Source organism: Microbacterium sp. DWRC1-3, from assembly GCF_049896645.1.
Taxonomy (GTDB): Bacteria; Actinomycetota; Actinomycetes; order Actinomycetales; family Microbacteriaceae; genus Microbacterium; species Microbacterium maritypicum.
Window position 1 is genome coordinate 1365712 of the sequence record NZ_JAFCUS010000001.1, and the last position, 222112, is coordinate 1587823.

Sequence of the window (222112 nt, forward strand, 5' to 3'; positions counted from 1 at the left end):
CCGGCGGCGCGCACGTTCGCGACCGGTCGGTTCACCCGCCTCCGCGCCCGACTCGCCGACATCGTCCGGCATCAGCAGGACGAGGGCAGGATCCGCGACGACATCGATCCAGACGCGGTCGCCGCCCTCGTCGTGGCGGCCTCCGACGGCCTCCAGACGCAATGGCTGCTCGACGAGACCGCCCCTCAGCACGAGGCGCTCGCCCTCCTCGACCGGCTGCTGCGACCCGCCTCCTGAGGGCTCCGCCGGTGCGGAGGGGAGGCGCCGACGACAGGGCTAGGCTCGAAGAGTGACGCCCCCGCCGCAGTCCCCGTACGCCAGGGCGCTGGGCGAGCGCATCGATGACCTGCACCCGCGGCTGCGCGCGTACTTCGAGGCGATCCCCGATGGCGCAGTGGGCATCGGCGAGGGCGTGTTCCAGCGCGTCGGCACCCCGCGACGATGGTTGTGGCCGTTCCTCCGTCTCCTCGAGCGCCGGGGCGTGGTCGCCGCGGTCTGGGAGAGTGACGTGCCGTTCCGCGTGGAGAACCGCACGATCGCCTCCAGGGCCATCGGCGAACGCACCTTCCACTTCGACCGCGGACCGTGGACCATGCGCGATGCGGCGGCGCTCACACGACACGGCCGCGTCGTCGACGAGCTGGGCGAGCCGGGCCTGGTCGCCGCGTGCTTCGACGTCGAGGTGCACCAGGGCGCGCTGCACCTCGTCAGCCGCGCGGTCGGCCTGCGCCTCGGACGCCTCCGGATGCGCATCCCCGCGCCCATCGCTCCCCTCATCCGCCTCACCGAGCGCTTCGACGATGCCCTCGATCGGCAGCGCATGGCCCTGACCGTCGACGCGCCGTTCCTCGGCCGCGTGTACGAGTACCGGGGCGACTTCACCTATCGCATCCACCATTCCGAGAAGGAGCAGACCACATGAGCGCAGGACGGGTCGTCATCGGCGGATCCACCGGATTCATGGGCCGCTTCCTCCTGCCGAGATTCCGCGCCGAGGGTCGCGAGGTCGTCACGATCTCCCGTTCGGGTGCCGACATCCGCTGGGGCGATCAGGTCGAGATCGACCGCGCCGTCGATGGTGCGGCCCTCGTGATCGGCCTCGCCGGCAAGAGCGTCAACTGCCGTTACACGCCGGAGAACCGCGCCGAGATCTTCCGCTCCCGCCTCGACACCACGGCGTCGCTGAGCACCGCCATCCGGCGTGCGTCGGCCCCTCCCGCGCTCTGGGTGAACTCCTCGACGGCGACCATCTACCGTCACGCCGAAGACCGCCCGATGACCGAGTCGACCGGAGAGATCGGCACCGGGTTCTCGGTCGAGGTCGCGAAGGCATGGGAGAAGGCGCTGTTCGCCGACGAGCTGCCCTCCACCCGCCGCGTCGCCCTGCGCAGCACGATCGTCCTCGGCCACGGGGGCGTGCTCGGTCCCGTGGAGAAGCTCGCGCGGTTCGGGCTCGGCGGGTCGCAGTACGACGGACGTTGGCCGGTCAGCGCGGCACGACGGGCGGCAGGAACCGGTCATCTCCCCGGTGCGCGTCGGGGCCGCCAGCGCTTCAGCTGGGTGCACATCGAAGACGTCGCCCGCATCATCGAGTTCCTCGAGCAGACTCCGTCGCTGGACGGTCCGGTCAACGCCGCGTCGCCGCACCCCGTCGACAACGCCGAGTTCATGGCGACGGTGCGCCGCGTCCTGGGCGTGCGTGTCGGTGTGCCGATGCCGCGATGGATGCTGGAGCTCGGAGCGATCGGCATGCGCACCGAGACCGAGCTGATCCTGAAGAGCCGGTGGGTGCTGCCGGAGAAGCTCGCCGCGGCCGGGTTCGAGTTCCGGTACCCGACGCTCGAAGACGCGATCCGCGAGTCGTTCGACCGCTCGCAGGTCGCTGAGGCCGAGTCCGTCGCCTAGGCGGAGCCCGCAGGTCCGCTCGAACCCTCGCCGTCGGTCCCGCGGTTCTTCTCGATCTCCTGGCGCAGCCGCCACTCCTCGATCTCTCGGTCGAGGTCGGCGATCTGCTGCTCGGTCGTCCTGGTGTCCCTCGGCGGGGCCGGACGCACGTCGGTCGGCGCCGCCGGGCGTTCCGCTCTGCGCATCCGCGGCATCTGGATGCCGGACTCGCCGTACTCGCGACCGAGCCCGAACCACAGCAGGCCGCCGATCAGCGGCAGCAGGATGACGATGATGATCCATGCCAGCTTGGGCAGGAACTTCACCAGCGAGCTGTCCCGCGTGATGATGTCGATCAGCGCGCCGATCATCAGGGCGATGACGAGGAGCGAGAACAGGAACGCCATGGATTCAGGGTAGACGACGCCGCGGCATACCGCTCGGGCTACGGAAGCAGGTGACCGCCGGCGCGGAACAGCTCGTACCACTCGGGGCGGGTGAGCTCGATGTCGGCGCCGGCCGCCGCGTCCTGCACCCGCTGCGGCGTCGTGGTGCCGAGGACGACCTGCATGCCCGCGGGGTGGCGGGTGATCCAGGCGGTCGCGATGGCGATGGGTGTCACGTCGTGCGCCGCCGCGAGGCGATCGATCACGGCGTTCAGCTCTGCGTACTCGGGATTGCCGAGGAACACGCCGTGGGAGAAGCCGTCCTGGAACGGCGACCAGGCCTGGATCGTGATGCCGTTGATCCGGCAGTACTCCACGATGCCTCCGCCGTCGCGCACGACGCTCTGCGCGTGCCCGGCCATGTTGGCCGCGACCGGCTGCGCGATGATCGGCGCGTGCGTGATCGACAACTGCAGCTGATTCGCGACCAGCGGCTGCCGGACCGCCGTGCGGAGGAGGTCGATCTGGCGCGGCGTGTGGTTGGAGACGCCGAACGCCTTCACCTTTCCCGCGCTCTCCAGATCGTCGAAGGCGCGAGCGACCTCCTCGGGCTCGACGAGGGCGTCGGGGCGGTGGAGCAGGAGCACGTCGAGGCGGTCGGTCCGCAGGGCTGCGAGCGATCCCTCGACCTGCGCCACGATGTGCGCGTACGAGAAGTCGAACATCCCCTGCGACGGCACGATGCCGCACTTCGTCTGGAGGACGATCTCGTCGCGCTCGGAAGAGGTGAGCTGCAGCGCATCGGCGAACCGCGCCTCGCAGTGATGCATGCTCCCGCCGTAGATGTCGGCGTGGTCGAAGAAGTCGATACCGGCGGTGCGGGCGGTTTCGTACAGCGTGCGGATGTGAGCGTCGTCCTTGTCGTCGATGCGCATCATTCCGACGATGACGGCGGGGGCGGTGGCTGATCCGAACGACACTGTCTTCATGCGCACAACGCTACCCTCCGGCGCCGACGGCGTCAGGAGTCGTCGGGCACCGCACCGGGGAGCAGAGCGGTGACAGGAACGCCGAGGACCTCGGCGATGCGCGCGAGGTCGACGACCGTGAAGTCGTCGATGCCGTCGAGCAGATTTCCCAAGGCGTCGGGCCCGATACCCGAGCGCTCGGACAGCTCGGAGAAGGACACCCCCGCGTGGAACCGCGCCCCGTCGACCTCAGATGCTAGCAAATGACGTAATTCTGTCCCCATATGCATACACTAGCGCCACGAACAGACGCGCATGGGGCTCGAATGGGCCAGAATGGCGGCATTCTGGAGTCGTCACGCTGCTATGGTGAGCCAGGTGAAGACACCTGCCGAGGAGTTCAACGACGCTGTCGGTCGCCAGATGCGCGCGGAGATCGCCGCGTCACGGAGCAGCATCGCAGCGATGGCGCGCAGCATCGGGATCGCCCGGAGCGCTCTCGACAACTACGTGACGGGCAAGCGCGCGATCCCGGTCCCCGTCGTCTACGCGGTCTGCGCCGACCTCGGCGTCGAGCCCCACGTGCTCTTCGCCCGCGCAGAAGAGCGGCTGCGCGCAGACGGCGATGCCACCGCGCGCATCACGCCGATCCGCCGCGCACCCGATGTCGCCGGCCCGCGCGAAGATACCCGAGAGGTCGCCTTCGAATCCGGCGTCAGGCACGATGCCGACACCGACGACCTCTACGAATAGGCCGGGCTTCCGCCCCGGAGCGAGAGACCGGCACGAGGAGGGGGACCATGCAGCACCTCCTCCGCCTCGCCGACGAGCAGGGGGTGCGCGTCGTCGAACGGGTCGGCCGCACGCGCGGGGGCTATGACCCCGTGACGCGCACGATCCGCCTCAGCCCCGGGATGAGCGCGCGCACGACTCGCAGCGTCCTCGCCCACGAACTCGGTCACGTCTGCCTCGGCCATCTCCCCGCGCCCACCCCCGCCATCCGTGCGCTTCAGGAGCGCCAGGCAGACGAATGGGCGGCATCCCGGTTGATCACCCCGCGCGCCTACGCCGAGGCGGAGGAGGTTCGGGGACCGCATCTGGCGAGCCTCGCCTTCGAGATGGATGTCACGATCGAGCTGGTCGTGGCCTATCAGCGCCTGTTGCGTCAGACGCTGCTCGTCGCTGGTTGAATATCGACATGGCCTTCCTCGTCACGCCCTCCCCCGTCACCCTCACCGGCCGACTCGTCGAACTGCGCCCTCTCGATCGCTCGCACATCGAGGGACTGATCGAGGCCGTACAGGAGGACGATCTGTGGAAGACGGCGTGGTACACCTCGGTGCCCTCACCGGACGGGGTGGCGGCAGAGGTCGAGCGACGGATCGGACTCATCGAGAAGGGCGAGATGGTCCCGTTCACGGCCTTCGACGCGTCCGGCCGCATCCTGGGGCTCACGTCGTACTACGACATCGTCGCCGATGTGCCTCGTCTGCACATCGGCTTCACCTGGAACCGCCCCTCCGCGCACGGCACCGGTACCAACGCCGAATCCAAGCTGCTGCTGCTGCGGCATGCGTTCGAGACGCTCGGGGTGTTCCGAGTCGGCCTGACGACGCAGTGGGTGAACTTCCAGTCGCGCGCCGCGATCGAGCGCCTCGGGGCCAAGCAGGACGGCGTGATGCGGGCGATGAGCCGGTACCGCAACGGCGCGCTGCGCGACAGCGTGGAGTACTCGATCATCGAGCCGGAGTGGCCCGCAGTCAGGGCGAACCTCGAAGCGCGGCTCGCCAGACGACGGTGAGCGGTCAGACGCGCCGCGGCGCGACGCGCAGACCGCGATGAGTCACTCGGCGGCCTTGCCCGACCAGTTGTTCGACCGACGGGTGGCGGTGCCGCCCTGGCGGAGGAGGAAGGCCATGGCCAGCGTGACCAGAAGGAGCCCCCCGCAGAATGCGATCGCCTGGAACGCGGGCAGCCCGAACGAGATGCCCATCAGCAGGATCCCTCCGATGAAGAGGATCATGAAGAAGAGGAAGCTGAGGATCACGGGATCTCCTGTCGTCGGTGCCATCTACCAGGATAGCCCGGACTCGGAAACCCCCTGTGCACGTTCGTCGTCGTCTGGTCTGCTCTGAGCATGAAGACACCACTCACTGCTGTCGCCGTGTCGTGCACGTTGAAGCCGTCACCCGCAGCCTCCAGCTCCGATCTCCTCGCGACGCAGCTGCTCGAAGCCCTCTCCGCGCACGGCGTCACCGGAGACCTGGTCCGCGCCGTGGATCTCTCCCTCAACCCCGGAGTCGAGAAGGACATGGGCGGCGACGACGAGTGGCCGCGCATCCGTGAGCAGGTGCTGGACGCCGACATCCTCATCTTCGTCACCCCCACCTGGATGGGGCAGCATTCGAGCGTCGCGCAACGTGTGCTCGAACGCCTCGATGCAGAACTCGGCGAGACGGATGCTGACGGACGACCCACGCTGTTCGACAAGGTGGCCATCGCGGGCATCGTCGGCAACGAAGACGGGGCCCATCACATCGCCGCGATCCTCTTCCAGTCGCTGAACGACGTCGGCTTCACGGTTCCCGCCCAGAGCTCGGTCTACTGGAACGGCGAGGCGATGCACACCACCGACTACAAGGATCTCGACGAGACACCCGAGAAGGTCGCCTCCGCGATCGAGACGGCCGCGAGGAACGCCGCGCACCTGGCGCGGCTGCTCGCGGCGCACGGATACCCGGCGGAGTGAGCTGGGGCAACGCGTCGAGGTCGAGTGCCGGCCGCCGACACCCGGTCAGTGCGCAGGGGCGCGCGAGGCAGGCTCTGAGGGCCCGCGGAAGGTGATGACCTCGCCCCTGCGCGCTTTCTCGAGCGTGAATCCTGCGAGCTCCAGACGTCGATAGACCCGGCGGGGCAGGGCGGGAAGCTCGGCGGAGAAGCCGCGGGGCGGTTTGGCGAGCCCGGCGAAGAGCGACAGATCGGCACCGGCGCCGCGCACCTCGATGCGCGCGTAGTCGCTGCGGCACCGCCAGCGCAGGAACTCGAGCTCCCGGAACGGGAGCCTGTGCAGCTCGTCCCCCACTCCCACACGCAGCTCGTCGTTCCCGAAGGCGACCGTGCAGGGCACTGTTCGCCGACGCAGGATCGCCGTGAACACGAGATACACCGGAAGCGCGACCGTGATACCCAGGAAGAGGATCATCATCCGAGGCCCCATCCGCATCACGATGTCGTCGAGCGCGATCACGAGTGCGACACCGAGCAGCCCGCCGACCGCAGTGATCCCGACGATCGCCTGCGTGAGGGTGCGCAGCCGCAGCTCGACGGCGGGGAAGCGCACGATCGACCCGTCGCCGCTCTCCTCCCGTTCCCACTCCGGTGCCACCGGCGACGGCCTCTTCTTCGCGTCTCTGCGCCCGAAGAGATCCGTGACCCGAGAGATGAGCGCGAGCCAGATCCAGCCGGTCGCCGGGATGGCCGCGAGTTGCAGCACCACGGCGATGCCGCGCACCTCGTCGGGGAACGGCTCGATCAGATCTCCCCCGAACTCGACCACGAAGGCCAGGACGGCTCCGAGCACGATGGCGACGCCGAGATGCAGAATCGCGCCGTTGCGAGTCGGCACCATGCCCAGCGTCGCGTTCACGAACGCGAAGCCGAACAACCAGCCCCCGACCAGCATGAGCAGGAACGGGAAGATGCTCAGGTCGTCGCCCAGGAGCGTGAAGCCGATGGCCGCGAGCAGCAGCACCGTGCCCACGACCAGTGGGGTGCGCACGAGCGTCCGCGTCACCTTCACGCGAACGCGCGCTTCGGCGGCGGTCTCCTCGGTCATCGGGATGATTCTAAGTCCGGGCGGGGTGTCCACGCGCTCCGGGAGACAAATGCAGGCCCCGGCCGGCCGCTCGTGGTGAGCAGCCGGCCGGAGCCTTTGATACGTCAGCGAATCCGGTGCCGACGCGACGGACTCAGAAGTCCCAGTCGTCGTCTTCTGTGGCCTCGGCCTTGCCGATCACGTACGACGAGCCCGACCCCGAGAAGAAGTCGTGGTTCGTTTCCTCAGCTTGTCGGTGGTGCATATGCCTGATATCTCGCGGCGGAAGCGTCGGGAAGCGATGGGTGAAAATGGAACGCGTGTGGGCAAAACGTGGGCAATACGTGGGCAGACAGTCGACTCGCCCGCCCGCGACGGACATCACGACGTCTACGCCGACCTGTTCGACGATGGTCTAGAGGCCGTGGCGCAGGCGATGAGCGCTGCGCGAGCGACGGCAGTCTCGTGACACGCCGTTGATCCATCGGTATTGCAAAGCCGGGCATACCTGGCGCATCATTGGTGTTGTTCTCGTTGTGATCGACCGCAGGGGATCTGACCGCCAACAACAAAGACCCCCGACCGAAGTCGGGGGCCTGTGCCTTTCCTAGAGGTTCACCAGATCAAGCTGCAGCAACAGCTTCGACCAGGTAGCGGTACGCGCATTCTCCCTTGCGGTCGATGCACGGCGGGAACGTAGCTCCGCGCTCGTGGCGCGTGACGATTCCGTACTGGTCGGCCCAGTCTCCGTCGAACGGAACCCGCTGACCCGTCTTCCAGGCCCCATCGGGACCCATCGGCATATGCATGGTCATACTCCTTCACCTCCTCTCCCTGTGATCGTGTGCCGGCGCCGGCACGACAAAGAGGAGGGGTCCCCACAGATGCGTGGGGACCCCTCAGTCCGGTTGCCAAGGAGCGCGACGTCCCCGTCGCGCCGACTTCATGTCGATGAAGCGTGGGCAAAACGTGGGCACGGGTGTCGCGCGCTGCCCTCCACTCGAGCGAGATCCCATCGCTGCTCATCTTCACCCCCTGACAGATATTCATCGCTGATCGAGGATTTCAGAAGTCCCAGTCGTCGTCTTCCGTGGCCTCGGCCTTGCCGATCACGTACGACGAGCCCGACCCCGAGAAGAAGTCGTGGTTCTCGTCGGCGTTCGGCGAGAGCGCCGACAGGATCGCCGGGTTCACGTTCGTGACGCTGGAGGGGAACATCGCCTCGTAGCCCAGGTTCATGAGGGCCTTGTTGGCGTTGTAGTGCAGGAACTTCTTGACGTCTTCGGTCAGACCGACGCCGTCGTAGAGGTCCTGCGTGTACTGCACCTCGTTGTCGTAGAGCTCGTACATGAGCGAGAACGTGTAGTCCTTGAGCTCATCGCGGCGCTCCTGGGTCTCGTTCTCGAGGCCCTTCTGGAACTTGTAGCCGATGTAGTAGCCGTGCACGGCCTCGTCACGGATGATGAGGCGGATCAGGTCGGCCGTGTTCGTCAGCTTCGCCTTCGAGGACCAGTAGATCGGCAGGTAGAAGCCCGAATAGAACAGGAAGGACTCCAGCAGGGTGGAGGCCACCTTGCGCTTGAGCGGGTCGTCGCCCTGGTAGTAGTCCATGATGATCTGAGCCTTCTTCTGAAGGTTCGGGTTCTCGGTGGACCAGCGGAACGCCTCGTCGATCTCCTTCGTCGACGCGAGCGTCGAGAAGATCGAGGAGTAGCTCTTCGCGTGCACCGACTCCATGAACGCGATGTTCGTGTAAACGGCCTCTTCGTGAGGCGTGATCGCGTCGGGGATCAGCGACACCGCGCCCACGGTGCCCTGGATCGTGTCGAGCAGCGTGAGACCGGTGAACACCCGCATGGTGAGCAGCTGCTCGTCGGGGGTGAGCGTGTTCCACGACTGCACGTCGTTCGACAGCGGCACCTTCTCGGGCAGCCAGAAGTTGTTCACCAGACGGTTCCAGACCTCGAGGTCTTTGTCGTCCTGGATGCGGTTCCAGTTGATCGCCTGCACGCTGGAGACCAGCTTGAGTCTTTCGGGAGTCATTTTCTTCGTCGTTTCTCGGGATTCAGAGTTCTCAGGTCAACAGCAGGTCAGAGCATGCACGAGACGCACTCGGCCATGTCGGTGCCCTCGAGCGCCAGCTGACGCAGGCGGATGTAGTAGATCGTCTTGATGCCCTTGCGCCATGCGTAGATCTGCGCCTTGTTGATGTCACGCGTGGTGGCGGTGTCCTTGAAGAACAGCGTCAGCGACAGGCCTTGGTCGACGTGCTGCGTGGCCGCGGCGTACGTGTCGATGACCTTCTCGTAGCCGATCTCGTACGCGTCCTGGTAGTACTCCAGGTTGTCGTTCGTCATGAACGCCGCCGGGTAGTAGACGCGACCGAGCTTGCCTTCCTTGCGGATCTCGATCTTCGACGCGATCGGGTGGATCGACGACGTCGAGTTGTTGATGTACGAGATCGAACCGGTCGGCGGCACGGCCTGCAGGTTCTGGTTGTAGATGCCGTGCTTCTGGATCGACGCCTTCAGCTCAGCCCAGTCGTCCTGCGTCGGGATGTGCTTGCCGGCGAAGAGCTCCTTGACCTTCTCGGTCGCGGGGACCCAGGCCTGGTCGATGTACTTGTCGAAGAACTCGCCCGATGCGTAGGTCGAGTCCTCGAACCCGTCGAACGTGGTGCCGCGCTCGATGGCGAGGTTGTTCGACGCACGCAGCGCGTGGAACAGCACCGTGTAGAAGTAGATGTTCGTGAAGTCGATGCCCTCTTCGGAGCCGTAGTACACGTGCTCACGAGCGAGGTAGCCGTGCAGGTTCATCTGGCCGAGGCCGATCGCGTGAGAGCGGTCGTTGCCGTCTTCGATCGAGCGCACCGAGCCGATGTGGCTCTGGTCGCTCACCGCGGTGAGGGCGCGGATCGCCGTCTCGACGGTCTGTCCGAGGTCGTCGGCGTCCATCGACAGCGCGATGTTCATCGAGCCGAGGTTGCAGGAGATGTCCTTGCCGATGTTGTCGTACGACAGGTCGGCGTTGTACGTGGTCGGCGTGTTCACCTGCAGGATCTCGCTGCAGAGGTTGGACATGTTGATCCGACCCTTGATCGGGTTGGCCTTGTTCACCGTGTCCTCGAACATGACGTACGGGTAGCCGGACTCGAACTGGATCTCGGCGACGGTCTGGAAGAACTCGCGCGCGTTGATCTTGGTCTTCTTGATGCGCGGGTCGTCGACCATCTCGCGGTACTTCTCGGTGACCGAGATGTCGCCGAACGGAACGCCGTAGACCTTCTCGACGTCGTACGGCGAGAACAGGTACATGTCCTCGTCGTTCTTGGCGAGCTCGAACGTGATGTCCGGCACAACGACGCCCAGGGACAGCGTCTTGATGCGGATCTTCTCGTCGGCGTTCTCGCGCTTGGTGTCGAGGAAGCGCATGATGTCGGGGTGGTGGGCGTTGAGGTACACCGCGCCGGCGCCCTGACGCGCACCGAGCTGGTTGGCGTAGCTGAAGCTGTCTTCGAGGAGCTTCATCACCGGGATGATGCCCGAGGACTGGTTCTCGATCTGCTTGATCGGCGCACCCGATTCGCGGATGTTCGACAGCAGCAGGGCGACGCCGCCGCCGCGCTTGGAGAGCTGCAGGGCGGAGTTGATTCCGCGGGCGATCGACTCCATGTTGTCTTCGATGCGCAGCAGGAAGCAGCTGACGAGTTCGCCGCGCTGCGCCTTGCCGGCGTTGAGGAAGGTCGGGGTGGCCGGCTGGAAGCGGCCGGAGATGATCTCCTCGACGAGGGCGACGGCGAGCTTCTCATCGCCGTCTGCGAGTCCGAGGGCGGTCATGACGACGCGGTCCTCGAAGCGCTCGAGGTAGCGCTTGCCGTCGAACGTCTTGAGCGTGTAGCTCGTGTAGTACTTGAATGCGCCGAGGAAGGTCTCGAAGCGGAACTTCTTGCCGTAGGCGAGGTCGTTGAGCTTCTGGATGAAGTCCATCGAGTACTTCTCGATGACGGCACCCTCGTAGTACTCCTTCTCCACGAGGTAGTCCAGGCGCTCCTTGAGCGAGTGGAAGAACACCGTGTTCTGGTTCACGTGCTGCAGGAAGTACTCCCGTGCGGCGCGCTTGTCGGCGTCGAACTGGATCTTGCCGTCCGCGTCGTACAGGTTGAGCATCGCGTTGAGGGCGTGATAGTCGAGACCCTCATAGGAGGGGTTCGCCTTGAATGCCGCTGTCTCGGTCACTGAAGCTGCCACCGTCGTTCCAATCCGTCGCTCACGCGATCCACATCGTCTTGTGTGCCGAAGATCTCGAGCCGATACAAGTGAGGCACGTTGCACTTGCGGCTGATGATGTCGCCGGCGAGGCAGAACGCCTCGCCGAAGTTGGTGTTGCCCGCGGAGATCACGCCGCGGATGTGGCGCCGGTTACGCTCGTCGTTGAGAAACCGGATCACCTGTTTCGGAACGGCGCCCTTCTCGACGCCGCGCCCTGCTCCCCCGCCGTAGGTGGGGGTGACCAGCACGAAGGGCTCGTCGATGACGAGGTCTTCTTCGTGCCGGTGGAGGGGGATGCGTCGGGACGGGAGCCCGAGCTTCTCGATGAACCGCGCGGTGTTACCCGAGACGCTCGAGAAGTAGATCAGGAGCGGCGCTGCGGTCGCGACGGCGCTCATGGGGCGTCACGCCAGACGGGAGGCGAGCTCGTCGATCTTGTCGGGACGGAAGCCCGACCAGTGACCCTCGTCGGTGACGACGACGGGTGCCTGCATGTAGCCGAGCGCCTTGACCTGCTCGAGCGCCGTCGGGTCTTCCGACAGGTCGAGGATCTCGTACTCGATGCCCTTGGCATCCAGGGCACGGTAGGTGGCGTTGCACTGAACGCAGGAAGGCTTTGTGTAGACCGTGATCGACATCTTTTTCGTAACCCCTCAAATCTCTGGCCTGCTTCTCATCAGGCTGTTTCCCGGTAGACCCCTGCCGGGACTTCAATACTACATATGGGGACCGACATTGGGGGCGACCACAAGGGGTAGTAGTTACATCCTTGTAGTTATCCACCGCTCTCTACAGATACAACACAGGTTCTCCACCGTTTCTTCCACAGGCAGAGACCCCGTACGGGGACACTCGAACCGCAGGAAATCGCGGCTGGGAAGCACCCGTGAGCGATCTGTCCACAAGGGCGACCATACGAGGGGCTTCGGACATTCCGAGACCTGTGGAAACTCTCTCTCGGCGTGTCGGCGGCGTGTCGCATCCGTAGCCGCTTCGACGCTCCCCGCCGGGTGCCGGTACCGTTGTCTGGTGGCGGGATATCGGGATCTTCTTCGCACGCCGGGAGTGGCGCGCATGATCGCTGCTCAGCTGACGGCGCGCTTCCCCAACGGGATGATGTCGCTGGCGATCCTGCTGCATGTCGAGCAGCAGACGGGGTCTTACGGATCTGCCGGTCTGGTGCTCGCCGCGACCAGTGTGGGGCAGGCGATCGCCGGCCCCATCACCAGCCGGTGGATGGGCGTCTGGGGCATGCGTCGCGTGATCACCCTCACCCTGTCGGTGTGCGTCGTGGCGGTGCTGTGCCTCGCCCTGCTCCCGCTCGAAGTACCGGGGTACATGGCGCTCGGGATGGTCGCGGGCCTCTCCACTCCGCCGGTCCAGGCCGCGGTCCGCACGATCTACCCCAAGCTCGTGAACTCGTCGAACCTCACTCCGCTGTTCTCCCTCGACGCCTCGCTGCAGGAGATCATCTGGGTGCTGGCCCCCGTCGTGATCACGCTCGTCTCCACTCAGATCGGCACCGCGGAGGGACTGCTGCTGGTGGCGATCATCCTCGTCGGCGGCGGAGCGTGGTTCATCCTCTCCCCCGAGGTCGGGCGCGTGCGCATCCCGCGCAGTCGCAACGCTCTCGGCAAGGTCGTGCTCAAGCCGCCCGTGCTGCTGGCGACCGTGATCGGGTTCCTCCTGATCGGGGCCTGCGCCGCCGTGGAGGTCGGCGTGGTCGCGACGTTCGAGCACGGAAGCCTCGCCGCCGGTCTCGTGCTCGCCGTGTTCTCGGCCGGAAGCCTCGCCGGCGGTCTGGCGTTCGGACACATCCCCATCGGGCCGTGGGCCATGGCGCGCCGCCTGCTGATCGTGACGATCGGGCTCGGCCTGACGATGGTCATGCTCAACGTCTTCTGGCTGGGCGGCACCCTGATCCTCGCCGGCATCGGCATCGCCCCCGCTCTCGCCGTGCTCTTCGCCATCACCTCGGCCAGCGTGAAGTTCAGCGAGACCGCTGAGGCGTTCGGATGGGCAGGCACCGGTCAGCTCATCGGCGCCGCGGCAGGATCCGCCGTCGCCGGCTTCCTCGTCGATGTCGGCGACTGGCGCGGTGCTTACCTCGCCGCCACGATCTTCGCCGCGGTCGGGCTCCTCGTCGCCGTCGTCTTCGTCCGCTCCTTCCCCGACCTGCGTCACCGCGACGCGAGCCCGCATCCCGACACCGAACCCCTGGCGGTCACCCCCTCATGAGCTCCTCCTCCTCGACCTCTGCCCCCGAGATCGTCTGCATCGGCGAGACCATGGCGCTGATCACCCCGACGGACGCCCGGCTGGCCGATGCCGCCGCGGCGACGATCGGTCTCGCCGGCGCGGAGTCCAACGTGGCTGCCGGCGCAGCCTCCACCGGGCACCGCGTCGCCTGGGCATCGCGTCTGGGCGCTGACCCCCTCGGCGACCGCGTGGCCACCGAGCTCGAGCACCGAGGCGTGGAGCTGTGGATCGACCGCGATGCCACCGCGCCGACCGGCGTCATGTTCAAGGATCCGGGAGCGGAGTCGTCCTCCGTCTACTACTACCGTCAGGGATCAGCTGCTTCCCGCATGGAGCCGGGATTCCTCACGACCGCGCAGCTCCGGGGCGTGCGGATCGTGCACACCACCGGGATCACCCCCGCGCTCTCCGCGTCGTGTCGTGAGATGGTGGATCGGCTCTTCAACGACGCACGCGCGGCAGGCGCTCTCGTGTCGTTCGACGTGAACGACCGTCGTCCGCTGTGGAGCACGCAGGAGGCGGCCGAGACTCTCGCCCGCCTCGCGGACGCCGCGGACATCACCTTCGTCGGCCGCGACGAGGCCGAACGCATCTGGGGCACGGCGACGCCGGCCGAGATCCGCGCGTTCCTCCCGAACTGCGCGCTGCTGGTCGTCAAGGACGGCGACGTCGGCGCCACCGCCTTCGACGGCGACGCCGAACCGGTGTTCGTCCCCGCCCCCGTGGTCGACGTCGTCGAACCGGTCGGCGCAGGCGACGCGTTCGCGTCCGGATTCCTGGCGGCCACCCTCGAGGGAGCCGACCTCGCCGCATGCCTGTCCGCCGGCCACGCGGCCGCCGGGCGCGTGCTGACGATCGCCGCCGATCTTCCGCCGCTGGTGACGCTCAGCTGAACGCCGCGGGCTCCCCCGCCAGGACGACCCCGCTCCCCCGGTCGTAGGCTGGTGCCATGCCCGCACCGCTCACTCTGCCCCGTATCTCGTGGGGTTCCCCGTCGGCATCCCGGCGAGCGCTTCTGGTTCACGGCCTCGGGTCGTCCGGCGCTCTGATGTGGCGTCTCGGCGACGCTCTCGCCGATGCGGGATGGCAGGCGACAGCCGTGGATCTGCGAGGTCACGGCGACGCGCCGCGCTCCCTGGACTACTCGGTCGCCGCATACGGTGCCGACCTCGCCGTCACGCTCCCCGAAGGGGGCGGCGCGTGGGACGCAGTCATCGGCCACTCGCTCGGCGGCGCCGCCAGCACGGTCGCCGCAGCATCCACTGCGGAATGGACGCGGCGTCTCGTGCTCATCGATCCCGCTATCCACGTGGACGGACGCGATGCGGCGATCGTCCGCCGCAGCCAGGAGCGCGCATTCGCCGACACCCGGCTCGAGGTCGTGCAGCAGGAGCATCCGCACTGGCATCCGCAGGATCAGGAGCTCAAGGTCGACGCCGTCCTGCGCGCGAGCGCCTGGGCCGTGGAGCAGACCAGCGCCCAGAACCAGCCGTGGGACGTGCGCGCCGAGGCCGCGCGGCTGCGCGTGCCCACGCACGTGATCGGCGCCGACCCCGCTGTCTACAGCATCTTCACGGGTGCTCTCGCCGACAAGGTCCTCGCCGCGAACCCCTTGATCTCCCTGTCGGTCGTCGAGGGCGCGGGGCACTCCCTGCACCGCGATCGCCCGGAGGAATCCGTCCGTCAGCTTCTGGAGGCACTGGCATGAGCACGTTCGATCCCGCGAAGTTCCTCCCCGACGACCTTCTCGAGCGCATCCGCGAGCGCGCACCGATCCATGACCGCGAGAACACCTTCCCCGCGCAGGACCTGGACGAGCTGCGGGCCGCGGGATACCTGTCGATCCTGGTGCCGACCGCGCGCGGGGGCGCCGGACTCGGACTCGCCGAAGCCGCGATCCTGCAGCAGCGTCTCGCGGGTGCCGCACCGGCGACCGCCCTGGCCGTCAACATGCACCTCGTGTGGACGGGCGTCGCCAAGGTCTTCTCCGACCGCGGCGTACCCGGACTGGAGTTCGTGCAGGACGGGGCGGTCGCGGGCGAGGTCTTCGCCTTCGGCATCAGCGAGGGCGGCAACGACCTGGTGCTGTTCGGCAGCGACACCGCAGCCGTGCCCGATGGCGACGGCGGCTACTCCTTCACCGGCACCAAGATCTTCACCTCCCTCGCCCCGGTGTGGACGCGACTGGGCCTGCACGGGCTCGACACCACGAGCCCCGACGCGCCCCAGCTCGTGTTCGCCTTCATCGAGCGGACGAATGCGGTCACCACCTCCGACGACTGGGACACCCTCGGCATGCGCGGCACGCAGAGTCGCACCACGCGGCTGAACGGCGCCGTCGCCGATGCCGCGCACGTGGTGCGCCGTATCGACCCGGGCCCCAGCCCCGACCCCATCGTGTTCGGCATCTTCTCGGTCTTCGAGATCCTGCTCGCGTCCGTCTACACAGGCATCGCCCGCCGAGCACTGGAACTCGCCGTCACGACGGCGCAGAAGCGGCACTCGAAGAAGACGGGTCTCGCCTACAGCCAGGATCCCGACATCCGCTGGCGCATCGCCGACATGGCGATCGCCTACGACGCACTGCCGCCGCAGATCGCCGCGCTCGCAAGCGATGTGGACGACCGTGTCGATCACGGCGCGCGGTGGTTCCCGCTGCTCTCCGGCGTCAAGCACCGCGCGATCACGATGGCCAAGCATGTCGTCGACGAGGCGATGCTCGTCGCCGGCGGCGGGTCGTACTTCTCCGCCAACGAGCTCTCCCGCCTCTACCGCGACGTGCTGGCCGGGGCGTTCCACCCCTCCGACCCCGAATCCGCGCACGCCACCGCGGCGAGCGCGTGGCTGGGCCCTCTCGAAAGCTGAGTTTTTCTGCCGATTCCGCTGGACGAATGGCCATATTCTGCGAAATCGGTTGCCGAGAGCATCGTGGAGTGCGAGGATCGCACCATGAGTCCGGCGAAGAAGCACCCTTCCCTCGATGCGGTCTCGAAGACGATCGTCGAGCTGCTCCAAGAGGACGGCCGTCGTTCCTACTCCGAGATCGGCCGCACCGTCGGGATGAGCGAGGCGGCCGTGCGCCAGAGGGTGCAGCGGCTGACCGAGTCCGGTGTCATGCAGATCGTCGCCGTCACCGACCCGATGCAGCTGGGCTTCCATCGCCAGGCCATGATCGGCGTGCGCGTGTCCGGCGATGCCCGCCGCGTCGCCGAGGCGATCGCCGCGATCGACGCCGTGGACTACGTCGTCATCACGGTCGGCTCCTTCGACGTCCTCGCCGAGGTGGTCTGCGAGGACGATGACGACCTGCTCGCACTGATCAACGACGTCATCCGCCCGATCGAGGGCGTCCTCTCCACCGAAACCTTCATATACGCCAAGCTGCAGAAGCAGCTCTACAACTGGGGGACCAGATGAGCATCGCACGCACCATCCCGTCGGAATCCGAGCTGCAGACGATGGCGAAGGATCATCTCTGGATGCACTTCACCCGGCAGTCCACGATGGCCGAGTCTGGTGTGCCCATCATCGTCAAGGGCGAGGGTCATCGGATCTGGGACGCCAAGGGCAAGGAGTACTTCGACGGCCTCGCCGGACTCTTCGTCGTGAACGCCGGCCACGGTCGGCGACGACTGGCAGAGGCCGCGGCGGCACAGGCGTCCGAGCTGGCGTTCTTCCCGCTGTGGTCGTATGCGCACCCGGCGGCGATCGAACTGGCCGACCGCCTCGCAGACGAGGCACCCGGCGACCTGAACAAGGTCTTCTTCTCCACCGGTGGCGGCGAGGCGGTCGAGACCGCCTTCAAGCTCGCCAAGCACTACTGGAAGCTGCAGGGAAAGCCCGCCAAGCACAAGGTCATCTCGCGCGCGGTGGCGTACCACGGCACCCCGCAGGGCGCTCTGGCGATCACCGGCATCCCGGCGATGAAGTCGATGTTCGAACCGGTCACCCCCGGCGGCTTCCGCGTGCCGAACACCAACTTCTACCGCGCGGCCGAGATGGGCGGGCCCGCCGATGACCTCGAGGCCTTCGGCCGGTGGGCGGCCGACCGCATCGAGGAGATGATCCTCTTCGAAGGGGCCGACACCGTGGCCGCGGTCTTCCTCGAGCCCGTGCAGAACTCCGGCGGATGCTTCCCGCCCCCTCCCGGCTACTTCGCCCGCGTGCGCGAGATCTGCGACCGCCACGACGTGCTGCTCGTCTCGGACGAGGTCATCTGCGCCTTCGGCCGCCTCGGACACACGTTCGCGTGCACGGGCCTGGGCTACGTGCCCGACATGATCACGTGCGCCAAGGGCATGACGAGCGGCTACTCCCCCATCGGGGCGACGATCATCAGCGACCGCATCTACGAGCCCTTCTCGAAGGGCGACATGTCCTTCCCGCACGGCTACACCTTCGGCGGACACCCGGTCTCGGCCGCGGTCGCGCTGGAGAACCTCGCGATCTTCGACGAGGAGGGGTTGAACGCGCACGTGCGTGAGAACTCTCCGCTGTTCCGCTCCGAGCTCGAGAAGCTGCTCGATCTGCCGCTGGTCGGCGATGTGCGCGGCGACGGATACTTCTTCGGCATCGAGCTCGTGAAGGACAAGGCGACCAAGGAGACCTTCGACGACGCCGAGTCGGAGCGGCTGCTGCGCGGCTTCCTCTCCCCCGCCCTGTTCGAAGCCGGTCTGTACTGCCGTGCGGATGACCGCGGCGACCCCGTGATCCAGCTCGCACCGCCGCTCACCGTCGGGCCTTCGGAGTTCCGCGAGATCGAGCAGATCCTGCGGGATGTGCTCACGCGCGCGCAGTCGGTCCTCTGACCGTCGCGGATACGGCACTGCGCGGCGCGAAGGTCACACGACCGGCGCCGCGCTCCGCTTCGCCAGCAGCGCGAGGTGGAGTGCGGCGAGGGTCTCCCCGTCGTCGAGGTCGACATCGAGCAGGTCGCCGATCAGCGTGAGTCGCTGGTAGAAGACGGAGCGTGAGAGGTGGCTCGCGGCTGCGGCTGCCGAGCGGTTGCCGGGGTGCGCCACGAGCGCCGCCAGCACATCGAGCAGGTCGCCACGGCGCTCGCGGTCGTGCGTCACGAGCGGCGCCAGCATCCGCTCGCTGTGTGCGAGCAGGCGATGGTCGTCGCGCAACGAGGCGACGAAGCGCTCGAGCGGACGGTCGTCCACGCGCCGCACGCGCGGACCGCCATCCGAACGGTCGCTGGCCGCCAGATCGCGCGCGGCCCGCAGCGAGGCGAGCAGACCCAGCACCTCCTCCGCAGGGGGCCCGACGAAGACCGTGCGGTCAGGACCGACGAGGCTCGCGACGAGCGCATCCGACAGCGGAACGGATGCCGGCAGCGACAGCAGTGCGACATCGTCGTCACCCACCCGCGCGGCGACCACCGCGACCCCGAGCTGCGCCGCGCGGTGCGCAAGGTGCACCGCAGGTTCCGTGCCACGTGCCACGATGCCGTGGCAGTGCCGCCCCGCGAGCAGGAAGCCGCTAGCCGCGAGGCGGGCCTCGATGTCATCCGGACTCGCGAACCGCGCGCCGAGCAGGTCGTCGATGAGGCCGCGCTGTGCCAGCAGCGACCACTCGGAATCACCGCCGTCCGCGAGGCACCCGAAGGCGAGGGCCGTGGCCCCCTGTTCGAGCACGGTGAGCCGGCCGGCCGGATGCGCGGGTCCGGGGAGCGCGAGCAGGGTCCCCCACCGCACGCCGCGCGCCTGCACCGGCACGCGGTCGGCGGAGCGCAGCATTCCCAGTGCCTGGGCCACCGGCATCCGCAGGGTCTCGTGCGCTATCACCTCCCGCGCCAGGTTCTCCAGCACGACGGGTGCGCCGAGCGCCCGCGCCGTCTCGGCGACGACGACATCGGCCGGGGCTCCCCGCAGGCTCAGCGCCGTGAAGAGTTCGTGCAGGTGCTGGCGTTCGCGCAGCGCCATGGTCTGCGCGGCGATCAGCGCGCGGTGCACGGTCTCGGTGACAGCGACGAACTTGACCTCGCTGGTCAGTGCGATCAGCGCGAGCCCGCGCTCCGCGCACACCTCGACGACGGCATCCGGGATGCGCGCCTGGCCGGAGCCGAGCTCGACCACGATGCCCGCGACCCCGGCCTGGTGCAGTCCCTGGGCGAAAGCACGCAGCTCCGCCGCAGCGGTCGGCCAGCCGGCCCCGGTGCTGAGCAGCAGCTCTCCGCCGTCGAGCAGACGGGCGACACCGGCGCTGTCGGACACGTGCACCCAGCGCACGGCGGCATCGAGCGCACTGCCGCCGACGATCAGCTCGGGAACGCCCGCCTGCAGCACGGGCTCTGCGAGCACATCGGCGACCGTGAGGAGTGCGTCACCGCGTGTCGGACGATCTGTCCGGATGAAGCGGAAGTCCTGACGTTCTGACATCACGATCAGCTCCCTCGCTCTGTGATCATTGAGGAGCACAAGCCTATCGAACACCGGTCAGAGTGTTCGAGCCCCGCATTCTTCAGCCCTCGGAGGAACATCGTGGACATCGTCCGTCACGTCATCAACGGCACGGAGACCGCCGAAGCGGCCCGCACCGGTCAGATCTTCGACCCCGCAACGGGTCAGGTGTCCAAGCAGGTCGCCTTCGCATCGGCGGCCGAGGTGGAGACCGCGATCGCCGCGGCTGCGGCCGCCCTGCCGGCCTGGCGCGAGACGAGCCTGATCAAACGCGCCGACGTGTTCTTCCGCCTTCGCCAGCTGTTGAAGGAGCGCACGCCCGAGCTGGCCGCGATCGTCACCTCCGAGCACGGCAAGGTGCTCTCGGATGCCGCCGGCGAGGTGTCGCGCGGCATCGAGAACGTCGAGTTCGCGGCCGGACTCGTGCACCTTCTCAAGGGCGAGCGCAGCGAGCAGGTCTCGCGCGGTGTCGACGTGCACTCGGTCAAGCAGCCGGTCGGCGTCGTCGCCGCGATCACCCCGTTCAACTTCCCCGTGATGGTGCCGCTGTGGATGGTGGCCTCGGCCATCGCCTGCGGCAACACGGTCGTGCTCAAGCCGAGCGAGAAGGACCCGTCCGCAGCGGTGTGGCTCGCGAAGCTCTTCACCGAGGCCGGTCTCCCCGACGGCGTGCTCAACGTCGTTCACGGCGACAAGGAGGCCGTGGACGCGATCCTCGACTCCTCCAGGGTCGACGCCGTCAGCTTCGTCGGCTCCACCCCGATCGCCCGCTCGATCTACCAGCGCGCCTCGTCCGCCGGCAAGCGCGTGCAGGCCCTCGGCGGCGCCAAGAACCACATGGTCGTCATGCCCGACGCCGACATCGATGCGGCCGCAGACGCCGCAGTCTCCGCCGCCTACGGCTCCGCCGGCGAGCGCTGCATGGCCGTCTCGGTGCTGGTCGCGGTGGGCGACATCGCCGATGACCTGGTCTCCGCCATCGCCTCGCGCATCGACGGGCTGAAGATCGGCGCCGGCACGGATGCCGAAAGCGAGATGGGTCCGCTCATCACCCGCGAGCACCGCGACAAGGTCGCCTCCTATGTCACCGGCGCCGAAGCCGAGGGCGCGACGGTCGTCGTCGACGGCACGCAGAAGCAGTTCGACTCCGAGGGCTTCTTCCTCGGCGTCAGCCTGATCGACCAGGTCGCCCCCGGCATGAAGGTCTACGACGACGAGATCTTCGGCCCGGTGCTGTCGGTCGTGCGCGTCGAGACCTACGCCGAGGCGGTAGCCCTCGTGAACGCGAACGCCTACGGCAACGGCACCGCGATCTTCACGCGAGACGGCGGCACGGCCCGTCAGTACGAGTTCGACATCGAGGTCGGCATGGTCGGGGTCAACGTACCGATCCCTGTGCCGATCGGCGCCTACTCGTTCGGCGGCTGGAAGGACTCGCTGTTCGGCGACTCCCACATCTACGGCCCCGAGTCGGTGCACTTCTACACGCGCTCCAAGGTCGTCACGACCCGCTGGCCCGACCACACCCCGTCGCAGATCGACCTCGGCTTCCCGAGCAACCACTGACAGGAGCGACCACGATGACGAACTTCACCGACCGCCACGGCGTCTCGCACCCGCTCCCCGCCCCCGAGGCCGAGGCGCAGGTGCGTGCCGACGACCGCGGCCACGTGTTCCACTCCTGGAGCGCGCAGGGCATGATCGACCCGATGCCCGTCGCGACGGGCGAGGGCTCGACGTTCTGGGACTACCAGGGCAACGCGTACCTCGACTTCTCCAGCCAGCTCGTGAACCTCAACCTCGGGCACCAGCATCCCGACCTGGTCGCCGCGATCCAGCAGCAGGCGGGGCGTCTCGCGACGATCCAGCCCTCGATCGCGAACGACGTGCGCGGAGAGCTCGCGCGCCTGATCGCCGAGGTCGCCCCGGAAGGACTCGAGAAGGTCTTCTTCACGAACGGCGGCGCCGAAGCCAACGAGTACGCAGTGCGCATGGCCCGCCAGTTCACCGGCCGCCGCAAGGTGCTCTCGATGTACCGCAGCTACCACGGCTCCACGTCGACCGCGATCTCGCTCACCGGCGACCCCCGGCGCTGGGCCAACGACACCGTCGATTCCGGGGCCGTGCGCTTCTTCGGGCCCTACCTGTACCGCTCGCCGTTCCACGCCGAGACCCCGGAGCAGGAGTCGGAGCGAGCGCTCGCCCATCTGGAGCAGACGATCCAGCTCGAGGGACCGCAGACGATCGCGGCGATCATCATCGAGACCGTGGTCGGCACGAACGGCGTGCTCGTGCCGCCGCCGGGCTACCTGCAGGGCGTGCGCGCGCTGTGCGACCGCTACGGCATCGTCTACATCGCCGACGAGGTCATGGTCGGCTTCGGTCGCCTGGGCGAGTGGTTCGGCATCGACGCGTTCGACGCGAGCCCTGACCTGATCACCTTCGCGAAGGGTGTGAACTCCGGATACGTGCCCCTCGGCGGCGTGGTGATCTCCGACCGCATCGCGAGCGCCTTCGACACGATGCCGTTCGCCGGCGGACTGACCTATTCCGGTCACCCGCTGGCGTGTGCGGCGGGTGTCGCGACGTTCGAGGTGTTCCGCCGTGACGGCATCCTGGAGCGCGTGCGCGACCTCGGCACGCGAATCGTCGAGCCGACGGTGCGCTCCTGGGCCGAGAAGCACCCGAGCGTCGGCGACGTGCGCGGCCTCGGGCTGTTCTGGGCGGTCGAGCTGGTGCGCGACACGCAGACGCGCGAGCCCCTCGTGCCGTTCAACGCCTCGGGTGCCGACGCCGCCCCGATGGGAGCCTTCGCCGCGGCCGCCAAGAAGGGCGGGGTCTGGCCGTTCACGCACTTCAACCGCATGCACGTGGCGCCGCCGCTGGTGATCAGCGAGGACGACCTGGTGCGCGGACTCGCCGCGCTCGACGACGCGCTCTCCGTGGCCGACGAGGCAGCCGCCGGCTGACACGCGCACACCCACACACGAAGCCCCGGCGACGCGAGGTCGCCGGGGCTTCGTGTGTGTGCGGGCTCCTCCTGCGGCTCATCCCGCGGAGTCGAACACCCGCTCCCCCTCGACCCAGGTGCCGCGCACCTCGGTCAGACCGATCTCCTCCGCCGGATGCTCGAACGGATCCCGGTCGAGCAGAGCGAGGTCGGCCCGCATGCCCACCGCGATCGTGCCGGTGTCGTCGAGATGGTTCACGCGTGCGGAGCCGGCGGTGTACGCGACGAGCGCGGTGGCGAGGTCGATCGCCTGCTCGGGCAGGAACGCCTCGTAGTCGCCCTCCCACTCGGTCGGCGCGGAGCGGCGGTTGACGGCCACGTGGATCGCGGCGAGCGGGTTGGGCGTGCTCACCGACCAGTCGCTGCCCGCGGCGAGCGTGGCGCCGGAGCGCAGCAGGTCGCCGAACGGATACTGCCAGGTGCTGCGCTGCTCTCCGAGGAACGGGATGGTGAGGTCGACCATCTGCGGCTCGAGCGTCGCCCACAGCATCTGCATGTTGGCGGTGACGTCGAGCGCCCGGAACCGCGGGATGTCGTCGGGGTGCACGACCTGGATGTGGGAGATGTGATGCCTGTTGCCGCGCGGCCCGTTGTGCACGAGCGCGGCCTCGACCGCATCCAGGCACTCCCGCACGGCGCGGTCGCCGATCGCGTGGAAGTGCAGCGTGAAGCCCAGGGCATCGAGCCGGGTCGCGGCCTCTTTGAGCAGCTCCGGTTCGACGAACGAGATCCCGGAGTCCTCGCGCGGATGCCCATGGCCGTCGCAGTAGGGCTCGAGCATCGCCGCGGTGAAGTTCTCGGCGACGCCGTCCTGCATGATCTTCACGCTGCGGGCCCGGAAGCGGCCGACCGTGCCGGCGTCGCGACGGGCGACGATGTCGTCGATCTGCTCCAGTCCGCGCGAACGGTCCCACCACAGGGAACCGACGACGCGGCCGGTGAGGGCGCCGGAGGCCGCGGCCGTCAGATACGCAGGGAGCGGGTCGCCCGCGTCGCCGTACTCGGTGCCGACGATCGCATCCTGCCAGGCGGTGACACCGTACGAGTGCAGGTGCCGCTGCCCCTGCAGGAGCGCCTCCACGAGTCGCTCCGGCACCTCGACCGGGAGGAGCCGGTTGACCAGACCCATCGCGCCCTCGTGCAGCGTGCCGCTCGGGGCGCCGCCGGCGTCGCGTTCGATCCGACCGTCGGCAGGGTCTGCGGTGTCGCGGGTGATGCCGGCGAGCGCCAGTGCCCGGGAATTGACCCAGGCCCCGTGTCCGTCGCGGTTGGGCAGGAACGCGGGGCGATCGGGCAGCACGGAGTCCAGGTCGGCCGCGGTCGGTGTGCCGCCGGGGAACGCCGACATCTGCCAGCCGCCGCCGAGGATCCACTCGTCGTCCGGATGCTCCGCCGCGTACTCCGCGATCCGCGCCAGGTACTCCTCCCGCGTCGCCAGCGCCGACAGGTCGCAGCGCAGCATGTCGAGCCCGCCCCAGACCGGGTGCACGTGCGCGTCCTGGAACCCGGGAACCAGCAGCCCGCCGTCGAGGTCGACGACCTCGGTGTCCGGTCCGATCAGCGCCGAGACGTCGTGTCCCACCGCGCTGATGCGACCTGCGGTGACCGCCACGGCGTGCGCGGTGGAACGCGCGGCATCCGCGAGGAACACCCGTCCTCCCCGCACGCCGCCGGTGAACACCAGATCTGCATACGTCACTGTCAACCCCCGGCCATCGTGCGGGCGATCTCGGTCGCCGAGTCGCCCGCTCTCTTGAGCACCACCGCCACCAGCGCGAGAGCGAACAGCGTGAGCACCAGCATGATCGTCGACACCGCGGCGATCTCAGGACGCAGGCCGCTGCGCAGCGCGCTGAGCACGTACACCGGCCACGGCGTGGTTCCCGAGACCTGCACGAATGCCGACACGACCGTGTTGTCGAGGCTCAGCGTGAACGACAGCAGGAACCCGGCGAGCACCGCGGGCATCGCGAGCGGGAGCGTGACCTTGAAGAAGGTGCGCACGGGCGGAGCGTAGAGGTCGGCCGAGGCTTCTTCCAGGCGGGCGTCGAGTCCCACCAGGCGGGCCCGCACGATGTACGACACGATGGCGATCGAGAACAGCGACTGTCCGACGACGAGCCGCATGGTGCCGTCGTTGAAGATGCCGATGCCCGCGTCCTGTCCGAGGAAGACGAGCCACGGCAGCAGCGCGACGGCATCCACGATCTCGGGGGTGACCGACACGAGCAGCAGGAGTCCGAGGAACCACCACACCCACTTGCCGGGGTTACGGGCCATCGCGATGCCGGCGAGGGTGCCCAGTGCTGTCGCGAGCAGGGCGGCCAGCAGACCGGTGCGCACCGACACGAGCACGGCGTCGCGGATCGCCGGTTTGTTCACGATCGCGAGGAAGGAGTCGAACCCGAAGTGGTCCCATGACACCAGCAGGCGCCCGACGTTGAACGAGTAGGCGATGATCACGAGGATCGGCAGGAACAGGAACAGGAACACCAGTGCCGCCCAGATCGGGAGCACGAAGCGTCCGGCTCCGCGGCGCGCGCGCGGCGCCGGCGCGGTGGTCTTCGTATCGGTCATGATCCCTCCCCCAGGACGAGGCGGTGGCGTTGTCGGAGCGGCAGCGTCACGAGCCAGAGCAGACCGGCGGCGAGCGCGATCGAGATCATGATGACGATGATCAGCAGCACGGCCATCGCCGAGCCCAGCGCCCAGTTCTGGGCGGTCTGGAACTGACTCGCCACCACCTGCCCGATCATGTTGCCCTTCGCTCCTCCGAGCACGGTGGCGGTGATGTAGTCGCCCATCAGCGGGATGTAGACGAGGAGCACACCGGCGATGATGCCGGGCCTGGCCAACGGCACGGTCACCCGGAGGAAGGTCGTGATGCTGTTCGCCCCGAGATCCTTGCTCGCCTCTCGCAGCGGGCCGGAGACCCGGTCGAACGCCACGAACAGGGGCAGGATCATCAGCGGCAGATAGTTGTAGACGACGCCGAGCAGCACGGCCCCGCGCGAGTACAGCAGATCGAGCGGGCCGGGGATGACCCCGATGCCCTGCAGCAGCTGCGAGAGCCACCCCTCGGGGGCGAGGATCACCTGCCAGCCGATGGTGCGCACGAGGAAGTTCGTCCAGAACGGCACCATCACCAGCGCGAGCAGCAGCCCGCGCTTCGACGGCGGGGCCTTCACCGCGATCCAGTACGCGACGGGGCCGCCGATCACCAGGCACAGCACGGTGCCGAGGATGCCGATCCACAGCGTGTTCAGGAAGGTGCTGAAGAACGTCGGAGAGAGCGCCTCGAGGTAGCGATCGAAGGAGAGGTGGTCCAGCGCGTGCGTGGCGAAGATGCTCGGCTTGTAGCCGAAGCTGAACACCACGACCATGAAGATCGGGGCGACGAAGAAGATGAGCAGCCAGGCCCACGCGGGGATGGCGAGACCGAACTTGAGCTTAGGCACCGGCGGCCGCCTTCATCGAGTTCCAGATCGAGACCACGCGGTCCTGCGCATCGGTGAGCTTGCCCTCGTGCATGGTCTCCACCTGCTTCTCGTCGAAGAACACCATGTCGAGCCGTTCGAGACCCGCGGCCTCCGCCTCTTCGCGGATGCCGCTGATCCCGGTGTCGTAACCGATGTAGTCCACCTGTGCGAGCTGCACATCGGGCTGCAGCACGAAGTCGATGAACGCGTGCGCGGCCTCGGGGTGCGGGGCACCGGCGGCGATCGCCCAGTTGTCCATCCACAGCTCGGTCGCCGGGCTCCCCAGCACCCACTGCCAGCGGTCGGGGTCGTCGGACTCGAAGATGCCGAGCCGCGCGTCGCCGTTGTAGGACTGCAGCAGCGCGTGCGAGGCCTGCGGAATCGATGAACCGCCGGGATACGAATCGAACGCCGAGACGTGCGGCGCGAGATCCTTCACCAGGAACTTCTCGACGGCGTCGAGGTCGTCGGGATCCGTGGTCGTCCAGTCGATGCCGTTCGCCCAGAAGTAGATGCCCAGCAGCGGCGCCGGGTCGTCGAGCACCGAGGTCGAACCGGAGGCCTCGTTCTGCGCGGCGTCGATGAAGTCGTTCCAGGTCGTGAGCTCTCGCGAGATCACCCTCTTGTCGTAGACGAAGCCCGTGGTCCCCCAGGCCTTGCACACCGAGTACTCGTTGCCGGGGTCCCACGAGCGCCCGCGGAACTCGGGCGCCACGTGCTTCATGTTCGGGAGCAGGTCGAGGTTGAACTTCTGCAGGAGTCCGTTCTCGGCCATCGGCCCGACGAAGACTCCGGTCGGTACGACGATGTCGTATCCCGAGGTGCCGCGCGCCGCGACGAGCTTGGCGATCAGCTCCTCGTTCGAGTTGAAGGCGTCGAGCACGATGCGCGGGCCGTTCTCCGCGGTGAACTGCTCGAGCACCTCCGGGGCGTCGTAGTCGCCCCAGCTGTAGATGGAGAGCTTGTCCTCGAGGGGGCCGCCCTTGGCGTGCACCGCCGCGGCGTTCTGCCCCGGCGCGCATGCGCTGAGCACGACCGCCCCTCCCGCCATGATCGCGGTGGCGAGGAAGCCGCGCCGGGTCAGCTCGGTGCGGATCACCCGCGCAGCGCTCCGATGCGCCAGCACGCGCACCGGGGGCACGCCCGTCACCGGCCGCCGTCCTTGGGCAGGGTGATCACGTGCGTCGCGGTGGTCGGGATGCCCTCGGCGGCGAACAACCGTGCATCCGCCGGGCTCCAGACGCAGCGGACGACGTCGTCGACCCCCACCGACGGGGCGGTCGGGGCGGGCATGCGCGAGAGGAACGTGGCGTCCTCACCGATGCGGACCGCGACCTGCAGGGTCTCGCCGAGGTGGGAGACCCCCAGCACGCGTCCGGGGACTCCTGCGCCCTCCCCCTGCTCCAGACGGATGTACTCCGGCCGGATCGCGGCGACGGCCGGTTGTCCTGCGGCGACACGCTCGCCACCCCACCGTCCGGAGATCGCCCCGATGGCGGTGTCGACCGCGTTCCCGTCTGCGCGCACCGTGCCGTGCACGAAGTTCTGCTGCCCGATGAAGGAGGCGACGTACGCCGAGGCGGGCTCCGCGTAGATGGCGGCCGGTGCGTCGAGCTGCTCGATCCGCCCCGCACGCATCACGGCGATCCGATCGCTCATCGACAGCGCCTCGGCCTGATCGTGCGTGACGAACACGAAGGTCGTGCCGAGCCGTGCCTGCAGCAGCTTCAGCTCGAGTTGCATCTCTTCGCGCAGCTGCCGGTCCAGCGCTGCCAGCGGCTCGTCCAGCAGGAGGACGCTCGGCCTGTTGATGAGCGCCCGCGACAGGGCGATGCGCTGTTGCTGTCCACCGGAGAGCTGCGTCGGCTTGCGGTCGGCGAACGCCCGCAGCTGCACCATGTCGAGCGCTTCGCTCACGCGCTCGCGCTGCTCGGCCTTCGGCACCCGCCGCTGCTGCAGCCCGTACGCGACGTTCTCGGCGACCGTCAGATGCGGGAAGAGGGCATACGCCTGGAACACGGTGTTGACCTCGCGCCGATAGGGCGGGAGGTTCAGGACGCTGCGACCGGAGATCAGGATGTCGCCGGCGTCCGGGAACTCGAAGCCCGCGATCATGCGCAGAGTCGTCGTCTTGCCGCAGCCGGAGGGCCCGAGGAGAGAGAGGAACTCCCCCGGCTGCACATCCAGACTCAGGTCGTCGACGGCGGTGGCAGCACCGTAGCGCTTGGTGACGCCGTCGATGCGGACCGCACCGGTGGTGGCGGGTGCGTCGAGTGTCGCCGTCGACGTTCGGGTGGTGTCGGGCATGGAGCCTCCCCATTGAGATTCGCTTGTCGCGAGTCTGTCATAGGAAAGGCGCCAGGTATAGCGAAATCGGAAGTCTCTTGATCCGTTCGCAACTGTATCCGTTGCGAACTCTCAAAAAAGCGACCGATTAGCGCTGATCAGATTTAGCGCTGATCAGATGAGGAAGCCGCGCAGCAGCGCCTCGGAGCCGGCGAGGTGGTCGCGCATCGCCGCCTCTGCCGCATCCGGACGCCCGGCGAGGATCGCGGTGACGATGCTCTCGTGCTGCTCGCCCGAGTGCTGGATGTTGCGCGGCATCAGCGGGAACGTATCGAGCCACACGTTGACATCGGCTCTGTTCTCGGCGACGAGCGCGACGAGCGACGGGATGCCAGCGGCCTCGGCGATCGCTAGGTGGAGCAGCGTGTCCAGGCGTCGATACTCCTCCGGCCCGGCCGGCAGCGCCGCTTCATGTCGCGCCCACAGATCGGCACGGGTCGAGGCGTCGAGCGATCGACTCGCCGCGGCGCGCACGGCCCCGGTCTCGAGCACGCGGCGCAGTCCGAGGACGTCGTCGATCTCCTCGGGCGTCACCGTCCCCGACGTGGTCGGGTGCGGCAGCGGGTCGGCGACGAACGTCCCCCCGTACCGCCCGCGCCGCGGCAGCAGGTAGCCGGTGTCCGCCAGTTCACGGATCGCCTCGCGCACGGTGTCCCGGCTCACCCCGAACGACGCGGCGAGCTCGCGCTCCGGCGGCAGCGACTCCCCCGGAGCGACCACGCCGAGCCGGATCGTCTGCACGAGGCGGGCGACCGTGTCCTCGAGGGCGTTGCCGCGCCGCAGCGGTCGGTAGACCGCCTTGCGAACCTCGACGAGGTCGCCGTCGTGGGGGTGCTCGCTCATGCCTTCACCCTGTCACAGCGAGGTGAGGGTCGCTCACAGCGGGGTGACGTAGGCGTTCGTGATCCCGCCGTCGACGACGAAGGCGCTCGCGGTGATGAACGACGAGTCGTCCGAGGCGAGGAAGGCCACGGCCGCCGCGAGTTCCGCGGGCTCGGCGAAGCGGCCCATCGGCACGTGGACGAGGCGCCGCTGCGCACGTTCCGGATCCTTGGCGAACAGCTCCTGCAGCAGCGGGGTGTTCACCGGTCCGGGGCACAGCGCGTTGACCCGCACCCCCTGACGCGCGAACTGCACCCCGAGCTCACGGGACATCGCCAGCACGCCGCCCTTCGACGCGGTGTAGCTGATCTGCGAGGTCGCCGATCCGAGCAGCGCGACGAACGACGCGGTGTTGATGATGGAGCCGCGCCCCGCAGGCACCATGTGGCGCAGCGCCGCACGGCTGCACAGGTACACGCTCTTGAGGTTCACGTCCTGCACCCGGTCCCAGGCCGGGAGCTCGGTCGTCTCGATGGAGTCGTCGTCGGCCGGCGAGATGCCCGCGTTGTTGAAGGCGATGTCGATGCGGCCGAACTCCTCGGCGACGCCGTCGAACAGCGCGTCGACCTTGGCCTGGTCGGCGACGTCGACCGGACGGAACGCCCCGCCCACCGCGGCGGCCGCCGCCTCTCCGGTCGTCGGATCGACGTCGGCGATCACGACGAAGGCGCCCTCCGCGGCGAACCGCTGGGCGGTGGCGAACCCGATGCCGCTCGCGCCACCGGTGATGATGGCGACGCGGTCCTTCAGTCGCTGGGTCAGATCGATGCTCATGTGGGTTCTCCGTTCCGGGTGGGTGAGGGGACGACGCGATCAGACTTCATCGGTCGCGAAGAAGACGTTCTTGGTCTCGGTGAAGTGCTCGGCGGCGTCGGGGCCGAGCTCGCGCCCCAGGCCCGACGCCTTCATGCCGCCGAACGGCGTGGAGTACCGCACCGAGGAGTGGGAGTTCACCGACAGCACGCCGCTGCGCACACCCCGTGCCACGCGCACACCGCGCCCCAGACTCTCGGTCCACACGGAGCCGGCGAGCCCGTAGGCGGTGTCGTTGGCCAGACGGATGGCGTCGGCCTCATCCTCGAACGGCATCACCGCGACGACGGGCCCGAACACCTCCTGCTGGGCGATGCGGTCGGCGGGGTCGGCGAGCACGACGGCCGGAGCGAACCAGAACCCGTCCCCGTCCGGCGCGCTTCCCCGGAACGCGATGTCGGCGCCGTCGAGGAAAGAGGCGACGGTGTCGCGGTGCCCTGCCGAGATGAGCGGCCCCATGTCGGTGTCCTCCCGTGCGGGGTCGCCCACGCGCCAGGCGGCCACGGCCGGTTCGAGCAGTTCGAGGAAGCGGTCGTACACCGAGCGCTGCACGAGCAGGCGGCTGCGGGCGCAGCAGTCCTGGCCTGCGTTGTCGAACACCGAACCGGGCACCCCCGCCGCCGCGCGTTCGAGGTCGGCATCGGCGAAGACGATGTTGGCGCTCTTGCCGCCGAGCTCGAGAGTGACCGGCTTGAGCGCTCTCGCACAGCCGGCCGCGACCTCGATGCCGACCTCGGTCGAGCCGGTGAAGACCACCTTGCGCACGTCGGGGTGCTCGACCAGACGCTGACCGACGACCGAGCCCGAGCCCGTGACGACCTCGAACAGCCCTTCCGGGAGTCCGGCCTCGAGCGCGAGCTCACCGAGGCGGATCGCGGTGAGCGGGGTCAGCTCGGCGGGCTTCAGCACCACGGCGTTGCCCGCGGCGAGCGCCGGCGCGAACGCCCAGGAGGCGATCGTCATGGGGAAGTTCCAGGGCACGATGACGCCGACGACGCCGTAGGGGTCGTGGAAGGTGACATCGAGCCCGCCGGCTACCGGGATCTGTCGTCCGGACAGCCGCTCCGGGTCGGCGGAATAGTAGTTGAGCACCTGGGCGACGTGCCCGGCCTCCCACCGTGCGGAGCCGATCGGATGCCCGGAGTTGAGCACCTCCAGCTGGGCCAGCTCCTCGACCGCGCCCTCGACCGCACGGGCGAACGCCCGAAGCGCGTCGGCTCTGGCGATCGGAGCCAGTGCCGCCCACCGGCGCTGGGCGGAGACCGCACGGGCGATCGCCGCATCGGTCTCTCCGACATCCGCGCGTGCGACGTCGCGGATCGCGGCTCCGGTCGACGGGTTGATGACTGTGAACGCACTCATCGGGCGTCCTCCTTCCGCTGCGCGGCGAACGCACGAGCCTGTGAGACGAGATCTGCGAAGAGACGCCGGTCTTCGGCGTTCTCCTCCGGATGCCATTGGATGCCGATGATGCGGCCGGCCGAGGTGTCGACGAACGCCTGCACGAGTCCATCGTCGGAGCGGGCGGCCGTGACCAGCCCCTCCCCGAGTCGATCGATGCCCTGATGGTGGTAGCTGTGCACCCGCACATCTCCCGCGCCGAGCACCTCGGCGAGCGCGGTGTCGTCCGAGACCTCGATGTCGTTCTCGGCGAACACGCCTCCGCCGAGGCGGTACCGTTCGGTGCCGAGCGACTCGGGGAGGTGCTGCTGGAGAGTGCCGCCGCGCGCCACGTTGACCAGCTGCAGTCCCCGGCAGATCGCGAGCACCGGGATGCGCCGCCGCTCCGCCGCCCGGAACAGCGCCAGCTCCCACGCATCACGGTCGACACGAGCGGGGTCGGTCAGCGGATGCCGCTGCGCGCCGTAGAGCTCGGGCGCGACATCGGCCCCGCCGGAGAGGATCAGTCCGTCCATCCCGGCGATCGCCGCATCCGCCGATTCCGGGTCCTGCGGGGGCAGCAGCAGCGCGATGCCGCCGGACGCCGTCACACCGGTCAGGTACTGCTCGGGCAGGAATGCCGCCCGCACATCCCACACCCCCTGCTGCGCCCGCTCCAGGTAGGTCGTGACCCCGATCAGGGGTGCCGGGTCAGAGCCGCTCGAAACCACGGACGCGCTCCCAGTCGGTCACGGCGGCATCGTAGGCTTCCAGCTCGATGCGCGCCTGGTTCAGATAGTGGTCCACGACGTCATCACCGAAGGCCTCCCTGGCGATGGTCGACGCGCTGAACAGCTGTGCGGCCTCGCGCAAGGTCGTCGGCAGGTGGTCGACGCCCGCCTCGTAGGCGTTGCCCTCGAACCGCTCGGGCAGGGCCAACTCGTTCTCGATGCCGTACAGGCCACCGGCGATGATCGCCGAGATGCCCATGTACGGGTTCACATCGCCGCCGGGCACCCGGTTCTCGACCCGCAGCCCCGATCCGCTGCCGATCACGCGCAGCGCACAGGTGCGGTTGTCGATGCCCCAGGCCACGCCGGTCGGCGCGAAGCTGCCCTTCGCGAAGCGCTTGTACGAGTTGATGTTGGGCGCATACAGCAGCGTGAACTCGCGCAGGCTGGCGAGGATGCCGGCGATCCAGTGCTCCATGACGGGACTGAAGCCGTGCGCACCGTCGCCGGCCATCACCGGCGTCCCGTCGTCGGCGCGCAGGGAGAGGTGGATGTGGCAGCTGTTGCCCTCGCGCTCGTTGAACTTCGCCATGAACGTGAGCGACTGCCCGTGCTGCGCGGCGATCTCCTTCGCGCCGTTCTTGTAGATCACGTGCTGATCGGCCGTCTCGCGCACCTCGGCGTAGCGGAACGCGATCTCCTGCTGTCCGAGGTTGCACTCGCCCTTCACGCCTTCGCAGTAGAGACCCGCTCCGTCCATGCCGAGGCGGATGTCGCGCAGCAGCGGTTCCATGCGGGTCGAGGCCTGCAGGTTGTAGTCGACGTTGTAGTCGGTGGCCGGTGTCAGCCCCTCGTACTTGCGCGCCCACGCGTCGCGGTAGGTGTTCTCGAACACGATGAACTCGAGCTCGGTGCCGGAGAAGGCCGTCCATCCCCGCTCTGCGAGTCGGTCGCGCTGCCGGTCGAGGATCGCGCGCGGCGAGGGGCCGACGGGTTCGCCGTTCTGCCAGACCAGGTCGGCCATGATCAGCACGCTGCCCTCGAGCCACGGCATCCGCCGCAGGGTCGCGACATCGGGGCGCAGCACCATGTCGCCGTAGCCGCGATTCCAGCCCGACATCGCGTAGCCGTCGACCGTGTTCATGTCGACGTCGACGGACAGCAGGTAGTCGCAGGCCTCGGCGCCGTGATGAAGGATGTCCTCCTGGAACAGCCGCGCGGAGACGCGCTTTCCGACCAGCCGACCCTGCGCATCGGCGAAGGCCACGATCACCGTGTCGATCTCACCGGCGGCGATGCCGGCATCCAGCTGCTCGATGCTGAGGTTTCCCGACATCTTCTCGCTCCCGTCGTCGTGGTGAAGCGATCGACCGACCGGCTTCGCCATCAGAGTAGATCACTGTCGCGTTTAAAGGTAGACGAAACCACCATTGACTGCCACAATCATCCGCAAGGTGCACCCGGCGCCTGTGTGCATGCGAACGGAGAGCGGATGTCTGAGCAGAGCAATGAATCCCGCAAGGTCGCTGGGGCGACCTATACACGTGCCGGGAGCGAGTACTTCGAGAAACGGACGCTGAAGAGATCCGCCGGCGTCTGGGGCCTGTGGGGCCTCGCGGTCGCTGCCGTCATCTCCGGCGACTTCTCCGGCTGGAACTTCGGCATCGACTTCGCGGGCTTCGGCGGGATGCTGATCGCCTTCGCGATCCTCGTGCTCATGTATTACGGCATGATCTTCGCGATCGGCGAGATGGCCGCGATGATGCCGCACACCGGTGGCGCGTACTCCTTCGCACGATCGGCGATGGGACCGTGGGGTGGTCTCGTGACCGGGGCGGCCGAGACGATCGAGTACGTCGCCACCACGGCGGTGATCGTCTACTTCTCGGCGTCGTATGCGAACGGGATCACCAGTGAGCTGCTCGGCCTCGAGCTGCCGGGGTGGGCCTGGTACCTCATCCTCTACATCGTCTTCATCGCTTTGAACTCCGCGGGTGCGGCGATCTCCTTCCGCTTCGCGATCGTCGTCTCGATCATCTCGATCGGCATCATCCTGGTGTTCTCCGCGATGGCGATTTTCTCCGGCGCCTTCAGCTGGGACGCACTGTGGGACATCGCTCCCGACCCCGGCCAGACGGAGTTCCTGCCGCACGGCGTGCTGCCGATCCTGTTCGCTCTCCCGTTCGCGATGTGGTTCTTCCTCGGTATCGAAGAGCTGCCGCTGGCCGCCGAGGAGTCGCACAACCCGACCCGCGACATCCCGAAGGCCGGATTCTGGGCTCGCGGCACGCTCATCGTCACGGGTCTGCTCGTGCTGTTCCTGAACACCGGCGTGATCGGCGCCGAGGCCACCGGCACGGCGGGCGAGCCGCTGCTCGACGGCTTCCGTGCGATCGTCGGCGATCAGCTCGCCGCCGTGCTCGCCCTCTTCGCCCTCATCGGACTGCTCGCCTCGCTGCAGGGGATCATGTTCGCCTACGGCCGCAACATGTACTCGCTGTCACGCGCCGGCTACTACCCGCGCTTCCTGTCACTGACCGGCAAGCGCCAGACGCCGTGGGTCGCCCTCGTCGTGGGTGCGGCGATCGGCTTCGTCGCCCTCATCGTGCTCGACGTCCTCGCAGCCGTCGACGCCGAGGGTGCGGGTTCGGTCGCCGGTGCGATCGTGCTGAACATCGCCGTGTGGGGAGCCGTGCTGGCGTACGGCCTCCAGCTGGTCTCGTTCATGATCCTGCGCAAGAAGTACCCGAACGTCGACCGTCCGTACCGCAGCCCGTGGGGCATCCCCGGTGCCGCGGTCGCGCTGGTGATCGCCGCGCTGATCTTCGTCGGGTTCCTGCTCAACCCCACGTTCGGCCCGGCGATCGTCGCGATCGCGATCGTCTACGTCGTGATCCTGCTCGGGTTCGGACTCTTCTTCCGACACCGCCTGGTGCTCTCCCCCGAGGAGGAGTACGCGATCTCGGGCGGCACCCACGGCGACCCGCAGGCCGAGGGCTACGACGCCATGGAGGGCGAGGTCTTCGACGACAGCGGCAGGTGAATCACCGCGCAGCGCCTCGACGATTCGGTCGGGGCGCTGTGTCGTGCCCGGCTCGGAACGTCCTACTTGCGGTCGAAGTCGAAGGCCTTGAGGAGTTCGACGACGGCCTTGTCGCGCTCCTCGCCGCCCTCGTCGAACATGTGGGTGACGTGTGTGCGGAGGTGGTTCTCCAGCAGCAGGCGGTTCAACGACTCCAGCGAGCGCTGGATGGCGCGGGACTGCGTGATGATGTCCATGCAGTACTCCTCGTTCTCGATCATCCGCGCGACGCCGCGCATCTGGCCCTCGAGGATGCTGGTGCGGTGCAGAGCACGCTTCTTGATGTCTTCGATCACCCCTTGAGGGTACTCGTCCGTCGAGGCGGACGGCTGTCTGAGCACCGAGACACCGCACCTGCGCCGTCGGCACCGCGACGACGACGGCGTGAAAGGATGACGTCATGCCGCGAACACCGATGGCGATGCTGTCCCCCTCCGACCAGGAGCGCCTGCGCGCGCTCCGAAGAATGAAGGCCGTCGCCCTCGGAGCTCTGGTGTTCATGGCCGTCGTCTTCGTGTTCGCCTTCGCGTTCCAGCAGCGGTTCGAGGGGCTCGCCTATGTGCGCGCTGCGGCCGAGGGCGGCATGGTGGGTGCGCTCGCGGACTGGTTCGCCGTCACCGCACTGTTCCGCCGTCCGCTCGGCCTCCCGATCCCGCACACCGCGATCATCCCCAACCGCAAGGACGAGATCGGCCGCACGCTCGGCGAGTTCGTGGAGACGAACTTCCTCGCCGCCGACGTGGTGCGCACCAAGTTGTCGAGCACGCGGATCGCGCTGCGCGCGGGCGAATGGCTGCGCGAGGCCCCGCACGCCGAGCGAGTGGGCGCCGAGGGCGCGACCATCGCCACGGCCGTGCTCAACGCGCTGAGCGATGATGATGTACGAGACCTCATCACCGACCTTGCCCGTGAGCACCTGGTCGATCCCGAGTGGGGTCCGCCCGCGGGAGCCTGGCTCGAGAAGATCGTCGAGGCCGACGCTCATCACGGCGCCGTCGACCTGGCCGCCGACAGCATCGCGCGCTGGCTCGACGCGAATGCCGAATCGTTCAGCGGACTCGTCTCCCGTCGCCTGCCAGGGTGGGTGCCGAAGCTGGCTCATCGCTTCGTCGACGACACGGTCTACCACGAGGCCGTCAAGTTCGTGCATGCCGTGCAGGCCGACCCGCATCACCCGGCCCGCATCGCCGTCGACGGGTATCTGACGCGTCTGGCGGACAGTCTGCAGAACGACCCGGCGACCCGCGCGAAGCTCGAGAACGCCAAGGCCTCGCTCTTCGACAGCCCGCGTGTGGGCGCCCTGGCCGCCGAGGCGTGGAACACCGCGAAGAACGGTCTGCTCAGCGCCCTCGCAGATCCGGAGAGCGGTCTGCGCCGCCGCGCGGTGCAGGCCCTGCAGGAGGTCGGAGAACGCCTCACGACCGACACCGCGCTGCAGCACCGCGTCGACACCTGGGTGTCGGACGCGGCCGTGTTCCTCGTCGACCGCTACCGGCACGACATCGCCTCGATCATCACCGACACCGTCGAGCGCTGGGACCCGGCCGAGACGACCGAGAAGATCGAGCTGATGGTCGGCCGCGACCTGCAGTACATCCGACTGAACGGCACGTTCGTCGGCGCGCTGGCAGGTCTCGTCATCTTCTCCATCGCCCACGCCCTGATCCCCGGAGTCTGATCATGAGCCCCCACACCGCACAGCTCAGCAACGACCCGCTCTGGCCGCGTGCCGGATCCTGGCCCGCATTCGACGGCACCGCCGACGCCGTCGTGCTCGGAGTGCCGACCTGGCGCACCTCGCTGTCACCGACGGGAGCGCACGCGACGCCGGCCGCGATCCGCGAGGCCCTCCCCCGCTACGGGTCGACGCTGATGGGTCCGCCCGCGATCGAGCTCGACGAGGTGCTGCGCATCGCCGACGCCGGTGATGTCGCCGACCCCGACGGTTCCGCCGGCGAGGCGCGGGTCATCTCCCGCGTGCGCGAACTCGCCGCGGCCTCGAAGCTCGTCATCGCGCTCGGCGGCGACAACTCGCTCACCTATCCGACGGCGCTCGGGGCCGAGGCCACCGGACTGATCACGTTCGACGCGCACTTCGACCTGCGTGACGGCGTCTCCAACGGCACGCCGGTGCGACGCCTCGTGGAAGACATCCCCGCCACATCGCCGGTCGACACCGCCCGGATCGACCCGACCCGGATCGTGCAGATCGGCATCGCCGACTTCGCGAACTCCGCCGCCTACGCCCGGCGCGCAGCCGACTGGGGCATCCGCGTGATCACCCTCGACGAGCTCCGCCGCCGCGGCATCGACGACGTGATCGCTGAGGCCCTGGACGTCGCAGGAGCAGGAGCCGATCCGCGGATCCACCTCGACATCGACGTCGACGTGTGCGACCGCTCGGTGGCGCCCGGCTGCCCCGCGAGCGTTCCCGGCGGACTGCAGGCCTGGGAGCTTCGGGCGCTCGCGCGTGCCGTGGCCTCGGACTCCCGTGTGGTGAGTGCCGACCTCGCAGAGGTCGATGCGACCGCCGACGCCGACGATGCCCGCACCGTGCGCCTGGCGGCGCTGTGCGTGTTGGAGCTGCTCGCCGGCCTCGCCGCACGCGGATGAGGATCGTCGTCTCGGGAACGCATGCCAGCGGCAAGAGCACGCTGATCTCGGACTTCCACGCCATCCGACCCGAGTTCCGCGTCCTCACCGACCCCTTCGACGACCTCGACCTCGACGACCCGACCGGCGAGCGGAGTTTCGCCCGGCAGCTGCGCGTCACCGCCTCACGGGTGCAGGAATCGGCCAGCTGGTCTTCGGTCATCAGCGAACGAGGACCGCTCGACTTCCTCGCCTATCTCACTGCGCTGGAGCGGCTCGGGCGCAGCGACGGCGACCTCCTCCCGCGCGCGACCGCTCTCGTGGAGGCATCGATGTCCGACATCGATCTCCTCGCGATCGTGCCGCTGGAGGCTGCCAGGATCATCCACGTGCCCGATGACGAAGACCCGGCATTGCGCCTCGCGATGGACGAAGCATTGCCCGAGCTCGTCGACGATCTCGATCGCGACGGCCTTCTCCCCCGCACGATCACGATCACCGGCAGCCCTGAAGCACGACTTCGGCTGCTCCTCGAGGCCAGCGCACCCTCGTCGTGAACGAACTCCTCGGGGCCGGTGTACCCGCCTCCGCCACGGAGGCGGGTGCACCGGTTCAGGCTCCGGCGATCAGCCTCTCGATGAACCAGAACAGCCCGACGGCAGCGACGACCGCGGCGATCCAGAATCCCGCCGAGGGCAGCCGCCGCCGCAGCAGCACGAACAGCGGGAACACCACCGCGATCACCAGAAGCTGCGCCAGCTCGATGCCCACGTTGAAGACGAGGAGCGCCCCGAGCAGATCCCACGAGAACGGCTCGTCGATTCCCAGCGCTCCGGCGAAGCCCACGCCGTGCATCAGCCCGAAGGCGAAGACCACGCCGATACGCAGCAGATCCCCTCGGGTGAAGCCGTCGACCACCGGTGCGGATGACGGCGCCGCGAGGATCCGCTCACGCACAGCGACAGCGTTCCCGCCGCCCCCGACGAGCGGCTGCTCGTCGAGAGGACCCTGGGGCCTCCCGGAAAGAGGCCGAAGCGTCCCGTCCGCCCCCATCGCATCCGTCCGCCTGGCACGCCGGAACCGTCGCATCTCCCAGAGCGCGACGACGGCGATCGACAGAGCGATGGCCGGCTCCACGATCCACGCGGGAATGCTCACCACCCCGAGGGCGGCGAGGATGAAGGTCGCCGAGTGCGCGACCGTGAACGCCGTCGCCGCCAGCACGATGTCCCTGAGCCGGCGAGATCCGATGATCAGCGCCAGCAGGAACAGCAGGTGGTCGGGGCCGAGCAGCAGATGCTCCGCCCCCAGCACGAGGAACTCACCCATCCGAGAGCCCCAGTCGGTCGTGGTGACCATCGAGGGGTTCGTGTCGGTGTCGAGACTGGCCACACCCGCCCCCGAACGCACGTCGTAGTCGACGATGGTCGTCGTCATGCCCCCGGGAGCCGTTCCGGGGAACAGCTCGGTCGTGATCCGATACGGCACGGGCATCGCCTCGACCTGCGCCGTGCAGTCGGCTTCGATCACCAGGCGCGCATGCGGCACGCCGTCCCGGATGACGATCTCGTAGGGCGCCACCACGGCGTTGGGGCACGCCTGCGACGGCTCCCCGTCCTGCGCCACGCTCACCGAGAACCGAGGCAGCACGTATCCCTCGACGGAGTCGGCATGGTCGTCGAGCACCGCGGGCGTGAGCTTCTCCGGATCCCGGCCGCTCGCCTGCACGTCGGCGTAGGCCTCCTGCTCGAAGGCCGTGTCGCCCATCGCCCGCGCTCCGTCGGTCGCGAGCAGGACGTACTCGATGTCGAGCACGGTGCGCACGACGCCGCGCTCGGGTTCGGACACATCGGCGAAGACCGTCGCCGCATAGCTGTGCGCCGCGGCCGGGGCCGCCGTCAGCATCACGCTGACGGCGACCCCGGTGAGGGCGACGACTCCGGCGACCAGGGTGCGGATCGCCGGTCGGGGGCGCTGGCGCGCACCCGGATGCCGACGCCGGTTCCTCATTCCTGTCCCTCCGGGCGGCGCAGCATCCGCCGGCGGAGCAGAACGCCGCCTCCGGCGAGCAGCAGCAGTCCGGCGAAGGCGAGCATCGTCGGGGCCGGGCCACCGGTCGCCGCCAGCGGATCGGACTGTCCACCGGCGGAACCGCCGCCCTGGTTCGCGCCGCCTCCGGTGTTACCGCCACCGGGGTTACCGCCGGGGGTGCCACCAGGGTTGCCGCCGGGGTTGCCGCCGTCGGAGCCGGCCGTCGAGGTCACGGTGAACGTGACCTGGTTCTGCCGGGCGGCCGCGTCGGTCGCGATGTACTTCAGGGTGTAGGTGCCGGTCGCGGTCGGGGTGAACGTGTATCCGTCTCCGGCAGCCGCGGCGAGTGCCCGCAGGCCGGACGCCGGGTCGTCGACCGGCACCGGGGCACCCGACGGGTCGGTCACCTCGAGCATCGTGCTCACGCGTCCCGAGTTGTCCACGGCCTCGGCACGCGGGGCGGTGTAGGCGGTTCCGACTGTGGCCTCACCCGCGGGTTCCGGGGCGACGCGCACGAGCGGCGGCATGGTGTCGAGTGCGGTGAGCTCCCGCGTCGCCACCCGGTACACGTCCTTGTCGGAGAGCGGAGCGCTGTAGACCTCGACTCCGGCGATCCGCCCGTCCATGGTGGCGTCGTCGAGCGCGCCCGACGTGTTCGCGTCGCCGCCGATCACCATGTAGCGCGCATCGGCCGCGCTGGGCTTGACGGAGAACGACACTCCTTCGGACTCGGCCTTTCGGACACCGTCGACGTACAGCCGTGCATCCTGACCGTCATACCAGGCGGTCACGTGGTACCACTGGCCGTACTTCAGGCTGACCGCCGGACGAGGCGAGGCGTACCAGAACTGCAGCTCGTACGTCGTCGCGCTGGTGCCGACGGCCTCGAGACCGATGCCGCCGCTCTGCATGCCGCCGAACACGTCGACGTATCCGCCGGCGATCGCGTCGAGACGGAAGGTCGCATCGAGCGTGAAGCCGTCCTGCAGCGCTGCATACTCCGCGTCCGTCCACTTCGGAGTGCGGATGCCGGTGGCAGCCCCCTCCGCGCCGATCACGACATCGGATCCCACGGCGGGATCGTTCTCGATCCGGGCATCGGCGCCTGCGGTGAGCGGACGCGCTGCCGGAGAGGAGTCGCTCGCCGTGCCGCCCGCGAAGCCGACATCCAGGAGATCAGCCGTGGGCAGGGCGGCGCGGAGGTCGTCGAAGGTCAGGCTGCTGGGGTCGAAGGGCCCCTCACCGCCGCTGCCCTCGGTGCTCGTGAACCGGGCCGTCAACGCCGACCCCTCCTTGCCCCAGGCGTTGATGGGGGTGACCCGCACCTCGTACTCCTTTCCGGGGAGCAGGTTCCACACCTCGTGCCTGCGGTCGGCGGGCATCGGAAGGTTGTAGAAGCCCGACCACTGCAGGAAGGAGTTGACCTCCTCGCCGGTGGCCACGTCGACCGTCGAGTAGCGGTACTTGTGCACGATGTCGCCGACGGAGTTCGGCGCGGGGACGGCCTGCGGGAACGAGACCATCGCCTTCGCGCTCGCGATGTCGCCCACGGTCACGGCCGCACCCTCCGGCCAGACCGGCCCCGCGGACTGGCTCGCTCGGTAGGTGTCGTTGAACGGGAACCGCTCGTCGTAGCTCTTGGTCTCATCCACGGAGTCAGCCACGTCCCAGGTCCACGTCTGGTCGATCCACTGATCGGCGAGCAGGTCGTAGTTCTTGATGGTGACGGTGGTGCCGGTGATCTCGACGATGGCCGTCTGGCGGTTGTTGCCCGCGTCATCCGGCGTGGTGTCGTTACCGCGGCTGGTCGGGCTCGAGTTCACGACCCCCGACTCGAACTCGTAGTATGCCAGCGGCGGCGCGTTCACGGTGGTGAATCCCTGCGTGGACCGCTCGCCGCTCCGGTTCTCCTGGCCCTGCCAGATCGAGGTCGGAATGTTCTGCGGCGTGTGGATGTGACCACCCCAGACGACAGCCTGCGGGAAGTCGTCGAACACGGACTGGAAGCCGTCGCCGCAGCCGCTGGAGAGACCGGTGCCGTACCACTCGTTCGAGACGTAATGGGTGCACTGGAGCGGGTGGTGCACCAGCACCATGACGGGCTTGTTCGGGTCTTCAGCCGTAGCGGCCGCCAGCCTCTGCTGCAGCCAGGACTGGGCGTAGGCGTAGTTGCCGCCGCTCGCTCCCGAGGGCTTGCCCGTGTCGGGGTCGATGGTGCCGCTGCCCGGCGACACCGTGATGACGTGGTATCCGTTCACGGTGTAGTCGGCGTTCGGCTTCTGACCGCCCGTCGCCTGCGTGAACAGGTCGTACGACGAGATGCCCGAGACATCGTGGTTTCCGAGCGACGCGATCGCCGGGATGCCGAGGCCTGCCTTCGAATCCATCGTCTGCTTGAGCCCGGCGAACTCGCCAGGCGTCGCACTGTTGGTGAGGTCGCCGACGAACAGGGCGGTCTGCACGTTCTCCTGCGCCCAGAAGTCGTAGGCCTCGGCGAGCTCGTCCCAATTGACGTGGATGTCACCGATCGCCGCGAAGCGCACGTCCGGTCCTCCGGCCTCGACCGCCGGCGCCGCTGCGACGCTCGGACCCGCGGCCACGGCCGCATCCGGCGCACCGGTCACGGTGATCGTGCGGGTCTCCTCGCTCACACCGCCCGCGGCATCGCTGATCGAGTAGGCGACGACGTACTCGCCGGGGATGGTCGGGGTGAATCGATACCCGCCGGACTCTTCCGGCATCACCATCGTGACGACACCGGAAGGGTCTTTCACCGTGACGACGAGCTCGCTCGCGGAGCCGTCGACGTCGACCGCCGCGGCCGGCGGGAGCACGATCGCGCGCCCGACCTGACCGCTCGTCGGCGCCTCGCCGTCGAGACGGATGATGGTGCCGCCGGTCTCGGTGGAGCCAGGAGCCTCGCTGTCGGACACGGCGAGAGCCGACCGGTCGGAGGCGGCGACAGCCGGTGCAGTGAAGTCGGGTGCGGCGAAGGCCGGTGCCGCCGTCAGAGCGGGCGCTGCGATGCAGGCGGCGACGGCGACCAGCGATGCGGGGCGCAGGAGCCGGGTGAATCCACGGCGGGAGAGGGTCGGATCGGGGGCGGGCGGTTTACGACGAGACACGGAGCATCCTCTGTGAGAAGAGAAGAAATCGGACCCACCCAATCGACCGCCGCGAGATGTCCGGTGGGTGAACTCCGACCGACCTGTGCGTGTCATCGCGCGCCCGCACGACGATCCGGGCGACCCGGTGCGCACAGTGGGCGCGTGCCGTCAGCCCGGACTTCAGTCCTCGCCCGGAAGCGCGGCGGCGCCGAAGGCCTGCGCCTCGAACGAGATCGTGTGCGGGACGTAGCGGTCCTCGGCGCATTCGACGGGGCGGCCGTTCGATGCGAAGGTCTCCCGTCTCACCTGCAGGAGCGGACTGGACCTGCGCACCCCGAGCAGACGCGCATCCTCGGTGGCTGCGGCCACCGCTTCGATCCTGTGGTTCCCCGACGACACCACGATTCCGGCATCCGCGAGCACCCGTGTCGTGGAGACGACATCATCGGGGACGCCGCTCACATGCGGCACCACCCAGGGCGCCCAGGTCGAGCGCTCCACCATCACGGCACGCTTGTCGAGGGTCCGGACCCGGGTGAAGGTCAGGACGTCGGCATCCGTCCGAATAGCCAGCAGACGCGCCTCCCGCGCCGTCGCCTTCCTCGTCGCGCGTGCCACGATGAGACCGCCGGGTGTGCGCCCGCGACCGCGGGCCCACTGCGTGAACGACCGCATCCGGTCGAATCCCTGCGGCTGGCTGGGCTGCACGAACCATCCGGAGCCCCGGTGCGACTCGACCAGCCCCTGACGCGCCAGGGTGGCGAGCACGGTGCGGATCGTGCGTCGAGAGACGCCGTGGAGGGCGGCCAACTCCATCTCGCTGGGAAGTCCTGCTCCCCCGGCGTAGGTTCCATCGAGGATCTGCCCGCGCAGACGGGCCAGCACCTCACTCATCGGAACGCATGCGAGCGCATCACGGCGTTGTCGAGCGGAACGCTCCCGGGTTGCGACGGCACAGCTCACTCTAACGCCCGTGCGCCGTCACGCAGGAGATGACTGAAGCCCCCGGGCATGTGCCTGGGGGCTTCAGTGTTCGGTGGACCTAAGGGGATTCGAACCCCTGACCTCCTCGATGCGAACGAGGCGCGCTACCAACTGCGCCATAGGCCCGTGAACGACATCTACGCTATCACGACGGAGAAGCTGTTCGCGCCGCGGACGGTCATCCGGCGGCGCGGCGCGAGAGCAACTCGCGCACGTGCGCTTCGATCTCGGCGTCGTCGACGAAGCCCATCCGCGCATACGGCGACGAGGCCGCTGGCAGGGCCACCGGGGCCTCGGGCGCCATCTGCTCGGCACGCTCGCGCAGAGCAGCGACCCTGGCTGCCTTGCGACGCTGCTCCTGCGCCTCCAGCTGGGCCTGCGCGGCCTGTGCGCGGGATCCCGCCACCGAGACCAGGGGCTCCGGCAGCGGCCGCGGCGTCCACGTCGCCCGTCCCTGATCGTGCAGCTCCGGCGCGACGCGAGGAGCGGCGGGAGCGGAGACGACGTGCGTCGCTCGCGCGACCCGGCCGGCGACGGCGGCCATGCGCTGCAGCGCGACACCGGCGACGACGATCGCGGCGCCGCCGAGCCAGAGCAGCAGCGCGCTTCCCGCGGCCAGCAGCTGCCACACACCGAGGCCGGCGAGCACGAGCCCGACGAGGAGAGTGCTGGTCGCCGCGACACGCACACGTCGACGCGCGCGCGCACGACGGATCACGGGATCGGCTCGGGTGGCGGCGAGTTCTTCACGGAGCGCCTCGAGCTCGGCGGCCTCGCGTTCGGACTGTACGCGCTTGGCCAGCTTCTGCTGCGCGAGCGCGGTGCGCGCATTCAACTCGAAGCGCACCTCACCGGGGGTCTCGCTCGTCTCGGCGAGCACGCGCAGGGCTTGGTTCAGCCGCACGGCATTGCGTTCGGCGGCGTTGTACTGGAAGCGGCCCCGCCACGAAGGCAGCAGATAGAGCATCCAGAGCAGCACGGAGACGAGTACGATCACTCCCCCGCTCAGCACCGGCCCATCCATACCGTCCACGCTAAGGGTTGCGAGCGGGCAGCGCCGTACACACGGGCGCGTGTCGCGGCGAGTCCGTGCGGATCCGCCGCCGGAGCACCCGTTTCAGTGCGAGATGCGGTCCGAGGGCGGCACCGTCGCGGCATCGGGCGGCACCTGGCCGCTGAGCCAGCGCGCGAGCACACCCTGGGGCACGTCTTCCCTGGTCAGAGCGAACGCGTAGTGGTCGCGCCAGTCGCCGTCGATGTGGATGTAGCGACGACGCAGTCCCTCGTAGCGGAACCCCAGCTTCTGCACGATGCGCAGACTCGCGTCGTTCTCCGGGCGGATGCAGATCTCCATCCGGTGGAGCCCGTACTCGGTGAAGCACGCGTCGGTGGCCATCGCGACCGCCGTCGGGGTGATCCCCCGACCGGCGAACCGCTCGCTCACCCAGTACCCGATCGTGGCCGAGCACAGGGACCCGCGCGAGACTCCCCACACGTTGAGCTGCCCGGCGACCTCGCCGTCGTACTCCATGACGAACGGGTAGCCCGAGCCGTCGCGATACTGCTGGAGCAGCCGTCGGATGCTGAGCCTCATGTCGAACGACACCGAGCCGTACGGGACCGTCGCCTCCCACGGCTGGAGCCACGACCTGTTGGCGAGCAGCTCATGCTGCAGCGGTCTCGCATCCTTGGCACGGACGAGCCGCAGTTCTATGGGTCCGTGTCGCATTCCCGCCGCCAGATCCATGCCGCACCGACGCCCGCAGAGTCGCCTAGAGGCGTTCCGCGAACTCCTTGAGCCAGGGGCGCAGCTCGGGACCGAGGTCGTCCCGGTCTGCCGCGAGCTGCACGATCGCCTTGATGTAGTCGACGCGGTCGCCCGTGTCGTAGCGGCGTCCGCCGAAGATGACGCCGACGACGCCGGGGCCGTCGGGATCGGTCGCGAGCACCTGCAGCGCGTCGGTGAGCTGGATCTCGCCGCCCTTGCCCGGCTCGGTGTGCTCGAGGATGTCGAACACCGAGGCCGGAAGCACGTAGCGGCCGATGACGGCCAGGTTCGACGGTGCGTCTTCCTGGGCGGGCTTCTCGACGAGTCCGGTGACGCGGACGGCGTCGGATCCTTCGAGCGGCTCGACCGCGGCTGCACCGTACATGTGGATGTTGGCGGGGTCGACCTCCATGAGCGCGATCACCGCGGCGCCGGAGCGCTCGTGCTCGGCGATCATGTCGGTCAGCAGCGCGTCGCGCTCGTCGATGAGGTCGTCTCCGAGGAGCACGGCGAAGGAGCTGTCGCCGACGTGGGTGCGTGCACGAAGGACCGCGTGTCCGAGCCCCTTCGGCTCTCCCTGGCGCACGAAGTGGATGTCGGCGAGGTCGCTCGACTTCATCACACGCTCGAGACGCCCGGTGTCGCCCTTCTCCATGAGCCTGACCTCGAGCTCCGGCACGGAGTCGAAGTGGTTGGAGATGGCGTTCTTGTTGCGTCCGATGATGACGAGGATGTCGTCGATGCCGGCGTTGGCCGCCTCTTCGACGACGTACTGGATCGCCGGCTTGTCGACGACGGGGAGCATCTCTTTCGGCATCGCCTTCGTCGCAGGGAGGAATCTCGTACCCAGGCCTGCTGCGGGAATGACGGCTTTGATCTTGTGGTCAGCCATCTTGCCAGCCTAGTGGTGAGCGCCGACGTAGACTCGGAGCCATGTCGAACGACGTCGAACATGCGAAGCGCGCACTCCGCGCCGAACTCCGCGAACGACGCCAGCTCCTCTCCGACACGCAGCGCGAAGCCGCGGCCACGGCCATCGGCGAACGCCTCGACGCCCTGGTCGACGAGCTCGGCGCAAGATCCATCTCGTGCTTCCTCTCCACCACCACCGAGCCGGGCACCCGCGAGTTCGTGACCAGGGCCGTGCGCCGCGGCATCCGCGTGCTCCTGCCCGTCACCCGCGCCGACGGGTTGCTGGACTGGGCTGTCGCCACAGACGACGACGAGGTCACCGAGGGACTCTTCGGCCTGCCGGAGCCCACCGGCGAGGTGCTGGGCCCGATCGCGGTGGACGACGTGGACCTGATGATCGTCCCCGCCGCGGCGGTCGATCGCACCGGCATGCGCATGGGGTGGGGACGCGGCTACTTCGACAAGACGATCGGCTCGATGGAGAAGTGCCCTCCCGTCTACGCCGTGATCTATGATTCCGAGGTACTCGACGAACTTCCGCGAGAGGTGCACGACCAGCCGGTGAACGGCGTCGTCACCCCGTCGCAGACCCTCACCCTGTCGCCACGCCGGCGCTGATCGCAAGGACCCCCATGCCCACCTACGCCTATGCCTGCACCGCGTGCGGACACACTTTCGACGCCGTGCAGAGCTTCGCCGACGACGCTCTCACCGTGTGCCCCGAGTGCGGTGGCGCGCTGCGCAAGCAGTACGGCTCGATCGGTGTGACCTTCAACGGCTCCGGCTTCTATCGCACGGACTCGCGCGCGAAATCCGGGGCTTCGAAGGATGGTTCGGCATCATCGAAGACGGAATCGACGACGAGCGCCAAACCGGCGGCTGCGTCGACTCCGGCCTCTTCCTGAGGCCCCGATCTGTTGGGGGATCCCATGCTCAAAGGTTTCAAGGACTTCCTGCTGCGCGGCAACGTCATCGACCTGGCCGTCGCTGTCGTCATCGGCACCGCTTTCACCGCGATCGTCACGGCTGTCGTCAACAGCATCATCAATCCGCTCATCGCACTCTTCCTGAAGGCGGATGCGACAGGCCAGTTCGGCATCCAGGTCCCGAACATCTACGGAGAGATGGTGACGTTCCCGATCGGCGACCTGATCTCGGCGATCATCAGCTTCCTCGCCGTCGCCGCCGTCGTCTACTTCGTCTTCGTGCTGCCGATGAACACCTTCAAGGCCCGTGTCGAGGCTCGCAAGGGCACGCCGGCCGAGGAGCCTGACGAGGAGCCGGCCGCATCGACCGAGTCCGAGCTGCTCGTCGAGATCCGCGATCTGCTCAAGGCACAGCGCGGGGCCTGAGAGCTTCCACTCGCACGACGAGACGCACGGTTCCTCTTCGGAGGGGCCGTGCGTTTCTCGTCCGCGGGCGCAGACGGAGACTCACGCTCAGTAGTGCGGCGGCACGTCCCGCATCAGCTGATCGTCGTTCGGCCCTCTGGCGCCCTTGGGCCGTGTCGGCGGAGGCGACACCTCGGCGGGGCCGGACTCCGGTTCGGGATCGCTTCCCGGCACCGGCGTGAGACGCGCACGTCGGGAGCCGGATACCCGCACGACGCGCTGGCGCGGTTCGGGGGTGTCGGGCTCGTCAGTCATTCCGGGGGTCGACGATGTCGATCGGCTGCGTGTCGTTCTCGGCACGCGGGGCGGAATCCGAGATGCCGAGCACCGCGGCGATCCGCGTCGCGACGGTCGCCGGGTCGCTGTAGAGATCGAAGGCGTGCACCCGCACGTAGTGCCACCCGAGGCGACGCAGCACATGCGGTCGCAGACGCAGGGTCTCCCGCAGCGATTCTCCTCGCGACTCCGGGTCGGACTCGATCACGACCGCCTTGCCGCCGTGCTGCGCGACCAGCGGGAGCAGCCCGCGATAGTCGACATCGACCGAGGCTCCGAGTCGCCGCAGCTCCCGTGCGAGGGCGAGCGTGAGCGGATCGGCGAGATCCTCCAGGCGGGCATCCCTGCTGCGCGCGGCCAGGCCGCCGAGGATCGACATCAGGGTCGCCGCTCCGTGCTCCAGGCGTCCGTCGTCGAAGGACGAGGGGCGGATCGACGACACGAGCACCATCGACCGGCGGGCCCTGGTCATCCCGACCGTGAGAAGCCGCTCTCCGTCCGGAGTGGAGAGATCGCCGAAGTCGCTCAGGACGCGGCCGTGCTTGGTGAGCCCGAACCCGAGCGAGAAGATCACGCGGTCGCGGCTCTCGGCGACCGACTCCTCGAGGGTCAGCACCGCGAAGGGTTCGACCGTGTCGCGCCCGACGAAGTCCGCCACATCCGAGCGTCCGGCGAACGCCGAGGTGACGGCCGCGCGCACGCGCTCGGCGTGACGGGCGCTCGCGGTCACGACCATGAGGGACTCAGCCGGACGGTGCACGGCGTGCTCGACCACGAGGGTCACGACCCTGGCGACCTCGGCATCCGGACTCTCGACCGCGCCGGAGATCGGATCGGGCGTTCCCGTCCCGCCCTCCACGTAGTCGACCGTGAGGCTGCCACGACCGAGGTACGAACCCGCCCAGGGAAGGGAGACGATCTCGCCGCCGTAGAACGCGTCGTTGATCAGTTCCGCGAGGTCCTCACCACCGGCACGATAGCTGCGGGTCAGGGTCATCACCGGCAGGAGCTCGGAAAGACGCTCGAAAGCCGAGACGTCGTCGAACGGCACCTCGGGCTCCCACGACTCCTCAGGATCCACCGCGATGCGGAAGGGAGTGGGGCGCTGCGTCACCGGGTCGCCGAACGCGACGATCTGGCGCGCGCGACGGATCGCCGGGGCGGCCTCCGCGAGGTTGATCGCTGCGGAGTCGACCAGGATCACGGTGTCGAACTCCACGGAGTCCGGAATCTCCGGGACGAGGTACGGCGACGAGATCCAGACCGGTGCGAGCACATCGACCAGGGTGGGCGCGGCGCTGACGACCTGCGCGGTCGTGGTCGCTGACTGCGTCAGCGCACGGCGCAGGTGCTGCGACTGCTGAGGTTCGTCGACGATCGCGATCCGCCACTGGTTGGCCAACTGCCATGCGAGCAGCGGTCCGGCCATCGCGGCATGGGCCTCATCGACCAGGCGGAAGTCCCGTTCGAGGCGGTCGACGACAGCGGTGTTCGCGCCGAGCAGCGCGCGGTTGTCCTGCAGGGCACGCTCGAGGAGGGACTGCCACCAGGCGAATTCGAGCTCCTCCCCCACCTGGGACTCCGCGACATGGCGCACCGAGAGCTCGGCGAGCAGGGGCTCCAGCCCGAGAAGGGCGAGCCGATCGCGCAGCTGAGCGCGCTCGACGAGGTTCTCGAAGACATCGGACTTCGCAGCGAGCCCCGCAAGGGTGCGGACGAGTCGCGCGACCGGGAGCGAGGCCAACGGTTCGCGGCGCCCCAGTGCGACATCGAGCTCGCTGAGTTCAGCCTCGACCCGCTGCCAGGCCGCGTACACATCGGCGAGACCGAGGGGAATCTCCGGCGCGACGCCGGCTTCGACGAAGCGCTGCCACTGCGTGCGCTGCGCCTGGATCCGTAGGAGCGCCTCGTGCATCTCGGTGACATGCACGCCGGGGCGCACGTACTCCTTGGCCAAGCGCCGCAACCGCCGCCTGTTCGCACCCGACAGACCAGGGGCGTCGCGACGCGAACCGTGCGCCTGGATGAGCTCACCCAGCGGACGCTCGAACACGGTCGGGCTGAAGCGGTCGAGGGAGTCGCGGATGCCCTGCAGCAGCCGCAGGTACTCGCCCAGCTCGTCGATGGTCGCGAACGGGCGCATGTGCGTCTGGGCGATCAGCTCGTAGCCGCGCTCGAGGAGGGCCGGCACGCTGTCGGAGTGCAGGCGACCGGCGAGCTCATGAGCCGCACGAGCCGCCTCGGTGCTGGAGAAGGTCACCCCATACCAGGGCGAATCGTTCGGGCCGAAGCGGAACTCTCCGAGACGGGCGGCCTGCGCGAGAGCCTCGGCGGCTTCGCTGCGATCCGCGGCGAGACGGCGCAGCGCATCGGGTCCCAGCCGAGCCGTGGTCGACGGCGGCACCGGGAGCGATGCCAGCCGCGTCAGCTGCCTGGTCGCATCGAGCACGGAGGCGTTCAGCCCGGCCACCGGCGCACTGAGCGCCTGGCGGTAGTCGCGAAGGACCGTGCGCAGGCGCACGAGCGCGTCGTCGACCTCGCTGACCTTGGGCGCCGTGGCCTTCTCGTTGCGTCCGATCGCCCTGACCAGGTCGCGCCGCACGCTCGCCGGCGAGATCGCCAGGCTGTCGAGCCCGATCCCGGCGAGTCGATGGCGCACGCCGTCCAGCGTGGAGCGACGGGCGGATACGACCAGTACCCGCTTGCCGCCGCGCACCAGCTCCCCGAGCGCGTTGATGACGGTCTGCGTCCCCCCGGTACCCGGAAGAGTGGCCACGGTGAGGGAGTGCCCTGCAGCGATACGGGCGAGCACCGCCTCCTGCTCCGCGTCGGCGTCGAGGAGGAGGTTGTCGGATGCCGGAGCGCGATCGTCCGGGCCGATGTGATGAGGGGTGGCGCGCGGGGCGGTGACCTGCTCGCGGTCGCCCACGTGGCCGGCGAGCGCGTTCAGCACCTGATGGTCGAGACTGCCGCCGTCGCGGGACATCACGCCGGACACATCGGCGAACGTCGAGACGACCAGGCGCGGCTCGACCGAGAAGGTGTCGATCGAGCGCGTCAGCGCGCGCAGGCTGTCGATCACGGGCTGCGGTTTGAAGATGCCGCCGTCGTAGGCCAGCGCGGCGAGGGCTACGGCATCGATCGTGAGGCCGAAGTGGTCGCGCGCGATCCGCACGAGTTCCGGGTTCACCTCGAAGGTTCCCTGGAGCTTCAACTCGAAATCGGAGTGGTGGCGGCGGATGGCCAGCGGGCGCAGCAGCACGGGGGCGGCGAAACCTGCGCCGCCGATGCGCCACCGTGCGACGCCCACGGCGAGATGCACCGCTTCGATGCCTCGGACCGTGCGCAGCTCGGTGTTCTTCGCCGTGATCCGCTCCGCGGCCAGTCGTGCCGTGCGCAGTCCGACCTCATCACGGAAGAGGTTCGACAGCAGCGTCGACTTCCCGGTGATGAACTGCGGCAGGCTGCCCGGGTGCGCCTTGGAGATGTCGATGCCGGACTCCGGGGTGTCGCGGAAGCTGACCAGCGGCGAGGGGCCGCCGAGATCGGCAGCTTCGGCCCTCAGACGCGTGCGCTCGGCCTCGGCCGCGTGCGCGATGTCGATGCCCGTCGTGGTCCCGTGCAGGTCGCCGATCGGCACAGCAGGGTCCACCGCTGTGTCGTCCGCAGACTTGTCTTCACGTCGCCACACACTGACACCCTAGGCGCGTGACCCGCGGAGGCGCGGTATCCCGGGCGGGTTTCCGCCGAATTCCGCCGTCCGAGAGGCAACCTGCACTCCTCCTGCCCGGTCTGGTCGCCGCTCGCGTTCTCCACCCGGAGCGGCCGGCGCAGGACTCCGAGTCGGATCGGGCGGTCAGGATGGGGGCATGACCTTCCGCTACGACTTCGCGCCGACACCGTTCGGCGATGCTCTCGCGGTGTTCTCCGACGAGGGCATCGTGCGCTTCGACCTCTCCGAATCCGAAGACCCGCGCGTGCCCTGGCTGCTCGAAGGCGTCTCCCGGCAGCTGAGCGCGGTGCCCGAGCCCGACCCCGGTGCCGCCGACGAGCTCGCACACCTGCTCGCCGAGTACTTCGACGGCGAACCGGTGCGCTTCGAGGAGCACATCCGGCTCGACTGGCGACTCGTCGACGGATTCGCCCTGACCGCGCTGCAGACGATCTGCGACATCGAGTGGGGAGAGACGATGAACTACGGAGAGGTCGCGGTGCTCGCCGGGCACCCCGGTGCGGCGCGCGCCGTGGGCACCGCGTGCCGCATCACCCCGTTCTCGATCATCGTGCCGGTGCATCGCGTCGTGCGCTCCGACGGGAGCGCTGGTCAGTACGGAGCGCACCCCGAACGCAAGCGGTTCCTGCTCGACCTCGAGGCGAGCGGAGCCGCCGGCCGCTGATCTCGTGGGCCCGGCGTGTAGGCCGCCGGGCCCACGCGCATCTCGACGTGAGTGATATCGTCGACGCTACGAAACGGGGAACTGCGTCGTCACCCCGGAAGTAGGTAGTCGTGTCCTCACCCGTCACCCGCGAATCCGAGGCGGATCTCATCGCCAATGCGGTGCGCGAGCTTGCCAGGCGCACGCGCTTCCCGGTCGCTTTCGGCGGCCTCATCGAAGAAGGCGTCGTGAGCGTCACCAGCATCGTCGGTGCGCGCACCCGATCGCTGGACGGTCTGCGCGTGCGGCCGGAACGTGGACTCGGCGGACGGGCGATGATGGAACTGCGCCCCAGGATGACGAGCGACTACGGGTCTTCGCAGCAGATCACGCACGACTACGACGTCTTCGTGCTGGGTGAGGGACTGCGCACTCTTCTCGCCCTTCCGATCGTCGTCCAGGGTCGTTCTCGCGGCGTGCTCTACGCAGGAGGCTGGGATGAGGAGCGGGTCGGCGGGGTGACCACCGCTCCCGCTATGCAGGTCGCGCAGTCCGTCGCCGACGAACTGCGCATCCGTGACGAGGTGCAGCGACGGATGCGGGAGGCGCCCCTCGGCGTCGACAGCGTGGCACCGGCGCACCGGGAGGAACTGCGTCAGAGCTTCGCAGAACTTCGCAGCATCGCCGCCTCTGTCGACGACGTCGATATCCGCGCGAGGATCGCGCGGATCGAACGCCGACTCATGACGCTCGCGGGAAGCACATCCGCGCCGGCGACAGGCCCCATCCCCACGGTCCGCCTCTCCCCCCGCGAGACCGATGTGCTCGCGTGCGCGGCGCTCGGTTCGACGAACGCGGAGATCGCCGCGCAGCTCGGCCTGCGCGAAGGCACGATCAAGGCGTACCTCGGAACCGCGATGTCGAAGCTCGATGCTTCCACGCGTCATGCGGCTGTCACCAGAGCGCGGCGTGCGGGACTTCTTCCCTGACCACAGGGAATTGATTTATTGCTTCGCGTGAATTCCATTGCGCTAATGATTGTTCCGACTTGTCGCATTTCGTCCTGACGGGTAAAGTCCCCGTATGGCAAGACGAATTGTGCATCAGCTGGTAGACGACATCGATGGCAGCGTCCTGGAGGTCGGCGAGGGCGAGACTGTACATTTCTCGCTCAACGGCGCCGCTTATGAGATCGACTTGAACTCCGCGCACGCCGATGAATTGCGCAAGGCCCTCGAGCCTTACGTGACTGCGGGGCGAAAGGCCGGCTCCTCGAGCGCTCCTCGCACCTCCGCGGCTCGGAAGCGGCCCGCGCGCAACCCCGAGGTCGCAGCCATCCGCGCCTGGGCGAACGAGAATGGGCACAAGCTCTCCGAGCGCGGTCGCATTCCCGCACAGGTCGTGGACGCATACAACGCCGCACACTGACCTCGGTCGCAATTAAGCAGCACTTCCGCCTGCACCGGCAGGCGGGTATTAAGCGCCTCCCTGCAACCAGGGTTCGTCGCGGAGCGTGATCTCTTCTGTCATATCCATGAGGAATCGGATCACGACTTCCCTTTCGGCAGGCGCGAGTCGGGCGGCAGAATAGAAGCGCTTCGCCTGCTGCCGTCCGACGGTTTCCATCGCGGCATGACGCGTCTGCGCGGTGATGTTGATCTGCAGCGCCCTGCGATCCGTCGGGTGCGGGGCACGCGTGATGTGCCCTCCCTGTTCCAGACGGTCGAGAAGCTTGGTCGTCGCCGCGGTCGAGACCCCCAGGTGATGCGCGATCCCTCCGGGCGTCGCCACCAGGTTCCGGTTCGCGCACACGATCAGGTAGTGCAGCGCGCGCATGTCGGTCTCGTTCAGGCGCATGTATCGACGCGATGCCTGGGAGAGCGTCTGCTCCGCCTCGCGCAGTCCGGCGAGCGCCTCCATGACCCTCGAGATCTGCTTGAGCTCCTCCGGCGAGACGCCGGTCCGGTCGATCAGGACACTGCGAGGATCGCTCGCCTCGACGTCGTAGATGGCCGAATGGGTCAACCCGTCCGGGGCCGCCCCGGATGACCGCGATCCTTCGCCTGCGACGGGGAGCGAATCCTGCGCGCCCGCGTGCGGGGTGGTGCCGGGCTCCGTGTCCATGCGATCATGTTACACACCAACAGTTTCATGCTAAGTTGACTACTCACCAAGTTAGCTAAATGGAGAAGCCTCAGAACAGGGAGATGCCATGGACGACGTGACCCTCCTCGCGGAAGACGGGACAGCCATCGGCACCCTTCCCAAGAGCGAAGTCCATACCCACGACACTCCCCTGCACCTCGCCTTCTCGTGCTACGTCCTCGACCGCGAAGGACGACTGCTGCTGACGCGCCGAGCACTCTCGAAGAAGACCTGGCCCGGCGTCTGGACGAACAGCTTCTGCGGGCATCCTCGGCCCGACGAGGCGATGTCCGATGCCGTGCGTCGACACGGCGCCGGCGAGCTCGGCCTGCAGCTCTCCGAGATCCGGATGATCCTCCCCGATTACCGCTACCGCGCGGTGGATGCCAGCGGAATCGTCGAGAACGAGATCTGCCCCGTGCACGTCGCGGTCTTCGACGGCGAACCCGCCGCCAACCCCGACGAGGTGTCCGAATGGACGTGGGTCGCCGTCGGTCCGCTCGTCGAGGCCGTCACGCATGCGCCCTTCGCCTTCAGTCCCTGGCTGGTCGAGCAGCTCCCGCTGCTGCGGCGGCTCGGCGAGGTGTGAGAGATGAGCACGACGACGACGGAAGAATCGCTGGGGACACGGATCGAGCAGGCCCTGCGACACCGCTTCTCCGAGCGGAGCGCCGCCGCCGCACGGTACGGGAGCGAGTTCGTCGGACTGTGGCAGGCGGCTGAGGAGCACGCTCTCGGCGGAAAGCTCATCCGCCCGCGTCTGCTCCTGGACCTCGCGCGTGCTTTGGCACCCGCCCCTCTGACCGCCGACGAGATGCGCTCCGCCATCGATGTCGCGGCCCATGTCGAGCTCCTCCACTTCGCCTTCCTCCTGCACGACGACGTCATCGACGGCGATCTGATGCGGCGGCGGCGCCCCAATCTGATCGGTGCGCTCGTCGCAGGACGCCCGGCGGGCCCGACCGAACCCGCCCTCCACTGGGCGCGCTCGAGCGCGATCCTCCTCGGAGACCTGCTGCTGTCGTCGGCGGTGCTGGGATTCGCGCGGGCGGGCGTCACGGACGAGACCCGCGAGCGTCTGCTCGGCCTGCTCGAGGAGACGATCTTCGAGACCGTCGCCGGTGAGCACGCCGATGTGGCACTCAGCGACGGCATCATCACCCCCGATCTGCGGACGATACTCTCCACGAGCGCGTACAAGACCTCGACGTACTCCTTCGTGCTCCCGCTGCGGGCGGCCGCGGTGCTCGTCGGCTCGTCGACCGCGGCAGAAGATCACCTCGCCGTGATCGGCCGGCACCTCGGACTCGCCTATCAGCTGCAGGACGATCTGCTCTCCGTGTTCGGCGACCCCGATGAGCACGGCAAGGACCCGTTCTCCGATCTGCGGGAGGGCAAGGAGACCGCGATCATCGCCTACGCGCGCATGACCAGCCAGTGGGACGGGATCGAGCTGCACTTCGGTAGAGCCGACCTCAGCCCCACGGACGGAGCAGCTGCCCGCGATCGGCTACGCGAATGCGGCTCGGAGAGCTTCGTGCGAGGCCTGGTGCGGGAGCACCTCGAGTCGGCGGACGCCGCACTGCGCGAGGCGGAGGCCGCCGGGCTGCTCCCGGCAGCGGCCGGGGATGCCATCCGCGCACTCGCGTCCCGAGTCGGAAGCCGCAGCCGATGACCGCGAACTCGGCCGGCCACAGGGACGACACCGCCCTTCGTCGCTTCAACCGCACGGCGGAGATCGCGACGACCGATGTGATCCGCACCTATTCGACGTCGTTCGGGCTCGCCACCCGTCTTCTCGGAAAGCGCCATCGCCAGCACGTGCGCAACATCTATGCCATGGTGCGCATCGCCGATGAGATCGTCGACGGCGTGGCCGCCGAGGCAGGGCTGGACGTCGCCGCGCAATCGGCCGCCCTCGATTCCTACATCGCCGAGACTCATCGATCGATGCGCAGCGGCTACAGCAGCGACCTGATCCTGCATGCGTTCGCGCGTACCGCACGGGAGTGCGGGATCGGCGAGGACCTGACACAGCCGTTCTTCGATTCGATGCGCGCGGACATCGAGGAGGACGCCGGCTTCGCCGCCTACGACATCGACGCCCATGCGGCGTACGTCTACGGCTCCGCCGAGGTCGTGGGTCTCATGTGTCTGCAGGTCTTCCTGCGCGGGGTCGAGCGCACGCCCGAAGAGCTCGAGACCCTGCGCCACGGTGCACGCCAGCTCGGTGCGGCGTTCCAGAACGTGAACTTCCTCCGAGACCTCGCAGACGACACCGACCGACTCCACCGCGGCTACCTCGGTGGGACCGCGCGTCTGACGGATGCCGATCGCGACGCATGGGTTGCGACCGTGTTCCGGCAGCTGTCCGACGCCCGCGACACGATCCCGCTGCTGCCGAAGGACGCCCGTGCGGCGGTGCGCAGCGCCCTGGCTCTGTTCGCCGCGCTCACCCGACGTGTGTCCCAGACACCTGCCGACGTCCTCTACCGACGCCGCGTGCGCGTTCCCGATCCGATCAAGGCCGCACTCGCCACCCGCGCCGTCCTCACCACCGCGATGGAGCGCGACCGATGAGCCGGGTCGTGGTCATCGGTGCAGGAGTCGCCGGTCTCGCGACAGCGGGCCTGCTCGCTCGGGACGGGCACGAGGTGGTCGTGCTCGAGAAGAACGACCGCGTCGGCGGACGCGCGGGGACGATCGAGCGCGACGGCTTCCGCTTCGACTCCGGCCCCTCGTGGTACCTCATGCCCGAGGTCTTCGACCACTTCTTCGCGATGATGGGCACCTCGACCGCGGAGCAGCTCGACCTCATCCGCCTCGACCCCGGCTACCGGGTGTTCCGCGCCCCGGACGCGACGGATGCCGACCGCTCCCCCGTGACGGTGCCCGCCGGACGCGAGCAGGTCACCCGGCTCTTCGAAGAACTGGAGCCCGGCTCCACAGCGGAGCTCGACTCCTACCTCGACTCCGCGCAGCATGCCGGAGCGATGGCGCAGAAGTACTTCCTCTACAACCCGTTCACCCGCATGCGCTCGCTCCTCACACCGGAGGTGCTCCGGGCGCTGCCTCGCCTCGCCACCCTGCTCGGAACGCGGCTGCAGTCCTTCGCTGCCCGACGCTTCACGCACCCCGTGGTGCGCCAGATCCTCGGCTACCCCGCGGTGTTCCTCGGAACCGACCCCCGAAGCGCGCCGGCGATGTACCACCTCATGAGCGCGCTCGATCTCGACCAGGGCGTCAGCTATCCGCAGGGCGGTTTCTGGCGTGTGATCGAGCGGATCGAAGCGCTGGCCCTCGACGCGGGGGTACGGATCATCACCGAGGCGAACGTCACCGGAATCCGCACGCAGGACGGCGCCGACGGCACCCGGGTGACGGGTGTCGGCTGGGTCGACGGCGCCGGTTCCTCGCACTTCGAGAGCGCCGATGTGGTGGTCTCCGCGGCCGACCTGCACCACACCGAGACCACTCTGCTCCCGCCCTCGCTGCAGACCTACCCCGAGTCGTGGTGGGCGCGACGCACCAGCGGACCGGGCGGCGTGCTCGTGATGCTCGGCGTGCGCGGCGCGCTCCCCGAGCTCCCGCACCACTCCCTGTTCTTCACCGACGACTGGGACGCGAACTTCGACGCGATCTTCGGGGCCTCCCCGACCGTGCCGGACCCGGCGTCGATCTACGTGTGCCGCCCCAGTGCCACGGACCCCGAGGTCGCGCCCGCCGATCACGAGAACCTGTTCGTGTTGATCCCGGTACCCGCGGACGTCGATCTCGGACACGGTGGACCCGACGGAGAGGGATCACCCGCGATCGAACGCGCAGCGGACGCGGCGATCGATCAGGTCGCGACCTGGGCCGGGATCCCCGATCTCCGCGACCGCATCGTGGTGCGCGAGACGAAGGGTCCCGCCGACTTCCGCGACGACTACCACTCCTGGCACGGCGGCATGCTGGGGCCCGCGCACATCCTCTCGCAGAGCGCGATGTTCCGTGCTCAGAACACGTCGAAGCGCGTGCAGGGTCTGTTCTACGCGGGTGCCACCACCGCGCCGGGTGTCGGTGTCCCGATGTGCCTGATCAGTGCGGAGATCGTCCTCAAGCGCATCCGCGGCGATCACTCCCCCGGTCCGCTCCCCGTCCCCCGCACCTCACCTGCGGGGACAGAGGCGTCCTGATGGGCGTGGTGTACCTGGCGGCCCTTCTCCTGTCGCTGGGCTGCATGCTGCTGCTGGACTGGCGATTTCGACTCTTCTTCTGGCGCGATGCGGTATCGGCTGCGGTGGTGACGGCCGTCGGTCTCGTCTTCTTCCTGATCTGGGATGTCGCCGGCATCGCCAACGGGATCTTCTTCCGGGGCGACGGCATGATCGCGACGGGATTGGTGCTCGCGCCGGAGCTGCCCCTCGAGGAACCGATCTTCCTGCTGTTCCTCGTGGTGTGCACCATGATCATCTACACCGGAGCAGAACGGGTGCTGACACGGCGCCGCAAGCAGGCGGAAGGCGGCGGGTCATGACCTATATCCAGCTCTCCGCGTGCTTCGTCGCCGTCGCCGTCCTCGGCGGCATCGGGCTCGCGTTCGCATCCCGCGGAAAGGGCCCGCGACCGCTCGCCGTCGTGCTGACCGTGATCGTGCTGTTCCTGCTCACCGCGGCCTTCGACACCGCGATGATCGCAAGCGGCCTCTTCCACTACGCGCAGGACCCGCTGCTCGGGGTGCACATCGGACTGGCTCCCATCGAGGACTTCGCGTACCCCCTGGCGGGCGCGCTGCTCCTTCCGGCCCTGTGGACGGCGATGCGCGCCCGGCGGCGAGTGCAGGATCGTCGAACGCTCGAACAGGAGGAACGACGATGAGCACTGCCGCAGCCCCGTCGAACAGCATCGGACGCGACATCGCCCAGATCGTGCTGTCGTCGCGTCCGATCAGCTGGATCAACACGGCCTTCCCGTTCGCCGCCGCGTATCTGCTCAGCACACGCGAGATCGATCTGACGCTGGTGATCGGCACGCTGTACTTCCTCATCCCCTACAACCTCGCGATGTACGGGATCAACGACGTCTTCGACTACGCCTCCGACCTCGCGAACCCCCGCAAAGGCGGGATCGAGGGGGCCCTCCTCGCACCCCGCATGCACCGGACGACGCTCTGGGCGGCGGCGGTGACGAACATCCCCTTCCTCGTCTACCTCGTGATCGTCGGGAATCCGGCGTCCTGGCTCTGGCTGGCGGTCAGCGTGTTCGCCGTGATCGCCTACTCCGCCCCCGTCCTGCGCTTCAAAGAGCGCCCGTTCCTCGATTCCATCACCTCGAGCACGCACTTCGTGAGTCCTGCCATCGTCGGCCTCGCCCTCGCCGGGGCGCCGGCGACCGCCGCGACGGTCATCACGCTCAGCGCCTTCTTCCTCTGGGGCATGGCCGCACACGCCTTCGGCGCCGTGCAGGACATCGGGCCCGATCGGGAGGCCGGGATCTCGTCGATCGCCACCGTCATCGGAGCGCGCGCGACCGTACGCCTGTCGCTCTCCCTGTGGGTGATCGCCGGCGCAGCCATGCTGCTGACGCCCTGGCCGGGCCCGCTCGCCGCGGCCCTGGCTCTGCCCTACGTCGTGAACGCGGCTCGGTGGTGGAACGTGACCGATGAGACCTCCGGCTCCACGAACCGCGCCTGGCGACGTTTCATCGCCCTGAACTACTTCGCCGGTTTCCTCGCCACGATGATCCTCATCCTCGCGTGGATCTCCTGACCCGCAGCACACCCGAAAGGAACCCGATGTCCCGCCGCGAACCGACGCCGACCCCGTCCACGAGGGAGCGTTCACGACGACACTCCTGGGTGCGCGTCTTCCTTCCCGTGGCCCTGATCCTCGTGTGGCTGGTGGGCGCATCGCTCGGCGGACCCCTGTTCGGCAAGGTCGACGAGGTCTCCTCCAACGAGCAGACCACCTACCTCCCCGAGTCCGCGGATGCGACCCAGGTGCAGAAGCTGCTGGGCGAGTTCAACGACAGCGACTCGATCCCGGCCATCGCCGTGTTCACCTCCGACGAGAAGCTCACTGCTGCCGAGCTCGACGCGATCTCCGGTGCCGTCGCGGACGCGCCGAAGGTCGAAGGCGTCGGCGAAGACGTCTCTCCCGCACTCCCCTCGGATGACGGCCGCGCGGTGCAGGCCTTCATCCCGATCGACTCCGACGCCGAGCTCGCGGACGCGACGAGCGCTCTCGGGGAAGAGCTGCGCGCTGCGGTCCCTGACGGGATCACGGTCTACATCACGGGACCCGCGGGGTTCAGTGCCGACCTGGTGGCAGGCTTCGCCGGTATCGACGGTCTACTCCTGGGCGTCGCGCTCCTCGCCGTGCTGGTCATCCTGGTGCTGGTTTATCGCTCGTTCCTCCTCCCGTTGGTCGTGCTGTCCACCAGCCTCTTCGCCCTCTGCGTCGCGCTGCTCGTGGTGTGGTGGCTCGCGAAGTTCGAGATCCTGCTGCTCAGCGGCCAGACGCAGGGAATCCTCTTCATCCTGGTGATCGGCGCTGCCACCGACTACGCCCTGCTGCTGGTCGCGCGCTTCCGAGAAGAGCTGCGCGTCTCACAGGACAAGGGCACCGCGATCATGGCGGCGTGGAAGGGCTCGGTCGAGCCGATCGTCGCATCGGGCGGCACGGTGATCGCAGGGCTCCTGTGCCTGCTGCTCAGCGATCTGAAATCCAACAGCACGCTCGGGCCGGTCGCGGCGATCGGCATCGTGTTCGCGATGCTCTCCGCCCTGACGCTGCTGCCGTCACTGCTGCTGCTCTTCGGACGCGCCGTCTTCTGGCCGCGACGCCCGCGCTTCGAGCCGGAGGTCGTCGCCGCAGAGCACGGCATGCGCACCACGGGTCTGTGGGCGCGACTCGCCGGCTTCATCAAGCGCCGTCCGCGCGTGATCTGGATCGTGACCACGCTCGTCCTGCTCGCGGGAGCGGCGGGAGTCACCCAGCTCGATGTGGACGGCGTGCCGCAGTCCGACCTGGTCCTCGGTGCATCGGAAGCGCGCGACGGCCAGGTGGCGCTCGGCGAGCACTTCCCCGGCGGATCCGGCAGTCCGGTCTACGTCGTCGTCGCCGAGGACCAACTGCAGGACGCCGCTGACATCCTGCTCGCGAACGACGGCGTCGACGCGGTCTCCGTGACCTCCGCCGACTCCCCGAGCGGCTCGGCCCCTGTGACCGCAGACGCGATCACGGCCGTGGGCCCTCCCGGAACGCCGGTCCCCGAGCCGACCACGGTGAAGGGCGACGTGCTCCTGCAGGGCACTCTGACCGATGCCGCGGACTCCGAGGCCGCAGCCTCCACGGTGCGCGAGCTTCGCGGCGAGCTCGACGGCGTGGATGCCCTGGTGGGAGGAGTCACGGCGACCTCGATCGACACCAACGACGCCTCGATCCACGACCGGAACCTCATCATTCCCGTCATCCTCGTGGTGATCATGTTCATCCTGATGCTGCTGTTGCGCTCGGTCCTCGCGCCCGTGCTGCTGATCCTCACCACGGTGCTGTCCTTCGGCACGGCGATGGGGGTGTCGGCGCTCGTCTTCAATGGCATCTTCGCCTTCCCCGGTGCCGATCCCGCAGTTCCTCTCTTCGGTTTCGTCTTCCTCGTCGCGCTCGGCATCGACTACAACATCTTCCTGATGACGCGAGTGCGCGAGGAGTCGAAGGCGCATGGGACGCGGGAGGGCATCCTGCGTGGTCTCTCGATCACCGGCGGCGTGATCACCTCGGCGGGTCTCGTGCTCGCCGCGACCTTCGCCGCGCTGTCGGTGATCCCGATCCTGTTCCTGGTGCAACTCGCCTTCATCGTCGCCTTCGGTGTGCTCCTGGACACCTTCGTCGTGCGTTCGCTGCTGGTCCCGGCGCTGACCTACGACATCGGCAAGGCGATCTGGTGGCCGTCGAAGCTGTGGCGGCGCGGGAAGGACTGAGACGTGGCGGCGTGCATCCGGTCGCTTAGACTGGATGCACGCCCACGTAGCTCAGGGGATAGAGCAGCCCTCTCCTAAAGGGCAGGTCGCAGGTTCGAATCCTGTCGCGGGCACGACGTCGAAGAGAAGAGGGGCCGCCCGAAAGGGTGGCCCCTCTTCGTCGTCTCAGGCCCTCGTCAGCGGGTCCGCGGCGTCAGGCGGCCAGAGCGAGGTACGGCTCCCATCGCGGGTCGCTGCGTTCGGTTCCGCGCACGGTCCAGGCGGTGCCGTGCGGCGGTCGAGGGGTGAAGCGCAGCTGCCAGCGCATCTCCTGCGGCGTGCGATCACTCTTGACGTTGTTGCAGCGCAGGCAGCACGCGACGAGGTTCTCCCAGGAGTCCGCTCCCCCGCGCGAGCGCGGCAGCACGTGATCGATCGTCGATGCCGCCTTCCCGCAGTATCCGCAGCGGTGGTTGTCGCGGCGGAGCACACCGCGCCGGGTGACGGGCACACGCCTGCTCGTCGGGACCCGCACGTAGCGGGCCAGGATGATGACCGCCGGGCGATCGTAGACGCCGCGCGTGCCCCAGACGGGGTCTTCCTCGACCCGTTCGATCACGGTCGCCTTGTCGTTCATCACCAGCACCAGGGCTCGTTTGAACGACACGATCGCCAGCGGCTCGTATCCGGCATTCAGGACCAGTGTGCGCATTCGTCATCCTCTCGATCCGCCGGGACGGCTTCCCGGCACTCTCGACTCACACGAGGTCGTGCAGGAGGCAGATCGATCGCGGGGACGAAAAAAGGCGCCGTCTAGAGACAGCGCCTTTCGCGCACGGCAACGCCGTGGCATCCCTGCGGGCTATGCAGAAGGACGTGACGACCGAGGGCATCCATGGTTCGGATGCTCGGTATTCGCTCCATCAGCCTCTCCCACCTGTACGACAACGGGATCAGGCTAACCCATCGCGCTGGGTGCAGGGCGAAACAGCGGGTGAATGGAGTGAGGCGTGTCCGGAAATCAGCCGGCGTTGACCGAGAGCCAGGACATGGGCTCCACGAGTCCGCCGTTGATCCAGACCTCGAAGTGGAGGTGGTTGGCGGTCGAGCGGCCGGTGCTGCCGACGTAGCCGATCAGCTGCCCGGCGGAGACCGTCTGCCCCACCTGCACCTGACGCGAGCCGTAGATCATGTGGCCGTAGGTGGTCTGCACACGCTGCCCACCGACGACACTGTCGAGCATCACGGCAACGCCGTAGCCGCCGATGCTCTCTGCGGAAGCACGGACGACGCCGGCGGCGGCCGCATAGATCGGCGTACCGGCCGGGGCGAGCATGTCGGCGCCGTTGTGCCCACCGCCCACCGTGCGGCTGACGTTCCACGAACCCATGGGAAGCGGATAGCGCACCTCACCGGAACCCGGCGAGGTGAGCGCGTAGCCCGCGGTGTTGAAGCGGGAGGAGGCGGTCCCTGCGGTGGAAGCAGCGGCGGCTGCACGTGCTGCGGCCGCCTCTTCCGCCTTCTTCTTCTCGATCTCCTCGGGGGTGGTCGCGCTGAAGGTGCCGCGAGCGAGCGGTGCCGCAGTGGCCTGCGAAGCGACGACGAGAGACTGCGCGTCGACGGCCGCGAGCTGCTGAACAGTCGTCGGCGCGGCTTCGCTCGGCTTCGTCGAGGCGAAGGCGGGCAGCGCGATCCCGGCGACCAGTGCACCGACGGCTCCGAAGATGGCGATGGATCGGAGCGGCTTGACGGCCTTGCGAGCACTCATGCGCGCACCGGATCGGCGGGCGGGTACTCGGTCTTCAGATGTCTTCTTCGCGGGCGGTTCGATGTCTGCGGCCAAAACTTGGTCCTCCTGGGCCCTCGCGCTGTTCGGGTCAGCGCTGGCTCGTCGGCACTCTGCTCTCGTGGCACGAATGTAGCTCGGGTACTTTGTGCGTTCCTGCCGTGAAGACGACGAGCCTGGAAGGCAATCTTCGCGGGTTCATCTCCAGCGGGCTTCTTCGCTGGCGACCTGTCCGAGGTTACCGGAAGATAACGATCATGTCACCCCGGGAATCTGACAATCACCGCAGAAGCCTCCGGCGCCCCGTCGCTGCTCTGGCGTCGGCCCCGGATTTCTCGCGGGATCAGGCCGGTTCGCCGACCAGGAAGATGTGCGATGCCAGCTCCACCGGGAGCTCGAGCCCCTCGTCTTTGCCGTCCATCTGGATGAGCACGTAGCCCTCGCTGAAGCGGAAGTCTCCGTGGGCGCCGGGAACGACACCCGCGTCGCGCAACTGCTCGAGCAGCTCGGGATCGACCTGAGCCGGCTCGGCGAGACGACGGACCGTGCCCTCGACGGGTGCACCCGCGGCGTTCAGACGCTGGACGAGTCCGATGACGCCCTCGTCGAAGGTGCGCGCGGGAACGTCTCCGAGCTGGTCGAGTCCGGGGATCGGATTGCCGTACGGCGACTCGGTGGGATGTCCGAGCAGCTCGACGAGGCGGCGTTCGACCTGCTCGCTCATTACGTGCTCCCAGCGGCAGGCCTCTTCATGCACGAACGCCCAGTCGAGTCCGATGACGTCGGACAGCAGACGCTCGGCGAGCCGATGCTTGCGCATGACGTTGACGGCCTTGTTGCGCCCCGCGTCTGTGAGCTCGAGAGTGCGATCCTCGGAGACGATGACGAGACCGTCGCGCTCCATGCGGCCGACGGTCTGCGACACGGTCGGACCGGAGTGGCCGAGACGTTCGGAGATGCGCGCGCGCAGCGGCACGATGTTCTCCTCCTCGAGTTCGAGGATGGTGCGGAGATACATCTCCGTGGTGTCGATCAGGTCGGTCATGTGCAGGCCCTCCGAGGTTCTTAGGCAAGCCTACATTCCTCGGCGGACATCGGACTCTCGAGCGGTCCTGCGACAGGTCGAGCGCCCCCTAGAATCGACCCATGGCGATCGAGATTCCCCGTGACCTCCTGCCCATCGACGGCCGCTTCGGCTGCGGTCCCTCGAAAGTGCGCCCTGCGCAGCTCGAGGCACTGGTCTCTTCGGGGTCGACGATCCTGGGGACATCGCATCGTCAGGCGCCGGTGAAGAACCTCGTCGGCAGCGTCCGCGAGCAGCTCGCCGCCCTGTTCCGCATTCCCGAGGGATACGAGATCATCCTCGGCAACGGCGGATCGACCGCGTTCTGGGACGCGGCAGCCTTCGGCCTCATCGAGCGCCGCAGCCAGAACCTCGTGTTCGGCGAGTTCGGCGGCAAGTTCGCCGCCTCCGCCGCCGCGCCTTGGCTCGAGGCACCCGACGTGCGCAAGGCCGAGCCCGGCTCGCTGACCGTCGCCGAGGTCGTGGAAGGCGTCGACGTGTACGCCTGGCCGCACAACGAGACCTCGACCGGCGTCGCCGCACCGATCCAGCGCATCGCCGTCGATGGCGCACTGACCGTCATCGACGCCACGAGCGCGGCGGGAGGTATCGACTTCGATGCCGCACAGGCCGACGTGTACTACTTCGCACCGCAGAAGAACCTCGGCTCCGACGGTGGCCTGTGGTTCGCCGCGGTCTCGCCGGCCGCGATCGAGCGCATCGATCGCATCGCCGCGTCGGGTCGCTACATCCCCGAGTTCCTGAGCCTGAAGAACGCGGTCGACAACTCGCGGCTCAACCAGACGTTGAACACCCCGGCACTGACGACCCTGCACCTGCTCGACAGCCAGCTGCGCTGGATCCTCGACAACGGCGGCCTCGCCTGGGCGGCGGCGCGCACCGCCGAGTCGTCTTCGGTTCTGTACGACTGGGCCGAGGCCTCCTCCGTCGCGACGCCGTTCGTCACGGAAGCCGCACACCGCTCGCCCGTGGTCGCCACGATCGACTTCGACGACAGCATCGATGCCGCGGCGATCGCGAAGACGCTCCGCGCGAACGGGATCGTCGACACGGAGCCCTATCGCAAGCTCGGGCGAAACCAGCTGCGCGTGGCCACGTTCGTCTCGATCGAGCCGGATGACGTGCGTCAGCTGACCCGATCGATCGAGTACGTGCTGGAGAACCTGGGCGCCTGAGCGCCTGGAGTCACTCCTCCTCGTCGACCTCGCCGGCGTCCTCATCGAGGGCGTCGGCGTCGTCGTCTTCCGACTCTTCGTCTTCGGCGGCGCCGTCGTCGAGTTCGTCGATGTCCACGCCGTCCAGATCGCCGGCGTGCAGGATGTCCGCTTCGCCGTCGTCGAGGTCGTCGTCATCGAGGTCGTCGTCGTCGAGACCATCGTCGGCCAACGCATCGTCGCCGATCGCCACGTCGCCGCCGGCAGCAGCGGCCGCCTCGGCGAGCTCGACCTGATGGGCGCGGTACTCGGCCAGCCTCTCGGCCCAGGGGACCCACTCCGGCGCGAGCAGCGCGCCGTCGCCGGGCAGGAGTTCGATCTCGAGGACCGTAGGCTCCTCGCCCTCGACGCGGGCGACGGTCACGGTCCAGAACCACCCCGGGTAGCCGGGGAGTCGGTTCTGGAAGCGCAGCGAGACCGAGCCGTCTTCCTCGGCGAGGTATCCGGCGGCGGGGCCGACCGTGGACGCCGGGGTGATCTCGGCCAGCGCGGCCAGCGCGAGGTCGTGGGCGGCGATGAGACGCGCGTCGGCGTCAGGCGTCGAGGTCATCAGCGACCTTGCGCAGGACGGCCGCGATCTTGCGGCCCTGTCCGGAAGAGGGGTAGCGCCCGCAGCGCAGATCCCCGCCGATGCCGTCGAGGAGCTTCACGAGATCCTCGACGATGATGGCCATATCGTCTGCAGGCTTGCGCTTGGCCTTCGAGAGGCTGGGCGGTGCCTCGAGCACACGCACGGACAGCGCCTGGAGTCCGCGCTTGCCGTCGGCGACGCCGAACTCCACGCGTGCACCGGCCTTCACCGCGGTGCCGGTGGGCATCGCGGAGGCGTGCAGGAAGACGTCCTGGCCGTCATCGCTGGCGATGAAGCCGAAACCCTTGTCTTCGTCGTAGAACCTGACCTTGCCGGTGGGCATGGGAGAACCTCGCTGAGATCGATATGCAGAACAGTGGACGCGCTCGTGCGCGTGCCCCCAGCCTACCGGTCGTGGCGCTCGCGCAGCCGAAGGCCTCAGTGCGAGTAGGCTGAGGCGGATGAGCACGCAGAATTCCGAACCGGAGGTTCCCATCCGCCGGCTGGATCGTATCCTGGCGTTCACCGCGCTCGGAATCGCCGCAGCGTCCGTGGTGTGCTTCTTCGCGATCATCATCGGCACCGCGCTCGGGATGGACCAGGCCGCGTTCGGCGAGGGCATCTGGCCCGTCGTCGCCGCGATCCCCTACTGGGGACTGCCGGTCGCCTTCCTCATGATCATCACGCTCCTGACCATGAGCTTCATCCGGAAGGGACGCGCGTCTTCGCGTTCCTGAGGAATCGGCCATGAGCACTCACGCGCGACCGCTGGCGGATTGGCTGGCGGCAGCGAGCGATGACGACCTCCGCCACCTCTTCCGCGCACGGGGCGTGCGAGCGGATGCGCCGTGGCAGGACTTCTTCGATGCCGCTGAGGCACTGCTCGATCCGGCATCGCTGACGCGTGTGCTCCCCACGCTCACGGCATCCGAGGCGAGCGCGCTGGTCTCCGCCGCCTCCGGAAAGGACGCCGGACGCGAGACGGAGCAACTGAAAGCGCTCGCGCTGCTCCGTCCCGACGGCAAGCCCTATCCCCCGGTGGTCGCCGCGATCGCCGGGCGCACCGCCTCCGGACCGCCCGCCGAAGCACCGGCACCGGCCTCGTCCGAGGCTGCCGCAGCGCACGCGGCCGAGCGCGCCTTCACGACCGTGGCCGTGCTCGCCGACCTTCTGATGATCGCGAGGGAGAGCCCGTTCGCCCTGCTCACGGGCGGTGGCGTCAGCGCCGGCGAGAAGCGTCAGCTCACCGAAGCCGGCGTCCCCGCCGAGATCGTCGACACCCTCGCCGCCATCGCGCTCCAGTCCGGGCTCGCCGTCTCCGCAGACCGGCGGCTGCGATCGAGCCAGTCGGCGGAGGACTGGCTGCGCTCGTCCGCTGCCGATCGATGGGCGGTCCTTGCGACCGCGTTCCGCGACGCGCTGCCACGCGGAGTCCGCTCCGAGACCGGCGGATGGATCCCGCCCGAGGTATGGCCGTTCGCACACCCGTGGGATCCCGCCTGGGCCGAGCGTTCGCGCACCCTGCAGGAAGCGGCTTCGCTACTCGGTCTGATCGCCGAGGACGCAACCGAGCCCGAGTGGGCCGTGAGCCTGCGTCGCGGGGATGCCGCCGACCCGGAAGCTCTCGTGCGCCTGCTGCCGACCGAGGTCGACCGCATCTTCTTGCAGAACGATCTGACGGCGATCGCACCGGGTCCGCTGGAGCCGGCGCTCGATGTGCGACTGCGCACGATCGCGGCCCGGGAGTCCGCAGCCCAGGCGTCGTCCTACCGCTTCACCTCCGAGTCGGTGGCGCACGCGTTCGTCGCAGGCGAGACCGAGCAGTCGATCCTCGATTTCCTGTCCTCCGTCTCCCTCACGGGGCTCCCCCAGCCCCTCAGCTACCTGATCGCCCAGACCGCCCAGCGACACGGGCTGGTCCGCGTCTCGACCGATGACGATACCGGCCGCACGCGGATCGAGAGCTCCGACTCGCACCTCATCCAGGCGATGGCGGTGGATCAGTCCCTCCGCCCGCTCGCCCTCACCGCGCACCTCGACGCCCTGACCACCCGCGTCGGCCGGGACACGGTGTACTGGGCGCTCACCGATGCGCGATATCCGGCGACGCTCGTCGGCCCCGACGGCGCCCTGCTCGTCCGCGAGCGGCATCCGGCGCCCCCGTCGTCGGCATCGAGCGGGGACTCGATCGACCTGATGCCGCTCATCACCCGGTTGCGCTCGCATCAGGGACCGGATGCCGATGCGGCGTGGCTCGACCGTGAGCTCGAGGCGGCCGTGCGCGCGAAGTCCGTCCTCCAGGTCACGGTCGGGATGCCGGACGGATCGACCAGGGAACTCCTCCTGGAAGCGACAGGGATCGGCGGCGGCAGGCTCCGCGGACGAGACCGGGCGGCCGACGTGGAGCGGACCCTCCCGGTGTCGAGCATCCTCACAGCGACGATCGTCGCGCCGTAGGGCCCTGCACCTGTCTCGACCGCTAAACTGGTGAGCTATGTCTGATGGCCCACTGATCGTCCAGAGCGATCGCACCGTGCTGCTCGAAGTCGCCCACGCCGACGCCGAGAGCGCCCGCCACGAGCTGGCGATCTTCGCCGAGCTGGAACGCGCCCCCGAGCACATCCACACCTACCGGATCACGCGTCTGGGGCTGTGGAACGCCAGAGCCGCAGGGCACACCGCCGAAGACATGCTCGAGACGCTCGATCGCTGGTCGCGCTTCCCCGTGCCTCCTTCCGTGTCCGTCGACCTGCGCGAAACGGTGAACCGCTACGGGCGGCTGGTCATCGAACGCGACGACGAGGGAACCCTGATCCTGCGCTCCTCCGATCCCGCCGTGCTGGCGCAGGTCGCGAACAACAAGCGCATCCAGCCGCTGCTCATCGGCCACCCGACGCCTGAGTCGTTCGTCGTCGATGCCTGGGCTCGCGGGCAGATCAAGCAGGAGCTGCTGAAGATCGGCTGGCCCGCCGAAGACCTCGCCGGGTACACCCCGGGGACACCGCACGAGATCGACCTCGCCGAGGACGGCTGGCACATCCGCCCCTACCAGCAGGATGCCGTCGATGCCTTCTCGAAGGACGGCTCCGGCGTCGTCGTGCTCCCCTGTGGCGCCGGCAAGACGATCGTGGGCGCCGGCGCGATGGCCGCGACCAAGACCACCACGTTGATCCTCGTCACCAACACCGTCTCGGCCCGCCAGTGGCGCGACGAGCTGCTCAAGCGCACCAGCCTCACTCCCGAGGAGATCGGCGAGTATTCGGGTCAGGCCAAAGAGGTCAAGCCCGTCACGATCGCGACCTACCAGATCCTGACCGCTAAGCGTAAGGGCGAGTACGCGCACCTGGCGCTGCTCGATGCCCTCGACTGGGGCCTCATCGTGTACGACGAGGTGCACCTGCTGCCGGCTCCGGTGTTCAAGCTCACCGCCGACCTGCAGGCGCGTCGACGCATCGGCCTCACCGCCACCCTCGTGCGCGAGGACGGACGCGAGGGCGACGTCTTCAGCCTGATCGGCCCCAAGCGCTTCGACGCTCCCTGGAAGCAGATCGAGGCGCAGGGCTTCATCTCCCCCGCCGCGTGCTACGAGGTGCGCGTCGATCTGCCGCCGAGCGACCGGCTCGAATACGCCGCGGCGACCGACGACGAACGCTATCGCCTGGCGGCCTCCGCCCCGGCGAAGGTCCAGGCGGTGCGTGAGCTCATCGCCAAGCACGAGGGCGAGCGCATCCTCGTGATCGGACAGTATCTCGATCAGCTCGAGTCGCTGTCCGAGGCTCTGAACGCGCCGCAGATCACCGGCGCGACCCCCATCGACGAGCGCGAAGAGCTCTACCGCGCCTTCCGCGAAGGCGACATCTCGCTCCTCGTGGTCTCCAAGGTGGCGAACTTCTCGATCGACCTCCCTGAGGCCTCGGTCGCGATCCAGGTGTCCGGCTCCTTCGGATCGCGTCAGGAGGAGGCCCAGCGACTGGGTCGCCTGCTGCGCCCGAAGCAGTCGGGGCACACCGCGAGCTTCTACACCCTCGTCGCCCGCGACACGATCGATCAGGACTACGCCCAGAACCGCCAGCGCTTCCTGGCCGAGCAGGGATACAGCTACACGATCATGGACTCGGACGCGATCGCCGCCTGACCGCGGAAGATCACGCTCGGGCGGAACGTCCCTGCAGGGCCAGGCCGAGGTGATGGGTACCGGTCGCCCCCACGGTGGGCGATGCGGCCCGCGCCGTGCGTGCGATCCCGAGCCTCGCCGCCCAACGGTCGGCGAGCAGGGCGTAGACGACCATGGCCAGCGCTGACGCGAGAAGGTCGACAGCCGTGCCCGAGGTCGCGTTGGCGTCGACCAAGGTGACGGATCCGAGCAGGAAGATGAGCACGTTGTTGACGATGTGCAGCGAGATCGCCGCCTCGAGTCCACCCGTGCGCCAGGTCAGCCAGGCGGCGACGATCGCGAACATGCCCACGCTGGCCGCGCCCCAGATGTCGTAGCCGTGGCCGAGCACGAACAGCGGCACGGGCAGGAGGATGGCGAAGGCGGGATGACGCAGCCATCCCCCGACCAGCTGCATCAGATACCCGCGGAACACGTACTCCTCGGCCGCGGCCTGGAAGGGGATCAGCAACAGCACGAGCAGCACCATGATCCACAGCCCCGGGTGCGAGAAGTCGGCGGTCACCGCGTCGCCGGTGAGCGCCGACCACCCCAGCACGACGGCGAAGTAGACGACGAACACCGCGAGCGCCAACAGCAGACTCCTGCCGAGCCATCCCATCCGCAGACGCCCGGTGACGGACGACAGCAGACCGACCCCGCGTCCCTCGACGATCCGCGAGGCCAGCAGCAGGGCGGGGATCATCAGGATCAGCGGCAGCACCAGCGCCACGAGCAGCCACGGGCGGTCGAGGTCGAAATACTGCGACGTCGTGAGGAGCACCTGCGCATCGATGCCCCACCCCGGGACGAGCATCGACACGATGGCCAGCGGCACGATCACGATGAGCAGGATCGCGATGTAGAGGGCGATGCCGACGAGCCCGGTCAGCAGCATGCGCCACCAGCGATACCGCGGCCGCAGGCGTGCCAGCCGGTGGTAGGCGAGCTGCTCGACACCGGGCAGTCCGGCCTGTGCGACGGTGTTTCCGGGGGCGGGGGTGGCGTCCTCGTTCAAGCTCATACCTCGATCCTCCCGTGCGCAGCTGTGCGCCGCATCCGACCGTGGGACGATCTCTGCTCCCGCCGTCCACTTGCCGCGCGCCCGGCTCGCTCGAAGGGGGCGACTCCACGCCGTTCCGCACAATAGTCAGCATCCACATGGCCGGAGTCACCATAATGGGGACATGACTGCTCCGCGCATCCTGGTCGTCGATGACGAACCCAACATCCGCGACCTGCTCTCCACGGGTCTCAGCTTCGCCGGATTCCAGGTGAAGACGGTCGCCAACGGCGCCGCCACGATCTCGGCCGTCCTCGAAGAGGAGCCAGACCTCATCATCCTGGATGTCATGCTGCCCGACATGAACGGGTTCAGCGTGACCAAGCGCCTCCGCGGCGCGGGTTTCACCGCCCCGATCCTGTTCCTGACGGCGAAGGACGGCACCGACGACAAGATCGAAGGCCTCAACGCGGGTGGCGACGACTACGTCACCAAGCCGTTCAGCCTCGACGAGATCGTCGCCAGGGCCCAGGCGATCCTCCGCCGCACGATGCAGGCCGACGAGGAGTCGATCATCCGCGCCGGTGAGCTCTCCATGGATCAGGACACGCACGACGTCCACGTCGGCAAGGAGCCGATCGAGTTGAGCCCGACGGAGTTCAAGCTGCTCCGCTACCTGATGCTCAACCCGAACCGCGTGCTGTCGAAGGCCCAGATCCTCGACCACGTCTGGGAGTACGACTTCAACGGCGACGCCGGCATCGTGGAGAGCTACATCTCCTACCTCCGCCGCAAGATCGATCCGCACACCGAAGAGTCGTTGATCCAGACCAAGCGCGGCTTCGGCTACATGCTCAAGGTCGGCAAGACGGTCTGACGACCACCGCACCACCATCGACGCCGCCCCGCGGCGGAGTCGCCGCATGAGGGAGGACCGCATGGCGCACAAGCCCGATGCGGTCACCAGCTGGTGGCGACGCATCAGCCTTCGGGCGAAGGTCACCGGCGTCACGGTCGCGGTGCTCGCCCTGGGCCTGCTCGTCGCGGGTATCGGCACGGTGCCGATCCTGCGCAACGCCCTGGTCGCGAACATCGACGCCCAGCTTCCCGCCCTGGTCTCCAGTGACCTGGTCGATCGCTACTTCGACACCGTGACGGTCGATGGCGTCAGCACCTACACCCCCCGCGACGAGCAGCCTCGGGACTTCTCCTTCGCGATCTACGACGCGACGGGCGAGCTCCGCGCGACGGCACGCGGCACCGCGGGCCAGGCGCCTCTGTTCCCCGCCCAGTACTCCCTCACGAAAGCGACGGCGAACACCGACCAGATCCCGCTCGAGATGGAGGGAGCCGACGGCCAGCGCTTCCATGCCGCCGTCGCCGTGGTCCCCTCGGAGGGCGGAGTGCTGCGCATTCAGCTGGTGGCCCTGCCGCTCTCGCCTGCCGATCGCATCATCAGCCAGTACTTCGGCATCTACATCACGATCGCCCTGATCACCATCCTGATCGCCGCACTCCTCACGCGTGGACTCGTGACCCTGACGTTCCGCAGGCTCGGCCAGGTCGAGGCGACAGCCATGTCGATCGCCGCCGGCGACTTCCGGCAGCGGCTGACCGACCTGGAGCCGACCACAGAGGTCGGGCGGCTGAACACCGCCATCAACACGATGCTCGATCGCGTCGACCGCTCTCTCGCGCAGCGGGACCGCACGGTGCAGCACATGCGGCGGTTCATCGGCGATGCGAGCCACGAGCTGCGCACGCCGCTGGTGAGTGTCCGCGGCTACGCGGAGCTGTACCGGATGGGCGCGATCAAGGGCGAGGAGGATACGGCCCGGGCCATGGAGCGCATCGAGAAGGAAGCCATCAGGATGGGTGTCCTGGTGGAGGACCTTCTCGCTCTCGCCCGGTTGGACGAGGAACGCGAGCCGGAGATCGTGCCGCTCGATCTGCGGCCGATCGCGAGGGACGCCGCCCTCGATCTGCGTGCCGCGGCTCCCGGACGCACGGTCACCGTGATCGACCGCACCGCCGACAGCAAGACCGTGATCCCCGTTCACGAGATCCCACCGCTTCAGCCGCCGCAGCCCCCGACCCCGCGCGGCCTGTCGCGCGCCACGCTCTCGCGCCTTCGCCGTCGTCCCCGGCCGCAGGAGCAGGCCCCAGCCATCGACTTCACAGAGGTCACCGATCTCCCTGTGCGCACACCGCCGATCGTGCTCGGCGAAGAGAACAAGGTCCGTCAGGTGGTCACCAATCTGCTGGGCAATGCGCGCCGATTCTCCCCGGAAGACGGTCCGATCGAGATCGTCGTCGACTCGGACCGCGTCGCGGGAACCGGAAGCATCGCGATCGTCGATCACGGCGAGGGGATCCCTCCGCAGATCCGGGAGCAGATCTTCGAGCGGTTCTGGCGAGCCGACACCTCACGCGCCAGGGAGACGGGAGGCTCCGGCCTCGGGCTCGCCATCGTCGCATCGATCCTGAAGGCGCTGCACGGCGGCGTCGACGTCTCGGAGACCCCTGGTGGCGGCGCGACGTTCACCGTCACACTTCCTCTCGCACCGGCGCAGGCCACTCCCGCGCATCTCCTCGAGGACACGCAGCCTCTGGAACGGCTCGATCTGCCCTGAGCCCAGGCCCGGACCGCCTGCGCTTCTGCACCGACACTGCCGCGCACCGATTGCGCACAGCACGCGGAGCTCGCTGTCTTCGTCGGTGCCTACGGCAGCGGCGTCCGCCTAGCCTCGGAACCCCTACGAGAAGGAGTTCCCATGTCTGTCTTCACCGTCGACACCGAAGCCGTCCATGCGGCCCACGGAGCGACACGCGCCACCATCGAGCGCTTGCAGAGCGAGTCCGCGACCCTGATGGCCCAGCTCCGCCAGCTGCAGTCGACCTGGTCGGGGACGGCGTCCAACGCCTTCCAGACGTGCGCCGAGCAGTGGCAGGGCGCTCAGGTCCACGTGGAGCAGGTGCTCGAATCGATCGGCACCTCTCTCGGCTCGGTGGCCACCCAGTACGCAGACGCCGATCAGTACTCGGCCAGTCTGTTCCGGTGACACCACCTCGGCATCAACGCAGAACGCCCCCGGCCGAAGCCGGGGGCGTTCTGTCAGGAGAGCGGGATCAGAAGTCCATGCCACCCGACGGGTCACCCATGGGAGCTGCAGCCTTCTCGGGCTTGTCAGCGACGACGACCTCGGTGGTGAGGAAGAGAGCCGCGATCGAGGCTGCGTTCTGCAGCGCCGAGCGGGTCACCTTCGCCGGGTCGATGATTCCCGCAGCGAACATGTCGACGTACTCACCCGTGGCCGCGTTGAGGCCCTGGCCCGAGGGGAGCTCGGAGACCTTGTTCGCGACGACACCCGGCTCGAGACCGGCGTTCAGCGCGATCTGCTTGAGCGGAGCCTCGATCGCGACGCGGACGATGTTCGCACCGGTCGCCTCGTCGCCCGAGAGCGAGAGGGAGTCGAGGGCCTTGGTGCCCGACTGGATGAGCGCGACGCCACCACCGGGGACGATGCCCTCCTCGACGGCTGCCTTCGCGTTGCGAACGGCGTCCTCGATGCGGTGCTTGCGCTCCTTGAGCTCGACCTCGGTCGCGGCTCCGGCCTTGATGACGGCGACGCCACCGGCGAGCTTCGCCAGGCGCTCCTGGAGCTTCTCGCGGTCGTAGTCGCTGTCGGTGTTCTCGATCTCGCGACGGATCTGCGTGACGCGACCCTCGATCTGGTCTGCCTCGCCGGCACCTTCGACGATGGTGGTCTCGTCCTTGGTGACGATCACCTTGCGTGCACGACCGAGCAGGTCGAGCGTGGCGTTCTCGAGCTTGAGGCCGACCTCTTCGGTGATGACCTGACCACCGGTGAGGATCGCGATGTCCTGCAGCTGCGCCTTGCGGCGGTCGCCGAAGCCGGGAGCCTTGACGGCGACCGACTTGAAGATGCCTTTGAGCTTGTTCAGCACGAGCGTCGCGAGAGCCTCGCCCTCGACGTCCTCGGCGATGATGACGAGCTCCTTGCCGTCCTGGATCACCTTGTCGACGATGGGCAGGAGGTCCTTGATGTTGGAGACCTTCTGGTTCGCGATGAGGATGTACGGGTCCTCGAAGACCGCCTCCTGGCGCTCCGGGTCCGTGACGAAGTAGGGGTTCAGGTAACCCTTGTCGAAGCGCATGCCCTCGGTGAGCTCGAGCTCGGTGCCGAACGTCTGCGACTCCTCGACGGTGACGACGCCCTCCTTGCCGACCTTGTCGATCGCCTCGGCGATGAGCTCGCCGATCGCGGGGTCAGCAGCGGAGATCGAGGCCGTGGCGGCGATCTGCTCCTTGGAGTCGATCTCCTTGGCGCTGGCGAGCAGCTCCTTGGTGATCGCAGCGACGGCCTTCTCGATGCCGCGCTTGAGCGAGATGGGGTCGGCGCCGGCTGCGACGTTGCGCAGACCCTCGCGGACCAGAGCCTGGGCGAGGACCGTGGCGGTCGTGGTGCCGTCACCTGCGACGTCGTCGGTCTTCTTGGCGACCTCCTTGACGAGCTCCGCGCCGATCTTCTCGTACGGGTCGTCCAGCTCGATCTCCTTGGCGATGGAGACGCCGTCGTTCGTGATCGTGGGGGCGCCCCACTTCTTCTCGAGAACGACGTTGCGGCCGCGCGGGCCGAGGGTGACCTTGACCGCGTCGGCGAGGATGTTCAGGCCGCGCTCGAGGCCGCGGCGGGCCTCCTCATCGAAAGCAATGATCTTTGCCATGAGTTTTTTCGTCCCTCCTGGACGTAGACGTTGGGTTTAGCACTCAGAGTGAGAGAGTGCTAACGCCATTCTGGCACTCGACACCTTCGAGTGCAAGCCGCCGGAGGTGAGATCCACCCGGGGGTCAGGGGGCCGGAGTCTCCCCGGGCGTCTCGGACGCCGAGCTCGATCGATCGAGGCCGATCACCACGGTGAACTGCTTCTGCCCGTCCTCCGTCTGACCGGAGTAGTAGTCGCTCTGCTGCACGGCTGCGCCGCCGAGGAGGTTCGCCAACCCGATCGCTGCGAGCTCGTCCTCGTCGTTGAGGTAGAAGACCGTCGTGGCGGGGAAGTCCTGGCTGGAGCTGTCGCCCGCGAAGACGATGTCCGACGCCCACCCGTTGTTGATGAGCAGATCCCTCATCTGCGTGTCCAGGCCCTCGTCCGGCGTGCCGTTGAGGATCAGCACGGAGATCGAGGTGTCCACCACGCCGGTCTCCTCCGGGGTGGGCACGGCGGTGGGCACGGCCTCGGGGAAGAGCGAGACGCGCCCCATCACCACGAGGGACCCGAAGATCCCGCCGATGATGAGCACGAGCGCGGCGACGAAGGACCACAGCAGCACGACCCAGCCGTTCATCCCCGGCGCTTCGGCGCGGTGCGCTCCTACACGTCCGGAGGAACGGGGAACGTCATCGAAGCGATCGCGGGAGGGCTTGGACACCCCTCGATGCTAGCGGCACCTTCCTGGCAATCCGTTCCTCGGCGCGGATCATGCGATGCACAAGGCTGTCAGTGCGTGCGTTCAGCCCACGAAACCCGGCGTCCGGGCCGAGCGCTGCCTGGCACGGGAATCCCGGATCCGACGCAGTCTCCGCACCAGCATCGGGTCGTACTCCAGAGCGGCTTCCGATTCGATCAGTCGCCCGAGGAGCTGGTAGTAGCGCGCCGCGCTCATCCCCAGCTGGGCACGGATGACCTCTTCCTTGGCCGAGCCGTGGCGCGGCCACGCGACCTCCATCGCGAGGATCGCGCGGTCGCGCTCCGTGAGATCTCCGAGCATGGGTCCAGGTTAGGACGCATCCGCGGGGAGGGCTGTTCGCCACTCCCACCAGGCGCCGAGAGGATCCGCGGCCGCACGCACCTGCCCGTCGATCGCGACGACGAAGCCCGGCCAATCTTCCGTGTCCGCCGGAGGCACCCAGACATCCAGGGCACCGGGCGGATCGATCGTGACCCAGCGCGCGTCCAGGGCGGAGATGCGCGCGACCAGGGCGCTCCTGCGCTCCCGCGGGATGTGGACAAGAACGCCGGGTGTCGTGATGACGAGCGTCGCCTCGGTCGGTGCGGCGGCCGCGAGCGCCTCGATACCCTCCAGAGCATCCCCGGCGACGAGCAGAGGCGGATCGGATGCCGCGATGTTCAGCGCGGCATCGATGCGCTCCTCCCTCCCCCTCTCCCCCGGCCACACGAGTCCGCGCAGCCACCTCCGATCCCGTTCGTCCGCCGCATCCAGCGGAGCCAGATCGATGCCTGCCCTCCAGACGATCTCCGGAAGACGCAACCGGGGCAGAGGTCCGGTCACCGTGCTCTCCAGCACGACTGTCGACTGTCCTTCCACGGGGTCGAGCGCGGCTCGGAGCGCGCCGTCGTCACCGAGGAAGCGATACGAGTAGCGGTCCGGGTAGAGGCAGAGCCCCGCAGAGGCTCCGACCTCGAGCAACGCGATCGGGCCGTCGATCTCGGACAGCACGGGAAGCAGCGCGGCGAGGCGGAGCGGCTCATTGGTCTGCAGGCTGCGACTCGCGCACTCCGCGACGACCTCGTCGGCGTTGCGGAGCACGAACTCCCGCCACTGCGGATACGCCGCGAGTCCGGCGCCGAGCATCCGGGTCACGGCGAACACGAGAGGCGGTTGCCTCCGCGTCTCCGGAATCCGCAGCAGGACACCCCGCACCTCTTCGTCAGCGGCGACTCCGGCGGCCCATGCCGCGTAGAGGGCGCTGCGACCGGGCGCCTCGTCACGGGCGAATCGTGCGTAGCGCTCCTGCACAGCATCCGTCATCCGTCCATTCTGACCCGGAGCACCCGAGACCTCGCCGCGCGGGGGAGAATGGAGACGACTCAGGAGGACACATGTCGTACAGCGTGGACAAGACCGAAGACGAATGGCGCGAAGAGCTCGGCGAGGAGCAGTACGCCGTGCTGCGGCAGGCCGCGACCGAACGGGCCTGGACCGGTGAGCTGCTCGATGAGGAGCGTGCGGGCCTCTACACGTGCGGCGCCTGCAACGCCGAGCTCTTCAAGAGCGGCACGAAGTTCGACTCCGGATGCGGATGGCCCAGCTTCTACGAGTCGATCCGCCCCGATGCGGTCGAGCTCATCGAAGACGACAGCCTCGGGATGGTGCGCACCGAGGTGCGCTGCGCCAACTGCGGGTCGCACCTCGGCCACGTGTTCCCCGACGGGTTCGGAACTCCGACGGGCGACCGCTACTGCATGAACTCGATCGCACTGAACTTCACCCCCGACGCGTCGTGAGCGCCCTCGACGCCGTCCGGGCACGGCAGTCCTGGTCGAAGGTCGAAGACACCGCGCCGACCCGCGACGAGCTGCTGACGTTCGTCGCTGCGGCAGGCCGCGTCGCCGACCACTCATCGCTGCGGCCCTGGCGGCTGATCGAGCTGCGCGGCGCGGATCGCGAGGTGCTGGGCGCGGCGATCGCGAAGGCCCAGGGAGATTCCTCACCCTCGTCGAAGCCGCTTCGCGCTCCGCTGCTCATCGCCGTCGTCGCGAGCTACCGCAAGAGCGAGAAGGTGCCCCGGTGGGAGCAGGAGGCGGTCGCGTCCGGTGTCGCGCACGTGCTGAGTCTTCTGCTCGACGAGGCCGGGTGGGGCGTCATCTGGCGCACGGGCCACTACACGCGTGCCAAGGCGGTGGCCAAGGCCCACGGCCTCGGCAAGAACGAGGAGCTCCTCGGCTGGCTCTACGTGGGTGGCAAGCCCGAAGGCAAGAAGCCCGGCCGGCGCAAGAGCGTCGATGCCCGCAAGCTCGTCACGCGCCTGCCCGCGGCGAGCACCGAGAAGGCGAAGAAGAAGAAGTAGCGCCTCAGCGTCGACGCCGCCACGGCACGGCCACGACGACCGACCCGACGGCGACCACGACCATCGCGAGCACCTGCCAGAGCGCGGGTCCCGCCGCCGGTGGCCACAGGAGGTCGATCACGACCGACGTGACCAGCTGCCCGAGCACCGATCCCAGGCCCATCAGCAGCACACCCGTCTGGGCCACGATGAAGGTGCCGAGCAGGATGTAGGCGGCGCCCAGGAAGCCCCCGAGGTAGAGCCAGGGCTCCGCCGGCAGCGCAGCAGGTGCGCCGCGGAACGCGATGCTCACACCCGACGCCAGCGCGAGGACCACGGTGCCGGCGATGAAGCTCATCAGAGTCGCGGCCAGCGGCGAGCGCGCGCGCTGCGCCAGCCGCCCGTTGGTCGCCGCCTGCCACGCGATGCCGACGCCAGCTGCGAACGGCAGCAGCAGCATCCACAGCGGTGCGGAGGCGAGCACATCACCGGAGAGCGAGATGCCGACCGCCGCGAGCGCGAGCAGACCGCCGAGGACCCGACCGGGGGTGACCGCGACGACGCCTGCCGGACCGAATCCGATCCGATCGAGCACGAGGCCGTGCACCGTCTGCCCGGCCACCACGCCGACGGTGAACAGCGAGACGCCGAGCACCCCCGCCGTGAGTCCCTGGGTGGAGACGGTGAGCGCGCCGCAGGCGCCCCCGAGCAGCATCCAGAACGGGATCGTCTGCTGCCGGATGCCGTCGCGGAGTCTCGCCACTCCTCGTCGGGCCGAGGGGAGACAGATGATCACGACCGCGAGCGCCAGGAGGCCCACGGAGAAGGAGACGAAGCCGGCGACGATCCCATCGTCGACACGCACTCCGAGCACTCCGTTGATCCGCGCCTGGATCGCCGTCATCACCCCGATCGCCACCGCACCGCCCAGTGCCACCGGGGCGGGAAGTCGACGGGGCTCTGGCACCTGTCGACCCTACCCGAGCCCGTGGGCGCTCTCGTTCCTGCGGATGTCGGAGCCCGGCGCTACGCTGGCGGCATGTGCGCGAGCTACGGTCTCGATCCCCGATTCACCGATGCGGAGCTCCTCGCCGCCGCCGACGACGCGGTGCTCAAGGGCCTGCGGGTGTGGGCACGCGAGAATGCGGGTGAGACCGTCCGCCCCACGGGCAAGAACCTGCGCAACCTCAATCCCCTGGTCGTGCAGCCCGATACCGCGCCGACCCTGGAGCCCGCGTGGTGGGGCTTCCTCGTGAACGGCGAGCCGGCGAAGTTCCCCTCGATCAACACCCGCGCCGAACGCCTTCAGGAGCGTCCAGGAGGGGCGAAGTCGAGAGCGATCGTGCCGGCGACGAGCTGGTACGAGATGCAGAAGCCCTCTCGCCAGTGGAACGAGTTCATCATCGACGACGGCACCCTGTTCGGCATGGCCGCGGTCACCCAGCGCGGGCGCACCGCCGACGGCGAGTGGTTCACGTGCTACTCGATCGTGATGCGCCCCGCCCCGGCCCACCTCGTCGATCTGCACGATCGGATGCCGCTGCTGGTCCCCGCCTCGTTGAGCCACGACTGGCTGACCGCGCCGGCGTCGAGGGAGATCATCGACGAGGCGGTCCTCGCCTCCGACGAGATGGCCGCGCGCGTGCAGGCACGTCCTCGCCCCTGAGGTGCGGATGTCCGTCGCCGGGCGGACCCTCTCTCCATCAGATGTGTACCTGAGGAGGACGCGCGATCCCGGGGTCGCTCCGTAACGTTGTCCTCATGATCACAGCAGAAGGCCTCACCAAGAGATTCGGAGACAAGACCGCCGTCGATGACGTGTCGTTCACGGTCAAGCCGGGCAGCGTCACCGGATTCCTGGGCCCGAACGGCGCCGGGAAGTCGACCACCATGCGGATGATCGTCGGCCTCGACCGGCCGACGTCCGGCCGTGCCGCCATCGCCGGCCGCGAGTACCGCAAGCTGCGCGCACCGCTCACCGAGGTGGGCGTGCTCCTCGACGCGAAGGCGGTGCACACCGGCCGCACCGCGCGCAACCATCTCCGCGCGATGGCCGCGACCCACGGCATCCCCTCCTCTCGCGTCGACGAGGTGATCGACCTCGCCGGCATCGGATCGGTGGCCCGCAAGCGTGCAGGCGGGTTCTCGCTCGGCATGGGACAGCGCCTCGGTATCGCCTCGGCGCTGCTCGGCGACCCGCACACGCTGATCCTCGACGAGCCGGTCAACGGCCTCGACCCCGAGGGCGTCCGCTGGGTCCGCCAGTTCGTCCGCCACGCCGCCTCCGAGGGGCGCACCGTGCTTCTCTCGAGCCATCTGATGAGCGAGATGGCGCAGACCGCCGACCACGTCATCGTGATGGGACGAGGCCGCGTGCTCGCGGATGCGCCGCTCCCCGAACTCGTGCGCTCGTGGACCCGCAACACGGTCAGGGTGCGCACTCCCCGCCCGGCCGATCTGGCCGCAGCCGTCGGCGGACCCGATGTCGAGATCGTGAGCTCGGCTCCCGACCTGCTCGACATCGTGGGGCTGCCTGCTGCGCGCATCGGCGACCTCGCTGCGGACCGCGGCATTGCGCTGCACGAACTCACCCCGACCACCGGTTCGCTCGAAGACGCCTACCTCGCCCTCACCGGCGACTCCGTCGAGTACCGCACCAAGGAGATCTCATGACCACGACACAGGCCCCCGCCGCCACACGGCCGCGCGTGGACACCGGTCGAAAGCTGACGTTCGTGCGCGCGCTGCGCGGTGAATGGATCAAGCTCGCCACCCTGCGCTCGACCTGGTGGTCCATCGGGATCGCCGCCGTTCTGACCGTGGGGATCGCGGTTCTCATCGCCCAGGCCCTCGACATGCCGGACTTCGAGCCGATCCAGGCCGTCATCATGCCCATCCAGTTCACCATGCTGCTCGCCGGCATCATCGGTGCGATCTCGGTCACCGGCGAGTACTCGACCGGAATGATCCGCTCGACGCTCACGGCGAATCCTGTTCGCGGATCGGTGCTGGCGGCGAAGTCGACCGTGCTGGCCGTCTTCATGTTCCTGTCGTCGCTGGTGATCTTCGCCATCGCCGCCCTCGCCGTCACTCTCATCGTGGCGCCGCGGGATCAGAGCATCGACTGGTCCGACCCGTCGGCCTCGATCCTGCCGATCGTCGTAGCCTCGCTGTCCATGGCTGTCTTCGCCCTCATCGGCGTCTCGTTCGGGTTCATCCTGCGCTCGGGAGCCGGAGCCATTGCCGCGACCGTCGGCGTGCTGTTCGTGCTGCCTATCGTCGCGAGTTTCTTCTCCTTCGCCGGCGAGGCGTGGGCGTGGGTCATCGAGGCCTCGTCCTACCTCCCGGTGGCGGCTGCGCAAGCCGCGATCATGCCCAGTGAGACGGCGGCTCTCGACGCACCCACCGCGTTCCTGACGCTGGGCTGCTGGGTCGCCGGTGGTGCCCTGGTCGCGTGGGGCGTGCTGCGCACGCGCGACGCGTAAAGTCGGCCTGTGAGCAGAACGCGAAGCCGCAGCGACTCGATCCGTGAGGACGAGGAGCTGCGGCTTCCGCGTGCCCCTGGCCTGTTCCGACGCTTCTGGGCGCGCCACCCGCTGTTCGCCGACATCCTGCTCGCCCTGATCTGCCTGTTTCTGTCGCTCGCACCGGCCGCGCCCTACCCCGACCCCTCGCTCCCGGAGGGCACCTACATCGCCCTCAACATCGCGACGGTGGCGATGGTCGCGATCGGGTGCAGCACCCTTCTCTGGCGCCGTCGAGCACCGCTGGGCCCCTTCCTCGCTGCGGTGATCCTGGGTACCGTCGGTCTGTTCACGGGCATGTCCGGCGGCATCGTCCTCCTGCTCGTCGCCTGCTACGGCGTCGCGGTCTATCGCTCGGCCCGCCTGGCCTGGATCTGCTACGGGATCGGCGCGGCATGGTTCCTCGGCTTCACCACGGTGCTCATGCTGACCGGCGCGACCGTGCTCCAGGTCGGCCTCGACACCGCACTCAGCTACGTCGCGCTCGGTCTCATCGGCACACTCGTCGGAGTCAACGTCGGTGACCGCAAGCGCTACCTCCTCGCCATCATCGACCGCTCACGCCAGCTCCTGATCGAGCGCGACCAGCAGGCGCAGCTCGCAGCCGCGTCCGAACGCGCCCGCATCGCCCGAGAGATGCATGACATCGTCTCCCACTCGCTCACCGTCATCGTCGCCCTGTCCGAAGGTGCGGCCGCGACACCGGACCGGGAGCAGGCACGCAAGGCCGCGGCATCCGCCGCCGACACCGCCAGAGGTGCGCTCACCGAGATGCGCTCGATGCTCGGAGTGCTGCGCGACGACGAATCCCCGTTGCCACTGGCCCCGATGCAGCCCGTACCCGCGCGCGACACCGTGGAGACCGCGCAACGAGCCGGCTATCCGGCGACGCTCACCGTCGTCGGTCAGGCGGAGGTCTCCCCCGCCGTCGCGCATGCGATCGGAAGGATCGTCCAGGAGGGGGTGACCAACGCGATGCGTCATGCTCCCACCGCGAAGACCATCGCGGTGCGACTGGAGTACACGACCGAGACGGTCACGATCGAGATCGTGAACGACGGCGTCACAGGCGAGGTCGGGTCGGATGGATTCGGCGTACGCGGACTGTCCGAGCGCGCTGCGCACGTTCACGGAACGGTGCGGTCGGCACCTGCGGACGGGGGACGATGGGTTCTGCGGGCCGTGCTCCCCACCTCGGGAAGCACACCCGCCGCACGACGAGAGACGATGGAGGACGACGGATGACGGATGCGATTAGGGTGCTGCTGGTGGATGACCAGGAGCTCATCCGAGTCGGGTTCCGGATGGTGCTCGACGCCGAGGAAGACATCGTGGTGGTCGGTGAGGCCGGCGACGGCAAGGCGGCGATCACGCAGACCGCCCTGCTCGCCCCCGACCTGGTGCTCATGGACATCCGGATGCCGGAGCTGGACGGCATCGCCGCCACCGAGGCGATCGTCCGCGACCACCCGCAGACCAAGGTGCTCGTTCTCACCACGTTCGATCTCGACGAGTACGCGTTCGGAGCGATCCGCGCGGGCGCGAGTGGATTCCTGTTGAAGGACGCGCAACGCCACGAGATGATCTCTGCCGTGCGCGCCGTGTCCCGCGGAGATGCAGCGCTCTCCCCTCGGGTCACGAGAGCGCTGATGGAGCATGTGACACCCCGACTCGGCGCGACCTCTTCCGCCGCTCCGGCCGCCGAGGAGAGCGCCGCACTCGAATCGCTCACCGATCGCGAGCGCGACGTGTTCCTCGCGATCGGCCGCGGCCTCACCAACGCGGAGATCGCCCAGACTCTCTATGTCGGCGAGTCCACGGTGAAGACGCACGTCGGTCGCGTGCTCGCGAAACTCGGTGCCCGCGACAGGATCCACGCAGTCATCCTGGCGCACCGGCACGGACTCGTCGGCGACGAGCGAGGCTAGCTCAGGTCCGGGCCGGAGTCCACTCCGAGACCTGGTTGAGCCGCTGCACCTCGTCGTCCGAGAGCTCGAGGCGGGCACCGGCGAGGAGATCGGGAACCTGGTCCACGTTGCGCGCGCTCGCGATCGGTGCGACGACCGTCGGCTGCGCGCGGAGCCAGGCGAGTGAGGTCGCGGCGATCGAGGCGTCATGCACGTCGCCGATCTCCTGGAGCGCATCGATGACCCGCAGCCCCGCCGGCGTCGCGTACTTCGCCGCGCCGTGGGCCCGCGGCGAGCTCTGCCCTTCGGCATCCGTCGAGCGGTACTTGCCGGTGAGGAAGCCGCTCGCCAGCGAGTAGTACGGGACGAGACCGAGCCCGAACTCCTCGGCGACCGGGATGATCGTGTCCTCGACCTCGTTGCGGTGCACGAGGTTGTAATGCGGCTGCACAGCGACCGGCAGCGCGGCACCGGTGCGACGGGCGATCTCGATCCACTCGCGGATGCGATCGGCGGAGTAGTTCGACACGGCGATGTGCCGCACCAGACCGTCGTCGACGAGCTGACCGAACGCGGCGACAGTCTCCTCCAGCGGAACCGTCTCGTCATCGAAGTGCGCGTAGTAGAGGTCGATCTCATCGACGCCCAGGCGCGCCAGCGAGGCTTCGGCGGCCTTGCGGACGTTCGACGCGGCAAGACCGCGGAACTTCGGGTGCTGGCTCACCTTGGTCGCGACGACCACCCCTGCGGGCCTGCGAGAAGCCAGCCATTCGCCGACGATCGTCTCACTCTCTCCGCCCTCGTTCCCCGGCACCCAGGAGCTGTACGAGTCAGCGGTGTCGATGAAGTCACCACCGCCATCCACGAACGCGTCGAGAACCGCAAAGGAGGTGTCACGGTCGGCCGTCCAGCCGAACACGTTGCCGCCGAGCGAGAGCGGGAGGACGTCGAGATCACTGGTGCCGATGCGAGTCATGAGGGGAACAACCTCCGAGTCCACCCCTCGCATTCCCGGATGCCCTCCTGTCGCGACCCGCAGACATCACCGCGTCGGCCTCTCCCCCTCGTGGTAAATCTGAGAGGGGCGCCCCACGAGCCGCGGATCAGGGGCGTGAGCGATCAACGGATCCTTGCCCGGGTAGTCGAACCGCGAGAGGACGCACCTCATCGCCTCCAGCCGCGCGCGCCTCTTGTCGTTCGACGCGATGACGGTCCAAGGGAGGGCGGGGGTGTCCGTCCGGAGGAACATCGCCTCCTCCGCGGCGATGTAGTCATCCCAGCGGTCGACGCTCGCGAGGTCGGTCGGGCTGAGCTTCCACTGCGCGACGGCGTCTTCGCCCCGGTGCGCGAAGCGGCGCCGCTGCTCCGCCTCATCTATCGAGAACCACAGCTTCACAAGGCGGATGCCCGAGCCGACGAGCATGCGCTCGAACTCCGGCACGGTCTGGATGAACTCCTCGTACTCGGCCGACGAGCAGTAGCCCATGACCCGCTCTACACCGGCGCGGTTGTACCAGGAGCGATCCATCATCACGATCTCGCCGCCGGAGGGGAGATGCGCGACGTAGCGCTGGAAGTACCACTGCGTCCGCTCTGCATCGGTGGGCTTGTCGAGTGCCACGACACGGGCGCCCCGGGGGTTCAGGTGCTCCATGAAGCGCGTGATCGCGCCGCCTTTGCCCGCCGCGTCTCTCCCCTCGAACAGGATGAGCACGCGGTCGGACGAACGCGTGATGTGCGCCTGGAGTTTGAGGAGTTCGATCTGCAGCAGGCGCTTCTCGCATGCGTACGCCTCCCGCGTGAGCGCGGTCTCATACGGGTCGCCGCTCTGCCACTCCGGCATGGACCGCTGCGACTCCGGCGAGCTGCTCATGACATACCCCTCCCCCGGTGCTCCACGGATCACGCCCTTCAGGGGGCAAGCGCAGGTGGCCGCGGCGGGGAGTCGGCCACCTGCGCAGTCATCCACCTGGTGTCACGACGTCGTACCCACCAGGAAACTCAACGTTCAGTAACATATCACCCTCTAGTGCGATACTCCGATATGCTCTTTCACCATCACGATCTGGCGCGGAAAGTGCGCGCGGTGGCGGCTATGGTGCAGAGATGGGAACGATCCAGTACGGCAACGGCGAGGAGATCCATATCGAGGACCGCGCGCTCGCGCATCTGAAGGTGGTCATCGCCACCAAGTTGCGACGCAACGAGAGCTTCACCCTGTCGTGGCGTCATCCCGACGGAGAGCCCGCAGGACGCTCGACGATCTGGCTACACCCCTCGATTCCGCTCCGCTTCACCTTCGACGAGCCGGAGGCGCCCCCGCTGAACCCCTCGTGGATTCAGGACCTCATGCAGTCGGCGAGCTCGACGGGCGGGATCGGCCTCATCGACGAGGTCGTCGACACACCAGAACCCGTCTCAGTGGACTGAGTACGCCGAGACCACGATCAGAGACACGTGAGCCTCAGCTCGTCCGCCATACGGAGAGCAGCTGCCATCCCTCGGGCACCTGCGACTCGAGGGCAGCCATGTCGTCGCCTTCGATCTCGCGGATACCGTCACGACGCAGGAACTTGCCTTCGACCGAGCGCATCGATCCTGCTTTCTCCATCGTCGCCATCGCCGAGACGAGGTCCCATCCGGCGGGAGCCTGAGCGGTGAGCTGCGCGCGAACCTCGGCGAGGTCTTCGCCCTTCAGCGTCACACTGTGGGCCTCGACAGGGCGAATCAGTCCGTGGAGCATCACACCAGCCTAGGACGAGGGAGGGGCGGATGTGTCGCTCACTCCCCTGCACCCCTGCACCCCTGCTCTCCGAAGCGCCGGAGGAGTGATATCGCCCCCACCCGCCTGCGCTGTAGGGCGAGTCGCTGCTGGATCAGCGACGGGGTCGGCTCCGCATCGGGCTCGCTCATGCCCAGAGCCTACGACCTACGCGGCGGCGCATACCGGGCAAAATCGCCGACGACGGACAAGCCCGGCCCTAGCTCTGCCTGCAGATCTGCCACGAGATGCTCGCCCTCAGCGATCCATGTGCGTCCGATCTGTGGATCTGGCCATCGCATTTCAGTGACCGGATCCAGCACGGTCTCCCAGACCTGATTCCACTCCCGAAGCCGCTTTCGCAGCTCAGCTGAGACCACAAACCTCTCCGGTATCCGGTCGCCTCCGAACCACTCCGGGTACAGCAGAAACGTGTTCATACGCTCTTCAGGAGTCATCCCCCGACTATCTAGGTTCGCCATCAGGGCGACGATAGCAATGCGGGAGCGTGCAATACGCATCTCGGCTGATGCCGTCGGTATTTCTTGAGCCGACTACGGGACTCGAACCCGTAACCCCCGTATTACAAGTACGGTGCGCTACCAATTGCGCCAAGTCGGCGGATGCCACCCACAAGCTTAGCGATGGCATCGACCCCACTTCGACCTAGGGGGCAGGCGTGGTGGTCGGTGTGGGAGTCGGCGTCGGCGTGGCACGCGAGGCATCGCTCGCGACGCTGAGCACGAACTGCGAGAACTCGGCCGGGTCGTCGAGCGCTCCGACGTACGCTTCGCCGTTCGCAACGACCATCGGAGCCGACTGCAGGACCAGGTCCTTGGAGCCCGCGAGCGGTCCGTCCAGCGCGCGCGTGGTCGCATCCTTCGCCCAGCTGACGAAGTCGCCGTTCTCGATGCACGACCGCACGGCCTTGGTGTTGTCGGTGCCGACCGCCGCGGCGAGGTTCGCGAGCTCTTCGTCGGACATGCCGTCGCTGCCGACCTCGGGCTGGTTGTCCAGCAGGTCGTGGTTGAACGCGTAGAACTGCGCGGGCGAGTGCGTGGCGACGCAGGCGGCTGCGGCCGCCGAGCGCAGGGAGTACTTGGTGCCGTTCGAGCTCGCGGTGAGGAGAGCGACCGGGTGGTAGCTGACGGTCACGGCGCCCTCGCTGATCCAGCCGGCGAACTGACGCGCGTTCGCCCGCTCGAACTTCCCCGCGTCCGGCGAGAGGTAGTCGACGTAGACGTGGATGTCGACCTTCTCAGACGTGGTCGCCTTGGGCGTCGGCTCGGTCGACGCACCCGCATCGGTCGGCTCTGCGGACGGTGTCGCGGGGACCTCGTCGGATCCTGCGACCGCGGTGATGTCTGTGACGACCACGCCGTCCGACTCCATCCCCGTCGGGGTGAGCTTGGGCTTGGACACCTGGGCGGACACCGCAAGGGTCACCGCAGTGCCGATCGCCCCCACCGCGACGACCGCGACGGCGCCGATGATGATACGTCGCATGAGGCGCGCCCTCGACTGCTGGGCGTGCACTTGCTGAGCCTTCTCCCGCACGGCCTCGCGAGAATTGCGAGGTGTGGGGACGTTCGGCGTTTCGTCGCTCGACATCGTTCCTCTTGTGAGTCTGCGGGGGTCCGGGTTGGCCCCGACCGCCGCTCAGCGACGATCGCCGCTGCGCGCGGCCGAGTTCGATGCTAACCAGTGAGGCTGAGAAATACCCAGGTACAGCCGTTCATGTCATACTGAATTCGACCCAAAGACGGGTCACGGTGACTCATCTCACCGCTTCATCACTACGGATCGTCCGGCACGTACCTGCCGGTGAAGGAGAAACGACAATGGCATCTGTGACTTTCGACGAAGCCACCCGCCTGTACCCCGGTGGAACCCGTCCGGCCGTCGACAAGCTGAACCTCGAGGTCGGTGACGGCGAGTTCCTCGTCCTCGTCGGTCCTTCCGGTTGCGGTAAGTCCACGTCCCTGCGCATGCTCGCCGGCCTCGAAGAGGTCAACGCCGGCCGCATCCTCATCGGCGACCGCGACGTGACCGACGTCCCGCCGAAGGACCGCGACATCGCGATGGTCTTCCAGAACTACGCGCTGTACCCGCACATGACCGTCGCCGAGAACATGGGCTTCGCTCTCAAGATCGCCGGCGTCGGCAAGGAAGAGCGCGCCACCCGCGTGCTCGAGGCTGCGAAGCTCCTCGACCTCGAGCCCTACCTGACCCGCAAGCCGAAGGCCCTCTCGGGTGGTCAGCGTCAGCGTGTCGCCATGGGCCGTGCGATCGTGCGCCAGCCGCAGGTGTTCCTCATGGACGAGCCGCTGTCGAACCTCGACGCCAAGCTCCGCGTCCAGACCCGTACGCAGATCGCGTCGCTGCAGCGTCGTCTCGGCGTCACCACGGTCTACGTCACCCACGACCAGACCGAGGCGCTGACCATGGGTGACCGTATCGCGGTCCTCAAGGACGGCCTGCTCCAGCAGGTCGGCTCCCCGCGCGACCTCTACGAGAAGCCGAACAACGTCTTCGTGGCCGGCTTCATCGGCTCGCCCGCGATGAACCTGTTCTCGGCGGACCTCGCCGAGGGCGGCATCCGCTTCGGCACCGAGGTGGTCCCGCTCGACCGCGACACCGTCGGCCGCGCGAACGGTTCGCAGGTCACGGTCGGCGTGCGCCCGGAGGACATCGTCGTCGGCCCCGCCGATGGCAAGGGCCTCTCGGTCACGGTCGACCTCGTCGAGGAGCTCGGCGCTGACGGCTACCTCTACGGGCACACCGAGATCAACGGCAAGCGCGCCGACCTCGTCGCTCGCGTCGATGGCCGCAACCACCCGAACGCGGGTGAGACGGTCACGCTCGCAGCTTCGGCCGGCCACGTGCACGCGTTCGACATCGAGTCGGGCGAGCGCCTGAACGACAAGCCGGTCGTCTCCGCCTGATCGGATCCACAGACGCGGCGCAGGCTGACTTCGGTCGCCTGCGCCGCGTCTCTTTTTCCTCTTCGCACGCAACCAGGGAGCACCATGCAGGATTCGCTGCGGATCACCGCCAGCAAGATCGATCCGGGGTTGCTCTCCCTCCCCTGGTCCACCACGTTGGCGAAGTGGCCGTCCGAGCACATCGTCTCGCTCCCGAAGGGGCTCTCCCGCCACCTCGTGCGCTTCGCCGACCTCTCCGGTCGCGTCGTCGCCGTCAAGGAGACCACCGCGGAGATGGCGCAGCGCGAGTACGACATGCTCGGCAACCTCGCCCGACTCGATGTACCCTGCGTCGACCGGGTGGCCGTGATCGCCGGGCGCACCGACGCGCATGGTGAGCCACTCCCCGCCGCGCTGGTCACCTCGCACCTGCGCTTCTCGATGCCGTACCGCGCTCTGTTCACACGCGTTCTGCGCCCGGACACCGCCAACCGTCTGGTGGACGCGCTCGCGCTGCTGCTCGTACGCCTGCACAACGTGGGCTTCTACTGGGGCGACGTGTCGCTGTCGAACACCCTGTTCCGACGGGACGCCGGCGCATTCGCCGCCTACCTCGTCGACGCGGAGACGGGAGAGCTGCACGAGGAGGGGCTCACCGACGGCCAGCGCGCCTACGACCTCGACCTCGCCCGCACCAACATCGCCGGCGAGATCATGGACCTCGCTGCCGGCGGACGGCTCGAGCACGGCGTGGACGCGGTCGCGATCGCCGACGGCATCGTGTCGTCGTATCGGTCGCTGTGGGCAGAGCTGACCGCCCAGGAGTCGTTCTCCGCCGCGGAGACATGGCGCATCACCGAACGTGTCGAGCGGCTCAACGCCCTCGGCTTCGACATCGACGAGATGTCGATGTCGACGACCGCGGACGGCACCGTGGTGGAGATTCAGCCGAAGGTCGTGGATGCCGGACATCATCAGCGCCGTCTCATCCGCCTGACCGGCCTCGACGTCGAGGAAAACCAGGCACGACGTCTGCTCAACGACCTCGACGAGTTCCGGGCCCGCTCGACGAAGCAGTGGGCGGACGAGGAGATGTACGCGCACGAGTGGCTGACCCGAGTGTTCGAGCCGGTCGTGCGTGCGATCCCCTACGAGCTGCGCGCCAAACTCGAGCCGGCCGAGGTGTTCCACCAGGTGCTGGAGCACCGCTGGTACCTGTCTCAGGCGGAAGGACGCTCCATCCCGCTCGCCGAGGTGCTCACCAGCTACATCAACGAGGTGCTGCGGCATCGGCGCGACGAAGCCACCATCATGGGTCCGCCCACCGAGACGATGAGTCTTCCCGTCATCACCGGCATGACGCCGGTCGCCGATGATGACGAGGACGTGGACTGGCGGGATCTGGTCTGACCGACCGGCGGCTCAGTAGCCGACGGTGAACCGCTCCCTGTGGTGGTTGCCCTGCTCGATCTCGTCGACCACCGCGACGGCGAAGTCGGCACCCGAGATGTACGACTTGCCTTCGGCGTCGCGGACGATCACGTCGCCGCCGTCCCGGTAGTGACCGGTGCGCTCGCCCTCCGCCCAGGGTCCGAAGACCTCGGCGGGGTGGATGAAGAACCAGTCCAGGCCCGCGTCGGTCGCCTCGAGGAGGGCCAGCGAGTCGATGCCGACCTGCGCCTCGTGCTTGTACTCCTCCGGGAAGCCCTGATCGAACAGGCGCGGCCCACCGGGGGCCACGAGGCTCCCGCCGGCGCCGCCGACGACGCCGACACGCGTGTCCGTACCCGCGAGCTGCTCGACGACATTCGACAGCGCCTCGAGCGCACGGTCGGCCATGTCACCGCGCGGCGAGAGAGCCGAGACCACGGCGTCCGTGCCGACGAACGCTTCCGCGAGCGGTGCCAGGTCGAGAGCGGAGCCCTGCAGATATGCGGCCCCCGCCACCGGATCGGCCGGCGCAGAACGCGAGATCGCGATCACGGCATGGCCACGGCTCACCGCCTCCGTGACGATGTGACGACCGGCGTAACCGGTCCCTCCGAGCACGATGATGCGAGCCATGGTCTGCCTTCCCTCGAACGGTCTAGTTCTTCTTCGCGGCGCGGAGCGACGCGACCTGGTAGAGCGCGACAGAGGTCGCGATGCCGGCGTTCAGCGACTCGGTGGCCGCAGAGATCGGGATCGAGACGATCTGATCGCAGGTCTCGGAGACCAGGCGGGACAGCCCCTTGCCCTCCGACCCGACGACGATCACCACGGGACGATCGGCGAGCTGGAGCTCCGGGAGCGACACATCGCCGTCGCCGTCGAGGCCGAGCACGAACACGCCCTGCTTCTTGAACTCCTTGAGCTGCGTCGTGAGGTTGGTCGCCAGCGCCACAGGGGTGCGAGCGACGGCTCCGGCACTGGTCTTCCAGGCGGCGGAGTTGACGCCGGCCGAGCGACGCTGGGGAAGGATGATCCCCTGACCGCCGAACGCCGCGGTGGAGCGGATGATGGCACCGAGGTTGCGGGGGTCGGTGATGCCGTCGAGCGCCACGAACAGCGGCACCTCGCCACGGTCGATGACCTGCTCGAGCAGATCCTGCGGGTGCGCGTACTCGTACGGCGGCACCTTGATCGCGACGCCCTGGTGCACACCGTCGAACCCGGCCATGCGGTCGAGCTCCGGACGTGTGACCTCCATCACGGGGATGCCCCGATGCGTGGCGATCGAGAGCATCTCCTTCACGCGGTCGTCCATCTCGACGCGCTGCGCGATGTAGAACGCCGTCGCCGGGATCTTCGCCCGCAGTGCCTCGAGGACCGAGTTGCGACCCGTGACGTTCTCGGTGTCGTCTCCCGCCTTGGCCTTCGGCGCACGGTTGCCCCCGCCACCGGAGCCCGGCAGGCTGCCACCGGGGCGGCCCTTGCCGCCCGTCGCGGCGGCGTAGCGCTCGGCCGCGGCCTTGCGCTTGCCGGCGGGGTGCCACGCACGGTCCTCCGCCTTCGGCGTCGGTCCCCGACCCTCGAGCGCCTTGCGCCCGAGTCCGCCGGTGCCCTTGGTCGGGCCCTTCTTGTTTCCCTTGCTCGCGCCGGGGCGCCCTGGCTTAGCCATCGATACTCCAATGAGTTCCGGCCGGAGTGTCCTCCAGCGTGATTCCTGCGGCGGCGATCGCATCTCGGATGCGATCCGCCGCCGCCCAGTCCTTGTCAGCGCGTGCCTGAGCGCGCTGGGTGATCATCGTCTGGACGAGGGCGTCCAGAGCGGATTGCGAGGCGTCGGCCTTCGCCCCGGATGTGTGTGTGAGGCCCAGGACCGACGTCATCGCCAGCACGGCGCGCAGCGCGTCGAGCGCGGCGTCGTCCTCCCCCGCGTCCAGCGCCGCGTTTCCCGCACGCACCGTCTCGTGCAGCACGGCGAGCGCCTGGGGCACGCCGAGATCATCGTCCATCGCCGCCGCGAACGCCGCGGGGAGGCTCTGCGACAGGAAGAACCCGATGCCGCCTCCGGCAACACGTGCGGCGCGCTGCTGGAAAGTGCTGATCCGACTCAGAGCCGCTTCGGCCTCCGCCCACGACGAATCGCCGAGGTCGAGGCTCGACCGGTAGTGAGCGGCGGCGAGCGCGTAGCGCACCACCAGCGGATCGTGCGCGGCCAGCACGTCTGCTGCCAACGTGAAGTTCCCGAGCGACTTCGACATCTTCTGGCCGTCGACGGTGACGAGACCGTTGTGCATCCAGTAGCGCGCGAAGCCGTCACCTGCCGCCGTCGACTGGGCGAGCTCGTTCTCGTGATGCGGGAATCGCAGGTCGAGCCCACCGCCGTGGATGTCGAACTCGGGCCCAAGATAGCGCTTCGACATCGCGGAGCACTCGATGTGCCATCCCGGACGCCCGGCGCCCCACGGCGACGCCCAGGTGGCGTCTGCCGGCTCTTCGGGCTTGCTGCCCTTCCACAGGGCGAAGTCCTGCGGATTGCGCTTGCCCCGAGGGTCGGCGTCCTCCGCGGCTTCCATGGCATCGAGGGATTGATGGGTGAGCGATCCGTAGTCCGGCCAGGAGCGCACGTCGAAGTACACGTCTCCCGAACCGTCAGGGGCGGGATATGCGTGACCGCGCTCGATCAGCAGCGCGATGAGCTCCTGCATCTGCGGCACCGATGCCGTGGCTCGCGGCTCGTACGTCGGGGGCAGGATGCCGACCCCCGCGTAGGCCGCGCTGAACTCCTGCTCCATGCGATACGCGAGCGCCCACCACGGCTCGGAGTCGGTGGCGTTCGCGAGCACCTTGTCGTCGATGTCGGTGACGTTGCGCACGAAGGTGACCCGACCGTGGCGGTACTGCAGCCAGCGGCGCAGCAGATCGAAGCTCAAGGCCGCCCTGACGTGCCCGATGTGGGGGCCTGATTGCACCGTGGGTCCGCACACGTACATCGTGATGTTCTCGGGATCGAGAGGCACGAAGTCGCGCAGCTGCTGCGCGCGGGTGTCGTAGAGGCGGACTGTCACCGCTCAAGCCTACTCGGGGACGGCTGAGCGCCCGCCTTCAGATGACGATGAACGCCGGGAACCACCGACGCGATGGCCGTCACCGCGATGCCCTCTCCCCTGCCGGGGAACCCGAGCCCGTCCGTGGTCGTCGCCGTCACGGACACCGGAGCGCCCAGGACGGCGGACAGAACCCCTTCGGCCTCGGCCCGCCGCGGGCTGAAGCGCGGTCGATTGCCCTGGAACTGCACCGAGACGTTGCCGATCTCGAACCCGGCTTCGGCCAGCAGCTCCCGGGTGCGAGCGAGGAAGATGTCCGCATGCGCGCCGGCGTACTCGGGGTGGGAGGTGCCGAAGTGCTCTCCGATGTCGCCGAGCCCCGCGGCACCCAGCAGCGCGTCGACGATCGCATGGGCGACGGCGTCTCCGTCCGAATGACCGGAGAGGGGCTGCTCCCCCGGCCACTCGAGGCCGGCGAGCCACAGGTTCCCCTCGCCCCCGAAGGCGTGGACGTCCGTGCCGATGCCCACCCGAGGGGTGCCGGCAGCCGCGACGCTCGCACCCAGCAGGTGGCGGGCGCGCTGGAGGTCAGCGGGCGTGGTGATCTTGAAGGCGCGTTCCGAACCGGCGATGTACCGCACGGGGTGGCCGGCCGCCGAGAACAGGGCCGCATCATCGGTGTACTCGATCCCGCTGTCGTCAGCGGCAGCGTACGCCGCCTCGAGCGGGCCCCTCGGAAACCCCTGCGGCGTCTGGGCCGCAGCGAGCTCGGAGCGGTCGACGGCCCCGACGATGACCCCGTCCACGACCTTCTTGAGCGTGTCGACGACGGGCAGTGCCGGGATGATGCCGTGCTCTGCTGTCACGGCAGCGGTGACGGCGTCGATCTGCGACGGAGGGGTGAGCGCGCGCGCCGCATCGTGCACCAGCACGATCTCGATGTCTCCCCAGAGCGCGGCGAGACCTGCCGCCACCGACTGCTGCCTGGTCGCACCACCGGTGACCACACGACCGAGATCAGCCCGGTCGCCGGCCGCGGCGCGCAGTTCCGTCTCGGCGTCGCCCTCCCATCCATCGGGGGCGACCACGACGACCTGCGCAGGCGATGCGGCGAAGACGCCGTCCAGCGCGTGGCGGAGGACGGAACGGGCGTCGATGCCGACGAAGGCCTTCGGAGCTTCGGCACCCAGACGCGTGCCGGAGCCTGCAGCCACGACGATGATCGCTGAACGCGGGACAGGGAGGATGGTCACAGCATCACGTTACCGGCGAAGACGACGAAAGGCGGATGCCGAAGCACCCGCCTTTCGTCGTGAAAAGAGCTCAGGAAGCGAGGACCTCGTCGAGCAGTGCGCCCGCCTTGTCCTCGTCGGTCTTCTCGGCGAGCGCGAGCTCGGAGATGAGGATCTGACGAGCCTTCGCCAGCATGCGCTTCTCACCCGCGGAGAGACCGCGGTCCTGATCGCGACGCCACAGATCGCGCACGACCTCGCTCACCTTGATCACATCGCCGGAGGCGAGCTTCTCGAGGTTCGCCTTGTACCGGCGCGACCAGTTCGTGGGTTCTTCCGTGAAGGGTGCTCGCAGCACCTCGAAAACATGATCGAGGCCTTCCTTGCCGATGACGTCACGCACGCCGACCAGGTCGACATTCTCCGCGGGGACCTCAATGATGAGATCACCCTGGGTGACGTTGAGCTTCAGGTATTTCTTCGCCTCACCCTTGATGATGCGCTCCTTGACCTCGATGATGGTCGCAGCGCCATGGTGGGGATAGACGACGGTCTCGCCAACCTCAAAAAGCATAAAAACGTGTCCTTTCGGCAACCTCAAGGATACCACAGGGGACATGCGCTAAGGTTCGCGCCCCCGGTGCCGCAGGAGCCCTCACGACTTACGCATAGAATGGATGCGGATATCCCCGCCGGACCTCAGGAGGACCCGTGAAATCGCGCCTTGTTGCGTCTGCAGCCCTCAGCGCCCTCGTTCTGCTCGGCGCGACCGGGTGCACGTTCATCACCCCACAGTCCACCAAGACCGAGTACGCCGCATCCGACGGCGTGAACGTCTCCGACGCCGACGGCCCGATCGACGTGCGCAACGCCCTCGTGGTGGCCACCGAAGACGGCTCTGTGGGCAATCTCATCGCGGCGTTCGTCAACCCCACCGATGAGAAGGCGACTCTCACGATCACGGTCGCGGGCGTCGACCCGCTCGTCGTCACCGTCCCCGCCGGCGACACGGTGAGCCTGGGCGCCGGTGCCGAACCGCTGCGCATCGTCGGACTCGACACCAAGCCGGGCGCGACGGTGGAGATGCACTTCCAGTCCGGCGACTCCACCGGGGTCAAGACGGAGGTTCCCGTGCTCGACGGAACGCTCCCCTACTACTCGGACCTCGCCCCCTCGGAGAAGACGGCCCCTTCGACGCCGACGCCGAAGCCCACCGACACGGCGGCTCCGGCCCCCAGCAACTGACACCTCAGAGCACGAAGACGTAGAGGCCGGCGCCCAGGGGCGCCGGCCTCTACGCTGTCTCGACGGGCTCTTCGTCCCACCGGGAGATCAGCCTTCGAAGCGGTATCCCAGACCGCGCACGGTGACGAGCATCACCGGCTCGCTCGGGTTCTCCTCGATGCGCGAGCGGATCCGCTTGATGTGCACATCGAGCGTCTTGGTGTCGCCGAAGTAGTCGCTCCCCCAGACCCGGTCGATGAGCTGGCCGCGGGTCAGTACGCGCCCGGAGTTGCGCATCAGCACCTCGAGCAGCTCGAACTCCTTCAACGGCATGTTGATCTGGGCCCCGGCCACGGAGACGGTGTGCCGATCGATGTCGAGCGAGACCCGTCCGCCGTCGAGCACGCGCTCGTCGAGCTCGCTGTCCGCCTGCACGACCCGGCGCAGCACGGCACGCATGCGGGCGAGCAGCTCCCGGGACGAGTAGGGCTTCGTGATGTAGTCGTCGGCTCCGAGTTCGAGGCCCACCACGATGTCGACCTCGGAGTCCTTGGCCGTGAGCATGATGATGGGAACGGCAGAGGTCGACCGGATCTGCCTGCACACCTCTGTTCCCGGCATGCCGGGAAGCATCAGGTCGAGCAGCACGATGTCGGCCCCGCGCTCCCGGAAAGCCGCGAGCGCTCCGGGGCCGTCCTCCGCGATCTCCACCTCGTAGCCCTCACGCCGGAGCAGGTACGCGAGCGGGTCGGCGAGGTCGGGCTCGTCTTCGACGAGAAGGATTCGGGTCATGCTCTCTCTCCGTTTCGAACGCGCGCGGATGCGGCGGACTTGGCCGCTTTGCGCGTGCGCTTCTTCTTGCTCTTCTTGCCCGTGTCGAGGTTGTCGGGGGCATCGATCCGGGGAAGACGGATCGTGAAAGTGGACCCGCGGCCCGGACGCGACCACAGCCGCACCTCGCCGCCGTGCCGCTGGGTGGCGTGCTTGACGATGGAGAGCCCGAGGCCGGTCCCTCCGGTGCGCCGCGAACGGGCCTCATCGGCCCGGTAGAACCGCTCGAAGATACGCTCGCGATCGGCTTCTGCGATGCCGATCCCCTGGTCGGACACCGCGATCTCGACCACGCCGTCCTCCGCCCGGACGCCGACTCCGACGCGGGAGCCGCGGGGCGAATAGACGATCGCATTGGCGATCAGGTTTCCGACCGCCTCGATCAGGATCTGGGCGTCGCCGCGCACGAAGACGCCGCGGTCCCCTCCCCTGGTGAGCTCGACCCCTGCGGAATCGGCCTGCACGACGTGAGCCTCGATCGAGGAGGCGATCACCTCGTCGATCGCGACCGGGCCGACCTTCGTCAGACCGTCCTCGGCCTGGAGCCGGGACAGGCTCATGATGCGCCCGGTGAGCTGTCCGAGCCGCCCCGCCTCCGCGGAGATGCGCGCGGCGAAGATGCGCACCTGCGCGGGATCGTCGGCCGCGGACTCGATGGCCTCGGCGAGAAGGCTCACCGCGCCCACGGGCGTCTTCAGCTCGTGGCTCGTGTTCGCCACGAAGTCACGACGCATCTGATCGAGCCGCTCCTGCTCCGTGACGTCGCGGATGATCAGCAGCACCAGACGCGTGCCGATCACGCTGGCACGCGCCGAGACCAGGCGGGGGTCGAGGCTCAGGCCCCCTCGGGTGAGGCGCATCGACTCGGTGGCGGTACCGCCGGCCTCCCTGACGCCGCGCACGAGCTGGCGCAGCTCCGGGTTGTCGAGCGTCGAGCCGACATCGATCCCGAACCGGGTCGCCGCTTGCGAGGAGGCGAGTACCAGACCGGAGGTGTCGACGATCGCCGCGGCATCATCCATGCTGTGCAGGACATCGGTGATGCCGGCGGGAATCGCCAGCGATGTCTCCTCCTGCACGCGGGCCCGCGCCCGGTATGCCCACACGACGAGCAGGGAGAGGCCGACGCCGATCACCAGCCCGATGGCGAGCGAAGACAGCGCGAGCTGCGGCAAGGTCATGACATAAGCGTAGAGTGCGTTCACCGTCCGTCCGGCGGGTTTCCGCGCCCTGGCGGGAACAGGAGAAGTACTATTCACGTGCTGGGCACCGTTCGTTAACCTTCGAAGCAGACAATCGCTTCGGGCTTGTGCGGGAGCACAGACCTGCTCTCGTGCGGACGACCCGCCGTCTCGCGCTGACACAGCCGAGATCCGAATGAAAGGTTGCGCCCCAACATGCGCGAAGTCTTCCACCAGTCCCTCGAGGACCTTCAGAACCGCCTCGTCGAGATCGCCGACCTCGTCACGGTCTCGATCGACAAGGCCACCAGGGCATTCGCCACGAGCGATGTGGCACTGGCCGAGGAGGTCATCGCCGATGACGCCAAGATCGACGAGCTGGCCGTCGCCCTCGATGAGCAGGCGATCGAGATCCTCGCCCGCCAGCAGCCGGTCGCGCGCGATCTGCGCATCGTCGTGACCGCTCTGCGTGTGAGCGCCTCGCTCGAGCGCATGGGCGACATGTCGGAGCACATCGCCCAGCTCGCCCGCCTCCGCTTCCCCGAGCGCGCCATCCCGAAGGGCCTCAAGGGCACCTTCGTGAAGATGGGCGAGCTCGACGTCGAGGTGGCCCGCACGCTCTCCGAGCTGCTGCGCACCCAGGATCTGCGCTTCGCCGACGCCATCCGCAACGCGGACGACGATGTCGACGAACTGCACGCCACCGTCTTCGAGAAGGTGCTCAGCGACAACTGGAAGGGTGAGGCGACGGCGACCGTCGACGCCACGCTCGCCAGCCGGTACCACGAGCGCTTCGCCGACCACGCGGTCGCCGTCGCGAAGAAGGTCGTCTATCTCGCCACCGGTGACTGGGCGGTCGATGAGGATGACATCCCCCTCGCCGTCGAGCAGCAGGAGCTCGGCCAGCAGGAGTTCGGCCACGCCTGATCGCACCCACGGCAACGCAGAAGCCCCCGATGCCTTCGCATCGGGGGCTTCTGCGTGAGGAGCGGAGGCTCCTACTTCTTGCCCTGGGCCGCGACCGCGGCGGCACCGGCGGCCGCAGCCTCCGGGTCGAGGTAGCGTCCTGGGCCGGTGGGAACGTTGTTCTCGTCCAGCTCGTAGACCAGCGGGATGCCGGTGGGGATGTTCAGCTCGGCGATGTCGTCGTCGCTGATGCCCTCGAGGTGCTTCACCAGGCCACGCAGCGAGTTGCCGTGCGCCGTGACGAGCACGGTCTTCCCGGCCTCGAGGTCGGGGACGATCGCGCTCTCCCAGTACGGCAGCAGACGGTCGATGACGAGCTTGAGCGACTCGGTGCGCGGCACCTCGCCGTCGATGCCCGCGTAGCGGACATCGTTCACCTGGCTGAACTCGCTCTCGTCGTCGAGCACGGGCGGCGGCACGTCGAACGAGCGGCGCCACAGCTGGAACTGCTCGGGGCCGAACTCCTCGAGGGTCTGCGCCTTGTCCTTGCCCTGGAGCGCACCGTAGTGACGCTCGTTGAGCCGCCACGAGCGGGTCACCGGGATCCACAGACGGTCGGCGGCGTCGAGGGCGATGTTCGCCGTCTGGATCGCACGGCTGAGCAACGAGGTGTGCAGCACGTCGGGGAGGATGCCGGACTCTGCCAGCAGCTCGCCGCCGCGGCGCGCCTCCTTCTCGCCCTGCGCGTTGAGGCGGACGTCCACCCAACCGGTGAACAGGTTCAGTTCGTTCCACTCGCTCCGGCCGTGGCGGAGCAGGATGAGGGTGCGCGTCGCAGTCATGCGGCCAGTTTATCCGCCCGGAGCCGAAGCCCGAGTCGGATGCTGGGAGGATGGAGACATGGCGTCATCTCCCCTCGGTCGGCCGACCCGCGGCACCACGGGGACCAACCGGCTGCGACGCAACGATCGCTGGATCGCCGCGAGCGACGCCCTGCGCCGAGCATCCGATCCGCTGGTCGTCGATCTTGGCTACGGAGCCAGCGGCGTGACCGCGTTCGAGCTCGCGACGCGCCTCGTCCGGGTGCGCGACGACGTCGAGGTGCGCGGCCTGGAGATCGATCCGGCGCGCGTCGCGACGGCCGACGCCCAGCTCGCCGAGGTGCGCGCGGGGCGGACGCCCTTCGCCCGCGGCCTCCCGGTCTCGTTCGGGCGCGGCGGATTCGAGGTTCCGCTTCCCGGCGGACGCCGGGCCGCGGTCATCCGTGCCATGAACGTTCTGCGGCAGTACGACGAGCAGGACGTTCCCGATGCGTGGTCCCGCATGGCCTCACGCCTGGCGCCGGACGGGCTGCTCTTCGAGGGCACCTGTGATGAGATCGGCCGCGTCTCGAGCTGGGTCGACGTCGATGCGCACGGCTCACCGCTGCGCTTCACGATCTCCCTCCGGCTCGCCGACCTCGAGCGCCCGAGCATCGTCGCCGAGCGATTGCCGAAGGCGCTGATCCACCGCAACGTCGCCGGAGAACGCATCCACGGGCTGCTCGTCGATCTCGACCGCGAGTGGGACCGCGCGGCGCCCCTGTCGACCTTCGGAGCCACGCAGCGCTTCCTCGCCGCCGTATCCGCTCTTCGCGCGCAGGGCTGGCCGGTCCTCGGCGGACGCACGCGTTGGCGTCTGGGGGAACTCACGCTGCCGTGGGCCGCAGTCGCTCCGCTGACGGACTGATTCGTCCTGCCGCCGAGGGCGGGTCAGAGCTCGATGCCGGAACCGCGAGGGTCGGGAGCCGTGGGCCGTCGCGACAGCCGGGTGAGGCGCGGGATATCCGCCGTCGCACCTGCATCCGCCGGGACGATCACCTGCTGAGAGGCGGCGATGTCGATGCCGTCGGCGCGAACCACGAGGTCGCCGATCGGTGCGCGCCGAGAGAGGATCGCGAGCGCGATCGGACCGTCTTCGTGATGACGCGCCACCGAGGTCAGGTACCCGACCTCGTCGTCGCCGGCGAACACCGGCGCACCCGGCGCGGGCAGCACCGCATCGCTGCCATCGAGGTGGAGGGCGGCCAGACGGCGGGGCGGGTGACCGAGGTTGTGCACCTTCGCGACGGTCTCCTGCCCGCGGTAGCAGCCCTTGTTCAGGTGCACCGCGCTGCGGATCCAGTCGGACTCGTGCGGCAGCGAGCGCTCGTCGACCTCTGTCTTCCACCGCGGGCGCCAGGCGGCCACGCGCAGCGCCTCCGCGGCGAGGAGGCCCGCGAGCGACTCCCGATCGATGGATGCGGCGAGGGCGTCAGCAGCCTCCTCCTCGAGGATCGCGACGCGCCAGGCGAAGTCGGCGGCGGGGTGCTCGGCGACCTCGGAGTACTGGTGTCCTCCGACGCTGATCCGCTGCCACGGGTCGGCCCAGACGAGGGCGGTGCCGTTCGGAGCTGACGCGGCAGCGGTCACCGTCGATGCGACGGAGCCGCCCTCGACATAACCGACCAGCACGAGGTCGGGTCGGATGTCGACCGTGGCCTGGGTGCGGAACTTCATGCGCGTCAGCCAGGCGGCGAGCGCATCGGCGTCGTCGGCGTCGACGATGAGCCACGTGGATGCGCCGTCGTCGAGCACACCGGCCGCGTGCTCGACGCGGCCCTGTGGATCGAGCACGAGGAGCTCTGTGCTGTCGCCGGCGGCGAGACGCCCCACGGCCTGCGACGTGATCGAGTCGAGCCAGGTCAACCGCTCGGGGCCCGCCACCTCGATCACGGTGCGGTCGCCGAGCGGTGCGAAAGCCGAACCACCGGCGAGACGCCGCTGCTCGCGGAAGGCGTCTCCGAAGTGCACGATGAGGTCGCCGTCGGACACGACGCCGTCGATCTGGCTGAAGCCGGACACGTCAGACCTTGGCCAGGCGCGCCGACGCGTGCGAGCGCAGCGGGGTGCCGAGCGCGGCGATGTCCCACGCCCACAACAGATGTCCGTCGACGAGGCCGTACATGCGCGACGATGCGGTGTGCACCTTCGCACCGGCGCTGCGCACGACGGCGTCGGAGCCGATGTCGATGCGCGGACCGTTGATCTCGCCGAGGTAGAGCTCGAGAGCGCCGTCGGCGTGCGCGAGCGAGACCTCGATCGGGAACCCACCGCTGGGTGCGCGCAACTCTTCCACGTCGTCGACCGTGCGCGTGTGCACGGGCGCGGTGGGGGGAAGCAGCGCGGGGCCGGGATCTGCGGCCGTCGCCGGGCGCGCGAGTCGCCAGAAGCCCGTCTCGGCGAGGAGCGCCGCGGCGGGAGCCCCGTCCTCCGTGAGGAACGTGGCCGTGCTGGAGTAGTTCAGGAACGGTCCGCCGTCGTGGCTGAAGCTGATCCGGTGGGTGAACTCGCCCTGCAGACGCTCATCCCCGACCGGGTAGTCGATGACGCCGGTGCCCTCCCAGACGCCGATAAGCCACGCGAAGGGAACGATATCGGCCGGAAGGTCGACGGGCAGTTCGAGCATTATCGCGTCAGCGCTGGCCGCGGAAGAGGTTGCGCAGCACCACTGCCGAGACGAAGACGATAGCGAGGCTCGCAAGGCCCAGCAGGCCGATGAAGAAGATTTCGAGCGCCATGAGGTCCATGTCATCCACCTTACCGCGCTGCGCCGGTGTCAGGAGGGGATCAGCGCCGCGAGGCCGAAACCGACGGAGATGATGCCCATCAGCAGAAGAGCGCCGATGACGCTTCCGGAAACGCGGAAGATGAAGCCCTGGGTGCGCCCGTACCAGAGCTGCACCGCGAAGGACAGCAGTACGACGCCTCCGAACCCGACGAGCAGCCAGGGCACACGCCATTCCTCCGGCACGAAGATGCCGATGGCGACGGTGGCGAGGAAGGCCGTGGCCCAGACGACGAGCACACCGACGAACGCATTGCGTGGTGCGAGTGCGGGATCCGTCATGTCTCCATTGTTGCGCATCGCTCCCGGTATCATGGCGGCACGACGTCGATCCGCGTCTGTGAGGAGTGCGCGTGGCCCAGGTGCTGGTTCTGACCAACGCTCCGCTCTCCGAGCAAGTGCTCCCCGCGCTCGAGCTGCTGAGCCACCGCACGCGCCAGATCCCCGCAGAGACGTCGCAGCTGGTCAGCGCCCCCGACTACGACGTCGTGATCGTCGACGGCCGCCACGATCTCGTCGCCGCGAAGTCGCTGTGCCGCCTGCTGCGGACAGCAGGGCAGGATGCGCCACTGCTGCTCGTCGTCACGGAAGGCGGGATGAGCGCGCTCTCGGGAGACTGGGGAATCGACGACGTCCTGCTCGCCACAGCCGGTCCTGCCGAGATCGATGCCCGACTGCGTCTCGCGCTGGCTCGACGCGATGAGGTCGCCGAGCCCGCACGCGTGCAGGCATCCGGCGTCACGATCGACGAGCAGTCCTACTCGGCGAAGTTGCGCGGCAGGCCTCTGGATCTCACCTACAAGGAGTTCCAACTGCTGCACTTCCTGGCGACCCACCCCGCTCGTGTGTTCACCCGCGAACAGCTGCTGAGCGAGGTCTGGGGCTACGACTACTTCGGAGGCACCCGCACCGTCGACGTGCATGTGCGACGGCTCAGGGCGAAGCTCGGCGACCAGGAGCAGATCATCGGCACGGTGCGAAACGTCGGCTACCGCTTCAACGTCAACGAGGACGAGAGCCTCGCGAGCGTGGTCTGACGATCGACTCCGTTCACACGCGCGTCACCTCTCGGTGCTTAGATGTACCCCATGATCGATCCCGCACTCGCCGACGCCGGGCTGGGTGACGCCGAAGACGACGACTTCGACGCCATCGAGTCCTACGACTCCCAGCTCCCGGACCACCGCTACCTGGATCGCGAGCTCAGCTGGCTCGCCTTCAACCAGCGCGTGCTCGAGCTGGCAGAGGATCCGTCGCTCCCCGAACTCGAACGCGCCAACTTCCTGGCGATCTTCGCGAGCAATCTCGACGAGTTCTTCATGGTGCGCGTCGCCGGACTCAAGCGCCGCATCATGACCGGTCTGGCCGTGCCCACCAACATCGGCCGCTCCCCCGTCGACGCGCTCGCCGACATCTCTCGCGAGGCGCACGCTCTGCAGCTGCGTCATGCCGACGCCTGGACATCGCTGGTGCGACCCGCCCTCGCCGAATCCGGAGTGGAGATCACCGAGTGGTCAGAGCTCACCGACGGTGAGCGCGCGGCGCTGTCGGAGTACTTCGGTGCCCAGGTCTTCCCGGTGCTGATGCCGCTCGCGGTCGATCCCGCCCATCCGTTCCCCTACATCTCCGGCCTGTCGCTGAACCTCGCGATCCGCATCCGCAACGCCCGCACGGGGCGCCAGGAGTTCGCGCGCCTCAAGGTGCCGCCCATGCTCCCGCGCTTCGTCGAGGTGCCAGGAGGCGGCGAGATCAAGCGCTTCCTGCGTCTGGAAGAGCTCATCGCCAACCATCTGGGCGATCTGTTCCCCGGCATGGAGGTGCTCGACCACCACGCGTTCCGCCTCACCCGCAACGAGGATGTGGAGATCGAGGAGGACGAGAGCGAGAACCTCATCCAGGCCCTCGAGGCCGAGCTCCTGCGCAGGCGGTTCGGCCCGCCCATCCGTCTCGAGATCACCGACGACATGGATGACGTCACGATGGACCTGCTGGTCCGCGAGCTCGACATCACCGACCTCGAGGTCTACCGTCTCCCCGGGCCGCTCGACCTGCGCGGTCTGTTCGACCTCTCGCGCATCGACCGCCCCGACCTGCGCTACCCGCCGCATCTGCCCACCACGGCGGTGGCGTTCCAGCCCGCGGGATCGAGCGCCCGCGCCGACATCTTCAAGGCGATCCGCAAGTCGGACGTGCTGGTGCACCACCCGTACGAGTCGTTCACCACGAGCGTGCAGGCGTTCCTCGAGCAGGCCGCCCGCGATCCGCACGTGCTCGCCATCAAGCAGACGCTCTACCGCACCTCCGGCGACAGCCCCGTCGTGCAGGCCCTCATCGACGCGGCGGAAGCGGGCAAGCAGGTACTGGCCCTCGTCGAGGTGAAGGCGCGCTTCGACGAGGCGAACAACATCGTCTGGGCGCGCAAGCTCGAGAAGGCCGGCGTGCACGTGGTCTATGGGCTCGTCGGGCTCAAGACGCACTGCAAGCTCGCGCTCGTGATCCGCGAGGAAGATGGGATGCTGCGTCATTACTCCCACGTGGGCACCGGCAACTACAACCCGAAGACCAGCCGCATCTACGAGGACTTCGGACTGTTCACCGCGGATGCGCAGGTCGGCAAGGACCTGACGCGACTCTTCAACGAGCTCAGCGGCTACGCGATCGAGAAGAAGTTCAAGCGCCTCCTGGTGGCGCCGCTGCATCTGCGCAAGGGGCTGATCCGCCAGATCGACGCCGAGCGGAAGAACGCCGAGGCCGGGATTCCCGCGCACATCCGCATCAAGGTGAACTCGATGGTCGATGAGGAGATCATCGATGCGCTCTACCGCGCGAGCGCAGCGGGTGTGAAGGTCGATGTCTGGGTGCGCGGCATCTGCAGCCTCCGCACCGACCTCGACGGCATCAGCGACAACATCACGGTGCGCAGCATCCTGGGGCGTTACCTGGAGCACTCGCGCATCTTCGCGTTCGAGAACGCCGGCGACCCGCAGGTGTACATCGGCAGCGCCGACATGATGCACCGCAACCTCGACCGCCGCGTCGAGGCTCTGGTGCGCGTGACCGACCCCGCCCACCTCAAGGAGCTCGGGACGTTCTTCGACCTGGCGATGGACGCCGGAACGACCTCGTGGCACCTCGGCGCCGGCGGCGTCTGGGAACGCCACGCCGTCGATGCGGAGGGCAAGCCCCTCATCGACCTGCAGGATAAGACCATGGGGTTGATCCAGCGGCGCCGTCGCGCACGGGCGGTTCGATGACTGCGCGACAGCTGCAGCTCCCGGCCGACACGGCGACGAGCTCGAAGTGGACGGACAAGGCCGTGTACGCGGCGGGGGCCGTCGTGTGGCGCCTGGTCGACGGCAAACTTCGCATCCTGCTGATCCACCGCACCAAATACCGCGACATCACCCTCCCCAAGGGCAAGGTCGATCCCGGTGAGATGCTCGCCGAGACGGCCGTGCGCGAGGTGCACGAGGAGACCGGCATCCGCGTCTCTCTCGGGGTGTCGGTCGGCGTGAGCCGGTACCACCTCGCCTCGCAGAAGCAGAAGGTCGTGCACTACTGGGCTGCGGAGGCGACGGATGCGGCGATCCGGGAATCGACGTTCGTTCCCAACCGCGAGATCGCCGCGCTGGAGTGGGTCAGTGTGAAGAAGGCGCGTGCACGCCTGAGCTACCCCGTCGACCTGGAGATCCTCGACTTCTTCTCCAACCTCGTCGACGACGGCGTGCTGCGCACCTTCCCGGTGATCGCGCTGCGTCATGCGAAGGCCACGCCTCGTTCGGAGTGGGACGGTTCGGATGCCTCGCGACCGCTCACCGAGCGCGGGCGCACGCAGGCGAAGTCCATCGTCGGACCGTTGCGCGCGTTCGGCGTGCGTCGGATCGTGACCAGTGACGCGGTGCGCTGCGTCGAGACGATCACCCCGCTCTCCCGCGCGCTCGATCGCAAGCCCGTGAAGACCGAGAAGATCAGCCAGGACGCCTGGGAGGACGGCGGGTCCGACCTGCGTGCGGTCGTCGGCCGCCGCATCCGCGCAGGCAAGCCGGCCGTGCTGTGCAGCCATGGCCCGGTGCTTCCCGGCCTGCTCTCGGAGATCGCGCTGGCCACCGGCACCATCCAGGGGTCCTACCTCAGCAGCGCAGCAGACCTCGAGCCTGCCGCGTTCTCGGTCGTGCACCTCTCGGCCACGAACCCCGGATCCGGGATCATCGCCATCGAGACGCACATCCCCAAAGTCTGACGTCCCCTGATTTCTCGCGGGAGCACCCCAGAGAGTCGCCCGTCGTTCACCTGCCGTTCACCTGCTCGGGAGAGTCTCGTTAACCGTCGCCCATAGCGTCACTGTGTGCCCTGCACCGGGCCCCACCCATTCCAGATCGAAGGATCCACAGTGAAGATCTCCCGAATCGCACGAATCGGCGCCATCGGCGCCGTCGCCGCTCTCGCCCTCGCCGGCTGCGCCGCGAACGAAGGCGGCACCGGCTCCACCGACGAGCCCTCCGCGTCCACGCTCTCCGGCAGCCTCAAGGCGACGGGATCGTCCGCTCAGACGGCTGCCCAGGAGGCATGGGTCGCCGGTTTCCAGACGGCGAACGCCGATGTCACCATCAACTACGAGCCGACGGGCTCCGGCACTGGCCGGGAGAACTTCCTTGCGGGCGCCAGCGACTTCATCGGCTCCGACCGCGCCTTCGATGACGAGGAGGAGGCCGCCGGCGGATTCGGCACGTGCGCATCCGACGCCATCGTCGAGGTCCCCCTGTACATCGCGCCGGTGGCCGTCGCGTTCAACCTCGAGGGGATCGACACCCTCAACCTCGACGCCGCAAGCATCGCCGGCATCTTCGCCGGCACGATCACCAAGTGGAATGATGCTGCGATCGCCGACCAGAACGAGGGCGTCGCGCTCCCCGACCTGGCCATCTCCCCGGTGCACCGTTCGGACGACTCCGGCACGACCGAGACCTTCACCCACTACCTCGCCGCCACCGCGCCCGATGTGTGGACCTACGAGGCCGACGGCGAGTGGCCGATCCAGGGTGGCGAGGCAGCGCAGGGCACGTCCGGCGTCGTCCAGGCGATCACCTCCGGCAACGGCACGATCGGGTACGCGGACGCATCGCAGACGACGGCTCTCGGCCAGGTTCACGTGGGCGTCGGCGACGAGTACGTCGAGTACTCGGCCGAGGCTTCCGCAGCCCTGGTCGAGGCAGCTCCCCTCGTCGAGGGCCGCGGTGCCGGAGACCTCGTCTTCGACATCGACCCGGCGGCAGCGCCGGCCGGCTCCTACCCCATCGCGCTCGTGAGCTACATGATCGCGTGCGAGGAGTACGACGACAAGGACACTGCTGCTCTGGTCAAGGCCTACTTCGAGTACATCGCCAGCCCTGAGGGCCAGGACGCCGCCGCCGAGAACGCCGGTAGCGCCCCCATCTCGGACGGCCTGCGCGAGAAGGTTCTCGCGGCCATCGACACCATCAAGGTCGACTGATCACCTCGGCATTCGATTGAGACCGATGCCCTCGCGCCTCGCGGGCGCGAGGGCATCGGGCGGTCATGAAACAACCCCTCCAGCCCGGAAACAGGAGACCATGAGCACGTCGACTTCGCAGGCTCCGCCCGCACCGTCCACACCGATCAGGGCGAAGCAGAGACTCGGCGACCGGGTCTTCTCGGGAACCGCGCTCGGGGCGGGGATCATCATCCTCATCGTCCTCGCGCTCGTCGCCGCATTCCTCATCATCCAGAGCATTCCGGCCTTCGAGCCCGACACGAGCGACAACCACATCCTCAAGGGGCAGTCCTTCTGGACGTATGTCGGTCCGCTCGTGTTCGGCACCGTCTGGGCCGCGTTCATGGCGCTGATCGTCGCTGCCCCGATCTCGATCGGCATCGCGCTGTTCATCTCGCACTACGCACATCGGCGCCTCGCCGCTTTCCTCGGCTACGTGATCGACCTGCTCGCCGCGGTCCCCTCGGTGGTCTTCGGCCTCTGGGGCGGACTCGTGCTCGCTCCGCTCCTTCAGCCGATCTACGCCTGGCTGAACGACAACGCCTCCTGGATCCCTTTCTTCGGGGGTCAGGTCTCCGCAACAGGGAAGACGATCCTCACCGCAGCGCTCGTGCTCGCCGTCATGTGCATCCCGATCATGACCGCCATCTGCCGCGAGGTCTTCCTACAGACTCCGAAGCTCCACGAAGAGGCTGCACTCGCCCTCGGCTCCACCCGCTGGGAGATGGTCCGCATGGCAGTGCTCCCCTTCGCCCGCGGCGGTATGGTCTCGGCCGCAATGCTCGCCCTCGGTCGAGCTCTCGGTGAGACGATGGCCGTGACGATGGTGCTCTCGCCTTCGGCTGTGGTCAGTTTCCTCGTTCTGACCGCCACCAACCCGACGCCCATCCCTGCCAACATCGCCCTGGCCTTCCCCGAAGCCCACGACACCGGCGTGAACACTCTGATCGCCACCGGTCTCATACTCTTCGTCGTGACCTTCGCGGTCAATGCGCTGGCGCGCTGGATCGTCGCGCGCCGCGCCGAGTTCTCGGGAGCGAACTGACATGACCACCCTCACCGCTGCCCCCGCCACTCAGAACGCGGCCGCGCTCACCTCCGGGAGGCTGCCGAAGTGGGGCCCTTGGGCCCTCCTGGGCGGATCCCTGCTCATCTCCACCGCGATCTTCGGCGTCGCCGCTGCCGGCACCAGCATCGCGAACTTCAACATCGCCGGCACTCTCGTCGTCGGCATCCTGCTCTACATGGTGATCATCACCGTCATCTCGTCGATCGTCGAGAGCCGACGCAAAGCCGTCGACCGCCTGATGACGGCGCTGGTCGCCACTGCCTTCCTGATCGCTTTGCTGCCGCTGGTCTCGCTGCTCTGGACTGTCGTCGCGAACGGCATCGAGCGGTTCGACGCCGAGTTCTTCAGCTCCTCGATGCGCAACGTCGTCGGCGACGGCGGCGGCATCGTGCATGCCATCTGGGGGACGGTGCTGATCACGCTCACCGCCACGATAATCTCGGTCCCGATCGGGCTCATGACGTCGATCTACCTCGTCGAGTACGGTCGGGGCAAGATCGCGAAGGCCATCACGTTCTTCGTCGATGTGATGACTGGCATCCCCTCGATCGTGGCTGGTCTGTTCATCTACGCGGTCTTCGCGCTGTTGATCGGACCCGGGATCTCGATGGGATTCATGGGCGCTCTGGCGCTCGCAGTACTCATGATTCCGGTCGTGGTGCGCGGTAGCGAGGAACTGCTGAAGATCGTTCCGAACGAGCTGCGTGAGGCGTCCTACGCACTCGGTGTCCCGAAGTGGCTGACGATCCTCAAGGTCGTCCTTCCCACCTCGATCGCCGGTATCACCACCTCGATCATGCTCGCGATCTCGCGCGTGATCGGCGAGACGGCTCCCCTGCTGCTCACCGCCGGGTTCACGCAGAGCCTGAACACGAACATCTTCAACGGTCAGATGATGACCCTGCCGGTGTTCGCCTACAACCAGTACATGAACCAAGGGACGAACCCGGACGCGGCTGTCGCCCGCGCATGGGCTGCGGCCCTCACCCTCATCCTCATCGTCATGGTCTTGAACCTGCTCGCGCGTCTGATCGCGAAGCTGTTCGCTCCCAAGATCAGCGGCCGCTGAGCACCCGACCCGTCAGAACAGGAACCCTCGTGTCCAAGAGCATCGAAGTCAACGACCTGAACGTCTACTACAGCAACTTCCTCGCGGTTGAAGGAGTGTCGCTCGAGATCCAGCCGCGCAGCGTGACGGCGTTCATCGGCCCCTCCGGCTGTGGCAAGTCCACGTTCCTGCGCACCCTCAACCGCATGCACGAAGTCATCCCCGGCGCGCGCGTCGAGGGCGAGGTGCTGCTCGACGGCAAGGATCTCTACGGTGCCGGCGTCGACCCGGTGCTCGTCCGCCGCCAGGTGGGCATGGTCTTCCAGCGTCCGAACCCGTTCCCCACGATGTCGATCAAGGAGAACGTCCTCGCCGGTGTAAAGCTCAACAACAGCCGCATGTCGAAGAGCGACCAGGACGCCCTCGTCGAGAAGTCGCTCACGGGCGCGAACCTGTGGAACGAGGTCAAGGACCGCCTCGACAAGCCCGGGTCCGGCCTCTCGGGCGGTCAGCAGCAGCGTCTGTGCATCGCCCGCGCGATCGCGGTGTCGCCCCAGGTGCTGCTGATGGACGAGCCGTGCTCGGCTCTCGACCCCATCTCGACCTATGCGATCGAGGAGCTGATCGGCGAGCTCAAGAACGAGTTCACGATCGTGATCGTGACGCACAACATGCAGCAGGCGAGCCGCGTGTCCGACAAGACCGCGTTCTTCAACATCGCCGGCACCGGCAAGCCCGGGAAGCTGATCGAGTACGACGACACCACGTCGATCTTCACCACTCCCTCCGTGCAGGCCACAGAGGACTACGTCTCCGGCCGCTTCGGGTGAGCTGAGCAAACACGTGAAGAGGGCCCAGGAACTTCGGTTCCCGGGCCCTCTTCACGTTGCGGCGCGTCTTCGCGTGCCGGCGCCTCGAGGGATCAGTCGCGGGGCGAGAGCAGGTAGCGGTTCAGGTCGGCGGTCAGCGTGTGGTCGACCGGAAGTGCGACATCGTCGACGGCCGTGATCGCGGCGGCGAGACGCACGCTCGACACCAGCCACGCGGCATCCGCTTGGGGGAGGTCGGTCGCCGGGATGCGGTCGTAGCCGACGTCGAACCCCTGGGCGGCGAGATACTCGTAGACGCTGAGCTGCGTCGTGCCGTGCAGGATGCCGCCGTTCGGAGCCGGGGTCACGAACCGGTCATCGAAGCGGAGGATCAGAGAGGCGGTCGGAGCCTCCAGCACGAACCCGTCGCTCGAGAGGAAGATCGCATCGTCCGCGCCGCGTCGGTGCGCCTCGCGAAGGGCGGCCATGTTCACGGCGTACGACAGTGTCTTCGCGCCCAGCAACAGCCACGGGGCCCGTTCCGCCGCACCCAAGTCGTACCCGCGGTCGAGCGTGACGACGCGTACGCCTCTCTCGCGCACGGCCGAGAAGTCGGCAGCCGGGGCCGCGGTCACCCACGCCGTCGGAGTGGGTCCGTGCTCCACCCCACGGCTGAGGATGAGCTTGATGACCGACTCACCCGCACCCAGCCGCACGGCCGCGTGGTCGATGGCCTGGCGCCACTGCGCGAGGTTCGGCACGGGAAGGTCGCACAGTCGGGCGGAATGCGCGAGGCGTTCCAGGTGGGGCACGACCTCCTGGGCATGCCCGTCGACCACGCCGATCGACTCGAACACGCCGTCACCGCGCTGTGTGCTCAGCTCCCCGACACTGAGCGCGGGGGCCGCAGCGTCGACCTGCGTGAAGGTGTCGGCGAAGTCGCTGCGCTGCACGTCGGCGGCGACGGGATCGATCATGAGTGCAAAGCGCCCTGTCATAATCCGAGCCTAGATGGCGGGAATACCCACCGCCTCATCGCGTTACAATTGAGTGGCCGGGCCGCATAACCCCGGGCTCCAATTTTTGCCGCTTTGAGCGGCCTTCCGCCGAGAGGCGTTCTTGCGGCCCGGTCTTTTCATGTCCGGGCAGTCTCTCCGCCGCCTCAGGCGAGAGCATCCATCCGCCACAGCACAGCGGCCGCGGCCAGATCCTGACCGTAGCTGCTCAGCCGCAGCGCGCGCGTGGTCAGCTCGCTGGCCCGAGCCGGCTCGGTCGGCTCGTAATCGTCGGCGGCATGGGTCGCCCCCGAGGCCTGCACGCGGCAGAACGCCGCGGCGCGGTCGAGTGCGACGGCGAAGTCGCCGCGGAACGCGCCCCGCAGGATCGTGTCGATCAAGGCGACCAGCTCGTCCGGACTCGCCGGCACGGGCGCCCCCGCGATAACCGCATCCGCCGACGGCAGTTCGACGCGCCCCCGGTCGTAGAGGAGTGCGGCGGTCTGCGGGTCGCCGTGGATCGCGAGCTGCAGGACGTAGAGGCGCCAGAGTGCGCCGGGCAGCGTGCGCGACGGCGCCTTCGACCACAATTCGGCGATCTCGTCGATCCCGTGCTCGGCGGTGAAGGCCACGAGACGTTCCGCACTCGCCCCACTCTCATCTGCGCGGACACGGGTCAGCAGAGCGGATGCCGTGGCATGCGCGACGCGCGTCTCCTCGGCGGGATCGTGCGCGCCGACGATGTTGTCGAAGGCACTCGTGGGGCGGCGCACAGGGCGGTGGTACTGCTCGGGCATCCCTCCAGGGTACGCGCGATCAGTGCGGCTCACGCCGTGGGGATCACGATCACCGGGTCGGTGGTCGGCTGACCGGACGGCGAGCCGCCGGCCTGCTCGACGGTCACGGCGATCGCGTCGCCTGCCTGCATGTCCCCCGTGAGCAGGGCTGTGGCTTCCCCACCGTCGACGTCGAAGACGCCGGCGGCGACGGGGCCGTCGCCGCGCACGAACCACAGTTCGTAGGTCTGTCCGTCACCCGGGCTCGGCAGGCCGTCGGCCACCAGTACCGCCTTGCCGGCGGACGCCGACCAGTGCGCTGTGGCACTGCCGCCGTCGTCGAGCTCGACGGTCGCCTGCTGGGCATCTCCGGCGGCTTCGATCTCCTGCAGAGCGACCACGCTCGCGGGCGGGTTCAGCTGCTGATTGAGAGCGACCGCACCGATTCCGACGCCCACGAGCACGGCGAGGCATGCGGCCAGGGCGAACACGCTCCGCGTCCAGCGGCGCTGCTTCGGCTTCGGTGAGATCGCGGGCTCGGCACCGGCGCCGGCGCCGTACGAATCTGCTGTGCTCTCGGCGTTCGCCGAGGAGGGGTCCGGATCCGTTCGCGATCCGTCGTCCTGCGGCATGTCCGCGATCCGCGCGAGCAGAGCGGTACGAATGTGCGAGGGCGGGGTGACAGGCTCGACCGGGTCTGCGAGCGACGCAGCGGTGGCGGTGTCCGCATCCACAGTGTCCTCCCATTCCGGGTGCTCAGTGAGGGCAGCGCGATAGCGTCGCTCGTCTTCTGCGTCGAGCGAGTGCAGCGCGGCACCTGCCGCGAGTTCCGCGAAGTCCTTCTCGTTCATGCCGTCACCCCCATCGCCGTGCGCAGACGAGTGAGCCCGTCTCGCATCCGTGTCTTGATAGTCCCCAGCGGCGCTCCCACGAGTGCCGCGATCTCGTTCTGACTGTAACCGCCGTAATACGCGAGGACGAGCGCTTCACGTTGCGCTTCCGGAAGACCCGACAGCGCTTCGACGACCTTTCCTCCCTCGATCCCCAATTCGACCTGCTCCGCGACACTGTCGTGCGCGACGCCGATGTCCTTGAATCCCGCTCGTACGTCTCGGTCGGCGCTCGACTGCGAAGCTCGCACCCGATCGACGGCCCGGCGATGAGCGATCGTCATGATCCACGCTCGTCCCTGACCTCTGTTCGGAGCGAAGCGGGAAGCGGATTGCCAGATCTCCAGAAAGACTTCCTGGAGCACCTCCTCGCTCTGCGCGCGGTTGATCAGCACACGGAGGATGAGGCCGAACACGCGGGAGGAGAGCATGTCATAGAGAGTCGCGAAGGCAGCCTGATCACCGGAGGCGACGCGGACGATGAGGTCGGCGACAGCATCCTGCGTCGCTCCGTCCTCGGGAACGTCGAACCCATCGATGACCATCTCCATAAGCATGCCGTATCTCCTCCCCAATCACGTGCAGACGTCGCCCGAATGTGAAGGAAAAGAGATCGCGGAAATGTCCGCTCCTGCGCGGTCGTGGAGGCGGTTTCAAAGATTTCTCAGATTCGTCCCATCCGATCGCGAGCGGGCTCCGAACAGCCCTCGACGCCACGGAGAGGCCGTGGCTCAGTTCTGAAGGAGCTCGACATGTTCAGCACCAAGAAGAAGGTCACCGCAGCGATCACCCTCGGCCTGGCGAGCGCGTTCCTGCTCTCCGCCTGTTCCATGGGCAGCGGCAGCACCACGGAATCGTCCGAGCCGACGGCACCGGAGACGTCGGAGTCGACGCCGATGGAGATGGACCCGGCGGCCAACCTGGTCGGCCCCGGCTGCGCGGCATACGCCGACGCCGTGCCGGACGGCGCAGGCTCGGTCGAGGGAATGTCGCAGGACCCGGTTGCGGTCGCGGCTTCGAACAACCCGCTGCTGACCACGCTGGTCGCTGCGGTGAGCGGACAGCTCAACCCCGACGTCGACCTCGTCGACACCCTGAACGGTGGCGAATTCACCGTCTTCGCACCGGTGGATGACGCCTTCGCGAAGATCGACCCCGCCACGATCGAGGCCCTCAAGACCGACAGCGCCACGCTGAGCTCGATCCTGACGTACCACGTGGTCCCCGGACAGATCGAGCCGGCTGACATCGACGGCATGCACACGACCGTGCAGGGCGCCGACCTCGAGGTGACCGGCAGCGGCGATGACCTGAAGGTCAACGGCGCCAGCGTCATCTGCGGTGGAGTGCAGACCGCGAACGCGACCGTGTACCTGATCGACACGGTTCTGATGCCCCCGGCTTCCTAAGCCAGGGACAGCCGGGTGGGAGGACGCCCGGCACACGCCCTTCTCGGGTTCTGGAGGAGAGACCCGGGAAGGAAAGGGGCCGTCGGTGGTGCTGTGTCGCCGACGGCCCCTCGTCGTGCGCACTAGACTTTGATGAGGGGCCTCTAGCTCAGTTGGCAGAGCATCGGACTTTTAATCCGCGGGTCGTGGGTTCGAGCCCCACGGGGCCCACCCAGAAGACGATGTGCTTGGGGTATCCGCACGAACCGTCAGCAGCCCCGGGCGTCCACGCCTCCGTCGAGGAGGACGGCACATCCGCGCGCAGGTCGCTCAGGATGTCGGCGCCTCGGGTGCAACGGCCGTCGCCTCCGCGGCACGGTCTCGGCGGACGTTCTCCGCGATCAGCTGGCCGCCACTGGTCAGGAGGGCTCGACGCCAGGGCGCGACACCCTCGATCTCGATCTGGATCGACATCGAGAGCACCGTCCGGATCAGCACGATGAGGCCGAGGATCACGGCGTCCTCGATCGACGGCTTCGACGTGATGGTGCGGATGAGGTCGGCAGCGACCAAGACTTCGAGGCCGAGCAGGATAGCGGCGCCGAGCGTGTTGCGCAGGAGCAGATAGGCGGCGTGACCGTCGCCCGACCGTCGCAGCGAACGGACGGCGAGCACCACGGCGATGATGAACCCGACGACCATCGCGAGTGCACCGAGCACCTCGAAGCCCACCGCGATCACGGTGAAGAACGATTCGATCCCCTCAACCACGTGGCCCCCTCATTCTTGTTCGGTCAGGTCACCCCACCGACAGGATCACTCTACGGTGACGTCGAAGACGCGCGGATGCTCTCTCCGCCGCAGTTCGCCTCTCGGCAGCCGTCTCAGGACTCGCCGCCGGGCGCTCCGGTCAGCAGTTCTTCGCGGATGTCGGCCACTCCATCCGGGAGGGTCTCCCCTTCGAGGGCGAACACCGGCGCCTCCTGGGTGCCGCCGATGCCGCACACCGCGACGCTGTCCGCGCCGTCGAGCGTCTTGGGGATGACCACGAACCAGAGCGATGACGGTTCGAGCCGTTCGGTGGTCGCCATGTCGCCGAAGTACGTCGCGTTCGGGGCAAGGGCGCGAGTCCTCTCGGTGCAGAGCTGCACGAGCACCGAGGGAGTGAATTCCGTCCCCGCCGCCGGCGGTTCCGCGGTCTCGGACGCCGAGGGAGACGGCGTGGGGGTCGGCGAAGACGTCTTGGAGGCGGAGGGCGAGGGGCTCGCCGCCGGCTCGGGAGCGCACCCCGCGAGCAGGACGAGCGCCGAGAGGAGGACGAGTGCAGGACGAACGCGCATGTCTGGATCGTACTGCCGAGGCTCCTCGATCCGAGCGGAGCGCTCCGAGGGCCGTCGCTTCTCCCGCTCACCTGTATCACCGGCTCGCCTGCGCGGCCACCCCCTTCCCTCCTCTTCCGCTGCGGGGGATCGTGGAGTCGTCCCCCGAACGGCGGACGACTCTCCAGGAAAGGACGAACGATGACTCTCAGCGGCAGCCGCGTGGCATTCCTCGCGACCGACGGATTCGAGGACAGCGAGCTCACGAGTCCCTGGGATGCGGTGACGGCGGAAGGTGCGAGCGCGACCATGATCGCCCCGGACGGTGCGGCCATCACCGGCAAGAACGGACATGAACAGGCCGTGGATCTACACGCGTCGGCGACCGCTGCGGATCAGTTCGACGCGCTGGTTCTGCCCGGCGGCGTCGTCAACGCGGACCATCTGCGCATGGACAAGGCCTCCGTCGATCTGGCCAGGGCCTTCTTCGAGCAGCACAAGCCGGTCGGCGTGATCTGCCACGGCGCCTGGATCCTCATCGAGGCCGGTGTCGTCGACGGGCGCAGGCTCACCAGCTACCCGAGCCTGACCACCGACCTGCGCAACGCGGGCGCGACGTGGGTCGACGAAGAGGTCGTGGTCGATGAAGGCCTCGTCTCCAGCCGCACGCCCGACGATCTACCGGCGTTCAACGCGAAGCTCGTCGAGGAGATCGGCGAGGGGAAGCACGCCGGGCAGACCGCCTGACCGTGCTTCAGTCGGCGGGCTCGACCGAGGGAACGGTCCAGCCCGCCACCTCGGCCAGCCGTGGACGGTAGAGGCGGATCAACAGGTTCCATCCCTCGGGCGTCGGTATCCGGTTGGGGCGATCGTCGTCGAAGTCGCCGAGCCACACCGTCATGGATCCGTCGTCGTTCTTGACGCCGAACACGTCGTTGACGTTCGTGATGCCGGAAGCGCTCGGCTCGAAGTATCCGTCGCCGTTGTACACGCTGACCGAGTAGAACGCATCCGCCGGCACGTCGCGGAGCGTGAGCCGGTAGCGCCCGGGCTCGAGCCCGGGGAACAGTGCGACGTACTGCGCCTCATCGTCGGGGAGCCCGCCCCAGCCGGCAGCGGTTCCCAGCAGGTGATGCACGGGGTCCACCTGCTCGACGCTCCCGAAGCTCCGCGAGAATCCGGGAAGACCCTCCGCGAGCGCCAGGAGATGATCACGGGTGACCTTATGGGTCACCGGGTCGAACGCCGACGGTGCGAACGGGGTGGCAGAGCCCGCATCCACACGCATGCCGTCCTGGATGCGGTGGACGGCATCGAGGTCGTCGGGATCAGTCGGATCGAACAGCACACGGGCGGCGACCACCACGTAGTCGGAACCGAACTCGTCGACAGTGAGATCGTATGTTCCCGGCTCGTGCAGCACCCGGTTGATGTAGTGGTCCTGGTTGATGATCATGACCGAGACGTATCGGTCGCCGAACGGCGGAAGCGTGAACGTCGCTCCGTGAGAGATGTCGACGATCGCGACCGAGTAGAGCGTGTCGCGGTTCTGTCGGATCACGGGCTGCCTGTCGAGCGGTGCCAACTGCCGATCGTGGTAGATCGCGTTCACGGCCCCGGCCTGTTGCAGAATCCGATCGATCATCACGTCCGTCTCAGCACGGGCGAAGTTGTCGACATTCACGATCACATCAGACACGTCGTCTCCTCATCGTCTCTCGGCCATCGTGGCACGGAAGCCTCGCGCATGGTGTGGCCGAAAGTCTCGATTCGCCGTCTGTCAGATCCGGGCGCGGTGTCTGCGCACCGCCGCACGGTTGGCGCAACGCACGGAGCAGAAGCGCTGGCGGCCGTTGCGGGTCACGTCCGCGACGACTCTCGTGCAGGGCGCGGCCTGGCAACGACTCAGCCGGCTCATCCCCCGGGTGACCAGATGCAGCGAGGTGCCCAGGCTGATGACCGCGCGGAGCACGTAGGGCATCGACGGCACGTCGTCGCGGTAGTGCAGGTGCCATCCTTCGTCGTCGTGGTTCGTCAGGCGCGGGTAGGCGGCTGCGGCGGCGAGTTGTGCGTTGAGGAGGGCCGCTCGCGCGTCGGGGTCGGGTTCATCGACGATCGAGAGCCATTCGTCGATGACCACCCTGACCCGCTCATGGTCATCCGCGGCGGGCGGGAAGGTCTGCGTCATCCCCAGTTCGAGTGTGCGCGCCTCGATCCCTGCTCGATCCACCGGCCAGTCGTTGGCCAGTGACGCGGCCAACAGCACGGCATACTCGCCGTAAGGGTTGAGATGCATAAGACCATTACATCACGCTGGATGCATGACCTCGCTGAACACGCTTCCGATCCCCCGCGTCCACCCCGCTGCGCCGGCGCACGAGCATGCCTGGCTCGTGGAGTCACGTCATCCGACGAGCGAGGGCATCGTGCTCTATGTGCGGTGCTCGGCCTGCGACACCCGCCGGGTCGACCTGCAGGCCCACCCGCACACGCCACCGGCAGCGATGAGTACAGATCTGGGCGGAATCACGCCGTCAGCTCGATGAGCGTCCGCGCCGTCCGCAGGTTGCGTGCCGTCCCCGCGACGCCGAGCGCCCGATCCAGCACGGCCTTCGTGAGTCGGGTGGAGTGCACGCCGCCCTCGCCGTAGTCGATCCACACGTCGTCACCGACCAGCGCGATCCGCTCCGCCGGAAGGAGGCGCTGCTCCAACACCTCGATCGCACCCTCCGACGGCGAGGCCTGGAGGAACATCGCATGCACGAACTTCACGTCGCCCTCGGGGAACGGCTGCGCGGATTCCGAGGACACCAACTGCGCGTGCGTGCGGTGGATGACGGGGGTGTCCACCCCGAACTCGACCCGGATGGCCGCGCGCACAGCGTCGCACGCGGCATCCGGATCCAGTGGCGTGCGGCAGAGGATGTTGCCGCTGGCGATGTACGTGGAGACGTCGGCCAGGTCGGTCTCGGCTGCGAGCACTTCGCGGAGACGCGCCATCGGAACGCGGTTGCGGCCGCTGACGTTCACGGCCCGCAGGAGCAGGACGCTCCGACTCACGCCTTGGGGCTCTCGGCCAGTTCCGCTCCCGCGTGCACGAGCTCGGCGAGTGCGGCCTCGCTGGGCGCGGGTGCGACTCCGGCGACGAGGTCGGTGAAGATGCGGACGCGAACGCCGTGCGCGATGGCGTCGAGGGCTGTCGCCCGCACGCAGTGGTCGGTCGCGATGCCCACCACATCGGCGGTGAGCGCGCCCGCCGCGGTCAGGATCGCGCCCACCGTCTCCCCCGCCTCCGTCCGACCCTCGAACATCGAGTACGCCGGCTTCCCCTGCCCCTTGCGGACATGGTGGGTGACGGCATCGGTCGCCAGAAGCGGGTCGTACTCGGCCCCCGCTGTTCCCGCGACGCAGTGCACCGGCCACGAGTCGACGTAGTCGGGAGCCAGCGCGAAATGCCCTCCGTTGTCACCGTCGGCGTCGTGCCAGTCGCGCGAGGCGATGATCACGTCGTAGTCGCCGGCGTGGGCGGTGAGAAAGAGGGTGACGGCCGCGGCGACCGCATCGCCTCCCTCGACGGCGAGTGCCCCGCCTTCGGTGAAGTCGTTCTGGACGTCGACGATGAGAAGCGCTCTGCTCATGCTTCGAGAGTACGCCGTGAGGAACGGGAAAGGCCCCGTGATGTTCTTCGCATCACGGGGCCTTCGGAGCCGCTTGTCAGAATCGAACTGACGACCTTTTCATTACGAGTGAAATGCTCTGCCGACTGAGCTAAAGCGGCGTGCGACGCGTGAGCGGCGCGATCACCGATATTACCCTGTCTCGCGCTCTCTCGCGAATCGAGGCCGCATCACTCGCAGCGGAGGCCGTCTTCGGGCACGACATCATCGAGCAGGAAAGCCTCGACCGCGTCGTCGACGCAGGCGTTGCCCTTGTTGTACCCGGTGTGCCCTTCGCCGACGCGCGTGATCAGAACACCCTCTTCGAGCTGGTTCGCGAGTGATTCGGACCACTCGTACGGGGTAGCCGGGTCGTTCGTGGTGCCGATCACGAGAATGGGGCCTGCACCTTCGGCCTTGATCTCGCCACGCGTGCCCGTGGGAGGGTACGGCCAGACCGAGCAGGAGTCGGGGCCGGTCCAGTACGGCGCGATCGTCGGTGCGCCCTGAGCGATCTTCGCGTTGATCGCTGCCTCTGCTGCGGGATCGTCTTCTACCGGGTAGTCCATGCAGTTGTAGGCACGGAAAGCTTCGGCGGAGTTGTCGGTGTAGGTGCCGTTCTCGCGTCCGTTGTAGAAGTCGGCGAGGAACAGCGCCGATGTCGGGTCGCCCTGCAGCGCCTCATCGAGCGCCTGCGTGAGGTAGCCCCAGCTGTCCTGCGAGTAGAGCGCCGCGATGATGGCGGTCATCAGGGAGTCCGCGCCAAGCATGCGGCCGTCTCCACTCTTGAGCGGTGTGCTGTCGACGCTCGCGAGCAGCGCTCCCAGATCGGTCATCGCCTCATCGACGGTGCCGTTGAACGGGCACTCCCCCGAGTCGAGGCAGTCCTGCATGTAGGCGCGCAGCGCGGATTCGAACCCGAGCGCCTGTGTCGCTCCGACCTCGAGCCCCGGAACGGCGGGATCGATGGCGCCGTCGAGCACGAGACGACCGGCCTTCTCGGGGTACAGCTTCGCGTAGGTCGCCCCCAGGAACGTGCCATACGAGTAGCCGAGGTAGTTCAGCTGCTTGTCGCCCAGCACCGCGCGGATCAGATCCATGTCGCGGGCGGCGTTGACCGTGGTGATGTAGGGCAGGATGCCGCCGCTGTTCGCGTCGCACGCCTCGGCGAAGGCCTTGTGCGAATCGAGCAGCTCAGCCTCCCACTCCGCCGTGCCACGGGCCGCAGCGGGGATGCTGTACAGGTACTCGTCCATCTGCGGGGCGTCGTAGCAGGTCACCGCGGTCGATGCCCCGACCCCGCGCGGGTCGAACCCGATGACGTCGAAGTTCTCGATGAGGTCGGCACCGACGGCGTAGTCGAGGCTGTTGAGGATCAGGTCGACACCGCTCGCCCCGGGGCCACCCGGGTTCGTCAGCAGCGAGCCGACGGGGGTGCCCTCGGCGCGGTGCCGAACCACCGAAAGGGTGATCTCGCCCTTACCCGGGTCTTCCCAGTCGAGAGGCGCCGTGACATCGGTGCAGTCGAAGCCGACACCGCACTCCGTCCACGTCAGCTCCTGCGAGTAGAAAGGCAGCAGGTCTTCGGCGACGCCCTCGGTATCGGGGGCGCTGGTCGTCGACGGCCGCGAGGACTGCTCGGGGATCATCGCGTACAGACAGCCCGAGAGCGCGACGGACGCAGCGGCCAGCCCTGCGAGGATCGCGGCGGCTCGACGCAAGCGGGAAGTCGATCGATTGTTCACGGTTTCCTCCCGCTCGTGATGGTCACGAGCAAGCTCTCCAGGGCGAGCAGAGGGGCGACGTTGCGCTCCAACGACTGCCGCGTGTCGGCAAGGTGGTCAAGTACGACTAGCGTACGGGTCTCGGACCAGGCGGATGCGAGGTCGGTCAGCTCGGTGCGAAGCTCACTGTTGATGAGATCGTCACCACGGCCGAACTGCAGCATCACGACGTCGCGGAACAGCGACTGCAGATCGGTGAGCACGCGGTCGATCCCGTCGCGCAGGCTGCGCGTCGCCCGCTTCTTCTGATCGTCTTCGAGCGCGGAGAGCTGCGTGCGCAGGGCCGGCGGGACCGCCTGCCCCTCGGCGATGCCGATCGTGCGCAGCAGCGACGCCCGCTCCTGGGCGTCGCGCTCGGCGGTGAGCGCCTTCGCGTCCTCCGTGGCGGCCTGGATGATGCGACCGGCGACCTCGACCGCATCGCCCACTCCCCTGACACCGAGGACGGAGCGAAGAGTCTCGTCTCGGCGACGCCGAGCCGCATCGTCGGTGGCGAGTCGCTGGGCCATGCCGATGTGACGCTGCGCGTGCCGCGCCGCCTGTTCTGCGACGACCTCGTCGACGCCGGTGCGCAGACTGATGAGCCGGGCGACATCGGCGACGTCGGGTTCCCGCAACCGCAGTGAGCGCACGCGGGATCGGATCGTGGGCAGCAGGTCGGCCTCGCTGGGCGCGCACAGGATCCACACCGTCTGCTCCGGCGGCTCTTCGAGCGCTTTCAGGAGCACGTTGGAGGTGCGCTCGACCATGCGATCGGCGTCTTCGACGACGATGACCCGATAGCGCCCCGCAGACGGTGCGAAGTAGGAGCGTTCGACGAGACCGCGCGCCTCGGCGATGGTGATGATGACCTTGTCGGTGCGCAACGCCGTGACATCGGGGTGCGTGCCGGCGAGCACCTGGCGCATGACATTCTCGTCATCGGGCCGGTCGGCAATCAACGCGGCGGCGAAGGCGTACGCGAGGGTGGAGCGTCCCGAGCCCGGCGGGCCCGTGATCAACCAGGCGTGCGAGAGGGCAGACGGATCGGATGCCGCGGCGCGGAGCGTGTCGACGGCGGCGTCCTGCCCCCACACATCCGCCCAGGGAAACGGGGCGGGAACGGTCTGGGGCATGGTCTCAGCCTAATCGCGACCACCGACGCTCACGGCACGGAGGATCGCTTCCTCGCTCGGTCGAGCCGGATCAGTCGAGCAGCGCTGCGACTCTGGTCCTGATCCGCTCGGCGATGACCTCCGGCGCCGCTGCCGCGTCGAGGACGAGGAACCTGTCCGGCTCGGCCGCCGCAAGATCGAGGAAGGCATCGCGGACACGGCCATGGAACTCCGCCTGCTCGGCCTCGAGCCGGTCGAAGGGCTTGTCGGCGGAGTCCAGACGGGTGCGGGCCTCGGCGGGGTCGAGATCGAGCAGGATCGTCAGGTCCGGGAGCGCGCCCTCCGCCGCCCAGAGCGACAGATCTCGGATCTCGGTCGCGTCGAGAACCCGTCCGGCGCCCTGGTAGGCCACGGACGAATCGAGGTAGCGATCCTGCAGCACGATCTCGCCACGACGGAGCGCCGGTCGCACGACGGTCGCGACATGATGCGCCCGATCCGCGGCGTACAGCAGTGCCTCGGCGCGCGGCGCGATGTCGCCGCGATGGTGCAGGACGATGTCGCGGATGAGCTGCCCGACCTCGGAACCGCCGGGTTCGCGGGTACGGACGACGGTACGCCCGGTGTCTTCGAGCCACTGCGCGAGCAGGTTCGACTGCGTGGTCTTGCCCGAGCCGTCACCGCCCTCGAGCGTGATCCACACCCCGCGACCTGAGGTCACGAGTCCGCCTTCTCCGCCGCCTTCGCCGCAGCGTTGGCGGCGCGCGTGGCTGCCGCCTTCTTCGCAGCAGCCGACCGGGCAGCGGACGTGGCAGCTGTGGTCTTCTTCGCGGGCGCCTTCTTGGCGGCAGGCTTCTTCGCGGCCGGCTTCTTGGCGGCAGGAGCCTTCTTCGCGGCCGGCTTCTTCGCAGGAGCCTTCTTCGCTCCGCGCTTGGTAGCCGGACCCTTGGCACGCTTGTCGGCGAGCATCTGCACCGCGACCTCGAAGGTGATGTCCTCGACGGTCTGACCCCGCGGGATCGTCACGTTCGTCTCACCGTCGGTCACATACGCGCCGAAACGTCCGTCGCGGATGCGGATCGGCTTCCCGCTGACGGGATCGGCTTCGAACTCGGCGAGCGCGCTCGATGCCCGGCGACCCGCGCCGTACTTCGGCTGCGCGTAGATCTCGAGCGCCTGGTCGAGCGTCACATCGAAGATCTGCGACTCCGACTCGAGCGACCGTGAATCCGCACCCTTCTTCAGGTAGGGCCCGAACCGGCCGTTCTGCGCCGTGATCTCATCGCCCGACTCCGGGTCGACGCCCACGACGCGCGGGAGGCTCAGCAGACGCAGCGCGGTGTCGAGGTCGATCTCGTCGACCGACATCGAGCGGAAGAGCGAGGCCGTGCGCGGCTTGGGCGCTGCTTCCTTCTTCGCGCCGCGCTTGGGCTTGGGGGCCTCGACGACCTCGCCGGTGGTCTCGTCGACCGCGGCGTCTTCCGACACAGGGTCGTTCTCCTGCACGTACGGCCCGAACCGGCCGTCCTTCACCACGATGATCTTGCCGTTGTCGGGGTTCTCCCCCAGCACGCGGTCGCCGGCGACGGGAGCGTCGATGAGCTCCTGAGCCTTCTGGGCGGTCAGCTCGTCGGGTGCGAGGTCTTCGGGCACGTTGACGATGCGCGGCTTGGCCTCGGGGTTCGCGGGGTCGGCCACCTCGAGATACGGGCCGTACTTGCCGAAGCGAAGCGTGGCCGTGTCGGTGATGCGCGTGGAGTTCAGCGCACGAGCGTCGATCTCGCCGAGGTTGTCGACGACCTGGCGCAGACCCACGTGGTTGTCGGAGCCGAAGTAGAAGGACTTGAGCCACTCGACCCGGTTCTGCTCGCCGCGGGCGATCGTGTCGAGGTCGTCTTCGAGCGCAGCCGTGAAGTCGTAGTCGACGAGGTCGGCGAAGTGCTCTTCGAGCAGACGCACGACGCTGAACGCGAGCCACGTCGGCACGAGGGCCTGGCCGCGCTTGACCGCGTATCCACGGTCGAGGATCGTCTCGGGGATCGAGGCGAACGTCGAAGGACGACCGATGCCCTTCTCCTCGAGCACCTTCACGAGCGAGGCCTCGGTGTAACGGGGCTTCGGCGTGGTGCGGTGCCCCTTGGCCTCGGCGTCGGACACGGCGAGCTGATCGCCGACCGCGACAGCCGGCAGCGACTGGTTCTCCGCAGCGTCCGCGTCACCGCGCTTCTCGTCGCGGCCCTCCTCGTACGCCTCCAGGAAGCCCTTGAAGGTGTAGACGGTTCCGGAGGCCGTGAACTCGGCCTTCTTCCCGGCGGCGTCGACGGCGATCGTGACGGTTGTGGTCTCGTACTTGGCGTCCGACATCTGGCTGGCGACGGTGCGCTTCCAGATGAGGTCGTAGAGGCGCTGCTCGTCGCGATCGAGCTCGGAGGACAGCGAGGCCGGCGTGCGGAAGTTGTCACCGGAGGGACGGATGGCCTCGTGGGCCTCCTGCGCGTTCTTGCTCTTGGACTTGTACACCCGCGGCTTCAGCGGCACCGCGGCGTCGCCGTAGAGTGCCACCGCCTGGCTCCGCGCCGCCTGCACCGCCTGGGTGCTCAGCGACGTGGAGTCGGTACGCATATAGGTGATGTAGCCCTTCTCGTACAGACGCTGGGCGACACCCATAGCCTGCTTGGCTCCCATCGACAGCTTGCGCCCGGCCTCCTGCTGCATCGTGGAGGTCGTGAACGGCGCGTAGGGGCTGCGCGTTCCCGGCTTGGCCTCGACCTTCGTCACGCTTCCGGTGCCCACGGCGTCGACCGCCTGGGCGAGAGCCGTTGCGGCCGCCTCGTCGAGGATGACGACGGCCTTCTTGAGCTTGCCGTCGTCATCGAAGTCGGTGCCCCGCGCGAGCTGGCCACCGTCGACGCGGACGAGACGGATCTTGAACGAGGTGCCCGTCGCCGCAGCCGCGGCATCGACGTCCCAGTACTCGGCGGAGGTGAACGCCATGCGCTCGCGCTCTCGATCGACGATCAGACGGGTGGCCGCAGACTGCACGCGTCCGGCCGAGATTCCGGTCTTGACCTTGTACCAGAGCACGGGCGAGACATCCCAGCCGTACAGGCGGTCGAGGATGCGGCGGGTCTCCTGCGCGTCGACGAGGTCGTGGTCGAGTTCGCGGGTGTTGCCGACCGCAGCCTGGATCGCGTCCTTGGTGATCTCGTGGAAGACCATGCGCTTGACGGGAACCTTGGGCTTGAGGGTCTCGAGCAGGTGCCAGGCGATCGCCTCACCCTCGCGGTCCTCATCAGTGGCGAGCAGGAGCTCGTCGGCATTCTTCAGCGCACGCTTGAGCTCGGCGACCGTCTTGGTCTTCCGATCGGAAACGACGTAGTACGGGTCGAATCCGTTGTCGATGTCGATGGAGTACTTCCCATAGGCCTGCTTGTCAGCGGCCGGGATGTCCTTCTTGTCAGCGAGGTCGCGGATGTGGCCGACGGAGCTGAGCACCTCGTAGCCGTCGCCGAGGTATCCCTGAATAGACCGCATCTTCGTCGGGGACTCGACGATGACGAGCTTCTTGCCTTCAGCCAAGGGTGCGTCCTTTCTTCGAAGCACACCATACACACCACTGTGTGGGGTCGTTCACAGTGAGCGAGGTCGCGCTGCCGTCGCTATCCCTCGGGTGGCCCGGCACGGGCTCGGGAGACGGCTGCGAGTCCAGCGTACGCCGCCTGCACCTCCACGGTCGCCACGAAGCCCTCGAGAACGCACCCCGTGAGGGTGGCACCCACCGCCTGCGCGACCCTCGCGGCGAGTTCACACGGCTGCTCCCCCGTGGGCACGGCACCGCTCGCGGCGTCTGCTGCGGCGAGCGCGGCGGCGTCGGCCGCACCCGCCGTGCGCTGCGCCGTCACCGCCGCACCGCCGACGGCAGCGAGCCCGAGGGACAGGGCAGCCGCGACGGCGAGAACTCCGGACGCGAGAGCGGAGCCCGCCATCAGAGGCCCCCGTCGAGCGCGCAGCTCGTGGCCCGAAGCGGCATGCGGATCAGCGACCCGATGGAGGCGTCGACCGAAGCGGTGACGCACACGAGGTCGCCGGAGAGCGAGGAGGACATGCCTGCTCCGGAGACCGCCGCGTGCACCACGCGCTCCGCCGCATCCTGCCCCTCGCCGCGTCCGAGAAGACGCGCCGCATCGGCCGAGGCATCTTGAAGCGCCACCTGGCGGGATGCCGCACCGAGTGCACCCGCGCCGAGCAGAAACGCGAGCACGACCGCGGGCAGGGCCAGCGCCAACTCCGCCGAGACGGACCCGCGGTCGCCCGCGTGTCGCGGCGGTCGTGGCGAATCCTCTGGGGCGTGAGGAGGTGGCATCCGTCGAGCTCTGCGCATCATGACACCGTCAGCGCCCGCCGCACGAGATCGGTGAGGATGCCGCGGACCTCGTCGGACCGCATGATGACGACCAGGAGTCCGGCGAACGCGACCGCCGCCATCGTCGTGATCGCATACTCGGCTGTGGCGGCGCCGGTGTCGTCGCCGAACAGTGTCGCAGCACGCCGACGGTCCAGCGGGGGGATGCTCTTCATGGTGTTCCTTCTTTCTATGGGATGCGTGGGCATCGGATGGTGGGGGTGGGCTGGATACGGTCACAGCGACATCGGCGTGGAGGCGAGGACGCTGAGCAGGAGCGGCGCGACCCCGAGGAGGAGGAATGCGGGCAGCGTGCAGACGCCGAGGGGGAACAGCAGGCGCGTCGAGAGCTTCGCGGCGCGGAGGCGCCCCTGCACCCTGGCGGCGTGCCGGTCCTGGGCTGCGGATGCCCGAAGAAGTTCCGCAGCCGGCACACCCGCAGCGCGGGACAGGTCGAGCACGGCGCGGACGCGTTCCTCACCGTCGCCCGAGGTGCCGCTCTGCGACACCAGTTGCAACGCGCGATCGATGGAGGCACCGCCAGAGAGCGCGATGGCGACAAGTTCCGCTCGCATGCCCGGGGTGCCGGGAGCAGGCCGCGCCCGACGAAGCAGACGTGCTGTCCACACGCGTGCCGCCGCCACGAGGAGCAGGCCGAGGACCACACAGGCGGCGCCGAGCACGTTCCCGAAGATCACGCCGATGGTGTCGAAGCCGAGCGCGAACCCGAGCAGCAATCCGGCGAACGGCATCCAGAGCAGCAGCCGCGCCGTATCCGCCGGTTCTGCGAGTGCGATGCGCACGTCATCGGCTGCGGCAGCCGCATCCCTCAGGGTCTCCGCGATCGTCCGGAGAACCTCGGCGAGCGGTGCGCCCACGGTCGTCGCGATCTCCCAGGCGGCGGCGAGATCGACCCACGCCCCGCCCTCGGCCTCGATGGCGTCGAGCAGCGGGACTCCGCGATCGACCCGGTCAACCACTGCCCGGGCCTGCGGATCATCGGTGTCAGCCAGGTGCCGCCAGGCGACGACCGGCACCGCCCCGGCCTGCAGCAGCACGGCCAGCGTCTGCACCGCGGTCGCGGCATCCGTCGCACCCGTCTGCGCCTTTCGCGGCAAGCGACGCGGCCGCATCACCACGGCTGCACCTCTTCGATGTCGAGTCGATCCCCGGCGATCACGAGCCGCCCTGCCTGGCGGATGCGACGGGTACCTCCGGGTGCCCGATCGAGATGGAGGACGATGGTGAACGCGCTGACCGCCTGACGTGCGAGAGCGACCGCATCCATCCCGGCGAGGGCACCAAGAGCTTCGAGCCGAGCAGGAACGTCACGCAGCCCGCTCGCGTGGAGAGTGCCCGCACCGCCGTCGTGCCCGGTGTTGAGAGCGGTCAGCAGCTCGCGCACCTCTTCTCCGCGACACTCACCGACCACCAGCCGATCAGGACGCATGCGCAGCGACTCTCGAACCAGCCGCGCCAGGGTGATGGCGCCTGCTCCCTCCAGGTTCGATTGCCGGGCCTCGAGGGAGACGTGATGCGGGTGGCGCGGGCGCAGCTCGGCGACGTCTTCGATCGTGACGATGCGCTCCGTCGGAGGCACTTCCGACAGCAGCGCCGACAGCAGCGTGGTCTTGCCCGTACCCGTTCCCCCGGTGATGAGGATGTTCGCCCGCTCGGCCACCAGTCCCAGAAGCCAGACCTGTTGGGACGCGTCGAAGGCTCCGAGAGCGGCGAGCGCGTCGAGGTCGGCGGCGCGCACACGGGGAATGCGTATCGACAGCGCGGTTCCGGTGGTCGAGACCGGCGAGAGCACCGCATGCACGCGGATACCGGAGTCGAGGCGGACGTCGACGCAGGGCGCCTGGTCATCGAGATGCCGGCCTCCGAGGCCGACGAGCGCGACCGCGAGATCTCGGACCTCTCGCTCCGATGCCCTCCACCCCTCTGCGGGCTCGGCTCCGTTCCCGCGGTCGACGAACAGCCCGCCCGCCCCGTTCACGAACACATCGGTGACGGCATCGTCGAGATGGGCGAGGAGCGGTCCGAAGGCAGGATCCATGTGAAGGCGCTCGGGCGAGGCTTCCGCCACCGATGCGGCAGACCGCTCTCCCCTGGGCTGGATGACGAAGGAATCGGGCATGACGGTGACGCTATGCGGCGCCGCGCCGAGGAGAGGGCGCCGATCGCCGGACGACTCGGCCCCTGTGAAGAAGCCGACTCCTGTGCGCGCGGTGCAGGACCGGGCGACGATCACACGCGAGCGAGAAGGGAGCGCTCCCAAAGGAATGGGCGGCATCTCACGGGGGGAATGAGATGCCGCCCACGGCGGTCCACGATTGGGGGAATCGGGCACGCCAAGGCCGGAATGAGAATTCGGCTGTCGTCGAGTGTACGCAAGGCGACCGTCCGGACAAAACCGGCAGCACTACCGACTTTCGGCAGTATGCGATGGGTGGTCGCACGGATAGATTCGCCGTGACCTGGTCGCCGACCCCCACGACCATGCTCGCAAGACCCGTAAGCCGCAAAGGAGCGCCTGCCGATGAGCAGCCAGATCGACCACCTTCTCGACGAGACCCGGAAGTTCCCGCCGTCGGAGGAGTTCGTCGCCCAAACCATCACCTCGCCCGAACTGTACGAGCGTGCCGCCGCCGACCGCGAGGCCTTCTGGGGCGAGCAGTCCCGCGAACTCGTGCACTGGCACAAGCCCTTCACCCAGGTGCTCGACTGGAGCAACCCGCCGTTCGCGAAGTGGTTCGACGATGGCGAGCTGAACGTCGCCTACAACTGCCTCGACCGTCACGTCGAGGCGGGCAACGGCGACCGCGTCGCCCTGCACTGGGAGGGCGAACCGGGTGACACCCGCCGCATCACCTACGCCGAGCTCACCGACGAGGTCAAGCGCGTCGCCAACGTGCTCGAGGGACTGGGCATCGGCCAGGGCGACCGCGTCGCGATCTACCTGCCCATGATCCCCGAGGCGATCGCCTCGATGCTCGCGGTCGCGCGCGTCGGCGCCATCCACTCCGTCGTGTTCGGCGGCTTCAGCGCGGACAGCCTGCGCTCACGCATCGACGACGCCGGCGCCAAGCTGGTCATCACGGCCGACGGCGGCTACCGCAAGGGCCGCGTCTCGGCACTCAAGCCCGCCGTCGATCAGGCTCTCGCCGACCGCGGCGACGGCGAGCAGCAGACCGTCGAGCACGTGCTGGTCGTCAAGCGCGGCGAGAACGACGTCGACTGGACCGACGGCCGCGACATCTGGTGGCATGACGCCGTTCCCGCCGCATCCGCCGAGCACACCGCACAGGCCTTCCCTGCGGAGAACCCGCTCTTCATCCTCTACACCTCGGGAACGACGGGGAAGCCCAAGGGCATCCTGCACACCTCCGGTGGGTATCTCACCCAGGTGGCGTACTCGCACAAGTACGTCTTCGACCTGCACCCGGAGACCGACGTGTTCTGGTGCACGGCCGACATCGGCTGGATCACCGGACACAGCTACGTCACCTACGGCCCCCTCGCCAACGGCGCGACCCAGGTGCTCTACGAGGGAACCCCCGATGCCCCGCACCCCGGCCGGTGGTGGGAGATCATCGAGAAGTACAAGGTGTCGATCTTCTACACCGCGCCGACCGCGATCCGCTCGTTCATGAAGATCGGTCGCAGCGTCCCGGCGAAGTTCGACCTGTCGTCGCTGCGACTGCTCGGTTCGGTGGGAGAGCCCATCAACCCCGAGGCGTGGATGTGGTATCGCGAGGTCATCGGGGCGAACAAGACGCCGATCGTCGACACCTGGTGGCAGACCGAGACCGGCGCGATCATGGTGTCCGCTCTTCCGGGAGTCACCGAGACCAAGCCCGGGTCCGCCCAGGTCCCGCTCCCCGGGATCTCAATTGACGTCGTCGACGAGAGCGGAATCGAGGTCGGCAACGGCAGCGGCGGTCTGCTCGTGATCACCGAGCCGTGGCCGAGCATGCTGCGCGGCATCTGGGGCGATCCCGAGCGCTATCGCGAGACCTATTGGGAGAAGTTCGAGGACCAGGGCTACTACTTCGCCGGCGACGGAGCGCGCCTCGACGAAGACGGCGACCTCTGGCTGCTCGGACGCGTCGACGATGTCATGAACGTCTCGGGGCACCGCCTGTCGACGGCGGAGATCGAGTCGTCCCTGGTCGCGCACGAGGCGACCGCCGAGGCTGCGGTGGTCGGCGCCTCCGACGAGACGACCGGACAGGCGGTCGTCGCCTTCGTCATCATCAAGGAGAGCTACCTCGCCGCACACGAGCCTGCGGGCCTCGCCCAGCAGCTGCGTCTGTGGGTGGGCGAGCAGATCGGTGCCATCGCCCGCCCGCGCGACGTCTACATCGTCGGCGAGCTGCCGAAGACCCGCTCCGGCAAGATCATGCGTCGCCTGCTCCGCGACGTCGCCGAGGGCCGCGAGGTCGGCGACACCACCACGCTCGCCGACACCGCGGTGATGAGCATCATCTCGGCCCAGGTGAAGTAGGTCGGCTCACGCCTCCGAGGCGTGACAGACACAGAACGCGCCTCCCCTTTCCGGGGAGGCGCGTTCTCTCGTTCTGAGGCGACGGTCCACGCCGCGTACGTCGTACTCAGGCGAGAAGGAAGGCGACCTCGACCTCGACCGGGCTGCCGAGCGGGAGCTCCGCGACGCCGACGGCCGCGCGGGCATGACGACCCGCATCACCGAAGATCTCTCCGAGCACGTCGCTCGAGCCGTTGATCACGCCGGGCTGACCGGTGAATCCCTCAGCGGAGGCGACGAAGCCCCCGACTCGCAGCACGCCCGCGATGCGGTCGACGCCGCCGGCCGCATCCGCTGCCGCGGCGAGAGCGTTCAGCGCGCACGTGCGGGCGTAGGTCTTCGCGTCTTCCGCGGAGACCTCGGCGCCCACCTTGCCCACGGCGGGAAGCGCTCCGTCGACGAAGGGCAGCTGTCCCGAGGTGTAGACGAGACCGCCGTGCACGACGGCCGGCACGTAGGCGGCGACCGGAGCGGCGACAGCGGGCAGTTCGATGCCGAGCTCGGCGAGACGGTCCGAGACGCTCATGCCTGATCTCCCTCGAACTGGCGTGCGGCCTGCTCGGCGGCGGCGAGGCCGGCGTTGGCCGACGCGTCGGAGGTCACGGGGCGCTTCAGATAGGCGACGAGTCCGCCCTCCGGTCCCTGCACGACCTGCACGAGCTCCCAGCCCTGCTTGCCCCAGTTGTTGAGGATGGCTGCCGTGTTGTGGATCAGCAGCGGCGTGGTGAGGTACTCCCACGTGGTCATGGCACTCCTGTCGATCGGGGCGCGACACCGGAATTCCGGGGCGAGCTCGTCAAAGGCGGTATTCAGGGAACTCCCCTACGATCAAGCGTATGCCCCAAAAGAATCGCACGGTGAGAGGCGTGCTCGGCGGTCTCGTCGGGCTCGTCGGTCTGAGCGCCGTCGCCGGTCTCCTCGTCACGGCCAGCGTCACCCCGGTGCTCGCGATGACCGGCCTCGCAGGCACCCAGGCTCTCACCCTCTTCGATCAGCTCCCCGAGAGCCTCGACCCGAGCACGCCGATGGAGCAGTCGACGATCTACGCGACCGCCCCGGACGGTTCGACGGTCGAGCTCGCCTCGTTCTACGAGCAGAACCGCGTCCCGGTCACCTACGAGCAGGTCTCCCCGAACCTGTACGACGCGATCCTCTCGAGTGAGGACAAGAACTTCTACAGCCATGGCGGCGTGAACATCGGCGCCACGGTGAAGGCTCTCGTCGACAACGTGCGCGGCACGTCCAGCCGCGGCGCTTCGACGATCAGCCAGCAGTACGTCAAGAACGTGCTCATCCAGAAGTGCGAGCAGGAGGTCGACACGACCTCCGACACCTACTCCGAGGATCTCCAGCAGTGCTGGCTCGACGCGACCAACGCGACAGGGAGCAAGGGCATCGAGCGCAAGCTGCAGGAGATGCGGTACGCGATCCAGATCGAGAAGGACTTCTCGAAGAACGACATCCTGCTCGGGTACCTGAACATCGCCAACTTCGGTGGCACCGTGTACGGCATCGAGGCCGCAGCGAACTACTACTTCTCGACGACGGCGGCGAACCTCACGGTCGCGCAGTCGGCGACGCTCGCCGGCATCGTGCAGAACCCCAACACGTACCGCATCGACAAGGCAGAACAGGGCACGATCACGAACGCCGAGGGCGTCGCGCTGAACAACGCCGCTGACGGCTACGCGCTGACGAAGGACCGCCGCCACTACGTGCTCGGTCGCATGCTCGCCGACGGCAAGATCACGCAGGCGCAGTACGACGAGGCCGACGCCTCGGACATCGCGCCGGCCCTGAATCCTCCGACCCAGGGCTGCGCGTCCGCTGGGGCCAGCGCATACTTCTGCCAGTACGTGAAGTCGATCGTGCTGAACGACGAGGCCTTCGGCAAGACCCAGCAGGAGCGGACGGACCTGCTCCGCCGCGGCGGTCTGAAGATCTACACCACGCTCGACTACCGCATCCAGACCCCCGCCGCCGAGAAGATGGCAGAGGTCGTTCCCGCGAACGCCGACAACGCGTACTTCGGCGCTGCCGGCGTCTCGGTCGAGGTCGGCACCGGTCGCATCCTCTCCATGACGCAGAACACGCTGTTCACCGAGACTCCCACCGACGACCAGGCCTATTCGTCGCTGGTGTTCGCCGGCGACAGGGAGCACGGCAACTCCGGCGGCTTCCAGGTCGGCTCGACCTACAAGCTCTTCACCCTGATCGACTGGCTCGAGAAGGGGCACTCCGTCAACGAGGTTCTCAACGGAAGCGTGCAGACGAACCTGAAGATCCCCGTCTGCGGCGCAAAGCAGAACGCCAACACGAAGGAGATCGGCAACTTCGGCGGCGGTGGCGGTGGAACCGGGTCCGTGCTGAGCTTCACGAAGAACTCGCTCAACAGTGGTTACTTCGCGATGGCGTCGAAGCTCGACATCTGCGACATCAACAAGGTCGCCGACCGTATGGGCGTCACGCTGGCGAACGGCGGCAAGGTCACCGACGAGAACGTGCCCTTCGACGTGCTCGGCCCGAAGAACATCTCGCCCCTCGCGATGGCGAACGCCTACGCGACCGTCGCCAGCGGCGGCACGTACTGCACGCCGCGCGCGATCGATCGCGTCGTCGGCCCCGACGGCCAGGACCGTGAGCTGCCCGCCTCCTCGTGCACCGAGGGCGTGATCTCTCCCGACGTCGCAGCGACCGCTGCCTTCGCACTGCAGAGCGTGATGGGTGGCGGCGGCACCGGTGCCCGGGCCAACACCAACGACGGCACGCCGCTGATCGGCAAGACCGGAACGCACGACACCTGGTCGACCATGATGATCGAGTCCAGCACCAAGGTCGCCACGGCGGTGTGGGCCGGGCGTTGGCAGGGTCAGGAGAACATCTACCGCAAGAGGGCCAACGGCTGGAACCTCAACGACATGCGTTACCCGGTGGCACAGGCCGCACAGGCCGCAGCCAATGCCGCCTACCCCGGAAGTGCCTTCCCGAAGCCCGATGGCAAGCTGACCCGCCAGCAGCTGGCGACGGTTCCGAGCGTCGTGGGCAAGTCGGTGGAGGAGGCGACCGCGATCCTGACGGACGCGGGCTTCCAGGTCTCCGTCGGAGGGGCCGTCGACAGCGATCTCGCCGCCGGTCTCGTCGCAGCGCAAGATCCCAACGGGGAAGCTGCGACCGGCGCGACCGTCACCCTCACGACGAGCAACGGGCAGGGCACGACCGTTCCCGCGAATCTCGTCGGGATGTCGAGAGCCCAGGCCTCTGCCGCGCTCGGTGCCGCAGGATTCACGAACATCGAGTTCGACAACTCCTGCAATCCACCGACCTCCGTCGTTGGCAGTTCCGACCCGGCTCCCGGCACCGCGGCCAGCAAGTCCACGTCCGTCCGTGTGACGTGCCAGTAGTCGCACGCCGCGCCGCACACCCGGCCCTCGTCGCGCTCGGCGCGGTGGGGGCCGTGGGTGCGGCGGCCGCGATCTGGGGCATCGGCATCGAGAGGTACCTCTTCACGGTGCGGGAGGCCACGGCGAAGGCGCTGCCGTCCGGCTCCGCGCCGCTGCGCATCCTGCACATCTCCGATGCGCACATGGCGCCGTGGCAACACCGCAAACAGGACTGGCTCGCCTCCCTCGCGGAGTTGAAGCCCGACCTCATCGTGAACACCGGAGACAACCTCGGCCACGAGAACGGCCTGGAAGGCATCCGACGCGCTTTCGACCCGCTCGCGGGCATCCCCGGCGTCTTCGTGCACGGATCGAACGACGTCGCCGCGCCGTCGCCGCGCAACCCGTTTCGCTATTTCCTCGGACCGTCCAAGAAGCACCACAAGCCGGAGCTTCTGGACACCGACGCGATGGACCGCTACTTCACGGACGAGCTCGGCTGGACCGACCTGAACAACGCGGCGGCGCGGCTGCGCATCGCCGGCGCCGAGGTCGACCTCTTCGGCGTCAATGACGCCCACCGCGACTGGGACCGGCTGGATGAGCTTCCCGACGCCATCGCCGCTCTCGGGGCCCGCGAGTCCACGACTCCGGTGCTCGGGGTCACACACGCGCCCTATCAGCGCGTGCTCAACGGCTTCACCGATCTCGGAGCCGACGCGATCCTCGGTGGCCACACGCACGGCGGTCAGGTCTGCCTCCCGGGATTCGGCGCGCTCGTGGCGAACTGCGACATCCCCCTCAAGCAGGCCAAGGGCCTGAGCACGTGGTCGCACGGCGACCGCACCGTGCCGCTCAACGTCAGCGCGGGCTGCGGACACTCCATCTACGCCCCCGTGCGCTTCGCGTGTCGGCCCGAGGCGACGCTGCTCACGCTGACCGCGCGGGACTGATCCTGCCTCGATTCGGCGCAGAGAGCATTTCCCTGTAGACTCGGAGGGTTGCAAACGGGGTGTGGCGCAGCTTGGTAGCGCGCTTCGTTCGGGACGAAGAGGTCGCAGGTTCAAATCCTGTCACCCCGACCAGTGACACCGGAAGGCCGCCCTCAGGGGCGGCCTTCTCTGTATCGGGATCGCGCACGAAGGGAACGCATGAGCTCTCTGCTCCCGCCGCCGCGCCGCTTCACACGTGCCTGGGCCCTCGTCCTCGGCATCCCTTTCCTGATCGGCCTGGCCGCTCTCACCCTCACGCCCTCCCGGGTCGAGGAGACCATGCCGAACCTGCTCGATGTCGTGCTCACCACAGCCCATCGTCTCGGCTGGGAATCGCTCGACTTCACCCGCCTCGAGATCATCGCGAACGTGCTCGTGTTCGTGCCGGTCGGCATCCTCGCCTTCCTGCTCCTGCCCCGTCGGGTGTGGTTCCTCGCGCTCCTGGTCGGCCCCGTGCTTTCGGCGGCGATCGAGACGGCGCAGCGCGTGGCGCTCCCCCACCGTGCGGCGACGGTGAACGACGTCGTGGCCAACTCCACGGGCGCGATCCTCGGGGTCGCCCTCGCTGTCGTGGTCACTCTGCTCGTCGCCCCGCGTTCCTCCCAGCGTCCACCTTCTAGGCTGGAGACATCATGACCGCGCCCACACTCGTCGCCTTCGACCTCGATGACACGCTCGCTCCCTCGAAGGGTCTGATCGACCCGCGAATCGCCGCTCTGCTGCGCGCCCTCCTGCGCACGGTCGACGTCGCCATCATCTCGGGTGGTAACGAGGCCCAGTTCCGCTCGCAGGTGGTGTCACGCCTCGGCGACGCCGACCCCGCGGATCTCGCGCGTCTGCACCTGCTGCCCACGTGCGGCACCCGCTACCTCCGCCACGACGGCACCGACTTCATGCCGGTCTACGCCCACGACCTCAGCGACGCCGAGAAGCAGGCCGCGCTGACGGCCCTGCGCGAAGAGGCCGAACGGCTCGGGCTCTGGGAGGCCGAGCCGTGGGGCGACATCCTCGAAGACCGCGGTTCGCAGATCACTTTCTCGGCGCTAGGACAGAGCGCCCCGCGCGAAGCGAAGCATGACTGGGACCCGACGGGGGCCAAGCGCGGTGCGCTGCGCGATGCGGTCGCTGCACGTCTTCCCGGTCTCGAGGTGCGCTCGGGCGGCTCGACCTCGATCGACATCACCCAGGCCGGCATCGACAAGGCCTTCGGTATGCGGCAGCTCGCCGCCCGCACGGGCATAGCGCTGACCGACATGCTGTTCTACGGCGACCGGCTCGACGAGGGCGGCAACGACTACCCCGTGCTCGCGATCGGTGTGCCCTCCGTGGCTGTGGAGGGCTGGGAAGACACCGCCGACAAGCTCGACGCCCTTCTGCTCACGCTCTGACCTGAGCAGTGTCGCGCAGCGCGACACGGCAGCAGGGTCCTAGCATGGCGTCATGGATGCCCTGCTGATCGTCATCATCGTCGCCGCGGTCACCAGTGCCGCCTGCTGGGTGCTCTCCCTGATCACCCGAGACACATCCTGGGTCGACCGCGCATGGTCGATCGTGCCGGTTGTCTACGTCTGGATCTTCGTCGCTGGGGCCTTCGTGAACGGCGAAGGATCCGCCCGTGTGGTCGTGATGGGAGTGCTCGCGACCGCGTGGGGCGCACGCCTGACCTTCAACTTCGCCCGCAAGGGCGGCTACACCGGGATGGAGGACTACCGGTGGGCCATCCTGCGGGGACGGATGCGCCCCTGGCAGTTCCAGATCTTCAACGTGCTGTTCATCATCTGCTACCAGATGGCGCTGCTCGTGCTCATCACGCTCCCCGCCGCCGTCGCCGCGCAGAATCCCTCCGCCCTCACCGGGTGGGATGCGCTGTTCATCGCCGCCTTCGTCGCCTTCCTGGCCGGGGAGACCGTCGCCGACCAGCAGCAGTGGCGGTTCCATCAGCGCAAGAAGGAGGCGGGCGGCACTCTCGCACCCGGCTTCGCCACGACGGGCCTGTTCCGGTACAGCCGGCACCCGAACTTCTTCTTCGAACAGGCGCAGTGGTGGGCCTTCTATGCGATCGGCGCGACCGCGGCGGTCACCGGCAGCGCCGGTGTCATCGGAGGGGTGCTGAACCCCACCATCGTCGGCCCCGCCCTGCTCACGGTGCTGTTCATCGGGTCGACGATCTTCACCGAGTCGATCACCGCGTCGAAGTACCCGGCCTACGCCGACTACCGCCGCACGACGTCGATGCTTGTGCCATGGCCCCCGCGCGCACGAGCGGTGGCCACGCAGTCCTGAGACCGCAGAGCCACCGCGCGAGCGGGATCGAACGAGCGGGGTCTCAGCGCACGCGAGCCTCGGCGGCAGCCCGGGCGACCGGGACCAGACGGGTCAGCTGCGTCACGTGCGCGGGCTCGAGCTCGGCGAGGGAGGCGACCCCCAGCAGGCGCATCGTGCGCTCGATCTCGCTGCGCAGGATCGCGATAGTCCGGTCGACGCCCTGACGCCCACCCGCCATCAGCCCGTAGAGGTACGCCCGTCCGATCAGGGTGAAGTCCGCTCCGAGGGCCACGGCCGCGACGATGTCCGCGCCGTTCATGATGCCGGTGTCGATCATGACGGTGAAGTCGTCGCCGACGGCCTTGCGCACCTCGGGGAGCAGGTGGAACGGGATCGGCGCACGGTCGAGCTGGCGTCCTCCGTGATTGGAGAGCACGATGCCGTCGACACCCGCATCACGCAGGCGCACAGAGTCCTCGACGTTCTGCACGCCCTTGATCACGATCTTGCCGGGCCAGATGTCGCGGATGACCGCGAGGTCGTCGTAGCTGATCGTCGGGTCCATCGCCGCGTCCAGCAGCTCGCCGACCGTGCCGCCCGTGGTGCTGAGAGACGCGAACTCGAGCTTCGGGGTGGTGAGGAAGTCGTACCACCACCAGGGCCGCGGGATCGCATTGATGATCGTGCCGAGGGTGAGCTGCGGCGGGATGCTGAACCCGTTGCGCTTGTCGCGCAGGCGGGCACCGGCGACGGGGGTGTCCACCGTGAACTGCAGGGTGTCGAACCCCGAGGCGGCCGCACGACGGGTGAGCTCATACGAGATCTCGCGATCGCGCATGACGTAGAGCTGGAACCAGTTGCGCCCGTGCGGGTTGGCGGCCTTCACACCCTCGATCGAGGTGGTGCCGAGCGTCGAGAGCGTGAACGGGATGCCGGCTGCCGCCGCGGCGCCCGCACCCGCGGTCTCCCCCTCGGTCTGCATCAGACGCGTGAATCCGGTGGGCGCGATTCCGAACGGCAGGGCAGAAGGCCCGCCGAGGATCTCGACGCTCGTGTCGACCGTGGGCGCCGGGCGGAGGATGCCGGGGTGGAACTCCACATCCTGGAACGCCTGGCGCGCGCGGGTCAGGGAAAGCTCGCCTTCGGCCGCTCCGTCGGTGTAGTCGAAGGCGGCCTTGGGCGTGCGCCGCTTGGCGATGAGGCGCAGATCGTCGATCGTGAGGGCACCCTCCAGACGCCGCTTGCGCCCGTCGAGTTCGGGCTTCTTGAACTTCATCAGCTCGAGGAGCTCGACGGGGTTCGGGAACTGGCGCTGCACCATGATGTGCCTCTCAGGTCTGGGGGTGGGTGTCACGGGTGAGCCCCGCGGACGTGTAGTAGCCGGTGATGTGGGTGTGGACCAGCGCGCGCGCTGCATCGACGTCGGCGGCATCGATGGCGGCGACGAGGGCGCGGTGCTCGGAGCGGAGTCGAGTCGCCATCGCTTCCCAGTCCGGGATCGCGGAGACTCCCGCCTGCACATAGGACTCGATCGAGGAACGAAGACCCGCCATCATCGCGGCGATGACCGTGTTGCCGCTGGCTTCGGCGAGGGAGAGATGCAGCTGAGCGTCGAGGGCGAGGAACTCCGCCGGGGCGAGGCCTCGAGCATCCATCGCCTCGAGCAGTTCGTGGGCGCGGCTCGTGTCGGGGTCGGACGCCGCAGCCAGCATCTGGACGACCGCGTCTTCGAGCACCAGACGTGTGCGTACGACATCGTCCAGAGGGAAGCCCTGAGCCGCGACCTGCAGCCGCAACAGCGCCGACATGCCCCCGGTGGGCGTGGCGATGACGATGGCGCCCGACTGCGGGCCTGAGCCGGTCGCGGTGCGGATGAGGCCCATCACCTCGAGGACGCGGAACGCCTCCCGAACACTGGATCGGCCGACGCCGAGCTCGGTGGCCAGATCACGCTCGGAGGGCAGCCGGTCGCCCGGGCCGAGGCGGGCATCGAGGAGGTCGCGTTCGATGTGCTCGAGCACGAGTCGCCATGCGCGCGCCGGCTGTTCCGCCATCGATCCTCCTGTGGTCTGACCACAGAGTATCGCCTGTGGTCAGACCACGCAAACAGGCGCGGAAAGACAGCGCCCCTCGCGGGAGGCACGCGGGAGTCTCCTTCACCGCGCGCGACGAAAAGCGCTCTTCCTGGAACGTGGAGAGGGAGCCGTGCGGAGCCTCAGCCCAGGCGCCCGCCGGACTCTTCGAGGTAGCAGGTGCCGCACAGCGACTCATAGGTGGTCAGCTCGGGCGAGGCCGAGCCGGTGGCGCCCTCGTCGATCGCGACCTGGTCGCCGTCGAACACGAAACGCCCGCCGACCACGCGACCGTTGAACACGGCCTTGCGTCCGCAGCGGCAGATGGTCTTGAGCTCCTCGAGCGAGTGCGCGATCGCGAGCAGGCGCGCGGACCCGGGGAACGCGTGCGTGAGGAAGTCGTTGCGGATGCCGTACGCGATGACCGGGATTCCGTCGACCACCGCGATGCGGAAGAGGTCGTCGACCTGCGACGGCGTGAGGAACTGCGCCTCATCGATCAGCAGGCAGGCCACGTCGATCGGGCCTTCTGGGAGCAGCTCGTCATCCGACGTGTGCTGCATGCGTCCTCGATGAGTGGCGAAGATCACGCGGGCATCGTCGTCGGGAGCGATGAGGAAATCGACCTGGCGCGTCACGCCCAGTCGACTCTCGATCTCTGACGCTCCTTTGGTGTCGATCGCCGGCTTCGCCAGCAGCACCCGCTGTCCGCGCTCTTCGTAGTTGTAGGCGGCCTGCAGCAATGCCGTCGACTTGCCCGAGTTCATCGCGCCGTAGCGGAAGTAGAGCTTCGCCACGGTGCCGGCTCAGACGTTGATGCCGAGTGCGGCTGCGGTCGCTTCGGTCGACTTCTCCGCGAGTGCCGCGTCCTCATTCAGCTTCTCGCCGAAGGTCGGGATCAGCGCGCGCAGCTCGGGCTCCCAGCCCGGGTACTCCGCGGGGAAGCACTTCTTGAGCAGATCGAGCATGATCGGGACGGCGGTCGAGGCACCGGGAGAGGCGCCCAGCAGACCGGCGATCGACCCGTCAGACGCGGCGACGACCTCGGTGCCGAACTGCAGGATGCCGCCCTTCTTCGGGTCTTTCTTCATGACCTGAGCACGCTGACCGGCGTCGATGAGGGTCCAGTCCTCATCCTTCGCGGTCGGCATGAAGGTGCGCAGGCTGTCGACCTTCTTGGCGTGGTTCTTCAGCAGCTCGCTGACGAGGTAGGTGATGAGGTCGGGGTTCTTCACCGCCACCTGCAGCATCGGCAGCAGGTTGTGCGGGCGCACCTGGGTGACGATGTCGAGCATCGACCCGTTCTTCAGAAACTTGGGGCTGAAGGTCGCGAACGGCCCGAACATGAGCGAGGCCTCGCCGTCGACGACGCGGGTGTCGAGGTGCGGAACCGACATGGGCGGAGCCCCGACGGACGCCTGCGAGTACACCTTCGCCTTGTGCTGAGCGACGACGGTCGGGTTCGTGGTCTTGAGGAACTGTCCGCCGATGGGGAAGACTCCGTAGCCCTTGATCTCGGGGATGCCGGAGTTCTGCAGCAGCTTGAGCGCCCAGCCGCCGGCCCCGACGAACACGAAGCGCGCCTTGACCTCGTTCGGAGTGTGCCCGATGCGGTTGCGGTACTTGACCAGCCAGGTGCCGTCCTTCTGCTTCTTCAGGCTGCGCACCTCGTGGTTCGTGCGCAGCGTGACGCCGGAGTCGGTCAGGTGGTCGAAGAGCTGGTTGGTGAGGGCGCCGAAGTCGACGTCGGTGCCGGCGGGGACGCGGGTCGCGGCGAACGGCTCACCCTTGACGCGCTGCTGCATGAGCAGCGGCGCCCACTTGTTGATGACGCGGGAGTCCTCGCTGTACTCGATACCGGCGAACAGCGGCTGCTTCTTGAGCACCTCGTAGCGGTTCCTGAGGTACGCGACATCCTTCTCGCCGCGCACGAACGTCATGTGCGGCGTCGCGTTGATGAAGGTCGACGGCGCGTCGAGCACGCCCTTCTCCACGAGCGACGACCAGAACTGACGGCTCTGCTGGAACTGCTCGTTGATCGAGACCGCCTTGGCCGGGTCGAGCGGAGCGTCTCCCTGCTGCGGCATGTAGTTCAACTCGCACAGCGCAGCGTGCCCCGTGCCGGCGTTGTTCCACGGATTCGAGCTCTCCTGAGCCACCTCGGAGAGTCGCTCGAAGGCGACGATCTTCCACTCCGGCTGCAGCTCGTGCAGGAGAGTACCCAGGGTGGCGCTCATGATGCCACCGCCGATCAGGACGACATCGACGTTTTCAGTCACCGAACCAGTCTAGTTCGCGGGCGCGTCGTCGCAGACCATGCGGACCTGCTGCGCCAGACCGCTTCCGCATCGCGGGCATACCGTCAGGCTATGACCGCCAGGCGCTCCGCCAGGATCTCGGCGATCTGCACGGCGTTCAGCGCGGCGCCCTTGCGCAGGTTGTCGTTGCTCAGGAAGAGCACGAGTCCCTTACCCTCGGGTGCGGACTGGTCGGCGCGGATGCGACCGACGAAGCTCGGGTCTTTGCCGGCAGCCTGCAGCGGCGTGGGAACCTCGTCGAGGACGACACCGGGGGCCGCGCTCAGCACCTCCCTGGCACGCTCGGGAGTGATGTCACGCGCGAACTCGACGTTGATCGAGAGCGAGTGGCCGGTGAAGACCGGGACCCGCACGCAGGTGCCGGCCACGCGGAGGCCGGGGAGTTCGAGGATCTTGCGGCTCTCGTTGCGGAGCTTCTTCTCCTCGTCGGTCTCGTTGTCGCCGTCGTCGACCAGGTTGCCGGCGAAGGGGATCACATCGAACGCGATCGGGGCGATGTACTTCTCGGGTTCGGGGAAGTCCACCCCGGATCCGTCGTGCACGAGACGAAGGGTGTCGCCCTGGGCGAGCACACCCTCGACCTGGCCGAGCAGCTCCTGAGCGCCGGCGAGTCCCGAGCCGGAGACGGCCTGGTAGGTGGACACGATCAGACGCTCGAGGCCGGCCTCGGCGTGCAGCGCCTTCAGCACCGGCATCGCCGCCATCGTGGTGCAGTTCGGGTTCGCGATGATGCCCTTGGGGCGCTCGTCGATCGCGTGCGGGTTGACCTCGCTGACCACGAGCGGAACCTCGGGGTCCATGCGCCAGGCGCTGGAGTTGTCGACGACCACGGCACCGGCAGCGGCGAAGCGCGGCGCATAGGCGCGGCTCGCCGTGGCTCCCGCCGAGAACAGGGCGATGTCGATGCCCGTGGCATCCGCCGTCTCGACGTCTTCGACGATCACGGTCGCGCCGCCGAACTCGATGGCCGTGCCGGCGGAGCGCGCGGAGGAGAACAGCCGCAGGTCGCGGATCGGGAACGACCGCTCGGCGAGAATCTCGCGCATGACGGTGCCCACCTGGCCGGTGGCGCCGACGATGGCGACGGAGAGTCCTGATTCGGAGATGCGGGTCATGATGTTCCTTGGCTTCGTGCGGTACTGCGTACGAGGCTTCGGGCGCGGCGTCGGGGTGCTGAGGCTGCGCCTGGCGCCGGTGTCAGGGTTTCGGTGAGTCTACCGTGCCCCCGACAGGCCGCCGGCCCTGCGCTGCCGGCTCTCGCACGGTCGGCAGGAAAACGGCGGCGAGCGGTAGAGATCAGCGGCCGGTGCCGGCGTGGACCGTGGCCTCGGCGTCGCCGTCGAGCCCGTAGGCGGTGTGCACGGTGCGTGCGGCCTCGGTCAGGTCAGTGTCGCGCAGCACCACGGAGATGCGGATCTCGGAGGTCGAGATCATCTCGATGTTGATGCCGCCGGCCGACAGCGCCTCGAAGAGGGTGGCGGAGACGCCCGAATGCGTGCGCATCCCCGCACCGACGACGGAGAGCTTGCCGATCTGATCGTCGTGGATCAGGTTCTGGAATCCGACCTCGGTCTGCTCACCGGCGAGGGCCTTGAGAGCTCCCGCCGCATCGGCCTTGGGCACCGTGAAGGAGATGTCGGTGCGTCCGGTGGCAGAGACGTTCTGCACGATCATGTCGACGTTCGCGCCCGACTTGGCGACGATCTTGAAGATCTCGGCAGCCTTGCCCGGCACGTCGGGCACACCCGCGACCGTGATCTTGGCCTGGCTGAAGTCGGTGGCGACACCGGCGACGATCGGTTCTTCCATGACTGCTCCCTCGGCTTCGCGGGGGTTCTTCATACCCTCGCCCAGAACGTATGTGCCCTCGGCCGACGAGAAGGTCGACCGAGCGTGAATGAGGACGCCGTGACGGCGCGCGTACTCGACGGCGCGGATGTACAGCACCTTGGCGCCGTTGGCGGCGAGCTCGAGCATCTCCTCGCTGGAGACATGATCGAGCTTCTGCGCCTTGGGGATCACGCGCGGATCGGCGGTGAAGATGCCGTCGACATCGCTGTAGATCTCGCACACGTCGGCGTCGAGCGCAGCGGCGAGGGCGACGGCCGTGGTGTCGGAGCCACCACGGCCGAGCGTGGTGATGTCGCGGGTGTCGCGGTTGAAGCCCTGGAACCCGGCGACGATCACGATCGCCCCCTCGTCGAGGGCTTCACGCAACCGCACGGGAGTGACGTCGACGATGCGAGCGGCCCCGTGCTGGGAGTCGGTGATCATGCCCGCCTGGCTGCCCGTGAAGGAGCGCGCTTCGAACCCCATCGAGTGGATCGCCATGGCCAGCAGCGCCATCGAGATGCGCTCTCCGCTGGAGAGGAGCATATCGAGCTCGCGCGGGGCGGGGATCGGTGCGACCTCGTTCGCGAGGTCGAGTAGCTCGTCGGTGGTGTCGCCCATCGCGCTCACGGCGACGACCACGTCGTGGCCAGCACGACGCGTGTCGACGATGCGCTTGGCGACGCGTTTGATGCTCTCTGCGTCGGCGACGGACGAGCCGCCGTACTTCTGCACGATGAGGGCCACGATCACTCCCTGGGATGACGGGCGGATCCGCCCACGCTCATTCTACGATCGGCGCGTATGCTCCGTTGCGCATGTGTCACCCGTCCGGTTGTCTGGCCTCGTCCGCGTGACCGGATGCGCGAGCGCGGCTAGAGGGCGGGCGGGAGCGCCTGGGCCGAGACCGGACGCAGTCGTCCGCCCGTGGCGGCGAACCAGCAGCCGATGATGATCAACGGGAAGCCGATCAGCAGGCCGGGGGTCAGTGGCTCGGCGAGGACGATCGCGCCGAGGATGATCGCGACCACCGGGTTCACGTAGGTGAACAGCGGTGCGCGCACCGGCCCCACCTCCCGGATGAGCGCGAAGAACGCCAGGAACGCCACCGCCGTGCAGATCACGGCGAGCACGAGGAGCGCGGCGATCGAGGGCACGCTGGGCACCTGATGCTGGGTGAGCAGGCCGATCGGGAGGTAGAAGACGCCGATCATCAGAAGCGACAGGGTGATGGTGCCGAGCGAGGGCACATCGTTGAGCTTGCGCGCGACGATGAAGGGAGCGATCGCATACAGCACGGCGACCAGGAGCACCTCCCCCGCAGCGAGAAGACTGACCTCGCCGCCGAAGAGCCCGGGACCGGCGACCACGATCGCGACGCCGATGAAACCGATGAGCAGTCCGATCCCGCGGGCAGGCCGGAGCACTCCACGATCGCCGCCGCCGAGGGCGATCAGTGCGGCGAACAGCGGAACGGTCGCCACGAGCAGACCGGTCATTCCCGAAGGCAGCGTCATCTCGGCGTGGCCGAGCAGCAGGAAGGGTCCGGCCATCTCGACCGCACCGAAGGCGAGTACCCACGGCCAATGCTTCAGCGCGGCGCGCAACGCACCGCTGCGGATCGCGAACGGCAGCAGCAGCAGAGCGGCGATGAGCGTGCGCCCCGCCACGATCGCCGGGGGCGAGAACGACTCGACCGCGACACTGATGAACAGATACGGCACTCCCCACAGCAGCGCCATGGCTCCGAAGAGAAGCCAGCCGCGACGCGAGAAACCCGCGTTCGGGCTCACAGGATCCGTCGGCCCTCGAAGGCACGCCCGAGGGTGACCTCATCGGCGTACTCGAGGTCGCCGCCCACGGGCAGCCCGGAGGCGAGGCGCGAGACCGTGATCTGCATGGTCGTCAGCAGACGGCTGAGGTAGCTCGCAGTCGCCTCCCCCTCGAGGTTCGGGTTGGTGGCGAGGATGACCTCCTGCACCGTGCCGTCGGCGAGACGGGTCATGAGCTGGGCGATGCGCAGATCGTCCGGTCCGATGCCGGCGATGGGGCTGATGGCTCCGCCGAGCACGTGATAGAGGCCGCGGAACTCCCTGGTGCGCTCGATGGCCGCGACGTCTTTCGCGTCTTCGACCACACAGATCAGTGCCTGGCTGCGACGCGGGTCACGGCAGATGGCGCAGCGCTCCTGCTCGGCGACGTTGCCGCAGATCTCGCAGAACCGCACGCGGATGCGGATCTCGCTGAGCAGCTCGGCAAGACGTGCGACGTCGAACGTCGGCGTCTGCAGGATATGGAAGGCGATCCGCTGGGCGGACTTCGGGCCGATGCCGGGGAGCCGACCGAACTCGTCGATCAGCTCCTGAACGATGCCGTCGTACATCAGGAGAACCTCGTCGGGGGCTCGTAGGGCTCTTCGCGCAGGAACGTCGCGCCGAGCACCTGGCGGATCACGGCCTCACCGTAGCGCTGCACTCCCCCGACGGAGGGCGAGCGCTCGATGACGACCGGCGGAGCGGCCACGGCCGTGCGCTGCGTCTGCGGCGCGGACCGTTCGGGAGGAGAGTGGCGCGACACGGACGGCTCGGCCGGCGGCTCGTACGACGGGTCGTACGGAGGTTCGTCGTCATAGGCCGGAGCCTCGTCGTCGCCGGGCAGCGGGGGCTCGTCGCGGTCCACGACACCGTCCGCAGGGGGAACCGGAGCCGAGGCCGCAGCCTCCACCTCTTCGGGCTCCTCGTCGACGGGAAGGGGCGCCGAAGGAGCCGGGGCGTCGCGCACCTGCTCCTCGTGCGCGGTCGGGATCGGCGCGACGGCCCACTCCGTCACCGACGATGCGGATGCGCCACGGACCTGCGAACGAGGAGACCCCGCTGACGCAGGCTCCGATGCGGGGGCGGAATCGGCCGGTGTCGATGCGCCGGACGATGCGGGCTGGCGCGGAGCGCCCCCGGCGGGCATCGGCGCGGGAAGGTACTTCACCCGCACGCCGAGCTCGTTCTCGATCGCCGAGCGCAGGTGATCGGACGGGCCTGAGCCCGGAGTCGTCCCCTTGAACTTCGCGACGTCGTGCTGGCTGGTGAACCCGAGCGTCAGCACCTCGGTCTCGGTGACGTACGCCAGCGGCTGCACGGCCGTGGCCAGCAGCCAGGATGTGCGGCTGATGCTCTCGAGCCGCGTGAGCACCGCCGGCCAGGCCGCACGGACGCGCTCGAACGTGACCGGTCCTTGCGGGGCGGCCGGCTCGGCGGGAGCGGCCTCCGGCGCGGTGGTCTCGCTCGCCGGCGCGGCGACGGGACTCTGCACGGCGACAGGGCTCTGCTCGGCGACAGGGCTCTGCTCGGGAGCAGGGCTCGGTTCTGCGGCGGGGCTCTGCGCGCCCGCGGCACTCGGTGCGGACGGTGCGGACGCCGCGGCTGGTGCGGATGCCGCGGCAGCAGGAGTGGAGACCGTCGGGGCGGGAGCGGAGACCGCCGGGGCGGCTTGACGGACGGGGGCCACCGCACGCTCGCCCGCGGGGGCAGGCGCCACGGCTGCAGCCTCGGTCGCGCCGGCGAGGACGCGCGCGACCATGAGCTCGAGGTGCAGACGCGGCGATGTGGCACCCGACATGTCGTCGAGGGCCGCACTCACCACGTCGGCCGTGCGCGAGAGCCGCGCGGAGCCGAACACGTCGGCCTGGGTGCGCATGCGCTCCAGGTCGTCTTCCGCGATACCGCGCAGAACGGCCGAGGCACCGGCACCGACCGCGGCGATCACGATGAGGTCGCGCAGGCGCTCGAGCAGGTCGTCGACGAAACGGCGAGGGTCTTGCCCGGTCTGCACCACGCGGTCGATAGCGGGGAACGCGGCTGCCGCATCTCCTGCGGCGAGCGCGTCGACGATCTCGTCGAGGAGGGCGCCGTGCGTGTAGCCGAGCAGGGAGACGGCGCGCGCGTAGCCGACGGTGACGGTCTCGGATCCGGCAGGTGCGTCGGAGCCGGCGATCAGCTGGTCGAGCAGCGAGAGCGTGTCACGGGGCGAGCCGCCACCGGCGCGGACCACGAGCGGGAGGACACCCTGTTCGACGATCACGCCCTCTTCGGCGCACAGCTTGGCGACGTACTCGAGCATCGCGGCCGGCGGCACGAGCCGGAACGGATAGTGGTGCGTGCGGGAGCGGATGGTGCCGAGCACCTTCTCTGGCTCGGTGGTCGCGAAGATGAACTTGACGTGCTCCGGCGGCTCTTCGACGAGCTTCAGCAGTGCGTTGAAGCCCTGCGGCGTCACCATGTGCGCCTCGTCGAGGATGAAGATCTTGTACCGGTCGCGGCTGGGGGCGAACGTCGCCCGCTCGCGCAGGTCGCGTGCGTCGTCGACGCCGTTGTGGCTCGCCGCGTCGATCTCGACGACATCAAGCGATCCACCGCCGGCGCGCGAGAGCTCGACGCAGCTGGGGCAGACGCCGCAGGGCACGTCTGTCGGCCCCTCGGCGCAGTTCAGGCAGCGCGCCAGGATGCGCGCTGACGTGGTCTTTCCGCACCCGCGAGGCCCGGAGAACAGGTAGGCATGTCCTACCCGGTCACCGCGCAGCGCCGTCATGAGCGGATCGGTCACCTGGGACTGCCCGATCATCTCGCCGAACGTCTCGGGTCGGTAGCGGCGGTAGAGGGCTGTGGTCACCTCAACAGCCTACGGCGTGCCACCGACCTTCGGCGGGCCCGAGCGTCAGTCGATCGCTTCGATCACCGGGATCGTCGTCGTGATCACGGGAACGGACGCCGACATGCGCGTGCCATCCTCGCGTCGGGCGTCGGCGAACTGCCGGAGCGTCGGGCGACCGGGGATCAGCGGACCCTGATCGGCGAGCGGCACGACAACCTCGTCCTCGACCGTCGCGATGTACGAGGCCTCCCGCACGCTGAACGGCACCGGGGGGCCGCTGCGCACCTGCACGCGCAGCTCGTCCTTCGTCACCGTCACGTGCAGAGTCGATCCCTGCCACTGGAGCGGGAACGACAGCGACGGCCAGCTCGCCGGCAGCCGCGGGTCGAAGCTCAGGTCGCCTGCGTAGTCGCGCATGCCGCCGAAGCCGCACACCAGGGCCGTCCACACCCCGCCGGCGGAGGCGACGTGCACGCCGTCCGCCGCGTTGTGGTGCAGATCATGCAGGTCGACGAACAGCGACTGCTCGAAGTACTTCTGCGCGAGGTCCTGGTAGCCGACCTCGGCCGCGAGGATCGACTGCACGACCGCCGAAAGGGTCGAGTCGCCCGTGGTCAGCGGGTCGTAGTAGTCGAAGTCGGCCTTCTTCTCCTCGGGCGTGAAGTGGTTGCCCTGAAGGAACAGCGCGAGCACGACATCGGCCTGCTTGAGCACCTGGAACCGGTAGATCACCAGCGGGTGGAAGTGCAGCAGGAGCGGACGCTGCTCGGCGGGCGTGTTGGCCAGATCCCACACCTCGCGCTCGAGGAACAGGGAGTCCTGCGGATGGATGCCGAGTCCCTCGCTGTACGGGATGTACATGGCCTCTGCGGCGCGGTCCCACGCTTCGGCCTCGCCCGGACCGAGGCCGGTGCGATCGACCAGCTTCACGTAGTCGTCAGGGTGGCTCTCCTTGATCTCGCGCACGATCTTGGCCGCGTAGCGCAGGTTGTAGCGCGCCATCACGTTCGTGTAGAGATTGTCGTTCACGACCGTCGTGTACTCATCCGGCCCGGTGACGCCGTGGATGTGGAAGGTCTCGATCCCGTCTCCCGGCGCTCCCTCGACGAGACGCGAGGCACGCCAGAAACCGAGGGTCGCCCACAGCCGCGCCGTCTCGATCGCGATGTCGGCGCCCTCGCGCCGCAGGAACTCCTCGTCGCCCGTCGCGCGCACGTACTTGCCCAGCGCGAAGCTGATGTCGGCGTTGATGTGGTACTGCGCGGTGCCGGCGGCGTAGTAGGCCGAGGCCTCCTCGCCGTTGATGGAGCGCCAGGGGAACAGCGCCCCCGCCTCGTTGAGCTGCGATGCCCGTCGACGCGCCGCCGGGAGCATGCGCACCCGCGCACGCAGAGCGTTGTACGCCCATCGCGGTGACGTGTATGTCAGGAACGGAAGCACGTAGATCTCGGTGTCCCAGAAGTAGTGCCCGCTGTACCCCGAACCGGAGACACCCTTGGCGGGGACGCCGGCCCCGTCGGCGCGCGCCGACGCCTGGGCGAGCTGGAACAGGCACCAGCGCGTGGCCTGCTGCAGATCGTCGCGTCCGCCGATCTGCACGTCGCTGCGCTCCCAGAACGCGTCGAGCCACTCCCGCTGACGGCGGAACACGGTCTCGACGCCCTCGTCCGCCGCGCGGTCGAGGGAGCGGCGGCAGCGGTCGACCAGCTCACGCGGAGGCACGCCTCGTGACGTGTGGTAGCTCACGAGCTTGGTGACGGTGATCGGCACCCCCGCCTTCGCCTGCACGCGGAACACGTTCTTGGCGATGTCGGCCTCGATGAGCGTGCGGGCGTTGTACTCGTTCTCGGTCTCGACGACGTGATCCGCGACCACGGCGACGGTCATCCCCGAGTCGGCGACACGGTACGACAGGGCCGAGCGCAGCCCGTCCTGCCAGTGCTCAGCGGGCTCCAGAACGCGATCGGCGATCTTCTCGGCCTTGCGCGGGTCGAATGCCGCGGCCTTCGTGCCGATCGGTGTGCCCGCATAGACACCGGCACCGTCCTGCCGGTTGAGCAGCTGGCAGCTGATCGTGACCGGGGCATCGGAGTTCTCCACCACGACCTCGAGCCGCAGCACCGCGAGGTGGCGCTCCTCGAAGCTCACGATGCGCTCGTCGCGCATGCGCACGCGCTTTCCCGACGGAGTCTCCCAGACCACGAGGCGCTCCAGCACACCGGTGCGCAGATCGAGCGTGCGCCGGTACTCGCGCACGTCGGCGTCGTCGAGCGAGACGGGCTCGTCGTCGACGTACACGCGCATGACCTTCGCGTCCGGGGCGTTGACGATCGTCTGCCCGACCTCCGCGAAGCCGTAGGCCTGCTCGGCGTGACGGATCGGCCAGGTCTCGTGCAGGCCGTTGATGAACGTGCCGTGCTCCTGGGCGCCGCGGCCCTCGATGTGGTTGCCGCGCAGGCCGAGGTAGCCGTTGCCGACGGAGAACAGCGTCTCGCCGACGCCCTCCTCCGAGTAGTGCGTGTCGATCAGACGCCACGGGTCGACGGGGAAGCGGTCGCGGTCGATCATGCGGTCTCCGGGATGTCGTTGCGGGAAGCGGGAAGGAACACGTCGAGGTCGTCGACCACGACGGTGGCGCCGGCGGCGCGCAGGGCGTCGGCGCCCGCGCCGCGGTCGACGCCGACCACGGTCGCGAAGCCGGCTGCGGCTGCGGATGCGGCGCCGGAGGTGGCGTCCTCGACGGCGACGGCACGTGCCGGGTCGACCCCGAGGGCTGCGGCACCGGCGGCGAACATGTCGGCCGCGGGCTTGGAGGCGAGTCCGTCGCGTTCGGCGACGACGCCGTCGACCACGATCCGGAAGAAGGAGCGCAGGCCCGCGGCCCCCAGCACCTCTTCGGCGTTCTTGGAGCTCGACACCACGCCGAGCGGGATGCCCACGACGTGCAGGCTCTCGACGAGCGCGAGCGAGCCGGGGTACGGCGCGATCCCCTGAGCGCGCAGAGACGCGGCGAACGCGGCGTTCTTGCGGTTGCCGATGCCGCAGACGGTCTCGGCGGTCGGCTCGTCGTCGACATCGCCCCAGGGCAGCTCGACGTTGCGGCTGCGCATCAGGCTCGCGACACCGTCGTAGCGCTTCTTGCCGTCGACGTAGTCGTAATAGTCGGCGTCGGTGTAGGGCGCCGTGATACCCCATCGCGCGAACACATCGTCGAAGACGGCCTTCCAGGCACGCATGTGCACCTCGGCCGTCGGGGTGAGCACGCCGTCGAGGTCGAAGAGCACGCCGTCGGCGTGGAACAGGTCGGGCAGTGCTTCAGGCACAGAGCCTCCAGGAGAAGGGCGATCGTCGGGCCGGCACCTCTCCGTGCCACTGTGCAAGCGTAATGCGGCGGCGCGCCGCGGGGTAACCCCCGCGGACGGATCAGATCAGCTCGGCCGTCTGCCGGGCGATCTGCAGCTCTTCGTCGGTCGGCACGACGAGCACGGTCACCGGGGACGCATCCGCGGAGATCCGACGGATGCCGCGCTCGCGTGCCGCGTTCCTGACGGGGTCGATCTCCACGCCGGCGAAGCCGAGCGTGGCCATCGCGGCAGCGCGCACCGGCGCGGCGTTCTCGCCCACACCGGCGGTGAAGGAGATGACGTCCACTCCCCCGAGCTGTGCGATGTAGGCCCCCGCGTAGGCGCGCAGCCGGTGCACGTACACGTCGAAGGCCAGAACCGCCGCGTCCTCCCCCGCCTCGACCCCGGCGAGGATGTCGCGCATGTCGCTGCGGCCGGCGAGACCTGCGAGCCCGCTGCGCGTGTTGAGCAGGGAGTCGAGGTCGTCGATCGAGAGACCGGCACGGCGGGACAGGTGCACGAGTGCCGCGGGATCGATGTCACCCGAGCGCGTCCCCATCACGAGTCCCTCGAGCGGGGTGAGGCCCATCGAGGTCTCCACCGATCGTCCGCCGTCGATCGCGGTGACCGACGCCCCGTTGCCGAGATGGAACACCAGCTGGCGGAGATCGGCGAGGTCACGGCCGAGGAAGTCCGCCGCCGCCGCGCTCACGTACTGGTGGCTCGTGCCGTGGAAGCCGTAGCGGCGCACCCGGTGCTCCGCGGCGAGCGCGGCATCGATCGCATAGGTGTAGGCGGCGGGCGGGAGCGTCTGGTGGAACGCGGTATCGAACACCGCCACGTGCGGCACTTCGTCGAACACCGCGCGCGCGGCGACGATGCCGGCGAGGTTCGCGGGGTTGTGCAGCGGCGCGAGCACCGCGAGCTCGTCGATCTGCCGCTCCACGTCGGCGTCGATGAGCGTCGGGGCGTAGAAGCGGGCGCCGCCGTGGACCACACGGTGCCCGACCGCGACGGGGCGATGCTCCTCGAGCGAGGGGCCGTGCGCGGCGAACTGCTCACGCATCACCTCGAAGGCCGCGGCGTGATCGGTGATCGGCCTCTCGCTGCGATAGGTCGCATCGAGCATGGTCGGCACGGCGTCGCCGTCGACCGCGGGGCGCACCGTGTGCGCGACCGGGCTGACGTCCTGCCCGATGCGCTCGATCAGTCCGCTGGCGAGCAGGTTCTCCTGCTCGATGTCGATCAGGCTGTACTTCAGCGAGGAGGACCCGCTGTTGATCACCAGGATCGCGCTCATGCAGCGCCTCCCGTCTGCGCAGACCCCTGGGCCTGGATGGCCGTGATGGCGACCGTGTTGACGATGTCGTCGACGAGCGCGCCACGGGAGAGGTCGTTGATGGGTTTGTTGAGCCCCTGCAGCACCGGGCCGATCGCGACCGCGCCGGCCGAACGCTGCACCGCCTTGTAGGTGTTGTTGCCGGTGTTCAGATCGGGGAACACGAAGACCGTCGCGCGCCCCGCCACAGCGGAGCCGGGGAGCTTCGCCTTGGCGACCGCCGCATCCGCGGCAGCGTCGTACTGGATCGGCCCCTCCACCGGCAGCTCGGGTGCACGCTCGCGCACGAGGGCGGTCGCCGCGCGGACCTTGTCGACGTCCGCTCCCGATCCGGACTCCCCCGTCGAGTACGACAGCATGGCCACGCGCGGTTCGATGCCGAACTGGCGGGCGGTCGTCGCCGACGAGATCGCGATGTCGGCGAGCTGCTCGCTCGTCGGGTCGGGGATCACGGCGCAGTCGCCGTAGACGAGCACCCGGTCGGCGAGAGCCATCAGGAACACGCTGGAGACCACGTTGACGCCCGGTTTGGTCTTGATGATCTCGAACGACGGACGGATCGTGTGCGCCGTCGTGTGCGCGGCGCCGGACACCATGCCGTCGGCGAGACCGAGGTGCACCATCATCGTGCCGAAGTACGACACATCCGTCACGGTGTCGGCGGCCTGGGCGAGGGTGATGCCCTTGTGCGCCCGCAGCCGCGCGTACTCCGCGGCGAACCGCTCGACGAGGTCGGGGTCGGTCGGGCTCAGCACCTGGGCGGCGGTGATGTCGATGCCGAGCTCGACGGCCCGCGCACGGATGGACGACTCGTCGCCGAGGATCGTCAGATCGGCGACCTCCCTCGCGAGGAGCGTGGCGGCGGCGCGCAGGATGCGATCGTCGTCGCCCTCCGGCAGCACGATGCGACGACGGTCGGCGCGGGCGCGTTCGATGAGTCCGTACTGGAACATCAGGGGCGTCACGACGTGCGCCTCTGCGAGCCCGAGCTGCTCGGTGAGCTCCGCGATGTCGACGTGGGATTGGAAGAGACCGAGCGCACGGTCATACCTTGCGCGCGAATCCGCCGAGATGCGGCCGCGGGTGCTCATCACACGCACCGCCGTGTCGTAGGTGCCGAGGTCCGTCGTGATGATCGGCACCGACGAAGCGAAGCCGTCGAGCAGCCGAACGATCGGCTCCGGCAGCGGGAACGGGCCGTTCAGGATGATGCCGGCGATGCGGGGGAACGTGCCGGAGGAGTCGGCCAGCAGCGCGGCCAGCAGCACCTCGGTGCGGTCGGCGGGGATCACCACGACCGCTTCCTCGGTGAGTCGCGGCAGCACGTTCACCATCGACATGCCCGCGACGACGATCGTCAGCGCCTCCCTCGTCAGACGATCGTCATCGCCTTGGAGCAGGGTGCCGTCGACGGCGGCGAGGATGCCGCGGATCGACGGTGCCACCAGCGCGCGGTCCTCGGGGATCGCCCACACCGGGGTGTTCTCGGCGGGGAGTGCGGCGTGCACGGCCTCGATGATGGCGTCGAGGGCTTCGGGATCGGCGCGATTGACGGCGACGGCGAACAGCTCGGCCCGCTCCTCGGCCAGCTCGGACAGCGCGAGGGCGGCGATCTGCGCGATCGCCCCGGCGGGACGCGCCGTGGTGGTCCCCAGCTGCTCGGCCTGGCGCTGCTGATCGCGGCCGCTGAGCACGAGGAGAACGGGTGCTCCGAGGTTGGCGGCGATCCTGGCGTTGAACCCGAGCTCGGCGGGGCTCGCGACGTCGGTGTAGTCGCTGCCGATGACGACGACCGCGTCGCACTGCGCCTCGACCGCCTTGAACCGCGCCACGATGGTCGACAGGGCGGCCTCGGGGTCGGATCGCACGTCGTCGTAGGTGACGCCGATGCAGTCCTCGTAGTCGAGGTTGACCCCGTCGTGCGCGAGCATCAGCTCGAGGATCTCGTCCCGCGCGGTGACCGAGCGGGCGAGGGGGCGGAACACGCCCACCCGCGGCGACACGCGCATGAGGGCGTCGAGCGCCCCGAGGGCGATCGTCGACTTTCCGGTATGGCCTTCGGCCGAGGTGATGTAGATGCTCTGCGCCACGGCTTCAGCTTAGGCGCGGCGCCCGTGAACCCACCGAGCATCTCACCGGAGCAAATGGCGCGGCATCACTCGCACGGGCCGGACATCGCGTCGACGACCGCCGTGGCGTCCGTCTGGAACCGCGAGTAGTAGTCGCGGTCGGTGTTGATCTGCACCCGGTGGATGGCATGCGAGGGCTCCATCGTCTGCCACTCGGGCAGCCGCCCGAGGCGATCGAAGAACAGCGTCGTCGCGGTGGCCGGGTCCATCCGCTGCTCGACGCTCCCCCACCACTCCTGCTGCTGGAAGAGGCCGATGCTGGTCGTGCGCGTCCCGTCGGGATTGGTGAATCCGCGCGTCTCCCAGTCGCCGTAGTCGATGTTGTGCAGGCTGCTCTCGCCCATCGCCGTCATCACCCCGAGGATCTGCCCCTCCCTCGGGAAGCCGAGGGCGCCGGCCGTGCGGATGATCGTAGCGGCGTTCTCGAGCTGCTCTCCGGTCCAGCCCTCGATCCCCGCTTCGGGGAACGTCTGCGGATCTTCGATGCAGATCGGGGCGGGATCGCGCGCGAGGCCCAACGGGATGAGCACCAGCAGTCCGACGGCGACGGCCAGCGCACCGGCCGACAGCAGCGTCCGCCGCAGGATCCTACGACGTCGCCGACGGTTCGCCGCCTTCCCTCTGGTCCCGGTCTTGCGATGTCTCGGTGTCGTGGTGCGTCTCGCCGCAGGCCTCTTCCTCGCCGGCCGGCGCTTCGCCCTCGATGCCGGTGCGGGGCTCATGACGTCAGGGCTCCGCCGGAGGTGCGACGACGACGCCCGACGAGAGCGGCGAGGCCGCCGCCGATCGCACCGAACAGGTGTCCCTGCCAGGAGATGCCCTCGGCGACGCCGAAGACCCCGGCGAGCATGGATCCGCCGTAGAGCGCGATCACGATGACGGCGATCACGGCGTAGAGGATGCGGTGCGCGACGCGACCGGGGGCGAACACCCTCATCACGACATAGCCGAAGTAGCCGAAGACCAGACCAGAGGCGCCGACCGTCAGAGTTCCGGGGGCGTTGAACACCCAGGTGCCGATACCGCCCACGACCGCGACCATGGCGGTGACGGCCCAGAACCGACGCGTGCCCTCGACCGCCACGAGACAGCCCAGCACGAGCAGAGGCACGGAGTTCGCGATGAGGTGCTGCCAGTTCGCGTGCAGGAGCGGACCGAGCACGATGCCGCCGAGCCCCGAGACGTCCCAGGACCGCAGCCCGAATCCGGTGAACGAGCCGGGAAGGATCGCATCGGCGAACTGCACGACCCACATCACGACGAGCAGGAGCACCGGCGAAGCGAATCGGCCGAGCGGATGCTGCGCCTTCTGCGGCGGGGTCACGGTCACCGGACGATTGTCGCAGGTGCAGCCACGAAGGGGCTGAGCGTGCGGTCGGGAGTGCCCGCGGGCAAAGAAAATGACTCTCCGCGCACCCAGCAGAGCCCGGTTACCCTTGCTGCGTTTCCGCCCTGGGGGAATTGGCCTGGATGCCGCCACGCGGAGAGCCGTCAACCATCCTAACCCGACCGGCGCGATGGGCCGAATCGTGCCTCTCCTCCCCGCGCATCCTCAGGGGAACCTGCCAGAGCGGCGCACCCTGTGCAGGGTTACGATCGAATAACGCGCACCGCTGCGCCGACGTGAGAGGGAACGCATGCCAGAGAACGCCCCCCTGATCCCGGTATCGATCGATGCCGAGACGTTCGCCGCGCAGACCTCTGCGATCCTCGGTTCGATCGGCCAGGTCATCGACGGCAAGCCGGATGCGGTGCGCAGCGCTCTCGTCTGCCTGCTGGCCGAGGGGCACCTGCTGATCGAAGACGTGCCGGGCGTCGGCAAGACCATGCTCGCCAGGGCTCTCGCCGCGAGCGTGGACGCGACCGTGCGCCGCATCCAGTTCACCCCCGACCTGCTCCCCGGTGACGTCACGGGTGTGTCGGTCTACAACCCAGTCGATCGCGAGTTCGAGTTCAAGCGCGGCGCCGTGTTCGCCCACATCGTGATCGCCGACGAGATCAACCGCTCCTCCCCCAAGACGCAGTCCGCCCTGCTGGAGGCGATGGAGGAGGGTCAGGTCACGGTCGACGGCGCCACGCACCTGCTGCCCCAGCCGTTCCTGGTCGTCGCGACGCAGAATCCCCTGGAGATGGAGGGCACCTACGCCCTCCCGGAAGCGCAGCGCGACCGATTCATGATGCGCATCTCGATGGGGTATCCGGATGCCGCCGCCGAGGCGCTCATGTTGCGTCAACGCGACGTCGTCAGCCCGCTCGCCGCCGTCACGCCCGTCGCGGACGCGGCATCCATCGCCCAGCTCATCGCGTGGGCGCGGGCGGTGCACGTGGCCCCGGCTCTCGAGGAGTACACGGTCGCCCTCGCCCAGGCCACCCGCTCCGACCCGAACCTCCACCTCGGCGCAAGCCCCAGGGCCACTCTGCAGCTGGTCAGGGCCGCGAAGGTGTGGGCGGCCCTCGACGGACGCGAGTACGTGATCCCCGACGACATCACCGCCCTGCTCATCCCGGTCCTCGCGCACCGTCTGCTCCCGGCGCGCGGCGCACACCGCGCAGGCGCACAGCCGATCGAGGCCGCCCTGACCCAGATCGTCGAGCGGGTGCGCGTGCCCGTCGCGACGCGTTCCTGACAGCTCTCATCATGCGACGACGTCGATCCCTCACCGGCCGCGGTGCCGGAGCGCTCGTCGCCGCGCTCTGCTGCCTGATCGCTGCGAACCTCCTGGGGGCGCGCGTGCTGCTCTACCTCGGTGTGCTGCTCGCTGCCGTCACCCTCTTCTCGCTCCTCGCGGTCCGCCTGCCGCGACGATCCGGCACCGTCACCCGCCAGATCTCGACCGACCTGCTGACCGTGTCCGAGACCTCACGAGTGACCGTGCGGTTCTCCCTGCGCGCCATCCGCGTGCCGCGCGGACTCTGGCACGACGTGCTCCCCGACGCCGTCTCCGCGGACTCCGGCGGCGAGTATCCTCCGGAGAACGGCCGGCTCAGCTACCTGATCACGGGTGTGCGGCGCGGCGTCTGGCCCGTCGGCCCGCTGATGCTGCGCACGGTGGACCCGTTCGGTCTGGCACAGCGCGAGCAGGCGTTCGGGGAGACCAGGAGCGTGACCGTCGTCCCCGAGGTGTTCGCCCTCGCGCCTCTCGCCGTGCGGGTCGGTGCCGCCGGTGGAACCGCGCACACCTCGTCGACCCGGCTCGGACAGGGCAGCGACAACCTCTCGCCGCGGGGATACATCCCGGGCGACTCGATGCGTCGCATCCATTGGAGGGCGACGGCGCACCGGGGTCAGCTGATGGTGCGGCAGGAAGAGGAGGAGTCCAGCCCCGACGCGGTGGTCGTGCTCGACCGGAGCGGCCGCCGCTGGGATGCCCCCGGGGCCGAGGCCGATCCGGCCTTCGAAGCCGCCGTCTCGCTGTGCGCCTCCGCTGCGGTGCACCTGGCCTCCGAGGGCTACAGCGTCGACGTTCTCGACAGCGCGGGCACCCTCCTCGGCGCTCTCCGCGGCCACGAAGACGACCGCGACGGGCTGCTCACGGCTCTCGCGATGGTCACGCCCCGCGGCGAGAGCCGCGACCTGGTGGCACTCATCGGCGGAACACCGCCCGGCCCACTCGTCTACATCACCGGCCGCCTCGACGAAGAGGACGCCGCGGTGCTGCGTGCCGCCGGCGCCGCTGCGCCGATGCTGTTCAGCACCGAACTGCTCCCGGGCGCCACCGAGGCCTCCACCCGTCACGGCTGGACCGTGGCACGGCTCGGCGACGACATCTCCGCCGCCTGGGAGGATGCCGTCTCGGCACGGATCGGAGTCGGCGATGTTCCGCGCTGAACAGGCCCCGCCGGCCGCACCCGCCGCGGTGCGCCGACCGGCGTTCTGGCACCGCGACCACGAGGAGCCGGCCGGGGTGGTCGGCACCGGGGCACTGGCGGCGACGGCGGCGCTCGTGGCCATGTGGCCCTTCACCTCGGTCATCGCTCCCGGAGCCTGGTCGTTCACCGTCATCGCCGTGATCGTCGCCGTGGCCGGCACCGGAATGCTGATGCGGCACCTGCTGCGCCGACGAGCCGAGTGGGTGCAGGACCTCGCCACGCTCGCCACGCAGGTCGTGGTCGCCGTCGCCGTCGTGACGCTGCTCATCGCCGGTGACACCGCCCTCTTCGGGATGATCCCGACCTCCGCGACGCTGACGCTGTTCGGGGTGCTCGGCGCCTCCGCTGTCGAGGCGGTCGTGTTCGGCTCCGCGCCGCTGGATCCCTCCCCCGGGCTCGCGGCCGCCATGGGCATCGGCTTCGCGGTCGTCGCGATACTCCTGGACCACCTCGTCACCCACCGTTCCGCCGTATTGGCGGTGCTGCTGACCGGGGCCGTCGGCGCTGTGCCGATGATCGTCACCCTCGGCGAGACGAACGTCGTCTGGTTCGTGCTCTTCGGTGCGGTCGCCCTCCTCGTCTTCCGCCACACGGCGCGCAGACATCCGGAATCCCCACGCCGCTCCTCCGCATCGGTCGCCGTCGCGATCGGGGCCGCCGCGATGGCGACGACCATCGCCGTCGCCCCGATGCTTCCTGTCAGCACCAGCCTCGCCGGCACCGGCGTCGGCGTCACGGTCGATGCATCGCTGCGTCTGGGTGACGATCTGCGCCAGCCCAATCCGGTCGAGGTCCTGACCGTGGCGGCGAAAGGCGAGACCGCGCCGTATCTGCGCCTGACGACGCTCTCGCGGTTCGACGGACGCGTCTGGCAACCCGACGACGGGGATCTGCAGTCGCAGGACGACGGATTCGGTCCCCCGGAATGGGGAGAGGACATCACGACGGAGGAGCAGACCACCTCCATCCGCGTGCTGCGGATGTCGAGTTCCTGGCTCCCCGTGCCCTACCCCGCCACCACCGTGCAGGGTCTCAGCAACGCATGGCGGATCGCCCCCGAGAACCGCACGCTGTACTCCCGCGGCGCCGATGCCGTCGGGAACGACTACACGGTCACCTCGTCGCGACTCCTCCCCACGCTCGAGCAGATCCGGGCCATCGATGCCGCCGCTCCCGTCGTCGATCCCGACGCCGAACCGGTCGAGCTGCCCGGCATCATCGGCGAGCTGGCCACCGAGGTGACCGCAGCCGCGAGCACCGACTACGACCGGCTCATCGCGCTGCAGAACTGGTTCCGTTCGCAGTTCGCCTACTCGCTGGAGACCCCGGTGGAGGAAGGCTTCGACGGCACGGGGGCAGAAGCCGTCGCGGAGTTCCTCGACGCGCGATCCGGGTATTGCGTGCATTTCGCGGGGGCGTTCGCACTGATGGCGGAGAGCCTCGGCATGCAGGTGCGCATCGTCGTGGGATACCTCCCCGGCTCGCTCACCGACGAGAAGCGCGGCAGCGAGTCGGTGTTCTCGGTGACCAGCGATCGGCTGCACTCCTGGCCCGAGGTGCTGTTCCCCGGTGTCGGGTGGGTCCCGTTCGAACCCACCGCGTCGCTGGGTGTACCCACGGCCTTCCGCCCGGGGGCGACGCAGGGCAGCGGATCCGGGACCCCGCCCGCACCGGCACCCACCACGGCACCGCAGGCCGAGCAGACCTCGGGTCCCGAGGTCGACCGCAACGACGCCGGCGGAGACTCGGCCAGCAGCGGCGAGCTGCGCCGCCTCGACCCGACACCGGTCGCCCTCACCACCCTCGGCGTCGTCGTGCTGCTCCTGCTTCCCGCGCTCATCCGGCTCGCGGAACGTCGGGCGCGCCTGAGCAGGGCGCGCCGTGGTGATCCGGCCGCCGCCTGGGCGGAGTTGCGCGACACCCTGATCGACCTGCAGATTCCCGTCACCGACGCCGACACTCCCCGCGTGCGTGCGGCCGGTCTGGTGCGGCAGAACGGGGTGGATGCACACGCGATGCGTCGGCTGACGGATGCGGTCGAGCGGTCGAACTATGCCCGCTCCGGCGAGGCATCGGACGATCTCGCCGAACCACTGGGTGAGGTGCTCGCGAGCCTGCGACAGAGCGCCGATCGAGCGACGAGGGTGCGGGCGGTGCTGGTGCCCCGCTCCCTGTATGCGCCGCGAGCCGCCGAACCCGGTATGACGGCCTGAACCGTAGGCATCAAGTGGCGTGCGGGTCAGGCGGCGTGGGCGGTGCAGGGGACCGCGACGCAGTCCTCGCACACGACGAATTGCGAACGGCACGACGGATCGGGACAGTTGGCGGTGCGCTTGGTCGCGGCCCCGCACCCGACGCATTCTCCGATGACCGCGGCGTGGTCGGAGAAGTCGACGGAGCCGCGGCCGTCGAAGACGTACAGGGAACCGTCCCAGAGGCCGTCGTCGCCGTACTTCTCGCCGTATCGGACGATGCCGCCCTCGAGCTGGTAGACCTCTCCGAAGCCACGGGCCGTCATCAGGCTCGACAGCACCTCGCAGCGGATGCCGCCGGTGCAGTAGGTCACGACCGGCTTGCCCTTGAGGTCGTCGTAGACGCCCGAGTCGAGGAGCTCGACGAAGTCTCTGGTGGTCTCGGTGTCGGGCACGACCGCGCCGCGGAAGCGCCCGATCTGCGCTTCGAGCGCGTTCCTCCCGTCGAAGAACACCACATCCTCGCCGCGCTCATCGATCAGACCGTGCAGCTCTTCGGGCGTCAGACGAGTGCCGCCGCCGACGACGCCGTTCTCATCGACGCGCAGCTCCCCCGGTGCACCGAACGACACGATCTCGTCGCGCACCTTGACGCTGAGCTTCGGGAAGTCGACACTGCGCCCTTGGGCGTCCACCCCGGTGCCTTCGCTCCATTTGATGTCGGCGTCGGCGAAGGGCTGGTACGAGCGGAACGACCGCAGCCATTTCTTGAGCGCACCGATGTCACCCCCGAGAGTGCCGTTGATCCCGTCCTTCGAGATGATCAGACGCCCGCGCAGGCCCAGCGCCTCGCCGATGTCTCGCTGCCAGACGCGGATGGCGTCGGGGTCGGCGAGCGGGGTGAACGCGTAGAAGAGGACGATCTTGGGTGTTGCCACCTAGGGATCCTACGTCGTGGGCCACGGCCGATCCGAACCTGCGCTGACGCGCTGTCGAGGCGGCTACGTCACATCGCGCCTCAGGAACGCGAGCGCCCCCGCCAGAAGAGCCGCCACCATCCATCCGGCCGTCACCCCCGCGGCCAGGGAGCCGTCGAGCCGATCGGTCGCTGCGACTCCGAGCGCGCCGATGTCGAGGCGGAAGGCTTCGAGCATCACGAGGGGTGGAAGGTAGACGGCACCCGCTCCCCAGAGCATCGCGAGAAGCACCGGCCCGCTCATCGACAGGGACACGAGGAAGAGAGCCACGAGATGGACCTGCACGACCACTCCCAGTCCCATCCCCCACAGCCCTGCCACGGCGCCGAGGGCGAGTGTGGATCCGACGGTGGACCACTCCACGGGAATGCCGCCCGCGGTGACGGTCAGTGCGAGGTGACCGCCGACCATTCCTGCGAGGGACACGACCGCCCCGCCGACGACGGCGCCGGGTACGCGGACGAGCAGGGTCACCCACCGGGACTGCAGCATCAGGCGCTGAGCGATCACGCCGTCACGCCGGTCGACCGTGTAGCGGAACGAACCGTACACCGCTGCGAGAACCGCGCCGTACATCGCGATCACGGCGGTGAGCGACCCGGCGAGCGCTTCTCTGGCCTCGAGCGGAGCACCCGCGAGGTCAGGTGGGATGCTCATAGCTAGGGAGAGGGACATCAGCAGCGCCGCCACGGTCACCCCGAGGAGAACGATGTCGCCCGCGAAGCTGCGCGCCTGTGCTCGCAGGGCGCGGCCGATCACCCCACCCTCCGGCGTCCTGTGAACCACGCGACCGCCACGAGCCCTGCGGTCCATGCGAGTCCGACTCCGAGGGCGGGGGCGAACGCGAGCAGCCGGTCCTGGAATCCGGGAACCCCCACGGCGGCGATGGCCAATCCTGGCGAGAACTTCGCCACCTCGGGTGCCGTGCGCAGCAACGCGAACTCGACGACCATCGGCAGAACGAGGACGATGATCGCCGTCGCATAGTAGTTGCGGGTGATCCAGCCGACGGCTCCTCCGATGAGCGCACCGAGCACCGCACCGGCCAGCGCGCCGGCGTACAGCTGCCAGGACTGCAACGACAGAGCGAGTGTCAGCCCGTTCTCGGCCAGGACGAGGAAGATCCCCAGCGTCCAGGTGACGAAGATGCACACGGACAGCGCGATCGCGATGAGCGCCCCGGCGATGAGCTTTCCCGAGAAGGCACGTCGGAAGCCGACCCCGGTGAGGGTTCGCTCCATCGAGGAGTAGTAGTACTCGCGCGTGACCGCGTACGCCCCGACGAACGCTGCGGAGATCACCGACCACGCGAGCGGCTCCAGAAGGCGGGAGGTCGCCGTGTGGGAGTCGACCCCGGCGAGGTCGAAGCGTGAGCCGTCGGAGAACAGCACGAACAGCGGCATGAGCAGGGCCACGAGATAGACCGGCAGAACGGAGGGTCCGCTCACCGCGCGCAGCAGCTCACTGCGAATCGCGTTCCTCATGCGGACGCACCGCCGACCAGGTCGAAGTACTTGCTCTCGAGCGAATCGTCGTCGCTGGTGACCAGGTCGCCGAGCCGCCCGGCGAACAGGGCTCGTCCCTTGATGACGACGACCTCATCCACGACCTGTTCCAGTTCGGCGAGCTGATGGCTGGAGAGCAGGACGGTGCCCCCGCGTTCGGCGAAGGCGCGCAGGAACCGGCGGAGCCAGCGGATGCCGTCGGGATCCAGACCGTTGGCCGGCTCGTCCAGGACGAGTGTGCGCGGGGAACCCACCAGAGCCGTCGCCAGCCCGAGACGCTGGGCCATGCCCGTCGAGAACGTCTTCACCCGGCGACGGGCATCCGCGGCCAGCCCCACCTCGTCCAGCACCTCGTCGACCCTGCTGCGCGGTGCCCCAGCCGCGAGTCGGCAGATCTCCAGGTGTCTTCTGGCGGAGATTCCCGCTTCGAACCCGAACCCGTCCATGTGGACGCCGACGTGCGATGCGGGGTTGTCGAGGGCCGAGAACGGCACACCGTCGATCAGGCTGTCTCCGCCCGAGGGCCGGAGCAGGCCGACGATCGCTCGCAGGGTCGTCGATTTCCCGGCCCCGTTCGGGCCCAGCAGCCCGACGATCGATCCGCGCGGGACGACGAAGGACAGCTCCTCGACGGCGGTCCGCTGGCCGTACCTCTTCGTGAGTCCGCGCACCTCAATGGCGTAGTCGTTCATTCTCATCCTCTTCCGCTCTCTCGCTCTGCAGGGTCGCCAGTGGCAGCGTCACGCCCGTCGCCCAGAGCGACTGCCACACGTTTCGGACGCCGAGTTCGACGCGTGCCTGCCCCGTCGCAGGTAGTCTCGGGTTCCCGTCGGTGAGATCCACGCCCGCGACGATCACCGCCGGCAGGGTCACACCCTCCGCCGTCACGGGGAAGAGCGCGTCGAGTGGCACCTCCGTCGGTATCGCTCGCGGTCGGGTGACCGTCCCCTCGCCGACCCGCTCATCGGCGAGGATGCCGCTGCTCATCAGCACGACGCGCGCGCCTTCCGGCACTTCCGTCTCGGCGGCGCCGCCGGCGTGCAGGAGGACCACGTGGCCGCCCTGCGCCGAAAAGCCGAGCGTGGTGGTCACCGGTACGGGGATCAGGACTCCTGCGACCGCGATGGTCGAGACCAGTGCGGCGAGGACGGTGAAGAACCGCAGTCGCGAGACACCTGACCGGAAGGCGCGGTGCAGTGCCCTCGAGACGAGGACGACGCCGACGACGACCACGACGGCTTCCAGGGCGACCACGAGCAGACCGAGGACCGGTCCGCCGCCGGCGACCGCTCGAGCCGCCCGGCCGACGGCGAACAGCACCAGGACCACCGGAGCGAGCAGGCTCGCCAGGCCGAAGGGCACGCTCCACCACGTGTTCAGGCTCTTGGCCGCCCTCTGCCCGCCGAACAGGAAGCGGGTCAGGAAGTTCGCGCCGTCACGAATCGTCCGTGCTCTCAGGTTGGGCTCATCCAGCGCGCTCATGAGGGCGATGTACCCGTCGAACCGCACGAACGGGATCAGGTTGACGAGGACGATGGCAGCGCAGGCGAGCGCGAGAAGCACCAGCGTCTGGCGCACCTCGGTGTCGGGCAGCGCGAGCGCGACGAGAAGGGCCACCGCGGCGACGGCGGCATGCACGGCGGGCCCGGCCAGGGCGATCGCGACGCGTTGCCGGCGATCGGGGAGGCGCCAGCCATCGGTCACGTCGACGAAGAAGGCGGGGGTGAGATAGAAGATCATGAAGCCGGCCCTGCGGGGTCTTCCCCCGAACCTCGTGAGCGTGAGGCCGTGCGCGCCCTCGTGGAGCAGGGTCAGGAGCGAGAGCACGGCGACGAGGATCACGAGGCCGGACAACGGTATCGGCGAGGTGAGCACGCTGCGCAGCTCTCCCGCCTGCAGGATCGCCGCCACGAGTCCGAGGCCGAGCAGCACGGCGACGGTGGCACGGACCGCCCTGCCCGAGAGCGGAACGACCAGATGGTCCACGCGGCCGAACAGGGCAGGCGCTCGAAGCGTCGCGATCTGCAGGGTGAACGGGGGCCGATAGTCCCAGCGGCCAGGTGGCAGCTTCGTGTCTCCGTCGAGGAGTCCGCTCGCGCGGAAGCGAAGCACCAGACCGAGAAAGCTCTCCCACGACTCGGCGGCGGCGAAGCGCATGTGCAGAACGTGAAGCGGGGTCTCGCCGTCCAGCGCCGTCAGCATGTCGACGACCGCGCCCGAGACCCGCGACGAAGGCACGCCGTGCAGCATCACGATCCATGCCGCTTCGTCGATCCCCTTCTCGAAGGCGACGCCGGCGGCCAGGAGCGGGCGTGCGTCGGGGGTGAGCGCCGTTGCGGTCTGCGGCGCTCTTCGACGCAGGAAACTAGTCGGAGGCATCGCCAGGTGCCTCTCTCCTGGGTCCCGCGAGCGAAGTCGTGAGGAGGAGGATCTCCACTCCGTGACTCGTGCGCACGGGCGAGACGGCAGGCGGGGCGAAGCCGGCCTCCACGGCCTCTCGAGAGAGCATCTCCTGGCTGAGCACCTGCAGGCGGCTCGTGAGGACGGTCACCTCCGCACCGGCCACGAGGTCGGAGGCGCGAACCCAATTGACCACACGCGCTGCGCCGTCATGGTCCAGCTGCTGTGAGAAGAGGTAGGTCTCCTCTCCCTCGGGTCCGGGCACACCGATCTCATGGTCTCGGGGAACCGCGAGGCTCTCGGCAGCGTCGCCGCCGGCGACGGTGAAGGCGAAGACACCTCCATCGGCGAGATGCCGTCGCACGCTCGCGTAGAGGCCGGACCTCCCCGCACGATCGAGCAGCGTGATAGAGGTCGCCCCGATGATGATCAGGTCGTAGAGACGCCCCAGGAAGAAGTCGCGCATGTCCGCGACGACGCAGTCGAGCGAGGCGTGGTCCGGCAGCGCCCGTCGTAGGTGGGAGAGCATGTCGTCGGAGAGATCCATCGCGGTCACCGTCTTGCCCGATCTCACCAGCGGGATCGTCAGCCTCCCGCTCCCCGCCGCGACGTCGAGGATCGGCCCCGCGGAGTCTCTCGCGAGCGCGAGCACTTCGCGGATCTCGGCACGATCCGCGCCGACGAGCCGCTCGTAGAAGTCGGTGCCGACTCCGGCGTACAGGTCTTGTGCCGTGGGCACCGCGCCAACCGCCTCGAGTCGCGCCGACAGCGCTTCGGTGATCAGATCTGACATTCGCACATCGCCTCTCCGGGGGAACAGGGGGTGCGGGCGTGCGAGATACGCCCGCACCCCGCGGTCAGGTTGCGATCGCTGCCGCTCCGCCGATGATGGCGATGATGTAGCTGGCGTGCTCCCACCATTCGAGCGGTGCGTCGATGTGTTCGAGTTCTGTGAATTCCAGCGATTCCGTCTGCAAGGCGAACCTCCTTTGTCGAGCTTTCGAATGCTGGGTCTAGGTCAAGGCGAGAATTCCGATGATCACGCCCACGGCGAATCCGCGGATGTAGTCATCGGTGTCGTTCAGGGCCTCCATGGCCTCGAGTTCCGTGAACTCGAGCGTCGGCATTGCGGTGTGCATCCTTACCTCCCTTCCGCTTCTCGTGTTCCGCCACCAGAGGTCACGTCGCGGCGGCTGCGCCGATCCCGATGAGAACCAGCGCACCTATCGCGCCCTGATAGAAGCTCTCCCAGCTGGGGGCCTCCATCGTTTCCAGTTCCTGGAACCGGATACTCGTCTCCTCATTTCTGCCCATCTAATTCACCTCCTTCGAAAGCACGGTCGATGGTCGGCGATCTGCGCCGACCGGCTCAGGGCTCCAGCACGATTCGCGGAGCAGATCACGGAAGTCGCCCGCGATGAGACCGGGGAGCATCGGCCGGCGATTTCCCCATGCCGCTTCGGTGGCGGCGGAGATGCGGTCCACGTCATGAGCGCTCGGCTCGGGCGGACGCGGAATCCCCCAGCGGTCGAGGAGCGCAGCGATCCCGGCGGGCGGTTCGACGGGCAATGTCGTTCCGATCGACGCCCGCGCCCAGAACCCCTCCAGGCTCTTTCGATCGCCCCAGCGCGTGTCTCCCGAGCAGATTCGTCGCCAGACCGCGGCGATGACCGCCGCCGTGGCGACGATCTTGCGGACCTGCAGCAGAAAGGCGACTTCGTTCGCCACATACCAATGACGGGCACTGTAGGGATCCCGCCCTCTGAGCGCCGCGCTGCGCTGGGTCGCGGCGCTCAGTCGCGCGATGCGGAGCCTTCCCGCCGCCGAGTCGGGGTCGCGGGTCGCCGCGTCGATGAGCGCTCGGCCGAGGGCGACGGCGTCGCGGTTCCCTCTGGCGCTTCTCCGCGCGCTCGTCGAGGCGCCCGCCAGACGGAGGAACGCCTCCAGCGCTCCCTCCCTCACGGCTTCGGGCGTGAGGGAGGTGAGGTTGCAGGGATCGATGATCGCGTGCCGTGGTCTCAGGGCGTGTCCCACGATGAGTCGGTGACCGCGGTCGGTCGTGAGGATGCCGACGCTGTTCGTCTCGGACGACGTGCCCAGCGTCGTCGGCACGGCGATGATGTCCACAGCCGGCAGGGCGTCGGGCAGGAACGTGAGCGCCGACCTCGACGCATGCCCGATCGCGTAGTCGAACACGCGCCCGCGGGCGAGCGCCAGTGCGGCGATCTTGCTGGCGTCGAGCACGGTTCCTCCGCCGACGGCCACGATGACGCTCGGCGACCGGTGGACGATCTCCTGCGCCATCGTGACGACGGCTGCCACGTTCACCGCGGGTGCGTCGATCGTCACCGTTCTCGCCGAGTGGCCGTCCAGGAAGGGGGCCGCGACAGCCGCGTCCGCCACCACGAGAGTCTCGCGGCCCGCCGTGAGGCGCTCCATCATCTGCCGGGCGATCCCTTCTCCGTGCCACAGGGTGGGAACTCGACCAGCGAAGTCCGAGGTCATGCGGATGCCTCCTGCGCCTGAGCCAGCCCTGAGCGGATGGCTGCGCCCACCTCATGCAGCTCGTCCGCGGTGAACCCGTAGGCGGGAATCAGCTCGATCGAGCTGGGACCGGGCTGCACCAGGACGCCGTTGCGCGCGATGGCCGCGACGGCGCGGAGCACCTCCGCCCCGGAGAGCGGGGCCTGATCCTCGGTGCGAAGCCCGAGCCCGATGAAGCACCCTCTTCCGGTGATCTCCGTGACCACGCCGTCCGACAGCAACGACGTCGCCAACTCCCCCAGCCCGGCTCCCAGCGCTCGGGCGGTCGATTCCACATCGATGCGGCGCAGTTCCTCGATCACCGCGATGATGGCCGCCGCGCAGGCCGGGGTCCCCGCCTGCGTCTCGCCGTGGACGAACGTCCAGCCCCCGCGGACGAATTCGGAAGCGACCCGGTCACCCACCAGGAGCGCCGCGGCGCCCATCGCGCCGTTTGTCAGTGCCTTGGAGAGGATCAGGACGTCCGGTGCCGCCGCCCAGGTGTCGGTGGCGAGCATCGTCCCGGTGCGGCCGAACCCCGTGGCGACCTCATCGGCGACGATCAGGAAGCCGTACTCCTCCCTGAGGGCGAGGAGGCGATCGATGAACGCTTCCGACAGTGCGTACGCGCCGCTGCCGAGGACGGGTTCCACGACGACCGACGCCACCCTGGATCCTTCTCGCTTGAGCAGCGTCTCCAGCTCTTCGCCGTCGTCGCTGTGAGAGACGTGTCTCACCGCTCTGCGGTCGACGAAGTAGGCGGATTGGAGGAGGTCGTCTCCGCTCAGGGCATGGCTTCCGTACATCGTGCCGTGATAGCCGCCTCTGAGGCCGACCACGATCGAACGGGACCCGCCCGACTTCTGCGACCAGTACTGGCGTGCGAGCTTCATCGCGGCGTCATTCGCCGCCCCGCCCGACGTGGAGAAGATGACGCGGCGGTAGCGGCTCGGGTCCGCCAATTCGATGAGGGCTTCCGACGCGTCTTGCGCGTACCGATGGGGCGCTCTGAACAACGACAGGTACGAGGCGTCACGCGTGGCCCTGTCCACCGCGTCGGCGACCGCCGGGTTCCCGAAGCCGAGCGGAACGTTCCACAGACCGCTCGTCGCGCACAGACGTGTGGATCCGTCAGCGAACTCGATGCGGTTCCCGGCCGCGCCGACGGCCACGCGGTCGTGCGTGAAGATCTCGTCCGCGGGGAGCATCGACGTCCACAGCGCGTGCGGCAGGCTCACCCTTCGACCTCCTCGGTTCGGCAGCGCGCATCGTCGGGCGTGCCGACGTGGACGCTGAGCGCCGTGCGGGCTTCGCGGCACAGGGCGCGGGCGTCGGATGTCGCTATGCCGAGCCGTCGAGCCACGCGGTCGGCCGCGACCTCGGTCGAACGGGAGGTCTGCATGGCGGCGACGACGACGGCCGTCGACTCCGACAGCAGTTGGCGGCGCAGGGATCCGATGTCCGCGAGCAGGAAACCGTCGTCGGTGTCGAGCAGGAACGGATCCGTGGCCAGCGGTTCGGCGTCGGCGCGCCCGTCATCGATCAGCGACCAGCCGAATCCGGAGATCTTGGCGGTCGCAGTCTCCAGCCGGAGCATCTTGATGAGGTCCGTTGCTCCGAGGTATCGCGCGATCCACTCGCGACTCGCCAGGTCGGCTGCGAGCACATCACGGGGCACGACGCCTCCCAGTGCCGCAGCACCGGGCAGCGGAACCGTGAGCAGCGCCTCGAGATCGGCGGTGCTGCCGAGGATCTCGCCCTGCAGGCCCAGGCTGACCGCGCCGTCCGGGCTCAGTCTGAGAGCGCTCGGGGCCTCCAGCCCATCCGGCCTCACCAGCGCAGCGCGATCGGCGAGAAGCACCCGCGGATCGGTCAACGCCGAGGGGAAGACTCCGGTGCGGCGCGCGAGCTCCGCATCGTCGAGGAAGGCACGCCAGCTGGTCTCATCGAAGAAGCGGACGGCAGTGGGACCGATGATCTGCACGAACGCCGCCGCGACGTAGTCCTGGAGCTCGACGCCGCGTTCGCCGAAGAAGAGCTCGTCGCCGACCTCGCGCAGCGCGCCGCTGTACCGGGCGGTGCCGGCCAGCCCGTCATACGGCGCGCTCTCCGCCGGCAACAGGACCACGTCGTCGTGACCGGCCACGTCGTCGAGGTCGTTGACGTCTGCTCCGCTCTCGAGGAGGAAGATCCGGGAGTGCTCCGTATGCTCGCCGGTGATCCATTCGCGCAGCGCCCTGGCGCCGAAGAGCTCCGGCTGAGCAGCGTGGTCGTCGTCTCGCATCAGAGGCCTTCGTCCCGGCTCGCGGCCACGTCGAGACCCGCCGCTGCCAGGTCGCCGCGGACCTCCCGCACCACGGGAGCGACGCTGCTCGCGCGCCTGTCGAGCTCGGCAGCGAGCAGGGACACCGCCGCCGACTCGTCTCCCGTCGCGATCAGACATTCGGCCGCACGCGCGGCGTCGACCCCGAGGCGGAACCGACGACGAGTCACGGGATCCACCAGCAGATACTCGTCATCGCCGCCGGTCAGCAGGAACGGCGCGTCGGCGGATACGACGCCCAGGAGCGCGGGGAGTTCGTCGAGCGCGCGCACGATGTGCCCACCGAACCCCGAGATCGCCAGACGCGCCGGGATCCCGTCCCACTGACGCAGTATCTCGAGCGCCGCCACGTACCGCGCGAGCCACCGTCTGTCGTCGAGGTCGGCCTCGAACATGCCGCGGTCGACGATGCGCGCGAAGGCCCGCCCTCGGCCCGCGCCGTCGACGGCGCGGGCCTCGACGTCCGCACGCTCATCTCCGACCTCCCCGATAACGAGTCCGTCGGGGCCGTCCCGGTACTCGCCGTCTGCGCTCACGTGGACCCGCACGAGAGCGTCCGGCTCGTGGTCGGTCCCGACGAAGGAGACGAGAGAGTCGATGAGAACGGCGCTGCTCAGCAGCTGCTCGACGAAGACGCCGGTTTCCCTCGCCGTGTCGGCGTCGCTGAAGAAGGCGGCCACGCCTTCCGCGCTGCACTGCCGGATGACGGTGGGCCCGACGATCGACACGAAGGGCACGGCGACGTACTCCTGCAGTTCGAGCGTCTGCCTGCCGTCGAAGGTCAGCTGGTCACCGGGCCTGCAGAAGCGCCCGTCGTATTCGACGACGCGCGGATCGCTCCGCACGGCCGTGCCCGCCGGGGTGAAGACGACGTCCCCCGGCCTGCTCCCGCTCAGCACCGCCTCGAGGTGCGTGCCGGATTCCAGGAAGAACACCGCTCCCTCGACGAAACCGCGCCGTGCGCTCACATACTGCTCGAAAGCCGTCGCGGTGCGGTGGCCGCTTCGTGTCGCCGTCGAACTCGCCTGCATGCTTCCCCCAGAGAAACGTCGTATCACGATAGAAGGCGATACGTCCTCAGATGAGGCTATCCAGACGGCATGTGACGTGCAATATTTCACATCCGGGGGTGCCGAAGGTCCGGGTGTCGGCGATCTGTCCTGTCGCACGCCCGGCATCGGATAGGATGGACAGGTTGTTCCTTGGTGACGTGTCCGAGCGGCCGAAGGAGCACGCTTGGAAAGCGTGTGTTGTGCAAGCAACCGCGGGTTCGAATCCCGCCGTCACCGCCACGATGAAGGCCCCGACTCCCCTACGAAACACAGGGAAGGCGGGGCCTTTCTCGTGGGCTGACCTATGCCCGTGGCAACACTTCGGCAACAACCGCCGCACGGCGAGCCTGATCGAGAGCGTCAGCGACGCCGTCGAGGTCGTCGTCGAACAGGTCCGCGTAGGTGTCGAGCGTCATGCTCGCCGAGGCGTGCCCGAGCATCCGCTGTACGGCCTTCACGTTCGCGCCGGCCGAGATCGCGAGCGACGCCGCGGTGTGCCTGAGGTCGTGCGGGGTCACCCTGGGGAACTCGTCGTCAGCCTCGCGCACCCGCTTGACCGCGAAGGCGAACCACCCGCGCACGCTGTTGGGTAGCCGCATGTGCGTCACGCCGTCGCCGAACAGGAGATCCTCGCGCCGCTTGCCCTCGCACAGCCGCGCGATCTCGAGCGACAGGAACGCGGGGTAGGGCACCGAGCGCGCCTCGTGCGTCTTCGGCGTCCCGACGTGCACCACTCCCCCGACGAGCACCGCGTTCTCCTGGACGCTCACGCGTCGCCTGAGCGCGTCTACGTGCTTGACCCGCAGTCCGGTAGCCTCACCCCAGCGGAGGCCCGTATACGCCAGAAAGAGGACCAGCACGGGGTACGTGGCTGCCGCGGCGAGTGCGGCGACCTGCTCGTGCGTCAGGTAGGGCTTTGACTTCGGCACCTTCCGAGGCAGCGCGACACCTCGGGCGACATTGCGACTCACCCGCCGATACTTCACCGCGACGTCAAGCACCGCGGCGAGCACGCCGTGCGCGCGCAGCACGGTCGTGGCAGCACGGTCGCGCGAGAGCTCGGCCACCCAGTCTTGCACCTCGGAGTGCTTCACACTCCCGACCGCGCGAGCACCCCAGCGAGCCTGCACGTGCGTCTCCCACGAGCCCCGGAGCGCTGGTAGCTCGACGGCTTCATGACCTGCTCACGCGCCCTGAGCCACGCCGTAGCGATCGACGCAACATCCTCCCGGGCATCGGCCGGGTTGACATAGTCGCCTTTCGCCTTCCCGACCTCGACCACGCGCGGCATCCTGCGCGAGACGTGGTCCTTCGACAAGCGAGGTACCTACCGCCACGGCCTCGACTTCTTCAGCACCGACTCATCCCGCCAGAAGAAGAAGATCGGGGTGCATCTGGCCGACGACGCCCTCATTCTCTGGCACGGCACATACGACCTTCTGCACCGCGACGGCGAGACCGGGATCGTCGTGAGCGCAGAGGGCGTCGACGACCACGATGCGGCGCACCGCCGCGACGTCCGCCACGTTCGCGCCGTCGCACGCCGCGAGGGCCTCAAGATCAAGGTCCGCGATCGAGACGTCACGCTGCTGGACCAGGCTGGCATCGTCCTACACACCGGCACGGCCCTCACGACGCTCGCATTCATCGCGGGCGTCGACCTGGACAAGCCCGCAGAGGAGCCCCGCGGATGACCATCACTGAGGAACAGTTCACCCGCGAGCATGCCGAAGAGCTCTGCGCGTTCGCCATCGGCCCGAGTGGCCCCGACGGGATCTTCATCCTTGATCTCGACGGGAGGGCCGCCACAGAAGCACTCAGCAAGAACGTGGCCACAGCTCTAGCGACGCGCCTCGTCGAACTGGCTGCACAGCTGCCGAGCCGCCACGGATCCTCCGCAGGGCGACCGATGTGGACCGCCACTTACGAGCACTGGACGGTTAGGACGGCCGCACTCCCAGGTGGAGGCACTCCTCACGCGTGAGTGCCTCTACCCGGGAGCAGAGAGCCCCCGGGCTCCCAGAGCCTGACGGGCCCTAGTCGACGCCAAACAGCTTCGCGGTTTTCTCCACGTGCGCGCCGCCGTCCTTCTGCGGCATCTTCCGAGCGGCGACAACTATCGACCGTCGGATCTCCAGGGCCGGGTCATATCCGGAGCCGACGAGGTACTGGATCCCGGCTAGCGAGAGAAGGGAGACTGCGTCGTCCAGAATCTCGGTCAGACGGTCAGGATCAGGGTGGCCTATGGAGTGATATTGGCCGGGTCGCCATTCCACCCGATCGACGAATGTCTGGAGCTCGAGAATGGCCCAGTCCTTTCCGTGAGCTGCCGCGCTGCATACTCGCCAGTTAGCTTCGTGTCGGTCTGGGTCCTGGTTAGTCTCGGTCGCTGCATCCCGAATCATGCTGACCATCGACGGGAGCCTGTCAGTGTTAGGCCCGAACTCGACCAGCTCCGCCGCGGCTGCCTCGTGAAAGACCACGCGTGCGTCGACGGGCCCAACGTCCGACCCCATCGCAAGCCAGGCAAGTCTCTGCTCACGCAGATCGTGACGGACTGCCCGGACAAGTCTGGTCTTCGCAACATCTACCGTCTTTGCCCGACTCAACCAAAGAGACTGCGCCGCTCCCTCAATCGCCCCTCGCATCAGCGTGAACGACCACCGGAAACCCTCATGATGAACGACGACCCCCTCCGGCTGCTCCAAAGGCACCGCATGGTTGGCCCAGATACGAATGTGATCAAGGGCCGAGCGCAAGCCTTCTCGCGTCCACTGGCTAAATGCCTCACGCGGATACGCGTCATCCACAACGTTGAAGTAGCTGCCAAGTTGCGGTCGACTACACCGCTCCACGATGTCATCAAAGGCTCGAACCTTGAGCGCGAGCTCCGCCCACTGCTGAACAGTCGCTTCGTCGACGCGCACAGAACGATCACTCACATCGCGAGACTATCCACTCACCAAGTACCAGCGCGACACCTTCGAGGGCGAATAGGTTGTCGCGATGGGGTTAGGGTTACTATGACCCTATGTCACCCGATGCGGCATACGACCAGCTCTCCCGAGCGCTCGAGATGCGCGCCCCGAAGTGCAACGGTGACCCCCGCTTCACGGAAGACCGCATCACGCCCACGGTCGCGAAAGAACTCGCCGAGATCTGCTGGACATGCGACGTCGCACTCCTCTGCCGTCAGTATGCGAACGTCGCGGACCCGAAGATTGGGTACTGGGCAGGCCACCGCGCCACCCCCAGGCCACCCACGTCGAACGCCGGCCGCCGCGGCGCAGCCAAGCAGACCCGCCCGAAGCGCGACACCGCTGCTACCGCCGCGGCGAAACGAATCGCCTGGTGCCGCGCCCACGCCGCACGCCTGCGCGACGCCGTCTCGCGCGGGGAGATCGAACCCTGGTACCTAGACACTGCAGCGCACTACGAGGCGGAGGCGGACCAACACGAGCACGCGAGCGGGGCCGCCTGATGCCCGCCCCGCTCGCACCCGCGACGCGCAGCGCGATCGCCGACGACATCCGCATCGGCGAGCTCGGACGCAATGCGATCGCCAGGAAGCACCATGTGGCCGCCGGGACCGTCACCAACATCGCCCGACACGAAGGCCTCTGGTTCGGTGACGACTGGCGAACCAGTATCGGCACCTACGCACACCGAGTCGACTGCGACCTCAAGCGCCAACAACGCGAAGCGGAGCTGATGAACGACCTGCTCGCACTCCCCCAGACGACACGCCAGCGCGACGGCCGCGAGACGAAAGCCCACCGGCGCCTCAGCTACCAGCTATACGATCTCCACCGGCACCACGCGTGACTTCCGCCATGATTGCAGAATGGATGATGTTCCCTGGACGCAGATTGTCACAGCAAGTGCGACGTTGATCGCCGGCGCATCCGGGTACCTGCTAGGCGGCATCAACGAGGCTCGTCGTGACCGACGAATGGCCGTTCGCGAACGTGAGGCTCGCGCGGAAGACCGGGATGCGCTGGCAACACAGAAGCGCCACGAGTTCCAGCTAAAGACGTTGCTTGAACTCCAAGACGCGATCCAGCAGATGGCGAGACTCACCGGGCGCGCAATGTTCTTCGACCACATGCAAGCACGCGAGGGGAAGCAAACCCAACTCCCATCGGAACTTAGCGATGCGATGCACGTCAACGGGGTGGACGTGAACCGGCTCCGTACCCGCCTGCTCGACACGGAGCTCCGTGCAGCAGTCGACAGCTTTCGGTCTGCTTCGATCGCGGCCAGCCTCGATCCTGGCGTCTACGAAGGCCGTAGCGGCAATGACGTGGAGAACGCCGCCTTTGCCCGATCGTCGCGCTTCGCCGAGCACGTCGAGCGCATGATGGACGAGCTTGGTGCCGCATTGCGCACTGAGCTCGAGTGGACCCCAACACCTCCCGCAACATGAGATGACGAGTAGTCCGCTCGGGAATCGCAGAACGCGGCTCAGCTGTTCGTGGGAACTGCCTGCCGCGCTCTACACGCCACGATACCAAAGAGAAACGCGGCCCGGCTGTCCGAGGGGACTGCCTGTCGCGTTCCTGGCACGACCCTACTCCTCGCCTTCCGACTCGATCGGTCACACCTACGCGCGCACGCGTCAGGCGTGTACGCGTGTACGGCATCACGAGGCAGATCCGCTTCCTGCAACGCTCATGGAGCCGTCCCGCCAACGTCGGGCGCTACTCCGGCGAAGCGTTCCTGAGCTTTCGCCGCTGTGTGGCTTCCCTCACGCCAGGCTCGGATGATTTGACCCACGATCTCGACTTGCCTTCTCTGAACCGTCGACCCTTCGCCACTGTCCCCGATACGATCGATCGCATACTGCATTTGTTTGGTGGCGTCCGCGTCGGCGCCTCTTGCGACCATGCGGGCCAGGCTAGCTGACGCGCTGAGTTTCCGTCGGTGGCGTGAGCGGCCACCCCTTGGCTGTCGCTAGTTCGCGCATCCGCTCCCCGATCTCCTCCATGGTGCGTTGCAGCGCCGCGTCGAGATTCCGCTCGTACCGGTCTGCCGCGTCCTTCTTCGACCGAGCTCGATCGAGCAGCCAAGAGCCGAGCAACGCGATCAGCGCGCCGACCACTGTTGCGAGGAGCGTAGCGACGAATGTTTCGCCACCGCCGCCACCAACAGAGTCCGCTATGCGCTCAAGCTGACAGCTGATTCGATACTCTTCACAGTCCACAATCGGCACTTTATCGAGCGGTGGGTCCGCCACCGTTGCGCCCCAGCGCGCACCCGGGTGGTGAGGCCTCGGCGGCAACGCGGTGCTCGATCAGGTGAATAGCTGGGCAACGAGCTCGCTCGCGGCCTTTCCCGCGCCCGACGTGGCAGCAGCACTCAGGACGCCCCGCAGCATGGGTAGTGCCTTCTTGATCACTGCCTTATCGGGCTCAGCCTTTGCAGCTTCCTCGACAACCTGCGTGGCAGCTTCCCTCGCGAACTCGATCTCGTCGGGGTCAATGCCTTCGGTCCGCTCGATCACCGCTAGCGCTTTGCCAACAGCATCCGCGAGCGCTTCATACCCGGCACTCACCGGAATCTGCTGCGTGATCGTGGCTCCCTCGAGTGCGATGTTCACGTTTGACCCGTTAACTACGATCACGTGCCCATCAACGCGCGGCACGCGCTTCTGCGGTGCAGTGGTGCCCGTCGTTGCTAGTTCGACTCTGACGTGCGCGAGGGAGGCAGCCGCGCCGCCCGCGTCGTTCACGTCGACCTGAGCCGCGAATCGCCGCATACGACCGCCGCGAGGGTCGTCCCATTCCAAGCCGTCACCCTCATATATGGGTGTGTCGACGTTGAACTGCGCGCTCTTCGCGCTGATCACCGCGGGATAGGTCGCGACGGGGCGTTCCGGGCGCTCGGTCCCCGGCGTCACCGTCACATCCTTCGTCCCGAAAGTGCTGCCGAACTGGTCGATGAAGTTCGTTCCGTCTCCGCTTCGAGGCGGTGGCTTGAGTGAGACCATGGCCCGATGCTAGCCGTCTTCGTCACCAGCTGACCACCGCCGGTATTGCTCCCGCACGGCCGTGCGGAGCAACCCCCAACGCCTGTGTCCGCGGTACCCGTACTTGTACCGGAGGTTGGCCTGGGCGAGCTTCCTGGCGCGCGTGCGGGCCTTGAGCGCCTCCCCTCGCGCCTCGATCCACTCTGGGTACGCGAGGTCGCGTCCAGCGAGTTCGCGCATCGCCTGCTCCCACGCCAGGTTCTCCGCCTCGTCGATCATCAGGCACTCAGTCTGGATCGCCCAGTTCCGGAGTAGCGCCCACTCCGCGTCGCACTGGTTGCTCGGCCAGCATTCGCCTTCTGCGGCGTCGAGCAGTTCGCCGCCGGTCAACTGCAGGTCGCGCGCAGCGCCGAGATCATGGCGACCACCCTGACCCAGTTCCGTCTTCCTGCGGAGCAGGCAGCGCACGTGTCCGACGTTCTCGCCGCGGGGGCAGGAAAGGCGCAAGGCTCGGTTGATGATCTCGCGCTCGCGCTCACGTACGTCGGTCCGCTCGCGGGTTCGGTAGGGCTCTCGCTCGACGAGACCGCGGGCACAATCGCCTACTTCGCTACACAGGGAATCATCGGCGAGAAAGCTGGCACATCGCTGCGCGGCGTTCTCGCGTCGCTCCAAGCCCCTTCCGCCGCCGCCGCGAGCGAGATGGACCGATACAACATCAGCATGTTCGACGGCAACGGGAACATGCTCTCGATTGCGGGCATTGCCGAACAGCTCAAGACCCGACTCGGTGGCCTCACGCAGCAGGAGCGCCTTGCCGCCCTCGGCCGGATCTTCGGCAACGAGTCCCTGAACGCCGCCACCCTTCTGTACGAGGGCGGCGCGGCAGGCGTGAACGAGTGGACCGCTGCTGTCGACGACTCCGGTTATGCCGCAGAGCAGGCCCGCATCCGACAGGACAACCTGGCCGGCGACATTGAGAAGCTCGGCGGCGCGTTCGACACTGCACTCATTCGCACCGGTAGCGCGGCGAACGACGTCCTCCGCGGCATGACGCAAGCCGTCACCGAGCTCGTCGACGTCTACGCCGGTTGGCCCCAGCCGATCCAGGCCACTGCGCTCGCCCTTGGCGTCGCCACCGCGGCCATCCTTCTATTCGGCGGCGGAGCTATCGGCGCACGCGTGAAGTTCCTGGAGCTCAAGGCGGCCCTGGCGGACACCAACACCACGATGGGAAAGACCGCCCTCGCCGGCGCGGGTGCCGGACTCGCGCTCACCGGAATCATCACTGTCGTCGGGCTGCTCATGGCAAAGCAGGCGGCCGCGCGCGCCGTCGCCGAGTCGTACGCCGACACCATCGAAGAGGGAACGAACCGTGTCGGCGAGGCCGCACGCGACCTCGCGATCGACGAGCTGCTGAAAGGTGGGGACTTCTTGACCTTCAACTGGCAGTCCGCGGCCGATGCGGCGGAGAAGCTCGGTGTCGGCCTCGACGTCGTCACCGACGCCGCCCTCAAGGACAAGGACGCGATCGACGACCTGAGCCGGTACTACGCTGCGCTGAGTGGTGACCAGGACGCGTTCAACCAGATCCAACAGGAAACGGGGATGAACGCCTACGAGACCCGTCTCGCGCTCGAAGCGATGATCAACGGCATCCAGGCGCAGAATGACGGCATCAACCAAGGCATCCGACTCAAGAAACAGGAAGAAGACGCGAACAAGGGCTCCGCCGAGGGGACCAAGACAGCCGCCGAGGCCTACCTTGCCGAAGCGGACTCCGTGGAGCAGCTGAACAACGAGCTCTCGAAGCTACTCGATCAGATCAACGAGTCCAACAGCAACAACCAGGACGCGATCAGCGCGAACGCGGACTACCAGGCGGCGCTCGCGGGGATCTCCGATGAGGTGCAGAAGCAGAAAGATGCCTATGCGGCGGCGAACGGCACGCTCGATGGGTTCACGCTCTCCATGGACCGGAACACCGAGGCGGGATCCGCGAACGTGGACTCGCTCGCCGGTGTCGCCGCGGCAGCCCAGGAGGCCTCAGCGAAGCAGTTTGAGGTCGACCTGCAGACGATGTCCGCCAACGACGCGGCCCTGAAGTGGAATGACACTCTCGCGGCGCAGAAGCAGGCGTTCATCGACTCGTCGATCGAGGCAGGCTACAACGCCGACCGGGTGCACGACCTCGCCGACGAAGTCTTCAACATGCCGACGCCGGAGCAGATCAAGTTCACCGTCGATACCGCGACGGCGAGGACGCAGATCCACGACTTCATGCGCGACTACGGCTCGCAGACGATCAACGTCTGGCTGAACCCGAAGACGCAAGCACTCAACGATGCATTCGCCGGCTACCTCAACGGCATCAAGAAGGCCGACGGCGGGATCGTGAACTTCGCCGACGGCGGGATCCGACCATCCATAGCGGCCTTCGCCCAAGGCGGCATGTCGGAGAATCACGTGGCACAGTTCGCCCGCGCCGGCGAATACCTCATCTGGGCTGAGCCTGAAACGGGCAGCGAGGCGTACATCCCTCTCGCGCCGTCGAAGCGCGCTCGCTCGGAACAGATCATGGCCGTCACCGCCGAACGCCTCGGCGGCAGATACATCCCCTCGGATGCGGCCTCCTACGCCGACGGCGGCGGTTCCGTCGTACCTGGTGGCCCTGCGTCATCTGGTGGGCCCACGTACGTGTTCCCCGCGACCATCCACAACAGTGACCCGCGGTTCGCGGTGCGGCAGGTGGCGGACGAGTTCCGGAGGGAGTTCGGATCCGAATAGGCCACCGGGGTCGACGGACACACCTGGCGCGGAGTACGCTCAGCGGAAGAGCACGGCAGTCGGTTCACTAGGACCTTCCAGCCGTGCTCTTTCCTCTCTCAGCACCTCGGGCCAGTTCGACCGCAGAACCGCTCAATGACTCGGCTGCGCATCGATCCATGCTTCCACGACCTCCGGCTTCCAGCGCAAGTATTTGCCCACCTTGAAAGCGGGCGGCCCGTACTGCTTCGACCGCCAGGCGTAGACCGTGTCCACCGGCACCTGGAGCACGTCCGCTACCTGCTCGATCGTCATCAGCTGATTCATGTGGCGACCGCACCTCGGCCTCGAAGAGTCGCACGGGCCACCGCCGTCACCTTACGTTCGGTTCGACGGATGCACGGTGGCGGCATCAATCGCACGTAGCTCGTCGGCGCTCAGGAAGTAGGCGTCGCGGTCAAATCTCCGCTCACGGGTCTTCATGATCTTCCGGTACTCCGTCAGCATCCGCATATAGATGTCGAGCATCTGCATGTGAGAGTTCCCGTCGTCGGCCGCCTCAGCCTGCGGCTGCAGTTCCGCCCAGTGAAGTTCATCCCGCATCTGGTAACGGACGTACCGCGCCATGTGCCCCTCGAGCGAGTCGTTGTGGTCGAAGCCACGGAAGCGAAGGCCATAGAGCAAGGCCTCGTCCAGCTTCTCGCCCTGCTTCTGCAAGCGCTCGATACTGAACGTGATAATCCGAAACATCTGGAGGATATCGATCACTCGACGGCAGTCCTGCTTCGAGAGCTCGGTTTCGAAGCCGGCAACTTCAAACCAATACTCGCCTGTAAAACCAGATTCGATGATCTGAGCCTTCTGCAGCTGATAGTCCATGTTCCCGTCGTCGCCATCCGCATCCTCCGGAAGAACGCGAGCGAGGATGCGATGGAGCAGAGACAACATCAGGCGATCTCGAGTGCTGAATGAATCGGGCGCGGGTTCGTCGCCATGCTCTCGCGGCAACGGTACGACAAACTCCAGGAGTCGATCACGAACAAACTCACTCAGCGAGCTACCTTCGGCTTCCGCGAGATCCTTGAGGCTCTCGTATGCGTCGTCGTCCAATCGGACGTTCAGAACAGCCATAATTTTCCTTTCATGTTGCGTGTATGACATACCTGTCATACAGTCATACTGTCATCCAAGCATACACTGGAACGGCCTCGCACATCAGGACACGCAAATCACCTGCGATCTCCGGCCGACGCACTCTGCTGCTTGCTCCGTGGTCATCAGCTCGCGCGTCCGATCACATCTCTCAGCAGCCGAACCCGCTCCTGCGGCAACATCGTGGCAACACATCGAGTAATCCGATGGGCACCAAGTCGACCGTCATGAGCAAGAATCTCTGTGCTGACGCGGGATCGCGGGCCGATCCGCGCCATCATGAGGGATCGATTCGGGTTCGAATCCCGCCGTCACCGCCAAACAAGAAGAGAGCCCCCGCTGGTGCGGGGGCTCTCTTCTTGTTGATGGGGCGTGGGGGACCCCGAAGGGGCGGGCACCGGGGCCCGCCCTCGCCGCCGGAATCGCGAGGGCTCAGCCGTCGAAGCGCACGCCGTAGATCTGACCACCCGGCTCCGCCGGCAGGCGCGTCATCCCGAGCCGCTCGTAGAAGGCGGCGGCACCGGCATTGTTCGGGTCGATCCCCAGGTGCAGCCCGCGCACCCCGCGCCGGGTCAGCTCGGCGAACAGCGTCTCGATGAGCTGGCGACCGAGGCCCTGCCCCTGTGTCTCGGGAAGCAGGTCGATGTGCAGGTGGGCCGGGTGATCCGCGACGTTCGGCTCGATGCCGGCGGCGCGGCTGTATCCGTAGTCGATCATCCGATCCTCCCGCGTGGCCACCTCCACCGGCCGGGGGTGGCGTCCCTCGAGCGTCGGCCACCACTCCTCACGGAACCAGGTGTAGAAGGCGTCGGTGTCGTCCGTCGCCACGATGTAGCCGATCGTGCGCTCGTCGTCGCTCTCGACCACCCACGCGAGATCGGGATGACGCTCGGCGTAGGGCACCGCGAACAGGTCGCCCCACAGCGAATCTTCCGACAGCACACCGGTCGCATCCGCCCCGGCATCCGCCGTCTTCACGCAGATCTCGTACAGCGCGGCACGATCGGTGGGGCGGTACGGACGAATGCGGGACACGGCGACTCCTCGGGAGGGAACGGGTCCTGTCAGCCTATCGGCGCCTCGACCGCGACTCTGTTGCGCTGCACCCACGGGAGCAGCCAGGCGGCGAGCACCAGCACGACACCGGCGCCGACCAGCGCACCGCCGAGGGTGTCGGTCGCCCAGTGCACCGAGAGGAAGGTGCGCGAGAGGGCCATCGCGAGCACCCATGCCGCCCCGACGATCGCGACCCAGACCCGCGGGAAGAGCACCCAGAGCACGAGCGCGATCGTCGCGGCGTTCGCGGTGTGACCGGAAGGGAACGAGCCGTAGTCGCTCACCACCAGCATGTCGTCGGGCCGCGCACGCCCGAAGAGCTGCTTGAGCAGCTGCACACCGGCGGCACTCGCGGCGAAGCAGAGAGCGGCGAACAGCGCACCACGCCACCGCCGTGCGATCACGAGGACCAGGATCGTCAGCAGCGGCACTCCGAGGATGGCGACCCAGCCGCCACCGACCCAGTTCAGCGCGAGGGCGAAGTCGACCATCCAGTCCGCACGGGCCACGGCGATCGTGTCGTTCCACCACCGATCGAACCCGGGGGTCGCCGGGTAGGCGAACACGACCACGGCACCCAGCACCGTCGCGAGCGCGAGGAGGCCCACTCCCCACCACAGCAGCATCCGCCTGTTCATCGTCCCATTCTGTCGGACGATGCCTGAACACTCAGGGAGCGAGCATCCCGACCGTCCGCGGACGCACGACGAACCAGAGCGACAGGATGCCGATCGCGGCACATCCGACCATGACGGAGGCCATGGTCGTCGCGGTGATCCCGGCGTCGTGCGAGAGCCATCCGACGACGGGCGAGATGAGGCCGGCGACGCCGAAGTTCGTCGCGCCGATGATGGAGGCCGCGGTTCCTGCGGCTTTTCCGTGACGGTCGAGCGCCAGCACCTGTACGTTCGGGAACGTGAATCCGCACGCGGTCATGAACACGAACAGCGGGATCACCGTGCCCCACAACCCGAGGCCGAGCTGATCGGTGACGATGATCGCGACTCCGGCGAGCAGCAGCACCGCGGTCGAGTAGGCCATGACCCACTGCGGCCCGAAGCGCGCGGCGAGTCGGGACGCGGTCTGCACGCCGAAGACGACACCGAGCGAGTTCACGGCGAACAGCAGACCGTACTGCTGCGCATCGAGTCCGTGCGTCACCTGGAACAGGAACGGCGATGCCGACAGGTAGGAGAACAGGCCGGAGAAGGTCATCCCGCCGATCACGAGCACGCCGAGGAACACCCGGTCCGAGAGCACGGAGCGGTACCGCTGCAGCATGGTCGCTCCTCCCCGGCCCTGGCGACGTGCGACGGGCAGGGTCTCCGGGATGAACAGGATCGTCGACAGCAGCATGACCACGCCGTAGGCGGCGAGCACGCCGAAGATCCCACGCCAGGGCATGAGCGTGAGCAGCCACGAGCCGATCAGGGGCGCGATCACCGGAGCCACACCCGAGACCAGGGCGAGGCGCGAGAGCATGACGACCAGTCGCCGCCCGCCGAACAGGTCGCGCACGATCGCCATGGCCACGACGCCACCGGCCGCCGCTCCCACGCCCATGAGCACGCGGGCGACGCTGAGCAGTCCGAGGTCCGGCGCGAAGGCCGCCCCGACGCTGGCGAGCACGTGCAGCGCGGTGACCGCGATGAGCGGCACCCGACGCCCGACCTTGTCACTGAGCGGTCCGACCACGAGCTGACCGAGCGCGAACCCGATCATCGTCCCGGTCAGGGTCAGCTGGATCGCGGCGGCCGTGGTCTGGAAGTCCTCCTCCAGCACCGGGAACGCCGGGAGGTACAGGTCGATCGTGAACGGGCCGAGAGCCGTGAGCGCGCCGAGCAGGATGATGTACAGCGTCCGGCGTCCGAGGGAGATGGCATCTCCGGGGTGCAGCATGACCGGAGCGGTCGCGGGGTTCGCGCCGAGTGTGCGGATCGCGCCGGTCGCGCTCGGGATGCGGATGCTTCCCGTCGCGGTGCGCTCCGGCTGCGGGGCCTGTTGCGCGTCGGCAGCGGAATCGTCCGCCTTCACGACGGGGAGGGAATCAGTGCGGGGAGCGTCGGACACGACGTCCTTCCAGAGTTCGGGGGAATACATGGGTCGAATCGATTCGACCTGGGGAAGCCCCTATGTTACCGCCGCTCTGCCCTCCTCCGACCGCCACAGATCCGAGACGCACCCTGGCAGCTGCGCGGGATGCGTCTCGGATACCGCGTCTTGCGCGGTCAGCGGGAGACGCGGTCGAGCGCCTGCTCGAGGTCGGCGATCAGATCGCTCACGTCTTCGATGCCGACCGAGAGCCGCACGATGTTCTCCGGGACCGCGAGCTCGGTGCCGCGCACGGAGGCATGCGTCATGTCCGGCGGGTACCCGATGAGCGACTCGACGCCGCCCAGCGACTCGGCGAGCTGGAACAGCGAGGTGCTCTCGACGAATGCCCGTGCCGTGTCGGCTCCCGCGGCGAGCCCGAACGAGAGCATCCCGCCGAATCCGCTCATCTGCTTCGCGGCGATCTCATGGCCGGGGTGCGAGGGCAACCCGGGGAAGTACACCTGCGCGAACTCCGGACGCTCCTGCGCCCACTCGGCGATGGCCTGCGCGTTCTCGGAGTGCTGCCGCATCCGCAGCGCCAGGGTCTTGATGCCGCGAGTGGTCAGCCAGGCATCCAGCGGCGCGGAGACGGCACCGACCGCGAACTGCTGGAACTTGACCTGGTCGAAGAAGCGGTCGTCGGCGAACACGACCGTGCCGCCGAGCACATCCGAGTGCCCGCCCAGGTACTTGGTCGTGGAGTGCACGACCACATCGGCGCCGAGCGCGAGCGGCTGCTGCAGCGCCGGCGAGGCGAAGGTGTTGTCCACGACGACGATCAGACCGGCCGCGTGCGCGATCTCGGCGATCAGGGCGATGTCGACGATCTTCAGGAGCGGATTGCTCGGCGTCTCCAGCCACACGACCTTCGTCTCGGGACGGATCGCCGCACGGAGGGCATCGACGTCGGAGAGCTCGACCGTCGTGGTCTCGATGCCCCAGGGAGCGAGCACGCGGGCGAGCAGCCGGTACGTGCCGCCGTACACGTCGTTGCCCAGGAGGATGTGGTCACCCGGCTTCAGAATCCCGCGCAGCAGTGCATCCTCGGCGGCGAGTCCGGATGCGAACGACAGCGCGCTCGCACCCCCTTCCAAGGCCGCGAGCTGCGTCTCGAGCGAGGAACGCGTCGGGTTGCCCGCACGGTTGTACTCGTATCCGCCGCGCAGACCGCCGACGCTGTCCTGCACGTGCGTCGAGGACTGATAGATCGGCGGGATGATCGCGCCCGTGACGGGGTCTGGCGCTTGTCCTGCGTGGATGGCTCGGGTGGCGAAGGCGTGATCGGACATGCCCCTCAGCCTACGTCCGCCCTCGCGGGGACGGCCTCCCGGTTACGCCCCGGGTCGGGGCATCGGCTCAGCGCGAAAGATACGCCAGCAGGTCCTGACGCGTCAGGACCGTGTGAGGCTTGCCGTCCTCGGTCACCAGAAGCGCGTCGGCGTCGGCGAGCGCGGCCTTGGCCTGCGCGACCGAGGTGTGGATGCCGACGAGCGGAAGCCGCTCCCCCACGTGCGCGCCCACGGCATCGGTCGCATTCGCCTCGCCACGGAACAGCAGATCGAGCAGCCCCTTCTCGTCGACCGTGCCGACCACCTCGCCCATCATGACCGGCGGTTCGGCGCTGAGCACGACCAGCTGCGAGACGTCGTACTCGGTCATGATGCCGATCGCCTCGAGCACGGTGTCGGTCGGGTGGGCGTGCACGAGGTCGGGGATTGCGGTGCCCTGCCGGCTCGGACGAGCTGCGAGCACGTCGGCGACGGTCTCCCCGTCCTCCACCTCGCTGAATCCGTAGGAGCGCATCCATCCGTCGTTGAAGATCTTCCCCAGGTAGCCGCGCCCTCCGTCGGGAAGCAGCACCACCATCACAGCATCCGCCGGCAGCTCCCGCGCCACACGCAGCGCACCGACCACGGCCATGCCGCTCGACCCGCCGACGAGGATTCCCTCCTCGCGTGCGAGTCGCCGCGTCATCGCGAAGGACTCGGCGTCGTCGACCGCGACGATCTCGTGCGGCACCGTCGGATCATACGCACCGGGCCAGATGTCCTCGCCCACGCCCTCCACGAGGTACGGCCTCCCGGTGCCGCCGCTGTAGACGCTGCCTTCCGGGTCGACGCCGACGATCCGCACGCGTCCTTCCGAGATCTCACGCAGGTACCGGCCCGTCCCTGTGATCGTGCCGCCCGTGCCGACGCCCGCCACGAAGTGCGTGACCTCGCCGTCGGTGTCGCGCCAGATCTCCGGTCCCGTGGTCTCGTAGTGGCTGCGCGGACCGTTCGGGTTCTCGTACTGGTTCGGCTTGAACGCCCCGGGGATCTCCCTGGCCAGTCGATCGCTCACGCTGTAGTACGACTCCGGACTGTCGGGAGAGACAGACGTCGGAGTGACCACGACGTCCGCGCCGTAGGCCCGCAGCACGTCGATCTTGTCCTCACCGACCTTGTCCGGCAGCACGAACACGCACTTGTAGCCACGCTGCTGCGCGACCAGCGCCAGGCCCACGCCGGTGTTGCCGCTGGTGGGTTCGACGATCGTGCCCCCGGGCTTCAGATCGCCCGATGCCTCGGCGGCGTCGATGATGCGCGCGGCGATGCGGTCTTTCGAAGAGCCGCCGGGGTTCATGTACTCGAGCTTGACGAGCACCGTGCACGCGACGCCCTCGGTGACGTGCTGGAGCTTCACGAGGGGCGTGTCGCCGACGAGGTCCACGATGGAGTCTGCGTACTTCATGACTTCAGGGTAGACGCGCGGATGCCGCGGCCGGGGATGTGTTGCACCCGACCGCGGCATCCGTCCTCGAAAGGCCCCCGTCGTCTCTCGAAGATCAGCCCTTCGTCGATCCGGCCAGCAGGCCGCGGACGAAGTAGCGCTGCAGAGCGAAGAACACGATCAGCGGCACGATGATCGACACGAAGGCGCCCGCCGTGAGCAGATACCAGTCGTTTCCTCGCGTACCCGTGATCTCGGCGAGCAGTTTCGTGATCGGCGCCGCGGCGCCGTCGGCGAACACCAGTCCGACGAGCAGGTCGTTCCACACCCACAGGAACTGGAAGATCGCGACGGACGCGATCGCCGGCATCGTCAGGGGCAGCACCACGCGGAAGAAGATCTGTCCGCGGGAGGCGCCGTCGACGCGCGCCGCCTCGATGATCTCCCCCGGGATCTCCGACATGAAATTGTGCAGGAGGTAGATCGCCAGCGGCAGCGCGAACATGGTGTGCGCGATCCACACCTGCGCGTAGCCCGAGGAGGCGCCCAGCGGGGTCGTGACCTGCAGCCCGAAGAGGTTGATGCCTCGCGAGAACGAGCTCAGCAGGGGCACCAGCGCCATCTGGATCGGCACGATCTGCAGAGCGAACACGAAGATGAACAGCGCGTTGCGACCCTTGAAGTCGATCCATGCGAAGGCGTACGCCGCCATCGAGGCGATCATCAACGGCACCAGCGTCGCCGGGATGGTGATCGCGATCGAGTTGATGAACGATTCGAGGATGGTCAGCTGGGTCGTGCCGGACTGCAGCACGTCGACATAGTTCTGGAACGTCACCTGCGGGTCGGAGAAGAACGTCCACCATCCGGACGACTGGATCTGATCGCGAGGACGGAATGAGGAGATGAACAGCCCCAGCGTCGGGAGGGTCCACAGCACCGCGATCAGGATGGAGGCGACGGATGCCCAGGGACGCGACAGCTTCTTGCGAGTGCGCCCTGCAGCGCCATCGAGGCCGCCCCCGGTCGTGATCGCTCGTGTGCTGACAGCGGATTCGGACTTCACGGTGTCGGTCATCGGATCTCCCGCTGCTTCTTGATCTGGCGTGCGTTGTAGATGACGATCGGCAGCACCAGGATGAACAGGATGACGGAGAGGGCGGCGCTGCGGCCGGCCTCGAACTTCGAGAACTGCGTGTACATCTCGTTCGCGAGCACCGAGGTTCCGTAGTTGCCGGCGGTCATCGTCCGCACGATGTCGAACACCTTGAGAGAGGCGATGGAGATCGTGGTCAGCACCACGATGAGGGCGGGCCGGATGGAGGGGACGGTCACCGAGACGAACCGCTCCCAGGCGTTCGCACCGTCGAGTTCCGCCGCCTCGAGAAGCTCCTGCGGCACACCCTTGATCGATGCCGACAGCAGCACCATCGCGAAACCGGTCTGCACCCAGATGAGCACGACGATGAGGAACATGGTGTTCCACGGCTCGTTCAGCAGCCACTGCTGCGGCTCGCCTCCGAACCACACCATGATCTGGTTGAGGAGTCCGATCTGCTCGAACTCGGGCCCGCGGTACTCGTACATGAAGCGCCAGATGATGCCGGCGCCGACGAACGAGATGGCCATCGGCATGAAGACGAGGACCTTGTAGATCTTCTCGCCGCGGGTGCGATCGATGAACACCGCGTAGGCGAGACCGACGATCGTCGACACGGTCGGGACCACGAGCACCCAGATGATCGTGTTGACCACCGCGGTGATGCCGTCGGACTGCGTGAAGATCCACAGATAGTTGGCGAACCCGACGAAGTCCTTGCCCGACGAGCTCAGGAACGACGAGTACATCGTCTGGATCGACGGCAGGATCAGGCCGACCAGCAGCAGCAGGATCGCCGGTGCCATGAAGGCGACGAGCTGGATCAGGTATCCCGCGCCATCGCGTGATCGATAGTCCAGCCAGAAGAACAGCGCACCCACGGCGACGGCCACACCCATCGCCCAGTAATAGGAGTTGAAGAACCACATCACGGCGAGCGGGATGAGCAGGCACATCGCCAGCCGGATGCCGGTGTACAGCGCCCCCGTGCGTGGAGCGATGTCCACGAGGAGCAGGATGACCGCCACGACCACCGCGAATGCGATGACGACGGCGACCGCCTGCAGGATCGGCGGGAGCGAGCCGATCCACTGGAAGAAAATTGTCGCGTTCACGGATTCCCCTTCATCACGCGGAGCGGATCGACGACCGCACATCGACGTGCGGCGTCATGAGAGAAGAAGGGCCGCCCCCAGAGGGCGGCCCTCCTCATCTCTCAGCTGGCGGGCCAGCCCGTCTGGATCTGCGTGAGGACGTCGTCCGTGGGGGTGCCGTTGACCCACGCCACCATGCCCTTCCAGAACGTGCCGGCGCCGACGGCACCCGGCATCAGGTCGGACGCGTCGAAGCGGAACGTCGTGTTCGGGTCCTGGAGGATCTTGATGGTCTCCTGCAGGATCGGGTCCTTCGCGTTCGCGGGGTCGAGCCCGTTGTTCGCGGAGGTGACACCGCCCAGGCTGACGCGGCTGTTCGCCCACTCGGGGCTCGACAGGTACGCGAGCACCTTCTGGGTGGCCTCGGAGTCGCTGAACGCTCCGACGATCTCGCCGGCACCGGTGACGGCGGAGTCATCCGCCGACTCACCCGGGAGCATGAACGCCCAGACGTCGCCGTCCTCGGCGACCTTCGTGCCGTCGGGGAAGAAGCCCGAGAGGAACGAGGCCTGGTGGGTCAGCGCGCACTCGCCGCCGGCGAGCTTCGGAGCGACATCACCGAACGCGGTGGAGTTGATCGAGCGCACGTCACCGAAGCCGGCGTTGACGTTGGCCGGGTTCAGCAGGACCTCGCCGACCGAGTCGAACGCCTGCTTGATCTGCGGGTCGGTGAACTTGACCTCGTTGGTGACCCACTGGTCGTAGACGTCCGGACCGGACTGACGCAGCACGTAGTCCTCGACCCAGTCCGTTCCCGGCCATCCGGTCGCGGTGCCCGACTCGAAACCGGCGCACCAGGCGGGAGTGCCGGTCGTCGCCTGGATCTTCTCGGTGAGGGCGCCCATCTCGTCGAGCGTCTTGGGAACCTCGACGCCCCATTCGGCGAACTTGGCCGGCGAGTACCAGATCCAGCCCTTGACGTTGGCCATCAGCGGCGCACCGTAGAACGTGCCGTCGACCGTGCCGTAGTTGACCCAGTCCTTGGTCCAGTACTCGTTGGCGTTCTTCTCGACCTCTTCGGGCGCGGGCTTCAGGTAGTCGCGGTTGGCGAAGTCGGCGAACAGACCAGGCTGCGGGAAGATCGCGATGTCCGGCGGGTTGCCGCCCTGCGCACGCGTGCCGAGCTGGGTCTCGAAGTCCTGGCTGCCTTCGTACTTAATCGTGATGCCGTTCTCGTCGGCCCAGTCCTTCCAGGACTCCTGGAGGAGCTTCGCCTCATCATCCACGATCGTGCCGTAGATCGTGACGGTGGCGTCGCCTCCGTCACCCCCGTCGGTGCCGGGTGCCCCACCCGGAGCCCCACAACCGGCGAGCGCGATGCCCGCGACCCCCAGCAGGGCGATCGGCGCGTATCGCCGGGAACGCTGTGACAGAGCCATGTGAATTCTCCTCTTCGAGTACAGGTTCCCGGCTGTGCGATGCCACCCCGGGGCATCGTTAGGGAACCGATTCCAGGCCAACCTACTGGCCATCCGCATCCCTGCACAACACGCTAGGGTCACAAGCTCGCAACCATTCGATGCACCGGCTCCCGACGATATGGGAGCGCTCCCTCGCCCCACGCCTGGAACCGGTTCCCTTTTTCGGCGCCGACGACTACGCTGTGACGCGGCGCGCACCCCGCGTCGGGCCACGCAGGCCGCGTGATCAGGTCGAGGAGGACCGATGAGCACGATCGCGGATGTCGCGTCACGTGCAGGCGTATCGAAGGCCACCGCCAGTCGTGCCCTGAGCGGCCGTGGATACGTGTCGGAGGCGACCCGGCACCGCGTCGAGAGCGCAGCTCGCGATCTCTCCTATGTCGCGCACTCCTCCGCCACGAGCCTGGCGACAGGACGCACCCAGACCGTGGGCATCGTCATGCCGCCCGTGGACCGGTGGTTCTTCGCCGAGCTGCTCGCCGGGGTGCAGGAGTCGCTGTTCGCCCTCGACTACGACCTTTCGCTGTACGGCGTTCCCGAGGGGTCGAAGACCAGGGAGCGGCTGTTCGAGAGCGTGCTACCCGGGAGGCGCTTCGACGGGATCATCGCCGTGGGCATCCAGCCGAGCGCTCACGAGCTCGAGCGGCTGCAGCGGACCGGACGACCGCTCGTCAGCGTCGGTCCGTACAGCGACGGCTCGAGCGCCGTGTCGATCGATGACACGGCGGCCGCGCGCATCGCCACCGAGCACCTCATCGAACTCGGACACACCGACATCGCCTTCGTCGGCGGCTCGACGGACACCGCGGAGCTGAGCTTCGGCGACGCCCAGCGTCTCGAGGGGTACCGCGGCGCACTGCAGGCCGCAGGACTCGCGGCGCATGCGCGCGTGGCCGGCGCAGCGCCCACCATGCCGGGCGGCTACACAGCTGCGGCGGGGCTGCTCGGCGACCGGCGACGGCGCCCGACGGCCATCGTCGGGGTGTGCGACGAAGCCGCGATCGGCGCGATCATCGCCGCCCGGCGACTGGGAATCGCCGTGCCGACCGAGCTGAGCGTCGTCGGCATCGACGACCACGAGCACGCGGACATGTTCGCCCTGACCACGATCGGACAGTCGCCACGCGACCAGGGACACGAGGCGGTGCGCCTGCTGACGCGGCAAATGGAACACCCCGATGCCCCGCTCGAACTCGTCGACGCGGCCTCCGCCCTCGTGGTGCGCAGCTCCACGGCTCCCCCGCGCTGACCTCGCGGCACTCCGGCATGCGGGGCGGCCGCGAGACAGGCGGGAAACGCACGAAGGCCCCGGGGCGAACCCGGGGCCTTCGTTGAGAAACGCGTGAGCGTCGCGATTACTTGAGGGTAACCGTTGCGCCTGCCTCTTCGAGAGCAGCCTTGGCCTTCTCGGCGGTCTCCTTGTTGGCGCCCTCAAGGACAGCCTTCGGGGCACCGTCGACGACAGCCTTGGCCTCGCCGAGACCCAGCGAGGTGAGCTCGCGGACGGTCTTGATGACCTGGATCTTCTTGTCGCCAGCAGCCTCGAGGATGACGTCGAAGGAGTCCTTCTCTTCCTCAGCCTCAGCAGCGCCTGCGCCACCCGCAGCACCGGCGACGGCGACGGGAGCAGCAGCGGTGACCTCGAACTTCTCCTCGAACGCCTTCACGAACTCGTTGAGCTCGATGAGGGTCAGGCCGGCGAACTGCTCGAGCAGTTCCTCGGTGGAAAGCTTCGCCATGATGTATCTCCTAGATAGATGGGGTTTGTAGACGAGATCGCAGGTCGCTTACGCGGCCTCTGCGGTCTCCAGCTTTTCGCGAAGAGCATCGATGGTGGCGGCAGCCTTGCCCATCGTCGCCTTCATCATGCCCGCAGCCTTCGCCAGCAGAACCTCACGGCTCTCGAGCGCGGCGTACTTGTTGACCTCGTCCGCGGTGAGGGCGTTGCCCTCGAAGATGCCGGACTTGATCACGAGAAGCGGGTTGGCCTTGGCGAAGTCACGCAGAGCCTTGGCGGTGGCGACGAAGTCACCGTGCACGAACGCGACAGCCGACGGACCCTTGAGGTCGTCGTCCAGCGCGGAGATGCCAGCCTTGTTGGCGGCGATCTTGGTCAGCGTGTTCTTCACCACGGCGTACTCAGCGTCCTGACGGATGCTGTTGCGCAGCTCCTTGAGCTGGGCAACCGTCAGACCGCGGTACTCGGTCAGCAGAACGGCAGTCGAGTTCTCGAATGACTTCGTGAGCTCGGCGACCGATGCATCCTTCTGCGCCATGGTCACTCCTTGGTGTGTACGAGGCGCCGCACGGTGGTGAGGCGCCGACCTGGACCACCTGCAAAGAGAAAAGCTCCGGCGCAAGCGCACGGAGCTTTGGAAAGTTCGTGTCCTGCGCGGGCCCCTGCTGTGCAGAGCTTCGATCGCTGCGCGCTTTCGCACACGACGATGACCAGCGGTCTTCGGTTCGAGATAACTGTACCCCACCCGCACCTCTCCCCCCAAATCCACTCGCCCCCGTCCCTCTCCCTCTCCCCCCTCCCCTGACGAGACCCACGCGCCCTGATGAGACCCACGTTCCCCGCCGAGGCCCACACTTCGATACGCATCCGAGCGTGGGCCTCGGCGGCACACATGGGTCTCGGGGACGTGGCGCACAGGAGCGCGCGGCGCGGGCCAGCGCACGAGAGGTCTCGAAGCCCGGGATCAGGGGCGGAGGCCGAACGCACCGAGCCGCGCGCCGAGAGCATCTGACGTGACGAGGTGCTCGGATCCCCAGCGGACGATCCGCCACCCGGTGACACCGCGAATCGCATCCTCCCGATGCTTCTCCGCGAGCACCACGGCCTCCGCCGACATCCCTGTACGCAACGTCGGATCGAGGTACTTTCCTCGCCCGTCGAACTCGCCGAACGTCTGCGCTCCCCGAAAGGCGAAGTCGAGCCGATAGTCCTCGCCATGCGGTCCGGTGACGCGCGACTGCAGATCGACCTCGGTGAACCCGAGTCGGTGAAGGTGCAGACGACTCACGCTCTCTCCAGGAAGCTGGGCGCGGCCATCCGAGAACGCGATCACCTCTCGGGCCTGACGGATGCCCCGGTTCGAGAGGGCTTGCGCCCGCCTCCCGAGTTCGTCCCTCCACTCTGCGGCGGCGATATGGTCCTGCTCGTGTCTGCGCACGGCGATGCGCCGCAGCGCCGCGTCGGCGACGGCGATCGCCGCTTCAGGCGTGAGCCGGGACGCCAGATCGAGCACGGTCCTCTCGAGCGAGGTGCATCTGATGCCCTCGACTTCCACGAGGTCGCTCTCACGAAGTGTGAGGTCGTGCCTCGCGACGCCCCACTTCACCCTGCTTCGACTCGTCGGGCCGAGAACCGCGTGAACGTACGTCGTCGAAGTCCGATAGAGCGGGAGTCCGTGGATCACGGCCGCCGAGGCGAAGCAGAATGCGGCACCACCGCCGGCGGATTCCCGATGCACGGCGAGCACCTTCATCAGATGGCGACCTTCGGTCCAGAGCTGCTCCCACTCCGCTGAATCCACATACCAGCCGCGACGCACTCGCACGATCGAGCCGTTGTCGACCATGGCACGGAGTTCGCGCTCAGATACCCCTCGAGCGAGCACATCGCTTCTGGCCAGAAGGAGCCGGCGCGCTTCTTCGATGGTGACGGACTTGCGCATGAACTCGATCCTCACTCGTCGCGCGCGCCACCCGCATCGCGAAGACTCGAACTTCCGAGAGGTGCGGACAAGTCGCTTCACATCGCCGCCGTGCAGAACGACAGGCAGAGGAGCTCCTGACCGCCTGGCGGCACCCGGACCCATGCTTATCGCCGAGACCCATGCCCCCACGCGACTGCGGGCGTGGGTTTCGGCGACCACCGTGGGTTTCGGCGACCACCTTGGGATGCGGGAGGGGTACGCGGATGCGGGGGGGCGGACGCGTGAGGGCGGCGTGTACGGGAGGGAGGGTCGGCGGGCGGGGTTAGGGTCGAAGGGTGACACCGGAACTCTCTGCACGCATCGTCGCGGACTCCCGCGACCGCGTGGCGTGGCTGAGGGCGCGCTCGCGGGGCATCACCGCCACCGATGTGGCAGGACTGACCTCGGAGAAGTCGATCGCCAGGGCGGCCGACTCCAAACTGGGCGGAGGGCCCCGCTTCGGCGGCAACGCCTACACCGATCACGGTCGTCGGCGCGAGCCGGAGATCGCCGCATGGGTCGCGGCGACCCACGGCATCCTCCCCTCCTCGGCGCTGTTCCGCGCCGAGGTCGAGCACCGCCACCTCGCCACCCCCGATGGCATCGCGGTCGACGCGGACGGGCGCGTGAAGCTCGCCGAGATCAAGACCACGAACAAGGCTTTCCGCGGCATCCCCCGCACCTACCTGCGCCAGGTCTGGTGGCAGCAGCACGTGCTCGGAGCCGAACGGACCCTGTTCGTGTGGGAGGAGCACGTCGACTTCGCTCCGATCCACGATGAGCCGCGCTGCGTCTGGATCGACCGCGACGACCGCGAGATCGCGAAGCTCGTCGGCCTCGCCACCGACCTCATCGATGAGCTCTACCGACGCACCACCGGCCAGCAGGTACCGAGCCGGATGACGGATGCCGCCGCCAGCCGTCGCGAACAGCTCCGCGAACGCGATGCCTTCCGCGCGCTGGCACTCGCCGACTGACGAGGCATCCGACCGGAGCGACGCACCGCTCAGGTGCAGGTGTTGTTGCCGCCGAGCCCCAGGAGACCGCCGACCGAGAGCGAACGCGTCGCCGGAGTCGAGGTCCACGACGTTCCGCTGTAGGTCGCCTCGACCTTGACCGCATTGGTCGATCCGAGAAGACTCCCCAGCAACGTGTTCAGCACGCCCGAGCTGATCGTGGACGAGAACGTGTAGGGCCCTGATCCGGTTTGCGTGACGTTGGCGTTGTTATCCACGACGACGTTGTTGATGGAGAAGCGCTGCTGCACCTTCGGATAGGGCGACGTCCACGTGATCGTGAAGCCCGTGAAGGTGCCCAAGAAGCTCGTCACCGTGCACGAGGTCACCACGGGCTTCGCCAGCGTCGCGGCCGTGAACGACCCGGCGGCGTACTCGCTGTCCGTGAAGGCGGCGTCGGTCATCTGCACGGCGGGCGTTGACCCGACCGCGACCAGCACGGCGAGCCCGACGACGCCGGCGAGGATGCGGGCACGCGCGTTGCGCCTCATGTCCTCCTCCCCGCCTCGGGCACCGCGCCTCTGCGACGGCGGACCGCGAGCACCGCCCCCGACAACGCGAGCGCCGCTCCGACCACGACGGCACTCGCGGCTCCCGGTGGCAGTCCCGTCGTCGCGAGCCCGCCACCGGACCCCGCGACCACGGTCTCGCCTGCCCCCTGCGCGTGCACGCGGACATCGGTGCTGCCGGCACCGGAGCCCCCTGCGGGATCGAGGAGGATCGAGAGACGGAGGTGGGCCGTCTCGGTGTCCGCCATCTGCGTGAGCGGAACCTCGACCCCGTCGCGCGGGATGCTCCAGCCCACGCGCAGCGCGGTCGCACCACCAGGGCATCCTGTCTCGGTCCAGGCCTCGGGGCACGTCGAGACGTCGAGGAGCAGCTGCGCCTCACCCGTCGCGCTGACGGCGATCCGCACGACTCCCGGATCCGGGGCATCGGCGCTCACCGCGATGTCCCATTCCACCGGCTGCCCTGGCAGCAGCCTGCCGGCCGCCGCCCAGTCGGCGACCGAGACGAGACGGAGGATCGAGCCCTGGATGACCTGCGTCGTGGGCGCCGCCCATGCGGCGGTCGGCATCGCGAGCGCGAGGACCGCGAGCAGCACGACGACGACCGCGAGCCTCATGGTCCGCTCCCGTCAGGATCGTGAGCGGACCGACGCTGCCCACGCGGCCAGAACGCCCACACCACCAGGGAGGTCGCGGCGACCGTCAGCGCTCCCAACACGATCGGGTCGCCCATCCCGGCGACGATCAGCGCGATCCCGGGAACGGAGAACAGCACCTTCCGCACCGACGACACCGTGTAGGGGAACGGATCATCTGCGGCATTCGCGTCGCCGCGCATCGTGATCACCCGCTCCTGAGCGCTCGGTCCCGGCGTGATCGTGGTGATGCGATGCGTCACCGGCAGCTCGCCAGGACGATCGACCGTCACCACGTCCCCGACCCCGATCTCGGCCGCGGGGATGCGCTGCACCACGGCCACGGATCCTGCCGGGATGGTCGGCGACATCGAACCGGTGCGGAACATGATGAGCGTGATCTGTGCGGTGAATGCGAGCACGACGAGCAGGATGCACACCGTACCGGCCACCGCGGCGATCCAGAGCAGCACGTCGCCGATCAGCCGCCCGGGGCGGAGCCGGGTGCGCACGTGTTCGGCGGTCGGGTGCGGATCCGCCGGGGCGGGGAACGGGGCCGCCTCCCGCAGGCTCCGCCGTGTCGTCGGGGTCGTCATCTCGTCCTCCTCTCCGTGCGCCTTCTCTCGCTGCTGCTGCGACTACGACGACGTCCCGAGGAACTGCCAGGTCTGCGTCATCGTCAGCCCCTGTGCCGCGTTCGGAGCGGCGAGCGGAAGCGTCACCGCGAAGCAGTAGTTGACCTGGGTGGCCCCGTTCGCGGTCACGGCCTGGGTCGTCGCGCCGCCCGCGGTGAGGGCCGAACCATCCGCCACGACCGCGGTCCCTGCCGCATACGTGGTCGAGTTGCAGGTGGTTCCGGCGATCGTGCGCACGCCGTACGTGAGATGCGCCGCGAGCCCGGTGCCTGTCGGTGTTCCCGCGATCAGTTGCACGGTTCCCGCCACCGACGGATTAGCAGTCTTCACACTGAACAGCGCATAGGTGGAGTTGCCCGGTGCCATCGCGGTCGGAACGAGCTGGAAGTTCAGCGTCGCGGCTGTGCCCGCGGTCGCGTGGTTCGAGAACGTGGCTCCGTCGACCGCACCCACGATGTCGAACTTCCCGGCCGTGAAGCTGGCGGATCCGTATTCGGAGTCGTTCCAGGCGGCAAGCGTGGCGGCGACGCCGATGCCGAGCACGACCCCTCCCGCGAGGACCGCTCGCAGTCGACGAGAGCGCAGCCGCCGCCTCTCCCGCACTTCTCTGCGGGTGATCATCACATGCTCAGTTCGTCGACGTGGCCGTGAACTTCCAGGTGGCGTTGGTCACCAGGCTCGGTTCGAGCGCGGCGTCCGCCGTCACTTTGAAGCACAGCTGCACGGCCGTTCCCGGATCCGTGGAGGTCGCCCCCGCGGTGAGCGGCACGGTGGTGACGCCGGTCTGGAGGTCGAGTGTCGTCCCGGTCGCCACCGGTGTTCCTGTCGCGGATGCCGCATCACAGGTCGCTCCCGGCGCCAACTGATAGATCGAGTACGACAGGTGGTCGGAGTTCGACGTGGCCGCGGCATCGGCCGTGGTGCCATCGGCGACGAGATCGGCGCCGCTGGTGGTGCCGGCTGCGAGACGCACCCAGAACCCGGCATAGACCGAGCTGTTCGGCGACATGTTGCCCACGAGTCCGGCCGGCAGGGTGAACGCGAGAGTAGCCGCGCTGCCGGCCGAGTCGTGATCGGCATACGCGGTGCCGTCGGTAGAGCCCTGCAGATTGAACGCGCCGGCGGTGAACGTGCCGTTCGCGAACTCGGAGTCGTTCCAGGCCGCGAGCGTCACGGCGGTGCCGACGCCGAGAACGAGCCCGCCCGCCAGTACCGCCAACACCTTGCGCTGGGTTGCCTTGGTTGCCATGTCGCTTCCCCCTCAGGAATTCGTGAGCCACGCGAATGCCTGTGTTCCGGTCGCCCCTCAACGACCCCGCATCTGCGCGTTTGCGCCATCCTCTCGTTGCCCCATCCGCAGAACAAGGCGATTTCGCGCACGAGATTCGATCATCCCGCGCAGAATCGACTCCCCGCCCGCCGTGCCCTATCGCGATCGACGGGCCGGGGCGCCGCCGAGAACCCGTCGCGCCTCGGCGGCGATCTCCGCGGCGATGGTGTCGAGCAGGTCCGAGCGCAGGTTCCACTGCTGCCAGAACAGTTGCACGCGAAGGGTCGGTCCGCCCAGAGGAACGAGCCCGCTCGATTCCTGGAGCACCGGGACCATGCCCCAGCCGAGGCCGAGCGTGACGGCGAGGGCATAGTCGTGGGATGCGGGGACGTAGTGCCGGGGCACTCCCTCCTGCGCCACCGACATCTCCCTGAGCCATTCGTGTTGCAGGGTGTCCCTGCGATCGAAGTCGACGAACGGCGCCGCAGACAGGGCGCTCTCGGTCGCTCCCTCCGGGAACCAGCGCGCGGCGAATGCCGGCTCGGCCATAGCCCGGTACTCGAGCACGCCGAGAGGCGACACCGAGCACCCGGAGACGGCGCTCTCCTCACTCGTGACAGCCGCCATCACGGTGCCCGATTCCAGCAGGCGGGCGGTGAAGTTCTGATCGTCGCGATGCAGGTCGAAGTCGATGTCGTGTCGCGCGGAGAGTCGTGCCAGCGGGGCGAGGAACCATGTGGCCATCGAGTCGGCGTTCACCGCGAGGGGTATCGTGATCCGCCGATTGCCCTCTGCTTCATCGATGCCGACACCGACGAGCGCGTCGTGCTCCAGGAGCGCGACCTGTCGGGCGAGACGCACGATGGCCTCCCCTGCCTCGGTGAGCCGTGCGGGCTTGGTGCGCACCACCAGGATGCGACCGAGCTGCTGCTCGAGAGTCTTCAACCGCTGACTCACTGCCGAAGGGGTGATCTGCAGCCGCTTCGACGCGGCATCCAGCGTCCCCTCGTCGACGATCGCGGCGAGGGTGGTCGCGAGTTCCGGATCGATGCGCACATTAGTGATGCTAATGGTGCGATAGGAATCTTCGCTTCACTTCATGTATCTCGATTCCTAGGCTGAACCCATGCTCACCGCTCTCGCCGGCCTCGGACTAGGCCTCTCCCTCATCGTCGCGATCGGCGCGCAGAACGTCTTCGTGCTTCGTCAGGGGATCCGGCGCGAGCATGTCCTCGCCGTGGTGATCATCTGCGCCCTCTCCGATGCGGCGCTCATCGCCGCGGGCGTCGCCGGACTCGGCTTCGTCCTCTCCGCCGCGCCCTGGCTGGTCGTGGTCGCGCGTTGGGCGGGGGCCCTGTTCCTGCTGACCTACGCAGCGCTGGCCGCCCGTCGCGCCTGGCGAGGGGGCGAGGAGCTCGAGGTCGACGCGACGGATGCCGCGTCCCCCGGTTCCCGCGCGACCGGTGGCGTGAGCGCGACTCTCACCCGCAGCCGGCTGGCCCCCGTGATCCTGACCACCCTCGCCCTCACCTGGCTCAACCCGCACGTGTACCTCGACACCGTGCTGATGCTCGGGTCCATCGCGGCCACGCACGGCGACGAGCGCTGGCTGTTCGCGGCCGGAGCGATGGCTGCCAGCCTCCTGTGGTTCACCGCGCTGGGGTTCGGGGCGCGCTACCTTGGACGCTGGCTGCGCACGCCGCGGTCGTGGCGCATCCTCGACGCCGTGATCGCGGTGGTCATGATGACGATCGCGATCAGCCTCGTGCTGCCCGTCCTGGGGGGCTGATCGGCTTCATGCGCCGTCGATCTGGGCGAGCCGAGCACGGACGAGGCGTTCGAGGACCTCGCTCGGAATCGGGTGCTCGGGCTGGAACCGGATGGTCCCCTTGTCCACGCTGACCCCGGGATACCCGTCGAGAACGCCTGCGACAGCGGCGACGGCATCCGGGCTGAACGGGTAGATCCCGATGTGCTTCTTGGCGCGCATCACCGAGAGCAACGGCTTGCCGCCGTGCACGAGCGCGGGCATGCCATACCCCTTGCCCTGCTCCGCATCCGGCGCCTCTCGGCGCGCGACGGCATAGACACGATCGATCGCGTCACGATCGGCGGCGGCGAGGTCTGCGAGGTAGTCGTCGATGGTTCCCACGAGGGCATCCTGTCACCGATCCGCGCACGGGGCGAGGGTCAGCGGGATTCAGGCGCCGTCGAGCGGACGCATGATGCGGGTGAGGAACCGCTTCGTGCGCTCGTGCTGCGGGGCGCTGAAGAGCGCGGCCGGCGGCCCTTGCTCGACCACCACGCCGCCGTCCATGAACAGCACATGATCCGCAGCTTCGCGCGCGAAGCTCAGCTCGTGGGTGACGACCGCCATGGTCCAGTTCTCGTCGGCGAGCTCTTTGATGACGAGCAGCACCTCCCCCACCAGCTCGGGATCGAGCGCACTGGTCGGCTCGTCGAACAGCAGCAGATCGGGCTTGAGAGCGAGCGCGCGCACGATGCCGACACGCTGCTGCTGCCCGCCCGAGAGCTGATGCGGACGCGCATCCGCCTTGTCGGCGAGACCTACGCGATCAAGCAGCGCGAGTGCCTCGACCACGACCTCGGCCTTCGGTCGACCCTGAACCCGCCACGGCCCCTCGATGACGTTCTCGAGGACGGTGAGGTGCGGGAAGAGGTTGTGGTGCTGGAACACCATCGCCGAGCGGTCGCGCAGCGCGAGCCGCTTCTGCTTCTGCACGCGGGACGAGGGCTTGGCCTCCGGGGCGAAGTCGATCTCGGGGCCGCCGTCGACGACGATGGTGCCGGCATCCGGTGTCTCGAGGCCGTTGAGAGCACGCAGCACGGTGGTCTTTCCCGAACCGCTGGGCCCGATGAGCACGACGACCTCGCCGCGGTGCAGCGTCAGGTCGATGCCGCGGAGCACTTCGTTGTCGCCGAAGCTCTTGCGCAGGCCACGGGCGGTGAGTAAAGCCTCTGAAGTGTTGTCAGTGCGCGACACGGCTGTCGAGCCTCCTCTCGAGAGCGCTCTGGCCGAACGACAGCACCAGACAGAACACCCAGTAGACCAGCGCGGCGGCGAGGTAGAGCACCATGAACTCGTAGGTGGTCGAGGCGATCTGCTGCGCCACCTTGAACAGTTCGGTCACGAGGATCAGCGACGTGAGAGAGGTGTCCTTCACCAGCGAGATGAACGTGTTCGACAGCGGGGGAACCGACACGCGCGCCGCCTGCGGCAGGATGATGCGAGTGAGCGTGCGGGTGCGGTTCATGCCCACCGTGTACGCAGCCTCCCACTGCCCCTGCGGGACCGACAAGATGGCGGCGCGGACGACCTCGGCACCGTAACCGCCGACGTTGAGCGACAGCGCGATGATGGCACTCGGCCACGGGTCGATCGTGATCCCGATCGACGGCATGCCGTAGAAGATCACGAACAGCTGCACCAGCAGCGGCGTCCCGCGGATCACGGAGATGTAGAACCGAGCGACGCCCGAGAGGATCGGGTTCACCGAGATCCGCATCAGAGCGATGCCGACGGCGATGAGCAGCCCCAGGGCGAACGATGCCAGCGCGAGCGGCACCGTCGCCGTCAGACCCGCCCAGGCGATCGGCCCGAGCGCGTCCAGGAACAGCTGCCAGGGACTCTCCATCGGCTACTGGGAGACGTCTTCGCCGAAGTACTTCTTGCTGATCTCGGCCAGCGTGCCATCCGCGCGCAACTCGTCGAGCGCGGCGTCGACCGCCGTGACGAGGGCTTCCTTGTCCTTCGCGAAGGCGAATGCCTGCTCGCCCGCCTCATCGGTCTCCGCCGCGATCTTCAGACCGGTCGGGCTGTTGGTCGTCTCGTAGTCGAGGAACGTGAGCTTGTCGTTGATGGTCGCATCGACCCGTCCCTGGCGCAGGAGCTCGACGGCCTGTGCCCAGCCCTCGACACCCTCGACCGTGGCGCCCGACTCGGCGGCGAGGTCGTTCCAGTTGCTCGTGAGCGACTGCGCGGTGGTCTTGCCGTCGAGGTCGGCGAACGACGAGATCGTGTCGTCATCCTCGGCCACGACGATCACGCCGGGAGAGACGGTGTACGGCGTGCTGAAGAGGTACTTCGCCTCGCGCTCGTCGTTGATCGTGACCTGATTGGCGATCACGTCGAACCGACCCGCGTCGAGGCCCGCGAAGATCGCGTCCCACTGGGTCTCTTCGAACTTCACCTCGAGGCCGAGCTTGTCGGCGACGGCTTCGATGATCTCCACGTCGTATCCGGTCAGCTCGCCGGCGCCGTTGTCGCCGTGGAAGCTGAAGGGACGGTAGGTACCCTCGGTCCCGACCGTGAGCGTGCCGTCCTTCGCGAGCCCGAACTCCGAGCTCGCGGAGCTCTCGCCGCTGCCCGCAGTGCTCTCAGGTGTGCTCGACCCGCTGCAGGCGGTCAGAGCCGCGGCGGCGACGACGAGTGCGGTGACGGCGATGAGACGACGGGACATGAACCCTCCTGGGGTGTGAAGCGCGGTGCGAGTTTACGCGACCGTCGCGGGAACTCCCCCACAGTACGTGGCACGGGGCGGTTCGCCGCATCCGATGACGTTTCGTTTCGCAGGAGCCCCCAAGACGCAAAAACGCCCCCGGGAGAACCCGGGGGCGTTTGTGCGAGTCAGACTCAGATGGAGTTGACGTCCAGCGGGATGCCGGGGCCGAACGTGGTCGACACCGCACCCTTCTGGATGTAACGGCCCTTCGAGCTCGACGGCTTGAGGCGGACGATCTCCTCGAGCGCTGCGCCGATGTTCTCGTTCAGCTGCTCAGCGGTGAAGGAGGCCTTGCCGACGACGAAGTGCACGTTGGCGTGCTTGTCGACGCGGAACTCGATCTTTCCGCCCTTGATCTCCTCGACAGCCTTGGCCGGGTTCGGGGTCACGGTGCCGGTCTTCGGGTTCGGCATCAGACCACGCGGTCCGAGCACCTTTCCGAGACGACCGACCTGGCCCATGAGCTCCGGGGTGGAGACGGCGGCGTCGAAGTTGGTCCAGCCATCGGCGACCTTCTGGATGAGCTCGGCGCCGCCGACCTCATCTGCACCTGCGGCGATCGCTGCCTCGGCCGCGGGGCCGGTGGCGAAGACGATGACGCGGGCGGTCTTACCGGTGCCGTGGGGCAGGATGACGGTGCCGCGCACCATCTGGTCTGCCTTGCGGGGGTCGACGGCGAGCTTCAGCGCGACCTCGACGGTCGAGTCGAACTTCGACGATCCGGTCTCCTTCGCGAGCGCGACGGCCTCGGTCGGAGTGTAGAAACGGTCTGCCTCGATCTTCTCGGCGGCAGCCTTGTAAGCCTTGGACTTGGTAGCCATGATTATTCTCCTCAGCCCTCGACCGTGATGCCCATGGAACGGGCGGTGCCGGCGATGATCGAGATCGCGGCCTCGATGTCGTTGGCGTTCAGGTCAGCCTGCTTGGTCTCGGCGATCTGGCGGACCTGGTCCTTGGTGATCTTCGCGACCTTGACGGTGTGCGGGGTCGCGGAGCCCTTGGGGACGCCGGCGGCCTTCTTGATGAGCTCCGCGGCAGGCGGGGTCTTCAGGACGAACGTGAAGCTGCGGTCCTCGTAGACGGTGATCTCCACGGGGATGACGTTGCCGCGCTGCGACTCGGTCGCGGCGTTGTACGCCTTGCAGAACTCCATGATGTTGACGCCATGCTGACCGAGCGCGGGGCCGATCGGCGGCGCCGGGTTGGCTGCACCGGCGTTGATCTGAAGCTTGATCAGGCCGGTCACCTTCTTCTTCGGTGCCATTCTCTTTCCTTTCATCGAATCGGATGCCGGAGCACCCGCTTCTCCCACAGATCCGGCGTTTCCGGACCGTGGTCGTCTGCGCGCACGCCGAAGCGCCGCACAAACCACACAAGTCTACCCGATCGGGAGACCGTTCGCCGCCGAAGGCCACCGAGCGTGCGGGCGATGCCGGCGGTGACGCGAGAACGGCCGCCCCGAAAGGGACGGCCGTTCTCGTGAGGAGGGGTGTCAGATCATCTTGGTGACCTGGTCGAACGACAGCTCGACCGGGGTCTCGCGCTCGAAGAGGGAGACGAGCACCGTGAGCTTGCCGCTCTCGGGCTTGATCTCGCTGATCGAACCGGGAAGACCCGCGAACGAGCCCTCCTTGATCGTGATGGTCTCGCCGACCTCGAAGTCGACCTCGGCCGGGAGCGGACGAGCGACGGCGAGGCCGCCCTTCGACGCGATGTTCTTGGCGGTGGGGACGTCCTTGACCTCGACGAGCGACTTCAGCATGTTGAAGGCCTCTTCGAAGCGCAGCGGCGTCGGGTTGTGGGCGTTGCCCACGAAGCCGGTGACGCCCGGGGTGTGGCGGACGACCGACCAGGTGTCTTCCGTGAGCTCCATGCGCACCAGCACGTAGCCGGGGATGCGCACGCGGGTGACCATCTTGCGCTGGCCGTTCTTGATCTCGACCACGTCTTCCATCGGGACCTCGATCTGGTAGATCTCGTCCTCGACCTCGAGCGTCGACTTGCGCTGCTCGATGTTGGCCTTCACCTTGCGCTCGAAACCGGCGTAGGAGTGGATGACGTACCACTTGCCCGGGAGCATGCGGAGGTCCATGCGGAAGGCCTCGTAGGGGTCTTCTTCAGCATCCTCGTCGTCGTCGTCCGTCGAGGAGTCCTCGTCGCCCTGCACGGCATCGGCGCCGAGCTCGGGGCCGTCGTACGGGGTGACCTCTTCGGCCGCCGCAGCATCCAGCTCGGCGACTTCTTCGGCCACAGATTCGTTGAGGACCTCAGCGGCAGCCTCAGACTCAGCCGCTTCGTCCAGGTTGAGAGCGTCGTTCACGATCGCGTCCGCCTCCGGGTCGTCGATGTCGATGTCGGTGTCAACCGTGTCATCCTCTTCGCCGTCCTCGTCTTCGACGTGGACCGCGACGTGCTCAGCCGGGGTGACCGAGAGCTCTTCCTCAGCGAGCACGTTGCCCTCCTGGGCTTCGTCTTCCTCGCTGGACTGCTCTGCGGCGGTCGCCCAGTCGGCGTCGTCGGAATATCGTTCAGACACGTTGTTTCTTCTCCATAGCTGCGGTGTGAGCCGCGGGGGTCATCAGCCAGGGATTCCGAACACCCAGTGCGTCACGAACGCGAACAGCGTGTCCAAGCCGTAGACGATGCCCATGACGATCAGAACGAAGACGAGCACCACCCCGGTGAACTTGAACAGCTCCTTGCGAGTCGGGGTGACGACCTTGCGGAGCTCGGCGATGACCTGGCGGATGAACAGGGCGATGCTCCCGAAGAACCGGGAGAAGGGGTTGCCCGTCTTCTCGCGGGTGGCGCCGGCCGCGACGACCTCGCCGCGCGGTTCGTCCTGATCCATCCTGAATGTACCTTTCGTGTGTCAGCGTTGCGCTGACGCGCAGGGCGGACAGGAATCGAACCTGCAACCTGCGGTTTTGGAGACCGCTGCTCTGCCAATTGAGCTACCGCCCTAGAGACCGGGAGGTCTCGGGGTGTTCTCTCCACTCTGCCACCGTGACCGTGATCGGAAGACCCCAGGCATGGCGAAAGAATGCAGACAACAACTGCCCCTCAAGCATACGGCATCGATCCGGTGGTGCCGAACCGGGATCGCGTTGGCGTGTTCTTGTTAGGCTCAGCGAGCGTATGCAGGAGGAGGGAGCGCCGGTGAGCGCTGAAGTGCAGCAGTTCCAGGTGGATCTGCGCGGAGTCGTCGATCTGCTCAGCCGGCACATCTACTCCAGCCCTCGGGTGTACCTGCGGGAGCTGCTGCAGAACGCCCGCGATGCGATCACCGCCCGCCGCGAGGTCGACGGCGGCGGGGGACGCATCCGCATCACCCCATTGACCGCGGAGAGCGGCGAGTTCGTGCTGCGCGACGACGGCGTGGGGTTGACCCTCACGGAGGTCGCCGATCTGCTGGCGACCGTCGGCCGCAGCTCCAAGCGCGATATCTTCGATCTCCCGCGCAGCGACTACCTCGGCCAGTTCGGCATCGGCCTGCTGAGCTGCTTCATGGTCGCCGACACGATCGTCATCCGCTCCCGCAGCGCCCGCGGCGGCGCCTCGGTGGAGTGGACGGGCAGCGCGGACGGCACGTTCCAGGTGGCCGAGATCGACGAGGAGCTGCCGATCGGCACCAGCGTGCACCTCGTCCCGCGCTTCGACGCCGACGAGCTGCTGCGCCCCGCGGCGGTGCACGAGCTGGCGACGACGTTCGGTGAGTTCCTCCCGGTGCGCGTGACGATCGACACCGCAGCCGGAGACATCGACATCACCAGGGATGCGCCGTTCCTCGACGCGGCAGAGGATCCCGAGGCGGCCGTGGGCTACGGGCGGGACCTCCTCGGTGCGAGTCCGCTCGACGTTATCGAGCTGAGCGAGCTCGCCACGGGCACCCGCGGCCTGGCGTACGTACTGCCCTTCGCTCCGCCTCCCGGCGCGCGCCAGGCCACGCGCATGTACCTGGGGCGGATGCTGCTCTCCGAGCGCGTGGACGATGTGCTCCCCGACTGGGCGTTCTTCGTGCGCGCCGTGATCGACTCCACCGGCCTCGCCCCGACCGCGAGCCGGGAATCGCTCGTCGAGGACGCCGCGCTCGAACGCGTGCGGGAGCAGCTGGGTGCCGGCATCCGCCGCTGGGTGCTCGAGCTGGGGCTGCGCGAACCGCACCGCCTCGCGCAGTTCGTCGCCGTGCACGAGGTGGGGCTCAAGTCGTTGGTGCGCCACGACGAGGAGCTCGCCCGCTTCATCTCCCGCTGGCTGACCGTCGAGACCACACACGGCACCCTGCGCATCGGCGACCTCGTCGAGCGGTACCCGCACATCCGGTACGCGCAGACGGTGGACGAGTTCCGCCAGGTGGCCGGCATCTCCCCCTCCGACGAGGTGCTCGTCAACGGCGGCTACCTCTACGACGCCGACCTGATCCGGATGCTGCCCGACCTCTACCCGCAGGTCACGGTCGAGCAGGTCGACGTCACGGGAGAACTCGACCGGCTCGACCCGCCTCCCCTCGATGACCGCGACGCCGCCGTCGCCCTCGAGGCGCGCGCCGGTGCCGTGCTCGCCGCATCCGACTGCTCCGTCGTCGTGCGCTCCATCGACCGCCCCGACCTGGCCGGGCTCTACGTGGCCGACCCCGAGGTGCTGCGGGCGATCGATCGCGGGCGCACCAAGGGCATCACCGGCGCCCTGTGGGGCGGCGTGCTGGATCGCATCGACCAGACCCTGTCCTCCGCGCGCGAGGACGATCTGCGGGCTCGGCTGTGCCTGAACTGGTCGAACCGCGTCGTGCGCGCCCTGGTGCGCGTGCAGGACGACGCGGTGTTCGCCCGCACGGTGCAGCTGCTCTACATCCAGGCGCTGCTCGCCGGACACCACCCGCTCGCCGATGCCGACAGGGCTCTGATGACCAGCGCCCTCGCCGACCTCGTCTCACTCTCGGCCGGTCTGGAGGGGGACACCATCCCCTTCGGCGACGCCCGCTGAATCCTCCCCGAAAGGTTCCGTCCATGGCACGTCCGAAGAAGCGCTTCCAGCAGCTGATCGAGGAGATCGATCGCACCCCCTGGGGGCCCGCTGAGCAGGCCCTGGTCGCCGAGGCCGTCGCCCTCGCCGTGGAGATCGGCGACGAGCGTCTCGAATACGAGGCACGGATGCGTCAGACGGCGTCGGCGAACATGAACGGCGCGACCGACGTCATGCTCAATTCGTTCGCATGGTGCCTCGCCCACCACGACGCCGACCCGCAGCGCTTCCCCGCCGACCTCGACAACGGCGGCGCCGACCTGATGTGGCAGTTCAAGTGGATGGCGTCGTCGCTGCGGTCCTCCCCCGCGTTCTCGCAGGAGCAGATCGCCGCCGTGCTCGACGACATGGAATCCCACTACCGTGCGGCGGGCCTCGGCGTCAGCGGCGTGCTCACCGCCCGCTTCGAAGATGCCTGGGATGCGGGCCGCATGGATGAGGCCGAGGCACTGCGGGTGCAGCTGGAGGCCACGCCGCGCGACGACCACAGCCACTGCGACGCGTGCGGGCGCAGCCAGATCGCCGGTTTCTTCGCCGACACCGATCGCGACGCGGAGGCGATCGTCCTCGTCGAGGAGATGATCGAGGGCGGCTTCTCCTGCGGCGAGGAGCCGGAGCACGCCCTCTCGCGCGTGCTGCTGCCCTACCTGCGCGCCGGACGCCTGGATGAGGCGAAGACCGCGCACCTGCGCAGCTACCGGCTGGCCAAGGACAACCCCGACAACCTGCGCATCGTCGCCAACAACATCGTGTTCACAGCCGTCACAGGCAACGAGGCCCGCGCTCTGGCGCTGGTCGAGAAGCACATCGCGTGGCTCGCGCACGACGGGCTGAACGTCGACGCGCACTTCGCGGCCCTCGCCGCCCTCGCCGTGGCGCTCGACCGGGTCACCGCCGTCGGGCACGGCGACACCCCGGTGCGCGGTGCGGAGTCGGCAGCCCTCGTCCCCTTCTTCGGCGAACACGATGGCGCCTGGAGCGCCGCCGACCTCGCGGCCGCAGCGTGGGCCGCCGCCGAGCGGATCGGAGCGGGCTTCGACGGACGGGACGGGACGGACGGCCACGCGCGCAGCCTCGAGCGGATGCGCGCGCTCGCGGACGAGCAGTACGACGTGCCGATCCGTTCGGATGCCTTCGTGGCCCCCGCCCCCACCACCACTCCTGTGGACGCGGATGGCTGGTTCGAGCGGGCGATGCAGCTCGCGCAGTTCGGTGCGGAGCACGAGACCCTCGAGGCCCTGCCCCACGCCCTCGCGGTCGAAGACCCCGCCAAGCGCGCGCAGCTGCTCTCGATGCGCCTGGGGATCCTGATCGCACTCGATCGCGCAGAAGAGGCCCTGCAGCTGCTGCCGGAGCGTGTCGCCGCGCTGCGGGCGGCCGGCCGTGACGCGCAGGCCGATCTGGAGGAGCGCATCGGCCTTGCCACCTTCGGCCTGAACACCCCGGAGACGACTGCCGCGCTGGAGGAGGAGATCGGCGCATCGGACGACCTCCCCGCCTGGACACGCGGCGACCTCGCCATCAGCCGTGCCGCCCTGCACCTGCAGTCCGGCGAACCGGACGCCGCGCTGGATCACGCCGAGGTGGCCGCACGGTCCTTCGCCGAGGCCGAAGACACCCGGCTGACGAACACCACGACGCTGCTGGCGATCTCCGCCGTGCTGAGCAAGGGCGACCTCGAAGCGGGAAGCGCACTGCTCGACCGTCTCCTCGCGCAGGACGACCTCAGCACCGGCCACCGGGCGCAGGCGCTGCAGACCCGCGCACGTGTGCGCGGCGGCGGCAGCGCCTACGTCGAGGGCGCGGTCGACGCCGATGAGGCCTGTCGGCTGCTCGCCGAGCTGGGGGCGACCCGCGCTCTCGGCGACGCGCACCTGCTCGCCGGCGCCCTCTGGGAGGACGCGGACGAGCCGGAGAAGGCCGTCTCGCGCTACCGCCTCGCCGCCCGCCTCGGAGGCGAATCGGGAGGCGACACGACCGGCCTCGACTTCCGTCTGGCGCGCGCCATGCTGCGTGTCGGCGATGCCGAGGAGGCCGCTGAGCTCTTCGGCGACGTGCTGCAGCGCGAGGAAGAGGCAGAGGTGCCCGCCGGCTCCCGCGCCATGACCGCATCGATGCTCGCACGGGCTCTGAGCGCGGCCGGTGAATTCGGCCAGTCCGTCGGCGCGCACGGCTACGCCTCCGAGCTGTTCGGACAGGCCGAGGAGCACGCGGATCAGGCGATGTCGATGACGGAGCAGGCCAAGATCCTCGCGCGCTTCGACGAGCACGACGACGCGATCGCCCTGCTCGAGTCCGCGACCGAGATCGTGCGGCGCGCGCCCGATGCCGTCGGTGCCCTCACCGAGGTCCTGCACAGCCTCGGTCAGGCCTACGGCGGGCGCGGCGACGAGCGGGCGTTCGGCCTCTTCGACGAGGTCGCCGCTCTCGCACAGCAGCACGAGGCCGGGTGGCTGCTCGCCGATGTGACCGACTCGCGGGCGCGTGCCCTGGCCGAGCTCGGCCGTGTCGACGAGGCGGTCTCGGCCGCCCTCACCGCGGCCGACGGCTTCGCGGCACTCGGCGACGTCGGATCCGCCGGAGGGTCAGAGCTGTTCGCGGCTCGTGTGCTCGCCGGCAACGACCGCGCAGCCGACGCCGTGCCGGTCTACCGCAGCGCCATCGAGCACGCGGCCGGCCACCCGCCGCTGATGCAGGTGGCCGCCCTCGAGCTCGGCAACGTGTTCGAGGCGCTCGGTCGGCACGGCGAGGCCGCCGAGATCCGCGCGCAGCTGGAGAGCTGAGCGCCGGCTCAGAACAGCTGGCGCCAGTTCGCCTTCGCGAGGTCGAGGAGCTCGTCGCCGCGCCCGGACATGACGGTGCGGATCGCGTAGAGCGCGAAGCCCTTGACCTGGGCGGCCTCGATCGCGGGCGGCATGGAGAGCTCCTGGCGCTCGGTCACCACATCCAGCAGCGCGGGGCCGTCGTGGGCGAGCACCTCGCGCACGGCGTCGGGGAGGTCCTCGCTGCGCTCCACGCGGCGCGCGAAGATCCCCATCGCCTCGGCGATCGCGGCGAAGCTGGGGTTCTCCAGCCCCGTCCCGTAGGTGACGAATCCGGCCGCTTTCATCTCGAGTTCGACGAAGTTCAGCGACGAGTTGTTGACCACGATCGTCTTCACGGGCAGCCGGTTCTGCGTCAGGGTGAGCAATTCACCGAGCATCATCGAGAGACCTCCGTCTCCGGCCAGTGCGACCACCTGACGGTCGGGATGCGCGGCCTGCGCCCCGATGCCGTGCATGAGCGCGTTGGCCATGGAGCCGTGGGTGAAGGAGCCGATCAGGCGACGGTTCTCGGTCATCGACAGGTAGCGGGCGGCCCACACGGTGGGCGAGCCCACGTCGGCGGTGAAGATCGCGTCATCGGCCGCGTGCTCGTCCAGCAGACGCGCGAGGTACTGCGGGTGGATGGGGCGATCGCCCTTGGTCGGCACCGCCAGCTCGTCGAGCTTCTTGCGGGTCTTGCGGTAGTGGGCCGTGGCGTCGTCGAGGTGCGTGCGGTCTTCCTTCCGCGCCACCCGCGACAGCAGCGCCTCGGACGTGGCGTGCACGTCACCGACCAGCCCCAGATCGAGCGGATGCCGCTTGCCGAGCTGAGCGCCGCGGATGTCGACCTGGATGGTCGTGGCGTTGTCCGGGTAGAACTGCTCGTACGGGAAGTCGCTGCCCAGCACCAGGAGCGCATCGGCCGCTTCCATCGCTCGGAAGCCCGAGGCGAAACCGAGGAGCCCCGTCATCCCGACGTCGAAGGGGTTGTCGTACTCGATGAACTCCTTGCCGCGCAGAGCGTGCACGATCGGCGCGCCCAGCTTGTCGGCGAGCGCGATCACCTCGTCATGCGCGCCTTCGACGCCCGCTCCGGCGAGGATCGTGACGTTCTTCGCCGCGTTCAGCAGCGTCGCCGCCTTCTCGAGCTCGGGCGCGCTCGGCACGACCACCGGGCGAGCGCGCTCGATCACGACGGCCCGGTCGTCGGCGATGTCGGCGAGGGCGACATCACCGGGGATCACCAGCACGGCGACGCCGCGCTCCTCGATCGCGGCGCGCATCGCGATCTCCATCAGTCGCGGCATCTGCTTCGGGTCGGCGACGTACTCGACGTAGACACTGCACTCGCGGAAGAGCTCCTGCGGATGCGTCTCCTGGAAGTACCCGGTGCCGATCTCGGTGGTGGGGATGTGCGCGGCGATCGCGAGCACGGGAACGCGCGAGCGGTTGGCGTCGTACAGGCCGTTGATCAGGTGCAGGTTGCCGGGTCCGCAGGATCCGGCGACGACGGCGAGCTCCCCGGTCGTGGCGGCATCGGCTGCGGCGGCGAAGGCCGCGGACTCCTCATGCCGCACATGCACCCATCGGATCGTGCCGTCCTTGCGCAGCGCGTCCGTGAAGCCGTTCAGCGAGTCGCCCGGGATGCCGTAGACCCGGTCGATCCCGTTGGCGTGCAGAGTCTTGACGATGTTCTCAGCGACGTTTGCCATGCTTCGACCCTACGCCCGGGTCCGGGGGCGAGGCTCGTCCGGACCCGCCGCGGAGGGTCGGTCAGTACTCCTGGGGACCGTCGAGCTCCGGCTCGGCACTGCGACGGAACGCCCGTCCCGAGACCGATGTGGGGGCGATGCGCACATACACCCGCTTGACGGTGGGGATCCACGGACGAAGCCCCGCGGTCTCCGCCCGCTGCACGTCGGCATCCGACTCCAGCGCCGTGGCATACCCGCGGATGATCACGCTCCAGGCATCGGTGTCGGTGTGGTCGTCGACCTCGAACAGCACATCGGTGTTGACGGTCAGCTCGAACAGCTTGCTGCCGGGCGCTGTGCGGAACAGGATGCCTTCGCCGTCGACCACGTAGTTCACGGGGAAGATGTCGATCGTCTCGCCCACATGGGTGACGAGTCTTCCCAGTTCCTGCGTGCCGAGCAGCTCCCAGCTCCGGTCGGAGGTCAGCATCTCGATGGGGTCGGTGTGCGCGCTCATGTCGCCATTGTCTCCCACTCGGTGTCCTCACCGACAGGGCATCCGTCACGCGATACGAGGCGGGCACGCGAAAGGCCCCTCGCGCTGTGCGAGGGGCCTTTCGTCGTACGCTCAGCCGATGCGGATGAGCTTCTTGTTCACGAACTCGTCGGCGGCCAGGTGACCCAGCTCACGGGCGGTTCCACTGCGCTTCACGCCACCGAACGGCAGCTCCGGGCTGTCGGCCAGCACGAGGTTGACGTAGACCATGCCCGCCTCGATCTTGTCGGCGACGCGCGCGGCCTGCTCGGCATCCGTGGTGAAGACGTAGGAGCCGAGACCGAAGGTGGTGTCGTTCGCGAGTTCGACCGCCGCATCCTCATCCGCCACGCGGTAGACGACAGCCGCGGGACCGAAGAGCTCCTCGCTGTACACGTTCATCTCGGGCGTCACATCGGCCAGCACGGTCGGAGCGAAGAACGCGCCGTCGCGGGTGCCACCGGTGAGCAGCGTGGCGCCCTGCTCGACAGCCTGATCGATCTGCTTCTGCAGATTGACCGCGGCCGTCTCGGACGCGACCGGCCCGAGGACCGTGTCATCGAGCATGGGGTCGGTCGCCGTGACCGCCGCCATCGCGGCCGTGAACTTCTCGACGAAGGCGTCGTAGAGCTCGTCGACGACGATGAAGCGCTTGGCCCCGTTGCACGCCTGCCCGTTGTTGTCGAGACGGGCGTCGACGCCGGCCTGCACGGTCGCGTCGAGGTCGTCGGTGGAGAGCACGATGAACGGGTCGGAGCCGCCCAGCTCCAGCGCGACCTTCTTGAGGTTGCGGCCGGCGATCTCGGCGACCGCCGCGCCGGCGCGCTCCGAACCGGTCAGCGAGACGCCCTGCACGCGCGGGTCGGCGATCATCGTCGCGATCTGCTCGTTCGTGGCGAGCACGTTCTGATACGCGCCCTTCGGGAAGCCGGCGTCCTGATAGATCTTCTCGATCGCGCTCGACGACTCCGGGCACTGCGGTGCGGGCTTGAGCAGGATCGTGTTGCCCACGATCAGGTTGGGAGCCGCGAAGCGCACGATCTGATACGCGGGGAAGTTCCAGGGCATGATGCCCACGAGCGGTCCGAGCGAGGAACGGCGGATGATGGCCGAGCCCTCCCCCAGGATCGCGATCGGCTGGTCGGCCATGATCGACTCCGCCTGGTCGGCGTAGTACTCGGCGATGTCGGCCGCGAAGTCGACCTCGCCGAGGGCGGCCTCGCGGGGCTTGCCCATCTCGCGCACGAAGATGTCGGCGAGCTCTTCACGGCGCTCGCGGTGCAGTTCTGCGGCACGACGGACGAGAGCCGCGCGTTCGGCGACCGTCGACGAGCGCGACCACTCGCGGTGGGCCTCGTCGGCCGCGGCGAGCGCCTCGTCGATCTGGGCGTCCGTGAAGGTGTCGAAGGACGCCAGCGTCTCTCCGGTGGCGGGGTTGATGACGGCGTAGTCGGTCATGACTTGTCCTCTCTTTGGTGGTGCGGGGCCCGACGACGCGGGCCCCGCATCGGAATTCAGGAGACCGGGATCAGCGTGTACTTGGTGGACAGGTACTCGTGGATGCCCTCGAAGCCGCCCTCGCGGCCGACGCCGGACTGCTTGACGCCACCGAAGGGTGCGGCCGCATTGGAGACCACGCCCACGTTCAGACCCATCATGCCCGTCTCGAGCCCGTCGATCATCCGCTGACCGCGCTGCAGGTTCTCGGTGAAGACGTAGGACACCAGTCCGTACTCGGTGTCGTTCGCGAGACGCACGGCTTCTTCCTCGGTCTCGAAGGTCGCGATCGCGAGCACCGGTCCGAAGATCTCCTCGCGGAGGATCGCGCTTCCGGCGACGACGTCGGTGAGCACGGTGGGCTCGTAGAACGTGCCCGTGCCCTCGAGGGCCTTGCCACCGGCGAGCAGCGTCGCACCGCGACCGACCGCATCGTCGACGAGCTCGCCGGCTTTGGCGACGGCGTCCGAATCGATGAGCGGTCCGATCGCCACGCCGTCCTCGGTGCCACGGCCGATCTTCATGCCGTTGACGCGCTCGGTCACGCGCTTGGCGAACTCACCCGCGACGTCCTTGTGCACGATGAAGCGGTTGGCCGCCGTGCAGGCCTGGCCGATGTTGCGGAACTTCGCGGCGAGCGCGCCCTCCACGGCCTTGTCGAGGTCGGCGTCGTCGAACACCACGAACGGCGCGTTGCCGCCGAGCTCCATCGACACGCGCAGCACGCCCTGCGCCGCCTGGGCGATGAGCTTGCGGCCGACCTCGGTCGACCCCGTGAAGGAGAGCTTGCGCAGACGCGGGTCGGCGATGATCGGCGCCGACAGCGCGCTCGACTTCGAGGTCTGCACGACGTTGACGACGCCGGCGGGGAGGCCGGCCTCTTCGAGCAGCTTCGTGAAGTACATCGTGGTCAACGGCGTGAGTGCCGGGGGCTTGATCACGACGGTGCACCCGGCCGCGAGGGCGGGGGCGATCTTGCGCGTCGCCATCGCGAACGGGAAGTTCCACGGCGTCACGAAGAACGACGGTCCCACCGGGCGCTGCGAGACGACCATGTGGCCAGTGCCTTCCGGGTTGATCCCGTAGCGACCGCTGATGCGCACGGCCTCCTCGCTGAACCAGCGCAGGAACTCGCCGCCGTAGCCGACCTCGCCACGCGCCTCGGCGAGCGGCTTGCCCATCTCGAGCGTCATGAGCAGTGCCAGGTCTTCCTTGTGCTCCTGCACGAGGTCGAACGCACGACGGAGGATCTCGCTGCGCACGCGCGGAGCCGTGGCCGCCCAGCCGTCCTGAGCGGCGACCGCGGCGTCGAGGGCACGGATGCCGTCGGCGGGCGTCGCATCGGCGATGGTGCGGATGACGGCACCGGTCGCGGGATCCTGGACGTCGAAGGTGCCGCCGGTCTCGCCGTCGATCCACTGACCGCCGATGAAGAGGCCGGTGGGGATGCTGTCCAGGAGCGCCTGTTCGGTCTGAGTGCTCATGATTCTCTTTCTGTGGGGAGGGCTAGGAGCGCTTGCGTCGGCTGGGCGGTGCGTCGATGCCCAGTGTCTGTCCGCGGAAGAATGCGGGCCGTCGGACCGCGTTCCAGATCATGACGACGATGCCGACGACGATGATCAGCATGCCGAGGATGAAGACGATGCCGACCCCGCCGATCTGCGAGCCCGAGCCGTAGGCCGGGTCCATCGAGTCGATCAGCGTGGTGAAGAACAGCACCGCGAGGATCGAGCCGCCGATGAGCGGGAACAGGAACGTGAAGAAGACGTTCCGCGCCGAGTCGAACCACTGCTTGCGGAAGTACCAGACGCACGCGAAGGCGGTGATCCCGTAGTAGAAGCAGATCATCATGCCGAGCGTGAGGATGGTGTCCCACAGCGTGTCCTCGCTCACGATGCGCATCACGGCGTAGAACGCCGAGGCCACCACGGCCGAGACGATGGTCGCGTACCCCGGGGTGAAGAAGCGGGGGCTGACCTTCGCGAACGACTTGGGCAGTGCACCGTAGTGCCCCATCGCCAGCAGGGTGCGCGCCGGTCCCACGAAGGTGGACTGCAGCGACGACGCCGAGCTGGTGAGCACCGCGAGCGACACGAGGAACGCGAGCGGGCCGAGGATCGGGCCGGAGAGGTGGAAGAACACGTTCTCCTGGATGTCCTCGTTGCCGAGTCCCAGCGCGCCGGTGCCGACGCCGGCGAACATGATCATCGCGACGGCGAGCAGCAGGTAGAGCGAGACGATCATCAGCACCGTGACGGTGGCCGCGCGACCCGGGGTCTTCTCCGGATCCTTGGTCTCCTCGTTCATGGTGAGGGTGACGTCCCAGCCCCAGAAGATGAAGATCGACAGCGACAGTCCCGCAGCGACCGCGCTGAAGGACGAGATCGCGAACGGGTTGAACCAGTTCAGATCGAACGGCTGGTAGTCGAAGCCGTTGCCGCTCACGGCCTGCACGATCGCCGCGCCTGCGAAGAAGAGCAGCACGAGGATCTGGAAGCTGACGAGCCAGTACTGCAGCTTCTGGGTCGTCTGCATGTCGCGATAGGAGATCCACGTCGCGCCGAGCATGAACAGCAGGCACACCCCGATGTTGATCCAGGTGACGCTCGCGAGGCCGGCGATGTCCGGGTTGCCGGTGATCTGGGAGATCAGCAGGAACAGGAAGTCGACCGCGATGCCGGCGAGGTTGGACAGGACCAGGATCGTGGCGACCACCAGGCCCCAGCCGGCCATCCAGCCGACCCACGGACCGAAGGCGCGTGCGGCCCAGGTGAACGAGGTGCCGGAGTCGGGCATCCGGTTGTTGAGCTCTCGGTACCCGAAGGCGACCAGGAGCATGGGGATGAAGCCCACCAGGATGATCGCGGGAATCTGCGACCCGACCGTGGAGGCCACAGGCCCCACAGCGGCGGTGAACGTGTAGGCGGGCGCGATGCACGAGATG

229 protein-coding genes, 8 tRNA genes and 1 other RNA gene (2 of these 238 running past the window's edge) are annotated in these 222112 nt (G+C 68.3%); 88 read left to right on the forward strand and 150 right to left on the reverse strand.

Going from position 1 to position 222112, the window contains the following annotated elements:
• The 3 genes in view from ACP699_RS06415 to ACP699_RS06425 are tightly spaced (at most 52 nt apart) and all read left to right on the forward strand, a layout consistent with a single transcriptional unit that may run on beyond the window.
• Positions 1–237: the 3' end of a TetR/AcrR family transcriptional regulator gene (locus ACP699_RS06415; RefSeq protein WP_055864956.1), read on the forward strand. The gene continues 381 nt to the left of window position 1, outside the view; only the last 237 of its 618 coding nucleotides appear in the window; its start codon lies off the left edge, out of view; its stop codon occupies positions 235–237.
• A gap of 52 nt (positions 238–289) precedes the next feature.
• The gene (locus ACP699_RS06420) at positions 290–922 is read left to right on the forward strand and encodes a DUF4166 domain-containing protein (RefSeq protein ID WP_055873736.1); all 633 of its coding nucleotides are present in this window, start codon (positions 290–292) and stop codon (positions 920–922) included.
• Positions 919–1905 (forward strand): epimerase, encoded by a 987-nt coding sequence (locus ACP699_RS06425; protein WP_055873739.1) that lies wholly within the window; start codon positions 919–921, stop codon positions 1903–1905. Before ACP699_RS06420 ends, ACP699_RS06425 begins: the two co-directional genes overlap by 4 nt.
• Here ACP699_RS06425 and ACP699_RS06430 read toward each other — a convergent pair.
• Genes ACP699_RS06430 through ACP699_RS06440 form a run of 3 tightly spaced genes read right to left on the reverse strand, consistent with a single transcriptional unit; the run spans position 1902 to position 3501 of the window.
• A complete protein-coding gene (locus tag ACP699_RS06430) occupies positions 1902–2291 on the reverse strand; it encodes a PLDc N-terminal domain-containing protein (RefSeq protein ID WP_055873742.1) in 390 nt (129 codons plus the stop codon). The genes ACP699_RS06425 and ACP699_RS06430 overlap by 4 nt on opposite strands.
• A gap of 38 nt (positions 2292–2329) precedes the next feature.
• Positions 2330–3259, reverse strand: coding sequence for an aldo/keto reductase (locus ACP699_RS06435; RefSeq protein WP_302793033.1), 930 nt, complete (start codon positions 3257–3259; stop codon positions 2330–2332).
• A gap of 32 nt (positions 3260–3291) precedes the next feature.
• A complete protein-coding gene (locus ACP699_RS06440; protein ID WP_017828859.1) occupies positions 3292–3501 on the reverse strand; it encodes a helix-turn-helix domain-containing protein in 210 nt (69 codons plus the stop codon).
• A gap of 115 nt (positions 3502–3616) precedes the next feature.
• On the opposite strand from ACP699_RS06440, the gene ACP699_RS06445 reads away from it, so the two are divergent.
• From ACP699_RS06445 to ACP699_RS06455, 3 genes are read left to right on the forward strand one after another with little or no spacing between them, the layout of a single operon-like run.
• Complete coding sequence (locus tag ACP699_RS06445; RefSeq protein WP_229778820.1) at positions 3617–3991, forward strand: helix-turn-helix domain-containing protein; 375 nt, start codon at positions 3617–3619, stop codon at positions 3989–3991.
• A 47-nt stretch (positions 3992–4038) separates the two neighbouring features.
• Positions 4039–4428, forward strand: coding sequence for an ImmA/IrrE family metallo-endopeptidase (locus ACP699_RS06450; protein ID WP_302793034.1), 390 nt, complete (start codon positions 4039–4041; stop codon positions 4426–4428).
• A gap of 8 nt (positions 4429–4436) precedes the next feature.
• Positions 4437–5039: a GNAT family N-acetyltransferase gene (locus ACP699_RS06455; protein ID WP_055873748.1), complete on the forward strand. Its 603-nt coding sequence runs from the start codon at positions 4437–4439 to the stop codon at positions 5037–5039.
• A gap of 42 nt (positions 5040–5081) precedes the next feature.
• Here ACP699_RS06455 and ACP699_RS06460 read toward each other — a convergent pair whose 3' ends face one another.
• The gene (locus ACP699_RS06460) at positions 5082–5309 is read right to left on the reverse strand and encodes a hypothetical protein (protein WP_229778819.1); all 228 of its coding nucleotides are present in this window, start codon (positions 5307–5309) and stop codon (positions 5082–5084) included.
• Between the two features lie 66 nt (positions 5310–5375).
• On the opposite strand from ACP699_RS06460, the gene ACP699_RS06465 reads away from it, so the two are divergent.
• A complete protein-coding gene (locus ACP699_RS06465; protein WP_426170102.1) occupies positions 5376–5987 on the forward strand; it encodes a flavodoxin family protein in 612 nt (203 codons plus the stop codon).
• A gap of 45 nt (positions 5988–6032) precedes the next feature.
• Here ACP699_RS06465 and ACP699_RS06470 read toward each other — a convergent pair whose 3' ends face one another.
• The 6 genes from ACP699_RS06470 to nrdH all read right to left on the reverse strand — a co-directional run bounded on the left by ACP699_RS06470 (position 6033) and on the right by nrdH (position 11958).
• Positions 6033–7073, reverse strand: coding sequence for a hypothetical protein (locus ACP699_RS06470; protein ID WP_426170105.1), 1041 nt, complete (start codon positions 7071–7073; stop codon positions 6033–6035).
• A 602-nt stretch (positions 7074–7675) separates the two neighbouring features.
• Positions 7676–7867, reverse strand: a complete 192-nt coding sequence (locus tag ACP699_RS06475) for a hypothetical protein (protein ID WP_426170108.1) — start codon at positions 7865–7867, stop codon at positions 7676–7678.
• Positions 7868–8117: 250 nt separating this feature from the next.
• The gene (gene nrdF, locus ACP699_RS06480; protein WP_017828866.1) at positions 8118–9095 is read right to left on the reverse strand and encodes a class 1b ribonucleoside-diphosphate reductase subunit beta; all 978 of its coding nucleotides are present in this window, start codon (positions 9093–9095) and stop codon (positions 8118–8120) included.
• 47 nt (positions 9096–9142) lie between these two features.
• Positions 9143–11287, reverse strand: coding sequence for a class 1b ribonucleoside-diphosphate reductase subunit alpha (nrdE, locus tag ACP699_RS06485; RefSeq protein ID WP_426171542.1), 2145 nt, complete (start codon positions 11285–11287; stop codon positions 9143–9145).
• Entirely contained in the window at positions 11284–11718 is a 435-nt protein-coding gene (gene nrdI, locus ACP699_RS06490) for a class Ib ribonucleoside-diphosphate reductase assembly flavoprotein NrdI (protein ID WP_055865024.1), read from the reverse strand. The genes nrdE and nrdI overlap by 4 nt, the downstream gene beginning before the upstream one ends.
• Positions 11719–11724: 6 nt before the next feature.
• Entirely contained in the window at positions 11725–11958 is a 234-nt protein-coding gene (gene nrdH, locus ACP699_RS06495; RefSeq protein WP_017828869.1) for a glutaredoxin-like protein NrdH, read from the reverse strand.
• Positions 11959–12394: 436 nt separating this feature from the next.
• On the opposite strand from nrdH, the gene ACP699_RS06500 reads away from it, so the two are divergent.
• The 6 genes from ACP699_RS06500 (at position 12395) to ACP699_RS06525 (ending at position 18387) form a co-directional block, all read left to right on the forward strand.
• Positions 12395–13558 carry an MFS transporter gene (locus ACP699_RS06500; protein WP_055865028.1) on the forward strand — a complete coding sequence of 388 codons (1164 nt, stop codon included), beginning with the start codon at positions 12395–12397 and terminating at the stop codon, positions 13556–13558.
• Positions 13555–14472 (forward strand): sugar kinase, encoded by a 918-nt coding sequence (locus ACP699_RS06505; protein WP_426170115.1) that lies wholly within the window; start codon positions 13555–13557, stop codon positions 14470–14472. The genes ACP699_RS06500 and ACP699_RS06505 overlap by 4 nt, the downstream gene beginning before the upstream one ends.
• A 56-nt stretch (positions 14473–14528) precedes the next feature.
• Positions 14529–15287 (forward strand): alpha/beta fold hydrolase, encoded by a 759-nt coding sequence (locus ACP699_RS06510; RefSeq protein WP_426170118.1) that lies wholly within the window; start codon positions 14529–14531, stop codon positions 15285–15287.
• The gene (locus ACP699_RS06515; protein ID WP_426170121.1) at positions 15284–16444 is read left to right on the forward strand and encodes an acyl-CoA dehydrogenase family protein; all 1161 of its coding nucleotides are present in this window, start codon (positions 15284–15286) and stop codon (positions 16442–16444) included. The genes ACP699_RS06510 and ACP699_RS06515 overlap by 4 nt, the downstream gene beginning before the upstream one ends.
• 84 nt (positions 16445–16528) lie before the next feature.
• Complete coding sequence (locus ACP699_RS06520; protein WP_017828874.1) at positions 16529–16996, forward strand: Lrp/AsnC family transcriptional regulator; 468 nt, start codon at positions 16529–16531, stop codon at positions 16994–16996.
• Complete coding sequence (locus ACP699_RS06525) at positions 16993–18387, forward strand: aspartate aminotransferase family protein (protein WP_055873797.1); 1395 nt, start codon at positions 16993–16995, stop codon at positions 18385–18387. The genes ACP699_RS06520 and ACP699_RS06525 overlap by 4 nt, the downstream gene beginning before the upstream one ends.
• Positions 18388–18420: 33 nt before the next feature.
• On the opposite strand, the gene ACP699_RS06530 is transcribed toward ACP699_RS06525, so the two are convergent.
• Positions 18421–19962, reverse strand: a complete 1542-nt coding sequence (locus tag ACP699_RS06530; RefSeq protein WP_426171544.1) for a PucR family transcriptional regulator ligand-binding domain-containing protein — start codon at positions 19960–19962, stop codon at positions 18421–18423.
• A 102-nt stretch (positions 19963–20064) separates the two neighbouring features.
• Here ACP699_RS06530 and ACP699_RS06535 point away from each other — a divergent pair, with 102 nt between their 5' ends.
• The gene (locus tag ACP699_RS06535; RefSeq protein WP_055865043.1) at positions 20065–21549 is read left to right on the forward strand and encodes a CoA-acylating methylmalonate-semialdehyde dehydrogenase; all 1485 of its coding nucleotides are present in this window, start codon (positions 20065–20067) and stop codon (positions 21547–21549) included.
• A gap of 14 nt (positions 21550–21563) precedes the next feature.
• Positions 21564–22952, forward strand: a complete 1389-nt coding sequence (locus ACP699_RS06540; RefSeq protein WP_151485996.1) for an aspartate aminotransferase family protein — start codon at positions 21564–21566, stop codon at positions 22950–22952.
• A 78-nt stretch (positions 22953–23030) separates the two neighbouring features.
• Here the strand turns inward: ACP699_RS06540 and ACP699_RS06545 are convergent, their stop codons facing one another.
• The 10 genes from ACP699_RS06545 to ACP699_RS06590 all read right to left on the reverse strand — a co-directional run bounded on the left by ACP699_RS06545 (position 23031) and on the right by ACP699_RS06590 (position 34011).
• Positions 23031–24692: an amidohydrolase gene (locus tag ACP699_RS06545; protein ID WP_426170127.1), complete on the reverse strand. Its 1662-nt coding sequence runs from the start codon at positions 24690–24692 to the stop codon at positions 23031–23033.
• A gap of 2 nt (positions 24693–24694) precedes the next feature.
• Entirely contained in the window at positions 24695–25570 is an 876-nt protein-coding gene (locus ACP699_RS06550; protein WP_200942434.1) for an ABC transporter permease, read from the reverse strand.
• The gene (locus ACP699_RS06555; RefSeq protein WP_055865053.1) at positions 25567–26451 is read right to left on the reverse strand and encodes an ABC transporter permease; all 885 of its coding nucleotides are present in this window, start codon (positions 26449–26451) and stop codon (positions 25567–25569) included. Before ACP699_RS06555 ends, ACP699_RS06550 begins: the two co-directional genes overlap by 4 nt.
• A complete protein-coding gene (locus tag ACP699_RS06560; protein WP_055865057.1) occupies positions 26444–27622 on the reverse strand; it encodes a polyamine ABC transporter substrate-binding protein in 1179 nt (392 codons plus the stop codon). The genes ACP699_RS06555 and ACP699_RS06560 overlap by 8 nt, the downstream gene beginning before the upstream one ends.
• The gene (locus tag ACP699_RS06565; RefSeq protein ID WP_055873811.1) at positions 27619–28779 is read right to left on the reverse strand and encodes an ABC transporter ATP-binding protein; all 1161 of its coding nucleotides are present in this window, start codon (positions 28777–28779) and stop codon (positions 27619–27621) included. The genes ACP699_RS06560 and ACP699_RS06565 overlap by 4 nt, the downstream gene beginning before the upstream one ends.
• Before the next feature lie 153 nt (positions 28780–28932).
• Positions 28933–29661, reverse strand: coding sequence for a FadR/GntR family transcriptional regulator (locus ACP699_RS06570; protein ID WP_055865065.1), 729 nt, complete (start codon positions 29659–29661; stop codon positions 28933–28935).
• Positions 29662–29694: 33 nt separating this feature from the next.
• Positions 29695–30474, reverse strand: a complete 780-nt coding sequence (locus ACP699_RS06575; protein WP_017828885.1) for a 3-oxoacyl-ACP reductase — start codon at positions 30472–30474, stop codon at positions 29695–29697.
• Between the two features lie 39 nt (positions 30475–30513).
• Positions 30514–31875 carry an aldehyde dehydrogenase family protein gene (locus ACP699_RS06580; protein WP_426170136.1) on the reverse strand — a complete coding sequence of 454 codons (1362 nt, stop codon included), beginning with the start codon at positions 31873–31875 and terminating at the stop codon, positions 30514–30516.
• The gene (locus ACP699_RS06585) at positions 31872–32624 is read right to left on the reverse strand and encodes a gamma-glutamyl-gamma-aminobutyrate hydrolase family protein (protein ID WP_164743698.1); all 753 of its coding nucleotides are present in this window, start codon (positions 32622–32624) and stop codon (positions 31872–31874) included. The genes ACP699_RS06580 and ACP699_RS06585 overlap by 4 nt, the downstream gene beginning before the upstream one ends.
• On the reverse strand, positions 32605–34011 hold the full coding sequence (locus tag ACP699_RS06590) for a glutamine synthetase family protein (protein ID WP_426170140.1): 1407 nt from the start codon (positions 34009–34011) through the stop codon (positions 32605–32607). The genes ACP699_RS06585 and ACP699_RS06590 overlap by 20 nt, the downstream gene beginning before the upstream one ends.
• 105 nt (positions 34012–34116) lie before the next feature.
• Here ACP699_RS06590 and ACP699_RS06595 point away from each other — a divergent pair, with 105 nt between their 5' ends.
• A complete protein-coding gene (locus ACP699_RS06595) occupies positions 34117–35667 on the forward strand; it encodes an amino acid permease (RefSeq protein ID WP_017828889.1) in 1551 nt (516 codons plus the stop codon).
• 62 nt (positions 35668–35729) lie between these two features.
• Here the strand turns inward: ACP699_RS06595 and ACP699_RS06600 are convergent, their stop codons facing one another.
• Positions 35730–36002, reverse strand: a complete 273-nt coding sequence (locus ACP699_RS06600) for a metal-sensitive transcriptional regulator (RefSeq protein WP_017828890.1) — start codon at positions 36000–36002, stop codon at positions 35730–35732.
• Between the two features lie 104 nt (positions 36003–36106).
• On the opposite strand from ACP699_RS06600, the gene ACP699_RS06605 reads away from it, so the two are divergent.
• From ACP699_RS06605 to ACP699_RS06615, 3 genes are read left to right on the forward strand one after another with little or no spacing between them, the layout of a single operon-like run.
• The gene (locus ACP699_RS06605; RefSeq protein ID WP_127482781.1) at positions 36107–37384 is read left to right on the forward strand and encodes a DUF445 domain-containing protein; all 1278 of its coding nucleotides are present in this window, start codon (positions 36107–36109) and stop codon (positions 37382–37384) included.
• Between the two features lie 2 nt (positions 37385–37386).
• Complete coding sequence (locus ACP699_RS06610) at positions 37387–38319, forward strand: agmatinase family protein (protein ID WP_127482782.1); 933 nt, start codon at positions 37387–37389, stop codon at positions 38317–38319.
• The gene (locus ACP699_RS06615) at positions 38316–38855 is read left to right on the forward strand and encodes a hypothetical protein (RefSeq protein WP_017828893.1); all 540 of its coding nucleotides are present in this window, start codon (positions 38316–38318) and stop codon (positions 38853–38855) included. The genes ACP699_RS06610 and ACP699_RS06615 overlap by 4 nt, the downstream gene beginning before the upstream one ends.
• Positions 38856–38910: 55 nt before the next feature.
• On the opposite strand, the gene ACP699_RS06620 is transcribed toward ACP699_RS06615, so the two are convergent.
• From ACP699_RS06620 to galU, 7 genes are all read right to left on the reverse strand, one after another.
• The gene (locus ACP699_RS06620; RefSeq protein WP_426170147.1) at positions 38911–40308 is read right to left on the reverse strand and encodes a HupE/UreJ family protein; all 1398 of its coding nucleotides are present in this window, start codon (positions 40306–40308) and stop codon (positions 38911–38913) included.
• A complete protein-coding gene (locus ACP699_RS06625) occupies positions 40305–43454 on the reverse strand; it encodes a LamG-like jellyroll fold domain-containing protein (protein ID WP_426170151.1) in 3150 nt (1049 codons plus the stop codon). Before ACP699_RS06625 ends, ACP699_RS06620 begins: the two co-directional genes overlap by 4 nt.
• Positions 43455–43616: 162 nt before the next feature.
• Positions 43617–44330 (reverse strand): GntR family transcriptional regulator, encoded by a 714-nt coding sequence (locus ACP699_RS06630; protein ID WP_426170154.1) that lies wholly within the window; start codon positions 44328–44330, stop codon positions 43617–43619.
• Between the two features lie 143 nt (positions 44331–44473).
• Positions 44474–44546: transfer RNA gene (locus ACP699_RS06635), tRNA-Ala, on the reverse strand.
• A 52-nt stretch (positions 44547–44598) separates the two neighbouring features.
• Positions 44599–45444 carry a hypothetical protein gene (locus ACP699_RS06640; RefSeq protein WP_017828897.1) on the reverse strand — a complete coding sequence of 282 codons (846 nt, stop codon included), beginning with the start codon at positions 45442–45444 and terminating at the stop codon, positions 44599–44601.
• 93 nt (positions 45445–45537) lie between these two features.
• Positions 45538–46149 carry a GNAT family N-acetyltransferase gene (locus ACP699_RS06645; protein WP_127482785.1) on the reverse strand — a complete coding sequence of 204 codons (612 nt, stop codon included), beginning with the start codon at positions 46147–46149 and terminating at the stop codon, positions 45538–45540.
• A gap of 43 nt (positions 46150–46192) precedes the next feature.
• Positions 46193–47080: a UTP--glucose-1-phosphate uridylyltransferase GalU gene (galU, locus tag ACP699_RS06650; protein ID WP_031205546.1), complete on the reverse strand. Its 888-nt coding sequence runs from the start codon at positions 47078–47080 to the stop codon at positions 46193–46195.
• Positions 47081–47121: 41 nt separating this feature from the next.
• Here galU and ACP699_RS06655 point away from each other — a divergent pair, with 41 nt between their 5' ends.
• The 3 genes from ACP699_RS06655 to mscL are packed head-to-tail and all read left to right on the forward strand — an operon-like array spanning position 47122 to position 48452.
• Complete coding sequence (locus ACP699_RS06655) at positions 47122–47718, forward strand: 5-formyltetrahydrofolate cyclo-ligase (protein WP_426170160.1); 597 nt, start codon at positions 47122–47124, stop codon at positions 47716–47718.
• Between the two features lie 14 nt (positions 47719–47732).
• On the forward strand, positions 47733–48005 hold the full coding sequence (locus ACP699_RS06660; protein ID WP_017828901.1) for an FmdB family zinc ribbon protein: 273 nt from the start codon (positions 47733–47735) through the stop codon (positions 48003–48005).
• A gap of 24 nt (positions 48006–48029) precedes the next feature.
• The gene (gene mscL, locus ACP699_RS06665) at positions 48030–48452 is read left to right on the forward strand and encodes a large conductance mechanosensitive channel protein MscL (protein WP_426170164.1); all 423 of its coding nucleotides are present in this window, start codon (positions 48030–48032) and stop codon (positions 48450–48452) included.
• An 87-nt stretch (positions 48453–48539) separates the two neighbouring features.
• Here mscL and ACP699_RS06670 read toward each other — a convergent pair whose 3' ends face one another.
• Both ACP699_RS06670 and ACP699_RS06675 read right to left on the reverse strand, forming a co-directional pair.
• Positions 48540–48746, reverse strand: coding sequence for a hypothetical protein (locus ACP699_RS06670; RefSeq protein WP_017828903.1), 207 nt, complete (start codon positions 48744–48746; stop codon positions 48540–48542).
• Positions 48739–52458 carry an ATP-binding protein gene (locus ACP699_RS06675; RefSeq protein WP_055865124.1) on the reverse strand — a complete coding sequence of 1240 codons (3720 nt, stop codon included), beginning with the start codon at positions 52456–52458 and terminating at the stop codon, positions 48739–48741. The genes ACP699_RS06670 and ACP699_RS06675 overlap by 8 nt, the downstream gene beginning before the upstream one ends.
• Before the next feature lie 178 nt (positions 52459–52636).
• Between ACP699_RS06675 and ACP699_RS06680 the strand changes: the two genes are divergently transcribed.
• The 3 genes from ACP699_RS06680 (at position 52637) to ACP699_RS06690 (ending at position 54571) form a co-directional block, all read left to right on the forward strand.
• The gene (locus ACP699_RS06680; protein WP_426170169.1) at positions 52637–53164 is read left to right on the forward strand and encodes a methylated-DNA--[protein]-cysteine S-methyltransferase; all 528 of its coding nucleotides are present in this window, start codon (positions 52637–52639) and stop codon (positions 53162–53164) included.
• Positions 53165–53274: 110 nt separating this feature from the next.
• A complete protein-coding gene (locus ACP699_RS06685; protein ID WP_426170172.1) occupies positions 53275–54132 on the forward strand; it encodes a LuxR C-terminal-related transcriptional regulator in 858 nt (285 codons plus the stop codon).
• Positions 54133–54226: 94 nt separating this feature from the next.
• On the forward strand, positions 54227–54571 hold the full coding sequence (locus ACP699_RS06690) for a histone-like nucleoid-structuring protein Lsr2 (protein WP_031205549.1): 345 nt from the start codon (positions 54227–54229) through the stop codon (positions 54569–54571).
• A 48-nt stretch (positions 54572–54619) separates the two neighbouring features.
• Here the strand turns inward: ACP699_RS06690 and ACP699_RS06695 are convergent, their stop codons facing one another.
• Positions 54620–55267 (reverse strand): MarR family winged helix-turn-helix transcriptional regulator, encoded by a 648-nt coding sequence (locus ACP699_RS06695; protein WP_081603847.1) that lies wholly within the window; start codon positions 55265–55267, stop codon positions 54620–54622.
• 88 nt (positions 55268–55355) lie between these two features.
• On the opposite strand from ACP699_RS06695, the gene idi reads away from it, so the two are divergent.
• The 9 genes from idi (at position 55356) to ACP699_RS06740 (ending at position 63364) form a co-directional block, all read left to right on the forward strand.
• Positions 55356–55877 carry an isopentenyl-diphosphate Delta-isomerase gene (gene idi / locus ACP699_RS06700; RefSeq protein ID WP_055865130.1) on the forward strand — a complete coding sequence of 174 codons (522 nt, stop codon included), beginning with the start codon at positions 55356–55358 and terminating at the stop codon, positions 55875–55877.
• 3 nt (positions 55878–55880) lie between these two features.
• The gene (locus ACP699_RS06705) at positions 55881–56963 is read left to right on the forward strand and encodes a polyprenyl synthetase family protein (RefSeq protein ID WP_426170177.1); all 1083 of its coding nucleotides are present in this window, start codon (positions 55881–55883) and stop codon (positions 56961–56963) included.
• Positions 56960–57868 carry a phytoene/squalene synthase family protein gene (locus tag ACP699_RS06710; protein WP_055865136.1) on the forward strand — a complete coding sequence of 303 codons (909 nt, stop codon included), beginning with the start codon at positions 56960–56962 and terminating at the stop codon, positions 57866–57868. Before ACP699_RS06705 ends, ACP699_RS06710 begins: the two co-directional genes overlap by 4 nt.
• Entirely contained in the window at positions 57865–59466 is a 1602-nt protein-coding gene (crtI, locus tag ACP699_RS06715; RefSeq protein WP_426170180.1) for a phytoene desaturase family protein, read from the forward strand. Before ACP699_RS06710 ends, crtI begins: the two co-directional genes overlap by 4 nt.
• Positions 59466–59807, forward strand: coding sequence for a lycopene cyclase domain-containing protein (locus tag ACP699_RS06720; protein ID WP_055873837.1), 342 nt, complete (start codon positions 59466–59468; stop codon positions 59805–59807). Before crtI ends, ACP699_RS06720 begins: the two co-directional genes overlap by 1 nt.
• Positions 59804–60148 carry a lycopene cyclase domain-containing protein gene (locus tag ACP699_RS06725; RefSeq protein WP_055873840.1) on the forward strand — a complete coding sequence of 115 codons (345 nt, stop codon included), beginning with the start codon at positions 59804–59806 and terminating at the stop codon, positions 60146–60148. Before ACP699_RS06720 ends, ACP699_RS06725 begins: the two co-directional genes overlap by 4 nt.
• A complete protein-coding gene (locus ACP699_RS06730) occupies positions 60145–61038 on the forward strand; it encodes a prenyltransferase (RefSeq protein ID WP_055865149.1) in 894 nt (297 codons plus the stop codon). The genes ACP699_RS06725 and ACP699_RS06730 overlap by 4 nt, the downstream gene beginning before the upstream one ends.
• Before the next feature lie 26 nt (positions 61039–61064).
• Entirely contained in the window at positions 61065–63251 is a 2187-nt protein-coding gene (locus ACP699_RS06735) for an MMPL family transporter (protein ID WP_426170184.1), read from the forward strand.
• Positions 63252–63291: 40 nt separating this feature from the next.
• Positions 63292–63364: transfer RNA gene (locus ACP699_RS06740), tRNA-Arg, on the forward strand.
• An 80-nt stretch (positions 63365–63444) separates the two neighbouring features.
• On the opposite strand, the gene ACP699_RS06745 is transcribed toward ACP699_RS06740, so the two are convergent.
• The 3 genes from ACP699_RS06745 to ACP699_RS06755 form a co-directional block, all read right to left on the reverse strand.
• Entirely contained in the window at positions 63445–63942 is a 498-nt protein-coding gene (locus ACP699_RS06745; RefSeq protein ID WP_426170187.1) for an HNH endonuclease, read from the reverse strand.
• A 309-nt stretch (positions 63943–64251) separates the two neighbouring features.
• Entirely contained in the window at positions 64252–64998 is a 747-nt protein-coding gene (locus ACP699_RS06750) for a M23 family metallopeptidase (RefSeq protein ID WP_055866793.1), read from the reverse strand.
• 361 nt (positions 64999–65359) lie between these two features.
• Positions 65360–66061 (reverse strand): metal-dependent transcriptional regulator, encoded by a 702-nt coding sequence (locus tag ACP699_RS06755; protein WP_055865154.1) that lies wholly within the window; start codon positions 66059–66061, stop codon positions 65360–65362.
• A 101-nt stretch (positions 66062–66162) separates the two neighbouring features.
• Between ACP699_RS06755 and serC the strand changes: the two genes are divergently transcribed.
• Entirely contained in the window at positions 66163–67275 is a 1113-nt protein-coding gene (gene serC, locus ACP699_RS06760) for a phosphoserine transaminase (RefSeq protein ID WP_055865158.1), read from the forward strand.
• Between the two features lie 10 nt (positions 67276–67285).
• Here serC and ACP699_RS06765 read toward each other — a convergent pair whose 3' ends face one another.
• Both ACP699_RS06765 and ACP699_RS06770 read right to left on the reverse strand, forming a co-directional pair.
• On the reverse strand, positions 67286–67864 hold the full coding sequence (locus ACP699_RS06765; RefSeq protein ID WP_055865161.1) for a DUF3027 domain-containing protein: 579 nt from the start codon (positions 67862–67864) through the stop codon (positions 67286–67288).
• Positions 67848–68228, reverse strand: coding sequence for a cold-shock protein (locus ACP699_RS06770; protein WP_426170193.1), 381 nt, complete (start codon positions 68226–68228; stop codon positions 67848–67850). Before ACP699_RS06770 ends, ACP699_RS06765 begins: the two co-directional genes overlap by 17 nt.
• Positions 68229–68346: 118 nt before the next feature.
• On the opposite strand from ACP699_RS06770, the gene ACP699_RS06775 reads away from it, so the two are divergent.
• Genes ACP699_RS06775 through ACP699_RS06785 form a run of 3 tightly spaced genes read left to right on the forward strand, consistent with a single transcriptional unit; the run spans position 68347 to position 72020 of the window.
• On the forward strand, positions 68347–68622 hold the full coding sequence (locus ACP699_RS06775; protein ID WP_017828922.1) for a hypothetical protein: 276 nt from the start codon (positions 68347–68349) through the stop codon (positions 68620–68622).
• 10 nt (positions 68623–68632) lie between these two features.
• On the forward strand, positions 68633–70342 hold the full coding sequence (locus ACP699_RS06780) for a helicase-associated domain-containing protein (protein ID WP_426170197.1): 1710 nt from the start codon (positions 68633–68635) through the stop codon (positions 70340–70342).
• A 37-nt stretch (positions 70343–70379) separates the two neighbouring features.
• Complete coding sequence (locus ACP699_RS06785) at positions 70380–72020, forward strand: DNA repair helicase XPB (protein WP_426170200.1); 1641 nt, start codon at positions 70380–70382, stop codon at positions 72018–72020.
• A gap of 10 nt (positions 72021–72030) precedes the next feature.
• Here the strand turns inward: ACP699_RS06785 and ACP699_RS06790 are convergent, their stop codons facing one another.
• Positions 72031–73062 (reverse strand): CPBP family intramembrane glutamic endopeptidase, encoded by a 1032-nt coding sequence (locus ACP699_RS06790; protein ID WP_151485976.1) that lies wholly within the window; start codon positions 73060–73062, stop codon positions 72031–72033.
• A gap of 163 nt (positions 73063–73225) precedes the next feature.
• Between ACP699_RS06790 and ACP699_RS06795 the strand changes: the two genes are divergently transcribed.
• The 3 genes from ACP699_RS06795 to ACP699_RS06805 all read left to right on the forward strand — a co-directional run bounded on the left by ACP699_RS06795 (position 73226) and on the right by ACP699_RS06805 (position 76103).
• Positions 73226–73918, forward strand: a complete 693-nt coding sequence (locus ACP699_RS06795; protein ID WP_017828926.1) for a response regulator transcription factor — start codon at positions 73226–73228, stop codon at positions 73916–73918.
• 61 nt (positions 73919–73979) lie between these two features.
• Positions 73980–75674 (forward strand): sensor histidine kinase, encoded by a 1695-nt coding sequence (locus ACP699_RS06800; protein WP_082524257.1) that lies wholly within the window; start codon positions 73980–73982, stop codon positions 75672–75674.
• A gap of 141 nt (positions 75675–75815) precedes the next feature.
• Positions 75816–76103 (forward strand): WXG100 family type VII secretion target, encoded by a 288-nt coding sequence (locus ACP699_RS06805; RefSeq protein WP_055865175.1) that lies wholly within the window; start codon positions 75816–75818, stop codon positions 76101–76103.
• Between the two features lie 67 nt (positions 76104–76170).
• Here ACP699_RS06805 and groL read toward each other — a convergent pair whose 3' ends face one another.
• The 4 genes from groL to ACP699_RS06825 all read right to left on the reverse strand — a co-directional run bounded on the left by groL (position 76171) and on the right by ACP699_RS06825 (position 79834).
• Positions 76171–77790, reverse strand: coding sequence for a chaperonin GroEL (gene groL, locus ACP699_RS06810; RefSeq protein ID WP_426170207.1), 1620 nt, complete (start codon positions 77788–77790; stop codon positions 76171–76173).
• Positions 77791–77914: 124 nt separating this feature from the next.
• The gene (locus ACP699_RS06815) at positions 77915–78493 is read right to left on the reverse strand and encodes a LytR C-terminal domain-containing protein (RefSeq protein WP_229778816.1); all 579 of its coding nucleotides are present in this window, start codon (positions 78491–78493) and stop codon (positions 77915–77917) included.
• A gap of 81 nt (positions 78494–78574) precedes the next feature.
• Complete coding sequence (locus ACP699_RS06820; RefSeq protein WP_017828931.1) at positions 78575–78832, reverse strand: DUF3263 domain-containing protein; 258 nt, start codon at positions 78830–78832, stop codon at positions 78575–78577.
• Between the two features lie 9 nt (positions 78833–78841).
• On the reverse strand, positions 78842–79834 hold the full coding sequence (locus tag ACP699_RS06825) for a DUF2332 family protein (protein WP_426170212.1): 993 nt from the start codon (positions 79832–79834) through the stop codon (positions 78842–78844).
• 71 nt (positions 79835–79905) lie between these two features.
• Between ACP699_RS06825 and msrB the strand changes: the two genes are divergently transcribed.
• A complete protein-coding gene (gene msrB, locus ACP699_RS06830; protein ID WP_017828933.1) occupies positions 79906–80310 on the forward strand; it encodes a peptide-methionine (R)-S-oxide reductase MsrB in 405 nt (134 codons plus the stop codon).
• Positions 80307–80873, forward strand: coding sequence for a nitroreductase family protein (locus ACP699_RS06835; protein ID WP_055873864.1), 567 nt, complete (start codon positions 80307–80309; stop codon positions 80871–80873). Before msrB ends, ACP699_RS06835 begins: the two co-directional genes overlap by 4 nt.
• 4 nt (positions 80874–80877) lie before the next feature.
• Here ACP699_RS06835 and ACP699_RS06840 read toward each other — a convergent pair whose 3' ends face one another.
• Complete coding sequence (locus tag ACP699_RS06840; RefSeq protein WP_426171546.1) at positions 80878–81789, reverse strand: DMT family transporter; 912 nt, start codon at positions 81787–81789, stop codon at positions 80878–80880.
• Between the two features lie 102 nt (positions 81790–81891).
• Between ACP699_RS06840 and ACP699_RS06845 the strand changes: the two genes are divergently transcribed.
• From ACP699_RS06845 to ACP699_RS06865, 5 genes are all read left to right on the forward strand, one after another.
• A complete protein-coding gene (locus ACP699_RS06845; protein ID WP_426170217.1) occupies positions 81892–82518 on the forward strand; it encodes an SOS response-associated peptidase family protein in 627 nt (208 codons plus the stop codon).
• Positions 82519–82613: 95 nt separating this feature from the next.
• Entirely contained in the window at positions 82614–83525 is a 912-nt protein-coding gene (locus ACP699_RS06850) for an ABC transporter ATP-binding protein (RefSeq protein ID WP_055865189.1), read from the forward strand.
• The gene (locus tag ACP699_RS06855; RefSeq protein ID WP_426170221.1) at positions 83522–84337 is read left to right on the forward strand and encodes an ABC transporter permease; all 816 of its coding nucleotides are present in this window, start codon (positions 83522–83524) and stop codon (positions 84335–84337) included. Before ACP699_RS06850 ends, ACP699_RS06855 begins: the two co-directional genes overlap by 4 nt.
• A 9-nt stretch (positions 84338–84346) precedes the next feature.
• The gene (locus ACP699_RS06860) at positions 84347–85621 is read left to right on the forward strand and encodes a sensor histidine kinase (RefSeq protein ID WP_055865193.1); all 1275 of its coding nucleotides are present in this window, start codon (positions 84347–84349) and stop codon (positions 85619–85621) included.
• Positions 85618–86304: a response regulator transcription factor gene (locus ACP699_RS06865; RefSeq protein WP_055865196.1), complete on the forward strand. Its 687-nt coding sequence runs from the start codon at positions 85618–85620 to the stop codon at positions 86302–86304. Before ACP699_RS06860 ends, ACP699_RS06865 begins: the two co-directional genes overlap by 4 nt.
• 1 nt (position 86305) lies before the next feature.
• Here ACP699_RS06865 and ACP699_RS06870 read toward each other — a convergent pair whose 3' ends face one another.
• Positions 86306–87259, reverse strand: a complete 954-nt coding sequence (locus ACP699_RS06870; protein WP_055873878.1) for an aldo/keto reductase — start codon at positions 87257–87259, stop codon at positions 86306–86308.
• Between the two features lie 66 nt (positions 87260–87325).
• Complete coding sequence (gene ppk2 / locus ACP699_RS06875) at positions 87326–88156, reverse strand: polyphosphate kinase 2 (protein WP_426170226.1); 831 nt, start codon at positions 88154–88156, stop codon at positions 87326–87328.
• Positions 88157–88389: 233 nt separating this feature from the next.
• Between ppk2 and ACP699_RS06880 the strand changes: the two genes are divergently transcribed.
• Entirely contained in the window at positions 88390–88713 is a 324-nt protein-coding gene (locus tag ACP699_RS06880; RefSeq protein WP_426170229.1) for a hypothetical protein, read from the forward strand.
• A gap of 34 nt (positions 88714–88747) precedes the next feature.
• On the opposite strand, the gene ACP699_RS06885 is transcribed toward ACP699_RS06880, so the two are convergent.
• The 5 genes from ACP699_RS06885 to ACP699_RS06905 all read right to left on the reverse strand — a co-directional run bounded on the left by ACP699_RS06885 (position 88748) and on the right by ACP699_RS06905 (position 90655).
• Positions 88748–89026, reverse strand: a complete 279-nt coding sequence (locus tag ACP699_RS06885) for a hypothetical protein (protein ID WP_017828944.1) — start codon at positions 89024–89026, stop codon at positions 88748–88750.
• A 38-nt stretch (positions 89027–89064) separates the two neighbouring features.
• Positions 89065–89196 carry a hypothetical protein gene (locus ACP699_RS06890; protein ID WP_426170233.1) on the reverse strand — a complete coding sequence of 44 codons (132 nt, stop codon included), beginning with the start codon at positions 89194–89196 and terminating at the stop codon, positions 89065–89067.
• 9 nt (positions 89197–89205) lie between these two features.
• Positions 89206–89502, reverse strand: a complete 297-nt coding sequence (locus tag ACP699_RS06895; protein WP_426170236.1) for a hypothetical protein — start codon at positions 89500–89502, stop codon at positions 89206–89208.
• Between the two features lie 90 nt (positions 89503–89592).
• A tRNA-Thr gene (locus ACP699_RS06900) sits at positions 89593–89665 on the reverse strand.
• Between the two features lie 45 nt (positions 89666–89710).
• A complete protein-coding gene (locus ACP699_RS06905; RefSeq protein ID WP_017828951.1) occupies positions 89711–90655 on the reverse strand; it encodes a DsbA family protein in 945 nt (314 codons plus the stop codon).
• Between the two features lie 230 nt (positions 90656–90885).
• Here ACP699_RS06905 and ACP699_RS06910 point away from each other — a divergent pair, with 230 nt between their 5' ends.
• Entirely contained in the window at positions 90886–91989 is a 1104-nt protein-coding gene (locus ACP699_RS06910; protein ID WP_055865216.1) for an ABC transporter ATP-binding protein, read from the forward strand.
• 84 nt (positions 91990–92073) lie between these two features.
• Complete coding sequence (locus ACP699_RS06915) at positions 92074–93378, forward strand: DUF4032 domain-containing protein (RefSeq protein ID WP_426170240.1); 1305 nt, start codon at positions 92074–92076, stop codon at positions 93376–93378.
• Positions 93379–93390: 12 nt separating this feature from the next.
• Here ACP699_RS06915 and ACP699_RS06920 read toward each other — a convergent pair whose 3' ends face one another.
• From ACP699_RS06920 to ACP699_RS06940, 5 genes are all read right to left on the reverse strand, one after another.
• Entirely contained in the window at positions 93391–94032 is a 642-nt protein-coding gene (locus ACP699_RS06920; RefSeq protein WP_055873898.1) for an NAD(P)-dependent oxidoreductase, read from the reverse strand.
• Positions 94033–94054: 22 nt separating this feature from the next.
• Entirely contained in the window at positions 94055–95068 is a 1014-nt protein-coding gene (rlmB, locus tag ACP699_RS06925; protein ID WP_426170245.1) for a 23S rRNA (guanosine(2251)-2'-O)-methyltransferase RlmB, read from the reverse strand.
• On the reverse strand, positions 95061–96461 hold the full coding sequence (gene cysS / locus ACP699_RS06930; protein WP_055873900.1) for a cysteine--tRNA ligase: 1401 nt from the start codon (positions 96459–96461) through the stop codon (positions 95061–95063). The genes rlmB and cysS overlap by 8 nt, the downstream gene beginning before the upstream one ends.
• Positions 96458–97693 carry a 2-C-methyl-D-erythritol 4-phosphate cytidylyltransferase gene (gene ispD / locus ACP699_RS06935; RefSeq protein WP_426170249.1) on the reverse strand — a complete coding sequence of 412 codons (1236 nt, stop codon included), beginning with the start codon at positions 97691–97693 and terminating at the stop codon, positions 96458–96460. The genes cysS and ispD overlap by 4 nt, the downstream gene beginning before the upstream one ends.
• A gap of 70 nt (positions 97694–97763) precedes the next feature.
• Positions 97764–98246, reverse strand: coding sequence for a CarD family transcriptional regulator (locus ACP699_RS06940; protein ID WP_017201416.1), 483 nt, complete (start codon positions 98244–98246; stop codon positions 97764–97766).
• A gap of 137 nt (positions 98247–98383) precedes the next feature.
• On the opposite strand from ACP699_RS06940, the gene ACP699_RS06945 reads away from it, so the two are divergent.
• Positions 98384–98917 (forward strand): hypothetical protein, encoded by a 534-nt coding sequence (locus tag ACP699_RS06945; protein ID WP_055865231.1) that lies wholly within the window; start codon positions 98384–98386, stop codon positions 98915–98917.
• Between the two features lie 87 nt (positions 98918–99004).
• On the opposite strand, the gene ACP699_RS06950 is transcribed toward ACP699_RS06945, so the two are convergent.
• Both ACP699_RS06950 and ACP699_RS06955 read right to left on the reverse strand, forming a co-directional pair.
• Positions 99005–99688: a response regulator transcription factor gene (locus ACP699_RS06950; RefSeq protein WP_017828959.1), complete on the reverse strand. Its 684-nt coding sequence runs from the start codon at positions 99686–99688 to the stop codon at positions 99005–99007.
• Complete coding sequence (locus ACP699_RS06955) at positions 99685–100908, reverse strand: sensor histidine kinase (protein WP_426170254.1); 1224 nt, start codon at positions 100906–100908, stop codon at positions 99685–99687. The genes ACP699_RS06950 and ACP699_RS06955 overlap by 4 nt, the downstream gene beginning before the upstream one ends.
• Positions 100909–101124: 216 nt before the next feature.
• Between ACP699_RS06955 and phoU the strand changes: the two genes are divergently transcribed.
• Positions 101125–101835 (forward strand): phosphate signaling complex protein PhoU, encoded by a 711-nt coding sequence (gene phoU / locus ACP699_RS06960; RefSeq protein WP_055865234.1) that lies wholly within the window; start codon positions 101125–101127, stop codon positions 101833–101835.
• Positions 101836–101906: 71 nt separating this feature from the next.
• On the opposite strand, the gene ACP699_RS06965 is transcribed toward phoU, so the two are convergent.
• Positions 101907–102656: a phosphoglyceromutase gene (locus ACP699_RS06965; RefSeq protein WP_021199094.1), complete on the reverse strand. Its 750-nt coding sequence runs from the start codon at positions 102654–102656 to the stop codon at positions 101907–101909.
• A gap of 58 nt (positions 102657–102714) precedes the next feature.
• Between ACP699_RS06965 and ACP699_RS06970 the strand changes: the two genes are divergently transcribed.
• On the forward strand, positions 102715–103542 hold the full coding sequence (locus ACP699_RS06970) for a class I SAM-dependent methyltransferase (RefSeq protein ID WP_055865238.1): 828 nt from the start codon (positions 102715–102717) through the stop codon (positions 103540–103542).
• A 23-nt stretch (positions 103543–103565) separates the two neighbouring features.
• On the opposite strand, the gene ACP699_RS06975 is transcribed toward ACP699_RS06970, so the two are convergent.
• From ACP699_RS06975 to ACP699_RS06985, 3 genes are all read right to left on the reverse strand, one after another.
• Positions 103566–104696 carry a YgfZ/GcvT domain-containing protein gene (locus ACP699_RS06975; RefSeq protein ID WP_426170260.1) on the reverse strand — a complete coding sequence of 377 codons (1131 nt, stop codon included), beginning with the start codon at positions 104694–104696 and terminating at the stop codon, positions 103566–103568.
• Position 104697: 1 nt separating this feature from the next.
• Entirely contained in the window at positions 104698–105300 is a 603-nt protein-coding gene (locus tag ACP699_RS06980) for an FABP family protein (RefSeq protein ID WP_055873911.1), read from the reverse strand.
• Between the two features lie 150 nt (positions 105301–105450).
• Positions 105451–105741 carry a hypothetical protein gene (locus ACP699_RS06985; protein ID WP_017828966.1) on the reverse strand — a complete coding sequence of 97 codons (291 nt, stop codon included), beginning with the start codon at positions 105739–105741 and terminating at the stop codon, positions 105451–105453.
• A 71-nt stretch (positions 105742–105812) separates the two neighbouring features.
• Here ACP699_RS06985 and ACP699_RS06990 point away from each other — a divergent pair, with 71 nt between their 5' ends.
• From ACP699_RS06990 to pstB, 7 genes are all read left to right on the forward strand, one after another.
• Positions 105813–106496, forward strand: a complete 684-nt coding sequence (locus ACP699_RS06990; RefSeq protein WP_055865247.1) for a winged helix-turn-helix transcriptional regulator — start codon at positions 105813–105815, stop codon at positions 106494–106496.
• Positions 106497–106547: 51 nt separating this feature from the next.
• On the forward strand, positions 106548–108713 hold the full coding sequence (locus tag ACP699_RS06995; protein ID WP_055873914.1) for an RNA degradosome polyphosphate kinase: 2166 nt from the start codon (positions 106548–106550) through the stop codon (positions 108711–108713).
• A complete protein-coding gene (locus tag ACP699_RS07000; protein ID WP_055873917.1) occupies positions 108710–109699 on the forward strand; it encodes an NUDIX hydrolase in 990 nt (329 codons plus the stop codon). The genes ACP699_RS06995 and ACP699_RS07000 overlap by 4 nt, the downstream gene beginning before the upstream one ends.
• Before the next feature lie 150 nt (positions 109700–109849).
• A complete protein-coding gene (locus ACP699_RS07005) occupies positions 109850–110950 on the forward strand; it encodes a phosphate ABC transporter substrate-binding protein PstS (protein WP_426170267.1) in 1101 nt (366 codons plus the stop codon).
• Positions 110951–111050: 100 nt separating this feature from the next.
• On the forward strand, positions 111051–112016 hold the full coding sequence (pstC, locus tag ACP699_RS07010) for a phosphate ABC transporter permease subunit PstC (RefSeq protein ID WP_400647117.1): 966 nt from the start codon (positions 111051–111053) through the stop codon (positions 112014–112016).
• 1 nt (position 112017) lies between these two features.
• Positions 112018–113109, forward strand: a complete 1092-nt coding sequence (gene pstA, locus ACP699_RS07015; protein WP_426170270.1) for a phosphate ABC transporter permease PstA — start codon at positions 112018–112020, stop codon at positions 113107–113109.
• Positions 113110–113138: 29 nt separating this feature from the next.
• On the forward strand, positions 113139–113918 hold the full coding sequence (gene pstB, locus ACP699_RS07020) for a phosphate ABC transporter ATP-binding protein PstB (RefSeq protein ID WP_400647112.1): 780 nt from the start codon (positions 113139–113141) through the stop codon (positions 113916–113918).
• 92 nt (positions 113919–114010) lie between these two features.
• On the opposite strand, the gene ACP699_RS07025 is transcribed toward pstB, so the two are convergent.
• The 4 genes from ACP699_RS07025 to sigK form a co-directional block, all read right to left on the reverse strand.
• Positions 114011–114895 carry an aminodeoxychorismate lyase gene (locus ACP699_RS07025; RefSeq protein ID WP_055865265.1) on the reverse strand — a complete coding sequence of 295 codons (885 nt, stop codon included), beginning with the start codon at positions 114893–114895 and terminating at the stop codon, positions 114011–114013.
• 164 nt (positions 114896–115059) lie between these two features.
• Positions 115060–115689, reverse strand: coding sequence for a hypothetical protein (locus tag ACP699_RS07030; protein ID WP_017828975.1), 630 nt, complete (start codon positions 115687–115689; stop codon positions 115060–115062).
• Between the two features lie 29 nt (positions 115690–115718).
• On the reverse strand, positions 115719–116519 hold the full coding sequence (locus ACP699_RS07035) for an anti-sigma factor (protein ID WP_055873930.1): 801 nt from the start codon (positions 116517–116519) through the stop codon (positions 115719–115721).
• Positions 116516–117115 (reverse strand): ECF RNA polymerase sigma factor SigK, encoded by a 600-nt coding sequence (gene sigK / locus ACP699_RS07040; protein WP_031205569.1) that lies wholly within the window; start codon positions 117113–117115, stop codon positions 116516–116518. The genes ACP699_RS07035 and sigK overlap by 4 nt, the downstream gene beginning before the upstream one ends.
• A gap of 195 nt (positions 117116–117310) precedes the next feature.
• Here sigK and ACP699_RS07045 point away from each other — a divergent pair, with 195 nt between their 5' ends.
• Together ACP699_RS07045 and ACP699_RS07050 are read left to right on the forward strand one after the other, a co-directional pair.
• Positions 117311–117967, forward strand: coding sequence for a fasciclin domain-containing protein (locus tag ACP699_RS07045; protein WP_017828978.1), 657 nt, complete (start codon positions 117311–117313; stop codon positions 117965–117967).
• Positions 117968–118104: 137 nt separating this feature from the next.
• Positions 118105–118177, forward strand: a tRNA-Lys gene (locus tag ACP699_RS07050).
• Positions 118178–118276: 99 nt separating this feature from the next.
• Here ACP699_RS07050 and ACP699_RS07055 read toward each other — a convergent pair.
• On the reverse strand, positions 118277–118717 hold the full coding sequence (locus tag ACP699_RS07055; protein WP_055865269.1) for a DUF1622 domain-containing protein: 441 nt from the start codon (positions 118715–118717) through the stop codon (positions 118277–118279).
• A gap of 113 nt (positions 118718–118830) precedes the next feature.
• The gene (locus ACP699_RS07060) at positions 118831–119286 is read right to left on the reverse strand and encodes a hypothetical protein (protein ID WP_127482830.1); all 456 of its coding nucleotides are present in this window, start codon (positions 119284–119286) and stop codon (positions 118831–118833) included.
• A gap of 180 nt (positions 119287–119466) precedes the next feature.
• On the opposite strand from ACP699_RS07060, the gene ACP699_RS07065 reads away from it, so the two are divergent.
• Positions 119467–120012 (forward strand): type 1 glutamine amidotransferase domain-containing protein, encoded by a 546-nt coding sequence (locus ACP699_RS07065; RefSeq protein WP_141385840.1) that lies wholly within the window; start codon positions 119467–119469, stop codon positions 120010–120012.
• Positions 120013–120019: 7 nt separating this feature from the next.
• Here the strand turns inward: ACP699_RS07065 and ACP699_RS07070 are convergent, their stop codons facing one another.
• Positions 120020–120964, reverse strand: a complete 945-nt coding sequence (locus tag ACP699_RS07070) for a DUF1254 domain-containing protein (RefSeq protein ID WP_426170276.1) — start codon at positions 120962–120964, stop codon at positions 120020–120022.
• An 81-nt stretch (positions 120965–121045) separates the two neighbouring features.
• The gene (locus ACP699_RS07075) at positions 121046–121561 is read right to left on the reverse strand and encodes a CGNR zinc finger domain-containing protein (RefSeq protein ID WP_055865274.1); all 516 of its coding nucleotides are present in this window, start codon (positions 121559–121561) and stop codon (positions 121046–121048) included.
• A 25-nt stretch (positions 121562–121586) separates the two neighbouring features.
• On the opposite strand from ACP699_RS07075, the gene ACP699_RS07080 reads away from it, so the two are divergent.
• Positions 121587–121811 carry a hypothetical protein gene (locus tag ACP699_RS07080; RefSeq protein WP_082524259.1) on the forward strand — a complete coding sequence of 75 codons (225 nt, stop codon included), beginning with the start codon at positions 121587–121589 and terminating at the stop codon, positions 121809–121811.
• Here the strand turns inward: ACP699_RS07080 and ACP699_RS07085 are convergent.
• The 12 genes from ACP699_RS07085 to ACP699_RS07140 all read right to left on the reverse strand — a co-directional run bounded on the left by ACP699_RS07085 (position 121792) and on the right by ACP699_RS07140 (position 132341).
• Positions 121792–122325 carry a DUF1697 domain-containing protein gene (locus tag ACP699_RS07085; RefSeq protein WP_426170278.1) on the reverse strand — a complete coding sequence of 178 codons (534 nt, stop codon included), beginning with the start codon at positions 122323–122325 and terminating at the stop codon, positions 121792–121794. The two genes, ACP699_RS07080 and ACP699_RS07085, sit on opposite strands and share 20 nt — an antisense overlap.
• Positions 122322–122903: an isochorismatase family protein gene (locus ACP699_RS07090; RefSeq protein WP_426170280.1), complete on the reverse strand. Its 582-nt coding sequence runs from the start codon at positions 122901–122903 to the stop codon at positions 122322–122324. Before ACP699_RS07090 ends, ACP699_RS07085 begins: the two co-directional genes overlap by 4 nt.
• Before the next feature lie 67 nt (positions 122904–122970).
• Positions 122971–123043, reverse strand: a tRNA-Thr gene (locus ACP699_RS07095).
• 69 nt (positions 123044–123112) lie between these two features.
• Positions 123113–124666, reverse strand: a complete 1554-nt coding sequence (locus ACP699_RS07100; protein ID WP_426170282.1) for an alpha/beta hydrolase — start codon at positions 124664–124666, stop codon at positions 123113–123115.
• Positions 124663–125820 (reverse strand): DNA polymerase III subunit delta', encoded by a 1158-nt coding sequence (locus ACP699_RS07105; protein WP_055873937.1) that lies wholly within the window; start codon positions 125818–125820, stop codon positions 124663–124665. Before ACP699_RS07105 ends, ACP699_RS07100 begins: the two co-directional genes overlap by 4 nt.
• Before the next feature lie 70 nt (positions 125821–125890).
• Positions 125891–126520 carry a dTMP kinase gene (tmk, locus tag ACP699_RS07110; protein WP_426170284.1) on the reverse strand — a complete coding sequence of 210 codons (630 nt, stop codon included), beginning with the start codon at positions 126518–126520 and terminating at the stop codon, positions 125891–125893.
• Entirely contained in the window at positions 126517–129378 is a 2862-nt protein-coding gene (gene topA, locus ACP699_RS07115; RefSeq protein WP_426170286.1) for a type I DNA topoisomerase, read from the reverse strand. Before topA ends, tmk begins: the two co-directional genes overlap by 4 nt.
• 80 nt (positions 129379–129458) lie before the next feature.
• A complete protein-coding gene (locus ACP699_RS07120) occupies positions 129459–129785 on the reverse strand; it encodes a helicase (RefSeq protein WP_426170288.1) in 327 nt (108 codons plus the stop codon).
• Positions 129785–130084: a TadE family type IV pilus minor pilin gene (locus ACP699_RS07125; protein ID WP_082531368.1), complete on the reverse strand. Its 300-nt coding sequence runs from the start codon at positions 130082–130084 to the stop codon at positions 129785–129787. Before ACP699_RS07125 ends, ACP699_RS07120 begins: the two co-directional genes overlap by 1 nt.
• 95 nt (positions 130085–130179) lie before the next feature.
• The gene (locus tag ACP699_RS07130) at positions 130180–130377 is read right to left on the reverse strand and encodes a DUF4244 domain-containing protein (protein WP_017829065.1); all 198 of its coding nucleotides are present in this window, start codon (positions 130375–130377) and stop codon (positions 130180–130182) included.
• 60 nt (positions 130378–130437) lie between these two features.
• Positions 130438–131334: a type II secretion system F family protein gene (locus tag ACP699_RS07135; RefSeq protein ID WP_426171548.1), complete on the reverse strand. Its 897-nt coding sequence runs from the start codon at positions 131332–131334 to the stop codon at positions 130438–130440.
• Entirely contained in the window at positions 131334–132341 is a 1008-nt protein-coding gene (locus tag ACP699_RS07140) for a TadA family conjugal transfer-associated ATPase (RefSeq protein WP_229778813.1), read from the reverse strand. The genes ACP699_RS07135 and ACP699_RS07140 overlap by 1 nt, the downstream gene beginning before the upstream one ends.
• 402 nt (positions 132342–132743) lie before the next feature.
• On the opposite strand from ACP699_RS07140, the gene acs reads away from it, so the two are divergent.
• Positions 132744–134711, forward strand: a complete 1968-nt coding sequence (gene acs / locus ACP699_RS07145; protein WP_426170291.1) for an acetate--CoA ligase — start codon at positions 132744–132746, stop codon at positions 134709–134711.
• Positions 134712–134817: 106 nt separating this feature from the next.
• On the opposite strand, the gene ACP699_RS07150 is transcribed toward acs, so the two are convergent.
• The gene (locus ACP699_RS07150) at positions 134818–135276 is read right to left on the reverse strand and encodes a RidA family protein (RefSeq protein ID WP_017829069.1); all 459 of its coding nucleotides are present in this window, start codon (positions 135274–135276) and stop codon (positions 134818–134820) included.
• The gene (locus tag ACP699_RS07155; RefSeq protein WP_017829070.1) at positions 135273–135497 is read right to left on the reverse strand and encodes a hypothetical protein; all 225 of its coding nucleotides are present in this window, start codon (positions 135495–135497) and stop codon (positions 135273–135275) included. The genes ACP699_RS07150 and ACP699_RS07155 overlap by 4 nt, the downstream gene beginning before the upstream one ends.
• An 89-nt stretch (positions 135498–135586) precedes the next feature.
• Between ACP699_RS07155 and ACP699_RS07160 the strand changes: the two genes are divergently transcribed.
• The 6 genes from ACP699_RS07160 (at position 135587) to ACP699_RS07185 (ending at position 141405) form a co-directional block, all read left to right on the forward strand.
• The gene (locus ACP699_RS07160; protein WP_426170294.1) at positions 135587–138151 is read left to right on the forward strand and encodes a transglycosylase domain-containing protein; all 2565 of its coding nucleotides are present in this window, start codon (positions 135587–135589) and stop codon (positions 138149–138151) included.
• Complete coding sequence (locus ACP699_RS07165) at positions 138142–139083, forward strand: metallophosphoesterase (RefSeq protein ID WP_055873959.1); 942 nt, start codon at positions 138142–138144, stop codon at positions 139081–139083. The genes ACP699_RS07160 and ACP699_RS07165 overlap by 10 nt, the downstream gene beginning before the upstream one ends.
• 55 nt (positions 139084–139138) lie before the next feature.
• Positions 139139–139215: transfer RNA gene (locus ACP699_RS07170), tRNA-Pro, on the forward strand.
• Between the two features lie 66 nt (positions 139216–139281).
• Complete coding sequence (locus ACP699_RS07175; RefSeq protein WP_055865306.1) at positions 139282–139758, forward strand: VanZ family protein; 477 nt, start codon at positions 139282–139284, stop codon at positions 139756–139758.
• The gene (locus ACP699_RS07180) at positions 139755–140510 is read left to right on the forward strand and encodes an HAD-IIB family hydrolase (protein WP_426170297.1); all 756 of its coding nucleotides are present in this window, start codon (positions 139755–139757) and stop codon (positions 140508–140510) included. Before ACP699_RS07175 ends, ACP699_RS07180 begins: the two co-directional genes overlap by 4 nt.
• 52 nt (positions 140511–140562) lie before the next feature.
• The gene (locus tag ACP699_RS07185; RefSeq protein ID WP_426170299.1) at positions 140563–141405 is read left to right on the forward strand and encodes a DUF1295 domain-containing protein; all 843 of its coding nucleotides are present in this window, start codon (positions 140563–140565) and stop codon (positions 141403–141405) included.
• Between the two features lie 43 nt (positions 141406–141448).
• On the opposite strand, the gene ACP699_RS07190 is transcribed toward ACP699_RS07185, so the two are convergent.
• From ACP699_RS07190 to ffs, 16 genes are all read right to left on the reverse strand, one after another.
• Entirely contained in the window at positions 141449–142708 is a 1260-nt protein-coding gene (locus ACP699_RS07190) for an alpha-hydroxy acid oxidase (protein ID WP_055865311.1), read from the reverse strand.
• 10 nt (positions 142709–142718) lie between these two features.
• Positions 142719–143441, reverse strand: a complete 723-nt coding sequence (locus tag ACP699_RS07195; RefSeq protein WP_426170302.1) for a FadR/GntR family transcriptional regulator — start codon at positions 143439–143441, stop codon at positions 142719–142721.
• Between the two features lie 161 nt (positions 143442–143602).
• Positions 143603–144256 (reverse strand): thymidine kinase, encoded by a 654-nt coding sequence (locus tag ACP699_RS07200; RefSeq protein WP_055865320.1) that lies wholly within the window; start codon positions 144254–144256, stop codon positions 143603–143605.
• 9 nt (positions 144257–144265) lie between these two features.
• Positions 144266–145738, reverse strand: a complete 1473-nt coding sequence (locus tag ACP699_RS07205) for a malate:quinone oxidoreductase (RefSeq protein ID WP_055865323.1) — start codon at positions 145736–145738, stop codon at positions 144266–144268.
• An 83-nt stretch (positions 145739–145821) separates the two neighbouring features.
• Complete coding sequence (locus ACP699_RS07210; protein WP_426170305.1) at positions 145822–146892, reverse strand: aspartate-semialdehyde dehydrogenase; 1071 nt, start codon at positions 146890–146892, stop codon at positions 145822–145824.
• Between the two features lie 181 nt (positions 146893–147073).
• Positions 147074–148354: an aspartate kinase gene (locus tag ACP699_RS07215; RefSeq protein WP_031205603.1), complete on the reverse strand. Its 1281-nt coding sequence runs from the start codon at positions 148352–148354 to the stop codon at positions 147074–147076.
• Positions 148355–148482: 128 nt separating this feature from the next.
• Positions 148483–149400: a DMT family transporter gene (locus ACP699_RS07220; RefSeq protein ID WP_426170308.1), complete on the reverse strand. Its 918-nt coding sequence runs from the start codon at positions 149398–149400 to the stop codon at positions 148483–148485.
• Positions 149397–149990: a recombination mediator RecR gene (gene recR / locus ACP699_RS07225; RefSeq protein WP_017829084.1), complete on the reverse strand. Its 594-nt coding sequence runs from the start codon at positions 149988–149990 to the stop codon at positions 149397–149399. The genes ACP699_RS07220 and recR overlap by 4 nt, the downstream gene beginning before the upstream one ends.
• The gene (locus ACP699_RS07230) at positions 149990–152269 is read right to left on the reverse strand and encodes a DNA polymerase III subunit gamma and tau (protein WP_426170311.1); all 2280 of its coding nucleotides are present in this window, start codon (positions 152267–152269) and stop codon (positions 149990–149992) included. The genes recR and ACP699_RS07230 overlap by 1 nt, the downstream gene beginning before the upstream one ends.
• A 45-nt stretch (positions 152270–152314) precedes the next feature.
• Complete coding sequence (locus ACP699_RS07235; RefSeq protein ID WP_055865336.1) at positions 152315–154819, reverse strand: glycoside hydrolase family 65 protein; 2505 nt, start codon at positions 154817–154819, stop codon at positions 152315–152317.
• Positions 154816–155574, reverse strand: coding sequence for an HAD-IA family hydrolase (locus ACP699_RS07240; protein ID WP_055873987.1), 759 nt, complete (start codon positions 155572–155574; stop codon positions 154816–154818). The genes ACP699_RS07235 and ACP699_RS07240 overlap by 4 nt, the downstream gene beginning before the upstream one ends.
• Before the next feature lie 100 nt (positions 155575–155674).
• Positions 155675–156895 (reverse strand): acetate/propionate family kinase, encoded by a 1221-nt coding sequence (locus ACP699_RS07245; RefSeq protein WP_055873990.1) that lies wholly within the window; start codon positions 156893–156895, stop codon positions 155675–155677.
• Entirely contained in the window at positions 156892–159024 is a 2133-nt protein-coding gene (pta, locus tag ACP699_RS07250) for a phosphate acetyltransferase (protein ID WP_055865346.1), read from the reverse strand. Before pta ends, ACP699_RS07245 begins: the two co-directional genes overlap by 4 nt.
• Positions 159025–159089: 65 nt before the next feature.
• Positions 159090–159785 (reverse strand): hypothetical protein, encoded by a 696-nt coding sequence (locus ACP699_RS07255; protein ID WP_426170315.1) that lies wholly within the window; start codon positions 159783–159785, stop codon positions 159090–159092.
• On the reverse strand, positions 159782–160393 hold the full coding sequence (locus tag ACP699_RS07260) for a rhomboid family intramembrane serine protease (RefSeq protein ID WP_302793196.1): 612 nt from the start codon (positions 160391–160393) through the stop codon (positions 159782–159784). The genes ACP699_RS07255 and ACP699_RS07260 overlap by 4 nt, the downstream gene beginning before the upstream one ends.
• Positions 160394–160459: 66 nt before the next feature.
• An RNA gene (ffs, locus tag ACP699_RS07265) (signal recognition particle sRNA small type) lies at positions 160460–160556 on the reverse strand.
• A gap of 144 nt (positions 160557–160700) precedes the next feature.
• Between ffs and ACP699_RS07270 the strand changes: the two genes are divergently transcribed.
• From ACP699_RS07270 to ACP699_RS07280, 3 genes are read left to right on the forward strand one after another with little or no spacing between them, the layout of a single operon-like run.
• The gene (locus ACP699_RS07270; protein ID WP_151485923.1) at positions 160701–161690 is read left to right on the forward strand and encodes an AAA family ATPase; all 990 of its coding nucleotides are present in this window, start codon (positions 160701–160703) and stop codon (positions 161688–161690) included.
• Between the two features lie 11 nt (positions 161691–161701).
• Positions 161702–162892 carry a DUF58 domain-containing protein gene (locus ACP699_RS07275; protein ID WP_151485922.1) on the forward strand — a complete coding sequence of 397 codons (1191 nt, stop codon included), beginning with the start codon at positions 161702–161704 and terminating at the stop codon, positions 162890–162892.
• Entirely contained in the window at positions 162879–165146 is a 2268-nt protein-coding gene (locus ACP699_RS07280) for a transglutaminaseTgpA domain-containing protein (RefSeq protein ID WP_426170318.1), read from the forward strand. The genes ACP699_RS07275 and ACP699_RS07280 overlap by 14 nt, the downstream gene beginning before the upstream one ends.
• A 26-nt stretch (positions 165147–165172) precedes the next feature.
• Here ACP699_RS07280 and ACP699_RS07285 read toward each other — a convergent pair whose 3' ends face one another.
• The 13 genes from ACP699_RS07285 to mpaB (ACP699_RS07345) form a co-directional block, all read right to left on the reverse strand.
• Positions 165173–166063, reverse strand: a complete 891-nt coding sequence (locus ACP699_RS07285) for a rhodanese-related sulfurtransferase (RefSeq protein WP_288969732.1) — start codon at positions 166061–166063, stop codon at positions 165173–165175.
• 63 nt (positions 166064–166126) lie between these two features.
• Positions 166127–166861 carry a hypothetical protein gene (locus ACP699_RS07290; RefSeq protein WP_055865364.1) on the reverse strand — a complete coding sequence of 245 codons (735 nt, stop codon included), beginning with the start codon at positions 166859–166861 and terminating at the stop codon, positions 166127–166129.
• Entirely contained in the window at positions 166858–167586 is a 729-nt protein-coding gene (locus ACP699_RS07295) for an ABC transporter permease (RefSeq protein ID WP_055865367.1), read from the reverse strand. The genes ACP699_RS07290 and ACP699_RS07295 overlap by 4 nt, the downstream gene beginning before the upstream one ends.
• On the reverse strand, positions 167583–168299 hold the full coding sequence (locus ACP699_RS07300) for an ATP-binding cassette domain-containing protein (RefSeq protein ID WP_055874017.1): 717 nt from the start codon (positions 168297–168299) through the stop codon (positions 167583–167585). Before ACP699_RS07300 ends, ACP699_RS07295 begins: the two co-directional genes overlap by 4 nt.
• Positions 168280–169986, reverse strand: coding sequence for a daptide biosynthesis intramembrane metalloprotease (gene mpaP, locus ACP699_RS07305; protein WP_288969729.1), 1707 nt, complete (start codon positions 169984–169986; stop codon positions 168280–168282). The genes ACP699_RS07300 and mpaP overlap by 20 nt, the downstream gene beginning before the upstream one ends.
• Positions 169973–170800: a daptide-type RiPP biosynthesis methyltransferase gene (gene mpaM / locus ACP699_RS07310; RefSeq protein ID WP_426170323.1), complete on the reverse strand. Its 828-nt coding sequence runs from the start codon at positions 170798–170800 to the stop codon at positions 169973–169975. The genes mpaP and mpaM overlap by 14 nt, the downstream gene beginning before the upstream one ends.
• 64 nt (positions 170801–170864) lie before the next feature.
• Positions 170865–170984 carry an MpaA3 family daptide-type RiPP gene (gene mpaA3, locus ACP699_RS07315; protein ID WP_017829101.1) on the reverse strand — a complete coding sequence of 40 codons (120 nt, stop codon included), beginning with the start codon at positions 170982–170984 and terminating at the stop codon, positions 170865–170867.
• A 36-nt stretch (positions 170985–171020) separates the two neighbouring features.
• The gene (gene mpaA2 / locus ACP699_RS07320) at positions 171021–171146 is read right to left on the reverse strand and encodes an MpaA2 family daptide-type RiPP (RefSeq protein WP_255162400.1); all 126 of its coding nucleotides are present in this window, start codon (positions 171144–171146) and stop codon (positions 171021–171023) included.
• A gap of 40 nt (positions 171147–171186) precedes the next feature.
• Complete coding sequence (gene mpaA1, locus ACP699_RS07325; RefSeq protein ID WP_017829103.1) at positions 171187–171321, reverse strand: MpaA1 family daptide-type RiPP; 135 nt, start codon at positions 171319–171321, stop codon at positions 171187–171189.
• Positions 171322–172512: a daptide-type RiPP biosynthesis dehydogenase gene (mpaC, locus tag ACP699_RS07330; protein ID WP_426170327.1), complete on the reverse strand. Its 1191-nt coding sequence runs from the start codon at positions 172510–172512 to the stop codon at positions 171322–171324. It abuts the gene before it with no gap.
• Positions 172509–173768 carry a daptide-type RiPP biosynthesis aminotransferase gene (gene mpaD, locus ACP699_RS07335; protein WP_426170329.1) on the reverse strand — a complete coding sequence of 420 codons (1260 nt, stop codon included), beginning with the start codon at positions 173766–173768 and terminating at the stop codon, positions 172509–172511. The genes mpaC and mpaD overlap by 4 nt, the downstream gene beginning before the upstream one ends.
• Positions 173765–174814 (reverse strand): daptide biosynthesis RiPP recognition protein, encoded by a 1050-nt coding sequence (gene mpaB, locus ACP699_RS07340; protein ID WP_426170331.1) that lies wholly within the window; start codon positions 174812–174814, stop codon positions 173765–173767. The genes mpaD and mpaB (ACP699_RS07340) overlap by 4 nt, the downstream gene beginning before the upstream one ends.
• Positions 174814–175821 (reverse strand): daptide biosynthesis RiPP recognition protein, encoded by a 1008-nt coding sequence (gene mpaB, locus ACP699_RS07345; protein ID WP_426170333.1) that lies wholly within the window; start codon positions 175819–175821, stop codon positions 174814–174816. The genes mpaB (ACP699_RS07340) and mpaB (ACP699_RS07345) overlap by 1 nt, the downstream gene beginning before the upstream one ends.
• A gap of 236 nt (positions 175822–176057) precedes the next feature.
• Here mpaB (ACP699_RS07345) and ACP699_RS07350 point away from each other — a divergent pair.
• Positions 176058–176145: transfer RNA gene (locus tag ACP699_RS07350), tRNA-Ser, on the forward strand.
• A 62-nt stretch (positions 176146–176207) separates the two neighbouring features.
• On the opposite strand, the gene ACP699_RS07355 is transcribed toward ACP699_RS07350, so the two are convergent.
• Positions 176208–177035, reverse strand: a complete 828-nt coding sequence (locus ACP699_RS07355; protein ID WP_426170335.1) for a tyrosine-type recombinase/integrase — start codon at positions 177033–177035, stop codon at positions 176208–176210.
• 258 nt (positions 177036–177293) lie between these two features.
• On the opposite strand from ACP699_RS07355, the gene ACP699_RS07360 reads away from it, so the two are divergent.
• Positions 177294–177599: a hypothetical protein gene (locus tag ACP699_RS07360; RefSeq protein ID WP_426170337.1), complete on the forward strand. Its 306-nt coding sequence runs from the start codon at positions 177294–177296 to the stop codon at positions 177597–177599.
• Positions 177596–177889, forward strand: a complete 294-nt coding sequence (locus ACP699_RS07365; protein ID WP_055865393.1) for a hypothetical protein — start codon at positions 177596–177598, stop codon at positions 177887–177889. Before ACP699_RS07360 ends, ACP699_RS07365 begins: the two co-directional genes overlap by 4 nt.
• 52 nt (positions 177890–177941) lie before the next feature.
• On the opposite strand, the gene ACP699_RS07370 is transcribed toward ACP699_RS07365, so the two are convergent.
• The gene (locus ACP699_RS07370) at positions 177942–178847 is read right to left on the reverse strand and encodes a hypothetical protein (protein ID WP_157535558.1); all 906 of its coding nucleotides are present in this window, start codon (positions 178845–178847) and stop codon (positions 177942–177944) included.
• 89 nt (positions 178848–178936) lie between these two features.
• Between ACP699_RS07370 and ACP699_RS07375 the strand changes: the two genes are divergently transcribed.
• From ACP699_RS07375 to ACP699_RS07390, 4 genes are all read left to right on the forward strand, one after another.
• Positions 178937–179386, forward strand: coding sequence for a hypothetical protein (locus ACP699_RS07375; protein ID WP_426170340.1), 450 nt, complete (start codon positions 178937–178939; stop codon positions 179384–179386).
• Positions 179386–179730, forward strand: coding sequence for a hypothetical protein (locus ACP699_RS07380; protein ID WP_055865404.1), 345 nt, complete (start codon positions 179386–179388; stop codon positions 179728–179730). The genes ACP699_RS07375 and ACP699_RS07380 overlap by 1 nt, the downstream gene beginning before the upstream one ends.
• A gap of 19 nt (positions 179731–179749) precedes the next feature.
• The gene (locus ACP699_RS07385) at positions 179750–180331 is read left to right on the forward strand and encodes a DUF3824 domain-containing protein (protein WP_157535559.1); all 582 of its coding nucleotides are present in this window, start codon (positions 179750–179752) and stop codon (positions 180329–180331) included.
• Positions 180332–180537: 206 nt separating this feature from the next.
• Positions 180538–180810, forward strand: coding sequence for a hypothetical protein (locus ACP699_RS07390; RefSeq protein WP_426170342.1), 273 nt, complete (start codon positions 180538–180540; stop codon positions 180808–180810).
• Here the strand turns inward: ACP699_RS07390 and ACP699_RS07395 are convergent.
• The 3 genes from ACP699_RS07395 to ACP699_RS07405 are packed head-to-tail and all read right to left on the reverse strand — an operon-like array spanning position 180803 to position 182152.
• The gene (locus ACP699_RS07395; RefSeq protein WP_426170344.1) at positions 180803–181141 is read right to left on the reverse strand and encodes a hypothetical protein; all 339 of its coding nucleotides are present in this window, start codon (positions 181139–181141) and stop codon (positions 180803–180805) included. The two genes, ACP699_RS07390 and ACP699_RS07395, sit on opposite strands and share 8 nt — an antisense overlap.
• Before the next feature lie 57 nt (positions 181142–181198).
• Positions 181199–181894, reverse strand: a complete 696-nt coding sequence (locus tag ACP699_RS07400; protein WP_426170346.1) for a hypothetical protein — start codon at positions 181892–181894, stop codon at positions 181199–181201.
• Positions 181895–181903: 9 nt separating this feature from the next.
• Positions 181904–182152, reverse strand: a complete 249-nt coding sequence (locus ACP699_RS07405; RefSeq protein WP_157535561.1) for a hypothetical protein — start codon at positions 182150–182152, stop codon at positions 181904–181906.
• Positions 182153–182263: 111 nt separating this feature from the next.
• Here ACP699_RS07405 and ACP699_RS07410 point away from each other — a divergent pair, with 111 nt between their 5' ends.
• The gene (locus ACP699_RS07410; RefSeq protein ID WP_426171550.1) at positions 182264–184660 is read left to right on the forward strand and encodes a phage tail tape measure protein; all 2397 of its coding nucleotides are present in this window, start codon (positions 182264–182266) and stop codon (positions 184658–184660) included.
• A 132-nt stretch (positions 184661–184792) separates the two neighbouring features.
• Here ACP699_RS07410 and ACP699_RS07415 read toward each other — a convergent pair whose 3' ends face one another.
• The 10 genes from ACP699_RS07415 to ACP699_RS07460 form a co-directional block, all read right to left on the reverse strand.
• Entirely contained in the window at positions 184793–184954 is a 162-nt protein-coding gene (locus tag ACP699_RS07415) for a helix-turn-helix transcriptional regulator (RefSeq protein ID WP_200942435.1), read from the reverse strand.
• 63 nt (positions 184955–185017) lie between these two features.
• On the reverse strand, positions 185018–185770 hold the full coding sequence (locus ACP699_RS07420; RefSeq protein WP_426170349.1) for a YfbU family protein: 753 nt from the start codon (positions 185768–185770) through the stop codon (positions 185018–185020).
• A 453-nt stretch (positions 185771–186223) separates the two neighbouring features.
• Positions 186224–186826 (reverse strand): GNAT family N-acetyltransferase, encoded by a 603-nt coding sequence (locus tag ACP699_RS07425; protein ID WP_426170351.1) that lies wholly within the window; start codon positions 186824–186826, stop codon positions 186224–186226.
• A gap of 29 nt (positions 186827–186855) precedes the next feature.
• Complete coding sequence (locus tag ACP699_RS07430) at positions 186856–187485, reverse strand: phosphatase PAP2 family protein (protein ID WP_426170353.1); 630 nt, start codon at positions 187483–187485, stop codon at positions 186856–186858.
• 31 nt (positions 187486–187516) lie between these two features.
• Positions 187517–188947: a multidrug effflux MFS transporter gene (locus ACP699_RS07435; RefSeq protein WP_371861282.1), complete on the reverse strand. Its 1431-nt coding sequence runs from the start codon at positions 188945–188947 to the stop codon at positions 187517–187519.
• 128 nt (positions 188948–189075) lie between these two features.
• Positions 189076–190230, reverse strand: a complete 1155-nt coding sequence (locus ACP699_RS07440) for a cystathionine gamma-synthase (RefSeq protein WP_426170356.1) — start codon at positions 190228–190230, stop codon at positions 189076–189078.
• A gap of 67 nt (positions 190231–190297) precedes the next feature.
• On the reverse strand, positions 190298–191674 hold the full coding sequence (locus ACP699_RS07445) for a cystathionine beta-synthase (RefSeq protein ID WP_426170358.1): 1377 nt from the start codon (positions 191672–191674) through the stop codon (positions 190298–190300).
• A gap of 94 nt (positions 191675–191768) precedes the next feature.
• Complete coding sequence (locus tag ACP699_RS07450; RefSeq protein ID WP_017829124.1) at positions 191769–192731, reverse strand: carbohydrate ABC transporter permease; 963 nt, start codon at positions 192729–192731, stop codon at positions 191769–191771.
• The gene (locus ACP699_RS07455; protein WP_210697855.1) at positions 192728–193867 is read right to left on the reverse strand and encodes a carbohydrate ABC transporter permease; all 1140 of its coding nucleotides are present in this window, start codon (positions 193865–193867) and stop codon (positions 192728–192730) included. The genes ACP699_RS07450 and ACP699_RS07455 overlap by 4 nt, the downstream gene beginning before the upstream one ends.
• A gap of 101 nt (positions 193868–193968) precedes the next feature.
• Positions 193969–195285, reverse strand: a complete 1317-nt coding sequence (locus ACP699_RS07460; RefSeq protein WP_426170361.1) for an ABC transporter substrate-binding protein — start codon at positions 195283–195285, stop codon at positions 193969–193971.
• A gap of 286 nt (positions 195286–195571) precedes the next feature.
• On the opposite strand from ACP699_RS07460, the gene ACP699_RS07465 reads away from it, so the two are divergent.
• Positions 195572–196576 carry a LacI family DNA-binding transcriptional regulator gene (locus ACP699_RS07465; RefSeq protein ID WP_426170363.1) on the forward strand — a complete coding sequence of 335 codons (1005 nt, stop codon included), beginning with the start codon at positions 195572–195574 and terminating at the stop codon, positions 196574–196576.
• Between the two features lie 106 nt (positions 196577–196682).
• Here ACP699_RS07465 and rplL read toward each other — a convergent pair whose 3' ends face one another.
• The 3 genes from rplL to ACP699_RS07480 all read right to left on the reverse strand — a co-directional run bounded on the left by rplL (position 196683) and on the right by ACP699_RS07480 (position 199007).
• Entirely contained in the window at positions 196683–197066 is a 384-nt protein-coding gene (gene rplL / locus ACP699_RS07470; RefSeq protein ID WP_017829128.1) for a 50S ribosomal protein L7/L12, read from the reverse strand.
• A 48-nt stretch (positions 197067–197114) separates the two neighbouring features.
• The gene (gene rplJ / locus ACP699_RS07475) at positions 197115–197603 is read right to left on the reverse strand and encodes a 50S ribosomal protein L10 (RefSeq protein WP_017829129.1); all 489 of its coding nucleotides are present in this window, start codon (positions 197601–197603) and stop codon (positions 197115–197117) included.
• 426 nt (positions 197604–198029) lie between these two features.
• On the reverse strand, positions 198030–199007 hold the full coding sequence (locus ACP699_RS07480) for a hypothetical protein (protein ID WP_210697856.1): 978 nt from the start codon (positions 199005–199007) through the stop codon (positions 198030–198032).
• A 317-nt stretch (positions 199008–199324) separates the two neighbouring features.
• Here ACP699_RS07480 and ACP699_RS07485 point away from each other — a divergent pair, with 317 nt between their 5' ends.
• Positions 199325–200005, forward strand: a complete 681-nt coding sequence (locus ACP699_RS07485; protein WP_017829132.1) for a YqaJ viral recombinase family protein — start codon at positions 199325–199327, stop codon at positions 200003–200005.
• Between the two features lie 29 nt (positions 200006–200034).
• On the opposite strand, the gene ACP699_RS07490 is transcribed toward ACP699_RS07485, so the two are convergent.
• From ACP699_RS07490 to ACP699_RS07515, 6 genes are all read right to left on the reverse strand, one after another.
• Complete coding sequence (locus ACP699_RS07490; RefSeq protein ID WP_426170367.1) at positions 200035–200535, reverse strand: hypothetical protein; 501 nt, start codon at positions 200533–200535, stop codon at positions 200035–200037.
• On the reverse strand, positions 200532–201170 hold the full coding sequence (locus ACP699_RS07495; RefSeq protein ID WP_426170369.1) for a hypothetical protein: 639 nt from the start codon (positions 201168–201170) through the stop codon (positions 200532–200534). Before ACP699_RS07495 ends, ACP699_RS07490 begins: the two co-directional genes overlap by 4 nt.
• Complete coding sequence (locus ACP699_RS07500; protein ID WP_055865458.1) at positions 201167–201784, reverse strand: signal peptidase I; 618 nt, start codon at positions 201782–201784, stop codon at positions 201167–201169. Before ACP699_RS07500 ends, ACP699_RS07495 begins: the two co-directional genes overlap by 4 nt.
• Before the next feature lie 42 nt (positions 201785–201826).
• Positions 201827–202444 (reverse strand): SipW-dependent-type signal peptide-containing protein, encoded by a 618-nt coding sequence (locus ACP699_RS07505; RefSeq protein WP_127482877.1) that lies wholly within the window; start codon positions 202442–202444, stop codon positions 201827–201829.
• Positions 202445–202451: 7 nt separating this feature from the next.
• Complete coding sequence (locus tag ACP699_RS07510) at positions 202452–203072, reverse strand: SipW-dependent-type signal peptide-containing protein (RefSeq protein ID WP_055874070.1); 621 nt, start codon at positions 203070–203072, stop codon at positions 202452–202454.
• Positions 203073–203249: 177 nt separating this feature from the next.
• Positions 203250–204149 (reverse strand): LysR family transcriptional regulator ArgP, encoded by a 900-nt coding sequence (locus tag ACP699_RS07515; RefSeq protein ID WP_055865468.1) that lies wholly within the window; start codon positions 204147–204149, stop codon positions 203250–203252.
• Between the two features lie 70 nt (positions 204150–204219).
• On the opposite strand from ACP699_RS07515, the gene lysE reads away from it, so the two are divergent.
• On the forward strand, positions 204220–204882 hold the full coding sequence (lysE, locus tag ACP699_RS07520) for an L-lysine exporter (protein ID WP_288969826.1): 663 nt from the start codon (positions 204220–204222) through the stop codon (positions 204880–204882).
• A gap of 6 nt (positions 204883–204888) precedes the next feature.
• On the opposite strand, the gene ACP699_RS07525 is transcribed toward lysE, so the two are convergent.
• The 9 genes from ACP699_RS07525 to ACP699_RS07565 all read right to left on the reverse strand — a co-directional run bounded on the left by ACP699_RS07525 (position 204889) and on the right by ACP699_RS07565 (position 210580).
• Complete coding sequence (locus ACP699_RS07525) at positions 204889–205245, reverse strand: iron chaperone (protein ID WP_426170373.1); 357 nt, start codon at positions 205243–205245, stop codon at positions 204889–204891.
• A gap of 48 nt (positions 205246–205293) precedes the next feature.
• Positions 205294–206097, reverse strand: coding sequence for an amino acid ABC transporter ATP-binding protein (locus ACP699_RS07530; RefSeq protein WP_288969825.1), 804 nt, complete (start codon positions 206095–206097; stop codon positions 205294–205296).
• Positions 206084–206749 carry an amino acid ABC transporter permease gene (locus tag ACP699_RS07535; protein WP_055865481.1) on the reverse strand — a complete coding sequence of 222 codons (666 nt, stop codon included), beginning with the start codon at positions 206747–206749 and terminating at the stop codon, positions 206084–206086. Before ACP699_RS07535 ends, ACP699_RS07530 begins: the two co-directional genes overlap by 14 nt.
• Before the next feature lie 3 nt (positions 206750–206752).
• Complete coding sequence (locus ACP699_RS07540) at positions 206753–207574, reverse strand: amino acid ABC transporter substrate-binding protein (protein ID WP_055865483.1); 822 nt, start codon at positions 207572–207574, stop codon at positions 206753–206755.
• 173 nt (positions 207575–207747) lie between these two features.
• Complete coding sequence (rplA, locus tag ACP699_RS07545; protein WP_017829144.1) at positions 207748–208437, reverse strand: 50S ribosomal protein L1; 690 nt, start codon at positions 208435–208437, stop codon at positions 207748–207750.
• A gap of 11 nt (positions 208438–208448) precedes the next feature.
• Positions 208449–208880 carry a 50S ribosomal protein L11 gene (gene rplK / locus ACP699_RS07550; RefSeq protein ID WP_017829145.1) on the reverse strand — a complete coding sequence of 144 codons (432 nt, stop codon included), beginning with the start codon at positions 208878–208880 and terminating at the stop codon, positions 208449–208451.
• A gap of 228 nt (positions 208881–209108) precedes the next feature.
• Positions 209109–210152 carry a transcription termination/antitermination protein NusG gene (gene nusG, locus ACP699_RS07555; RefSeq protein WP_426170378.1) on the reverse strand — a complete coding sequence of 348 codons (1044 nt, stop codon included), beginning with the start codon at positions 210150–210152 and terminating at the stop codon, positions 209109–209111.
• 42 nt (positions 210153–210194) lie between these two features.
• A complete protein-coding gene (gene secE / locus ACP699_RS07560) occupies positions 210195–210467 on the reverse strand; it encodes a preprotein translocase subunit SecE (protein WP_017829147.1) in 273 nt (90 codons plus the stop codon).
• 40 nt (positions 210468–210507) lie between these two features.
• A tRNA-Trp gene (locus ACP699_RS07565) sits at positions 210508–210580 on the reverse strand.
• Positions 210581–210775: 195 nt separating this feature from the next.
• Between ACP699_RS07565 and ACP699_RS07570 the strand changes: the two genes are divergently transcribed.
• Positions 210776–212599: an HSP90 family protein gene (locus ACP699_RS07570; RefSeq protein WP_426170380.1), complete on the forward strand. Its 1824-nt coding sequence runs from the start codon at positions 210776–210778 to the stop codon at positions 212597–212599.
• A 23-nt stretch (positions 212600–212622) separates the two neighbouring features.
• Complete coding sequence (locus ACP699_RS07575; RefSeq protein ID WP_426170383.1) at positions 212623–215421, forward strand: hypothetical protein; 2799 nt, start codon at positions 212623–212625, stop codon at positions 215419–215421.
• Between the two features lie 8 nt (positions 215422–215429).
• On the opposite strand, the gene poxB is transcribed toward ACP699_RS07575, so the two are convergent.
• The 5 genes from poxB to ACP699_RS07600 all read right to left on the reverse strand — a co-directional run.
• Positions 215430–217154 carry a ubiquinone-dependent pyruvate dehydrogenase gene (gene poxB, locus ACP699_RS07580; RefSeq protein ID WP_426170385.1) on the reverse strand — a complete coding sequence of 575 codons (1725 nt, stop codon included), beginning with the start codon at positions 217152–217154 and terminating at the stop codon, positions 215430–215432.
• Positions 217155–217215: 61 nt separating this feature from the next.
• Positions 217216–217653, reverse strand: coding sequence for a pyridoxamine 5'-phosphate oxidase family protein (locus ACP699_RS07585; RefSeq protein WP_055866816.1), 438 nt, complete (start codon positions 217651–217653; stop codon positions 217216–217218).
• A 111-nt stretch (positions 217654–217764) separates the two neighbouring features.
• Positions 217765–219129: an NAD-dependent succinate-semialdehyde dehydrogenase gene (locus ACP699_RS07590; protein WP_127482902.1), complete on the reverse strand. Its 1365-nt coding sequence runs from the start codon at positions 219127–219129 to the stop codon at positions 217765–217767.
• Between the two features lie 56 nt (positions 219130–219185).
• Positions 219186–220652 carry an NAD-dependent succinate-semialdehyde dehydrogenase gene (locus ACP699_RS07595; RefSeq protein WP_426170388.1) on the reverse strand — a complete coding sequence of 489 codons (1467 nt, stop codon included), beginning with the start codon at positions 220650–220652 and terminating at the stop codon, positions 219186–219188.
• 22 nt (positions 220653–220674) lie between these two features.
• Positions 220675–222112, reverse strand: partial view of an APC family permease gene (locus ACP699_RS07600; RefSeq protein ID WP_017829154.1) — the 3' portion only. It continues 110 nt past the right edge of the window; 1438 of the gene's 1548 nt are visible here — the last part of the coding sequence; its start codon lies beyond the right edge, outside the window; its stop codon occupies positions 220675–220677.

What these genes read in the sequence shown, in the direction of transcription:
- ACP699_RS06655 (WP_426170160.1), top strand. Translation starts at nt 47,122, where the DNA reads ATGTCGAACGACGTCGAACATGCGAAGCGCGCACTCCGCGCCGAACTC.
- mpaA1 (WP_017829103.1), bottom strand. Translation starts at nt 171,321, where the DNA reads ATGGGCAGAAATGAGGAGACGAGTATCCGGTTCCAGGAACTGGAAACG.
- ACP699_RS06670 (WP_017828903.1), bottom strand. Translation starts at nt 48,746, where the DNA reads ATGACTGACGAGCCCGACACCCCCGAACCGCGCCAGCGCGTCGTGCGG.
- secE (WP_017829147.1), bottom strand. Translation starts at nt 210,467, where the DNA reads ATGGATCAGGACGAACCGCGCGGCGAGGTCGTCGCGGCCGGCGCCACC.
- ACP699_RS07465 (WP_426170363.1), top strand. Translation starts at nt 195,572, where the DNA reads ATGAGCACGATCGCGGATGTCGCGTCACGTGCAGGCGTATCGAAGGCC.
- ACP699_RS06530 (WP_426171544.1), bottom strand. Translation starts at nt 19,962, where the DNA reads ATGTCAGAACGTCAGGACTTCCGCTTCATCCGGACAGATCGTCCGACA.
- ppk2 (WP_426170226.1), bottom strand. Translation starts at nt 88,156, where the DNA reads ATGAGCAGCTCGCCGGAGTCGCAGCGGTCCATGCCGGAGTGGCAGAGC.
- ACP699_RS06820 (WP_017828931.1), bottom strand. Translation starts at nt 78,832, where the DNA reads ATGCTCGGAGATCTCACGGAGCGCGACCGCGCGATCCTCGCGATGGAG.
- recR (WP_017829084.1), bottom strand. Translation starts at nt 149,990, where the DNA reads ATGTACGACGGCATCGTTCAGGAGCTGATCGACGAGTTCGGTCGGCTC.
- sigK (WP_031205569.1), bottom strand. Translation starts at nt 117,115, where the DNA reads ATGCTTATGGAGATGGTCATCGATGGGTTCGACGTTCCCGAGGACGGA.
- ACP699_RS07375 (WP_426170340.1), top strand. Translation starts at nt 178,937, where the DNA reads ATGTCACCCGATGCGGCATACGACCAGCTCTCCCGAGCGCTCGAGATG.
- ACP699_RS07195 (WP_426170302.1), bottom strand. Translation starts at nt 143,441, where the DNA reads ATGGCGGAACAGCCGGCGCGCGCATGGCGACTCGTGCTCGAGCACATC.
- ACP699_RS06955 (WP_426170254.1), bottom strand. Translation starts at nt 100,908, where the DNA reads ATGACCTTGCCGCAGCTCGCGCTGTCTTCGCTCGCCATCGGGCTGGTG.
- mpaP (WP_288969729.1), bottom strand. Translation starts at nt 169,986, where the DNA reads ATGCCTCCGACTAGTTTCCTGCGTCGAAGAGCGCCGCAGACCGCAACG.
- ACP699_RS06780 (WP_426170197.1), top strand. Translation starts at nt 68,633, where the DNA reads ATGAGCACTCACGCGCGACCGCTGGCGGATTGGCTGGCGGCAGCGAGC.
- rplL (WP_017829128.1), bottom strand. Translation starts at nt 197,066, where the DNA reads ATGGCGAAGCTTTCCACCGAGGAACTGCTCGAGCAGTTCGCCGGCCTG.
- poxB (WP_426170385.1), bottom strand. Translation starts at nt 217,154, where the DNA reads ATGGCAAACGTCGCTGAGAACATCGTCAAGACTCTGCACGCCAACGGG.
- ACP699_RS07385 (WP_157535559.1), top strand. Translation starts at nt 179,750, where the DNA reads ATGGATGATGTTCCCTGGACGCAGATTGTCACAGCAAGTGCGACGTTG.
- ACP699_RS07025 (WP_055865265.1), bottom strand. Translation starts at nt 114,895, where the DNA reads ATGACAGGGCGCTTTGCACTCATGATCGATCCCGTCGCCGCCGACGTG.
- ACP699_RS06730 (WP_055865149.1), top strand. Translation starts at nt 60,145, where the DNA reads ATGAGCACTGCCGCAGCCCCGTCGAACAGCATCGGACGCGACATCGCC.
- ACP699_RS07575 (WP_426170383.1), top strand. Translation starts at nt 212,623, where the DNA reads ATGGCACGTCCGAAGAAGCGCTTCCAGCAGCTGATCGAGGAGATCGAT.
- ACP699_RS07035 (WP_055873930.1), bottom strand. Translation starts at nt 116,519, where the DNA reads ATGAACGAGAAGGACTTCGCGGAACTCGCGGCAGGTGCCGCGCTGCAC.
- ACP699_RS06770 (WP_426170193.1), bottom strand. Translation starts at nt 68,228, where the DNA reads ATGCCCACCGGCAAGGTCAGGTTCTACGACGAAGACAAGGGTTTCGGC.
- serC (WP_055865158.1), top strand. Translation starts at nt 66,163, where the DNA reads ATGGCGATCGAGATTCCCCGTGACCTCCTGCCCATCGACGGCCGCTTC.
- ACP699_RS06950 (WP_017828959.1), bottom strand. Translation starts at nt 99,688, where the DNA reads ATGACCCGAATCCTTCTCGTCGAAGACGAGCCCGACCTCGCCGACCCG.
- rlmB (WP_426170245.1), bottom strand. Translation starts at nt 95,068, where the DNA reads ATGGCTAAGCCAGGGCGCCCCGGCGCGAGCAAGGGAAACAAGAAGGGC.
- rplK (WP_017829145.1), bottom strand. Translation starts at nt 208,880, where the DNA reads ATGGCACCGAAGAAGAAGGTGACCGGCCTGATCAAGCTTCAGATCAAC.
- ACP699_RS07105 (WP_055873937.1), bottom strand. Translation starts at nt 125,820, where the DNA reads ATGCCCCAGACCGTTCCCGCCCCGTTTCCCTGGGCGGATGTGTGGGGG.
- ACP699_RS06515 (WP_426170121.1), top strand. Translation starts at nt 15,284, where the DNA reads ATGAGCACGTTCGATCCCGCGAAGTTCCTCCCCGACGACCTTCTCGAG.
- ACP699_RS06905 (WP_017828951.1), bottom strand. Translation starts at nt 90,655, where the DNA reads ATGTCGAGCGACGAAACGCCGAACGTCCCCACACCTCGCAATTCTCGC.
- ACP699_RS06690 (WP_031205549.1), top strand. Translation starts at nt 54,227, where the DNA reads ATGGCAAGACGAATTGTGCATCAGCTGGTAGACGACATCGATGGCAGC.
- ACP699_RS06895 (WP_426170236.1), bottom strand. Translation starts at nt 89,502, where the DNA reads ATGACTCCTGAAGAGCGTATGAACACGTTTCTGCTGTACCCGGAGTGG.
- ACP699_RS06850 (WP_055865189.1), top strand. Translation starts at nt 82,614, where the DNA reads ATGATCACAGCAGAAGGCCTCACCAAGAGATTCGGAGACAAGACCGCC.
- ACP699_RS06580 (WP_426170136.1), bottom strand. Translation starts at nt 31,875, where the DNA reads ATGAGTGCGTTCACAGTCATCAACCCGTCGACCGGAGCCGCGATCCGC.
- acs (WP_426170291.1), top strand. Translation starts at nt 132,744, where the DNA reads ATGAGCAGCCAGATCGACCACCTTCTCGACGAGACCCGGAAGTTCCCG.
- ACP699_RS06755 (WP_055865154.1), bottom strand. Translation starts at nt 66,061, where the DNA reads ATGACCGACCTGATCGACACCACGGAGATGTATCTCCGCACCATCCTC.
- ACP699_RS07535 (WP_055865481.1), bottom strand. Translation starts at nt 206,749, where the DNA reads ATGGAGAGTCCCTGGCAGCTGTTCCTGGACGCGCTCGGGCCGATCGCC.
- phoU (WP_055865234.1), top strand. Translation starts at nt 101,125, where the DNA reads ATGCGCGAAGTCTTCCACCAGTCCCTCGAGGACCTTCAGAACCGCCTC.
- ACP699_RS07000 (WP_055873917.1), top strand. Translation starts at nt 108,710, where the DNA reads ATGACTGCGCGACAGCTGCAGCTCCCGGCCGACACGGCGACGAGCTCG.
- ACP699_RS06605 (WP_127482781.1), top strand. Translation starts at nt 36,107, where the DNA reads ATGCCGCGAACACCGATGGCGATGCTGTCCCCCTCCGACCAGGAGCGC.
- lysE (WP_288969826.1), top strand. Translation starts at nt 204,220, where the DNA reads ATGCTCACCGCTCTCGCCGGCCTCGGACTAGGCCTCTCCCTCATCGTC.
- ACP699_RS06505 (WP_426170115.1), top strand. Translation starts at nt 13,555, where the DNA reads ATGAGCTCCTCCTCCTCGACCTCTGCCCCCGAGATCGTCTGCATCGGC.
- ACP699_RS06795 (WP_017828926.1), top strand. Translation starts at nt 73,226, where the DNA reads ATGACTGCTCCGCGCATCCTGGTCGTCGATGACGAACCCAACATCCGC.
- galU (WP_031205546.1), bottom strand. Translation starts at nt 47,080, where the DNA reads ATGGCTGACCACAAGATCAAAGCCGTCATTCCCGCAGCAGGCCTGGGT.
- ACP699_RS07160 (WP_426170294.1), top strand. Translation starts at nt 135,587, where the DNA reads ATGCCCCAAAAGAATCGCACGGTGAGAGGCGTGCTCGGCGGTCTCGTC.
- mpaA2 (WP_255162400.1), bottom strand. Translation starts at nt 171,146, where the DNA reads ATGCACACCGCAATGCCGACGCTCGAGTTCACGGAACTCGAGGCCATG.
- ACP699_RS07500 (WP_055865458.1), bottom strand. Translation starts at nt 201,784, where the DNA reads ATGACGACCCCGACGACACGGCGGAGCCTGCGGGAGGCGGCCCCGTTC.
- ACP699_RS06525 (WP_055873797.1), top strand. Translation starts at nt 16,993, where the DNA reads ATGAGCATCGCACGCACCATCCCGTCGGAATCCGAGCTGCAGACGATG.
- ACP699_RS06640 (WP_017828897.1), bottom strand. Translation starts at nt 45,444, where the DNA reads ATGGATGGGCCGGTGCTGAGCGGGGGAGTGATCGTACTCGTCTCCGTG.
- ACP699_RS06725 (WP_055873840.1), top strand. Translation starts at nt 59,804, where the DNA reads ATGACCTATATCCAGCTCTCCGCGTGCTTCGTCGCCGTCGCCGTCCTC.
- ACP699_RS06590 (WP_426170140.1), bottom strand. Translation starts at nt 34,011, where the DNA reads ATGGCGAAGCCGGTCGGTCGATCGCTTCACCACGACGACGGGAGCGAG.
- ACP699_RS06610 (WP_127482782.1), top strand. Translation starts at nt 37,387, where the DNA reads ATGAGCCCCCACACCGCACAGCTCAGCAACGACCCGCTCTGGCCGCGT.
- ACP699_RS07585 (WP_055866816.1), bottom strand. Translation starts at nt 217,653, where the DNA reads ATGAGCGCGCACACCGACCCCATCGAGATGCTGACCTCCGACCGGAGC.
- nrdF (WP_017828866.1), bottom strand. Translation starts at nt 9,095, where the DNA reads ATGACTCCCGAAAGACTCAAGCTGGTCTCCAGCGTGCAGGCGATCAAC.
- ACP699_RS06615 (WP_017828893.1), top strand. Translation starts at nt 38,316, where the DNA reads ATGAGGATCGTCGTCTCGGGAACGCATGCCAGCGGCAAGAGCACGCTG.
- ACP699_RS06800 (WP_082524257.1), top strand. Translation starts at nt 73,980, where the DNA reads ATGGCGCACAAGCCCGATGCGGTCACCAGCTGGTGGCGACGCATCAGC.
- ACP699_RS06865 (WP_055865196.1), top strand. Translation starts at nt 85,618, where the DNA reads ATGACGGATGCGATTAGGGTGCTGCTGGTGGATGACCAGGAGCTCATC.
- ACP699_RS07510 (WP_055874070.1), bottom strand. Translation starts at nt 203,072, where the DNA reads ATGGCAACCAAGGCAACCCAGCGCAAGGTGTTGGCGGTACTGGCGGGC.
- ACP699_RS06695 (WP_081603847.1), bottom strand. Translation starts at nt 55,267, where the DNA reads ATGGACACGGAGCCCGGCACCACCCCGCACGCGGGCGCGCAGGATTCG.
- nrdI (WP_055865024.1), bottom strand. Translation starts at nt 11,718, where the DNA reads ATGAGCGCCGTCGCGACCGCAGCGCCGCTCCTGATCTACTTCTCGAGC.
- ACP699_RS07595 (WP_426170388.1), bottom strand. Translation starts at nt 220,652, where the DNA reads ATGAGCACTCAGACCGAACAGGCGCTCCTGGACAGCATCCCCACCGGC.
- ACP699_RS07505 (WP_127482877.1), bottom strand. Translation starts at nt 202,444, where the DNA reads ATGATCACCCGCAGAGAAGTGCGGGAGAGGCGGCGGCTGCGCTCTCGT.
- ACP699_RS06750 (WP_055866793.1), bottom strand. Translation starts at nt 64,998, where the DNA reads ATGAGTGCTCGCAAGGCCGTCAAGCCGCTCCGATCCATCGCCATCTTC.
- ACP699_RS06435 (WP_302793033.1), bottom strand. Translation starts at nt 3,259, where the DNA reads ATGAAGACAGTGTCGTTCGGATCAGCCACCGCCCCCGCCGTCATCGTC.
- ACP699_RS06645 (WP_127482785.1), bottom strand. Translation starts at nt 46,149, where the DNA reads ATGCGACACGGACCCATAGAACTGCGGCTCGTCCGTGCCAAGGATGCG.
- ACP699_RS06455 (WP_055873748.1), top strand. Translation starts at nt 4,437, where the DNA reads ATGGCCTTCCTCGTCACGCCCTCCCCCGTCACCCTCACCGGCCGACTC.
- ACP699_RS07065 (WP_141385840.1), top strand. Translation starts at nt 119,467, where the DNA reads ATGACTCTCAGCGGCAGCCGCGTGGCATTCCTCGCGACCGACGGATTC.
- ACP699_RS07400 (WP_426170346.1), bottom strand. Translation starts at nt 181,894, where the DNA reads ATGGTCTCACTCAAGCCACCGCCTCGAAGCGGAGACGGAACGAACTTC.
- ACP699_RS06910 (WP_055865216.1), top strand. Translation starts at nt 90,886, where the DNA reads ATGGCATCTGTGACTTTCGACGAAGCCACCCGCCTGTACCCCGGTGGA.
- ACP699_RS06870 (WP_055873878.1), bottom strand. Translation starts at nt 87,259, where the DNA reads ATGACTCGCATCGGCACCAGTGATCTCGACGTCCTCCCGCTCTCGCTC.
- ACP699_RS07405 (WP_157535561.1), bottom strand. Translation starts at nt 182,152, where the DNA reads ATGATCGACGAGGCGGAGAACCTGGCGTGGGAGCAGGCGATGCGCGAA.
- ACP699_RS06500 (WP_055865028.1), top strand. Translation starts at nt 12,395, where the DNA reads ATGATCGCTGCTCAGCTGACGGCGCGCTTCCCCAACGGGATGATGTCG.
- ACP699_RS06890 (WP_426170233.1), bottom strand. Translation starts at nt 89,196, where the DNA reads ATGAGCGAGCCCGATGCGGAGCCGACCCCGTCGCTGATCCAGCAGCGA.
- pstC (WP_400647117.1), top strand. Translation starts at nt 111,051, where the DNA reads ATGAGCACGTCGACTTCGCAGGCTCCGCCCGCACCGTCCACACCGATC.
- ACP699_RS06570 (WP_055865065.1), bottom strand. Translation starts at nt 29,661, where the DNA reads ATGAGCGAGCACCCCCACGACGGCGACCTCGTCGAGGTTCGCAAGGCG.
- ACP699_RS07090 (WP_426170280.1), bottom strand. Translation starts at nt 122,903, where the DNA reads ATGAGCAGAGCGCTTCTCATCGTCGACGTCCAGAACGACTTCACCGAA.
- ACP699_RS06680 (WP_426170169.1), top strand. Translation starts at nt 52,637, where the DNA reads ATGACCTTCCGCTACGACTTCGCGCCGACACCGTTCGGCGATGCTCTC.
- ACP699_RS07540 (WP_055865483.1), bottom strand. Translation starts at nt 207,574, where the DNA reads ATGTCCCGTCGTCTCATCGCCGTCACCGCACTCGTCGTCGCCGCCGCG.
- ACP699_RS07130 (WP_017829065.1), bottom strand. Translation starts at nt 130,377, where the DNA reads ATGAAGAGCATCCCCCCGCTGGACCGTCGGCGTGCTGCGACACTGTTC.
- ACP699_RS06885 (WP_017828944.1), bottom strand. Translation starts at nt 89,026, where the DNA reads ATGCTCCACGGACTGATTCGCCCTGTCGAGGCCCACAGTGTGACGCTG.
- ACP699_RS06460 (WP_229778819.1), bottom strand. Translation starts at nt 5,309, where the DNA reads ATGGCACCGACGACAGGAGATCCCGTGATCCTCAGCTTCCTCTTCTTC.
- ACP699_RS06660 (WP_017828901.1), top strand. Translation starts at nt 47,733, where the DNA reads ATGCCCACCTACGCCTATGCCTGCACCGCGTGCGGACACACTTTCGAC.
- ACP699_RS06920 (WP_055873898.1), bottom strand. Translation starts at nt 94,032, where the DNA reads ATGGCTCGCATCATCGTGCTCGGAGGGACCGGTTACGCCGGTCGTCAC.
- groL (WP_426170207.1), bottom strand. Translation starts at nt 77,790, where the DNA reads ATGGCAAAGATCATTGCTTTCGATGAGGAGGCCCGCCGCGGCCTCGAG.
- ACP699_RS07275 (WP_151485922.1), top strand. Translation starts at nt 161,702, where the DNA reads ATGCGACGACGTCGATCCCTCACCGGCCGCGGTGCCGGAGCGCTCGTC.
- ACP699_RS06855 (WP_426170221.1), top strand. Translation starts at nt 83,522, where the DNA reads ATGACCACGACACAGGCCCCCGCCGCCACACGGCCGCGCGTGGACACC.
- ACP699_RS07295 (WP_055865367.1), bottom strand. Translation starts at nt 167,586, where the DNA reads ATGAGGAACGCGATTCGCAGTGAGCTGCTGCGCGCGGTGAGCGGACCC.
- ACP699_RS07440 (WP_426170356.1), bottom strand. Translation starts at nt 190,230, where the DNA reads ATGTCCGATCACGCCTTCGCCACCCGAGCCATCCACGCAGGACAAGCG.
- ACP699_RS07080 (WP_082524259.1), top strand. Translation starts at nt 121,587, where the DNA reads ATGACCTCGCTGAACACGCTTCCGATCCCCCGCGTCCACCCCGCTGCG.
- pstA (WP_426170270.1), top strand. Translation starts at nt 112,018, where the DNA reads ATGACCACCCTCACCGCTGCCCCCGCCACTCAGAACGCGGCCGCGCTC.
- ACP699_RS06965 (WP_021199094.1), bottom strand. Translation starts at nt 102,656, where the DNA reads ATGACTGCGACGCGCACCCTCATCCTGCTCCGCCACGGCCGGAGCGAG.
- ACP699_RS06790 (WP_151485976.1), bottom strand. Translation starts at nt 73,062, where the DNA reads ATGAGCTTGAACGAGGACGCCACCCCCGCCCCCGGAAACACCGTCGCA.
- ACP699_RS06735 (WP_426170184.1), top strand. Translation starts at nt 61,065, where the DNA reads ATGTCCCGCCGCGAACCGACGCCGACCCCGTCCACGAGGGAGCGTTCA.
- idi (WP_055865130.1), top strand. Translation starts at nt 55,356, where the DNA reads ATGGACGACGTGACCCTCCTCGCGGAAGACGGGACAGCCATCGGCACC.
- ACP699_RS06805 (WP_055865175.1), top strand. Translation starts at nt 75,816, where the DNA reads ATGTCTGTCTTCACCGTCGACACCGAAGCCGTCCATGCGGCCCACGGA.
- ACP699_RS07045 (WP_017828978.1), top strand. Translation starts at nt 117,311, where the DNA reads ATGTTCAGCACCAAGAAGAAGGTCACCGCAGCGATCACCCTCGGCCTG.
- ACP699_RS07590 (WP_127482902.1), bottom strand. Translation starts at nt 219,129, where the DNA reads ATGACCGACTACGCCGTCATCAACCCCGCCACCGGAGAGACGCTGGCG.
- ACP699_RS07445 (WP_426170358.1), bottom strand. Translation starts at nt 191,674, where the DNA reads ATGAAGTACGCAGACTCCATCGTGGACCTCGTCGGCGACACGCCCCTC.
- ACP699_RS07280 (WP_426170318.1), top strand. Translation starts at nt 162,879, where the DNA reads ATGTTCCGCGCTGAACAGGCCCCGCCGGCCGCACCCGCCGCGGTGCGC.
- ACP699_RS06970 (WP_055865238.1), top strand. Translation starts at nt 102,715, where the DNA reads ATGGCGTCATCTCCCCTCGGTCGGCCGACCCGCGGCACCACGGGGACC.
- ACP699_RS06595 (WP_017828889.1), top strand. Translation starts at nt 34,117, where the DNA reads ATGTCTGAGCAGAGCAATGAATCCCGCAAGGTCGCTGGGGCGACCTAT.
- ACP699_RS07210 (WP_426170305.1), bottom strand. Translation starts at nt 146,892, where the DNA reads ATGACCCGCATCTCCGAATCAGGACTCTCCGTCGCCATCGTCGGCGCC.
- ACP699_RS07030 (WP_017828975.1), bottom strand. Translation starts at nt 115,689, where the DNA reads ATGCCCGAGCAGTACCACCGCCCTGTGCGCCGCCCCACGAGTGCCTTC.
- rplJ (WP_017829129.1), bottom strand. Translation starts at nt 197,603, where the DNA reads ATGGCGCAGAAGGATGCATCGGTCGCCGAGCTCACGAAGTCATTCGAG.
- ACP699_RS07190 (WP_055865311.1), bottom strand. Translation starts at nt 142,708, where the DNA reads ATGGTGCAGCGCCAGTTCCCGAACCCCGTCGAGCTCCTCGAGCTGATG.
- ACP699_RS07450 (WP_017829124.1), bottom strand. Translation starts at nt 192,731, where the DNA reads ATGACCGACACCGTGAAGTCCGAATCCGCTGTCAGCACACGAGCGATC.
- ACP699_RS07185 (WP_426170299.1), top strand. Translation starts at nt 140,563, where the DNA reads ATGGATGCCCTGCTGATCGTCATCATCGTCGCCGCGGTCACCAGTGCC.
- ACP699_RS06845 (WP_426170217.1), top strand. Translation starts at nt 81,892, where the DNA reads ATGTGCGCGAGCTACGGTCTCGATCCCCGATTCACCGATGCGGAGCTC.
- ACP699_RS07245 (WP_055873990.1), bottom strand. Translation starts at nt 156,895, where the DNA reads ATGAGCGCGATCCTGGTGATCAACAGCGGGTCCTCCTCGCTGAAGTAC.
- ACP699_RS06940 (WP_017201416.1), bottom strand. Translation starts at nt 98,246, where the DNA reads ATGCTTTTTGAGGTTGGCGAGACCGTCGTCTATCCCCACCATGGCGCT.
- ACP699_RS06520 (WP_017828874.1), top strand. Translation starts at nt 16,529, where the DNA reads ATGAGTCCGGCGAAGAAGCACCCTTCCCTCGATGCGGTCTCGAAGACG.
- ACP699_RS07135 (WP_426171548.1), bottom strand. Translation starts at nt 131,334, where the DNA reads ATGCGGCCGCGTCGCTTGCCGCGAAAGGCGCAGACGGGTGCGACGGAT.
- ACP699_RS06465 (WP_426170102.1), top strand. Translation starts at nt 5,376, where the DNA reads ATGAAGACACCACTCACTGCTGTCGCCGTGTCGTGCACGTTGAAGCCG.
- ACP699_RS06720 (WP_055873837.1), top strand. Translation starts at nt 59,466, where the DNA reads ATGGGCGTGGTGTACCTGGCGGCCCTTCTCCTGTCGCTGGGCTGCATG.
- ACP699_RS07490 (WP_426170367.1), bottom strand. Translation starts at nt 200,535, where the DNA reads ATGAGGCGCAACGCGCGTGCCCGCATCCTCGCCGGCGTCGTCGGGCTC.
- ACP699_RS06475 (WP_426170108.1), bottom strand. Translation starts at nt 7,867, where the DNA reads ATGACCATGCATATGCCGATGGGTCCCGATGGGGCCTGGAAGACGGGT.
- ACP699_RS06565 (WP_055873811.1), bottom strand. Translation starts at nt 28,779, where the DNA reads ATGCCCGACACCACCCGAACGTCGACGGCGACACTCGACGCACCCGCC.
- ACP699_RS07255 (WP_426170315.1), bottom strand. Translation starts at nt 159,785, where the DNA reads ATGAGCCCCGCACCGGCATCGAGGGCGAAGCGCCGGCCGGCGAGGAAG.
- ACP699_RS07180 (WP_426170297.1), top strand. Translation starts at nt 139,755, where the DNA reads ATGACCGCGCCCACACTCGTCGCCTTCGACCTCGATGACACGCTCGCT.
- ACP699_RS07460 (WP_426170361.1), bottom strand. Translation starts at nt 195,285, where the DNA reads ATGGCTCTGTCACAGCGTTCCCGGCGATACGCGCCGATCGCCCTGCTG.
- ACP699_RS06620 (WP_426170147.1), bottom strand. Translation starts at nt 40,308, where the DNA reads ATGAGGAACCGGCGTCGGCATCCGGGTGCGCGCCAGCGCCCCCGACCG.
- ACP699_RS07155 (WP_017829070.1), bottom strand. Translation starts at nt 135,497, where the DNA reads ATGACCACGTGGGAGTACCTCACCACGCCGCTGCTGATCCACAACACG.
- nrdH (WP_017828869.1), bottom strand. Translation starts at nt 11,958, where the DNA reads ATGTCGATCACGGTCTACACAAAGCCTTCCTGCGTTCAGTGCAACGCC.
- mpaC (WP_426170327.1), bottom strand. Translation starts at nt 172,512, where the DNA reads ATGACCTCGGACTTCGCTGGTCGAGTTCCCACCCTGTGGCACGGAGAA.
- ACP699_RS07175 (WP_055865306.1), top strand. Translation starts at nt 139,282, where the DNA reads ATGAGCTCTCTGCTCCCGCCGCCGCGCCGCTTCACACGTGCCTGGGCC.
- ACP699_RS07140 (WP_229778813.1), bottom strand. Translation starts at nt 132,341, where the DNA reads ATGCCCGATTCCTTCGTCATCCAGCCCAGGGGAGAGCGGTCTGCCGCA.
- ACP699_RS07480 (WP_210697856.1), bottom strand. Translation starts at nt 199,007, where the DNA reads ATGCGCAAGTCCGTCACCATCGAAGAAGCGCGCCGGCTCCTTCTGGCC.
- ACP699_RS07495 (WP_426170369.1), bottom strand. Translation starts at nt 201,170, where the DNA reads ATGAGGCTCGCGGTCGTCGTCGTGCTGCTCGCGGTCCTCGCGCTCGCG.
- ACP699_RS06575 (WP_017828885.1), bottom strand. Translation starts at nt 30,474, where the DNA reads ATGAGCATCGATCTGACCCAGCGACTGAAGGACCGCGTCGCCATCATC.
- ACP699_RS06765 (WP_055865161.1), bottom strand. Translation starts at nt 67,864, where the DNA reads ATGACCTCGACGCCTGACGCCGACGCGCGTCTCATCGCCGCCCACGAC.
- ACP699_RS06980 (WP_055873911.1), bottom strand. Translation starts at nt 105,300, where the DNA reads ATGCTCGAACTGCCCGTCGACCTTCCGGCCGATATCGTTCCCTTCGCG.
- ACP699_RS07420 (WP_426170349.1), bottom strand. Translation starts at nt 185,770, where the DNA reads ATGGCTGTTCTGAACGTCCGATTGGACGACGACGCATACGAGAGCCTC.
- ACP699_RS07380 (WP_055865404.1), top strand. Translation starts at nt 179,386, where the DNA reads ATGCCCGCCCCGCTCGCACCCGCGACGCGCAGCGCGATCGCCGACGAC.
- ACP699_RS06430 (WP_055873742.1), bottom strand. Translation starts at nt 2,291, where the DNA reads ATGGCGTTCCTGTTCTCGCTCCTCGTCATCGCCCTGATGATCGGCGCG.
- ACP699_RS07060 (WP_127482830.1), bottom strand. Translation starts at nt 119,286, where the DNA reads ATGCGCGTTCGTCCTGCACTCGTCCTCCTCTCGGCGCTCGTCCTGCTC.
- ACP699_RS06915 (WP_426170240.1), top strand. Translation starts at nt 92,074, where the DNA reads ATGCAGGATTCGCTGCGGATCACCGCCAGCAAGATCGATCCGGGGTTG.
- ACP699_RS06880 (WP_426170229.1), top strand. Translation starts at nt 88,390, where the DNA reads ATGGGAACGATCCAGTACGGCAACGGCGAGGAGATCCATATCGAGGAC.
- mpaB (WP_426170331.1), bottom strand. Translation starts at nt 174,814, where the DNA reads ATGCGAGACGACGACCACGCTGCTCAGCCGGAGCTCTTCGGCGCCAGG.
- msrB (WP_017828933.1), top strand. Translation starts at nt 79,906, where the DNA reads ATGTCGTACAGCGTGGACAAGACCGAAGACGAATGGCGCGAAGAGCTC.
- ACP699_RS07150 (WP_017829069.1), bottom strand. Translation starts at nt 135,276, where the DNA reads ATGAGCGTCTCGGACCGTCTCGCCGAGCTCGGCATCGAACTGCCCGCT.
- crtI (WP_426170180.1), top strand. Translation starts at nt 57,865, where the DNA reads ATGAGCCGGGTCGTGGTCATCGGTGCAGGAGTCGCCGGTCTCGCGACA.
- ACP699_RS07300 (WP_055874017.1), bottom strand. Translation starts at nt 168,299, where the DNA reads ATGAACGACTACGCCATTGAGGTGCGCGGACTCACGAAGAGGTACGGC.
- ACP699_RS06470 (WP_426170105.1), bottom strand. Translation starts at nt 7,073, where the DNA reads ATGACCGAGGAGACCGCCGCCGAAGCGCGCGTTCGCGTGAAGGTGACG.
- mpaM (WP_426170323.1), bottom strand. Translation starts at nt 170,800, where the DNA reads ATGTCAGATCTGATCACCGAAGCGCTGTCGGCGCGACTCGAGGCGGTT.
- ACP699_RS06510 (WP_426170118.1), top strand. Translation starts at nt 14,529, where the DNA reads ATGCCCGCACCGCTCACTCTGCCCCGTATCTCGTGGGGTTCCCCGTCG.
- ACP699_RS07235 (WP_055865336.1), bottom strand. Translation starts at nt 154,819, where the DNA reads ATGATCGACCGCGACCGCTTCCCCGTCGACCCGTGGCGTCTGATCGAC.
- ACP699_RS06985 (WP_017828966.1), bottom strand. Translation starts at nt 105,741, where the DNA reads ATGACGGATCCCGCACTCGCACCACGCAATGCGTTCGTCGGTGTGCTC.
- ACP699_RS06425 (WP_055873739.1), top strand. Translation starts at nt 919, where the DNA reads ATGAGCGCAGGACGGGTCGTCATCGGCGGATCCACCGGATTCATGGGC.
- ACP699_RS07365 (WP_055865393.1), top strand. Translation starts at nt 177,596, where the DNA reads ATGACCATCACTGAGGAACAGTTCACCCGCGAGCATGCCGAAGAGCTC.
- ACP699_RS06745 (WP_426170187.1), bottom strand. Translation starts at nt 63,942, where the DNA reads ATGCGCACACTGGTCCTGAATGCCGGATACGAGCCGCTGGCGATCGTG.
- ACP699_RS06450 (WP_302793034.1), top strand. Translation starts at nt 4,039, where the DNA reads ATGCAGCACCTCCTCCGCCTCGCCGACGAGCAGGGGGTGCGCGTCGTC.
- ACP699_RS07435 (WP_371861282.1), bottom strand. Translation starts at nt 188,947, where the DNA reads ATGTATTCCCCCGAACTCTGGAAGGACGTCGTGTCCGACGCTCCCCGC.
- ACP699_RS06550 (WP_200942434.1), bottom strand. Translation starts at nt 25,570, where the DNA reads ATGACCGATACGAAGACCACCGCGCCGGCGCCGCGCGCGCGCCGCGGA.
- ACP699_RS06630 (WP_426170154.1), bottom strand. Translation starts at nt 44,330, where the DNA reads ATGAGTGAGGTGCTGGCCCGTCTGCGCGGGCAGATCCTCGATGGAACC.
- ACP699_RS06710 (WP_055865136.1), top strand. Translation starts at nt 56,960, where the DNA reads ATGACCGCGAACTCGGCCGGCCACAGGGACGACACCGCCCTTCGTCGC.
- ACP699_RS06785 (WP_426170200.1), top strand. Translation starts at nt 70,380, where the DNA reads ATGTCTGATGGCCCACTGATCGTCCAGAGCGATCGCACCGTGCTGCTC.
- rplA (WP_017829144.1), bottom strand. Translation starts at nt 208,437, where the DNA reads ATGGCTACCAAGTCCAAGGCTTACAAGGCTGCCGCCGAGAAGATCGAG.
- ACP699_RS06825 (WP_426170212.1), bottom strand. Translation starts at nt 79,834, where the DNA reads ATGACGGATGCTGTGCAGGAGCGCTACGCACGATTCGCCCGTGACGAG.
- ACP699_RS06775 (WP_017828922.1), top strand. Translation starts at nt 68,347, where the DNA reads ATGAGCACGCAGAATTCCGAACCGGAGGTTCCCATCCGCCGGCTGGAT.
- ACP699_RS06705 (WP_426170177.1), top strand. Translation starts at nt 55,881, where the DNA reads ATGAGCACGACGACGACGGAAGAATCGCTGGGGACACGGATCGAGCAG.
- ACP699_RS06540 (WP_151485996.1), top strand. Translation starts at nt 21,564, where the DNA reads ATGACGAACTTCACCGACCGCCACGGCGTCTCGCACCCGCTCCCCGCC.
- ACP699_RS07430 (WP_426170353.1), bottom strand. Translation starts at nt 187,485, where the DNA reads ATGAACAGGCGGATGCTGCTGTGGTGGGGAGTGGGCCTCCTCGCGCTC.
- ACP699_RS07075 (WP_055865274.1), bottom strand. Translation starts at nt 121,561, where the DNA reads ATGCATCTCAACCCTTACGGCGAGTATGCCGTGCTGTTGGCCGCGTCA.
- ACP699_RS07270 (WP_151485923.1), top strand. Translation starts at nt 160,701, where the DNA reads ATGCCAGAGAACGCCCCCCTGATCCCGGTATCGATCGATGCCGAGACG.
- ACP699_RS07120 (WP_426170288.1), bottom strand. Translation starts at nt 129,785, where the DNA reads ATGGCGGGCTCCGCTCTCGCGTCCGGAGTTCTCGCCGTCGCGGCTGCC.
- mscL (WP_426170164.1), top strand. Translation starts at nt 48,030, where the DNA reads ATGCTCAAAGGTTTCAAGGACTTCCTGCTGCGCGGCAACGTCATCGAC.
- ACP699_RS06995 (WP_055873914.1), top strand. Translation starts at nt 106,548, where the DNA reads ATGATCGATCCCGCACTCGCCGACGCCGGGCTGGGTGACGCCGAAGAC.
- ACP699_RS07415 (WP_200942435.1), bottom strand. Translation starts at nt 184,954, where the DNA reads ATGACGATCGAGCAGGTAGCGGACGTGCTCCAGGTGCCGGTGGACACG.